This window comes from Woeseia sp. D3-10 (genome assembly GCF_055809415.1).
Map to the genome: position 1 here is coordinate 3,831,828 of NZ_JBVVTW010000007.1, position 227,683 is coordinate 4,059,510.

Below are 227,683 nucleotides of genomic sequence, written 5' to 3' on the forward strand. Positions count from 1 at the left end.
GCAATCGGTTTATCGGTTCCGCGATGCGGAAGTGGGTCAGTTTATTGCCGCGAGAAAACACGGCATCGGCACGTTGACTTTGGGTTCTCTCGTTTTGCGGCGGAATTTTCGCTCCGGCGCGGAACTGGTGGCCTGGTTCAATGCCACGTTTGCAAGAATATTGCCGCGTGAAGATGATGTAGCGACTGGCGCGATTTCTTACTCACCTTCCGTACCTGTCGACGCTCGTGCTGGCGAAGGCCTTGTCGAGGTTCACCCCTTGATTGATGCGGGCACGGAAGAAGAGGCAGCTTGTTCGGCGAACGTTATTGAGTCTTGCCTGAACGTGAATGCCGAACACAATGTGGCCGTACTGGTACGTAGTCGGAGTCAGCTGCCGAAACTGTTGGACATTTTGCGGCGCAAGAATATCGCGTGTCAGGCGATTGAGATTGATCGCCTGACGGATTTGCCCGAAGTCATCGATTTATTGTCGCTGACCCGGGCCTTTTGTCACGAAGGCGACCGTATTGCCTGGCTGGCGCTGTTGCGTGCGCCCTGGGTTGGTCTTGCCTGGCGGGATATTCACACTCTAGTGACCAATGACAGCAGGTCAACGGTACGGGAGCTGTGTGACGATCCCGCACGACTCGAGCAGTTAAGCGTCGATGGCCGGTCGCGATTGCAACGATTCCTGCAGTCGCTGGAACGGTTCTCCGTTGCTCACGGCACGCGCAGTTTGCGCGAGAGAGTCGAGAACGCATGGCTGACGTTTGGTGGTCCTGCCTGCTTGCAGAATGCGGCACAAGTAGAAAATGTTTACCGCTACCTGGATGTCATCGGCAAGCTCGAAGTTGGCGGTACGATTCCGGACATCGCGACATTGGAGCAGCAACTGGACGAAGAGCGGGTTTCTTCGCACGGAGACGAACACACGCGGGTGCAAGTGATGACCATGCACAAGGCGAAAGGCCTGCAGTTCGATCATGTGGTTCTGCATGGGCTCGGGCGAACGACCGGTGGCAGTAACAAGGACGTTCTCGCGTGGTTACCGGTGACGTCTGCTGACGGTTCCAGCGGCATGATCATCAGCCCACTGGGACCGCGCACTGAGGTTGAGAAAGACCCTCTGCATCGCTTCATCGAACAATCGGCGAAAGAAAGCGATCGTCTGGAATTAGACCGGCTGCTGTACGTTGCTTGTACGCGTGCCGTGCATTCTCTGCATCTCGTGGGCAGCGTTGGAACGCGCAAGAAGGGCGCGGAATTGGGAGCACCTTACCGAGACAGTTTGTTGTACCGACTTTGGCCGCTGGTGGAACAACGGTTCGAAGCGGCATTTGCTGCTCGTGCTGGTGAGGAATCGATTGGCCGGTTTGACACTGATGAACCGGTTTTTATGGCAGCTGAAATACGGCGAATGGAACAGCGGTGGCAGTCTCCCGAATTACCAGTGCCGCCTCCCGCCGTGATCGAAGCGCCTGCAGGTGAGGTGCGCGAAGTGGATTACTATTGGGTAGGAAGTGCCGCGCGCCACGCGGGAACCATCGTGCACCGCTGGTTGCAGAAAATGTCAGATGGCAGTCTTGCCAGCGACTGTGTGCCACGCGACCTGGACGCGGTCAGCCGTCGCTGGGCGCAATCTCTGGGGGTACCGGACAGCGATCTGGACACGGTGCTTGTTCGCGTTCGTCGCGCCGTGGAATCCGCTTTGGAAGATGACAAAGGCCGTTGGCTTCTGGCTGGCGAGGGGCACTCCGAACTGCGCCTTGGCGGTATAAGCAACGGTGAGGCGGTCAATATTGTTATTGACCGAATTCGGATCGATGACGACGGCTCGCACTGGTTGGTTGACTACAAGACCAGTACGCACGAAGGCGGCGACTTGAGCAGCTTTCTCGAGCAGGAGGTTGCACGCTATCTGCCACAATTGAAGTTGTACCGCGATATCTACAGCGGCTTAACAGATGCCGTGCTTCGGACGGCGTTGTACTTTCCCTTGCTGCAGAAATTCATAGAGGTCGAAGTGCACAGCGAGTCATAAGGAACCTTCGGTCCGAAACTCGCGTAAACCACGGGCATCGGGCGAACCGAGAAAACGCAGCTGCTCGACGATAGCCGGCGCCGCAGTGGCAGTGGGTCCCACCTGGCCCAGTAAGGTATAACTTCGATCCGGGCTCAGTTGCAATGTTGCCGCTACTTTCAGCATTCCGCTGACGTCCTGAACGCTACCGAGAATACCGGCATCCGTGTTCTGGAATTCGACCTGGAAGTTTCCCAGCGGTGCTGGTGCAAGCGCACGTAGCACGAGGCTGGACAGACCTGCCTGACCGCTCGCATGGGTTGGCCAACCATCCGCAAGGCGAATTTCGTCCATCTGTAAGGTCAGGTCCCCGGCAAGACCGTCCACGCGTACCATGTTTTGCAAGGCGTTCAGTGGTAACGCGGCGTTGAGCCCGGACACTTTAACTGTGCCAGCCAGATTTACTGCCACCGTAGCATCAAGAAATCCGCCGACGGGTTCGGCCTGTAGCTCGTACGCGAGGTTTCCAGTGAACATGGCGAAAGGGCGTATCTTCCAACGCAGATTCTGCAGATAGATTCCGTCCATGAGCGCTTCGTTGGCGGCACCGTTCCAAACGGTGCCATTGATGCCCGCAAGTTGCAGTTCAGCGGGTGAGAGCCAGTGGTGTATCACCCTGGCGGGCAACATGGTTATCAAGCCCAGCAAGAAAACGACGCCGCCGGCGATCAACAGGCGCTTCCGGTTTGTCATCTTAGGGGCGTTCCAGAGTCAGAGAGGCGTTTATTCGCCCGGGGTTGCTGTTGTTATTCTGTGAAAAACTCGCCGCCTGCACGTGCAGTCCGTACTGCGCGCCAAGGTCTCCCAGCCACAGTACAAGGTCGTCAAACGCGACGTTTTCAAACTCGACCCGAATGCCGCTGTTGTTGGTTGGTTGGCTGCGCTGCAGTGCAGAGTACAGATCGCGGCTGCGCAAAGTATCGTCGACAATGACCACCAATGACTTGTTTTGCCCTGCATTGACGTTGGCATTACTGGCGCCCGGTAATAGTCGGCCGCGCAACGGCCGGAGTTCCTGTAAAGAGCTTTGCCAGTTGGCGATGCGGCTCGTAAGGTCCTTTTCGCCGCGGTCGAGCGGTTGCCAAAAGGCAAACCAGTAAATCGCAAACACGATAAACACAGCAGCGGTAGCCACCATGATCCGTTCTCTGGGTTCCAGCGAGTCAAACCAGGCTTTCATGGTGTTACTGCCTGTATTTGGATACGACTGTTGACGCGTTCCCCAACCTGGTCTGTCGATTGGATTCGTGCCTGAAAACGACCTTCCTGGTCAATTCGCTGGCGAATGCTGTCTAGAACGGAAACGCTGGCCGCGTTGATACGAATGTCGGCAACACCGCCGCGAAAACTGACGGCCTCGATATCGGCATCAACGTCACTGCGCACGGCTTTGCTCAATTGTTCCAACGCCTGCAATAGAACCGGAGGAGTGCCGTTGCTGCCGCCGGCCCGGGCACGCAGGCTGGAGACCAGCCGAACCGGGTCATCAACATTCTGGGCCCCAGGCACAATTTGCTGGTACTCAGCGAGAAACTGATTGCTCAACGCGGTCTCTTCACGCTGCAATGCGAGGTAATTAACACCTTTTGCGACACTGCCAAGGACAAGAAGACCAAGCAACAACACGGCCGCGTAACGCCAGGGGGCGAGCATCCCGCCGTACTCGCTTTTAGGCCCGTAGCTGCCTTGCAGCAGGTTTACGCCAACCCCGGTTGCGACCGTTGCGGCAAGGCGTGGCAGGGCGCCGTCGGGGAGCAGCTTCACGTCCAGGCTTTCCAGCTCGTGTCGCAGGGCTATCCAGTCGTGTTTGAAGCGTTCATCGTCAGCTGCTTCGCAATAAATGAGAACATGCGCGCGAGCTGCCGTTGTTTCCTCACCGTCGGCCGGCGCCGGCGTGTCACTTTCGTTCAGCGCACCAATGGCGACCAGCGCATCGCCCGGCGTCATGTCTTGCAGGAGGCTGACGGTCTCGTCGCCGTCATTCAGGAGTATCTGGTCGTCGTCAAGTAACAGGCTGACAGTGCCCGGTATGCGGGCGAGTCCGTACTGTTCCGCGATCATTTTTGCAGGCGCGATACCCGCGACGCGGAGCCGCTCGAGCCAATCGTCGAGACGTTCGCGATTGACGGCCGCTACAGGTACTTGTCCGTTGTCCAGTCGATCGCCAGCCGCAAAGTGCAGAGTGTCGACATCATCCGCGAGTGTTTCTTCCAGCGCGTATGGCAAAGCGGCCTGCAGTCGGTTGCCCTTGACGGGAATGGACGCGGTCGTCGTCAATACGTCAGTGCCGGGGACCAGCACCAGCACCCGGCGGTCGCGCACATCAACCCGTGCTTCCGACAGCGAGCCGGTGACTGGCGGTCCCAGACGGCTGCCGTCAGAGTCGACGGCTATCCAGTCCGCGGGTTGCTCCGGGTCGGCCTTTAGCCGGATTACCAAAAACTCAGCCATGACGGTATGCAGAACTCCTAGGTTGTTCCAAAGCTGCGCGAGATGGGGGCTACATCACCACGAGCCGTGCGCAATAGCAGGCTGTACATAGTGACACGCACGGTACCAACCCGGACTACCACCTTCAATTGAAAATAGCGGCTGGAGTCCCCGATCGCGGGCAGCATTTCCGGCGTGATGATCGACCGAAATGAATCTTCCACGTCAGTAAAGCCCGCCGCCTCCCGTTCCGAGATCAGCCGCTCGACATCCGAAACGGAAATGTTTTCACCGAGCGACTGTAGCACCGCCGGTGTGGCGGTATTTGCATTGATGGTGGTTTTTCCGGGCAATGCCGATACGTGCGGTAACAGGGTGTCGAGTGTTGCCTTGTCCATGCCCTCCAGTGCGGCCAGTTCCGACGTGCTGGTCAGCAACTGGTTGGCCGTTCGGTAGGGTGGCACGATGCTGCTGTATATAGGGTCTTCAGCGCCGTCGGGAAAGGACGCGTCCAGGTCGGCGTCCAGCCAATCCAGCGCAATTCCCGCGAAACGCGGGTCGAGTGACAATGATTGCAGCAGGCGTCGGAATTGCTCCAGCGCCAGTTCGTCGACCGCACCGTTCGACGCAATCAGGTTATTGATATTGAAGCGTCCCTGCAGGTCTTCGATAGCACCGAACACCTCCCCATCGTCAATCGGCAAGCCGGGCAATTCGCTGGCCCAGATCTCGCCGAGATGATCGGTTTCCGTGTCTTCCAGGTCCTGCCGCAGAATGTTGCTGACCCAACTTTCCGCACCGAGCGCAACCTGCACGGCTTGATCCCGTGCCAGCAATGCCATCGTTCGGCGAACGTCCAGGGCGTTATCCCAGGCCAAATTGGCGGCGATGATGCCGGCAAGTGCCACGATCAGCATTGCTGTGATAAGCGCGACGCCGCGTTGGTGTCGAATGCGTGCGCTGCCGCCAGTCACGGTGCCACCTCGATCAAGCGGCTGATTTCACCTTCGTTGATCAGATCAAGCACCACTTCCACCGCACGCGGACGCTGCCGCAGGTCCGGTGCTGACCCCTGAGTTTGCGGCGGCCATTGATCGGACCATTCGCCGTTGGCCATCAGGTATCGCACTGCCATGCTGTCGATACCGTCGAGCAGCGTCACGATGACAGGTTCATTGCTGTAGGTCCGGTCAAGTACGTGCCAGTAATAACGACGCAGTTCTTCCGCTTCAACGACGTAAGCGACACGTTGCAGGGTGCCACGCCGCAATGCATTCGGGTTGCTCCATCCCGCACGCGTCAGTTCCAGGGCCAGACCACTGAGTCCGTCAGCTTCCAGCGCAGGGCTGTACGAATCGGCAAGGTCCTTGCGTATCGGGCGAGGGGCAAGCTGCGTGAAGTCCTGGTCCAGTTGCCGGATTGTTCGTTGAATGGATTGCAGTCGGGTCATCCGGTCGCCCAGTATTTCCGAGCTGGCGATGGTGCGGCTCAATGCCCCGTAAGCAAGTGCAGACATCAACGCAAATATCGCCATTGCCACAAGAACTTCAATCAATGTGAAGCCGCTTGAGCGAGCTGCGCGGCTCATTGCCTGTCGCCGCTTTCGTCGGCATCGCCATCTGGATCAGCCGAAAGCCCCACGCTGTTCCATGCGGCATTCGCCAGGCCTGGTTGGACAGGCTCGCCGACAAAACCGGTTACAGTCCTGATTTGCTCGGCGCTTTCGGCCAATGAGACAGCGACATCAACCCGGAACAGGTTTTCAACACCCGTTTCGGAAACAGTCGCGGTCCACAGCCATTCGCGCCCGGCGTAGACGATGTCACCTTCGGTTTCAGATACCTCGGGAACTACGTTCGCGAGCCGCATCTCGGCAATTTTGTTTTGGGCAATCCAGCTTGCATAGGTTCTTTGCTGGACGGTAATAGCAGCGTCGGCCATCTGACTGATCGCAGCGCTGACGGTGGTTAAGGACAAAGCGACGATTGCGAGTGCGACCATCACTTCGATCAGAGTGAAGCCCCGCTGGCGTGGCCTAACGTTCATCGTCAATGTCGTCCGCTACTTCGACGCTGCCTTCTGGCGTCACCGTGACGCTAAACTCGCGGCGGTCGCTGTCCCGCATTATTCGCAAGTGGAAGGGACTGAGTTCGCCGCTCGACAGCACCAGTGCGTGCGGCGCATAACTGGGTTCGCGATTATTGATACGGTCGGTTTGGTCGTTATTCGTCGCGGCAGGTTGTTCGTTCAACTGTACACGGCGGTCTTCGATGGCCAGTTCGAGGTGCAATGATTCGGGCAATGATCGCGGTATGAGCAGGTCATCACCGACAATCTCATTCCATTGCCCGATGTACGGGTCGTACTCGACGAAGCGATAACCGGTGCTCATGAATTCGAGACCAAGATCCCGCCCCTGAAACAGCGCATCATCCGAAGCCAGCGCAATCAGGGACGACAGGCGATTGGCCTCCTGCTGCAAATCCCGGTCGTCACGTACCAGTGTTGTCGACATCAATACGACAGCACTGATAATGCCGACAATGACAACAACGACCAGTACTTCAATAAGCGTAAAGCCGCGGTAACGGCTGGCGGGACTGGCGAGCAGCGCTTTGGCCGGCACGGCAGTTGGCCTAATTGAGATCCCAGTTGCCAAAGTCGGCATCTTCACCTTCGCCACCCGGTCGACCGTCGCGGCCGAGCGTGTAGATATCGAACTCGCCATTGTTGCCGGGACTCAGGTACTGATAAGGATTGCCCCAAGGGTCTTTCGGCAACCGTTCGAGGTATCCACCTGCTTTCCAGTTCTTGACGTTTGGGTCGTTGGGCCTAGTTACCAGCGCGTCCAGTCCCTGTTCAGTCGATGGGTAACTGAAGTTATCGAGCCGGTAGAATTTCAACGCGTTTTCTATGCCGCGCAGATCTTGTTTGGCAGCGGCAATCTGGGCGTCGCCGACCCTGCCAATGACATTGGGTGCGACAATAGCTGTCAGAATACCGAGAATAATGACCACGACCATGATTTCGATCAGGGTGAAACCTTGCTGGCCGCGACGTTGCTGGCAGCGGGATATGTTCTGTGTCACAGCGCTTACTCCGGGATACCCGCAATTTAGATTGCGAAGTGATGAATTGTCGACTTGTCTGATTAAACGCGAGTATATCAAACATGGGGTTAAATCATGTTCGAAGATAGGAAAGCGGTGAACGCCTATCCCGTTGTCACGTGGCTCCGTCAATGGTGGCTGCCAGCGCTGATTGCCCTGGCAGCCGTGCTGGCGGAGACCGGTGGGGACGTGGCCCGGGTAGTGCTGCGCTACGAGCGTATGCCGATCGTTGAAGGTGAGTATTGGCGACTGGTGAGCGGCCATTTCGTGCACCTGGGCTGGACCCATCTGTTGATGAACATGGTTGCCTTGCTGTTGATCTGGCTCTTGGTGGGCGATCGCCTGAACGGGCGAGAATGGCTTCTGGCCGCTGCGATTATTATCGCGACCATCGATGTGGGGTTCTGGTGGCTCGATACCCAGCTGGTTTGGTACGTCGGCTTTTCCGGCGTGCTCCACGGTATGTTATTGGCCGGACTTATTGCGCAATGGCGACGTGCCAGTGGCGAAATCTGGCTGTTGGGCGGGTTGTTGTTTGCGAAGCTGATCTACGAGCAGGCCGCAGGGCCGTTGCCCGGTTCGGTTGCGTCAGCAGGCGGCGACGTTGTGGTGAATGCCCACCTGTACGGCGCAGCAGGCGGCTTGCTCGCCGTCGCTGCGGCCAAAATTAGGGTCATGCAGTCACCGTCTATATAATGCGCGCGCATTGATTTGCGAAGGAGAGAGAGTTGACGTTTGCAGTGGTATTTCCCGGTCAGGGGTCACAGTCGCCAGGCATGCAGAAGGCGCTGTCTGAATCATTCACAGAGGTCGTCCAGACCTACGCGGAAGCCAGCGAGGTGCTGGGCTACGACCTGTGGGCGCTGGTGCAGGACGGTTCCGCGGAGGACCTTGACCGCACTGTGGTCACGCAACCGGCCATGTTGACCGCGGGTATTGCAGCCTGGCGTTGCTGGCAGAAAGCAGGCGGCGGGATGCCGGCGTGGATGGCTGGTCACAGCCTGGGCGAGTACACCGCCCTGGTTGCGGCCGGTGCATTGACGTTTGCCGATGCGCTCGCCCTCGTGGCCAAGCGCGCAGAATTCATGCAGCAGGCAGTTCCCGAAGGCAGCGGTGCTATGGCGGCAATTCTTGGACTGGATGACTCTGCTGTTGTCGAGGTTTGCAGCGCGGCCGCGAATGACCAGGTCGTTAGTGCGGTCAACTTCAATTCTCCAGGGCAAGTTGTTATCGCTGGTGAAAAATCAGCGGTTGAGCGCGCGGTTGACGGGGCAAAAGCTGCCGGTGCGAAACGTGCGTTGCTGTTGCGGGTCAGTGTGCCGTCGCATTCCGCGTTGATGCAGCCCGCTGCCGATGCTCTTGAGCCAATGCTCAATGCCGTTGCATTGTCGGCGCCGGCCGTGTCGGTACTGAGCAACGTCGATGTCGAGCCTTACACCGACGTGCAACAAATACGGGAAGGCTTGCGCCGGCAATTGTATTCGCCGGTACGCTGGTCTGACACGATACGGCACATGTCTGCGAACGGCGTGTCATTGGCGATTGAATGCGGTCCGGGCAAGGTGCTTGCAGGTCTGGTGAAACGCATCGACAGGGAGGTGACAGGTGTTTTCGTTGACGATGCCGACAGCCTGCAAAAAGCACTGGCCTTGAGTGGTACAGGCAATTGATTTACGAAAGGAGTTACACATGACTAGCGCATTCAATAGCAACTTGCTGGACGGGCAGGTTGCCCTGGTGACTGGCGCGTCACGCGGCATCGGTGCGGCCATTGCGGCCACGCTGCGCGCGTGCGGCGCGACGGTTATTGGCACCGCAACCAGTGAGTCGGGCGCGGCATCCATCAGCGCGGCGCTGGGCGAGGGTGGTCGAGGCGCAGTACTCGATATCGCGAGTGCGGAATCCGTGGATGCGCTGTTGGCTGACATCGGCAAAACGGAAGGTGCACCGACAATCGTCGTCAACAACGCCGGCATCACCCGCGACAATTTGTTGATGCGTATGAAGCCCGAAGAATGGGATGACGTACTCGCAACCAATTTATCCGGCGTCTACCGGGTTTGCCGCGGCGCGGTGCGCGGCATGATGAAAGCGCGCCATGGGCGCATTGTTAATATCGCTTCGGTAATTGGTGTTATGGGCAATGCGGGGCAGGCGAACTACGCCGCCGCGAAAGCCGGAATCATCGGCTTTTCCAAGTCACTTGCTCGCGAATTGGGTTCGCGCAACATTACAGTCAACGTTGTTGCGCCGGGTTTTATCGATACCGATATGACCCGAGTATTGCCGGACGAGCAGCGCACTGCATTGCTGGGCCAGGTGCCACTGGGACGTCTCGGTGACGCTGAGGACATTGCCAATGCGGTGGTGTTCTTGTGCTCGGACGCTGCGGCATACATCACCGGCGAGACGATGCATGTTAACGGCGGAATGTTGATGGATTGAGCGCCAGGTTTGCACTTGTTTGCGGCCTGCGTGCCGTTAAAGTCAATAGGTAAATCAATCGCTTATACATGGGGCGGCGAGCATTGGCAACTGTGCGCGGACAGCAATTATCCGCGGTCCGGTCGCAATTGTAGATTGCCATGGGTCTTTCACATACAATACCGTCCCACGGCATGGCCGGGGCTTGAATTATCAAGAACTTACGTCACCAGAGATGACCTCGCGCCTTAACTGCCGCGGTTATCGCGGGGTGCAAAAATGACATACCAAAGGAACTCTAAGGTCGCCGACGTTGGTTCGCGGTCTATTGAAGTCTCTTCTTAGGAGAAGCGGTCACTATGAGCAGTATTGAAGAACAAGTTAAAAGCATCGTTGCAGAGCAGTTGGGTGTAAAAGAAGACGAAGTTACCAACGATGCATCATTTGTCGATGATCTCGGCGCTGATTCGCTCGACACCGTCGAGCTGGTTATGGCTCTCGAAGAAGAGTTCGAGACCGAGATTCCTGACGAAGAAGCTGAGAAAATTACGACTGTTCAACAGGCTATCGACTTCGTTACTGCACGTCGCAGCGACTCCTGATACCTTGACGGGAGCGGCTCAGTCAGGAGTCGTTCCCGTAGTTCCCTGTTTCCCCGGCATCAGGCCTCTGTCCTTCGGAACGTACATTGAATAAACGTCGTGTTGTTGTAACCGGCATGGGCATTGTTTCCCCGGTCGGCAGTCAGCTCGAAACGGCTTGGCAGAATGTCTGCGAAGGCGAGTCTGGCATTCGCAAAATCGATAATTTCGATGCGAGTGCATTCAGTACTCAGATCGCAGGGCAGGTTGCCGGCTTCGATGTTGATGCGTATCTGAAACCCAAAGACGCCCGCAAGATGGATACGTTCATGCACTACGGTATAGCCGCCAGTGTGGACGCCATCAACGATGCCGGGCTGACTATCGACGAAAGTAACGGGCACCGTATCGGCGTCGCCATGGGCGCTGGTATTGGCGGCCTGGAAACTATCGAAGAAAACCACAGCAAGATGCTGAAAGGCGGGCCGCGTAAGGTGTCGCCGTTCTTCATTCCGGGCAGCATCATCAACATGACCTCTGGCAATGTCAGCATCATGTACGGCATTACCGGGCCGAATCTTTCTATCGTAACGGCCTGCACAACCTCCACTCATTGCATCGGTATTGCGGCGCGGACTATTGCGTACGGCGATGCCGACGTCATGCTTGCAGGCGGTTCCGAGTACGCCACTACACCGCTGTCGATGGCCGGGTTCTGCGCGGCACGGGCAATGACCACCAGAAATGATGACCCGGCCGCGGCCAGTCGGCCGTTTGATCAGGATCGCGACGGCTTCGCCCTTAGTAACGGTGCGGGTTGTCTGGTCCTGGAAGAGTACGAGACCGCGAAAGCCCGCGGCGCAAGAATTTACGCTGAATTGATTGGCTTCGGCATGAGTGGCGATGCATTTCACATTACGTCACCACCGGCCGATGGCGAAGGCGCTCGCAAGTGTATGGCGGCGGCATTGAACGACGCCGGAATCCAGCCTGCCGATGTTGATTATCTGAATGCACACGGCACGTCCACACCGGTCGGCGATGTTGGTGAAACGATTGCCATCAAGCGCGCTTTCGGTGACGCTGCCAAAACGCTGGCGGTAAGCTCGACAAAATCCTGCACAGGGCATTTGCTGGGTGCGGCTGGTGCGGTAGAAGCAATATTTTCGATCCTGGCCATTCGTGATCAGGTGATTCCGCCCACCATTAATCTGGACAACCCGGGCGAAGGCTGCGATCTGGATTACGTGCCGCACACAGCGCGTGACAGCAAGGTTCGCATAGCTGTGAGTAACTCTTTCGGCTTCGGTGGAACCAACGGCAGCCTGGTATTTCGCGCGCCCGCGTGATTGCCGGGCGATAACGCCCTGACACCCGATTTCCAGCCAGACGCCTGAATTTGGGGCAGGAGTTGTTGCGCCAATCTGGCATCATGTTGTCACGTTAAGGAAAGGGTCCGATCGTCGAAATGCAGCGCTTATTCAAAACGCTACTGCTCATTGCCGCCATCGTCTCGGTTTCGCTGGTGCTGGCAACGTGGCAGATCCACCGTTACCTGCACTCGCCGTTGGCCGTTCCTGATGTGGGTCTGGAATTCGAGATTGCCCCGGGCGCTTCGTTGGGCAGTATCAGTCAGTCGCTGGCTGAACGCGATATTTTGACCTATCCCACGGTTTTTCGTTGGTACGGCCGGCTGAGCGGTCAGGCAACCGCTATCCATGCGGGTGAATACCGAATCGAACCGGGTACAACACCGGTGTCGTTGCTGCAAAAATTCGTGAGTGGTGAGGTGCAACTGCACTCATTTACCGTTATTGAGGGCTGGACCTTCCGGGAAATGTTGCAGGCCATGCACCGTCACCCGGACATTCAGGGCACGATGGTCTACGAAGACTGGCCCGCGCTATTGCAGCAATTGGATAGCGACTACGAGCATCCAGAAGGGCTTTTTCTGCCCGAAACGTACCGTTTTGCCAAAGGCTCGACGGACCTTGATCTGTTGCGCCAGGCGAACGGCATGATGAAGGTCGCTTTGCAGGAAGAATGGCAGGCCCGGGCGCCGGATTTGCCGTTATCAAATCCGTACGAAGCCTTGATTCTCGCGTCCATCATTGAAAAAGAGACAGGCCGTGCCGATGAGCGGGCGCGTATTGCGGGGGTATTTGTTCGTCGGCTGCAAACCCGCATGCGGCTGCAAACCGATCCAACGGTGATTTACGGGGTTGGCGAGGAGTACGCCGGCAACCTGACCCGCCGCCATTTGCGCACGGATACTGAGTACAACACCTACACCCGCCACGGCTTGCCGCCTACCCCGATTGCATTGCCCGGGCGAGATGCTATTCATGCCGCGCTGCACCCGGCGGATGGTAACGAATTGTTCTTTGTTGCCACGGGGAACGGCGATGGCAGTCACCGTTTTTCGGAGACAAAAGAACAACACGATGCAGCCGTGCAGGAATACCTGAAGCGATTGCGATCCGGAAAGTCGGGTGAATAGCGTGCAGCGAGGTAAATTCATAACGGTTGAAGGCGGTGAGGGAGTGGGCAAGTCCACCAACATCGATTTCATGGCAGCGCTGATCGAGGAACGGGGTTATACGGTCGTTCGCTCCCGCGAGCCCGGCGGTACTCCGCTGGCAGAACGGATACGCGGACTGTTGCTGGAGCACGGTGAGGAATGCCTGCCGGATACCGCGGAATTGCTGCTGTTTTTTGCGGCGCGTTCGCTCAATATCGAGAACGCAATCAAGCCGGCATTGGCTGCTGGACACTGGGTTTTGTGTGATCGTTTCACCGATGCGAGCCGTGCGTATCAAGGCTGTGGTCGCGGGCTCGATCTCGACAAAATCGAGACTCTGGCCCGTTGGGTGCATGCTGATGTACAGCCTGACCTGACGGTACTGCTTGATGCGCCGGCTGCGGTGGGCATGCAACGCGCGCAGAAGCGCGGCAAAGCGGATCGGCTTGAATCGGAACACGAGGCCTTCTACACGCGCGTGCGCGATGGTTACCTGGCTATTGCGAAGGCCGAGCCGGCTCGCTTCGCCGTTGTCGATGCAAGCCGGAATCTGGATGAGGTCCAGCAGCAGATCCGCTCGGCAATGGCCCGGTTTTTTTGATAAGTAAGTCGTTTAAGTAATCACCAGAAATTATTGAATTATGGTAATAAATTGGCTCACAAGTTTCGCCGAACGCTGGCAGACTCAGGTCCGGCAAGACCGTGCACCTCACGCGGTTCTGATGTTGGGCGCGCCAGGGGTGGGCAAACGGGCGGCGGCCGCATGGCTGGCGCAAACAAAGCTGCAGCCGGCCAAGGCCAGCGAATTGCCAGGCTATCCCGCCGAGGTGCCCGTACACCCGGACCTGCACTGGCTTACGCGCCCGGAAGACAAGCACACCATCGGCATAGACCAGGTTCGTTCGCTGATCGGTGAACTGAACCTGACGAGCCACAACGGTCTGGGCAAAGTCGCCATCGTGGAGCCGGCAAACATCATGACCGCCTCTGCCGCCAACAGCTTGCTCAAGACCCTGGAGGAGCCGCCGGGCGATGCCCTCATCATTCTCATAGCTGATCGGCTGAGCCGCCTGCCGGCGACTATTCTTAGTCGTTGCCAGAAAATCACCATAGGGATTCCAGACGAAGCGGTCAGTATCGAGTGGCTGGACCGGGTCCGACCCGGCATGCAATGGCCACAGGCGTTGCGAGAAGCTGGCGGAGCGCCACTCGCTGCGCTCATAGCAGCCGATCAGGTGGATGATACGGCCGCCCTCGGTCGGGACTTAAAGGCGCTTGCCAATCGCGCGGTGTCGCCCATCGACGTCGCCGAACGCTGGAGCAAGCAGAGTCCGACCCTGGCACTCGATTGGTTGGGCAGGCAGGTTCAGGACTGCATTTACCGTGTCGTCGGGCAAACCCAGTTTGGCGGCACCAACCTCATTAATGATTCTGTGCTGCAGTCCATGGACAGCCGAAATTTGTTCTGCTATCTAGACATAATCAATCGCTTACGTGGTCAGCCAAGTGGGTCTTATAACCTGCAGTTGACGCTCGAGGGGCTGCTTATCGACTGGGCCGAGGGCCTTGCACACTGTCGAGGGCGGGATAGCGATGGCGGCTTATGGCCACTGACTGTTTCAAGGTAACACTGTAATGACAAAGCCTGGCTTACTGACACTGACGATCAAGGACAAGAGCGCGTTGTATCTCGCGTACATGCCCTACGTTATCAACGGTGGGCTGTTCATTCCGACCAACAGCTCTTACCGTCTGGGCGACGAAGTGTTCATGTTGCTGAATCTGATGGGTGAAGAAGAGAAGATTCCGGTCGCCGGCACGGTGATCTGGATGACGCCCAAAGGCGCGCAGGGCAAGCGGACAGCTGGCATCGGCGTGCAATTCAGCGATCAGGATCAGGGCAACACGCAAAAGAAAATCGAGAACTACCTGGCTGGCGCGCTGGGTGGTGACAAGCCGACCCACACCATGTGAGGGACGCGCCGCCAACGTGCGGCGCAACGAGGTTTTCCAATTGCCATCGGTCTCGGTGGCTACTCGGCAAGTGACCCGGAATACGAATGAGCAGCGCAGTACCTGCGATGCTGAAGGTAGTCCATGCCCGCTAAGTCATGGGGTTGTGTCGTTGCGGCGGCGCTCAGGACGTGCAGGTATCAGCGCGAACCGTTGTTGCTAATACCGCCTTTGAGTACGTAGGCCTGAAAGCCTCGTTCGCTGAGTATGTAAGCACCCGCCGAACTGCGCCTGCCGGTGTCACAACACAGGACATATTGCTTGTCCGGGTCCAGCGTGTTGATTTTCAGGCGTATGAAATACAACGGGATGTTGATAGCGCCGGGCTGGTGATGATTTTCAAACTCGCTCGGCAGGCGTACGTCGAGCCACATGCCACCTTCAGCGACGATTTTCTCTGCGGCTGCCGTGTCGACCCAGTCGAGCATTGGCTCATTGAGAAGACGTTTAAAGTCATCTTTACCAAGACGCATTACCGACCCGTCAGTTTGCATCGTGACGGTGGCATTGCGCTTGGCGTCGGAAATCAAGGCCTCCTCGCCAAAGGTGTCGCCGACGTTAAGCTCGGCGAGCTTGATGCCGTCTTTGTTCAGGGGCGTTTCGCGCGTTACCAGGCACTTGCCCCGAGTCAGTACGTAGAAGTAATCGCCTTCGGCACCTTGCTTCAGGACGACGTCGCCGGATTTGTAGTTGATCTGCTGCATGCGCATGAAGATCGCCTGAATGTTGGCCGGCGGAATCTTATGGAATGCTTTGGTCTGCAACAGCATCGTCATCCAGTCGTCGCCGCCAACTTCGTCACTGCCGTGCAGTTCGGAAACTTCGTAGGAACCGGTTTGGTCCCAGGTCAGCATGACGTCGAGCAGGTCGCTGTCAATCGAGATGTACTGCACGCGGTCGCGAGCACGCGCCGCAACACGACGCGGGTAGTTCGGAGATACCGGGTTTCGAGCACTCTCGGTGCCGCCTTCAATAGTTTCCGTTACAGCGTCATGATCGAGCAGTTCCAGAGTGCCGGAAACCACGTAAACCGTGCGCTTTTCGGAATCGCCCTCTTTAAACAGTATCTGCTGCGGCGACAGCTCGCGGATCTGCACTTTGCCAGCCAGTGCCGCAAGATTGTCGCGCTTGAGCCCGTCAAGGGGGGAAAAACTCTTGAGCAGTTGGGTACTTAGCCGCTCAGCCGTCATTTTTTGTCCTGTCCATGCCAGAGCTGTGTCGTGAGTAACTCGCTGCACGTTGCCACTGGCTTGCGGCGTTTTGGCACAGCTACACGAATGTCGTAAGTTGTTATTCTACCTTCAATTTACGAGCTGCTGATACCCTCGTTGGCACGCAGCGTGAAACGGCGCACAGTTTACCAGAGGGAACGCCCGGGTCAGTCGACATTATTCAGTTTGTCGCGCAGATCCTGCCACCCAGGGTGCGGCTGAAAACGGTCGCCGTGTTTGGCCGCCAGCGCCGTGAGCGCCGCGATAACATTGTCTATGCCGCGATCCGCTGCGTACTTTAACGGGCCGCCACGAAACGGCGCAAAGCCGGTACCGAAGATGACCCCGGCATCCAGCAAGTCGGCGTCACTTACCACTGCTTCGCTGAGGCAGGCCACGGCTTCATTGACCATTGGCAACATCAAGCGGTCTTCAATATCGGCTGGCACAGTTGCTCCTGCCGAGGCCGGTTTGTGCGCTTTGCCATCAACCCAGGTGTAAAAGCCCTGGCCGGTCTTGCGACCCAGATTTCCCGATTCAACCATCTCGGCGAGGCGTTCAGGCACCGGCCGGTCGAATGCGGCGCCGAGTACTTTCGATACGTGCAAGGCCACGTCAATCCCGACGCTGTCGACCAGTTCGACCGGGCCCATCGGCATGCCGAAGTCCTCAGCCGCCTGGTCGATGTCCACCAGCGAGACACCGTCATTGGCAAGGTGCAAAGCCTCACCCATGTACGGTGTTAAAAGGCGATTGACCACAAACCCCGGCGCGCTGCGACAGGCGAGAGGGGACTTGCCGATGCGCTTGACGAACGCAAAGCCGGAGTCCATTACGTCATCGTCCGTGTCCTCGCAATGCACAATCTCAACCAGCGGTAACTGCGCAACCGGATTGAAGAAGTGCAGGCCGATGAAGCGGGTCGGCTCACGCAAATCAACGCGCAGCTCTTCCAGTCGGATGCTGGAGGTATTGGTGGCAAGCAATGCGCCACTCTTCATCTTGGCTTCAAGGGCGGCGTACAGTTCTTTTTTCGCGTCCAGATTTTCGTAGATGGCTTCGATGATCAGGTCGGCATCTGCAACGCCATTGCCTTCTACGTCGGCACGCAAGCGCTGCACGGCTGCAGCGCGCTGTTCATCGCTGCGGGTTTTCTTGGCAAACAGCTTGTGCGCGCGCTCCATTGCCGGCTGTATGTACTTTTCAGCCCGGTCTTGCAACGTCACGTCGAGTCCGCGCAATGCACACCAGGCAGCGATGTCGCCGCCCATAACGCCGGCACCCACGACGTGCACCTTGTTGATTGGCTGACCGGATTTGCCGCCTTGTCCCTTCAGTCGGTTTTGCAAAAAGAACACCCGAACGAGATTGCGGGAGGTTGGGCCGCACATCAGATTCGCGATCGAGCGGGCTTCGGCTTCGTAACCGGTACGCACCGCTGCGCCGTGTTCCTGCCACAGCGAGATTATGGCGTACGGCGCGGGGTAGTGATCTGCACGGGCTTTCGCGGCAACCTGTTTGCGCAGGGTGCGTGCCAGTATCGGTCGCGCGAAACCGAGATTCAGAATCCGGTCCAGCCAGCCCGCACGGGACAGGGCCGGGCGATCTTCGATCAGTTTGCGCGCCGCTTGTCGCCACTCCCCGGCCGTCGTCGTTGCATCGATCAGGCCGATGGCCCGACCCTTTTTGATCGTCACGGGTTTGCCGGTCAACATCAATTGCATGGCTGCCCGGACGCCCGCGATCTGTACGGCGCGCACCGTGCCGCCGAAGCCGGGGTGTATTCCCAGCTGCACTTCTGGCAGCCCCAGTATCGGCTTTGGCTGTTCGAGCGCGAGGCGGTAGTCGCACGCCATGGCGAGTTCCAGTCCTCCGCCAAGAGCGAAGCCGTTAATTGCGGCGACCGTGGGGCACGGCAGGGCTTCGACTTTGTCGAGCACCTGCTGGCCGAGCCGAATCAGTGCATAGCCCTGTTCCGGGTTCTCAATGGTGGTGAACTCATTGATGTCCGCACCCATGATAAAGCCGTTGTCCTTGCCTGAATGCAGGACAACGCCAGTCGGAGTCTTTGCCTGTAACGGTTCGAGATGTTCTGCGAGCTGCTGCAGTACCTCGCCAGACAGGACGTTGGCGCTGCCATCGGCTTTATCGAGGCATAGCCAAACGATGCCGTTATCGTCCGTTTCGCTGTGCCAGTGTGTTAAACGACCGTTTTCTGAAGTATTCATATGTCTCCCGCTTGCGCGCTGCGACCGAGTGGGGTTCGCCTCCAGGTTGGCAGCCAGTTTAGCTACTCAATGTCGAAATCACAGATCAGGGGTAAATGATCGGAGAATCGTACCTGAGGAATTTCGAAATTGGTCACGTTGATGCCGTCCTGGTAGAGGATGAAATCAAGCTCTTTGCGCGCTGCGCGGCTCGGGTAGGACGGCAAGCCTTCCACGTTGGCGCTCTTGAGTCCCGCGGCCTTCATGAACAGGTAGATTTCGTTCTGGCCCCAGAAGGTATTGAAGTCGCCCGCGACAATCACAGGCTTGCGGGTGACCGAGATCAGGTCGTAGAGCCGGCGCAGCTGCAAATGCCTGTGCCGGTACTTGAGCGACAAGTGCACGAGAAACACGGCGCATTCTTCCAGCTCCAGTTCGATAATGAGTCGTTTTACCCCGGTGTCGAAGAAGTGAAATGACTCGCCGTGTATGCCGGGTCCTGCCAGCAGGGCATTGCCTTGCTTGCGGATAATCGGCAGCAATTGATTGATCGAGCTTTCGCCGTACTTGACCTGAAATGACGAGCTCATGCCCATCGATGCGGCGATGGTTTCTGCCTGATTGACCTTGCGGCTGCGAATTGAGCCCGTATCGACCTCGATGAGTCCAACGATATCCGGGTTCTGGCCCTTGATGAAACGCGTTATATCAGGGAGCACCGTCTGGTTGCCCAGCAAATAGCCGGCGCCCGGCAGCGGCATGTGCATGTTCGCGCCCACGCCGACCGCGTAGCGAATGTTATACAAAAGGAGTCGCATCAGATTTGGACGACGGAAATCGGCAGGATTGCGATGGCGCTCGTGCTCTAAAGGCCAGTAAGCGCATTACGATACCTGAAAGGGCGAAGCCAAGGAAATTGACCCGCAGGAGTGCCGGCAAATTTGCGATGCCGCTGGCGGCTTGTGGCATTGCTAAGTCTGGATTAGCTACACTTGGACCAGCAGGCAACAGCAGGGAGTTCACAGTGTCAGAAAGCAATCCAGTTCGGATATTCGTATCGCATCTGTTTGAAGAGGATCCCGACTATTTGCGCGTATTTGAGTTTCTGGAAAGTGTTGATCGCTTCTACTACTTAAACTGCAGCAAGCCAGAAAACATGCCGGCTGGAGGCGGGCAAGAGGCCGTCCGAGACGAGATTATTGCGCAGATCAAGGAGGCGGAGGCTGTCGTCATACTGGCCACTCATTATTCCGAGAACGAGGATCTGGTGCGGTTTCAGCTGGACGTTGCTGAGGCTAACGAAAAGCCGATACTCGCGATACGTCCATTCGGTGGCGTGGTGAACAGTGCCGATGCCCTGATCGCCCGGGTTCATGAGCACCTGGAGTGGAACGAGCGTGATATCGCGGATGCCATTAAACGGCAGGCGCGGCTGGAAGATACAACCCGTTGGGATGTGATAGATTTTCCTTAAATAACAAGTGGGTATAGATACTTCCAATAATATAAGTTAACTACGTGCAAGCGGCGAAAAAGCGTGCAGCCGCTTCTGGCAGGATGTCCATGACCGACAGGCAAAGTTCGCCTCTTATCATTGCTCACCGCGGTGCCTGTGGCTATCTGCCGGAACATACTCTGCCCGCCAAGGCGCTGGCTTACGGCATGGGTGCGGATTATCTGGAACAGGATGTCGTGGTCAGTCGCGATGACGAGTTGATTGTTCTGCACGACATTCACGTCGATCGTGTCAGCAATGTTGCTGAGCTTTTTCCCGGCAGGGCGCGCGATGACGGCCGCTACTATGTGCGGGACTTCGATCTGGCTGAGTTACGAACCTTATCGATTTGGGAGCGCTTCTCAGACAATGCAGGGCAAGAGCCCGTTTTTCCTCAGCGCTTCCCTGCGCACAGTGGTCAATTCCAGATAGCGACCCTCGATGACGAATTGCAAATGATTGCCGGTCTCAACCGCGCGACTGGTCGGCAAGTCGGTATTTATCCCGAGGTCAAGAATCCCGCCTGGCACCATGAAGAAGGCGTGGATTGCGCGTCATTGTTACTGAAGCTCCTCGAACGCTACGGCTATACCAAATCTGAGGACCCGGTTTTCGTGCAGTGTTTCGATGCTGCGGAGTTGCGCCGTATCCGGGAAGACCTGGGTTGCCGGATGAAGCTGATTCAACTCGTCGCGGACAATGCATGGGGCGAGTCCACTACGGACTACACGCATTTAATGAGCGTCGCCGGCTTACGCGACGTCGCTGAATACGCCGATGGAATAGGGCCATGGCTGCGGCAGTTGTACACCGTGCCGTTGATAGACGGCGAGCCATTGTCCAGTGGTCTGGTCGAGCGGGCTCACGCGGCCGGTTTGAAAGTTCACCCGTACACGTTCCGCGCCGACGCTGTTGAGCCCTGTTTTGGCGATTTTTTGACCATGGTCAGCTGGTTCACCGGGGAACTGCAGGTTGACGGGCTGTTCACTGACTTCCCGGACCGGGCACGGGCCGCATTGCCGTACTAGACCTGGGTCGTTCGTTTTAATTATTGAATTTATTTGGATTTTTCGGTTTTCAGCGGGCTTTCGCTGACGCCGGGCAAAATCCGGAGTTGCTGGATTGAGAACTCTGTCCTTTTCAGCGGCAAGAAAGTGCATAATCTTTGGCGATGCCAGTGGTTTATTGAGACCAGTGTGATCGATGACCTTGCACATAATTTGATCTATCTGACCGGCGGTTCGTTCGCTGCGGGTTGGCTTGTGGCAAAAATCGGCGCTTTTCTCAGCCGACGCTGGTCATCGTCCAAGCGTGACCCGCGGGATGACCGCATCCGCTCCATAGAAGCAGAGCTTCGTGTTACCGGTGTCAGCAGGGAAAAACTGCTGCAAGAACTGGAATCCAGCAAGAAAGAATTGGGCGCCAGCGAAGCGAAAATGAAAGAACACGCAGCAACTATCAAAGAGCAGTTGACAGAGATCAACAAGCTGCGGGCCGATCTCAAAGCGTCGGTCAGAAAGACGGACGAACTGCGCAACGAGTTGAGCGACCGGGCAGAAGAGAACCTGCGCTCGACCTGCCGCTTACGCGACATTGAGACGGAATTGTCAGTCGTGCGCGCTTCGACAGATCTGATGAGTACCGGGGTACTCGACTACAACATCGACGAAGACGACGAGGAAGAAGCGGCGCAAATCATCAAGTCCGTTTCCTGAACCCAACATTCCTGAGTACATTGGCGTCCGCGCGGTACCCGTGGTGCCTGCTACTATCGGCGGCAGAATGCGCCGACTTTTCACTCCACTGTTGTTTCTTTCAGTATTTCTGCTCGCAGCCTGCGGCGAGCGGCGGCAGCCGGTGGACATTAGCTTTGCGGCAGTTTTTGGTGACAGTGACATCTCGTGTTCAGAGAATGGCCTTGGAATCAGCTTGTCGGACCTGCGCTTTTTCGTACACGACGTTCGTCTGCAAACCGCCAACGGCCAGGATGTGCACCTTTCGCTAACACCGGAAGCTGGCTGGCAAACCGACAGCGTCGCGCTGATCGATCTGGAAAACGGCGAACAGGGTTGCATCAATGGCAGTCCCGAAACCAACGTCTTGTTGAAAGGCACCGTGCCGGCAGGCGTGTACACCGGATTAAGCTTTCAAATAGGCGTACCTGAGGCACTTAATCACGCGGACCCGCTGTATGCCGAGGCGCCGTTAACGCAGTCAGTAATGCATTGGCACTGGCGATCTGGCTACAAATTCATGCGCGCGGGTTTCAGGCAGGGTCCGGATGGCGCCTGGTTGCATCTCGGCAGCGCCCGTTGCCATGGGACGATCGGCAATCTAAGCGGTTGCGACGTGGCAAACCGAGCGAATGTCAGCTTGTCGGACTTCGACCCCCAGCAACATTCTGTCGCGATCGATCTGCAACGGCTATTCGCAGCCTCCTCGCTTAGTGATGGCGCGATCGACAGTTGCCAGATGGGACCTGATGAGCGAATTTGCGACGGCATTGCCGCGGCGCTAGGACTGGATCCTGCCAACGGAACCAATGCCAACCCGGCACCAGCGTTCAGGCGGGTTGATACCAGGCCATGACAAAGTGGCTGGTCGCTGCGGTCATACTGCTCTTGCTAGCGGTTGTTACCGTCGATCGTTGGCCTGGCAATGAGGACTTCGATTGGCGCCTGCCGCCCGGACACCCGCTGCCGATCGTGCCGGACGACAATCCCATGTCAGACGCCAAAGTTGAACTGGGCCGCTGGTTGTTCTACGACACCCGGCTTTCAATCACGGGCGAAATGTCCTGCGCCACCTGCCACAGGCAGGAACTCGCATTTACGGATGGGCGTGCGCGTGCAATCGGTGCTACCGGCGAGATTCATCCGCGCGGCTCGATGAGTCTTGTGAACGCGGCTTTCTCAGGCCGTCTGAATTGGGCCAATCACTTGCTTGACCGTTTGGAAATTCAAGCATTGACGCCGTTGTTCGGTGAGTCGCCGGTAGAGATGGGAATGGTTGGCCGGGAAGACGCCGTCATCGACCTGTTGCGAAATGACAAACGCTATCGTGATTTGTTACCGCGCGCATTTCCGAACGATGCCGATCCGTATTCTGTTTTGAATCTGGTGCGCGCGATCTCGAGCTTTACTCGAAGTATCGTTTCGTTCAACAGTAGCTATGACCGTTATTTGCGAGGGCAACGTGACGCGATGAACGACAGCGCTGTGCGTGGCATGGAACTGTTCTTCTCTGAACGCTTCGAGTGTTTTCATTGTCACGGTGGATTCAATTTTACCGACTCAAGCACACATTCAGCCACCACGGTCAGCAATGTCGGCTTTCACAACAACGGCCTGTACAACATTGGTGGCGATGGCAGCTATCCTGCCGACAACACCGGGCTTTATGATCTGACCGGGCAACGGCGTGACACCGGGCGGTTCAAGGCACCAACACTCCGCAACATAAAAGTGACTGCGCCGTACATGCACGACGGTAGTTTGGCGACCTTGTCAGAAGTACTTGAACACTATTCGCGGGGTGGACGCCTGATTGAAAACGGTCCGCAGGCTGGCGATGGCCGGCACAACCCGTACCGTTCGGAATTTGTGACCGGGTTCGACATGAGCAGTGGCGAGCAGGACGATCTGCTCGCGTTCCTCGAAGCGTTAACAGATGAGACCGTGTTGACTGATCCACGGTATGCGGATCCCTATCGTCGTTGAAGGGTACCGTTGGGCAACCGACGTCTTTGCAGGCAGTCTGCTTGCTTCGCTGGTTGAAGGCTGCTGCGGTTTCGCAAAGTTGTGTCGCGCCTGGGTGGCGTTCGGCGGGGCATGCTCGTATGCACCTTGGCTATGCAATACAAGGCGGCTCGTGGCGCATCGTGCTATTAAGCAGCAGGTGGTCGGCGCAGACTGTGTAGCTCGAACGGCCGCACGGCCATGTTCGTAGGTATACAATCCAAGAATACGTTGAGTGCGTAGGCGCCAGACGCCACGAACAGAGGGGTGTCTGGTGGCCTCAAGTGATCGCAGCAGCATCATTGCTGTCTAGCCAGGTTGGGAACGTCGCTCGGGATGACGACACGGTTTTCGGCCTGAAATCCGATCTGAATTGAAGGGGGACAGGCTATGGGGATTTTGTCGTTGTGGATGCCGATCATTGTGTCGGCGCTGATCGTATGGTTTGCGAGCGCGATCGTCTGGATGGTGATGCCGTGGCACAAGAAAGATTGGTCGGCTGTGCCGAATGAAGCGGGTGCGCGTGCTGCATTGAAAGGCCTGGCGAGTGGCATGTACATGCTGCCGTATTGCACGGACCCGAAACAGCTGGAAGATCCGGAGGTTCGTAAAAAGTACGAGGAAGGTCCGATAGCCTGGATCACTGTTGCGCCCAACGGCGTACCTAAAATGGGCGGCAAGTTGGTGTTGTCCTTTGTCTCCTATTTGCTGGTGGCTGTTGTGTGCGCCTACATACTGACCCGCACTGGCACGGTATTGGACGACTATCTGCAGGTGTTTCGCATCACCGGCACTATCGCATTCATCAGTTATGGTTTTGCGTATGTGCAGGAAAGCATTTGGTTTCAGCGGCCATGGTCGGTCACGGCACGAGGTTTTCTCGACGCGCTGATTTATGCACTGCTAACCGGTGGTGTGTTTGGCTGGCTCGCGTAGAGCGTCGATCGCATTGGTCGACGGCGTACGAAAATGGGGGGCGTAAGCCCCCCGAATGTTTCGATGCCGTAGTGCCGGCTTGGCATGGCCAAAGCGCTTGCTTCGAACTATGCAGCGATGCTGATGCGCCGTGGCAATGCTTTCGCCTGTTTCGGAATCGAGATTTCGATAACCCCGTGCCGGTTACTGGCTTCCACTTTGTCGCCATCTACTGTGTCCGGCAGTATGAATCGCCGGTAAAAGCGACCGGAGGCCCGTTCAGAACGTCGGCGTGTCGCGCTCTCGGCGTTCTTGACTTCGCGTTCGCCCGAGATTGTAAGCACTCCACCGTCGAGAGTGATCTCTACGTCTTTCGGGTCCACACCGGGAAGGTCAACCTGAAGTTGAAAGCTATCTTCAAATTCATTGATATCAACGTTGGGTGCCCAGTCAGCCGTTGCGCTGCTGCTTTCGGCGTGTACGCCGTTGGCGAAGAGGCGATTGATCTCGTCCTGCAACTGACTTACTCCTCTCCAGGGTTCGTATCGGATTAATGACATGGTACTGGTCTCCTCAAAAATAGAATGCCTGGCTGTTTAGCGTGCCGGGCTTGCGGCTATCAATTTGTGCGGGCCGACGGATTTCAAGTGCCGTTGCCGGGACGTTCTTGACAGAAAGTTTGGACGTAGAGGGGAGTGCATGAGGAGGGCTTGATGACCGGCAATTTCGCCACAATATAGTCAGGTCGCGGCCGCTATTTACCGGCACGCAGAGAACGCTGGCTTGACGGTAACTGGCCGGTCCAGTGCGATCGCCAGTTGTGGTCCGAGCGATTGCCGGAACGCTGAACGAAGAGGGAGAACGTCGATGAGCACATCGCAGTTGTATCGCTTTACCGCCTTCAGTGACCGGAATGATGGCGGCAATCCCGCTGGTGTGTGGATTGGGGATGCATTGCCAGCACCGGCAGACATGCAGCGTATTGCGGCTGAAGTCGGTTTTTCAGAAACGGCGTTTATCGCACCGGGGTCGGGCAGTGAGCGTGATGTTCGGTATTTCAGTCCGGAAGCGGAGGTAAGTTTTTGTGGGCACGCGACGATAGCCAGTGGCGTATTGCTCGGTATGCAAGAGGGTACAGGCGAGTACCGTTTACAAACGCAGGTTGGCGAAGTGCCGGTCAATGTTCGTCAGGAAAACAGTCGTTTCATTGCAGCGTTGACATCCGTCGAGCCGCGCCACGAATTACCGTCCGATGCTTTGCTGGACAGGGCGCTGACAACGTTGGGCTGGAAGCGTAACGAACTCGACACCGACTTGCCGCCCACAAAAGCGTATGCGGGCGCCTGGCACCTGATTATCGCGGTGAAGAATCGTGCCCGCCTGCAGTCACTCGACTATGCCTTTGACGAGCTGAAGGTATTAATGCTCGAACATGAGCTCACCACTTTGCAGCTCATCTGGCGGGAATCTCCAGCCGTATTTCATGCACGCAATCCGTTTCCGGTAGGCGGTGTTGTTGAGGATCCAGCTACGGGCGCGTCTGCTGCGGCATTGGGTGGTTACCTTCGCGATGCCGGCCTTGTGGCCGGGCCAGCCACTCTGCTCATACACCAGGGAGTGGATATGGGGCGGCCGAGTGCAATCACCGTCGACATTCCGGAAAGGGGTGGGATCGTCGTTTCAGGTACGGCTGTCAGTCTCGATGTGTAACAAACCGGACCCTCGGTACGTTGCACAATTGGTATTTTGACGATAGCGATTTAGGCGGCAAGGGCGGATACTTCGCAGTACCCGCAATGTTGCAGGAACTATGTGATGCAGGCAGAAGTAATTGCAGTGCTAACGGGCAAAACAGCACCTTTCGGTCCCAAGGGCGAAGTCAGCGCCTACCGAAAAAGTCCCGTAACTGCGGCACTCGATATTGGTTCTTTGGGCCTTGCGGGCGATGAGCAGGCGGACCCGCGCTACCACGGCGGGCCTGACAAGGCGATTCTGCAGTACGCGTCCGAGCACTACGCACTCTGGCGACGTGAACAACCGCACGTCAGCACGGAGCTGAGCCAGGCGGGTGCGTTCGGTGAGAATATTTCAAGTGCTGGCATGGACGAGACCACGGTTTGTATTGGCGACCGTTACCGGCTGGGCACGGCAATTGTCGAGGTGAGTCAGGCGCGTCAACCATGCTGGAAATTAGGCCACCGTTTCGGCGACCCGGGAATGGTGGAGGCTGTGGTCGAGTGCGCTCGCAGCGGTTGGTACTACCGCGTATTGGAATCAGGGGTGGTTGCCGCGGGCGATAAAATTGAGTTGCTGGAGCAACCTCACCCGCAATGGACTGCTTCAAAAGTGTTTGAGTTGCTGATAGGTGGCGGTCGCGACAAGGCGGGACTGAGGGCATTGAGCAAACTCGACGTATTGTCTGTCAACTGGCAGGAACGAGCGCGCCGTAAACTGCGGAACTTGAAAGCACGCGACCTGTAGTAGCGCCAACGGCCAGTCAACGTTCTATTGGTCGCCAGGCTTATTCTTGTAGGCTTGCCGCAATTTTCAGGGCCGTATTCCAGTTGCGTACCGTCCCAATTCCACCCATTCGTTCCGGCGACAATGCGCCGCCAAGTTTTGACTGGCCGATCCCTGCACCAAAATAGACCCAGAGATTGCCGTTGATCACCCGGATTTGTTCGTCATCGGTTTGCCAGCGCTCCAGTTTGCAGAAGGCGGCATTCGTGACAGGCTCGCGCATGACGCGCACAGTCACGTGGCTCGGATCGTCAATTGACTCGTTGGGAAACGGGTTGTCAGCAAGCAATAGTTGCCAGTCTTCAGCGGTTCGCAAAATGATGGAAATGGGCCGCCCGAATTGCCTGGCAAAAGTTTGCTCCAGAGAATCCGAGAGGTCCGGCAGGCGTTGCTCTTCGGCCTCAAAGATCAGATTGCCGGTTGCGAGCACGGTACGAATATTCTGCAGACCCATGGCCGCGGCCATCTCCCGCAGTTCAGCCATGATGACGCGCTTGCCCTTGCCAAGGACTACGCTGTACAGCAATGCAACGTAACGGGTCACTGGCCAGCCCCGGCAGTGGTCTTGCTGTCCAATGTTGCCAAGACTCTTACGGCATTTCTAATGCGCTGTCTTTCCATGTCCCCTATATTGTCACTAATTTCACCCGAACGGGCTACTTGGCATGTTTGCAGAAATGATTGTCTTTCTGGTGGGCGCGGTCATCGCTGTCCCACTCTTTCAACGCTTCGGTCTTGGAGCGGTCCTGGGTTACCTCGCCGCTGGCGTCATCATCGGCCCGGCGGGGATGGCGCTGGTCTCTGACGTTGATCGGGTCATGCATACCGCGGAACTCGGTGTCGTGCTGCTGCTGTTCATCGTCGGGCTGGAATTGCGACCCGCACGATTGTGGACCTTGCGTCGTTCAATATTCGGTTTTGGTGGTGCGCAATTACTACTCACAGCAGCGTTCCTCGGTGCGGCAGGACTGGCCGCTGGCCTCAGTGTTAACGCCGCGATTCTCGTTGGTCTCGTGCTTGCCCTTTCGTCCACTGCATTCGCGCTGCAGCTCATGGCTGAACGTAATGAATTGACATCGAGGCACGGCCGCACGGCGTTTGCGACGTTGCTGTTCCAGGATCTGGCGGTGGTGCCGCTGTTGGCGATAGTGCCATTGCTGGGGCAGGGCGAGGGCGCGAGTGTGGGCATGGAAGGGGCTATTCGCGCCGTTCTGGTGTTGCTGGCCGTAGTGTTCGGTGGTCGCTATCTGTTGCGGTACTTGCTGCGCATCGTGGCCAAGAGCGGAGTACGCGAGGCGCTGACGGCCGCTGCGTTGCTAATTGTTCTTGGCACAGCAGAAATAGTGGAGCTAGCCGGATTGTCTATGGCACTTGGCGCGTTTTTAGCCGGTGTGCTGTTGGCCGATTCAGAGTTTCGGCATCAGCTGGAAGCCGATATCGAGCCGTTCAAAGGCTTGCTGCTTGGCTTGTTCTTTATATCCGTCGGCATGTCATTGAACCTGCAGCTTATCGCAGACAGTCCACTGAGCGTTATTGCCGCTGTTGCTGGCCTGGTGTTTCTGAAATTCGCGGCTCTGTTCCTGCTGGGTCGTTGGCACGGTCTGGACACTTCAGCGGCACGCCGCTTGGCATTGATCCTGTCACAGGGTGGTGAGTTCGCGTTCGTGATTTTCGGTGTGGCCGTGGCTGGCAATGTCATTGAAACAGAACTGGCGGAGTTTCTGATCGTCGTTGTGTCTTTGTCCATGGTGACGACGCCTCTGTTGCTGAAGCTTGAGAGCGCACTTTCGGCGGCCGCTAAAGTGCCCGAGGAATTTGACACGATAGACGACGAGCACAATCCGGTCATCATTGCGGGTTTCGGCCGTTTCGGGCAAATGACAGCACGCGTACTGAGGGCGAAGCGAATTGGCTTCACCGCGCTCGACATCAGCCAGGAGCAAGTCGATTTTGTTTCCCGTTTCGGGAACAAAATTTACTACGGCGACGCTTCGCGTCTGGATCTGCTGGAATCGGCCGATGCCGCGAAAGCGAAACTCTTTGTACTGGCCATTGATGATGTCGAAGCATCATTGCGCACGGCAACCATCGTGCGACAACATTTCCCGCACCTCAAAGTGTATGCACGTGCACGAAACCGGCCGCATGCTTACCAGCTGATGGACCTGGGGATTGAGATCATTCGCCGCGAAACGTTCTTGTCCGCATTGGACCTGACGGTGGAGGTCCTGAAAGGTCTTGGGGAAAGTGACGCGGATGCGCGTGAGGCGGTCAACAAGTTCAAGGAACATGACGAACAGCGCCTGTACGAACATCGTGAATCGCACAACGACCAGCAAAAAATGCAAAGCCTTGCGAAGACGGCTGCCAAAGAACTCGAAGAAATGTTCCAGCGTGATCGCGAGGACGGTGTGCGACTGTAAGAGAATTGTCGCCTTACTCTGATCGGGTAAGGCGACTTCACTCTAGAAGGCCTTCACATAGTCCTGTTACGCCGGCGGGGTTAAGCGGACTTGCGTACAAACTCGACGAAGCCGTTCAGGAACGTGCCCAGACGCTCGCCCATTGCTTCATCAACCAGAAGTCCCTGATCATCGAACAGGCTGCTTGCGCGCGGCACCATCAGTCGCCCGCCGTTCCATAGAGAGACGCCAAGTGTCCGCATCACGGGCAACCAGGCGTTTTGCGCGAGCACCGTGCCGAATCCGCCTGGCGTTGCACCCATCAACGCCAGCGGGCGACTGCCGAACACCGTTTGTATATCGGCGGCCGGTCGTGACATCCAGTCAATGGCGTTCTTGAGTACGCCCGGCATCGAGTTGTTGTACTCCGGACTGCAGATCAATATGCCGTCTGCGCTGGCAAATGCTGCCTTCAATTCCGCCACGCGTGGCGGAATACCGGATACGGATTCGTCGTCAAAATTGTAGAGCGGAACGCCTGCGATGGATTCCAGCATCAGTTCGGCGTTCGCCGGCATACGTTCACCAGCGGCCTGCAATAAGCGGGTGTTCAATGATTCGTGGCGAAGGCTGCCGGATACGCCAATGATTTTAGTTGTCATTTTAATCTTTCCTTGTAGCTCTTGTTCACACTGACGGTACGTCGCCAGCCTCGTGTTTTCTGTTTGGGCTGCCAGGACTCTGATCGCGTCGTGTCAAGAACGCATCGCCCGTTGCGGGTGTAGCGATGCTGCGAACAAACCCGCCAGTGCGCAGGCAGGGCGTTGCAACCCTGCCTGCGTCTTGCTCTTGCTAGACCGTAGCGGTCTCCTTCTTTGCCGTTGTTTTCGCACCGAGCGTTCCGAACTGGCCGCGATTAAAATCACTGATCGCGTCGCGGATTTCCGCTTCGGTGTTCATTACGAACGGGCCGTAACCAGCAATGGGTTCATTGATGGGTTCGCCGCTCAATACCAGCAACGTGCTGTCGGTTTCTGCATCGATCGAAATACCACTGTCGTTCCGGTCCAGCATGACCAACTGTGCCTCGCGTACTGCCTCATCACCGTTGATCATTACGTTGCCGCGCAACACCACCAGCATCAACGTACGCCCTTCGAGAAACTGAACGTCTATTGAGCCGCCTGCATTGAGGCGCATATCCCACACATCCATCGGGGTAAACGTCTCGGCAGGTCCTTTGGCACCAGCAAATTCGCCGGCGATGACGCGCACCTTGCCTGCGCCATTTGCCAGTTCAACCGCGGGTATATTGCGGTCCTGTATCGCCTGGTATTTCGGTGCGGACATCTTGTCCTTAGCCGGCAAATTGACCCACAGCTGAATCATCTCCAGCGTTCCGCCATTTTCGGTGAATGCCGGTGAGTGGAATTCATCGTGCAGGATTCCGGATGCCGCGGTCATCCACTGGACGTCGCCCGGCTGTATGGTGCCGCCGGCGCCTGAGGAGTCCCGGTGGGCCACTTCGCCTTCGTAGACGATGGTGACGGTCTCAAAACCGCGGTGTGGGTGTTCGCCAACGCCGCGCGGTTTGGTGCCCGGTTCGAACTTCATCGGCCCTGCGTAGTCGAGCAACAGGAACGGGCTGACGTGCTCGCCGTGGCTGTTGTACGAGAACATTGAACGAACCGGAAAGCCGTCGCCGACCCAATGCTGGCGGGGTGCGCTGTACACGCCAAGTACTTTTTTCATGATTGCCTCCTGAGTTCTAGGGCATGAATGCTTGTCAGGCGGTAATAGTAGATTCGGGACAATCCCGGCGGTAGACTGCAAAAATTGGTTACAGCGTCCTGAATTTGGAACGATAAGACGGTGCAAGACCTCAACGATCTGTATTACTTCGTCCACGTGGTCGACAACGGCGGCTTCGCGCCTGCGAGCCGCGCGCTGGGTGAGCCCAAGTCCAAACTCAGCCGCCGGCTGGCAAAGCTGGAGGAGCGTCTGGGCGTGCAACTGGTGCACCGGTCGACCCGTCGATTCACGGTGACAGACATCGGCAAGACCTACTACGCACACTGCAAGGCCATGCTGGTGGAAGCGGACGCGGCGCAGGAAGCCATCGAAATGACCCGTGCCGAACCGTGCGGCACGGTACACCTGAGTTGTCCGATCACGCTGCTCGAATCAAATGTCAGCGCGATGCTGGTGGAGTTCATGAAGGCCTACCCGCAGGTACAGGTGCACTTGCAGGCCACCAACCGCCGCGTTGATTTGCTCAACGAAGGTGTGGACGTCGCGATACGGGTACGACGGATGCCATTGGCCGACAGTGACATCGTTGTGCGCAGTCTTGGCGATCGCCGGCAGTGCCTGGTCGGCAGTCCGCTGTTGTTTGCCAGCGGCACGCAACCCGCGACACCGGCCGATCTCAGCCGTTTCGCCAGTCTTGGTCACGGCCAGTCACACCAGCAGTTTCGCTGGGAATTGCTGGGTCCGGAGGGTGCCGTAGCGACGATTCGATTCGACCCACGGCTGGTCACCGACGATCTGGCTGTGTTGCGGCAAGCGGCCGTTGCCGGTGTCGGCATCGTGCAATTGCCGCGCCTGATGATCGGCGACAAATTGGCAGACGGGACATTGCTCGAACTGCTGCCTGGCTGGGCACCGCCGCCGGAAACCATTCACGCGGCGTTTGTTTCCAGACGCGGCCTGTTGCCGGCCGTAAGAACACTGATTGATTTTCTTGCCGATCGTTTTGCCGAGCTCGATGACGAGTAGGGTTTGATGAGCCCGGTGACTCGAAACGACTACCGAACAGGAACAGAGAGGATACTGGGATGAGTTACGTTGAATGCACCGCACCGGACTGCAGCGAGTCCAGTGGTTCGATTGAACTGCGGATCGTGCCCAAGGAAAAAGACCTGGGCGAGATGACGGTTCGACGGGTTCTGCCGTCTCCGAACCGGAAATTAGTCGGGCCGTTTATTTTCTTCGATCATATGGGACCGGCCGAGTTTCCCCCGGGCAAAGGCATTAACGTAAGGCCGCATCCGCACATCGGCATCGCGACGATCACGTACTTGTTTGAAGGGGAGATCATGCATCGCGATGATCTCGGTTTCGAGCAGGCGATCCGCGAGGGTGCTGTCAACCTTATGACCGCCGGTCGCGGCATTGTGCATTCCGAACGTGCGGGCAGCGATCTCGAGCAGCACGCGAAGCTGCACGGCATTCAATCCTGGATGGCCTTGCCCGACGGGAAAGAAGAAATTGAGCCTGCCTTCGAGCACGTTCCGGCGGTCGACTTGCCGGATTTCGAATTGGACGGCGTTCGTATCCGGATCATCATGGGCGAGGCCTACGGCAAGACCTCACCGGTGACGACTTACTCGACAACCCTGTACATGGAATGCCGGTTGCCGAAGGGAGCGTCACTGTTACTTCCTGAGCAGTACGCAGAACTCGGCGCCTACGTGGTGAGTGGCTCGGTTCGTATAGACGGCGAGCAATACGAGGGTGGCGTGCTTGCTGTTGCCCGGCGTGGTCGCGCAGTGCAACTGACTGCCGACGAAGACAGTCGGGTTATGGTCATTGGTGGCGACTCAATCGGCCCACGGCATATCTGGTGGAACTTCGTCTCAGGCTCGAAGGAACGGCTGGAACAAGCCAAGCGCGACTGGAAGGAGGGCAGGTTCGGCAAAGTGCCGGGTGATGACGAGTTTATTCCGCTGCCAGACTAGCTCGTGCCCGAGTACCCGACGTAAACATCGGGCATTTTTTCGCAGCAAGACGACATGGCAGCAAGCCAGCGGATGTCAGGCAATGGATTCATTTGAAGTCCTGCCTATGGTTTACAAATCAGGGTCTGACCGTTGAATTGGCACTGCCTGCAAACGTTGTTTTAGCACACATTCGAAAGCCGGAGCGGCTCGTGCGTACAGCAAGAGCGGCCATCGCAAAACGGTCCTGGTTTAAGTGCGTGCTGTCAGAGCGTCTTGCTCATCTTGATCACCACATTCTCCGAGCCATTCGCCGCAATGTGGGTGACGCGGCTGACTTCCCGGTAGCCGCGTGCGTGGTAGAGCGGTTCACCGGGGATCGTAGAGCCCAGTTCAATGGTTTTGAAGCCGGCATCACGGGCGGCGTTCTCGCCGAGCGTTAACAGCAAAGTGCCGATACCGCGTCGCGTCCATTGCGGGTGTGTGTACATCGCGCGAATTCGTGCGGGGTCAACGGCCGGGTTGCTTAAGGAGTCGTCGCGCCCAACCGTGTGGTCGCCGCCGTACAGGGTTTTCCGCTTTCCCCAGCCGCCACAGCCGACGACGAGCGTTTGGCCGTCGTGTTCGGTTTCAATGACAAAATAGGTTTGGTCTTCGAGGAGCGTGCGATCAACCCCCATAGTTTCCTGGGCCGCTTCGATTTCTGCCGCACTTAGAAAGGCTTTCATGTTCTCGGCGATAGCGACACGCATGAGTTCCATAATGGCCGGGACATCGTCCTTCGTGGCATGACGGTGTGTCAGTTGGCACTTTGGCTCGCTCGGCATTTGGCTGGCTCGGCTGGAAGATTTTGTGAGTCGTAATCATAAAACAAGCTGCTGGCTGCCGTCTCTAATTAGTCCGGATTCAATGGTCGGCTTAGGCGACACCGACCCGGCCGGGGAAAATACAGCGTCAAGTGGAGGTTGGCCCTATAGCGTATTATGCTGCGCTCTGATCAACGGGGCGGTAAACGTTCGAGGGACCAGTGCATGAGATCGGGGCAACAAGAGACGGATTACGCCAAGGAGTTCGGTGCGACTATTGTCATTACGCACCGCGTACAGGCCGGGCAGCACGCGGCTTATGAGACGTGGCTCGAGGAAATCGTGCCGCTGTGCCAGTCCCAACCAGGTCACATAGACACGCAATTCGTTCGACCGATTGCAGGAGTGACCGAAACTTACACGGTCATCATTCGGTTCGATACCGACGTACACGCCAACGATTGGCTGCATTCAGACCTTCGCCAGCAAACGGTTGACAAGGTTAGGCCGATGCTCGAGGAGGGCGATGACTTCGTGGTCCGCAGCGGCATCGAGTTTCTGTTCACCGCGTCCGAACTGGCTCCGGCCCGAGCGCCAACTCGCTGGAAGCAGTTTTTGCTTACGTGGTCTGTTATCTATCCGCTGGTTCTGATCGTGCCACTGGCTATCACGGCCTTGCTGCGACCTACCGGCTTGCAGGATGAGCGGCTTGTCGTCACATTACTCGCGACCGGCGTCATCGTTGCACTAATGGTCTATCTGATCATGCCGCGCTATACCAGACTCGTTCACGATTGGTTATTCCGCTAGCTGAGAGTCCAGGTAGCGATCCCTCGCATTGTTGTTAATCTTTGAAAAATAAAATAAAAATGGGTATTTTAGATACCTGATGCAGCTCGCTGGACTGAGGTCGAAGGTAGCTCGACAATTTTAGCCGCACCCGAATAGCGATGACCTCCCGAGCAATTGAGCTACTATTGGTGCGCAGCGAAGATCAAAAAGAAAAACAGCACGGTATCGGTCAGCTCGATACCGGCAAGAGCTTCGCGAAAACCGGATAATGAGAGTGTGTTCCGCCTCGCTTGCAACGCCTGATCGTTGTGCGAGCCGACTAACTACGTATACCCAACTGGAGTCACGCATGTTTGATCCAAACCGAACACTGGCACTTGTTAAAGGCGCGTTGCTTGATGCGGAAGCCACCTGGCGCAGTTACCTGCCGGAAGCGGGTGACTGGAAGCGAACGGCCTTTCTACTCACTGGACCACTTATCGTTGTGTCGATAGCGCTCGCTTATCTCGGTGGTTTAACGAGCAGCGGTTCGTCGCTGATGGGCATGTTCCGACCGACGATTGCTTCGTCCTTGTTCAATATGGTATTTGCTGCTATCGGCATTGGTATTGCGTCGTTTATCTACAGCGCATTGGCGGGCGTGTTCGATGGCAAGAAAGATTTCGCATTGGGTCTTGCCGCGCTCACGTTGGCCTTCGTGCCGGGCTATGTCGGTCAGGCTTTCAGCTGGTTGCCGTGGATTGGTGGGCTCCTGGCGTTCGGTCTCGGTATCTACAGCCTCGTGCAGTTGTGGCGCATCTTGCCTTTGTACCTTGAAGTACCGGCTGCCAAACACGCCGCTCATTACATAGTGTCGCTTATTGCCACGATCATAGTGATGGCGGTGATTGGTTCTCTGTTCGCCGGTATGCGGCCAGGTGCCGATATCTCACGTTCATTCGGTACGGGAAGTGTTTCGGACTCCGGTAATCCTTTATCGGAGTCAGGTAGCTTGCTCGGCGCCGCCATGCGTCAAGGTGAGCTGATGGCTGCGGCTCAAGAGGATAAGTACACGCCACCAGCGGACGGAGAGCTTGCCGAAAAGCAGGTGAAAGAATTCATTCGAACGATGGGCCGCGTTGCAGAGGTGCAGCAAGCGAAGGCTGCACAGCTAAAGGAACTGCAAGCGAAGGCAGAAAACGACGAAGAGATGTCGATAGGGGACCTGACCAGCATGATGGGCAGTGCAACCGGACTGGCAGGGCTCGGCGGGGTGGAGATTGAGATTGTCAAGACATCCGGCGGCAACTGGGCGGAACACACGTGGGTACGCAATTCCCTGCGTACCGCGTGGCTGCAGAAAGACATCAATGACACCGTGAAGCACAACTACGAGTTGTTCCAGGAGTACGAAACGGAGTTGGCGCCGTACATACAACGATAGAAAGCCAATTGCCGCTGTGTTGTCCGTAAGGTTTTGGAGCAGGGCGACTCTGCGGTGATAGCAGGGTTCGAGTTAAGGTCCAATAATATCCATGTCTGAATACTTGATTATTGATGCGGTCGCGGATGCCTACGCAGACGAAATTGCACGCCTTACCGGTGCGCCGTGTACCGGCACGGTATGTACATCGGCTACGCAGGCGTTGGCGAATTATTCCGGTCAACCCGTGGTGTTCGGCAATCCGGACATGGTTGCCTCGGTGCTGCCAGAACTTGCCGATATCGCATGGGTACAGTCCACCTGGGCCGGCGTAACGCCGTTAACGGCAGTGCCGCGCCGCGATTACGTGCTGACGGGTATCAAGGACGTGTTCGGTCCGCCAATGGCCGAATACGTAACGGCCTACATGCTGGCGCACGAACTGAAGTTGTTTGAGCGCATGCAACAACAGCGCGCACGCAACTGGTATCCAAAACAGTCCGGAACGCTTCGTGGCAAACACCTTTGTGTTCTGGGTACGGGTTCGATTGGCGCGTACATTGCTACGGTCGCAACTGCATTTGGAATGAAGACAACCGGAGTCAATCGCTCAGGTACGTCATCGACTGCGTTCGATCAGGTTAAGCCGGTTGACCGTTTGCACGACGTACTGGTTGATGTTGATTATCTTGTGGCAACGTTGCCGGCGACGAAAGAGACAACCAATCTGCTTGATGCGGCAATGCTTGCCCGGCTGCCGGGACACGCGTGCTTCATCAATGTCGGCCGAAGCAACATCGTGAATGACGACGCCCTGATGCAAGCCTTGCGCAACAACAGACTGGCCGGTGCCGTTCTGGACGTGTTCGATACGGAACCGTTGCCCAAAGACAGCCCGTTGTGGGAGACACCGAACCTCGTGGTTACTGCACACAAGGCAGCACCAAGCCAGCCGTCGCTGATAGCACCTGTCTTCGTGGAGAACTACCGGCGTTATTGCCAAAAGCAACCGCTGAAGTACGTGGTTGAGTTCGATCGGGGGTATTGAACAGGGGGGCGGTCATTGTACCGCGGTGAAATCGTAGGTCCCTTCAGTGCTGACATAGAGCAAACATTCGACGTCGGCGATGCACGTAACTTCCTGCTTGGCCCCGTGCTTGGAGCCGAAGTAGCTGCCGGGTGGCAGCGTTTCGTTCCCGGGTTTGTCGTGCATCCCGCGGTTAACCTGCCCCCGAATTACGACAGTGCGTAGCCAGGAACTGCCACCCTGCAACATTCCACTGACACCGGCTGGCAGCTTTAGCAGGGTACCGTTTCTTTTTCCTTCCAATAATTGACCCCAGAGGAAAGCGATTCTGACACCCGTAGCGGAGGGCGACGTCTCGGACCGGTCTAGCCAGGTAACATCTGACGGGCTCAGCCACACGACATTCCTGGCATCGACGTTTACCGGACGTTCGCCATTGTCGAATTCCTCGTCGGATGGCTGCACGAGATACGGGCCTTCGAATATTTCCAGGAATGCGGTGGCATTGTTTCCAGGAGCTGCGGCTGTAATGTGCGATTCGCCCGCAGGTTGCGACCAGAATGAGCCGGGCCCCATCCACAGTCTTGCAGCGGTCGGATCGTCATTGTGCACAGCACCGCTAATCACAATGCCGCGATAAGTGATGTTGTGAATGTGAGGTGGCGAGGAAAATCCGTCGTTGAATACGATCAAGGCTCCGCTAGGGACATTGCTCTTCATATCGCCCCATAGAACACCCGCTCTCGGGCTGGCATCGCCACGAGCCGGGTTGAGTGGTTGAAACGCTACTTCCGATCTTGCAATAACTTCTGTCGTTGTTTCGGCAAAAACTGCAATGTTCATGATCAGCGCGGCATTTATGGCTACAAGTACCAAGACTCTCTTAAGCATCTTTAATTTCCGTACTCCGTTTGATCTGTAGGGATAGGAGGTTGCCGGACACTAGCGGCGTTCCAGTTCGTCCAGCAATGTCTCAATGACATCTACCAACTGCTGGGATTTTCTTGCATTCAGTGCATCTGGGTGAGGTGGTGCGAAATCGCCGGCATCGTTATCAAAGTAACGCCCCGATGCCCCAGCGAATTCATCGTCAAGTGCGGCCCTGGCCAATATGTCTGCGCCGATACCGACGTCAGATCCACCGACGCCATAGGCTTCCTTAACCATTTTAGTGGCCAGGAGCGAACCTGGATTCACCGCGATGATGGCCGGTCCGTCATCTTTCAACGAAAGTGCCAGGCTGCGTGACCACATCGTCAACGCGAGTTTGCTTTGCGCGTAGGCCGCGTTGTCGCTGATTCGATCGCCATGCCCGGCCAGGGCATCGAGGTTGACAGGCGATTGTGCGGCGGACGACAAGTTTATGACCCGGCCGGCGCTGCTCATTATCGGCAGGAGCCGCAACGTCAGCAAATAGGGTGCGATCGTGTTGACGGCGAAGCGAACATCCAGGTTATCGGCCGTTACTGTCTTCGGGGTACGGAAGACACCGGCATTGTTGATCAAGACGTCGAGCGTGCTGTGTTCTTGCAAGACCGCATTGGCCAGTGCAGCAACTTCCGATAACGTCGACAGATCGGCCAGGTAAGTGTCAACCCGACCGTTCGCCGATAATGAACTCGCAGCTTTGCTTAACTTCTCCTGACTGCGACCGTGCAACAGGACGTGATGCCCTTGCTCATTCAGTATCCTTGCCGTTTCCCGCCCAATGCCGTCAGTAGAACCTGTGATGAGAATGGTCTTAGCCATGGTGTTTCTCCGTCACGCCAAAATCCGGCAATACCTCTTTCGCCAGTCGCTTAAGCGTGGTTTCAATGTTCGATTGATTGAATCGCAGATTCAGTGCGACGTGATTGATGCCAATGTCCTGCAGCGATGACAGGTAGTCCCGCAGATGACGCGAACCGAGCCGAAAACCGAGATGGATTGGTTGTGGTGCTGCTTTCGGATCTTCGGCCAGATCAATATACAGCGGTTGCATAACCGGCTTCTGAGCGTCGCCTGCAGCCGCAGTTCGCGCCCGCCAGTCGCTGACAATCTGAGCTTGCTGCGCGACAGCACGAGGGTAAATCATCCAGCCATCGCCATTCTCCGCAATCCACTCAGGGTTTTGCTGGCTGCCGCCGGTGATGAGCAACGGCAGCTTGTCAGTCGCTGGTTTCGGCAGCATGTCCAGATCACCGCGCAGGCTGCCGTAACTGTTTTCGAATGACGGCGTGTGCTGGCCCATGGCCCGGATATACGCAAAGCTCTCGCGAAAGTGTTTACTGCGGTCGTGGAAGGGCAGGTTGAGGGCCGGGTATTCCTCAGGCCGGTCACCGGACGCCACGCCGAGGAGGAGGCGGCCGCCCGACAATGCATCGACGCTTGCCGCTGCTTTGGCGACATGCGCGGGATGGCGCAACGGAAGTACGATGCTCGCAACACCCAGAGCAATGTCGCTGGTCTGGCCAGCCAGCAAACCCAGATAGACAAACGGGTCATAGAGCTGACCGGCATCGCCAAATGACGGCACGTTGAATGGCACATCCCGCAACCAGACCGCAGCGAAACCGAGTGCCTCTGCCAGTTGAATGCGTTCGAGTTGATGCGTCATTGTCGGCACCGGACTGGTTGTGTAGCTCTCGAGTGGCACAACCAATCCAACGCTCAGTCGCGACGGACGAAAAACGGTATTGAACGCCCGGTTGATAGGCTGAAACCCGGCCTGTTCGGCTTTCATGAGCACGCGAGGTTTTCCTCAGGCTGCCTGATCAACAGTGACAACGACTTTGCCAATGGCGTTCCCACTGCTCAGTCGATCATACGCCTGGCCAATGGCTTCAAAGCCGAACTGCATCTCATCCAGTCGTGGCTTTACGGCGCCGGCGTCGACGATCTCAGCCAGCTCCGCGAGAATTGCGCCGTGCTGTTCGCGTTTGTGATCGTGCAGCATCGGGATCAACATGAAGACGACGTGCAACGTAAGGCCTTTGAAATGCGCAGGCGTTAAGTCCAGCTCCAGCATGGACACTGTTGTCGACACCTGTCCGTTCAACGCGGCCGCTGCAAACGAATTCGTGAGATTGGCGCCACCCACGGCGTCAAAAACCACATCGAACCCTTTGTTAGCAGTATGTTTGGTAACGTAGTCGTCGACTTTCTCCGTCCGGAAATCAATGGCTGTTGCGCCAAAATCGCGGATGACATTCAGTTGCTCGGAGCCAGTGCCGGTCGCGTAAACTGCCGCGCCGAAATGCCTGGCTAGCTGGACGGCAATGTGACCGACGCCACCGGCGCCGCCGTGAACCAGGGTTTTGTCACCGGACTTGACGTTGGCTCTACGCAAGCCTTCGTAAGCGGTAATACCGACCAGTGGCAATGCGGCAGCTTCGCGCATTGAAAGCGATTTTGGTTTGTGGGCAATGAGTCTGGAGTCAGCGAGCATGAGCTCGGCAAGTGTGCCTTGCAGGTCCGCGAGCCCACCGGCACAGCCGTAGACTTCGTCGCCCTGTTTGAAATTGGCTACGCCGTCGCCGACTGATTCGATCGTGCCAGCGAAGTCCATGCCCAGTACCGCTGGCAGAGCAGGGGAAAGAGGAAGGTCATTGCCCATCGCTCGAATCATTGTGTCGATGGTGTTCACGCTGGTAGCCGCCACACGGACGACTACGTGACCTGGCATTGCCGTGGGATGCGGGAGTTCGGTCGCCTGGAATGCGGAATCGGTACCGTACTCGTTAAGAATCATTGCTTTCATTGTGTGTCTCCTCGTTGTTGCGAGGAACCATAGAGTGTTAGCGATTCAAAGAGAATCCACCGTTATTCGAAAAGACAATTCGGAAATTGCAGATAAACCGCGCGTGCCTGGTACTGGCTCAGAACATCTGAAGTGACCGTGTTGCCGGCACATTGGTTGATATGCGAGCTACATTGCGTAGCTTTACACGCCAATTCGCTTGGAGTCTGTTACAGGTAAGCCCGTTGAATACAGGACAACGGCTATGGTTACGTAGGGCGGGATAACCGAGCTTTCTTTGGAGTAGTGATTGCCTGACTTCGGGTGGCATCTACCAGGTCAATATCGAATTTAACATAATATACATTATGCGCATAGGTTAACGTTCAAGCCCTAAGAGGCTTGAACATGACAAAACACCCCAAACGGCTCAATCAGGGCCACCAAGGCGCACGCCGACTGAGTGCGCCAGACCGAACTCCACCGCACAGCGATACTGTGACGAACGCTGAACCCAATGAAATGGTTCAGCTAAACCAACGCTGTCCGTCCTCCCGGACCTCGTACCTCCACGGTCTGGAGTTTCAGCCTCCCGCAGAGCTGGCACGGCGTGGTGTAACCGCGATTAGTGCTACTCGATGCTTCGGCTGTGGCGAGGTTCGGCTGGCCGGCAGTTTCGACCCCGATGTCGATCCTTGCGAGTTGTCTGAGGAACTCGACGAGATCGCACAGTTGCTGTCTGAGGTCGCTGCGGAGATGGCTCATGCGCCGCGGCACTGAGGTAACGGGAGCCGCTGCCGCTGCACGTGCGAAGCACGGCGGCGCGGCGCGACCGGCCTCTGGGCTTGTCACACGTCAATACAGCTTAATAAATCTTGGGCGCCCACGGCTGGGGTAGCTTTCGCCAAAGCGTGAATTGAAGTAGCAAAGAATGCCGTTTCGACGGATTTCGTAACTACTATTCGGTTAATCACGTGGGTCGCAAACGAACACCATCATCACCGCTTAATCCGCTCTACGGCTACCCTACTGAATTGATCGCGGAATGGTGTGGGTGTGCCCATCAGTACTGCAAAACGATACAAGGCAGGTACTCGCGCTGCGCCAGTTCCAGTCCTTCGGCTATTTCGTCTATACCGAGATCAGTAAGTGCTTGCTAAGGAATGGGCTGGATTTAGAGTTAAAGGAGATTCGCTGGTTGCACCAAACGGCGAAATGCTTGGCCCGCGAGATGTTTATCGTTGGCGCCTACTTTGCCAACTACTTTCGGAAAGTGACTCGGCGCGGTATCGGGAACGGCTCAAAACGGCAAGCTAGTTTTTCTTTGCCTTGGTGTAAGGCATAGAAACGACTAGCGCCATTAGTGCTTCCAAACTAAAGCGTCTATAAAATTTCATAAATGCCATATAGGCAATATACGAAAATAACGCGAGGCCAAATACGGCGTAGAAACTAATTTGTGGCGTGCAACTTGCTTGTTCTAACAGTGCTATCCAAAAACCGATGATCAATAGAGCGGAAAGACTTCGAAGGAAGCCGTACAGAGCTACATAGTTTTGCATCTTCGGAAAATGATTTGGACTGTTCTCCACGCAATAGTGATACACAACTCTGAAGAAGTCGCATTTCGACCCGTCATAAAGATCATGTTGAAGTCCACACTCGTTCATTAGCAAGCTTATACGAGATTCAATGGCGTCCCGCAGGTCTACGTCTAGGGGTTTCGCGTATACGACGCGAAGCTGAAGAAGGCATCCAATTACTAGATCGAGCACTGCGACGGGAAGAATTGCGAAGCCGACCAATGGCCTCCAAAATACCTCGGCAAATTCGCGATTGCCAAAGAACTTCGGTCTCTTCTTCTTCAACAGAATGGCCGACGGATAACCCAGCGTCCAGATTGAATATCGTTCTATAGTGATTGAAGAGAGAAAGTTTAATAGGTGCCCTATTGAATAGGCAGCGAGTGTAAAGGCTACGTACTGCGTTGCCGAAATTTGTTCTACTGAAATTCCGTTAGCATAGCCAACACCGAATAGAAGTATGGCGCCCGGCGTGAAGTAGCCGAGAAAGTCATAAATGGAAAACGGATTCTGCTTAGTGAGCACTGAGCTACCCTGCTTTTTTTAACTTCTTATTGTGGGTAAACGAATTTCCAAGCTGCCTACGCGATGATCATACATGGTCCAAAGTGGATGAGGATAAAAACCAGTAAGTAACTGGAAAATCAGTGGGTTACTAATGCTGAGATAATTCTCTTGATATACATTTTGCGCACATAGAATGGTCACAGTTAGCCGATCTTGTGACCGCAAGACAGGCGATCAGCTCCTGGCAGTAAGAACACGATCTGGCCTATTCTCCGAATAAGAGACGAAGACTTGTTTTCCGAAGAGGTCGATATTTCGCTCTCGGGCCGCAGCGACTCGCCAGATACTCCACGAAGCTTGCGCGATTATTTACCGGAGCCCCTTGTTGAGGATAACGTTCGGGCGTTTCGCGCAAAGGTGATCGATTACGCCTGTGGCTGGTAGAGGCATCTCAAAGAGAGGAAAGACAATTTCACCCATTTAATCAAACTAGCTTAATAAACTTTTCGATCGAGTTGCTCATTTGGCACGTGGCAAATCTCCCCTGCCTATGCACGCAAGCGAGGCTCGGACCATCATCACCAACAACACTACTCAAAGATCAAACCTTTCTCGCCATGCTCAATTAGGGACATGACTGTCGTGGTTTTCTTCCTTTTTGCTTGAACTGTCTTGAATACATTCCAGCCCGACGGCGAGACGATGATAAATACACATGGAAGGCCTAGCGTGTCGACAACGCCATGCCACGCTTTCTTGTCGACGGGTGAGGGTTGCGCGGATCCATAGGGATGTGAGTGCCACTCGCCCACGTACGTCTTGGTCTGCTTTGAGCGCCGCCATTCAGTCTCCGCGGTTCGCTGATGGTGACGATCGCAGCGAACAAACGAACTGTACGTTGACCGGTCGTCTGGGCCTGGCTCGGTTCGGCTTATAACCTCAACGTGCGGCCCGCGATAGCAACCAATTAGAATTCCGCCAACCTCGGGCTGGCCCGAACAGCGCGTTGCAGTCGACTCAAAAAACTCGCAGGTCGCGTAGTCTATCAGTGTGTAGCGTAAAATAGTGTCGCCCTATTCTTTGCGATTACACGCCGGACACCGATTCGATCGTGAAACGTTCTTGTCCGATATTCTTTGCGTCGCTTTCTTGTCAATTCGAAGGGTCCGCAACCTCGGCGCACTCGATCCATTGCTCCAAGCCAGAACCGCTTTAAGCGCCAGCGCGGCCGCAATTATCGGCGCTGACACGTCATAGGCAAGATACTGGCCTTCACCGCAAGCTGCAACGCTGACTACCGTCTCTGAGTTGGCCTTCATTGGATCATGTCGCCAATCGGCGCCGAGATCCGGACGCAGACATTTGAAACAGCCGTGCTCAAGATCATCGACTAGGAATGTCTGAGCAGCGGCGCCGTTACCGAACAGACGAACGTACAGGGCGGGAATGTCAGTTCCCTCCTGGCGCTTCTCAAGCAGGTAGTGATTTATCGACACTGACAGCGCTTCTTCCCCAGTCGCGTCGACAATCAAATCGAACTGATGGAGCTTCTCGAAGAACAGCGTCGCATTGCTCCTGGATGCCCGTAGGGTCGCATCGGGAAACAATCGTTCTAGTTCGTCCTTTAACGCGTCGGATTTGTAGTCTCCGATGTTGTTCATCCCCAAGTAATGACGACCCACATTCGCCGGCTCTAGCAATTGGTTGTCCAGCATGAGCAAGACGCCTCCAGCTTGTCCGGCACCACTTTGGACCAAAAGTTTTGCAAGGTGGCTGCCTATGGTTCCGCAACCGATTAAGGCGATACGGCGACCGAATAGTGGTTTTTGCGTGTCCATGTTTCTCTCAAATACATATGTTGGGTCAATCGGTGTGCCGGACCAACGATCGACGAGACGCTTGTTCGGACTGCGTCGCATTATCTGAACTAGTGCCTCAGGGCGCTGAATAGTGCGAAATAACATCCCTTTCTTCTTAATCGATACACCGACACAACCGTTATCTGAGCATACAAATAGAGGCGGAAGTGTCTTCGGAAAGCCGGCGCACAGCTCCTTAATCGCACGACCACGGGCGTTGGGTGCCACTGAATCGAGCCAGTCCAAGAATTCCGCCAACGTCGTTGGTTGGCGGCGCGCTCTACCAAAACTAAGGGTCGATTTTGATCGAAAAACGAACGTCGCTACGCCCGATGCAGCGACAGTCTCAGCTTCGCGTGTGTCAATGACTAATCGAGAGACCGATTTCTCGGTATGGCTCAGCAAATACACTTTAGTGCGATTGCTGCGCGACACCGTATAAAGTCGCGCCGGGCCACCGTAGTCAACGCTCATATCATAGTAGATCGGTGTACCAAGCCAATGTTGTGGGAACTCTCTGGCCACGTCCGCCTCGGTATCGACGCGCGCTATTACCCGTTCCAGACCCTGTCGTGCCAGCTCCAAGCACGACAAAGCGGTGCCACCGACATTATAACGATCGAGGACAATATCCCCCTCTTGAGCAAAACAAAAAGCACCGGAAATGCCGAGGTGAGCAACAACGTCCGGAGCCTCCTTTTCGGGATCCAACAGCTCGAGCGTGGGCAGGCGGGTAAACTCGAGATCGGGAAAGGTAATGGCAACGGCCACATCTCGTCCTGCCGCACGCAAACGCCCGGTATATCGAATGCCCTGACTGGTGAGGCGATCTCGCTTGAAGCTCTGGGCGCGCAGGGTCCGTAGAAGTTCTCGGGCCCGCGGACTGGCGCCGTCCATTAACCCGACGTAGTACGCGGTACGATTGGAGCTCTGGTTTTGGTCGGCGTATGACGCAACACATCCTCTTCCTTTGTGGCGACCTGAATTAGCTGCTCATCATTCGGGATCCGTTCACCAAACTCGCTCTCAAGATGCGATAGTGCGACTTGTTTGTGATAAGTACCATCTACGACCAGCTCTATTGTATTTTTCAAGGCGTTGGCGCGCGCAATAAACTCGGCGCGATCCTCAGCTGACCAGCTTTCGTCAAGATTCAGATGCGGCAACGCCGGGTTGCAGATGTTGCCTGAAAAAATGCGCGGTAATTGATTGGCAACTGCTCGAACCGCGAGATCGTCGCGATCGCTTGGCGGGCCGTCAACCTCATCGAATGCCGAGACGATGCTTGCCATCAGTGCGATTGACGACGGTCCGCCTTCCTTCCACTGAAAGTCGCGCCAACCTTTGAAGTATCGTGCCACCCGACGAAGGACTTCTCCGTACTCCTCGATGGCTGCTCGAAACCAATCCTCCAACCGGCGAGGATCAGACTGACACCAACCGCCGTCTCGCGTGGCCAACATAATTTGGTCATTGCGCAATTCTCGATAGACCGTTTCATCGAGGACGGACTCGTATTCAGCCTCGTCGGTGTCCTTATCAGTTCGCGCTTCAGAGACTGACTTCATCAGTTGGGAGAATTCCTGATCTGGTACTACGTACAGTGCAAGATCGATGTGAGCACCTTGTCCGATATTAATTCGTACGCAGGTATCTTTGGTCGTTATCAACTTCCAGTTGTTCGCGGTACAGAGTGGCTGCAGCAATGATTCGACAGTTTTGAAATACGCCTTTGTCGCAATCATTGGGTGCACGGTACCGTTGCCGCTGATATAGGAGGTTGGAAGGAACATGCCATCGTCAAAATCGACTTCTTGCGGCGGCTTGTGGGCCGGGTCGTTCAAGGTGGCATATTTACCGCTGCCTTGCATACGAAATCGCGGTCGCAAAGCCGGCAGTTGAACCGCTCGCTCCACGTAGCGTTGATCGACGATTTGTTGCGCCTTGGCCAGGCCTTGCCACTCACACAATCCAACGATAATCGCCTGGCGAGCGGCGTCGCGCGCATTGCGTAACCGCTGCTCCACCGTAGAATTGAGGTCGAGTGCCCGCAGGTACCCTGCCCGAAGCGCCGTCCCTTTGAGTACTCGGTGGACATTGAGCTTTGTGTGCATGTTTCTCTTCCATTCCGCAGATGTAACACTTATATAAGGTACTGCTGAGGCATATTTCAAGAGGCTGGAACGAAATTGATTCAAATAATAGGAGTACTCCGGTTCCTACGCTGCGCGCTGACTTTCAATGCGATTCTGGTCATTGTCCTTGTAACCCAGCTCCCAGCAAAATTTCCTGAAATTCCGTTGCCCTCGCTGGTGCCGATGTCGGTCGCGGTTGTATCGCTGCTGCTGCTGATCGTTGGGCAAACCCGGCTTTTTCCAATGATCTGTGGCTTGCCCGGCGTATGGCGGTTATTCCCGAACATCGACGGTACCTACGAGGTTTCGATTTCGTCCAATTGGTCAATCGATGGAGGCGCGGAGCTTGACACCAAACAGCAATCGGCGGATGACGACAGCAAAGCATTCTATACAAAGACGGGAACCATGGTGATCTCAACCCGACTGACGAGTATCCACGCGGAGTTTTCCGCCGACGACGACTACTCCGAATCGGAAACCGTGGTCTGTTCAATCAGCTCCAGAGAGAACGACGGCAAGTCGGTGTTGTATTACGTCTACCGAGGGCGGAGTCCCATGCCCAAACCTACCGATAGCCAGAATCATCTAGGCGCAGCGTGTATCAGCATTCCCAAAGAGCGTCGTCCGGCCACACTGGAAGGCCATTATTGGACCGATCGAAATTGGCATCGCGCGCAAAATACCGCTGGTGCCGTTAGGTTACGTCGTGCCTGATTGTTGGTGGGTGAATCGTTCCTTGCTCCTGCCAAATATTCAGCCGGCTCGACGAGAGCACTACTTCGTTCGAGATTACTAGTGATAATGTCGCTTCCTGTTGGTTTTCTAATTCTTGCCGAATTCTTGGATATCGCCTTTCTGATCGATGCTTGAAGAAAACGCGCTGTACCTATTCATTCTTTACCAGGCTTATCGGACTCGCGACCTTTGTGCACAGATAAAGGGTGATCGACCTGTCGAAGCAATTCTCCAGTGTCGACGACCGTAACTTTCTTCCGGAATCGGTCATTCTCCCGATCGATTGCTTGGTCAACACGAACCAGCTGACCGTCTACCGAACTTCTAGCAGGTATGGTGCGAAGTCACACATTAACGCATGACGCGAAGTTAGGCCTATACGTGTTTTTTTAAGTTGCCGGCCCTGTGGTCTTGCCAGTCTAGCTCCAAGAAACTGCATCGTCATCTTAGGCATGCGCCCTATCGCTACTGAGCGTTTTTTTGGTACGCACGATATTTCCTTTATAGCGGCCAGACTATCAAGAGCAACGGCATGCTAACCGCGACCACCAGAACTTCTACCACCAAACCCAACCTCCAGTAGTCGCCAAACCGGAACCCACCGGGGCCAAGGATCAATGTGTTGTTCTGATGCCCGATGGGTGTGAGGAATGCACACGAGGCGCCAATCGCCACCGCCATAAGAAAACTGTCCGGGTTCACACCAAGCGTTGCAGCAATGCCAAGCGCGATCGGGCACAGGATGGCCGCAGTGGCCGCGTTGTTCATGACGTCTGACAGGAACATCGTGGTAATCAACACCACTGCCAAAGCGACGATGGGATTGCCCTGTGCGACGCTCTCTACAAGAAACCGCGCCAGTTGATCAGCGGCTCCGGTTGTTTGCATTGCGCCGGCAACCGGTATCAGCGTTGCAAGCAACACGATTATCGGCCAGTCGATTGCGGTATAAATCTGTCGCAACGGTAACGTGCGGAAAAGCATAGAGGCGAGAACCCCGAGTGCAAAGCCCGCGGCGGCAGGCAACAGTCCCAGCGCAACAATGCCTATCGCCCCCAGCATGATCGCCCCGGAGATCACTGCCATGCGCTTGTCGGGGATACGCAAGTCGCGTTCGCTCAGCGGCACACAGCCTGTTTCGTTAATAAATTCAGCAATCGTCTCGGCCGGGCCCTGCATCAGCAAGAGATCGCCTGACTTCAACTTCAGTTTACGCAGTCGGGCTTCGGGCGGGTGCCCTTCCCTTGATACGGCCAGCAGATTAAGCCCATAGCGAGTACGCAGCTGAAGGTCGCTGCCGGAACGGCCGACGATGGTCGAGCCCGGCAGCACGACCAGTTCCCGCAGCACGATCTCCTCGCCTCGCTCATCGCTCTCATCGGCTTCCTCAGTCTCGGCTTCTGATTTCTCGACGCTACTCCCGGGTATTTCCGGTGCGTCTGTGGGCGCGTTGTCTGCCGCCTGATCCTGGCTTTCTGATAAGGCTTTCTCTTCCTCCAACTTGATACCGAAGACCGACAGCGCCACCGCCAATGCATCAACATCAGCCTGCAGCACCAGGACGTCTTTCGCGCGGACGTGCCGGCCGCCGTGCGGTGCGGTTATGCGGACCTCGTTGCGAACGAGGCCGACGATCTGTACACCGCCGTCTTCAATCTCGGATTCGAAGGCTCGCAAGGTCATGCCGATAGCCTTGCTATCCTCCGGTACGCGCACCTCCGTCAGATAGGCGCCGGTGTCAAAGTCGTCACCAATGTCGGACTTGCGTGCAGGCACCAGACGCCAGCCGATGGAGACGACGAAGATGACGCCCACGGCCGCCACCGCCACACCCACTGGGGCGAAGTCGAACATGGCGAATTGCCCCAGCCCTGCTTGTTCCCTGAAGCCGGAAACGATCAGATTGGGCGGCGTACCCACGAGCGTCGTCATGCCACCCAGAATGGTGCCGAAGGCAAGCGGCATCAGGATCTGCCCTGGCGTCAGCCCCAACCGGCCCGATAGCTTCACCGCGATCGGCATAAGTAACGCCATTGCGCCGACATTGTTCATGAAGCCCGACAGCGCCGCTCCCAGTCCGATCAGCGTCGCCATGGTCACCAGGCGTCCACCGTCGCGCGGCACGATGGTGCGCGCCAGCCAGTTCACGGCACCCGTATTTCGCAAAGCCTGGCTGAGCACCAACACACAGGCCACCGTGATTACTGCAGGGTGGCTGAAGCCTGAAAAGGCCGCCTCAGCCGGCACCAGCCCCACTACGACGCAGGTCAGCAATGCAGCCAGCGCCACTACGTCATGGCGTAACCGCCCCCACAGGAACAGCCCCATCATTGCAGCAAGAAGGCCGAAGATCAGAAGTTGGGGGTTGGTCATGGAATTAGCCTTCGGGCCGGGGTGGTCGTGAGAGGGTCAGAGAAATAGCTATTGATGGCTAACATCTACCCGGTCGCCTGGATTGGTCGTATTGCCGGCTTCTTTGATTCTCGTCGACAACTGTTACGTGGATTGGCATTGCATACTTCTAATTCCTGGAGCAATAAGTCTCTCATCTCTGGCGCCATCTACAAAGGATGGTGTCAAAGTATACTGACGCGATTGAAGCTTACAGAGACAAGCTATGTTGATAAAAAAAATGGGCCTGCCCGATCGGATAGCTTTGGTATTGCTTGTGTTGTTGGCATCGATTGCTCAGGCCGACGAGCTGAGAACTCTGCCGGTCGGCATCAGCCAGTTCACGTTCAGTGACTGGGCCGGACCGGATTTGGAAGTGCGTGTGTACGCTCCTGACAAAGTTAAGGACTCAACGCCGATAGTGATCGTAATGCACGGTGCCAGTCGTACCGCGGACAACTACTTCACGCACTGGCAGTCGCAAGGTCAAACTCACGGGTTTGTTGTCGTTGTTCCGGAGTTCAATGCTGTCGATTTCCCCGGCTCCTGGCGATACAACCTTGGCCACGTTTTCGACCAAGACACCGGCCGGTTACGGCCGGAGAGTCAATGGACGTTTTCGGCCATAGAGCCGCTGTTTGACCAAATCACCGCCGCACTCGGCACAGCCCAAACAGCTTATACGCTCTACGGTCATTCGGCCGGCGCGCAGTTCGTGCATCGTTTCCTTTACTACAAGCCGGATGCCCGGGTTGCACGGGCAATTGCTGCGAATGCTGGCTGGTACACATTGCCCGACTTTGATGTTGCATACCCATACGGACTGGACGGCGCGCATATTGAGGACAGCGTCATTCGCGAAGCGCTTGGCAAAGACGTGATTCTGTTGCTTGGCGATGCGGATATTGATACCGAGCAAGCGAATCTTCGCAAGACACCAGAAGCGCAGCAGCAAGGCCCACATCGCTACGCCCGTGGTGCAACGATGTACGACGTCGCAAAGTCCACAGCCGAACACTTCGGCGTGAAATTCAACTGGCGGAAGGTTGATGTTCCCGGTGCGGCACACAGCAATGCGCAGATGACACCGGCAGCGGCCGGGCTGGTTGATTAAGGCGGCAGCGGCAGCAGCGGCAGATCGGCAACTCTGCAGGGATTAGTCACTGGTCCTCTGCGTCTGTTTCCGCCAAGAAGTGGTAAGCGAGGGCAACGCACAAGCGACCCACCACAAGCGTTTCCTCTGCTGGCTATGCGTCTTGCATGGCTTGTACAGCTTCCAGATACTGCTGCTTGTCAAATTCAAGAACGCCAAATGCCGAGTAGTCCCAATCCTCGTCTCTGTGCGGTTGTTCAAACTCTGACCAAACTACGGTATCGCCCTGTACGTCGATCTTGCAGAGCAACGGCCAACAACCCGAAACTCCGCAACTGCAACCGAGGAGCTGGGTTTTGTTTTCTTCATCGCCCCAATCGGCCTCTGTTTTGCCAAGGTAGTAATCTTCCAGAGACGCCATTACTTCGATGGCATGGTAGTCGCCGGCAAGTGCCGGATGTCCTTCCTTGGTGGCCATCGGCAACTCATAAGCCCGCAGAATTTCTGCCAATGGTTGGTCATTGATCAGAATATTCACTGTTGACGATTCACAGTTGGGATTGTATCTACGCCTGTCTTCAACGCTGAACGTGATTCTTTTCATGCTTTGCTCTAACGACTTCGGTCATGATATTTCTGTGCGGGGGCTCGCAGGTTTCTCACGCTGACGTTTAAACCCTCTCGCCGCTTAATCCTCGAGTTGAATAATATCTACCCGATTCAATGCAACGTACGGCACGGCAACTCTGTTGCGTCTTGTATCGATACCGTTATCCGCTGGCTTGCCGGGTAATTCCACTGCCAGTCGATCCGCGCCCTCCTCCATAGAGTGAAGGCTGTTATCCATCCGGCTCGCAGTGATGATTCTTTTCCGACAACTTCAATACCGTAAAAATTGCCACCGCCGAGCAGCGTTCCGATTGTCGAAAAGCGCTGCTCGTCAGTATCCCAGGCGACCAAGTCTCTGGAGTCACCCCAGGGCGCGAGCAAGAGACTGCCGGTTGCAGGGTCCACGGTTATGCCATTCGGGCTTACGGGAGTGGATGAGGTCTTGCAGTGTCCAACGCGCATACAGTGGATATCACAACGTCTCGTTGCCTACGAGGCAGGTTCCTCGTTTGTTCGAATCATCCGCATGCGTTCATCACCGGACTCGTCGTACAGACGCATGAAATCGCCGTCCATTGCGTAACGGCGAGCATCCTGCAGTGCCTGCAGAAACCGCGTTTCCTGTTGCATGATCGCCGGGGCACAGGCCATGCGCGTGCTGCCGGCGCCGCTAACCTCAAATGAGGTTTGTCCCACGGTCAGCGTGCCAAAATACCGGTTGCAGCCGGTTGTACCAGATACGCGGCCCTCAGGTGACATTTGCATGGTGATGTGGGAGTTATCGATGATGCCTCCCCTGTCGATATCCTCGACTTGCCAGACAACGTCGTATAGCGCTTGTGGTCCACTGGATTGGTTCACGAGTTCCGGGTCCTGAACTGGGCCACTGGCACAGCCGGTGACGAAGAGTATGAGTGCCGTGAGCATGCCGGCTGTTAGTCGTTGGAACTTTCTGTATTCAATATTCATGGCGGCAACTATATCAAAACTACCCAGAGCCTTTTCTGCTCAAGCCTCGACAGAACGGGTTACCGGTGCTATGTCTTCGCCGGGCACTTGCCGTGCCGGTGATTGCTTTTTTCCTAACCGTCATAGGCGCGCTTGAGCGCTGCAATGTCGAGTTTCACCATCGGCATCATGGCGATCATGGCGCGGTTGGCTTTCTTCCTGTCTTTGTCCAGCATCATGTCCATCAACACAGTCGGCACGACCTGCCAGTGCAAGCCGTACTTGTCTTTCAGCCAGCCACATTGAATTTCCTCCCCGCCATTGGCGGTCAGGGTGTCCCAGTAGCGGTCTACCTCTGCCTGATCCTTGCAGGCAATGGAGAGTGACACGGCTTTGTTAAAGGCAACGTTGGGACCGCCATTCAATGCCTGAAACTGTTGCCCGGCTATCGTAAAGCTCACCAGAATGACATCACCGGCCTTACCGCCTGGCCAGTCGGAGTCGCTCTTCAGAACGTGGTCAATTGTTGAGTTCGGAAATACAGAAACGTAAAAGTTCGCTGCTGCTTCCGCCTGGCCGTCGAACCAGAGGCAGGCCGAAATGGTTTGGGTAATTTTCACTTTAAGACTCCTCGGCAAATGTTTTTAAGAATGTTCGAACGGCAATCCGGTGGTGAAATCGGACTGTCTACTCTTGCAGCTCCGGGGCCAAGTTTTGCACCAACGCATTGTGTTTCCAATACCGCCCACAGTACGCCTGCAGTACCGCCGCCAATCGGGTCGCGCCTGACCGGATCGAGCGCCAACTCCCCTAAATCGGGTGGTTTGTTCCGCTGCTCGCAGCTACAAGAAAATCAATAGCATAGCCGGATATCAACTCGATCCTGCATCGCGTTTACAGCTAGTCGAATGGCGCGCCCAGATTTCGACACTCCCGGTCCCTCCCTGTTATTGGACGCTGTACCAGATATAGCCCAAGCAATTACGGGATCGACCGAAGCGCTACTCGTCGCAATACGGTGACCGGCGCCGATTGGCCTACTGATGCCGGTACTGGCGATCCAAGAATGGTTTGATCTCACTGCAGATAGTCTGCCGGTAGGACCGGTAGCCTGGACGCGCCTTTGTCCGGGTGTGGACGACCTCTCGGGTGCTGGATTCATTTTGGCTACGACGTAGCCTCTTGCCTTGAGGAAGTAAACTGCTAGAACGGTATATGTTACTGTGTAGAAAGGGGTTTTCCGGTTCTCCTTGCCAAGAAAAACACTTACCATTTGCTCTGTTGTGGGCTGCAACTGTCGGCATACCTTGTCCGGGCGGCGACACCTTGGTTTAACTTTGGCTCACCCCTTCGTACAATTTCGCCTTTCACACGCGCTAAACACTGAAAATTGGTTGGACGCACAACTTCCTGTTGCGCTTGATGGCGCCCAGGTCGCCACGTTGTTTCTTAAGGAAAACAATGTAATGCTCAACGCCATCCAGCCGGAAGAACAAGAACAATATTGGTACAACGAACTCTTCAATCGGAGCTGCCGAGACGAGTTGCCTGATTTGTACCTATTCCGACGCTACGAGACGTTCGACAGATGACCGAAAACCGGATGGTACGAACCAACACTGAACGATCACAATCGGATCCGGGGCCTACACCTTTTGAGGCTTTGCGAGACTTCTGCGATCAATTGGAATTCAAAGAATACGAATTCGCTGGTCGACTTGATGCGCGTGGGCAATACGATTTGCCCCTGGATAAAGAATTTCCGTTCCGTATAGCGCTGCACCACATCAAGCTGGACAATTTCACTCCCATAGGGAACTGGCATAACCGACTCGAACTTGCCTTCACGCTGGATAGACCGGCGCGAATGCGAATGGGTAAGGAGTCCGTCGAGATTGATCCGGGCGACTTGCTGGTCGTCGACAACCTGAAGCTACACAACTACGAAGATATCCCCGATCTGGATACCCGCGTAGTAGCGATTACCTTTGCAAGTGAGTTTGTTTACTCGCCGGGCTCACCGAGCTGTGACTACACATTCTTGCTACCATTTTTTACCAAGCGGGATGGTCACCCGCATGTCCTGCGTGCTGGGGACGAACTGGCGTCATCGGTATTTTCTGCGCTCTACGATTTGTTCAAGATCTATTTTGATCATGAATCGAGTCTGCACTGGCAATCGGCTTGCAAGAGTAATTTCTTACGGGTTCTTTATCCGCTTGCATGCCGGTTCCAAAGCGCCGAAGTATTGCGGTCAGAATACGTCCAGCATCGCAAACAGGTCGATAGACTAACGCGTCTGTTTGACTACATCCGGGATAACTTTGCCGAACGAATAACAGTAGACGATGCTGCAAAGCTGGTTGACATGAGTCCCTCGCAGTTCATGAAAGTGTTTCGTAAGGTCGCGGGAATGACTTTCGTCGCGTACATCACGCGGGTTCGCCTGGGGCATGCCTTCTGCCTGTTACGAGAAAGCCAGCTCACAATTGCTGAAATTGCAAACCACTCTGGTTTCACTGACCAAAGCTATTTCGTTCGCCGATTCAAGCAGGCGTACAACAAGAAGCCCAGTCAGTTTCGCAAGGATCTGGCGAACAACGTGGAAACGATCGTACCGATCGAGCTGCCGGGCAAAAAGTTTTAGCAGGTATTGGCCTAATAAATGACCAGCGCTCGTGTTTGCGCCGCTATTCCGAGTTATGCCGAAATTCGGCCTACTCTGCGTCTTGCTCCGGGACGGCTACGCCCCCTTTGGCCAGTATTTCCGCTTTCTTGGCGTAGACGACGTTTGCCTCGGCCGTGAGCTGGACACCGCCACCGTCATGCCACTGCTGCAAGTAAACCTCAAAGTCTTCCATCGGCCGCCGGCCCATGATGATCTCGGTAAACATCGTTACCTGCATCTGCACCAGGTCTGCAATCATTCGATCTGCGGAGGGAAGGATGGTTGCGTGCATAACAGCATCCTCCATGATGTATTTTGAGGCGCGATACTTTGCGTCAAATTCACGGTTTGCTTTCGTGCGGAGTCGATCAGAGAGTTCCTGGCTCGCGCCAAATGGCGCATAGTAGCCCCAGCTCTTCCAGGGTTCGGGCAACCAGAAAAGCAGTTGCCGTGATGCGTGGTAGTAGGTGTCGTAAGGTGGAATCGAGTACAGGCCTTTCTCCGGGTCCCAATCCCAATGGAGACCACGTTTGCCGAGGCGAGCCGCGAGAAACAAATCCTCGTCCGCGGCCATCGCATCCATCATTTTCAATACCCGGATAACTTTCTCCGGCTCGTCCGCAAGATGCGCGCCAAACATCAATGCCGAAAGTCGTTCCGGAGGCACCCTGCTCCCGGCATGGCCATCGGGACCCGTGGGGAACTCGCCCGGCACAATTTCGCTGTCTTCGAACAAAGTCTTCATGATGTTGGAGAGCCCGGGCGCAAAGTCCGGATTGAAATTGTTGTATATGCCAAGGCCGAAGAGATAACCGACCTTGCCGCCGGTAAACAACTTGATCAGGTCCGTAGAACCGCGGGGCAAGTTCATATAGTCCGGGTAGATTAAGCCATCGGCATACCAGCGACGTAGCAATGCCAGCGCTTCTCTGGTTTCGGGCAGAGTGCCGCCCCAGACCACCTTGCCGTCGCGATGCATCCAGCCGGTTACAATAACGCCGTGCGCCGCGAATACTTCTTCAAAACTGCGATCAACAATTTCCGGCATGACCGGGGGCTTCCACGGGCTCATCCCGTAGGTATCCTGCTCGCCGTTGCCGTCCGGATCATTGTGACGGAACCGACGAAGCGCCTCTTCCATTTCTTCAAGGGTTTCGGGAGCGCGGTCCAGCCCTACATTGCGCAGCCAGTCCATGCGCCAGATACTGGCCCACGGCCGTCGTGCCTCAGTGGTAAACAGCGGCAGGCCGTAATTGCGGCCCTCGGCATACGTCAGTAGCCAGTTATTGGGCGCGTGCTCATTCAACAGGCGAACATAGTTCGGCGCATGCTTCTGAATAACCTCATACGGCAACTCCAGTGCAAACCCGTGCCGAGCAAATCGCGGTGTGTCCCTTCCGTAAATCCAGGTAACGTCAGGGACATCGCCCGTCATCAGGCGAATTGGCAAGACTCTCGGGTAGCTGAAATAGACGATAAAGCTGGGATCGAAGGTAACGTTGAACCGCTCCTCCATGAAGCCCTCGATCCACGAACCCGGACGACCGGCTTCAGCACGAATCGTTCCTTGCCACCTGAGTTCGATATGTTGCGACGGGTCGTCCTCAACCTGCAGAAGTCGAGTGGCCAGTTCATCAGCGTGCAGGCAATTGCCCGCACTGAAGAGCAGCAATGCAGTTGTTACCAACGCTCTGCGCCTGAATGGAATTACGCTCATGACGAGGCAGGACCGGTAGCTAAGAAAGATGGAAGTGGCGTACGCATCCGAACAATGGTCGCCCCAAAGCCTTGGTACTCAAAAGAACAGACTGACTTTAAATGCCGCATAGACTCAAAAATAGCCCGAATACCGGTAATGGTGATAGAACGAACCTATACAAAAACAGGACAATATTCCTCATAGCAGCAAATTCCAGTCGACCAATGGGATCGACATCTAAGTAGCATCTGTATTGCGACACAGGCGTTGTGCCCCGCTGCTCTCTTCATGATAGTAGTTCCGGAATTTGCGGTCCTCCGGGTGATCAGAATTGCATAAAGACCGGTACTGAAATCCGTGCACGGTTTCCAGTATAGGACAACAAGCCGGTGTCGGGATTCACTGCGAACACGGTAATGCTGTCTGATTTTTGGTTCGCAACGAGCAGGAATTTCTCGTCCGGTGACAGAATAAAGTTTCTTGGCCATGAACCACGAACCGGTTCTATACCGAGCCGTGTCAGTGCCCCGGATTCCGAGACCGAGAAGATGGCAATACTGTCGTGAATTCGATTGGATGCGTAGAGAAACCTGCCGTTTGCTGTTATGCGGATATCGGCACACGCGTTCTTGCCGAGGTAGTCGTCCGGGACTGTGCTCTGCTTGTCAATGCGAGTCAGGGTGCCAGTATCGTGATTGACCTTCAGGGAGACGACCGAGGCCGATAACTGATTCACGGCAAACGCCAAATCTTGCGTCGGATGGAAAATAAGCTGTCGGGGACCGTCGCCAGGATCCAAATGCAATCGTGACGTTGCATCGTCAAACACGCCGGTATCACGTAACGGGTAGGTAACGATCTGATCAATACCCATATCTACTGCATAGACAAAGTGACCATTGCGGCTGAACTTCATGCAATGGCCACGAGCGGATGATTGATACCGGGGGTCTGGTCCACTGCCATCGTGTTGCAGGGTGACGGGGTCTTCGGCAATCACACCACCGCTGGACAACGTGTAAAGAGCATAGTTGCCGGACCTGAAGTTGGAGACTGCCAGCAAACTCTCTTGTTCATTCAGTTCGATATGGCAGGGAATAGCACCCTGACTGGAAATCTGGCTCACAGAGCGAAGCTGGCTTCTCTCATTATTCCATGCAAACGATGTTATCTGTCCCTCTTCGTCTTCATTCACTGCATAGACATATTTGCGGTCATTGCTGATCGCAAAGAAGGAGGGATTGGATGTGTCCGCAGCAAGCGTTCTGTTGCTCAGAGCACCGTTTTCCGGGTTGAAATCGAAGTGATAGATTCCCCGGCTGGTCTCATTGGTGTAGGTACCTACCAACAGGTGCAGGGTCGGTGCAGCGCTACGTCCGTTCTCAGTATCCATTCGTATCCGGGCACCCGTCGGGCTGTCGACTCATTGTTGAAAGTAGCCGGTCAGCATGTGAATCAAGTATGCCAGCAATTGCAATCTACCAATTGGACTAAGTGACTCAGCCTACTATTCGCAGTGGATCACCAGTCGCCGGTAGCGTGTCAACGGCGGATCGCCATCGTCGGTAAGTACCAACAGAATATGCAGCGTTGCGCCCGCTGCATCTTTCGGAACAACCAGACTCGCAATCTCGCTGCGGTCATTCTCGATATCAACCCAGCCGAGATAGTTGCCGGCTTCGGGATAGAAACGCCATCGGTACGCCAGTTTGTCATTGTCGATGTCATTACTTCCGGTGGCATCCAAACTGATGACATCGCCGGGTTTGGCGTTCACTTCAAGAATGTTTAGCGAATAGTCTCCATTCAAAACAGGTTGTGGTGGATGGTTGGCTTCATCAAAGGGTTTTACGCACCAATCCAGTCGCGCTTGAAAGTCGTTCTGGAAATGGGGAGCCCAGCGGCTTATCGTTCCGCCCATGCGCTTCGGGTCGAGATTGATTTCGACATCAACCCAATGCTTCTCTGAACCGGCACTCTTGCGTAAACGCCCTCCCCAACCACCCCAATCAGGACGTTCCATGTCACTCAGCCCATTGGGAATGAGTCCCATGAAGGTTTCGGAATCTGCAGCACCATACTTCCCCCAGCGGATGGGGCACAAAGCGCCCAACGGGCCGTGATCGAAGCGTACGTGCGTGTTTAGCCATTCCTTGCTTTGCCGTTCCGGTTCAGCGGCGTAGATGATTCCGCCTGTGGAGACGAGATAGTAAAGCTCGGGAAAGTTTTCCAGAATCCATAACCCCGTTGCATCCTGATGGCCCCACGCGTAGACACGTAGTCTTGACACGAATTCTTTCAGCTCTTCGTCAGTACGTTCATTTCGAACGCGCCACAGCGCTTGTGCCAACTCAACGGAACCGCCCCATATCAATACCCACACGGGACGAGGATCATCGTTGTCCACGACCTCGACTATGAGATCCGATGCTTCTGAATTCTTGTCTTCCCCAAGCAGCTCTTCCAATGGGAAATGACCGCTGCCTTCTTCTGCAATTCCTGTGTGAATATTGAATGGAGCATCCCGACCTGTTTTGACGCCCTTGCGAATCACGGCATGTAGCGCTGCCGCTTCCGGCCATCCCTCACTATGCATCAGTAGATTGCTTCTTACTTCGCCATAGGCGTTAACAAAGTCAGTGAGGTACTGCGTTTGCGGTTCGCCGTCGAGTGGTCGGTGTTTTTCGTCCGGGAAGATTCGTATGGACGTGGCAATCAGACCTTCGATGTCCATTTGATTGGCATACAACAGCAGTTGTGTCAGCGACTGTTCATCGTCGCGATCGCCGCCAATGTCCGTCAGCACCACGATCCGGTGTTTCTCAGTATCAGGTAAAGCGTTTATCTGTGGCACTGTGTATTAGATTCCGATTGCAAATACGGTTACATCGATCTGAGTGTGCCTGGCTTCGATTCGGCAATTATCTATCGTGAATGGTCTGGCGAGCAGTTCTGGATGCTCAGATAAGCGTCGAATGCCATGCTTCTCACTAAAGTCGACCACACCTTCTCCATACACTCAGCTAGGTACGGAGAAGGTGCAGCCTGCTCCCACTTGACCGGGGTGTTAGGGGTTCAAGTGGCAACGAGATCCGCGCCGGTGAAACTGCGCGAGTTTGGCAAACAGGTCTTCGTGAATGAAGCGCGTGTTGACGTTGTCGTAGACCCGAATCGGGCGATATTCTCCACTGTGGATGTAGTGCATTTGCTCGTCGAACGTTGGAGCCGGACGCCAGGTCCATTGTCCGCATTCCGGGTCCATAATGATGCCGACACAGGGAGAGTCACCCAGCGAACGGTACTCCATAGCAGGACGGGTCTCTGCGTCGAACTGTTGCAGCTGCTCGAACAGGTACTTGCCGATCTTGCCCTGCGGATACACTTTCTCGATAAGTTCAGCGTACGTGACGCTCATCGTGCGGTAGGCAGTGCGCGGTACCTGCCATACGGTTAGTTTGGATTTCATGACGACATTCGCTGCCGGGATATCATTCGAAAGGTTGAACTCGCGGCCGCCGTTCGGCCAGTTGCCGCCGCCTATCCAAATCACGATGATGTTCCGGTCTTCGATTTTCGGCTCCAGAAGCAACGCGGACGCCATCTCTGTTATCGGACCATAGAATGCGACATGTAACGGACGATCGTCGTCCTTCATGGCTTCCTCGATGATCAGGCGAGCCCCGGGCGAGTCCTGGGGAGTGAATTCGTCAGGCATCGCCTGTGCCGCGCCGTCGGCTACCAATACCTTGTCTTCCAGACCCATGTGCTTCAGTACCAGCATGGTCTCGTCATGGCTTTCCTGCATGCTGGTTGCTGACTTGGTCGTGCCGAAATGGGCGGGAATGATCCCGTGAACTTCGAACGTTGGCGTCAATAAGGCGTGTGCAATTGCGTACTGATCGTCGGCTTCGTTCTTGGCATCGGTATTGACGATGACGCGCTGCAGGGCATCAGCGGGATATGGCACGTCGAAAATCGTGTAGTCACTCATCTATCGGTCCTGTATTGAAGTGGTTAATTTGAAACTGATTGCACGGTGCTAGACGCCGTTATCCTTTAACGCCGCCGAGAGTAATGCCCTTGATGAAGTAACGCTGAAGCAGCGGGTACAACAGGAGGATCGGCAGTATGGTGACAACCACAGTGGCTGATTTAAGGGCATCCGGAGAGAACAAGGCCCGGTCCACAACGTTCATATCTACCGCAAATTGCATGTCCTTTACGCTGCTCTCAATAACGACGCGCTGCACAAAGATCTGCAGTACTTGCTTGTTCTCTGAAGTGATGTAAAGCATTGCGTCGAACCATGAGTTCCAGTGGAAGACGCAGGTCCACAGTGCGATGGTTGCCAGCGCAGGCTTTGACAAGGGAATGAAGATTCGAAACAGAATCGTCATATCCCCGGCGCCATCAATTCGTGCGGCCTCTTCGTAGCTGGCCGGTATTTGCTGAAAGAAGTTCTTAAGGACGATTACATTGAAGGCGGTCAGCATGACGGGCAGCACCAGGGCCCAGATCGTATCGATGAGTCCCAGCCCCTGTACCACCATGAATCGGGGCACGATGCCGCCGCTGAACAGCATGGTAAAAATGATGTAGAACGAGATCTGTCGCCGGAAAGGCATTTGCGGTCGTGACAGTGGATACGCTACCAGCGAGGTCATGAGCAAGGTAGCCAGCGTTCCCAGCCCGGTGCGTAGCACGGCATTGAAGAAACCGCGTCTAATATCCTCGTCGGCGAAAACCATGTCGTAGGCCAGCCATGAAATCTCGCGGGGAATGATCAGCAGACCACCTCGCGCGACATCCGGCATGGTTGCCACGGACAAGGTGAGTATGTAAAGGAACGGGTAAAGGGCAGAAAGCCCAACCAGCGTCAAGAAAATGATATTGCAACGATCAAAAATGCGTTCGCCGCGAGAAGTCGAATGTCTCTTCAAAGCAGTCATGGGCTTCAGAAAATTCCCTGTTCGCCGCGAGTTACCCGGCGGACCAGGTAATTAGCGTTGACAAGAAAGAACAGCCCGACGATGGATTTCAACAGGTCAGCACCGGTTGAAAGGCCAAGTTGCAGATTCAGGGTCAGACGCAAGACGTAGGTGTCAATGATGTCAGCCACGTCATAGACCAGCGGGTTGTAGAGGTTGTAAATCTGGTCGAAGCCGGCATTAAGCACATGACCCAGGTTTAGAATCAGCAGTACCAGGATGGTCGGAGTCAGGCTGGGCAATGTGATGTGCCACATTTGTTGCCAGCGATTGGCGCCATCAACGGATGAAGCCTCGTAGAGGTCGGGAGAGATGCCAGCTAAAGCGGCGAGGTAGATGACCGCCCCGTAACCCACGCTTTGCCATATTCCGGTGGCGATCACGATGAACAGAAACCACACATCGTCCGAGAGAAAAGCCACCGGGCTCACCTTGAACGTCTGGAGGAAGGAATTGACCGGCCCTTCGATGGAAAACATCAGCAGGAAAATGCCGCCGAGAATTACCCACGACATGAGATAAGGCAGGTAGGTGACCGTCTGTACCGTACGCTTCATTATCGAAGAGCGTAGTTCGTTCAGTAGCAGTGCCAACACGATTGGCGCAGCAAAACCAAAGATAAGGCGCAGCAGGGAAATGATAAACGTATTGGCAACGGCATCCCGGAACCCGGCGTGCCCGAACAGATAACGAAAATTGTCGAGCCCTATCCAGGGGCTGCCAAAAAAACCCTCACGGACGGTGAAGTCCTTGAATGCAATCGCAACGCCCAGCATCGGTACATAGTTGAAGATGAACAAGCACAACAACCCAGGCAGGATCATCAGCATCAGGCCCCGCTGACGCCTGAAGCGTCCGCTCCGGTGTGGTGTTGCTGTGACTGTCGTATCCGAACTCATATAACTTCTCTAGGACCTTTCTGGCAGGACAATGACGCCCTCCCCCTCTTGTGCCACAGGTGTCGTTAACGCTCGAAGCTGGTTATCGCCTATTCGTAACATTCTGCGTTCTTGCCCGAGGCCGGTAGGGAAATCTGCTCCAAACCGAGCTCTGGTCATCGATGTCTTAGCTCAGGCCATACCGATTAGAGGGGTAGTGATGTTTTGGACCCTATTCAATTTGCTTAGACTGGGATAGAACTAACCTATTTAAGAGTAGGACGAAACTACCAGCGAGGGTTTCGGCCGGCGGTTGCGGGAATACCTGGCCCGCTGTCGCCCAACCATGGCTGGCTCTTGACATCAGTTCGCTCGGGAGCATGCTCGGTCACGGCTGCATCGCTGTCCAAGTCTCATTTCCTGACTGACGGATCACGGCGGCCAGTAGTGTCGGCCGCGTCGCTCGATAGTGAATTGTTGCTCTTACAGCAGGATAGTCCAAATCTTTAATGCGTTCATTCTAGTTTGGGTAGATGTACCTGATTATAATCCGGAGCACTATTCGCCCATTATCCTGCCATAGTCGTGCCATCGAGTTTGATGTTCGATGGAGGCAAGCAAGCAGATACTAACTCTATGTCCAACGTCCGGATCGAAAACCTTTTAAAAATTTATCCCGAACCAAAAGGCCCCGGCGTCACCGCGGTCAAGGAAATAAATCTCCAGGTACGCGAAGGCGAATTTATGGTGCTTGTTGGTCCATCGGGCTGCGGCAAATCGACCACGCTACGCATGATCGCCGGCTTGGAAGATATATCAGGCGGGACCATTGCTATCGGCGATCAGGTTGTCAATGACAAGCACCCCAAGGACCGCAATATTGCGATGGTCTTTCAGAACTACGCACTCTATCCGCACATGACGGTGTACGACAACATGGCGTTTGGTTTGAAGCTGCGAAAGCACCCGCGTGCAGAAATAGATCGTCGGGTCCGGGAAGCCGCAAGTCTGCTTGAACTGGAAAAGTATCTTGACCGAAAGCCCAAGGCCTTGTCGGGTGGTCAACGTCAACGTGTCGCCGTTGGTCGTGCTGTAGTACGGAAACCCGCGGTCTTTCTGTTTGATGAACCACTTTCGAATCTCGATGCCAAAATGCGAGTATCGATGCGCGCCGAGATAGTGCGACTTCACGCGCGGCTTGGCGCCACCATGATTTACGTTACCCACGACCAGGTTGAAGCCATGACCATGGGTGACCGGATTTGCGTGATGAAAGACGGCGAAATCATGCAGGTTGATGAGCCTATCAATCTGTACCAACAGCCAGACAATCTATTCGTGGCTGGCTTTATCGGCAGTCCGCCGATGAATCTGATTGCCGGCACACTACGCGGTGCGCATGGCGAACTTCACTTTACAGAGACCGCCAACGGCTCCCCTCTGCAGTTTTCTCTGCCATCGAATATTATTGCGGAATCGGCCTTCGAGTCGGAGAAACCGGTTGTTCTTGGCATCCGACCGGAGGACATGGCGATCGCCGAAGACGGCAAAGGTGCAACATTGCGCCTCGAAATGTCGGAGCTAATGGGTGCGGAGACTTTTCTTCACTTGGCCAGCGACAGTCACTCGCTTGTAGCGCGGGTTAGACCCGGTAACTACCCGGGTATCAATGAATCTCTCCAGATAAAGTTCGACGTGACCAAAACCCACTTATTCGATGCCGAGACCGGTCAAAAAATGCACTAGGTGTCTAACGAGGCTGTATTGCAACAGTCTTCATGCTCTTACCCCAATAAGTCGATTTGCAGTACAAGTTCTCGTCGCTGAAGTCTGCGAACGGCGCCACTCTCCGCTCTTACATCGAGAGCGGCTAACGTTTCGACCGGCGGTAAGTTTCAATTCGGTACTGGCGTAGCCCTGCTGTATCGCCCTGCAAGCTACGGAACTTCAGTATCTATGGATTTGCATCCAACCAGCTAACAGACTCCTGAATTGCTTGCAGAGACGTGTAGCGAGGTTGGTAGCCAAGCAATCGTTGTGCTTTTGCAATGGAGCAATTCGGACTATGCAGGATATGATCCAGCGTCACCTGCGCCTCCCGTTCGGTGAAATGGGTTTTCCACTCTTCCCACGGTAAGTATTCGATATTGGGGCTAGTTCCGTACCAATCAGCCATCGCCTCGGCAAACCCACGCAAGGTTAGTGCTTGAGGAGAAACCACATGAAAATTCTCGCCAACGGCGCTCGACCAATTGTCCAGTGCGTTAATAAACGCACTGGCCACATCGTCCGCATGAACATGGTGAACCGTCTCAAGACCCAGGTTTGGCAAATAGATTTTTTCGCCGTTCGCAATTTTGCTAAAGGTTTGTTGCGATGTATGCCCTTCCGGATTAACTGGCTTCCAGCCTGGGCCTACGATGTGCCCGGGATGCAGGACGGTTGCGGGAAAACCATTCTGCCGGGCTTCGTTCAGCAGGTAAGCCTCCACAGCTGCCTTCCTGATCCCGTAATCGCCAAATGGCTTTCGAACTTGCTGCTCTGTTGTAGGGACACTGTGGCTTGGCCCGTGGACCCAGACGGTTCCGCAATGCAGAAAGTGAGCGATATTCCCGGCTAAAGCATCTACAAGCTGACGGGCACTTTCGACATCAAAACAAATCAGGTCAATTACAGCATCTGCGTTCAGATCGTTGATACGTTTTCCGAACTCGCCGGATTCTTCTGACGCTCGGCGATCCAGAGTAACTTGCTCGACTGACTTCCAGGCCGCATTCGTTTGATAAGGGCTGCGTTCTTGTCGGCTTACTGAGACTACGTCATGACCAGCATTTACCAGCCGTGGGACCAAATAGGTTCCTATGTGGCCGGTTCCCCCAATGATTACTATTCGCAAAGCGTTACTCCGGTCAACAAAAGTAAGCAGCAACTCTACAACAATCAGATCATCGTGTTTAGCAAGCTTTGGTCCCAAACATGGCGACATCCCAAGCGGGATGGGTTAAGTCGGTCGCGCTGGTGAGCTCTGTAAACGGGAGAAGCGTTATTCTTGCATTCGGTTTGTCAATTTCTTGATGCCCTGCAGTATAGAAAAAGTTATGGCTTCCTTAACCAAGGGAGTCCTCTGGGTTCCTATGTTGGTGTGATCTCGTTCGAGCGGCGCGTTAGAACATCAAAACCATTAGCGGTTACAGCAACCGTATGCTCCCACTGTGCGGATAGTTTCTTATCAGCAGTCACGACCGTCCAGCCGTCTTTCTTCAGCTTAACTTTGGCCTTGCCCTGATTGATCATAGGTTCAATCGTGAACGTCATGCCTTCCTGCAGAACCGGGCCTTTGCCCGGCTGTCCGAAGTGCAACACGGACGGTTCCTCATGCATCTCCCTGCCTATGCCATGGCCGCAGTATTCACGTACTACCGAGTACCCGTTCTTCTCGACATAGGCCTGAATCGCGTAACCAATATCACCCAGTGTTGCTCCGGGCTTGACCGCTTTGATTCCAGCCCACATGGCCTCGTAGGTCCTGGCGACCAGCCTTTCTGCCAGTGGCGAGACCTTGCCAATCAGGTACATCTTGCTGGAATCAGCGATGAAGCCGCCCTTCTCCAGCGTGACATCAACGTTAACGATATCGCCGGATTTCAATTTCTGCGTATCGGAAGGAATACCGTGGCACACCACGTTGTTAACAGACGTGTTCAACGCGTATTGATAACCGTATTGCCCTTTGCTTGCGGGGCGCGCATGCAGTTCATCGACAATGTAACGTTCCACAAGGTCGTTGATGGCCATCGTGGTGATGCCGATGTCCACCTGCTTATCGAGATAGTCGAAAACGGATGCGAGCAGCCGGCCTGCTTCGCGCATCAGCTCTAACTCCTGTGCGTTTTTCAAAATGACTTCAGCCACTGGCAATTTTCCGGATGACGACGTCGGCGTGCTTCAGCTGTTCGGTCACCAGCTGTGAATACGACGCGTCAGGGTTTGCCTCAGCAAGCATCCCCATTTTTATCCAGTACTCGGCCTGAGCGTTGATCGAGCGCACCATCACCGAGCTGGCCTTGCGCAGTTCTTCGTGCAGCTCGTCACTTATCTTTACTATACCCATGGCGAATCCGTAATATACGATATGTATACAAATCATATATCGCTGCCAATTACGCAGCAAGTTGTGTTCGCCACCCGCGCACCCATATATCGGTGCACTCCCGTCGCCTCGAGCAATACCCTATGCAATACACCCCCTTGTCCGTCATCGCCTGGCTAACGCTGGGTGTTATCTGGGGCAGCAATTTCATCTTCATGAAGCTGGCGGTCGACCATATTTCACCCGAGCAAGTGGTTCTGGCGAGGGTCGCGCTCGGTTTCGTGCCGGTACTCGTCTACGCGTCAATCAAACGCCAGGTAAAACTCGCTCATCTGAGGCACGCCGGGCATTTCGTTGTCATGGCTTGTCTGGCTGCGGCCATCTATTACTACGGCTTTGTCCGTGGCACGGCCTTGTTGCCATCGGGTGTAGCCGGCGCGATCAGCGGCGCAATTCCCCTGTTCTCCGTCATCGCCGCAGCCCTGTTCCTGAGGGACGAACGTCTCACTGTGTTAAAGGTTCTGGGCCTCTTGGTCGGCTTTGCCGGCATTTTGATGATCGCCCGCCCGTTCGAAGCGGGTTTGGCGGGAGCATCCGCAGAAGGCGTTTTCTACATGGTGCTCGGATCGTTCAGCCTCGGTATCTCGTTTGTCTACGCAAAGAAATACGTGATGCCGCTGAAATTGCCGACGGCTGCATTGACGACCTACCAGCTCGGTTTCGCCACCGTCATTCTGGCCGTGGTCACCGACACTAGTGGCATCAGCAACATCACGCAGAACGGCCTGGCATTGGCGGGCCTGGTGCTCGGCCTTGGTCTTGCCGGTACGGGTCTGGCCTACATCATCTATTACTACATTGTTCGCGAGATGGGCGCGGTTGCAGCCTCGTCGGTGAGCTATGTCCCGCCTGTTGTGGCGCTGGCGATTGGTGCATTCATCGTAGGCGAGCAGATTGAGGCCATGGATTATTTTGCCGCTGTGCTGATTCTGGTCGGCGTGGTAATGCTTAACGTCAAACGGAAACCGAAAGTCACGGTTTGAACCATGTTGCCGGACGCATCGACCTGCTCCTGCCTGCTCAATGCCGTCATCTGAACGGCACAATTTGCTCCGTCGTGACGTTGCTTTGCGGATCAGTCAGTATCTGCCCCACCGGCTCAGTCGGGTCAGCGATGCAACTTCTTGACGAGGTCCGGGTATTGGGTAACCCTGACGCTCTCGCATCGGCAAGGCTAACTCCGAACATGACACCCGAGTCTGTATTCTCGCTTGCGAGCACGACCGCGATGATCGGTTGGATCATCCTGGTGATGTTACCTCGCCGCATAAAGCCCCTGTTCTTTATTCCGCAGTACCTGATTCCATTTGGTATGTCGCTGCTTTACGCGGGACTCGCACTGACGAACTATTTCACTGTTGATGGCGGTTACAGTTCAATTGCCAGCGTTCGTTCACTGTTTCTCGACGACAACATGTTGCTGGCAGGCTGGGTGCACTATCTCGCGTTCGATCTGTTTATTGGCACGTGGATTGCTGAAAAAGCCGACGAAATGGGTATGTCCCGGTTGGTACAGGCGCCGATATTAGTCGCTACCTTCATGTTCGGGCCGATCGGCCTTGCGCTTTTTCTGTGCATCCGACTTGGATTATCTCGCCGCGGAGAAACGCCTCGTGCTCAAAACGCTCATTAGGAAGCCGCTACGGCTATACCCGCCGCTTCCTTTTGGCCTGGAAGATGATCCTGTCACTCGTGCGTGGGTGATGACGGGGTTATTTATGCTGGCAGCATTTGCCGTCCTGCTACCGGCATACCTTCTGGATGCACGGCAACTGGACGGCGATGCAATCTGGATGAAGCCGCTCAAATTCAGCCTGTCGTTAGCGATACATTTCTTTACGCTGGCCATCCTTGCTCAACAGCTGGAACGCAGCCGTCGCATTGGATTGACCCTGCTGCTGACGGGCTATGCGGCTGTCGCCTCAGGATTGTTCGAGCAAATTTACATATCAATACAAGCCGGCCGCGGGCAGCGTTCGCACTTCAACGTCGACACTGTCTTGGAATCGTTGATGTACATGCTCATGGGAGTTGGCGCTGTATTTCTGGTGCTCGCGTCCTTCACCCTCGGTGTCATGATCTGGAAGTACGGACGAAGAGACGGCTCCGGTTACCGTCTGGGTTCCATCATCGGTCTTATCATGGGGTCTGTCTTAACGCTATTGTTTGCAGGCTACATGTCGCTTAACCAATCTCATTCGGTCGGAACTGCACTCACCGCGGCAAGCAGTGTTCCGTTGCTGGGTTGGTCGCGAACAATGGGCGACTTGCGCGTACCGCATTTTGTGGTTACTCACACCATGCAGGTTTTGCCTTTACTGGGCTGGACGCTTGATCGATATTGGCGGCCGTCCCGAACTATCGTTGTTATAGTGGCAATTGCGTTGGCGTTGCTTAGTGCCGCACTTCTCACTGTTAGTATGGCAGGTAAACCGGTATTCCCAGTGCTGTAGTGCCGGTCCTGGTATGAATCGCGAGGCTAACGATGCTCATTGCAGTCTGTTTCCGGGACCCACGAAAGTAGCTACGTTTTCGGCTATCACGTATATACGGATACGGCCCTGCTGCAAATAATTGTAGCTTCGCGCAGTTGGTCATACGACTAGAGTGCAATCACCCGGCCAAAAACCCATAGTGACAACAATACCGTCATTCGCCTCCGGTACCATTGGCATCTAACTTTTGCTCGTCATAACAACGCACGGCGTCTTTAGTTGTCGCGATTTACACTGTTAACAAAAGCGGAGCGTAGCCTCTCATATGCAAGCAATAGAAATACCAGTGACCAATTGGCCTGCAGTAGTCATAGCCTTGCGGTCCGTTGAGAACGTAGCTGTACTGCCGAACGAGAACTAGGCGCATGGATTTCTACTGGATTACTACGGCGCTTGGAGACATTGTCTGGCTCGCGCTCGCATTTGCTCTGGGCTTGTTGTCGCGGGTTATCGGGCTCCCGCCTTTGGTGGGTTATCTTGCGGCCGGGTTCTTGCTCAACGGCACAGGCGTCGTCAGTGGCGAGGTCCTGCAGCAGTTCGCCAACCTGGGTATAACGCTCCTGCTGTTTACTGTCGGCCTGAAGCTTAATCTTCGCACGCTCGCGAGACCGCAAGTATGGGCAGTGACCGGTCTCCATACATCGATAGTGGTAGCGGTATTCGGCTTCGCGGTCTATGCGCTGGCGCTGCTTGGTACGCCGTTTCTTGCCGAACTGGATTTTTCTCAATCCGTGCTCATAGCCTTTGCGCTGAGTTTTTCCAGCACGGTGTTCGTGGTCAAGGTGCTCGAAGAAAAAGGCGAGATGGCAACGCCGCACGGCCGCATCGCGATCGGCATTCTGATCATGCAGGATCTTGCGGCCGTCGTGTTCCTTGCCGTTTCGTCGGGCAAGTCGCCCTCCCCTTGGGCATTTCTACTTGTCCTGCTCGTGCTGCTGCGACCACTACTGCATCGGCTGTTGCAACGTGTCGGTCATGGTGAACTCCTCGTATTGTTCGGTTTCGTGCTCGCACTAGGCGGCGCGGAGGTCTTCGAACTGGTTGGATTGAAGGGCGATCTCGGGGCATTGCTTCTTGGCGTACTCATCTCCAATCACGCCAAGGCCGAGGAAATGGCCAAAACAATGCTGGGCTTCAAAGATCTGTTCCTGCTTGGCTTCTTTCTCTCGATAGGTTTGTCTGGTGAGCTGACGCTCGAGACCTTCATTGTTGGTGCATTGATTGCGCCGTTCGTGTTCCTAAAATCCGGGCTGTTTTTGGCACTGTTGGCGTACTTTAGATTGCGGGCACGGACCGCGTTCCTCGCCTCGGCCAATCTCACCAATTTCAGTGAGTTCGGTTTGATCGTCGCCATGATTGGCGTTACCAACGAGTGGCTCGATAGTGAATGGCTGGTCGTTCTCGCGGTCGCATTGTCGTTGTCATTTGCCATTGCCGCCGCTCTGAATGCAATGGCTAACGACCTCTATGCAAGACACCGGCCGCTGTGGCAACGATTGCAGCGATCAGGTCGTTTGCCGGATGACCAGCCACATGACATCGACAACGCAACCATTGCGATCGTTGGTATGGGCGGAGTCGGTACCGGAGCCTACGACACGATGAGTGACAAGTACGGAGACAAAGTGATTGGCGTTGAAATTGACCCCATCACGGTCAAGAACCAGCGAGAAATGAACCGTAAGGTCTTACTCGGCGATCCCAGCGATGCTGATTTCTGGGATCGTGTTCAGGCGACCCATACTCTGGATCTGATCATGTTGGCCTTGCCAAAATTGAGCACCAGCCTCGAAGTGATCGAACAACTTAAACTGACGTCTTTTAGTGGGAGAATTGCCGCTACCGCACGTTTTCCCGACGAAGTCGTCGCGCTGCAAAACGCCGGCGCAGCCACGGTGTTCAATATTTACACGGAAGCGGGTGCCGGTTATGCCGCGCATGTGGCTGCAGCAAATGCACCGCATGCGGCTGATTAGTGCCGGGTCAGTCTGCCGAAGCCTGACGGCCAGTATTCGGTACCTGGCAAACATCCAGCACCGAAGTCGGCGTGTGTTGAAAGAACTCATGAACACGGTGACGCCGTGAATCCAGCATCGCGGCAAAACCTCTGCTGTTCGTATCCATCACTTCCACGGCCGGACGTTCGCTCTCTTCAAGGTCAGAGGCGATATGTACCGATGTGATGATCGTACGAGTGTCTGACACACTTAACATCCCGCCTTCACTCGCCGCCCCACGGCGAATGCGTTGCACGACATCCATGCCAAGCACGACGCGACCGAAGATATTCATATTGCGGTCCAGATAACGTGGCGCCTGGCCTATTACGATGTAAAAGTCGGTGCTGCTGGTGTCTGCCTCGTTGAGTCTTGCCATAGCCAGCGTACCCGGGCAGTGCGTAAGCCAGACCTTGCCCTCCTCTGTATCGCGAGCGGCGGCAAAGCCATCGCTGAAACCGGTTTCGGCGGCGAACAAATCGGGCTTTTGCACGCTGGCAAACGGCAGTGCGTCCGTTAGCTTGCGGTCAAACTCGCCCTTGATGGTCGGTTCTGAATTGGCATTGCCCATGTCGCTGCCGTCGCCACCTTGTGCAACGAAACCATCGATGACCCGGTAGAAACTCTGTCCAGCGTAAAAACCTTTGCGAACCAGCCGTCTGAACTGCGAGACAGTTGCCGGTGCAAAGTTCGCATTCAATTCGATGTAAACCACACCGTCGTCGAGCGCCATAATTACCAGGTTGTCCGGATCAACGGCTCGCCACTCAATCTCATCCTGAGCATGAACGTGAACTGCCCAAAACGAGCAGCTCAATAGCAGCAACAGGGTTTTCATTCGCATGGCAGGCGTCTCTGTCAGTAGGGCCAGGGCAGGCTTGGATCGTAGTCGAGCACTTTCACCGTGGGCAGCGCATCACGGTCAACAATCTCGCCGCCTTTGATGACCATGTTGATCTGGCGGAAATTGCCGATGTCGTCCAGCGGATTTGCATCGAGCACCAGCAGATCGGCAATTTTGCCCTCTTCTACCGTGCCTAGCGTATCGCCGAGACCGTAGGCTTCAGCGCCATTGCGGGTCGCGGCGATCAGTATCTCCATCGGGCTCGCGCCGACGTCCTGCAAGCCGATCATGCGGTTGAAGTGCATGCGCCCCAGGCGTCCCCATACTACCGGTCCGAGGTCGGCCGAGTCGGGACCTTGATCGGTGGCGAGCGTGAACTTCACACCGCCATCAATCCACACTTTCACACCTTCCGCTTTTTCCTCAAAGGACGAACCGTGCATCCCCAGTTGGCGATTCACCATGATCTCGTTCAGCGCGGGCTGATCGGTGTGTTCACGAAAATCCCACTCGGCGTAGATTCGCTCTTTTTCCTTTTCCGGGATAGACATCAGGCCGGCATAGATGCCCTTTTCTTCAATTGTCTCTATGAGCGACAGGATCGCTTCCTTCTGGGCATCCGATGCAGAAGACCATGATGTGCTCATGACGTTCGGGTGTATGAGCAGGTCGGTATCTACCTCGACCGCCATACGCAAACTCTCGACCGTGAACGTGTGAGTCGTAAACGGAATGCCTGCCTTACGCGCTTCGTCACGCATCGCGACCAGTGCTTCTTTGGAAAACATCAGCGGTTCAACCGGACCGATGCCGTGGCCGCTGACACCAACCTTGATGAAGTCAACGCCCTTCGCAATGTAGTTACGGGTCGTGATAGCAATTTCGTCCGGCGTCATGGCCAGCATGGCCGGACCTACGTCGTCTTCCCACAAGGCATCAATACGTCGCCGAATGGCCGGCGTGACCCAACCGCCATAACGTAGCGAAAGCCCGGATACCGGCCAGCCGCCCATGAAGTACTGACTGAACGGCCCGCCGGTGCCGATGATATTGCCGGCGATCAACAGGCGACTGCCGATGAATTCACCGCTATTGATTCTGTCGCGCGCTTCGAGCAGCGGCTTTAGCGGTCCCCAGGTATCGGGCATGGTAGTCAGACCGTACTTGAGGCCAACCTGGGCCGACTGAATAGCGATGTCAGTAAGCCGGTCTTCATACTTTATGAAGAACTCCGGCACGGTCATCAGAATCAGGTGAATGTTGGAGTCGATCAGGCCGGGTGTGATCCATTTGCCAGACGCATCGATCGTTCGGTAGCCCGCCGGCACTTTGCGGTTGCTACTGATCGTCTGGATCTTGCCGTCGGCCAGCAACACGGTGGCATTCTCAATAGGTGCCGCACCCGTTGCGCTGATGACGGTAGCGCCGGTCAAGGCGATCTTTTCTGCCCGTGCCGCGTGGTTAACGCCAACTGTCAGCAACAGCAGGCAAACTATGACTCGCATCTAACTCTCCTGAAATCAAATCTTTATTGTTGCCGATCAACTGCCTGTGCCAGGCAGCGTTGCCTGTGCCAGGCAGCGTGTCTCGGTAACTCTGGATGATGTAGTTAAAGGTTCCGGTACGTGCTCACTGTTCGAGAGTAATAGCCACGATGGTCTGTATCGTGCGGTGCGGTTCGCGGTCCAGGGTGTCAGCCATAGTGGGCTGCCGCCGTGTGTTGTGCGCGTGTCCGCAGGCGCTTGCGAATGATGTTGTGTCGGCGCCTGTTGATCGGGAAGTAAAGCGCGAGCACGGTTGCCAGCAAGTTCAGCAGTATGGGTATCCCCAAAAAGGCAATGAAGAAACCAACCAGCGCCCAGCCATCGTTGTTACCCATGGCATCGAAACCGAACAGCGAGACAAACAGCAGCGCCGCCCCGGCCCCTGCGCCAAGACCGATCTTCTGCAGCAGCGTTACCAGCGAGTAGTAATTGCCGGCATTGTTGGAGCCGGTCTTCAGCGTGTCGTAGTCCACGATGTCGGCCATCATGGCGTAGTAAGCAACAGTAGAACCTGTGGTAAACAATGCGGAAAAGCTGAACACCGTGAGCAAGGCAGGAAACGCAGTTGGACCGGGTCGTATGCTGCCCATCGCGACGAGCGTTAGCACGATACACAAATTGCAAAATGCCAGTACACGGTGAGTGCCGAAGCGTGCGCCTGCCCATCCCCACAACGACGCACTCAGAAAGCCGATACCGGCAACTGCGAGGCCAAGATGCCCGAACTTATCGGGAATGGCGAGGTAGTTGCTGACGTAGAAAAAATAGAGGCCGGCGACCATGCCGCTGGCCAGCCAACTGGCCAGCATGATGACGGCATAGATCCGCAACGGTTTGTTGGCCGCGAATGACGACAGCGCCGCCGCTGCACTCGCCTGTGGGCGCACATTGGTAGTCCCTTCCGGAACCATGCGTACCGCCGCGACTACGGAAAGTACGATCAAGGCAATAACCAGGTAGGACAATGCCGCTGTAACGTCCGGGGTAATTTCGGTCGTCGGGAAAAACGGCAGAAACGGCCCGGACCAGAACAGAAAATAGCCGAGGTAAATGGCGGCGGTGCGAAACCCGGAGACGTGCGAACGTTCATCATAGTCAACTGTCAGCTCACTCAGCCACGCGGCGTGCGGAACTTCGACCATCGTCCAGCCTACATAGACGACGATCGAAGCCAGTAAAAAATACAGCCCGCCGGTATCGGTGCCGGGGCGAAACCAGAACCACACGCCAACAATGCACAAGAGGCCACCGGCAATGATCCAGGGCTTTCTTCGCCCTATCCGCGTTGCCGTGCGGTCCGAGAAAAAGCCGATGACCGGATCCGTGATCCCATCGAAAACGCGGCTGAACACAAGAATGAGGCCAATTGTCGCGAGGTCGATGCCGCTGACCGTTGCGTACAGCCCCGGCAGAATCGACAGCGCCGGCGTGTGCAGCATCCATATCGGCACCATGGGCGCTGCATAGGCCGCAATTGTCCACGCTCCCGGTTTTTGACTCACGATTCAGAACCACGTTCTTCGCTACACCAGCTCCTTTATACCAAGTTCGTTGCGAGCTACCTACCGGGGCTTAACGGCCACCGAAAAGGTAGGTGCCTTCAATACCGATCGTTCTTGGTCGCAGCGTATTCGCGCGCACGGCCTCGTCACCGCCCGGTAACCCGGCACGTCCGCCGGAGAATACGTTCAGCAACGGGGTTTCGTTCGTCAGGTTGTCGACGTACAGCTTCAACTGGAAATTTTCCCAGTTTGCACCGGTGGACATATTGACGATGTTTTGTGCGGGCACTTCAACGTTACCGTCGTTGCCGTCAAAGCCGAAGGTAGAGGTTGAGTCTTTGTGCCAGAAATTGGCACGAACGTAGCCGTCAACCCGGTTGCTGTAGCTGAAGTCATAGCCGACATCGAGGGAATAGGTGTTTCTCGGCGTACGACGAAGGCTGTCACCCTTGTTGATGTTTACCCGGGTTCCCGGGAACAACTGTGCGTCGTCCTGGAATTCATTGTCCGTGTTACCCCAGCTCAACGCCGCGTAAACGCCCGGTGCAAAAAAGTCCTGGGTGACGATTTCGAGTTCGACACCCTGCGCTTCCAGATCCGGCGCATTGGTGGTGAAGAAGCCCTGACCGAAGGCACCAGCCGTGTCGCTCTGTACTACGGCCTGTACTTCTTGCCAGTCGAGGAAATAGACGGACGCGTTCAGCAGAACCCGGCCGTCCGCAAGCCGCGACTTGATGCCTGCTTCGTAACTGACCAGCGTGTCAGGTGCGAACTCGTAGAACTCTTCCGATATGCCGAACAGCGCTTCGCCGACAAAGGTGTTGAAACCGCCGTAGCGGAAGCCTTCCGAGCGCAACGCGTAGGCCATGACATCGTCGCTCAAGCGGTACTCAAGCGATACTTTGTAGAAGACGTCGTCATCTTTGGCGACACCGTTGGTTACAAAGCCGAAATCACCACCGCCGATCAGGAATACTTCGCGGTTATCCACTTCCCAGTTGAACATGCGGCCACCGACCAGCACTGTCAGGTCGTTGGTCAGGTCGTAACTGACTTCGCCAAAAAAAGCCTTGTCGGTCAGGATTTGCAGACCACCGGAACGCGTGCCTTCAACCGGAGCCGGATCACCGAAGCCGGTTAGCTCGTAATCAATCGCCTGATTGAAGTCTTCGTACTCGTCATAGTAAAGACCGACCAGCCACTGCAAGCGGTTGTCGCCCGAGGAGGAGAGCCGTAGTTCGTGCGTCGTGGCGTGCTCATCAATTACGGTATCGAACTGCTGCAAAGTGCCTGACGAATCGAGGAAGTCCGTGTAGCCACCGTCATTTGTGAAGTGTGAACCGGTGTAGTTGAGCGTACCCCAGCTCAGGTCGTAGTCGACGATCAGATTGAAGAGGTCGTATTCCTGACGGCTGGGGCCGGAGTCCGATGGCTGATCCACCTGCAAGCCGTCCAGGCCGATTTCGAAATACGTCGGTGCGTCTGCATTGAGGTCGTTGCCGTGATAAATCGTGGTTACGGTCAAATTGTCAGTTGGTGCGAACAACGCTGATAAGCGCCACGCGGACTCCCGAACATCGTTGATGGCGTTGTTCGAGGTACGGATGTTGTCGATGTAACCCGTTTCGTCGACGAACTGCCCCGCTACGCGCACTGCAAACTTGTCTTCAACCAGCGGCATGTTTACGACGCCGCTGTAACGCTGGCTCAAGCCGCCGTCGTTGTCGGTCGTGTACAGATCGCCCTGTACGTTGCCGCTGTAGTTGTTGAGTTCCGGTCGGTTGGAACGGTAGTAAATGAGTCCGCCGATGGACTGGGAGCCCCACAGCGTTCCCTGCGGGCCACGCAAGACACCGACTTCACCGATATCGAAGAAGCGGTAGGAGTTGCCGAAATGCGGTGCACCGTCGAGATACTGCGCGACCACGCCAACGGTGTTGTCCGCAACGGTTGAGAGCCCGCGAATGGACGCCACTTCGTTGCCGCGTCCTGGGCCGCCGTCGTTAATGAAATTGGTGCCGGGAACCTGAACGATGAAGTCGTCAAAATCCAGCACGTCCAAGCGTTCGAGTTTGTCGGCATCAAAGGCGGTAATGCTGCTTGAGAGGTCCTGGACGCTCTTCGCTGCGCGCTTGTCCGCGGTCACGATGATCTCTTCGATCTGCACGACGGTCGAAGTAGTGTCCTGGGCGGTTGCAGCCAGCGGCACCAATAATGCGGTTATGAGCGCAGCCGAGCCACGCTGCAGGTGACGGTTGTGTTTTATAATCATGTACTTACCCCTAAGAATTGCGATGTACCAGGGGTGTTGAGCCACCCGGACTTCTCATTGCGGGGGCAAACATACCGTCCGAGCGTATTGTTTGTAAAGCGGATTTCAGTGCGGTTGCACAGCGTTCTTCAGATAACACTGGATCATGGCGACACAGGCATCAAACTTCCGCGCGACGTCGGCCTGATTGCGCTGGCTGGCCAGCCCTCGCATCAGGTAGCACGCGATACCTATCATGTCGCGTGGGTTCTCAAGGACGGCGAACTCGGGCAACAACTGTTCGTACTCGCGGCTCATTTGTTCGAGCTGCTTCGCCGACAGGCATTCCTGAATTTTGGCTATCTCCTGGTTGGTGCGCAACGCGACTTCAATCTCTCGTGCTGTGTCGTACCAGGTGGCGAAATCGTCTTTCAGCACGCGCAATCGGTCTTCAAGCGACAGCTGCTCGGTATTCGCACCCAGCAGCTGAGTTTTGAACCGATCAAGTCGCTGGCAATAAAAGTGATGAATGGCGTGAGCGATAAGTTCGTTCTTTGCCGGATAGTGATGCAACAGCGCTCCTCGTGACACGCGTGCTTCCTTAATGACAGAACTGATAGATGTGCCGGCGAACCCGAAGCGACCAAGGCAGCGCACAGTGGCCTCCAGCAGTGCTGTCTGGGTTGTTGTGCGGCGTTCTTCCTGCGATCTGCGGCGAGACGGCGGGGATACGGAATCCATATACGTGAGCCTTGGGTTTCAACTCTTACTTCTGCACAAACAGTACGACCTACTGTTTTGGTTGGCAAGTGAGCGCCAGCGCGAGAAGACGACGCCGCTATTCGTGAGCGCAAATTCAGGGGCCACGACGCCATATTTTCGATACACGGCGTCCAGATCCATCGTGCATTCTTGTGGCGGGATGCATAGCTCGCTTCGTGTATTACCGGCGAGCTGTTCGACAACACGGCTAAGATCCGGAGCCAGTTCATCATCGGCTGGCCAACGGTTCATGCTTACCGCAAAGGCGACGCTTCCGGAGCAGCGGTTGCAATCAGCAATATATGGTTGGAATCAATCAAAAGCGCGCAACGCGCGACGTTAACGGACGGTTGCGGAAGGACTATAATTAGACAGCGCGAATAAGCAAAAACAAATAAGCAACTCGCCGGGGAATCACGAACAATGAAGTTCATGACAGAGCGACATAAGAAACTGATGCGCACATCAGAAGCCGCGTTGCACAACGCAGTGGCCGCGCCCGCGGAAGACATTGCGCGCGTCGCCAAGACGGTTATTTCAGACGGCCGTACATACCGATCCTGGGAAGCGCGTCACGCCGAATTGCTGGTACCCGCTGCACAGTCTGCAAATGACCGGCGGTTGTTGGCTGAAATGCGTTGTACGCAGTTACGCTTGGTACCGCAATTGGCGCTGTTCAACTATCTGAAAGAGCATCGGGTAGTCGGTGAGAAACGGATCAGGATATTTCGACTACTGCATGGCACCCTCGATTTCAATGACAGTGTTTTGCTGGAACATCGCAACTTTCTGCTCGCTGAGTCCAGCCAGATATCGTCGGCACACATACTGAAGATGATGCGCGACAGTTCCGGGTATGCGTTGATCGATCGGTATGAGCAGGCTTACGCGAAGTATTTCTCCTTGAAGTGCGAGCGCCTCGTCACCCGCTCCCGAACGTGTGCGGAATTAATCAAGCCGATGCTAACGTCAGCTCATCGAGATATGGAAAGAGTCCGAGGGCAGGTTGAGCACGATGTCCCGAAAACGAATGGGAGCTCGTTCGACACGGTTGAAGCACTCGAACACAGTGGACGCTTTCGGGCACTGGACTACCTGAACCGGTAGTTGCGTCGACCAGCCAGTAAATCGTCACGCTTCCCGAGTTTGTGAATCTAGCAGAACCGAGCGCCTGTGCCGCGCCGATTGCTTGTGCCAACGGTAGGCAGCCAGCATGTGTCGAACGTGCATTGCCGACCGGCGTCGTGCAAACTGCAGGTCGCGACGACGGTTAATCAGACAGCCTCTAACATTCAATCAGAAACGTCGCAGTTTTCTTTTGGACAACTGCGGAGATAGCGAATGATTGATAAACACAAAGTGGCTGAACTACAGACTCGGCTCAGCAAGTTCCCTCGCGCCTCACTGGCACTGCTACCTACTCCAATGCAACCGCTGAACAATTTTGGCGCATTGCTTGGCGGCCCCGAGCTGTGGATGAAACGGGATGATCTGTCCGGTCTCGAAGGTGGCGGCAACAAAACACGCAAGCTTGAATACCTGGTTGGCGACGCGCTTGACCAGGGTGCCGACATGTTGGTGACGGTGGGCGCTATTCAGTCAAACCATACCCGCCAGACAGCGGCTGCCGCGGCAAAAGCCGGGCTTAAATGCGCCCTCCTGCATTGTGCCTGGACCAAAGATGCCGGCCCGAATTATCGATCGGTCGGCAATATTCTGCTCAGCCACCTGATGGGTGCCGAACTTTATGTCGATGAGACCGAAAGACCGATTGAAGATCAGGGGCCCTTGAATGAGTTCATGATCCGGCTGAAGGCCGACGGCCATGCGCCCTATTTAATACCGGGTGGCGGCTCTGAACACCATCTTGGCTGCATGGGGTACGTCAATTGCGCGGCCGAACTGGCCAGGCAGTCGTCTGAGCACGGGCTGAAATTCGACTATGTCGTGCATTGCACGGGTTCCAGCAGTACGCAGGCAGGTTTGTTGGCAGGCTTCGCCGCTCTAGGTATACGAACGCGAATCATTGGCGTGTCGGACGACGATGAAACCGCGATAAAAAAGCGCCGCATCCTGCAACTCGCCAATGCGGTTCTGCACACGCTGGATCTGGAAGTCCGCGTTTCGGAGCAGGATGTCGAAGTCATTTCTGCCAGTGGCAACGCTTACGGTGTGGCCGATGAGGACATCATCAGCGGCATCCGGTTGTTGGCCAACAAGGAAGGCCTGATCGCTGACCCGGTTTACGAAGGTCGTGCAGTGCGTGGCCTCCTGAGGCTTGCTGGCGAGGGACGTTTTCGAAGCGACGACAAAATTCTGCTCATGCACCTCGGTGGGTCCCCGGCGATCCACGCGTATGCCAGCCAGTTCGGCGTGGTTCCGTTACGATTGTTTAGCGCCTAGCGGGCTACGAGCAGGCCTGCCGTGCTGCCCGTCAATGGTACGGGTGCCATTCAGGGGCAACATATTTCGTATGTTTGCACGGGACAGGCGGGTCTGGTTGCCATCGTTCTCAGTTTCGTCGCTGAGCGGAGCAGACGTGATCTGCCCGGTCAGTAAAGGTCTTCCCCTGAAATCGCGAAACGCTAATGCGAATCATTCTTATTGCCATTTACGCTAATTAGGTTTAGCCTCGCATTTTCTGACGGGCCGAACAGAGCCCGCTATCGAAACTTGGGAGATTTTGGCAATGAAACGACGCGACCTCTTCGCGGGCACAAGTACTCTGGCAGCAGGCAATGCCCGTATTCCACAAACTCTGCGCAACCAACCGAAGGGCTGCAGCACCCTTGCGAAGCCCGCGCTGGCGGTTGCAATGAGCCTAGCTGGCGCCACCTCAGGCTTCGCTCAGGAAGCGAACGAGGAAACCAAGGCCACGGAAGAACGCAGCGCCGAAATCGAGGTGATTGAGGTGTACGGTCAGTCCGGCGTGCCTTACAAAGCGCTATCTTCCGGCGACATGCGGCATACCGCGGAACTGGCATCGACACCGCAGACGATAACCGTGCTGACGCAGAGTCAGTTGCGAGACTCGGGAAAGACCGATCTGAAAGAAATTCTGGCAGCGCAGGCTGGTATTACCCTGGGCACCGGCGAGAACGGCAACGCCTTCGGCGACCGTTACATTATTCGCGGTCATGAAGCACGCAGTGACGTTTTTGTTGACGGAGTCCGCGATCCGGGCATGACCACGCGCGAGAGTTTCGCGACTGAGCAAATAGAAATTACCAAGGGACCCAGTTCTACGTTTGCCGGACGCGGTTCAACCGGCGGCGCAGTGAACGGGATTACCAAACAAGCCAGCGCCGATTACAATTTTTCCATACTTGAAGGCGCCCTCGGCACCGACAGCCACCATCGAGTGACGTTCGACACCAACCGAACCGTGAGTGACCAGCTCGCAATCCGCGCGAATTTTTTGCATGCAGCCGAAGATGTTCCCGACCGTAACCCGGCTGAGAAACGGCGTGCAGGCGCCCTACTCTCCGGTTTGTATGCGCCGACGGAGAAACTCGGTTTTGTAGCCGACCTTTACTACCTGCAAGCGGACGACGTACCCGATCTTGGTAGCTACTTTGATCAGTCCATCCGGGCACCGTTGAAAGACGTACCGGTGTATCTGCAAACGGACAGTGATTTTCTTGATACGGAGGTCAAGACGATCACCCTGAAAACCAACTATTCGTTCAATGATGGCCTGCGACTGCAGAACTCGACGCGTTACGGTCAGACCGACAATGGCTATGTGACCACCGGAATGCGCGGCACTACGCGCCACGACACGGATCCGGTTGCACCGGGCGTCAGTACACTCTCACTCAGCAGCCACCAGGGCTGGCAGCAGGTGGAATACTTCGTCAACCAACTCAATGTGTTGTGGGATACCTCCACCGGTGATCTCAAACACACCTTCGTTATGGGTCTGGAATTGACTGATGAGACTGTCACCAACGGCGTGTTCGCTCTGGACAACACCGGTGCAACCAACTGCGTCCTTGCAGGACGTGGTGCGACAGCCCCACCGCAGGACAGTTACTGTGCGTTGGATGGTAACGGCAATGCAGTGCAGAACCTCGGTACCTTGCTGGGCAGAACGGTCACACGTGGCGATGCCGATTCCGATTTCAAAGTGAATACTTATTCGGCCTACCTGATGGACACGGTTGAATTCAGCGATCGCTGGAGCGGCTTCTTCGGTGTTCGTTACGATCACTTCGACTACAACAATCTCGTCAACAGTCGCGGTACTCTGCAGCAGTACGACTACTCGGATGGATTCTGGAATGGCCATATTGGAGTCGTGCGAACAATCGGCGACAGCGGCAACGTATACGCCACCTACAGCAGTTCGACCAATATCAACGGCGGCGAATCTGACGTCGGTGGTAGCTGCGGCTATGGCGGTTTGTGCGGTACACCCGACCAGGTCGAGGTTGGTGATCCGGAAACCACCATCAACATCGAGGTGGGAACGAAATGGAATCTGTTCAACGAACGCCTGTTGCTGACGGCAGCGGCCTTTCGGATGACCAAAGACGATGTCATGGAAAGTGTTGGCGATGCCTACTCAACAATTGGCACATTGAATACGGGCAAGAACCGGGTCCAGGGCGTGGAGTTCTCGGTCACCGGCAGTATCACGGACAAACTCAGTGCTCAGTTCAGCGCAGCGTTCATGGAATCGGAAGTGTTGGAGTCGTTCATTACAGACGATATTGGTCGGGTTCTGAGTAATTTTGCCGACGACAGCCTGTACCTGCAGGTTCGTTATGATGCGAACGAAAAAGTATCGTTCGGTGGTTCAGTCACCTACAAGAGCGAAATGTACGGTGGGCAGCCTGATACGGCAGCTGGCTTCAACTCGACGATCAACGACTATTCCATCGTTGTACCTTCCTACGAAGTGGTCGATTTATTCGTGAACTACTACCACAGCGATCGGGTGAACCTGCGATTGAACGCGAGCAATGTCACTGACGAAGAATACTGGGTTGCGGCCTATCGATCCGGATCGTTCATGTACCTCGGCGATTCGCGTAACGTTCGTGCCACCGTTACCTGGGGGTTCTAGCCGTTACTTCTGACGTCTACTCTATAGAGGACTTCGAAACCCTCGCAAGCAGGAAACTACCGCCGGCAATCTGGGAACACATTGCCGGCGGTAGTGCGAATGAGCATGCCTTGCGCGCGAACAAGTCGGTCTATCAACGTTACTCGGTGTACCCGCGCGCGCTGGTCGATTGCAGCAAAGGCTCCACGGCGCTGACCTTGTTTGGCGAGCATTTCTCACACCCGGCATTGCTGGCACCTGTGTCATTTCAGCGACTGGTTCACCCCGACGGCGAACTGGCAACGGCACAGGCGGCCTGTGCGCTCGAAACGGGAATGGTGCTTAGTACGCTGTCCTCTGTCAGCCTTGAAGCGGTCGCTGGCGAGCTTTCGACGAATCGCTGGTTTCAGCTCTACTTTCAGTCGGATCGCGCGAGCACACTGAAACTTGTAAGACGCGCTGAACGTGCCGGTTATTCAGCCCTGGTCGTGACGGTGGATGCGCCCGTTACAGGCATGCAATACCGCGCCCAACGTGCGGGTTTCCGTTTGCCGGATACTGTTGCACCGGTCAACCTGGAACCACGCGAGCCCGTGAACATACCGTTGGAACCGGGCGAAAGTCGCGTGTTTCAAGGGGCGATGCGTACGGCACCGGGTTGGCAGGACGTGGACTGGCTCAGAGCGCAGACTCAACTACCGATTGTCCTGAAAGGCCTGCTGCATCGCGACGACGTTGCTACTGCAATCAGCCATGGTATCGACGGTGTCGTCCTTTCGAACCATGGCGGACGTACGCTCGGCAGTGCACCCGCGGCTCTTACGGTGCTGCCCGAGATTCGTGCCAGTGTCGGCGCCGACTATCCATTATTGATCGATGGTGGAATTCGTTCGGGCAATGACGTCTTTGTGTCGCTGGCACTGGGCGCGACAGCCGTCATGCTTGGACGACCGCAAGTCTATGCGCTGGCGACAAACGGTGCACAAGGTGTTGCCCGAATGTTGCGCATACTGCGCGATGAATTGGAGGTGACCATGGCGCTTGCGGGCTGCCCTGACCTTTCCAGTGTTTTAGCCACGTGCCTCATGGACAGACATAGGTTGGAGTCTTGAAACAATGCTCGTAGTCATTGAAGAATTTATCAGTGTTGCAGATGTGGATCGTTATCGCGCTGCACTGGATGAGGTCGACTGGACCGATGGCACGGCGACCGCCGGTTCGCTGGCCGCCAAGGTCAAGCGTAACCAGCAATTGCCGGATAGTTCTCCGCAGGCTATCGCGATGGGCAACGAACTGCTGACCCGCATGGGAACCCATCCGACGTTCGTATCGGCGGTAATGCCGATGAAGATCCATCCGCCGCGTTTCAATCGTTACGCGGCTGGCCAGTCCTACGGCGCGCACGTAGATGGTTCAGTGATGGCATTGCCCGGCACCGATACGGTTTTGCGCAGTGACGTATCAGGGACCTTGTTCTTGTCGGATGCCGATGACTACGAGGGTGGCGAGTTGATCATTGAAACGGAGTTCGGCGCGCAGGCGGTCAAATTGCGCGCGGGAGATCTCGTCCTGTACCCATCCGGCAGTCTGCACAGAGTAGCCGAAGTGACGCGCGGCCATCGATTGGCAGCCATACTCTGGGCTCAGAGTATGGTGAAAGACAGCGCTGCACGGAGCATGTTGTTCGATCTCGACCAGACCATTCAGTCGTTAACAGCAAAGGCTCCGACGGCGGCAAACGATGTACTGCAGTTGACCTCGATTTACCACAACCTGGTGCGTCGCTGGGCTGAAGTCTAAGGTCCAGCGGCTGTTGCGATGATTTTCCCGCGTTGCGGCGGATTTACCGCGCCTTTCAGCACCTATCGCAAGCGGCCGACAGTGTCGATTTCGCGGTGGTGTTTAGATTGAACTATCCGTGCGCAAATTGGTTTGTGTAGAATCACGCACCGAAATTGCCCCTACTGTCCGGAGATCTGCATGCCTTCCTTCAATCAAGTGCGCTCGCTCGTCGCTATCAGTGCACTTTGCTTCTTAGCCCTACTGCCAACGACCTCTCGTGCGACCATCGTTGAATTCGAAACCAGCCTGGGCAATTTCGAAGTTAATCTCTACGACAATGCCACGCCGCAAACTGTCGCCAATTTCCTGGACTACGTGCAGAACGGCCGTTACACGGATTCCATTTTTCATCGCTCGGTTACCAACTTCGTCATCCAGGGCGGTGGCTTCAATACCGACGCGCGAGCGGAGATTGGCGTTATCACTGCCGGTGCGGCAGTCGTTAACGAGCCGGTCTATTCGAATGTCCGCGGCACGATCGCTATGGCCAAGGTTGCTGGTAATCCCAACAGTGCGACCAGCCAGTGGTTCTTTAACGTTGTCGATAACTCTGCCGATCTCGATGGACAGAACGGCGGCTTTACTGTCTTTGGCGAAGTGATAGGCAATGGTATGACCGTCGTTGACGCGCTGGCAGCGTTGCCGAGGTACAACATCGGCTCACCGCTAACCGAGTTACCATTACGCAATTACACGTCGCAGGACGCGGCGAACAATATTCCGATCGATAACACCCATCTCGTCATCATTTCGTCAATCACTGTTACCGACACCACTGTCGATAGCGCTGCCGGTCTCAATCCCACGCCGAATACGGCCAACAGCGGCGGCGGCGGAGGTCTGGGCGGCGGCAATAGCGGCGGCGGTGGTGGCGGTGCCGGATTGTTGTTCATACTCGGTTTGTGTGGCGTCAGAATGGCGCGTTTGTTGCAACGATAACAACCAGCAAGCACCCCGCGCGTTGCGGCTGTTACCGGCCGCGACAGCACTAGCTGATTTTACAGAGCCCCGGAATACCTCGGCGGACGTCGCTGTGTTCCTGCGCTTATTGCGCAAGATGACGGTGAAGACGCGGTCTGCTTTTTCTGAGTCCAGGTAGCCGCTCTGATGCGTGTCGACTGACAATTCCCGATACGACGCGGACTTGCGGCGAAGATCGAACGAAATACAGCTACTTTGGTTGCGAATCGAGAACGCATTTTTCAGTCCGGCTTGTTCGTTGTCGATTGCACGGCGTATGATTATTTCCCGCCGCGTCTACGGCGGATTTGTCATCAAGCCTTGCCAGGAGATTCCGCGCCGATGAGTGCCCCAAAAAAAAGACTCGGTCGTGGTCTGGAAGCATTGCTTGGCAACAAGACCAGTGAAGAAGCGTCACCCGGCAACGACAGCAGTAGCACACTCGTAACGCAAGACATGCTGGTAACAACGCTGCAACCGGGCCAGTACCAGCCGCGCCAGTCGTTGTCGGATGATAGTCTTTCAGAACTGGCGAATTCCATTCGTGAGCAAGGCGTACTTCAACCGCTGATCGTTCGACCTATCAGTGCTGCGAACGGCATCACGCACGAGATTGTAGCTGGCGAACGACGTTGGCGTGCGTCGCAGATAGTCGGACTTGAGTCTGTGCCGGTGGTTGTTCGGGAGCTTGATGATCAATCGGCTCTTGCCGTTGCGTTGATTGAGAACCTGCAGCGTGAAGACCTCAATGCTATCGAACAAGCCCATTCTCTAATGCGTCTGGCAAAGGAATTTCAACTTACACATCAACAGGTTGCGGATGCAGTTGGACGTTCTCGCTCCTCTGTTAGCAACTTGTTGCGTTTGCTCGATCTGGACGATGCCGTAAAAGACATGCTCGCGAACGGCCGACTGGACATGGGGCATGCACGCGCCTTGTTGCCGTTACGCGGCGAACATCAGGTGAAGATTGCACAGAAGGCGTCGTCATCGGGATGGTCGGTTCGCCAGGTTGAAAAGTCCGTTCGCAGTCGCTTGACGGAAGACGCCGCGCGTAAACCTGCTGCACCCATCGATATGCAAACGCGTTGGTTGCAGGAACAGCTCGGCAAAGAACTGGGACAGAAAGTAACGGTCCGGCCGCGCAATGACGGCACCTACAAACTGGATATTGCTTTCGGCAGTCTGGATCAATTGCAGTTCGCACTTGGCCAGGTGCAGGATCTTATCGGTCAGTTGCAGGCCGCGGCAGGTCCGCGAGTACGCACCGCCGCTAAATAGGCAGGTCCGTTTAGAGCCGGTCTAAGGCCGCAAATCTTTCGCTCATCAACATCCAATACGAATCTTCCGTGATCGGACTGCAATGACACTATTGCCGTACCGACACCCAGTCATCTGCTTTTCCGAACGCTGTTGTGCATTGCGAGATTTCGCTCAGCGTGGAAATTCACTGCAGCACGCCAAACCCAAACCTCCGTTCTCCAACTGTGAGAGGACTTCACTGCTGCACGCGATTTCACCCACCTCCTCTGTCATGTCTTAAGGCTTTGAAGACGCTGGTTGAGAAAGCGTTGTTCCGGTTGCGACTGGGTGAGCGACAGGGCCCTCTCAAATGACGCAATTGCGTCGGCGCAGCGATTAAGTTGCCGGCACAGTTCGCCACGAGCCGAATGTGCGAGGTGGTAGTCAGTTAGCTTGCCTGTCTCCAGCAAGGTATCGATCAGAGTCAGTCCGGCTTCCGGCCCATCGCGCATGGCCACCGCCGCGGCCCGGTTAAGCGCGACCACTGGTGACGGCATCGCTCGCAGCAGGACGTCATACAGACCGATGATTTGCGTCCAGTCTGTATCGGCCGCCGTCTTGGCCTCGGCATGCACGGCGGCAATGGCCGCTTGCAAGGTATAGGGGCCGATACGTCTTGATGAGATTGCTCGCTCGACGAGCGCGATCCCGGTTGCCATTTGATCCTGATTCCAGCTCGACCGGTCCTGTTCCATGAGCAGCACAATGTCGCCATTCACAGTGCTACGTGCTTCTCGCCGCGAGTCCTGCAACAGCATCAACGCCAACAATCCGGCCACCTCCGACTCAGGCAACAGCTCAAACAGGGTATGGCCAAGACGGATTGCCTCGGTAGAGAGATTCTGCCGTGTAACCGTTTCACCGGACGACGGCGAATAGCCCTCGTTAAAAACCAGATAGACCACTCTCAAGACATTGTCGAGTCGTTCCGGTAGTTGGTTCGCAACAGGTAACTCGTAAGGGATGCGTGCTGATCGGATTTTATTTTTGGCGCGAACGATTCGTTGCGCGATCGTCGCTGCGGAAGTCAGATAGGCTTTGGCAATTTCTTCGGTCGTGAGGTTGCATACTTCGCGCAAAGTCAATGCAACCTGTGCATCCGCGCCGATTGCCGGGTGACAGCAGGTAAAGATGAGCCTGAGATGATCATCGTTCACGACCTGATCATCTATTTCAGGTTCGTCCTGAGTTTCGAGGTGGATCGCGAGTTCACGGACGTTGCTATCAAAGCGCGCACGCTTTCGAATGCGGTCTATGGTTTTGAATCGGCCCGCAGATACCAGCCACGCACGGGGGTTATCAGGTACCCCAGTGCGCGGCCATTGCTCTACCGCGGCAGCGAAGGCGTCATGCAAGCCTTCTTCTGCCAGCTCGAAATCGCCCAACAAACGAATAAGCGTGGCCAGTACGCGCCGTGACTCGTCGCGATACAGCTTGGCTACCTGTTGCTGGATATTGTCGATCACCCTCATCGGAATTAGGCAGTGATCAGGTTCCGAGCGCCAGGATTGTACGGAATCCACCCCAAATCAGCCGTTTGCCATCGAACGGAAAGTCTTCAGGTTTCATGTGAGCGAGACGTGGGTCGGCCATCGCCTTCTTGTTGACTTCGTCACGGTGCTCTCGCGAACGATAGGTTATCCACGAGAAAATGACGGTTTCGTCTTCCTTCATCAGCACGCTTTGCGGAAACGACGTGACCTTGCCGGGCTGGACGTCATCCGCAACGCACTCGGTGTACTCAAGTGCACCGTGTTCCATCCAGACGCTGCCGCTCAACGCCGCCATTTCCAGGTAGCTATCGAGATTTGCTTTGGGTACCGGTATCAGGAACCCGTCTACGTACTTGTCCATGTCAACTTCACTCCCAAGTGACTACTTGTGTTTGGCTGAGTCATGCATTTCTTTGAAGCCGGCCGCGGCTTGCTGGACGTCTTCTGAGAAATCCTCAAACTCCTGAATCTGGCGAACTTCGATCACCGCATTGTTGCCACCCGGGCACCGACTTGCCCACGCAACAGCATCCTGCAGCGAATTGACCTTAATGATCCAGTAACCGCCAAGGACTTCATTCGTCTCGGCGAACGGTCCGTCGGTAACCGAGGCCTTGCCATCCTGAAAGCTGACGCGCGCGCCCATTGACGGCGGGTGCAAACCATCCAGCGATACGAGGACGCCTGCGTCCTGCAATTCGCTATTGAACTTCATCATGGCGGCTACGGCGTCTGCTTCCGGCAATGTGCCAGGTGCCGCTGTTTCGTAGCCTTTAGGAATCATCAGTAGCATGAATCTCATTGTCGTTTTCCTTATTGCGTTTGCATAGAGCGTTTGAAATGGCGGGCCGAAGCCGGTCATCTACCCGAAGTCGCTCTTCTTAAAGGCCTTCAGCGTTGCGCACCCGCCCTTCGAGATTACGGACCGGTCTGACCTCGATACTGCCAAAGCGTGCCGGCGGAATGCGGCCGGCGAGCTGTATGGCCTCGTTCAGATCCTGTGCCTCAATCAGATAGAAGCCAGTCAGTTGCTCCTTGGTTTCGGCGAACGGCCCGTCGGTGACGGACAGGCTTCCAGCGCGAACCCGGACCGTGGTCGCCGTTTGCACCGATTCCAGTGCTTCTGCCGCCCGGCAATGCCCGCTTTCCCTTACCGACTCAAAATACGCAAGACACTCCTCGTCCGGGCAACTGGCTAACGCCGCTTCGTCAGCGTACACAAGGCATAAATACTTCATACAGGTCTCCGTTTACGTGATCTTCCATGCCTTAGTCGTCGTTCAGACGAGAAAATCGACAACCAGAAGCATTCTTTCGAAAAAAGTTTTCTCCGAGTGAGAGTTTGCAAATCGTTGGTTCGGCCGCCGCCCCGCTTGACGCAATTCAAGGGCGCGCCGGTTCACTGGCGCTACGGCAACTGGCGCTTGCTGGATACCGGGCAGAGTTTGTACAAAGCAATGGTTGCGCCTGGTAGCTCAGACCGCTGCCCACCGTCTACGGCTGTTGCAGGGATTGCAGGTAGTCGCGAACACGAACGAGATCCGGATAACGACTGCGTAACGCCTCGATATTGACGGCATAGCCTACGGTCGAAAACCAGCGATACATATCGGCAGTATCACCAGACACGGTCGCGGAGAACTCACTCCAGTCGGTTTGCACGTGCCGCACCGGGCGCCCGAGAGACTGTGACATTACCTCGACGAGATCATCAATGGACATTTCGTCTCCCGCGATTTCTTCCGTTCTTCCCAGCCATTCATCAGGATTGTCGAACGCTTCCCCGACGAAAAAGCCGATGTCGCTCGCTGCAATCCACTGATGCATGTCTGTTCCGTTGCGAGGGTTCACGTAATTACCGGCGAGCAATTCGTCGCGGCTGTAGTTCTTCCAGTTATCCATGAACTCGACCGGGCGAAGGATTGTGTAGGCAAGATCCGATTCGGTCAGCATTTCCTCGATAGCGAACTTGCTGTCAAAGTGGGCGATGCCGGTCTCGTCGTCAGCTGAGGCTACTGAGGAGAATACAAAATGCGAAATGCCGCTGTCTTCGGCGGCATAAATCAGTGCGCGTCCATGCTCTATCTCGCGTGTTGCACCGTGTTCGGAAAAGTCGGTGACTGCGAATACCCCGTAAGCGCCTTGCATAGCTCTACGCAACGACTCGCCGTCGTCGTAGTTGCCCTGAACTACGTCGGCCCCTGCCGAACGCAAGGCCGCTGCGGCAGGCTGGTTGGGATCCCGGGTTAGTGCACTAACGTTGTAGCCGCGTGCGAGCAGCTCTCGTGCCACGGCGCCGCCCTGGGTTCCGGTGGCCCCTGTTACGACCACTATTGGTGTCGTTGCGGCAATGCCGGCAGGCTCTTCAGGTTGGCTGCACGCCGTTAACGTCATAAAGGCAACAAGGCCGACCAGGTATCCGTTGCGACACATAGTTTTGCTCCTTGGTTTTTATCCCAGAAGTATAACCGGCTGTTGCGGGCTATCGTTACGGTGCGAAGATAATCGCTTCGTCACCGTTCTGCGCATCCAGCGGCTCGAGCTTGCGTAAGCGATCGAGACGAATCTCGCGTTGGCCCGTCGCTACCTTGACCACCAACCACTCGGCCCGTTCGGGGGATGTGCGGGTCGTAAGCGGAACACCCGTCAGGGTCTCGTCGTCAGTGGTGAGACGCACCGCCTGGCCGCGCATGCAGGCCAGCTCGAGTTGATCGTGAATCCCGCAGTCTATTGGCGTGTAATTGTCATCACTCATGGTCTGCATCCTGGTCGGATTGCCGGCAACGCAGCGTCTCTGATTTTTGATCCAGCCTGAATACTAAGGCCGGGCCTTTGATATTTCTTCTCTTTTTCCGTAGTACGGCGTTGTGGAGCAGCGCCGATTGTGACGATTCCTGAAAATGCGTCGGCACCGATTTGTTCAGCTGTCAGTCGGTTGGCCCGCTCCCGGGCAAGGCCGTCGAAATACATTTGTTCTGCATTACCCGATAGTTACGCATTGCCATGTCCACAGCGACCGGAACCTGACGGGTGCAGGCACCGGCCGTTCAGCGGCTCTTGCATAAGCCAGGGCTTGACTTCAGCCCGATCGGACATACATTCACCTGAACCTATTTGAGTGAGTGACTGTAAATGTTCAAGCGAATTGCCCTGTTTTTGGCCACCAATCTCGCGGTTGTCTTGGTACTCAGTATTGTATTGCGCCTGCTCGGCGTCGACAAAATGCTCGCCGAATCCGGGTCGGACCTTAATTACCAGGCGCTGCTTATTCTCTCTCTGGTTATCGGTTTCGGCGGCTCGTTTATCTCGCTCGCAATGTCGAAGTGGCTGGCCAAACGCTCTACCGGCGCGCGTGTCATTGAAAGCCCGGCTAACAGTACGGAGTCGTGGTTGTTCAATACCGTGCAACGGCAGGCACAACAGGCAGGTATTGAGATGCCCGAGGTCGCGATTTATGACTCGCCTCAGCCGAATGCGTTCGCCACCGGTGCGCGCCGCAACAGCGCCCTGGTTGCAGTCAGTTCCGGGCTGCTCACGGCGATGAAGAAAGACGAAGTGGAAGCCGTGCTCGCTCACGAAATCTCGCACGTAGCCAATGGCGATATGATCACGCTGGCCCTGGTTCAGGGTGTCGTGAATACTTTCGTCATCTTTCTGTCCCGCATCGTTGGCCACGTTATTGACCGGGTCGTGTTGAAGAACGAGCGTGGTTACGGAATTGGCTATTTTGTCTCAGTGATGGCGGCGCAGGTCGTACTGGGCATTCTGGCGAGCACCATCGTTATGTGGGTCTCACGCCAACGTGAGTTCCGCGCTGACGCAGGGTCGGCGCGCCTTAATGGCACCGAGCCGATGATCAATGCATTGCGCAGGCTCGATCAGGGGCGTGGCAACGATTTGCCGGAGTCGCTGGCTGCGTTCGGCATTTCCGGGGGGCCACGTAGCGGTATTTTGAGCCGCTTGTTCATGAGCCATCCGCCGATAGCAGAACGGATCGCTGCTCTGCAGAACAGCCGGGGCTAGTTCCTGAGGCCGGGTCTAACTGTGGTTGTAGGGATTGTAGGCGCCGTGTCCGGGTTGTGCGCCCGGGTCATCCAGCGTCAGTGACATCTCTTCGTCGGCCGTAAGCAAGTCGCGGCAGCGCTCGCGGATATCGGCCAGTCGGGTCGGGATGGTGGCTTCGGACAATGGGATGTCTGACCGGCCGTTTTTCTCGTTAGTGTCTTGCATCAGTTTTTCCACCTGATTTTATTAACTGTCGCCATTATGCGACAGCATTGTCTTGGCAGTATAGGTTTCGATCCAAGCCAAAAATGTGAACTGGGTCACACTTTGCGTTTGGTGCCTATTAATTTCAATGATTTAGAAGCGGACTTTTACGCAGGTCATTTTTACAAGCGCTCAAATAGCTTGTCTCTGTATCACGACGTTTCGGCAGAGTTGCCTGCGGGCCATTCGGCAAAGTGGCCCAACTGCAGTACGCGCAACCGGTAACGCCCGCTCAGGCCTGCAGCATGTTCGCTCGAATGTCAGCGGTGCTGGAGAACGGCCGAGCAACTGCAACAACATTTGTCATGGAGCACATGGCGATGGCTCAAGAGTACGGCACAGGCGGTCACCGTGGCCCCCGTCGGGACCCCCAAAAGACTGGCTATCCGGCGGCTGACCGGCGCCAGCCGCATGACGAATGCTTTTTGACGACCGACTTTGGTGCGTGATTCAAAACGAGCGGTATCGGCTACCTGTTCTGCCGTGTTACTGCAGTTTAGCGAACGTCAGGCGCGGGTAAGGACGTTGCCGATGTCCTCAGAAAGTGCCGGACGTTAATACCGGACAAGCGCAGAGCCCCAGGTGAAGCCCGCGCCGAAGCCCTCAAACAACAACAGGTCACCCCGTTGTATCCGTCCGTCACGAACGGCTACGTCAAGTGCCAAGGGTATGGACGCGCTGGATGTGTTCGCGTGTTTATCGACAGTAACGACGACCCTTTCCATCGGCAGATCCAGCTTTTTCGCCGCTGCTTTGATAATGCGCATGTTGGCCTGATGTGGAACGAGCCAGCTCACGTCCTTCTTGTCGATGCCGTGACTCACGAGCGTTTCACGGGCAATCGTATCAAGCGTGCTCACGGCCTTCTTGAAAACCTCATTGCCTTTCATTTGTATAAAAGCCGATTCCGCACGTACCTGATCGTAACCAGACGATATGCCACTGGGTACATGCAATGAGTCTTCAAAACGACCATCCGCATGGCAGTGCGTGCAAATGACGCCCTCTTCCTCGCTGGCACGCAGCAATACAGCACCTGCCCCATCGCCGAACAATACACAGGTCGATCGGTCTTCCCAGTTGAGTATTCTCGAATAGGTATCGGCGCCAACCACCAAAACGCATTTCGCGCCGCCGGTTCTAACAAAGCGGTCTGCGACATCAAGGGCGTAAATAAAGCCTGCGCATGCAGCATGTATATCGAAGGCCGGGCAATCTCTGATGCCAAGGCGTTGCTGCAACATACACGCGGTGCTGGGAAATACTTTGTCCGGCGTGGTCGTTGCCAACACTATCAGATCAACTTCATCGGCGGCTGCTCCGGCACTCTCGAGTGCTGCCTTGGCTGCTTCAAATGCCATGTCTGAGGTTGTTTCACCGTCAGCGGCAATGTGCCTCTGCTTGATACCGGTTCGATCCTGAATCCATTGGTCGGATGTATCTACAAGAGCTTCGAACTCGTGGTTCATCATCACCCTCTTGGGCAAATAGGAACCGGTACCGGCGATGGCTGAATAAGGCATGGTTGTTGGTATTTCCTGAAGGCTCAGCGTTGCAAGAACTCTGCAAGCTCGCGGATAGTGGGGTAGTCAAAAAGATCGTTGATGTCGACTTTCCCCGGGTATTTCTCATCAACAGCGAGCATGATTTCGGTCAGGGTCAAGGAGCTGATCCCGACTTCAAACAGATTGTCGTCCGGCCCGACCACTTTGTCTCTGGAGAACTCGGCGCAGATCGCGAGTATCTCACGGACCAGCGGATCTTCGTCTACGTCGGGTTCGACAGGTGTAGATTGCTTTTGTGCCGCAATTTGCTCAGCAAACTCCCCGTCGAGGAACTCCTGCGCAAGCAGTCGCCGTTGAATCTTGCCGCTGGTGGTCTTGGGGATGCGCGAAACCGGCAGTACGTAATCGACCTCGATACCAATCTGGCGGCCAACGATGCTGCGTACCTGTTCCGCAATGGCCGCGAATGACTCCACATCCTTGCGATGCAGGACGAACACGATCAGCTGCTCAACCTGGCTGTTGGCGGGCAAAGCGCCGCAGGCGACAACTTTGCCGATGTCGAGATCATCGAGTGTCGCGACAACCTCTTCGATATCGTGCGGTAAGTAGTTTTGCCCATTGACGATGATTATTTCTTTGTGACGTCCGGTGATCAGCAACTGGCCATCGGCCATTGCACCGCAGTCACCCGTGCGCAGCCAGCCGTCGTTAGTGTGGATGTCAGCTGTATCATCGGCGTCGCCGAAGATTCCCGCTGTTATGTTGGGACCGCGAAGATGAATATGGCCGACGTAGCCGTCTGGTAATGCGAGGTCTGCATCGTCGGCTATGCGCAGTTCACAGCCCTCGACTATGCCACCGTGTTTTACGAGCTTGACAGCATTTTCTGAGTGCTCTTCCGCGCCTGTCAGTTCAACGTAGGGTTTGCCTATTCGGAGCGTATGTCGATCGACGGTTATCCACGAATAATGCTTGCCAAGTTCCGGTATCGCGACTGCGAGTGTTGCCTCAGCCAAACCGTACACCGGCAACATGGCTGTTCGTTTCAGGCCTTGCGGTTCGAGTGCGGTGAGAAATTCATCGCAGAGTGCAACGGAAATCGGCTCGGCGCCGTTCAGCAACAGGCGAACGTTTGACAGGTCAATGTCGCCGGCTCCCTTGCGGTCAAAAACTTTCAGGTAATGTTTGTAGCCGAAATTCGGCGAGCAGAGCACTGTTGAACCCAGTTCGCTGACCTTTTGCAACCACAGCAGTGGCCGCCTGACGAACACACTGGTATCCATGATGGCGTGATTCATGTTGGCCGTAATCATCGACACGTGATAACCGATCAAACCCATGTCGTGAGTAAGTGGCATCCAGCTCAACGATCGCTCGTTTTCATTCAGTGCCAGGCAATTGATGATATCGCGCGTATTGCTGCACAAATTCCGGTGTGTGAGACAGACACCCTTGGGATCGCTGGTCGAGCCGGATGAGTACTGTATGAACGCTAGATCATCCGCAGCGGGCGTATGCACAGCGCCCTCGCCTGCGAACAGGAGCGTGTCGCTCGACACGCTGCGGCCGGCCAGTAACCCGACGATGTCGTCGAGTCGCTGGTTGCCTGCAAAAGTTTGCAATCGTTCCAGCAATTTGTCGTTGCTGAAAATGGAAGGATTACTTAGCTGACGCAGAATCTTGAACAACTTCATACGGTGTTCATCGCTGATGCCTACCGCGACGGGCACGGGGATGAGGCCGCCGAGAATTGCGGCCCAGAACGCGATCAGAAATTGCTCGTTGCTGTCAGTGAATATGACCAACTCGTCGCCAGCGCTAAAGCCGCGGTCTTGCAATGACTTCAGACAGCCAAGAGCACTATCGACAAGCTCGTTGAACGATACGCTGTGTTCCGGATTGTCGCTGTCGATAAAATTCAGACGTTGAGTACTTGCGCGACGGGCAAGCAGCATCTCGCTAAGCGTGGAAAATTGAGTCATTCGATTCAGTGCCGGAGTTCGGGTTTCAGTTGGATGTCGCTCAAGGAGCGCAAATTGATTCCCAGGTCCAGCCCGGGATGTTGTTCATGCACCGGCAACAGCCGGAATTGTTGTGACAGCATACCGAGATGAATCTTCATTTCCAGAAAAGAGAAATACTCGCCGACACAACGGCGCGGACCAAGTGAGAACGGAAAGAAGGGCCGGTCACCTTTTTGATAGGGACCATCAGCTCCGAAACGTTCCGGATCAAAAGTCTCCGGGTCCGTCCAGAATTCGGCGGTGCGTTGCAAAATAAACGGGGAAAGATAGACGTCGGTATGGGCCGGTATGGCGTAGCCCTCGATCTCATCACCTTCCAATGAGCGCCGTGAAAACAGCCAGACCGGCGGATAGAGGCGCAAGGTTTCGTCCAGCACCTGTTGCGACCAGGTCATGCCAGTCAATGCCGGGTCATCGGCGGCGCCTTCAAAGGCAGCGCCATACGCTGCAGCTTCAGCTTGCAGTTTGTCGGCAGCCTCGGGGTGGTGAGACAGCAAGTACCACGCCCAGTTCAGCGTACCGGCGGACGTTTCGTAGCCGGCGACGATCAGGGTCATCAGCTCATCGAGCAGTTCGCGATCGCTGAACCCATTGCCCTGCTTGTCGACCGCGGCCAGGTACATGGAAAGAAAATCGTAGCTGTCGCTGATATCGCCGGACCGGCGGCTGGCGATGATGTCGAGCAACAATTCGCGAAGGTGCCGCAGTTTCATCACTACAGACAGATCCCGGGTTGCGTCCTGACTGAGGAACGCGAACGGATTCTCGCCGTCACTCAGAATACGCTGCTCGTAATCGTCGCCAAAAATCGCCCGCAAGATGAGCTCTAGCGCGAAGTCGCTCATTTCCTGGGTAACGTTCAGTACGCCGCCCGCGTCGGCCACCGAGCGCCAGGCAACGATCTTGTGTTTGGTGCAGTCGATCATCAGCTCGACCAGCCGATGAATATTCTGGCGACTGAACGCCGGCTGGATCATGGTTCGCGAACGTCGCCAAACATCCCCGTCGCTAACAATCAGGCCGTTGCCGAGCAGCATCTCAACGCGCTCAAACCCGCGACCTTTGCGGTATTTGGGGTGGTGTCTGACCAGCAGTCGGCGGATGCTGGCCGGGTCGTTGATGAACATGCCGCGGCGGTCATTCGGTGCTGCAAACTCAACGACATTGCCGTAACGTGCCTGTAAATCCCGCAGAATCTTCAACGAGGCCGGTTCGACGTTAATCGAAACGACGCCGTCCGGGCCGGGTGCCTGTTGGCTATTGCTGTTAGCTAAGTTCATGATCAATCGGAATTTTAGGCAGACAGTCCGGCAAATTGACGCGCATTATTACATTGACCGGGCTGATCCGCATACTGCAAACTCGCGCGCACCTCCGCTGTGATGCGAACGTCGGCTTGCCGTGGTTCATCCGCGATTCATCGTGCCTGCGCTAGGCTGACATTCGATCATTGTCGCGGACTGACTATCAGCCCTCCCTGTCGAGACCCGGAATCAGCACGTCGCCTATGAGCAATCAACCTCAACCTGACGATATCGAAGCGCGTCGCAGCGCAGCTTCCAGACGCCGCATGACGCCCTTGCGGCGGTTTTACTACTGGGCCGGAATGCCTGTGCTTAAGGGCGTTAGCTGGCTGCTGTGGTCCACCTACAGGAAGAAATACGTCATCGGTGCCGAAACGGTGGAACGTTTGATCAAAAGCGAGTCGATCTGTGCGCCGGTGTACTGGCACCAACACACGTTTATTTGCCTCAATATGATGCGTGAATGGCTACGTCGGGGATTCAAGGCGGGTTTCATTATTACGGCTTCCGTCGACGGCGAAGTGCCATCGCGCGTGGCACATTCCTGGGGTGCCACTGTCGTTCGGGGTTCGGCAAAACACACGAATGCGCTGGCCATGCGCGATATTCAGCAAGCCATGAAACGTGGCGTCTCCATAGTCAGCGCTGCCGACGGCCCATTGGGGCCGATATACAAGTTCAAAACGGGCGTGGTCTTGATGGCCCGCATAGGCAATGCGCCGCTCGTACCAATTTCCTGCGCGGCCGATCGTGCATGGTATCTGCGTCGCTGGGACAATTTCCTGTTGCCGAAGCCGTTCGCAAGAGTCGTGCTCGCGGTCGGTGAACCTTTGAGCGTGCCTCGCTCGACACCCATGGCTGAACTTGAGCAACATCGGCAGGCTATTGAGGATGCAACCAATGCATTGCTGCGATCGTCAGAAGCAGCATTAAAGGGGGGATCCCTATGAACCGATCAAACTGGTTTCGCTCGCGTGCTGTCGCAGGGTTATTCACTGCATTGTTGGCGAGTAGCGCCTTCGGCAATGACGACCTCGTTCCACACGTCGCCGAATACAAGGTCAAAATCAGTGTGCTGGGTGGCACGATGCGTACTCAGGTGTTTGACGTCGGCGAGGGTTACATGGCGCGATCCGTTATTACGCCCACCGGGTTTGCGAGCATGTTCATGGATGGCAGCATCGTTGAACAGTCTGAATTTGTCGATGATGGCAGCGCCTTGCGGCCGCGGCACTACGAGTCCATTGACACCCTGTCCAAAGACAAGTCAACGATGAAATTTGATTTTGACTGGCAGCAACAAACCGTAAGCGGTGTTATCGATGATCAGGACTTCGTATTCCCTATCGACGGCCTGTTGCATGATCGGGTGTCGATTCAATACCAGCTGATGCAGAACCTGCGCGATGGCAAGGACGCTGGTCAATACGCCCTGCTCGACGGTGATGAACTCAAGCGCTTGACGGTGACCAACATCGGTACCCGCCGCATCAAAGTTCCGTTCGGGCGGTTTGATGCCGTTGGCATTCAGCACCAGGCTGACGATTCATCGCGGGTCAGTACCTTGTGGTGTGTTCGCGAGCTCGGCTACTTACCTATCGTGATAGAGCAGCACAAAGACGGAAAATTGCGGGTACAGGCTGTGCTGACTGATTATCGTGAATTGTCCTCAGCGGCAGAACAGACCACAGCAGACAATTAATTGCGTCCGTCGTCCTGACTAACTCAGTTGGAGCGACCGCTGCAGGATACCCAGTAAAACTGCAGTGAAAGTCGCACTCGCGAGAACGGCAAATGCCCAGCGCATCACGATCGAAGCGTGCTGCCAAGCAGCGATGACCGGCGTCACCGGTAGCACGGCCAGACACGCTGCCGGTAAAACCCAACGGGCAAGTACCGGAAATCGATAGGGCCATGCCCGCAATTTTGGGTGGCGAGCGAACTGTTCGCCGATCATTGAAAGGTCGCCCAGCTGACGGCTTGCCTCAGCACCAGCCGCAGTATCGCTCAAGCCGCTGCTGCGTAACTCCGCAACCAGGTCCGTGTAGTGATCTTTGAGTTCAGCCACCGATCGTTCGGTGTGCCGGTTCGCAATTCCGGCGGCCTTAAGTTGGGCTGTCAGTGCCAGAAAATCGGGTTCACGCATGAGCGCCGCCCTCCAGAACTGCGCTGATACCCCCCTGCACGCGCTGCCATTCCTGCTGCAACCGTTCCAGGCGTTTGCTGCCGTCGCGGGTCAGTGAGTAGTAAACACGGGTTCGGCCATCGACTGCTTTGCGGCTGGCCAGCAATGCACCGTCCCGTTCCAGGCCGTGCAGCACCGGGTAAATAACGCCCTCGCCGAGTTTGATGGCTTCGTCAGTAACCTGGCGAATGGAGCGTACTAACTCGTAGCCGTACATCTCCCGTTGCGCCAACAGTCGCAGCAGCAAGAGTTCGGGGACGCCACTCATGAACGGTGGGTTGGTCTTGGCCATGGTTCTGCCCTGCCCGCCAGTAATCCTGCGGAGAATGCCTCGGGATTCAAGGTATGTCAATATATACATTGCCATTCTAGGCATCTACACTATACCTGTAACTGATAGGTATCTCGGCGGGAAGGACTGCTGGACAGTCCATGTTTGAGGGCCCTGACATGATTCAACGATACGTAGCTGCTACACCGCCTGGCATCGTTATCGCAGCCAGCCTGTTACTGCTGATGCAGCAGTTAATCAAAACCGGCAACGATGCGCTGGTCCCCGACACGATCCGAATACCCACCATATTTGGTGCTGCGACTGTGCCGCCCCCGCCCCTGCAAATCACGGATTCCAAGCCGCCGGATCGTATCCCCTTACCCCTGCCCACGCCGGGCGGTATGCCGGTCTTGACCGTCGATGTACCGGAGCAGCACGAGCACTTCACTCCTCTCCAGCATTGGCCGGCGCCACCAACGGAGCTGGGTGAACCTCCCGAATGGTCCGATAGTTCGCTGGTCAGCCTGGTGCGCATCGAACCCGTATACCCACAAAGTGCCGCAGATCGACGAATAGAGGGAACGGTGGTTGTGAGCTTCGATGTCGGCGTCGACGGTCTGGTCAGTCATCCGGTGATCGAGCGTTCAAGCCATCCTGTTTTCAACAAGGCGGCCATCCGCGCTGTGACGAAATTCCGTTACCAACCGCGGGTGATAGACGGCAGTCCGGTCACCACAAAGGGAGTGCAAACATTGTTTCGATTCGAGATGAAAGACTGACCCTGCGACGCCGGTTTGACGGAGGGGATATAGCCCACAGTGCAGTTTGGGAGTGAATCCGGGAAACCTAGTCTCCCGCCGGGTTTACACCGGGTTCACTCCCCTTTTTTTGTTGCGCCGTGTTGTCAGCGGGCCCTTTTGAACGTCTGGAATACGATTGCGGATTCATTGTTCCTGCCACGAAACGTCACTTTCCGTAACAGCGTCTCGCGATCCGTTGACAGGCTGTAACGCTCGCTGATTTTCATGCCGTGCCTGTCCAGCGTATCGACCACGTAATCAGGCCCATCCCAGCCGGAGACTCGTTGCGCTTCCGCTTGGCCAACGCTGATACGACGCATTTCGCCGAAGCGGTACTCTTCCACCACAGCTCTGTTAAAACTGATAAACAGCGCCGAGGGCGTCTGGGTTATTTTCAGGGCATCGGCATTCTTGAAGAACACGTAAGTCAGGCCACCCTGCGCGCGGGTGCTCGTACTGCTGCGTGAGCGACTCTGCTGCGGCCGCGCGATAGGTCGATCGTCGCGAATGCCATCGGTTTCGCGAATGGCCCTGCTCAGCTGCCGGGCAATGGCGTCCGAGTCTCCCTGCAGCTCCCAATTGCCTGCGAGACTGACGGTCGAATGATTGGCTGCGGCGTACGGTTCAAGCACTTCGCGATTGCCACAGGCGGACAGGGCAAGCAGAAGCAATGCGCTGCTTAGTGTTGTTGTTAGACGCATGACGACAATTCCTGCAATTCGGTGTGCCCGACCAGCGGTGCACGGCTTGGCTTCAGCATACGCAATCCGTCGTCGCTAGCAAAACTATTGCGGAGCGGTGAGTCGTCCATACGCGGCTGCCCCTGCTGAGCGCGCTGCAGGCACATTTTGTTTCCGCTGACACGGCCACTGTACTGACCGCGAAAGACAGGCTGCCGTGACCGCCGCGAGTCGCCGACCGCCCCTGGTCAACCCAACTCAGTGAGCAACCGGAATGCCGGCCGCAGTCGGCTGATATTTGCGGCGTGCAGCGGAGCCGACGGGATGCTGCATTCAATAGTGTTTCTGGCTGCCAGAAAATAACGCCAATCCCGACTTTCTGGCAACCAATTGACCGGGGCCGGATTCGGCTATTCAACCGGTGTTCTCCGTTTCAGATCAGGCCCGCAATTTGGTCGCTTTTCGCGGTATCTAGCAACGGCTGGCGCGGTTATAATGCACTGCAGCAAAGCACGCCTCCCGCACCACTCTTTCTGCTAACAGGTTTCGGGCCCCGAATTGCGGGACCCTGTGCCTCTGAAATCGAAGAAGAAACAAATGACGTTGTTTACTCGCCTGATCCTCGTTGCTGCCCTCATTCATCCAGCAGTGGCATTGGCGGCCATACCGGTAACCGTGGGACCACTTGCCGAACAGCTCATGGAACTTGAGGTTCGCGCTCCCGCGATGGTTGTGCCTGCGAATAAAGCCGTTATCACGGCACAGGTCACGGGCCTTATAGAAGCCGTTGAAAAAGATGTTGGCGCAGCCGTCAAAAAAGGTGATGTGCTCATCCGGCTCAATAGTGACGATGCGCAACTGGGGCTGGATCGGGCCCGAGCAGATCTGCAGGCACTGGATGCTCAGATCGAACAGGCCGCTGCCCGACTAAAACGCGGTGAGGACCTTATCAGCAGCAGTTTCATTTCCGACGACGACCTGCTTGACCGACGGACAACTCTGGCTGTGCTGCGAGCCAATCGGGCCTCACAGGAACTGGGCATCCGCAGCGCACAACTTGCGTTGTCCCGTACCCGCATCACGGCACCCTACGACGCGACGGTCGTGGCCCGCGCGGCGCAGGTGGGCAGTCTTGCACAACCCGGTACGCCGCTGGTGACCCTTGTTCAGACCAGTGCGCGGGAAGTCGATGCTGACATCGATCCCCGTTACGCGGCTGGCTTGCCGGCTGCGCAAGAACTGCGCCTGGAAAGTCAGGGGCAGTCGTGGCCATTGGCTTTCACACGACTGGCAACCGTCATCGATGCAGCGGCGCGCACGCAGAAAGGCCGCTTCAGTTTTGCAGGCAGCCCGGCACCAATTGGTACCAGCGGTGAGGTGGTCTGGAGAGAAGCGGCGGGGTTACTGCCGGTTCCGCTCATTGTCCAGCGTGATGGCAAACTTGGTGTGTTTATCGCCGATGGCAGTATTGCGCGCTTTGTCGCCTTGCCCAACGCGCAGGAAGGCCGTCCTGCCAGCGCCAATCTGCCCGGCAATACGTTGCTGGTGATTCGCGGCCAATCGAGGCTGCAAGATGGCGATGAACTGCAGATAGATCGCCTATGAAATTCATGCGTACGCTGCTGACCAATCACCCATTGGTCAATATCCTGTTCGGTGTCGTACTGGTTCTGGGCGCCCTGTCGTATTCCCAGATGCCGCGCGAGCAAGACCCGGAAATCAATTTTAATTTCGTTAGCATCAATACGGTCCTGCCTGGTGCAACTGCGGCGGATGTCGAGCAGCTGGTCACCAGTCCGCTCGAAGATGCGCTGCGAAATGTTCAGGATATACGCTTCGTATCCAGCAGTTCCCGCGACAATGTTTCAAACATCCTGGTGCGTTTTCGCGAGTTGTCCGAACGCGAATTCGACAAACGGGTTACTGATCTTCGCCGCGAAATTCAAAGCAAGACCAACGACGAGCTGCCGGGGGACGTTGAAGACCCCTACGTAATGGAAATCACAACCTCAAACGGTTTCCCTACCGCGAGTGTCGTTCTTCTTGGTCAGGCCGACGATGAACGTTTGCGCCAACAGGCGAAATTGATCAAGGAAGAAATTGAGCGTCTGAAGGGCGTCGACCGCGTTAGCGCGTTTGGATTCAATGAGCCGGAATTACAGATCGAAGTTGATCCAGTGAAACTGGCGGCAAACGGCATTACCGCGGCGGACCTGGCGGATCAGGTGCGGGCTTCTTTCCAGGACGTATCGGCAGGCAAGATTGATGTCGACAGCGAAGCCTGGCTGGTGCGGGTGGAAGGCAAGACTACCGATCCGGAAGAACTTGCGACATTTCTACTTGCGCCATTGAGTGAACCACAAAGCAAAATCCCGCTGGACCGTGTTGCTACGGTACGGCGTGGTCGTCAGGAAGCGCAGCAAGCCGTTAGCTTCAACAACCGCCCTGCTATTTTCATGTCTGTAACGAAGGTCGGCTTCACCAATACGCTGGAGCTGGTTGATCGTATTAACGCGTATGTAGACGACAAGAACGAAGTGCTTGCGGCCACCGGTATGGAATTGATCTTGTCGGATGACCAAACGGTACAAACCCGCTCCGCGCTCGAAGTCATGCAACGCAATGCCGGACTCGGCCTGATACTCGTGTTAGGTGTGTGCTGGCTTTTCCTCGGTATGCGCATTGCCTTTTTCGTGACGATGGGTATTGGTTTTTCGATCGCTGGTACGTTTTGGTTGCTGAACATGATGGGCAACACGTTGAACGTGTCGGTCCTGCTCGGCATCGTGATAGTGCTGGGTATGCTGGTCGATGATGCGGTGGTCGTTGTTGAAGCGCTCTACTACCGATTGCAACGCGGACAGGAAGCGGTCGAAGCCGCCCTGGACTCGCTGGCGGAGGTAGGCAAACCGGTTACCTCGGCCGTGTTGACTTCGATCTCGGCATTCGCCCCGCTGATGTTACTGCCGGGCATACTTGGCGACTTCATGCAGGTCATTCCATTGGTGGTTACGGTTGGGCTGCTGGTCAGCCTGATCGAAGCATTCTGGATTTTGCCGGCTCACGTCATTTCCACTGCGCCGAAAAAAGTGACCTACAAGGAAACGCTGTCGCACTGGCGTGGTCGTTGGACTCACCGTATTCGAACCCGGTATACACGGGCTCTGGCCTACGTATTTCGCAAGCCTGCGCGCTTCTTTATCGGCAGTGCGCTGGCATTCTTTTTGTCCATCGCCGCGGTCGGCACCGGCATGGTCAAGGTGGAGTTCTTCACGTTCGACCCAATTCGCATGTTCTATATCAATGTCGATATGCCACCGGATGCGCCGCTTGAGAAAACGCTGGAACAGACGGTCCGGGTCGAGACACGCGTTCGTACCTTGTTGCGCGACGAGGAAATCCGGGCTGTCACCAGCATGGCTGGTATCAAGTTCACCGATTCCGAAGCGTTGTTTGGCGATCAGTACGGTCAGATTCAGGTGTCCTTGCAGCCACGTCCGAGCGGTGGTCGATCCGTACGTGAAGTGGTCGACTCGGTTAGGGATATCGCGACCACGACGCCCGGCGATTCAGAGATCACGTTTTTCGAACTGACCGGTGGCCCGCCTGCCGCCAAAGACGTGAGTGTCAAGGTTCGCAGCGACAATTTCGATGAACTGCGTGCGGCTACGGAAGCGGTAAAGTCCATCGTGCAATCGATAAACGGAGCGAGCAACGTTGTAGACAACGACGTACCCGGCCGTTACGAACTCACACTCAACCTTGATGAGCCGGCTATTCGCGAGGCCGGCCTGTCGCCCGGCACTGTCGCGCGTCTGGTTCGCTTGCACCTGGACGGAGAGATCGTCTCCTTCACCCGTGGCGCGGGTGAAAAAATTGAGCTGCGCGTACGCGGGCCACGGCGCACGGTCAGCGATGTTCGCGCGATTCTCGATGACCCTATCGCGCTGCCATCCGGCGGCAGTACAACTCTGGGTGCTTTGACCACAACCCGAACCTCCCGCAGCAGCGGTACTGTTCGGCATTATCAATACCGACGATCTATTACGGTGGAAGCCGATCTCGAACCCGGCACTACGAATACCGTGGACGCCACAAATGCGATACGTAACGAATGGGCGAAGATCCGCCTGGATTACCCCACCTCCGATCTGGAGTTCGGTGGTGCCTTCGATGACATTCAGGAAAGTCTCGATGCGATGCTGTTCCTGCTGTTGTTTGGCCTTGGGCTGATCTACCTGATTCTGGCGACCCAGTTCCGCAGCTATTTCCAGCCCATGCTGATTCTGGTCACGGTACCCATGGCATTTATCGGTGTGGTATTCGGATTGTTTGTGACCAACAACCCGCTCAGTCTGTACACGCTTTACGGTGTCGTGGCGTTGACGGGTATCGCGGTCAATGCAGCGATCGTGTTGATCGATGCTGCGAATACCCGGATCAATGACGGCATGCGTCCGTTGCACGCGATCATCTATGCATCGCGCCGCCGTATCGTACCTATTCTGATGACGACGCTAACCACAATTGCTGGCCTGTTTTCACTTGCCACCGGCCTGGGCGGTAAGTCACTGTTGTGGGGGCCGGTAGCCACCAGTATGGTTTTCGGGCTCGCGGTAGCGACTGCAATGACTCTGTTCCTGATGCCAATTCTGTTTCGCGCATTCATGCGTTTGCGTGGCAACCGGATAAGTTCGGGACTGAAGCGCTCGTTGAAACGCATACACAGAAAGGTAGTATCGAGCTAAACAGGCGAACGGTAAGTCCTGTCCTGCGGATCAATCTATAAGGCGACCCATGGAATCAAACAGCGTTTCGTACAAGGTATCGTCAACCTGGGAACGTCCAGCTACTCCACCTCACGCGTTGCCAGCCGACGCGGACATTGTGATTATCGGCGGCGGTATCGTTGGTGTCTCCACCGCATGGTTCCTCGCGCGGCAGGGGGTTAGCGTGGTGCTGTGCGAAAAGGGCAATATCGCCGGCGAGCAATCCGGTCGGAACTGGGGCTGGGTTCGACAGCAGGGACGCGACCCCAGAGAGCTGCCAATGATGATGGAAAGTCGTCGAATCTGGCTGGACCTGGAAGAACAAATTGGCGAGGAAGTCGGACTTCAGCAATCCGGTTGCCTGTTCATGGCGCGCGATGACAAGCAGCTGGAAGAATTGGAATCCTGGGTTCCCATCGCCAAAGAGCACGGACTCGACACCCGGATCATCAGTGGTGCCACCCTCGATGAGCAGGTTAGTTACGCATCCCAACAATGGCGCGGCGCAATTTATACGGCATCGGATTGTCGAGCGGAACCGCACAAGGCGGCACCGGCCATTGCCAGAGGTGCTGCTCGCGAGGGTGCGACGGTGTTAACGCACTGTGCCGTTCGCGGCATTGAGACCGAAGCCGGTTCGGTAGCAGCTGTAGTGACCGAGCACGGCAGAATTCGCACTCGCGTTGTGTTGTGCGCCGCCGGGGCATGGACAAGTATGTTCTGTCGATCATTGGGTATATCCGTTCCGCAGCTTAGAGTGAGAGGCACTGTCGCCCGTACAGCGCCCGCCCCCGAATTACTGAGGGGCTGTATGTTTGACGAGAAGATAGGTATCCGTCGTCGCCAGGATGGTGGCTATACCGTGGCGCACGGGTCAATCCTCGACCACGGCATTACGCCAAGCACGTTACGGTACGCCGCCAAATTTATTCCGGCGCTGCGTCAGGAATTCAAAGTATTGCGATTATCAATCGGCCGTGACTTCTGGCAGGAACTGCGTATGCCGAAGCGCTGGTCACTGGACGAACCGTCGCCATTCGAAAATACCAGGGCATTGAATCCTGCGCCGAACAACGCTGTGTTGCGTGAAATCAAAAGCAATCTGGCCGAGACGTTCCCCGCGCTCGCCGATGTGGACCTTGTCGAAGCGTGGGCGGGTATGGTGGAAACCTCGCCGGACGTCGTACCGGTCATGGGTGAGAGTGAAGTACTGCCCGGTTTTCATATTGCAACGGGTTTTAGTGGCCACGGCTTCGGCATTGGACCGGGTGCCGGCAAAACGCTTGCGGCTATGCTGACCGGCGGCACGACCGACATCGATCTATCGCACTTTCGATTGAGCCGTTTCTTCGATGGCACACCCATCGAGCCGATGAGCACCGTTTAAAATAGGTTTCGCCAACTGAGGTAACCCCGATGCGACTAACACTGGCTGTGCTGTTGCTCTTGTTGCAGGGCTCCGTATTCGCTGCTGAACCCCGCACGTTGCGCGTTGATTACTATCACAGTGGCGACATCCAGACGGAGATTTTCAGTCTGGATCGCGTCGTACGGGAACCCCTTACCTTCCCCGGTAACCCCGCGCAACCAATTGACAGTACGCAACGCGGGAAATACGAGTTTCAGATTCGCAGCGTCGCTGACGAACTGATGTACAGCCGCAGCTTCAGCAGTATTTATGGTGAATGGGAAACTACCGGGGAAGCCCGATCGATGCACCGTACGTTTCACGAGTCCGTGCGTTTTCCGGAACCCGACGCTGAGGTCGATCTCGTCATGCGCAAACGCGATGCGAACAATGCGTTCCGTGAAGTATGGCGTGTTCGGATAGATCCGGACGACTACCTTGTACACAACGAATCCGCCGCCTATCAGTCTCAGGTCGTTGCCATCCAGAACAGCGGCGATCCCGCAATCAAGGTGGACCTGCTGTTGCTTGGCGACGGCTACCGTGCGGACGAACACGAGGCATTCATTGCCAAAGCGCACGAGCTTACCGAGGCACTTTTTTCGAGCAGTCCGTTTCGCGAGCGTAGAAGTGATTTCAATGTCTGGGCTCTGGCACCCGCAGCCGCAGAGTCCGGTGTCTCCAGACCGTCGACCGGGACGTATCGCGACAGTCCGTTCGGTGCGACTTACGACGCATTTCGTAGCGAGCGTTACATACTGACCTATGACAACCGCGAGATTCGGGAAATTATTTCGTCAGCGTCGTACGACTTCATAGAAATTCTCACCAATACCGATACCTATGGTGGCGGCGGGATTTACGGCCTGTACAGCACGGCAGCAGCGAACAACGAGTGGGCGGACTATTTGTTCGTGCACGAGTTTGGACACCATTTTGCCGGGCTGGCTGACGAGTACTACACCAGCTCTGTGGCCTACGAATCCCCGCAGGTGCTGGTTGAACCTTATGAGCCGAACGTGACCGCAACCATTGGCGATGGCCAGCTCAAGTGGCGGCATCTTATGAGCTCAGAGACCCCAATACCGACTCCCTGGCCCAAGGAAGAATACGAGCAACACTCGCTTGCCTATCAGGAGATAAGAGCAGCGTTACGGCGCGACAATGCGCCGGAATCGGCCATGAACAAGTTGTTTGCTGACAACCGGCAGTTTGAAGAGCAGCTGTTCTCGGCAGCAAAGTATCGTAATACGATCGGCGCTTTCGAAGGTGCGAATTATCAGGCGGCTGGTTACTACCGTTCCGAGCTGAATTGCGTGATGTTTACGCGAACTCCGGGCTTTTGCCAGGTATGCAGCAATGCCATCGAACAGGTTATCGATGAGTACAGTCGCAGCCCCTCACCCTGAAGCCACTACGGCCTGCCGCAATGCGGCAGCCAGATTGCCTTTGCGGCTCACCTTGATCGTGTGCAGTTCCAGCCAGTTGACTATGCCGCGCAGTTCCACCGCGAGCCGTTCTGCCGCTTTCTCCGGAATGATGCCGTCCTCTCCGTGCGTCGCACGCACGAGCAAGCATCGCGCTTTGCGGTCTGCCTTGAGATCGACTCTCGCGACGATCCTGTCGTCGCATAAAAATGGCAAAACGTAATAGCCCCAGCGGCGTTTGCTTTCCGGCACGTAAATTTCAATGCGGTAATGAAAGTCGAACATTCGCTCGGTACGCGGGCGATACCAGACCAGTGGATCAAAAGGCGATAACAAAGCATTGGTTGTTATAGATTGTGGCAGTCGCGCGTCCTTGTGCAGCCAGGCAGGCTCCGGCCAACCTTCAACGTTGACTGCTGAGATAACACCCTCATCCCTCAGTTCATCCAGGTGTGGCTTGCAGTCTGCAGGCTTCATTCGAAAATAATCGGCCAGGTCGCGACTCGTTGCGATACCCAAAGAATGTGCGGCTCGGGAGAGCAAATGTCGTTGTGCTTCTGCCGGAGTGTAGTCAGTCTTCCTGTATGCAGAGTCAATCAGTCTTTCCGGCAGGTCGTAGACACGTTGGAAATTTGTGAGCCTGTGACTGACGGCCAAATCGCCACGCCCGAAGTGGTGTTCCAGTGCCCAACGGGGAATTGACCGGTGCCAATCGCCTGCCTTACGTCGGGGAGCCGGGACGGGTGGCAGGTCGTTTGCAGTGACCGCGCCCTGCTCCTGCACCTGCGCCAGGACATCAGCAAGGTATTTCTGGTGATCGCGCATGCGGAACAATGGCGTGTTGTGCGTCTGCCGAAATGCAGCCCGACGATGTGCGAGCAATGGCCAGCTACTCACCGGGACTATGCAAGCTTCATGAGCCCATTGCTCCGTGAAGTTGCCGCTGTCGTACACCGCGCGTTCAAAGGTTGCCGGTGAGTAGGCGCCCAGGCGGGAGTACGGAATAAGCTGGTGCGCTGGAACCAGCACGTTGACGAAGTCGAGCTGTAACAAACCGAGTCGATCGACTACCCGGCGCACATGCCCGGCGTTGACCGTGGCAGGCCTTGCTCGATCGAAGCCTTGCGCGGCAATAGCCAGCCGGCGGGCCTCTGCCGCACTGAACTGCTTACGTGGCATCGACAGCACGCTCCAGTGGTTCGTACTTCGCATAGCCAAGTGACGTCAGTGAAATGACCGTGTACATGCCATACGCAATCAGGCTACTCATCGTATCAACGGGTAGTAGCGCGACTGTGTGGAGGCAGACCAGCAACAGCGGTACGACCAGTAGCATTCGCACCAACTCGAACCGGCGGGCATAAGTTCGTCGTTCGTTCATCAGGCCCAGACCGTAGAGTTGTATCCACAGCATTGCACAGGGAACAACGACACTGCTTGCACCAAATTGAGCAAACGCCGTGCCGATCAAAAGTACCGCGATGACCGAAAAGCCCAGCTGTATTACCAGGTATTGTTGAACGCCAGCGGGCAACGGCGGGTCAAATTTGCGGAAACTCGCAATGTCGGATGACGGACGCGGGTATTTGGTCACGACGTCGTCAGGCCGCCACCCGGTGCGCCGGAACCAAACACCCAATTTGTCGCGCCAGCGTTTGGTCCTCGCTGTGTCAAACCACAAGTATTCGTAGACTTGCCAATTGGCATAGAACGGATTCCAGCTCGCAAGCGGCTTGCGGACACCGAAGACCACCGGTTCGCTCTCCAGCTCTTCTTGGTATGAACCGAACATGCGATCCCACAGAATGAGGATGCCACCGTAGTTGCGATCAATATAGACCTCGTTCTGAGCGTGATGCACGCGATGATTCGATGGCGTAATGAATACCCGATCAAGCCAGCCGAGCTTACCGATATGCTGCGTGTGTACCCAGAACTGGTAGATCAGATCAATGGCGTTGACCGTTAACACGACCTCTAAAGGAATGCCGATTAAGAATAGCGGCAAATAAAACAGCCAGCCAAACAGAAAGCCGGTACTCGTTTGTCGCAACGCTGTCGACAGATTGTAGTCTTCACTCTGGTGATGAACAGCATGGGCTGCCCACAGTATCGACACCTCGTGGCTGCAGCGGTGAAACCAGTAGTAGCAAAAATCAAATGCGAGTAGAGCGAGCAGCCACAGGCCAATGCCACGCAGGGACATATCGAATACGGATGGGCTGATATCGAACAGAGCCAGGTGTTGTAACGCAGTCCCCCACACCCACAGAGGCAACAGGCGGGTGAAATAACCGAACGTGGTGCTCAGGGTGCCGGTACTGAGGCTGTTGATCGTATCGTTCAGCCTGTAGTATTTGCTGCCACGCCAATGGTCCCACGCGAGCTCAATGAGCAGTGCGAGTACGAAGAAAGGGACTGCGAGTGCGAGTAGCTCCATGTTTTGCGTCAGGTGTCCGTCTATGACAGCGAGTCAGGTTAAGCCGCTAGCCGTTAGCGGTCAATTGAGCAAAGCGTACCCATGAACGTCGGGTTTAGCGCTTTGCGGCGGACTCGGTCGTACTGGGTGGTTCTGTGTCTGTTTGCAGCAGGCAACCTGTGGAGCGCAAGTCGTTTTTACGAGGATTTACGTGACAGCTACGGGGCCACGCTATACATGGGTTTGCCATTCCCGTTCTATCGCAGTTCGTTGCCTGACGAGAGCGGTCAGGTTTTGTGGACGGGCTTGTTACTTGATTTGGTTCTGGCCTGGACTGTCGCAGTAATTGTCGGCTGGCTGGCACTGTTGCTGACTCGACGCGGGCCTTAACGTCCGGACAATTCAGGCGCTTAGCATGCGAACCAGGTGTATCCCCGCGTAAAAAAACATAAAGCCGCCACCGAGAGTCAGCAGTAAGTAACCGAAAGCAGCCAATTGTTCATCGCGCTGCAGCATGCCGCCTAGTTCGTACACGAACGCGGACAAGGTCGTAAAACTTCCGCAGAATCCCACGGCCAGCAAGAGTCGGTGTGGTTCGTGTTCCAGCGCCGTGCCAGTCACCCAGTCCGATTCTGCAAACCATTGCAAGACCGCTCCCATGACCAGGCAGCCGAGCAAATTGGACAGCAAGGTGCCGAACGGCAGCCCGCCGTAACGTGACAGCATCATGGTGAGTCCATAGCGTGACATGGCGCCCAGTGCGCCGCCGCCGCCGACAAACAATAGCGCTGTCAGATTCACTTAAGCCTCTCGGGATGCACAGAGTCGCGACGCTGTGGCACGGTATTCGCGTTCCAGTCGATCAACCAGATCAGCAACGCCGGGTATGTCGTGCATGGTACCAACGCCCTGCCCGGCACCCCAAATATCACGCCATGCTTTGGCTTTCGAGGATCCGCCACTACCGAAATTCATCTTCTCTTTACTGCCTTCCGGCAATTGCGAAGGGTCCAGCCCGGCATTGACGATGCTGCCTTTCAGGTAGCTGCCGTGCACACCGGTAAACAGAGAGGAGTAAACGATGTCAGCCGACTTGCTGGCCACTATCATTTTCTTGTAGTCCGCTGGCGCATTCGCTTCTTTGGTCGCGATGAAGCGGGTACCCATGTAAGCAAGATCAGCACCGATGGCTTGTGCAGCTAGAACATCGTTGCCACAACTCATGCTGCCCGACAGGATCACAACGCCATTGAAGAATTCGCGAATTTCCTTCACCAGGGCGAACGGGCTGGACGTGCCCGCATGGCCACCGGCGCCCGCACAAACAGCAATGATGCCATCGACGCCCTGTTCGATGGCCTTCTCGGCGTGTCGAACATTAATCACATCATGAAAAACCAGCCCGCCATAGCTGTGCACTGCCTCCACAACGTCGGCCGGCGGCCGCAGGCTGGTAATGACGATCGGCACTTTGTGTTTGACGCAAACCTCGATGTCCTGCTGCAAGCGATCGTTCGATTGATGGACTATCTGATTAACGGCAAACGGTGCGGTTATCTCATCGGGATTGCGCTCTGCATGCTCCGCAAGTTCGCTGGTTATGCGGCTTAGCCACTCGTCAAGCTGCGACTGCGGACGCGCATTCAGCGCGGGAAAGCTGCCGACAATACCGGCCTTGCACTGCGCAATAACCAACTCGGGACCCGAAACAATGAACATGGGCGCGCCGATAAGTGGCAGACGCAATCTGGCAGAGAGACTCGTGGGCAAAGACATAAGGACTTCCGTGGCAAACGCTGACTGGCAACCTAAAAAACCCGGGCATGCTAGCACAGACGCCCTGCGCAGAGCCCCGTGACACCGGAGCCGCAGCGCCAGGATCCGTGCTTCAAATCAGCATGAAGCTCGCATCGCACTCGGCAATCAAGGTGTTGTCTTTAATCCGCCGAGCTTCGCCCCGTACATTCACGCGGCGGCGTCGCTCATCTTCAATCCAGCCCAGCAATTGAATCTGCTCGCCAACTTCGAGAGGCTGCCGGTAACGTATTTCGCAACGCGCGGTGTGAGCCTTGCGGTTCTGCAAATACATGACATTGGCCATTACGTCATCGAGAGCGGTATAGATAATCCCGCCGTGCACAGTGTTCTGGTAACCGACGTGATTGGCATCGGGTGTGAACAAGCCATTGCAACGCCCCGCCTCGTCCAGCGCAAAAGCGATATGCAGTCCGATGGGGTTATCGACGCCGCAGGCAAAGCATTGGTTGGCCGGTTCTATGCGAGCGTCGTTATTCAGCAGCTCCACCCATCACGGTACCTGGCTGTTTATCGTAACTTCTACAGAGGTACCTGCCGCCGTATCAACGTTTGCCTGACCGAACCAGTCCCCGGATTGCGCAATGGGTTCACCGCTTTGCGAGGCACGTACAATGATTTCCAGTTGCTGGAATTGTGATAGCACGCGGCCGGGAATCATCGCGTCGGCATTGCTGAGTGTCACCGTTGCTGGCAATTCGGATAATTGACGGCGTGCAGCCGCAATAGGTGGCGATGGTTGTTGCGGATCGCGAGCAATGACGAAAACGCTGGTATCGGGCTTTAATCCGGCCATCGCCTCCGGCGCTACAGAAATGTCGATGGCCAGGGTAGTGTCGGTTGGTGCTGTCCCACGCCACTCGGCGATGCGGGTTCGCAATATGTCCTGAACCTCCGGAGGCGGTGCTTGCGCGAGCAAGGTTTCCCAGCGATCCGCGGCCAGAGTTCTATCGCCACGCTCGATTGCCGCGATGCCGCCGTAGAACAGTGCTTTCGGGTTGTTTGGCGACACGCTCAATGCCTGCTCGAACAATTGCGCCGAACGTCCGGCTACCCGGTCGCCCTCACGAAACAGGACCGCCTCAGCCAATTCGGAAATCGTATTGCCGTCGTTAGCGCCTTCTTTTTCCATTGCCTGCTCAAACGCATTGACCGCGCGCGGGTAGTCTTGTGCTTGCATGAACGTGCGCCCGAGCATTTTCCAGCCAGCAACGTCATCCGGGTTTTCCTGCAGGCGTCCTTCAAGTGCGGCAACCATCTCATTCATCGACGGTTCGACTGCCGGACCAGACGGCGCCCCCGGCGTCCCGATGAGCGTGTACAGGCCACCACCGATCAGCATGATCAACACGGCAGCAGAGGCCGAACCGATACTTAAACGGCGCTGTTCACGGTACAGCGGCCAGCAAACAAACAATGCGCCAGCCAATAGCATGGCGGCAAAAATTATCCAGAGGGTCATGCGTCAGAGTTATCCGTTGTCTCGAGCTGTCAGTTCGTCAGCGTCATCTATAGGCAGGTTCATACGACCGCGCACGACGCGCACCGCAACAATGCCACCGCCAAACAGCAACAGTGCCGGTGCGATCCAGAGGATCAGCGTCTTGCCGCTCATGCGGGGTCGGTACAGTGCGAATTCGCCGTAGCGGGCAACGAGAAAGTCGTATATCTCGTTGTCAGAATTGCCTTCGGCGAGCAGTCGGCGAATTTCCCGGCGCAAGTCGGAGGCAAGAAAAGCGTTGGAGTCACGCAGGTTCTGGTTCTGACACTTGAGGCAACGAACTTCCTCTATCAGGTGTTCGTAGCGTGCCTGAAGTTCTGGATCGTCAAAGGCAACGCCCGTATCGATCGCGTACACCGGCCCGATAGCCAGTATGCACAGCATGGCGACAAACCGGCTCACGGTCGATCGGCCTTGGCCGTGTCGATTTTTGGTACGAAATCGCGTTGCCATATCTGCTCGTTTAATGGCCCTAGGTGTTTGTGCAAGACAACGCCACTGGCATCCACAAGAAAAGTCTCCGGTGCGCCGTACACGCCCCAATCGATGCCGACCCGACCGTCGCCATCGAAGCCGGACGCAACGTAGGGATTGCCCAGCTGGGCAATCCACTCCAGCGCATCCTCGCGTCGGTCACGCCAGTTCAAGCCGTAGATCGGAATTTCATTGCGCGCGGACAATTCCAGCAGCCAGGCATGTTCCTGACGGCAACCCACGCACCAGGTAGCCCACACGTTCACCAGGACCGTTTGGCCACGGTAGTCTTCGTTACTGATGGTTTCCCCGGGGTCACTCAGTGTCGTCAGCTCGAACGCGGGTGCGGGCTGATTGATAAACGGTGATGGCAGCTCGCTGGGATCCCGATTGAGTCCGATCAGAAACATGGGGATGAGAGCCGCAAACACGGCAACCGGCGCGAGGTAGCGCCACATCAGGCTGGCTCTCCCAGTGCTTTGCTGTGTTTTACCCGTTCTTTGGCCGTCAGGCGGTATCGCCTGTCGCTCGCCGCGATGAGACCGCCAAAGGCCATGATGAACGTGCCTGCCCAGATAAAGCGTATCAGGGGTTTGTACTGTAGCCGTACGCTCCAGGCACCGTCGCCGAGCGGCTCGCCCAAGGCAGCAAATAAATCCCGATTCCAGGAGGCATCGATGCCAGCGTCTGTCATCGGTTCTTGCTGCACAAGGTAAGTCCGTTTTTGCGGTCGTAGCGTTGTGATGTATTCACCATTGCGACGCACTTCGATCTGACCTTCGAGGGCTCGGTAGTTCGGTCCTTCGACGTCAGACAGTTTCTGCAACTCGAACTGATACCCCGCAACGTCAACGCTTTGACCCGGAACCATCCTCATGTCACTTTCAAAATTGAAGGAGGACACGATAGTTACACCAAGTACAAATATGCCCACACCGAAATGTGCAATTGACATGCCCAACATGGAACGAGAAATCGCAGGCGTCCCCGGGCTGCGACGGATCGAGCGCAGCGGCTGCAGAACGGAGACGGCGAGTAACCAGAAGCCGGCAATACAGCCGACGGCCATCAATGCGCCCAGACGTCCATAGATAAACGTTGGAACGGCAATGCCTGCAACAAGCGCGAATAACGCCGGCCACCGAAGTTGCTTGGCCAACGGTTCCCATGCTTGGTGGCGCCACGCGGTATGCATGCCTACGCCGATAAGCAGGACCAAAGGAATCAATGGAATCGCCACAGCAATTTCGAACCACGGTGGTCCGACCGAAATTTTTCCCGCGCCCATCACTTCAACGACGAGCGGCGCGAGCGTGCCCATCAAAATAAGTGTTGCCGCGATGATCAGCAACACGTTATTCAACAGCAGGAAAGTCTCTCGGGACAGTGCTTTGAAACCGGCATGAGAATCCAGTTGCGGTGCCCGTATGGCGTACAAGGTGAGAGCACCACCGATAACCACGGTGAGAAACGCGAGTATGAAAATACCGCGGGACGGATCCGTTGCAAATGCATGCACTGAAACCAAGATTCCTGAACGTACCAGGAACGTCCCCAACAGGCTCAAGGAGAACGCCGAAATAGCGAGCAACAATGTCCAACTCTTGAACAAGCCGCGCTTCTCGGTTACGGCGAGAGAATGAATCAACGCCGTTCCTGCAAGCCAGGGCATTAAGGAAGCGTTCTCAACTGGGTCCCAGAACCACCAGCCGCCCCAGCCAAGCTCGTAGTATGCCCACCAGCTGCCGAGGGAAATACCGACCGTCAAAAACAACCAGGCCCAAGTGGTCCATGGGCGTGTCCAACGTGCCCACGCCTGGTCCAGATTGCCGGTTAACATCGCTGCAATAGCGAATGCGAATGCCACTGAGAAACCGACGTAACCGATATAGAGTATCGGCGGATGGATAGCGAGACCGGGGTCCTGCAACAAAGGATTGAGATCTGCGCCGTCTAGCGGTGCGGGCAACAGGCGCTCGAACGGGTTGGAGGTTAGCAGCGTGAATAACAGGAATCCGATGCTGAGAAAGCCCAGTACGCCAATTACACGTGCCGAGAACTTCTCAGGCAGCGCATGGCTGTAGCGTGCGACCGCGACAGTCCAGACACTCAGTATAAGTATCCATAACAGTAGCGAGCCTTCATGCGCGGCCCACACTGCGGATATCTTGTAAATAGTGGGTAACGCCAGCTGCGAATTGTTCGCAACGTACAGTACAGAGAAATCGCTTTGCAAAAACGAGATGGTCAGGCAAATGAAGGCAATGGTGACAAACACCAATTGACCGACGGCGGCTGGCCTGGCAACTGCCAGCATCGCGGGATTGCCGCGCCAGGCCCCCAGCATCGGGTAAACGAACTGACAGGCGGCTAGTGCCAATGCCAGTATGAGCGCGAAATGACCTATCTCCGGGATCATTCGTTCACTACCACCTGTTCAGCGGCTGCTTTCTTCGCAGCGGCGTGTTTGGCCAGCGTTTCCGCGACTTCAGGCGGCATGTAATTTTCGTCGTGCTTGGCCAGGACTTCATCGGCCACAAAGATGCCGCTGTCGTCCAAACGGCCGTGCGCTATGATTCCCTGCCCTTCACGAAACAGATCGGGCAGCACGCCGTTGTAACTGACTGTCAATTCGTCTTCCATGTCGGTCAGATCAAATTGCACTTCAAGTTCGCCATTCTTGCGGCGTACGCTGTTTTCAACCACGAGCCCACCGACGCGGAAGTTCTTGTCCGTGGGCGCGTTGCCTGCATTGGCGTCGCTGATTTCCACGTAAAACATCATGTTTTCCTGAAATGCCCGCAGGGTTAAGCCCGTCGCGATAATCACACCGACCAAGGCCAGTCCGACGCCGAGCATCCGTTGTTGTCTGGGTTTCATTCTTCCGACTCCGCTAACTGAACTTGCCGTGCAATATCTCGCAATACCTTACGCTGACGCTGTTTGGCCTGCACGACGCACGTTATCAGGACTGCGACGGATATACCGTAGGACGTCCATACATAAAATCCGTATTTTCCCATGGCCAGCATTTCCATCAGGCGTTTCCTGTTGCGTCAGGCAGTAAACGCCGAACCCATCGGGCTCGTCGTTCACGGTAGAGCACTTCGCTGCGCACCCGCATTAACAACACGGCGGCAAAGAAAAAGGTAAATCCAGCAATCATGGTCAACAACGGGTACAACATTGGCCCGGCGATCGCGGGGCCATCTGCCCGAATCAGCGTTGATCCCTGATGCAATGAACTCCACCACTCTACTGAAAAATGAATAATTGGAACGTTAACAGCGCCGACCAATGCCAGCACCGCGCTTGCCCGGTCCGCCTTTGTGCCATCGTCAATCGATGCGCGCAATGCCATATAACCGAAGTATAAGAACAGCAAAATCAGTTCCGAGGTCAGTCTTGGATCGCCCCACTCCCACCAGGTTCCCCACATCGGTCGTCCCCATACCGCGCCAGTGATAAGTGCCAGGAACGTGAACCACGCACCAATGGGTGCGACCCCAGCCGCCACGGCATGCGCCAGCTTCATGCGCCAGATCAGGCCAACGCCTGCCGATATCGCCATGATTGAGTACGCCATCATCGACAGGTAAGCGGCGGGCACATGCACGTAAATAATCCGGAACGCGTCGCCCTGCTGATAATCCGGCGGTGCGTAGAACAAGCCTTTCACGGCGCCATAGGTCATCAGTGCGATGCCACTGACGGCAAACCAGGGGATAAAGAGACCGGCGATCCGGTAGAAATGAGGTGGCGACGCCAGTTTATGAAAGAAAGTCCACATTTTACTCTTACTCGTTACTAATACGCAGCGCCGCAGCCGCTGCGAATGGTGCGAGGGTTACCGACAACATGCAATAGGCACCCAGGAAATACGCCCCTGCCGCATAGCCATCACCGGCTGCCGCCAAGGCTGAGCTGCGCGCGCCGAAAATAAGCACGGGCATCGCGAGCGGCAAGACCAGCAAACTCAGCAAGGCTGTACCGCGATTCAGACCGACTGTCAGGGCCGCACCTACCGCGCCGATCAAGCTCAAGCTGATTGTGCCCAGCAATAACGTGACCGGCATGGCGATCAGGCTCGCGGCCGGTAGGTCGAAACTCAAACCAATCAGCGGCGACACAATGACCAACGGCAAGCCACTTAGCAACCAATGCGCGGTGGTCTTGGCCAGCACCATCAACGGTAACGGTTGCGCACTTAATAAGAGTTGCTCAAGACTGCCGTCTTCGTGGTCGGCGCTGAATAACGCGTTCAGCGACAACATGGCGGCCAGCAATGCAGCTACCCAGACCACGCCGGGACCTATTGCCCGTAGTTGCGCCAAATCCGGGCCGATGGCGAGAGGAAACAATGTGCTCACAACGGCAAAAAAGAACAATGGATTCAACACATCGCCAGGGCGCTTCCAGCCCAGCATCAGGTCACGACGCAATACCGCCAGGAACCCTGCCACCAGTCCCGGCATTGATCGCGACGGCATCACGATAACACCAGCGAATGTTGCGGAATATCGACGGCAACGCCACGGTGCGAGGCCATTACACAGATGCCGCCACGGCCCAGATGTTCCGCTAGCAACCGCTCGATTAACTCAATGCCGGCTTTGTCCAGATTGGTGAACGGCTCGTCCAGCAACCACAGCGGAGCGCCTCCCGTCAGCAACCGGGCCAGCGCGACCCGGCGTTGCTGCCCGGCGGACAGGACCCGCATGGGAAGTTGTGCGAGTCGATCAATACCGAGTTCCTGCAACGCATCCATCAAGTCGCGTTCACTACCTGGCCGCAGCTCCTGTTCGCACCGCAGATTTTCCAAAGGGGTGAGGTCGAGTTTGCAGCCGGTGCGGTGCCCATACCAAAGTAATTGTTCTCGGTAAGTCTGACGATTGCTCCGCGTGGAGACGCCCTTCCAAAGCACCTCCCCGCGATCAGCCTCCATTAATCCGGCGAGTACCCGCATCAGACTGGTCTTGCCAGAGCCATTGGCACCTTCAATGACGAGGGCTTCACCGGCCGACAGCGAAAAGTTGACGCCTTTGAACAGCAGTCGATCGCCGCGTATCAGGCTCAGGTCATTGCCACAGTAAAGTGTCGTCAAGAGATTACGCCTCGGCGACACCGTCCACGGTCGATGAGCAACCGCAGCACTGAGACAGTTTTATAAATATTATTAAGCATTTATTCGACTTATCTAAAAAAAGAAAAAGATAGTTCCGCTATATTTCTGTTCTACTGTCTCATTCACGGGCCGGTTTACAAACGACACGCCGGGATCGTAGACTCGATAAAGGTTCTGCTACGTATATGAAGCACTTTAAAAAGCGACGATAAGTAGCTGTAAGTAATAAATAAGTTTTGAAAATAATTGAGTTCTTGAAATGGAATTAGCGGCTGCTGGCCTGTCTTTGCAACCTTTTAGTACCCACAGCCGTCCTCTCGTGGTCGTTAGCTACCACGCACAGCTCGCTGCATTGGAGTTTTTGCGCACGACCCTCAAACATCCGCAGGGTCTGGGCGTACTTCAAGGGCCGCCGCTGTCCGGCAAGAGCACCATTATCCACGAATTTGTCTCCAGTCTGAACGCCGATCGGTCACACGCCGTGGTCAACGGCAACAAGCTCACAGCACGGCAGCTGGTTGCGCAGGTGCTCGATGGCTTTGGCTTCGATGTCGAACTGGGTTCCATGAATGAAGCCCTCGGCATGTTACGCGTCTATGCGATGCAACAGGCTGCCGTCAATCGTGCCCCTTTGATTGTTATTGAAAACGTCCATGCGTTGCATGCCGAAACATTGCAGGTGTTGTGCGAAATAGCGGCTCTTAAGGTGCGGCAGGACTCTGCAGTACGACTAATTCTGGTCAACGATCGTCCAACCCGACCGCAGTTGCAGGCGCCGACGCTCGAAGTGCTGAACTCCCGCCTGACCGGTGTATTCAATCTGGCCGGTATGGACGATCAGGAAACCGAGATTTATCTCTACTCCAAATTGGCTGCGGGTGGCTGCGAGGCACCTGAGGCCGTAGTCCCGGAATCCGTATGCGTGGAGGTGCACAAAGCGTCAGGCGGGTGGCCAGGCATTGTTGATCGCATCATGCTGTTTGCACTCGCGCGCGCGACGACCTGCCCGTTGTCCGCTGACCACATAGAACGGCCGGTGGTGCCAGCCATGACGGGTGACGCGGGCACGGTTGCCAAGCCAAGTGCCGTTGATTCAGCGGCGGCGAAGCTGTTCCTGACCTACCAGGGGCGTACCGTTCGTGAAATTTCGCTGGACAGCGAGCGCATCATGATTGGCCGTTCTGAGCACAATGAAATTGCTATAGCCAGCCGGTTTATCAGCCGACACCACGCGCTCTTTATCCGGGACAATGGCACCACGTTGCTGATGGACCTGAACAGTACCAATGGCACGTTCGTCAATTCTCAACGGATTTCCAACTACATCATGGTGCACGACGACATCGTGACCATCGGTCATCACGGTTTGAAGTTTGTAGATCCAGCGGCGCGCAATCACCAACCACTGGAAGGCGCCAGCTTCAGCGATACCATCATAATGAAGAGTATCGACGACATGCGCCGCATGCTGGCAAGGGAAACGACCCGCTCGCTCGATCTTCCCGAAAACGACGGAAAACGGGCCAATAGCGACGACTAGTACTGCTCAGGCGAGCTTTGCCGCTGGCTGAGATTCTTCGTCGGAGTCTTCTGCGTAGAATTGAGAGTTGAAATGCTTGCGGCACATGGAGATGTAGCGGTCATTGCCGCCAATCTCGACTTGCGAGCCCTCGCGAATAGCTTTGCCCGCTTCATCCAGACGTAACACCATGGTCGCTTTGCGGCCACAATGACAAATGGCTTTGATTTCGGTCAGGTTGTCGGACCAGGCCAGCAGATACTGGCTGCCTTCGAACGGTTCGCCGCGAAAATCGGTGCGTAAACCGTAGGCAAGCACCGGAATTCCCAGGTTATCGCAAACGCGGCCAAGTTGGTGGACCTGATCGCGACTGAGGAATTGAGCCTCATCGATGAGCACGCAGTGCAGGTCTTCGTCTGTACAGCATGCGGCGATGACGTCGTAGAGGTTATCGGCCCGATTGAAGGTCGTGGCGGCCGCTTCGAGGCCTATGCGCGATGTGACCCGGCCGACGCCGTAGCGGTCATCGAACTCCGGCGCCAAAACCAGCGTATTCATGCCCCGTTCGCGGTAGTTGTAGCTGGACTGCAGCAACGCCGTCGATTTTCCAGCGTTCATAGATGAGTAGTAAAAATACAGTTTGGCCATAGCGTAGTCGTCGACCGGATCTTAGTTATTGATAGAGGCGTCAGTCCTCGCCAGCCATTTTGCCATAGTTGCCAGCGCAGAGGCGCTGCACCAAATCAAAAATAGCCCGGCAATGCGCGGGCTATTTTGTGTTGCTGTCTCTGCTGCGTCTAGCTGAACAAGCGCTTGTAGGTTTGCACGTAATAACGCATTTCTTCCGGTTTCGCCATGCTGATACGTGACCAGTTCAAGAACGGTGGGAATGGACGACCGGAATAGATGCCCTCCTCCCGCAAGCGTGCATTGAGCTCCTCTACAGGCATACCTGATTGGAAGAATGAAAAATTCGCATTCGATTTCACGTAACGCAGGCCGAGTTCCTCGAACATACCCTCAACGATCGCCAGCGATTCCTTGTTCTTGCGAATGGTGAATTTCTGAAATTCATCATCCTGGTAACTCGCGTAGGCGGCCTTGATGCCCAGTATGTTTATCTGCCCGGTCTTCCGCTCATCGATCTCAGTGATCAGTTCCGGGTGAGCGTACGCGAAACCGATTCGCAGCCCTGCAAGGCCGTGAATTTTCGACGCCGTTCTCGCCACCACCAGGTTGCGATTGCCATTGCGGATCAACTCCATCATCGAACCGTATTCCGGGTTGTCGACGAACTCGTGATAGGCCTCGTCAACGAAAACCAGCCGATCCTTCGAAATCGTAGCAACGAAATTTTTCAGGCGATTCTTTTCGATGATTGATGGTATGGGGTTGTTGGGATTCACGATGTAAACGAGGCGCGTATCGCGGCGAATGGCCTTCGCCATTGCCTCGAGATCGATGTTCAGGCCTTCGTCGACCGGCACCCGAATGATCTGCGAACCGGCCCTGCCGGCGTAACGGACCAGGTCCTGATAGGTCGGATCGGCACAAACAACAGAGCCCGATTGCATGCTTGCGATCATTCCGGCGGTTTTGAGGATCTCCCCGGAGCCCGTGCCTATCGCGATGTGATCGGCCGGTACGTCTTCCAGCGAGGACATCAGAGCGAGCATTTCGTCTCTTATGCCACCGTATTTATTGCTGAGGTCGATGGCGCCGTTTATTGCTTGCAACGCTACCCGCGATGGGCCCCATGGATTCTCATTGGTGCCAGCACGGATCATGTACTCAGGTCGTTGCAACGCGGGTCCAGCTACTGCCGCGTTTTGCATTAATCCCGCTATCGGTGCCGTTGTTGCAGTTGCCAGACCGGGCAACAGGCCAATGCTGACTGCACCGCCCCCTTGCAGAAGTTGGCGACGAGTATATCTGGCCATGCGTGTTCCCCCATGTTTTCGATGCCGGATCTGGTCGGCCGGCTCGCTAAACGGTAGTCCCTGAATCGCTCAGATTCAATGACAAAATTTCGTTCAGGTGAAACAAGTTTCGCAGCTAAGTATGCGAAATTCAGCGAAAAACAGAGTGCGACGTATCAGCTGTGGGCCTTCGTGGGCATGCCGGAAGCGCCGACCCTTTTAACAATAAATTGGCGTAAATGTGACACAGTTGTCGGGTATGGTCGTACTGACTCGTTACGATGCTCACCACCGACTGCTGAGTCGGGAAATGGAGACTTTATGGAACGGCCGTATGTCGAGGAACTGAATAATCCACGCTTTGGATTAACGTTCAGGAATCGTCGCGTGGAAAGAGAGTTTCGGGCCTATTCGGTACTGAGGAACGCCGCCTCGCTACGTTTGCAACTCAGCATCGGCGCAGTCTTTATCTGCCTGTTGACCTTGCTCGACAACTGGTTTCTTCCCGAAGGATTCACTCAACAAGTGAATTGGCTTCGATTTGGCGTGATGTTACCGCCGGTAGTATTTATGCTGGGGCTGACTTTCTCCCGCAGCGGCAGCAAATACTTGCAACCGGCAGGCATCGCGGTAGGAATCACGATCGGTCTGACATCATTGCTTATAGGCTCTATTTCCGCACGCTACGATGTCCCGCGCCTGTTTGCCGGTTACCAGATCATTATCGTATTTGTGTACTTTTTTCTGGGGCTGCGAGTTCCCGTCGCCATATCAACCGGTGTATTTTTGCTAATGGCGTTTGTTACTGCTGCGATGCTGAACAATGCATCGACGTTGACGACCGTATACAACGCGGTGTACCTCGGGTTCCTGAACATCATTGGCGCCATGGGCGGTTACCATCTCTCTAAAGCCCAGCGGATTGCTTTTCTGGAAGATCGTATTCTCAGTTATCGAGCAAATCACGATGCCTTAACAGGGCTACCCAATCGCCGCGCGTTCGACGAAGCGCTTGACGCAGCCTGGGACAATGCCAAAGACGAGCACAAGGCTCTGACGGTGCTGATGCTCGACATCGACCATTTCAAGAAATTTAATGACCGTTACGGACATCAGGCTGGCGATAATGCCATCTCAGTTGTTGCAGAAATAATTGAAGAAAACCTTAAGCGGCCACAGGACTTTGCCGGACGGTACGGCGGCGAAGAGTTTGTCGTACTGCTATACGATGCGACGCCAAAGTTCGGGCACGAGCTGGCCGAGAATATCCGTAAGACAGTGTTAGAACGCCATATTGAACATCTGGATTCGACGACGGCGAAACAGCTTAGCGTGAGTATTGGCATTGCGCATCTGCACCCGTCACGAACCAAACGGAGTTCTGAAGGCTGCCTGCAAATGGCTGACGAGGCACTCTACGCGGCTAAACAAAACGGACGTAATCGTGTTGTGGTTGGGAGTTTAGCGACCGACGTCGCGCAAACCGGTGTATTCAAAGTTGCTGCAGTTAACGACCTGGAGCAAAACCACTCGTCCGATAAGCCGGCGAGCTCCCGCACACGTTAGCTTGGAAGGACGCGCTGTTGCCAGTCCGCTTTCGACCGCCACAAGAAAGGCCGAAACTGGCTAACGCTTTGTATTTATTGGTGCCCGGAGCCGGAATCGAACCGGCACTCCCTTTCGAGAAACGGATTTTAAGTCCGTAGCGTCTACCAATTCCGCCACCCGGGCGGGGTGGGCTGCGTGTAAATGGAGGCTAGGGACGGAATCGAACCGACGTACGCGGCTTTGCAGGCCGCTGCATGACCACTCTGCCACCTAGCCAGGTGCAACCGGAACATTCAAGCGCGCGAGAACATAGCACACTTGTCAGCAGGCGGAGCAGTATAGCGATCCACGCGCTGGAATCAATTTTGAATGTCTGTCGCCCTGCTCAGCCATCGAAGGCATAATCGCCGGATGACGACGACGACCTTCCGCCTGCTTCCCGTTCTCCTGCTTTTACTGCTATCGCGTGCCTCCTGGGCCGAAGAACCGGACGCTCACTTGCTCGCCGTCGACGTACCGGCAGTGGCCGGCAGTCTGGCTCCCAACCTGCAGAGAAGCGCTAATGGCACGGTTACCTTGAGCTGGTTGGAGCCAATTGACGAGGGTCACCGTCTACGGTTCTCCGTCTGGCGCGATTCGCATTGGGCTGCACCGACGACGGTCAGCGAAGGCAGCGGCTGGTTCGTCAATTGGGCGGACAGGCCGGCGGTCGTCGCGACCACTGCGAGCTTGTGGTCGGCACACTGGCTGGTCGGCCGACCGGCTGGCGGCTACGCTTACGACGTCTACCATGCCGTATCGCAGGACAGTGGCAAGACCTGGAGCGAGCCGAAATCGCCGCACACTGACAATACGGACTCAGAGCATGGCTTCGTCAGCCATCATGAGGCGGCCGCAGGTGCAGGCCTTGTCTGGCTGGACGGGCGCGAAACAGGCGGCCACCACGATGCGCATTCGGGCAGTGTTTCCGGCATGACCTTGCGTGGCGCAACTCTGGCTCCCGGCGGGCAAGTTAACGATGAGCAGTTGATCGATGACCTCGTGTGCGACTGTTGCCCGACTGCCGCAATCCAGACCCCGGACGGCCCGATCACCGTATACCGGAACCGGACTGAAGCCGAAGTTCGGGATATCTACTATTCGCGCCAGATTGACGGCGTTTGGCAGCAAGGCAAGCCCGTGGCCGATGATGGCTGGGTCATCAGTGGTTGCCCTGTCAATGGCCCGGTCATCGCGAACCAGGGGCGTACCGTCGCGGTCGCCTGGTTTACGGCTGCAGGCGGCCGGCCGCGGGTCCGATTTGCCCGAACAGACGCCATCGCCGACGGGTTCGGCACACCGGTAGACGTTTTGAGCGGTGACTCGCTGGGCCGTGTCGGCTTGGTACTGCTCGAAAATGGAACCGCGCTGGTCAGTGCCCTGCAGGGCAGCGCATCGGGCGCGGCATCGCTGGTCTTGCGGCATTTGGACACCCAAGGCGCCCTGCTGTCCCGTACCGTCATCAGCGAGGACGTACCGGCATTGTCCATTCCGCAACTGACGGTGTCCGGGAACGAACTCCTGATCGTTTGGGGCGATCGCCGTCAAACCGAACAGAGCGTCGTTGCACGACGAATAGTCCTGAGCCCGGCTTTCCTGGGGACAGCCACCGAAACGGCCCGCTTACGACCTGCAGTCGCGTCCCATCTCAATCAGTAGTGGCACACGCGTAGTCAGCGGAGGTCTTTCGATTAACCTGTCAACCCATAAAAAAAGGCCCTCACATCGTGAGGGCCTTTTTGCTATTGGAGCGGGAAACCAGGTTCGAACTGGCGACCTCAACCTTGGCAAGGTTGCGCTCTACCAACTGAGCTATTCCCGCGATGTTTCTGTGTAGTCGGCAAGCCCTTGTTCTTGCTGGCCGTTGGCGTTTGGTCGCGCCTTACACGTTCTGCTTTTCAGCAGAAGGGCCGCAATTTTAGCGGCGCGGCCCACAGAGTCAAGCAGTGTCTGCAAATAATTAGGCCTGGGACAATATTCAGTCGTCTGCCTGCATTGAGGGCCATGCTGCGCGCAGGTATACGTACATGGACCAAAGGGTCATTCCGGCCGCTGCCAGCAGCAATGCGAAGCCCAGATTGTACATATCCAGACCGAATAAATAGTTCTGGTACACCATGAAAGCGATTCCAAACATTTGCAATGTTGTCTTCACTTTTCCGCCCCAGGAGACTTTGACGTTGGAGCGCATGCCTATCGTGGCCATCCATTCGCGCAAAGCGGACACCGTGATTTCCCGCCCGATAATGATCATGGCTATAACATCAACGTAGGAGCGCGGATCACTCTGCACCAGCAGCACCAGGACTATCGCGACCATCAGTTTGTCAGCCACCGGATCGAGGAATTCACCGAATCGCGATATCTGTCCGTAACGCCGTGCTACGTAGCCGTCGAGCAAATCGGTAATGGCCGCGAGACCAAACACGATACCGGCGATGGGGCGCGCATTGGGCATTGAGCTGTAAAAGCAGATCACCACCACAGGTATGGCGAGAATTCTGACTAACGTAAGAATGATGGCGAGATTGAGTTTCACGAACGCTCCTGGCGTTTCAATATTCTAGTTTTTGCCGTCCAGGTGCAGATCGTTATAAATCCGTTCTGCCATGGCTTTGCTGATGCCGTGTACACGCGCAAGATCGTCAATACTTGCACCCGATACACCGGGCAAACCGCCAAATTGCCGTAACAACTCTCGCCTTCGTTTCGGTCCCAGTCCCGGGATTTCCTCAAGACGGGACGTTGTACGGGCCTTCGCGCGTCGTTGCCTGTGTCCAGTGATTGCAAACCGGTGCGCTTCATCTCGCAATTGTTGAATCAACAACAATGCCGGTGAGTCAGCGGGCAGTATAGAGGGCGCATTTTCACCTGCCAAGAAAAGCTGCTCCATGCCCGGCTTTCTGGATCTGCCTTTCGCAACTCCCACGACCTGCAGCCAGTCAATTTCCAACTCAGCAAGCACGGCGGTCGCTTCGGCCAACTGCCCTTTTCCGCCATCAACAAACAGCACGTCAGGCATCGGGACTTCGCCTTTCTTAATGCGCGCGTAGCGACGACGCAGCGCTTCTCGCATAGCGCCGTAGTCGTCGCCCGGCGCGGCCGGTTCGAGATTGAATCTACGGTAGTCGCTCTTTAGTGCGCCGCTTTGATTGAATACGACACACGAGGCAACGGTGGCCTCACCTGAGGTGTGACTGACATCAAAACACTCGATGCGTTCCGGAGCCGCTTCCAGCTTCAGGAAATCACCCAGTGCCGCAAACTGTCGTTGCAGAGTGGCATTGCTGTTGACCTTCATGGTCAGCCCTTCCCTGGCATTAGTGGCAGCCAGTTCGAGCCAGCGCTGTCGCCGATCGCGCACGCTGTGGCGGATTTGCACAGTGTGTGAGGATCGCGTACTAAGTTCCTTTTCCAGCAGATCACTGTCTTCGACGACCGCATCAACCACGATCTCCGGCGGCGCTTCACGGCCCAAATAGTACTGCGCCAGAAAGCCACTCATGATCTCGCTGCTGTCAGCGTCACCGGCCAGTTTCGGGAAATGGTTCCGGCTGCCGAGAACCGCGCCGTTGCGTATGAAGAGGACCGTTACGCAGTGAATCCCCGGGCTCGAAGCACTGGCGACTACATCAAGGTCACGGGCCGAATGTCGTGAGACCAGTTGCTGAGCTTCCACTTCGCGTAGTCGCGCGATCTGATCGCGGTAACGCGCTGCATGTTCGTAGTCCTGTCGATCAGCAGCGTCCTCCATGCGCGCAACGAACGTATCGATGACGCTACGGTTTTTGCCTTCCAAAAATAGTATCGCCGCGTCAACATCTTCCCGATAACGCTGTTCTTCCACCAGCCCCACACACGGTGCCGTGCACCGACGGATCTGGTATTGCAGACAAGGCCGGCTTCGGTTGCGAAAAAAGCTGTCCTGGCACTGCCGAACCTGAAAAAGCTTCTGCAATTCGTTCAGTGTCTTGCGCACGGCAACAATGCTGGGATAAGGCCCAAAATATCGTCCCTTGCCTTTGCGTGGGCCACGGTGAAACTGCAGGCGGGGAAACGGGTGTTGCGTCGAAACGTAGATATACGGGTAGCTCTTGTCGTCCCGAAGTACGACATTGAAACGCGGCTTGTATTTTTTAATCAGGTTGTATTCGAGCAGCAGCGCTTCTGCCTCGGTGTTGGTGACCGTGACCTGGACGTCCGTCACCTGAGTCATCAACGAGGCCGTCTTGGGCTGCGAATGGCTGCGCTGAAAATAGCTGGAAACGCGCTTCTTGAGATCGCGGGCTTTGCCCACGTAGATAACTTTAGCGCCGGCATTACGCATCAGGTAAACGCCCGGCCTGTGTGTCAGGCTCTTGAGGAAGCTCTTGGCATCGAATGCATTGTCACTTTCGGCCGTCACTGCTTATCCTGCAATAGCTCCTTCACCCTGGCAAAAATGCCACGGAACATCTCCGTTGTTAAACGGCCTGTGTTCGTGTTGTATCGGCTGCAGTGATACGAATCCAGCAGCAAGAACCGGTTCGGCAGTGCGTGCTCTGCAGCGTGGCCAAATTTGTAATCAGCCTGACGTAACCCCAGCGCTTTGACAATGGCGCGGTGCGCGATGCCACCTAACGCTAGTACCACTGCATTGGCAGGCACAGTATCCAACTCATTGGCCAGAAAACTGTTGCAGGTATTGATCTCGGCACCGACCGGCTTGTTGTCAGGTGGCAAACACTTGACGGCATTCGTAATGCGCGTGTTCGCGAGCGTCAAGCCATCGTCGGTGGATACAGACTCGGCGTGACTGCCAAAGCCAAACTCGTGCAGCATCTCGTACAGCAGGATGCCCGCGTGATCTCCGGTAAAGGGTCGACCACTCGCGTTGGCACCGTGCATGCCGGGCGCAAGACCCACGACCAGAAAGCGCGCCCCCGGATCGCCAAACGGCGGTACCGGCCGGCAATAGTAATCGGGGTACCTGCCCTTTACGCTGTCGAGGAATTCCGCCAGGCGCGGGCAAGCGCGGCATTTCGCATCAAACAACTTCGTCACTGTGCTGCCCGACAATCAATCATCCATGTGACTGATGATGGCACGACCAAAGCCGCGAGTCCCAAGTAACTTTGCGCCCGGAATCAGCTGTTCGAGTTCTTCCTGTACTTCACCTTTGTCGTTCGGATCAACCTTACGTTTCGGTGCCCGAATGGCTTCGCGAAGCCGGGCCAGATCAAAAGTCAGTTCCTTGTTGGCAATGGTATTCGCGACACCCTTGATGATCAGATCTGCCGCTTCAGTCCAGCCCATGTAACGCAGCATCATCTCGGCGGAAAGGATAAGAGAGCCCGGGTTAACCCGGTTCTTGCCGGCAAAACCCGGTGCTGTGCCGTGAGTCGCTTCAAATACACCGACACCCTCACCGATATTGGCACCCGGTGCGATGCCGATACCACCGACCTGTGCTGCAAGGGCATCCGAGATATAGTCGCCATTAAGGTTCAGTGTCGCGATAACGTCATACTCCTCCGGGCGGAGCAGTATTTGCTGCAGAAAGTTGTCTGCGATGACATCCTTGATGACAATGTCCCGTCCGGTCACCGGGTTTTTGAACGTCAGCCACGTGCCGCCATCGACGGGTGTAGCGCCAAACTCCTCGCGCGCAACCTCATAGCCCCATTGGCAAAAAGCGCCTTCGGTGAATTTCATGATGTTGCCCTTGTGGACCAGAGAAACTGATCCTAGGTCGCGGTCAACACAATACTGAATGGCCTTGCGCACCAGTCGCTCCGATCCTTCACGGGATACGGGCTTGATGCCCAGACCGGAGCTCGACGGGAACCGGATTTCCGTAACGCCCAGTTCCGTTTGCAGGAATTTGATCAGCTTCTGCACTTCCTGCGAACCGGCCGGAAATTCAATGCCTGCGTAGATGTCTTCGGTGTTCTCGCGGAACACCGTCATGTCAACGAGATCCGAGTCTTTCATCGGTGTGGATACGCCGGGAAAATAGCGTATTGGCCGTACACAGGCGAACAAGTCCAGACTTTGCCGGATCGTAACGTTGAGTGAGCGCATGCCACCGCCGATCGGCGTTGTTAGCGGACCTTTGATCGAAACCGCGTAATTTCGCAAGGCGTGCAGTGTTTCTTCCGGCAAGTATTGATTGTCGCCGTACAGGTCGGCCGCCGCCTGACCGGCGTATACCTGCATCCAGCGTACAGCCCGCTTCTTACCGTACGCCCGCTCGACAGAGGCGTTCACCACATCCAGCATTACCGGCGTGACATCGATCCCAATACCGTCGCCCTCGATAAACGGAATGATCGGATAATCCGGGACATTCAGCGAATGATCGGGGTTGATCGTAATGGGGCAGCCATCAGTGGGGACCTTTATCTGATCGTATTGCATACAAATTCTCGTGGTCTGGCCTCGTCAATAGGGGCGCATTGTACCGGTCCGGGCAGAGACGCACAGCCCCGCGCTGATATTCACAGGGTATTTGACAGGAAAAAGTTGCCTGGCGACCTGCTCAGCACGTAATCCGACAGATGTTTTGCCAGACCGGCACAGGCAATTTCGGAGGCTTCCAGGCTGGCTATTTCTTCGTCGAGCACCGACAGGAAGTAGTCTTCGTCCACAATCCGACCGTCGTCCAGAACGCCGGTCGCGTGGCTGACCCAATGGCGCAACTGCCCTGCAGCCAGTTCAATGCTGGCCGGCGTTTCGCGACACTGATTCAGATTCAACGTCGACCTGCCCTCGTTGATCGCGAGCAGCCCTTGCAATGCGACGATCAAACACGCACGTAAACCGGCTTCCGTAATCTTGCCCTTCGGGACCTGCAACAAATCGGCGCCCACAATATGAATGTCCGCCCGCAAGCGATGCAATTGATGCTGACCCGGCATCATGCGGTCGAATACTTCCCGCGCTGCCGCCACGAATACCTCGTCAGCAACACCGCTGCCGTCGAATCCCGCTCTGACCTGACGTTCGTTTTCAACACGCAATCGACCAAAAACCCGATTGTCTTTGTCGGCGTCCTGAGCCTGCCAGCGCGATGGTGAGCCTATGGCGAGCGCGCCGCGGCGGTGCGCATGCTGTACCAGCAGCAACTCCCAACGTTGCAGCAAGTGCGTGCTACCGGTCAGCTCCGCCGCATCCGGCAACACGAATTGCGGAAATTCCCGGAAAGCTCGCACCAGGCTTGCGAGACAATTGCTATGGTCGAGCGTCAGTGCCGCTACGTAGTCTTTTAGTGCGTACATCAGCGCATCTATGTCGAACACGGCGGGGACCGTTTCGATGGCGAGGGTCGCGTTTATCTGGTCCCGGGCAACGATGCCGGACGATTCCAGATAGGCGAAAACGTCTCGCCAAAACTCGGCTTCGTTCACGGATTCCAATCGACTCAGTTTCAGGCAAACCGCATCCAGCGTCGCTGTGTTGTGACTAAGAAACAGCGCAACGTCTACGAGTGCCGCATGACCGGACTCCTCGCCCCACCGCACGAGTGGTTCGCGGCAGGCAATATCCCGCATACCGAAGATCAGAGCATTGCGTGACTCATTCAGGTTTGTGCTCAGCGCCCGGTTGATCGCCCACAGGGCTGACAAAGCGGCGCCTTCTACCGGCAGAAGTTCGCAAAGGTCGATGACGACTGTGGACGCCGCAGAATCAAGGGCGAGTGGCAACGAGTCTTCGTGCGGTATGCAATGCCATTCAACCCGACGATCGCGTAACGCCTGCGCCGCCCCGCTCGTCAACCAAGTGTCCGTACTGGTCGCCGGGATGCTGGCGGGCCACTCACCGTTGTCATACGCCACCTGGCGCTGCTGGCGTTGCTCTATTAAGTTCTGCAGACGAGGGGCAAACCGGCTGTGCAACTCGCCGACCAACGCGAGTGTTGGCTCGTCAGCGAGCGTCGTGTACGGCGCACCCGCCGGAAATTCTACGGTGATAATTTGCTCGCGCATGAATCAATTGGACCCGTTGCTCTGTTGCAGAAATGACAGGATACCCGAGCTAATGCGCGAGTGACGACGATGACGCCACGATCGCTGTGTGATCGCCTATACTGCGCGAATGCCCCTCGTCCTGCTCAACAAACCTTTTCAGGTGCTCAGCCAGTTCAGTGACAGCGAACAACGGCAGACACTGGCCGATTTTGTGTCTTTGCCCGGCGTTTACCCTGCTGGCCGGCTTGACCGAGACAGCGAAGGATTGCTGTTACTGACGGATGACGGTCGCTTGCAGGCACGGATTGCCGAACCGAAACAGAAGCTGGCAAAACGTTACTGGGTGCAGGTTGAGGGCAGCCCGGAGGCGGCACAGCTGGCCCGCCTCGAGCGCGGTGTCCACCTTAAAGACGGCACGGCCAGAGCGCTTTTTGCGCGGGCGATCCCCACTCCCGCCAAGCTATGGCCACGTGATCCGCCAATACGGGAACGTCGATCCATTCCGGCCGAATGGATCGATATGGCCATTGACGAGGGCCGCAATCGCCAGGTGCGTCGGATGACAGCCGCAGCCGGGTTGCCGACGTTGCGTCTTATCCGACACCGGATTGGCCCGTTCTCCATTGAAGGACTTCTGCCCGGTGAAAGCCGGACGATCAATAACAGCGATGCCTGGGCACTACTAAAGTCCTGAGGGACGGGCGTTGCAACAGCGCTACCTGATCTCCACAACTCGTTTGCCCGCCGGGACCCGCCGGGCAAACGAACTCAGCGAAATTCAGGCTTGTTGATTGCGGTTAAAGCCAGCAATCCGCATGGCAACTTCGAGGGCCTGTTCGTAGTTGAGGCGTGGATCAACGGTGGACTTGTACGCACGAGCAAGGTCCGCATCGTTCAAGCCACGCGCGCCACCGGTGCACTCGGTAACATTTTCGCCGGTGAGCTCCAGATGCACGCCACCGAGGTAACTGCCCATTTCCTCGTGAATCCGAAATGCGGACTCCAGCTCGCCGACGATGTTGTCGAAGCGCCGGGTCTTGGTGCCATCGGCAGTACTCTCGGTATTGCCGTGCATCGGGTCGCAGACCCACAGTACCGGTGAACCGGTTTCTCGGGCGGCACGAATCAATTCCGGTAATCCCTCGTCTATGGCCTTTGCGCCGAAGCGATGAATCAGTGTCAATCGACCGGGTTCATTGTTCGGGTTCAATACCCGGATGAGATCCTGCAGCCATTCCCGAGTCATGCCCGGACCGATTTTTACCCCCATCGGATTGGCGATACCGCGGAAATATTCAATGTGTGCACCGTCGAGTGCTGCGGTTCGCATACCTATCCACGGAAAATGCGTGGTGAGGTTGTACCAACTTTTTCGGCGCGGCAGAAAACGCGTTTGCGACTGCTCGTACAGCAGGTGCAAACCTTCGTGTGCGGCATAAATGTCAGCGCGCTGAGTGAGGTGTAAAGGGCGTCCCGAAACGGTCTTAATAAAGTCGAGCGATTCAGAGATCGAATTTACAATTTCGTGGTATTGCGCAGCTGTCTTTGAGTGACCAACCCAATCGAGGTCCCAATATTCCGGGTGGTGTAAATCGGCAAAGCCACCATCAATAAGTGACCGCACGAAATTCAGGGTAAGCGCAGCGCGCTCGTAGCCACGCAGAATCAGTTGCGGATCGGGAATGCGGTCTTCCGACGTAAACGGGCTTCGGTTTACCAGGTCACCGCGAAAACTTGGCAGCGTCACGCCGTCCCGGGTCTCCATATCGGCTGATCGTGGCTTGGCGTACTGACCGGCCATGCGCCCGACTCTTACCACTGGCTTTTTGAGCCCGTACAGCATGACGAGGCTCATTTGCAGCAGTATTTTCAGTTTGGCAACGACACTTTCCGAGGTGCAATCGGAAAAATTCTCGGCACAATCGCCGCCCTGCAACACAAAAGCTTCGCCGCGCTGCGCCTTGGCAATGTGATCTCGAAGGCTGTCGACTTCCCACGACGTTACGATTGGCGGCAGTCGGCTGAGGTCTGCCACGGCTTGATCCAACTCGGCCTGATCAGGGTAAGTCGGCTGCTGTGCGGCGGGCATGGATTGCCAGCTGGCGGGATGCCAGTCTGATTGGTTACGGGTCACGGGAGCTCCTGCTGGCTGCCTGCGGAGGCAAGTTTCTATCTGAAGTACGAGCGAATATGCCATGTCGCGCATTCGGATCGCAAAATTATCTGTTCTTCCGGGTCTGCAACGACAGCTGTCTGGCGGGCTGCTGGATTGTCTGGAAACCCTGCCGTTAGCTTGGCACAATGCGCCACCTGCGGGCGCAGTCAGTTGTTACGCGGCAAATTCACCTTTATTTTCGCCTGGCCAGGGGGCCATCTTCATGAAAGACATACTGAAAAGACTTGGACTGGAAGACATCAATGCAGGCACCTGGTCCGGCTCACGTCCGACACAATCAGACAATGCACCGCTGATTGATTCGATTAACCCCTCGAATGGTCAACGTATCGCATCTGTTCGCGGTACCACTGCCGACGAATATGAACAGGTTATGGCGAATGCGCGAGCGGCCTACCTGGAATGGCGCAAAGTACCCGCTCCGTTACGCGGTGACGCTATCCGACGAGTGGGCAACGCCCTGCGCGACAACAAAGACGCGCTCGGCAGCCTGGTGACCCTCGAGATGGGCAAGATCAAGGCCGAGGGTGACGGTGAAGTTCAGGAAATGATCGATATCGCCGATTTCGCCGTTGGCCAGTCACGCATGCTCTATGGCTACACGATGCATTCCGAACGGCCACAGCACCGCATGTACGAACAATGGCACCCGCTGGGTATCGTTGGCATTCTCACCGCGTTCAATTTTCCGGTGGCTGTAGCTGCCTGGAATGCCTGCCTGGCCTCCATCTGCGGCAACGTCAATATCTGGAAACCATCGCCGAAAACCCCGTTGTGCGGCGTTGCCACCCAGAAGATCATGGCAGAAGCCATGGCTGACAGCGGCCTTCCTGACATTTTTTACCTGATCAATGACGGCAGCAACGAACTCGCGCAACAGTTTGTCGATGACCGACGTGTCGACCTTGTGTCATTTACTGGCTCGTCGGCCGTCGGTTGCAAAGTTGGTGCCCGCGTTTCACAACGCATGGGCAAGTCGCTGCTGGAACTCGGTGGCAATAACGCAATTATCATCGACGAGTTTGCCAATCTCGATATTGCCGTGCCGAGCATCGTGTTCGGTGCTGTCGGTACCGCCGGCCAGCGTTGCACCAGTACCCGGCGCGTTATCGTGCACACCTCGCGGATGGACGAGTTGAAAGAACGGCTGGTCAAAGCATACCAACAGGTCCGTATCGGCGACCCACTTGATCCGAAAACGCTCATGGGCCCGCTCATTGAAGAATCGACCATCGAGCGTGTGGAAGCGGCCATCGAAGCGGTCAAATCAGCCGGAGGTGAAATTCTCTGCGGCGGCAAACGCATTGACGGTCCCGGCAATTTCATGGAACCGGTTATTGCGGTTGCCAGGAATGAATGGGATATCGTCAAGACCGAAACCTTCGGACCTATTCTCTACTTGATTGAGACGACTGATCTGGACGACGCCATTGCCAAACAGAACAGCGTTGCGCAGGGGCTGTCGTCATCCATCTTTACCGACAAGATGCAGCATGCTGAATACTTCCTGTCGAATCAGGGTTCGGACTGCGGCATCGCCAATGTCAATATCGGCACCTCCGGCGCCGAGATAGGCGGTGCGTTTGGCGGCGAGAAAGAAACCGGTGGCGGTCGCGAATCCGGTTCAGATTCATGGAAGGCTTACATGCGTCGCCAGACCAACACCATAAACTGGGGAAGCGATTTGCCTTTGGCGCAGGGAATCAACTTCGATCTCGGCTAAGGCTTTTCACCGCCAATAGATTGAACACACTGCCGGCCATTGCCGGCAGTGTCGTTTCTGGCGTCGACTTAACTTCCGGGGCTGACTTCGAAGCGGTTCGCTTCCCGGTTCTTGCGAACGCTGCCAGCAGAAAATATCTGCCCGTTCATGGCCAGGTACACACCAGGTGCCGCCACTTGCGCAGCCGCGACTGCCATACCGACATTAAACACGGCATCCGTAGTTCGGAACCGTGCCGGGCTCAATGCGCCTGTGAGCACGATGATCTTCCCTGCGAGATCGGCAAGCTCGGCCGCCGTATCAGTCATGGTGTCGGTCCCGTGCGTGATAACGTAGCGATCCGCATCGTCGTTCTCTATATATTCCCGAAGTACCTTGCGGTCTGCGTCAGTTATTTCCAGACTGTCTTTATGGAACAACGAGACCACATCGAAATCGAATGCCACAAGGCCTTCCTGCAGGATATGGTGTACCTGCGTCTCACCGACTTCGAAACGACTCATCGCGTCGAAGTAGATTTTATCGATGGTGCCGCCGGTAGTAATGAATCGTATGAACATGTGGCCAGCATGCCACGCGCGCTTGCCGCATAGAAGCGCGAAGTAGACGATATCGCAGGCGGTAACCCGCTATTGATATCATGGGAGTGTGAACATGAAGCTCATTCATCGGTATCTCCGTTCTGGCCCGGGCAAAACGCTGGCTGTTATAGCTGCGCTACTGTCAGTTGGCCTCGCGCAGGCGGCCGGCAAAGTCGTGCAGCTCGACCTTGAGGGGCCGCTAGGCGTCGCCACGTCCGAGTACATCATTGCGGGGATTGAAACGGCCAACGAACAACAGGCCCAGCTGGTCATTATCCGCATGGATACGCCGGGCGGGCTGGTTGAGCCCATGCGGGATATTGTCCGGGCGATTCTGGGTTCCGACGTCCCGGTCGCCACCTATGTATCGCCTGGCGGTGCGCGTGCGGACAGTGCCGGCACTTATATCTTGCTCGCCAGTCATATTGCGGCGATGGCGCCGACTACACATCTGGGCGCGGCAACACCGGTTTCGTTGGGTGGCGATGATGCGCCCTCCTCGTTTGAGCCACTTAAACCTGGACCCGGAACGCGTAGCGAAGATGCAGACGAGGACGATGCCGAGAACGATTCCGCATTGCCTGACGAGACTGCGCCCGCTGAGGAATCGACCGACGAAACTGTCCGGGAACCGGACACTGCAATGGGACGCAAAGTGCTCAACGATGCCATCGCCTATATTCGTGGCCTCGCGGAAACTCATGGACGCAACGCCGATTGGGCCGAGCAAGCGGTTCGTGATGCGGCCACACTCACGGCGAGTCAGGCACTGGATCAGAATGTCATCGATTTGATCGCGGACGATCGCGACGCACTGCTTGAGCAAGTCAATGGCATGGAACTGACAGTGAACAATAACGCCGTAGTTCTTGATACAAGCGACGTCGTCGTCGAAAACATCGAGCCCAGCTGGCGGTTGAAGTTTCTGGGTACCATTGCCAACCCGCAGGTTGCACTGCTGCTCATGATAGTCGGTATCTACGGCCTGATGTTTGAAGGCTGGAATCCGGGCGCCATAGTACCTGGTGTCGTTGGTGTCGTTTGTCTGTTGCTGGCGGCTTACGCACTGCAGATTATTCCCGTCAACTATGCCGGTCTCGCATTGATATTTGTCGGTCTGGTCCTGATTGTCGCCGAAGCGTTTGCGCCCAGTTTTGGCGCACTTGGCCTTGGCGGCATAGTTGCGTTCGCATTTGGCGCTATTATGACCTTTGACAGTGGCGTGCCCGGTTTCGGTATATCAATCACCTTTGTGCTCGCAATCACCGTGACGGCCGGGCTGTTGTTGCTCTGGATGGCGACCTACCTCGTGAAACTGCGGCGGCGCGGTGCGGTCAGTGGTGAAGAAGGCATACTCAGCGGCGTTGCTGTTGCCATGGAAACTTTTACGGGGCAAGGCCGGGTATGGCTGGAAGGCGAAGCTTGGCAGGCCTCAAGCAGCGTTCCGATCCAGAAGGATCAACAGCTCAGAGTTCGCGCGATCAATGGCCTTGAGTTGCAGGTCGAACCGCTGGACGCTGCGGCGCACAAAAACTAATTGGTTTTTGCTCATTTTTGTTTTTAAGGAATAACCACGATGTCTATACCGGTAATAGGAATTGTTCTGGCTGTCTTGCTGGTGATCTTGATGAACACGGTCAAGATCATGAAAGAATACGAGCGCGCCGTCGTATTCATGCTCGGCCGTTTTCAAACCGTCAAAGGTCCCGGGCTCATCATCCTGATCCCGTTCATTCAGACCATGACCAAAGTGGACCTGCGCGTCGTGGTTCTGGACGTGCCAACACAGGATGTTATTTCCCGCGACAACGTTTCTGTCAAAGTGAACGCCGTGATCTATTTCCGTGTCGTCGATCCGGAGAAAGCAGTCATCAAAGTCGCCAATGCGTTTGAAGCAACGAGTCAGTTGTCACAAACAACATTGCGGTCCGTGCTCGGACAACACGAGCTGGACGACATGCTCGCGGAACGTGACAAGTTAAATATCGATATTCAGAACTTGCTGGATCAGCGTACGGCCAACTGGGGCATCAAGGTTGCGAACGTCGAAATCAAGCACATCGATCTTGATGAAAGCATGATTCGTGCAATGGCACAGCAGGCCGAGGCCGAGCGCTCACGACGGGCGAAGATCATTAACGCTGAAGGTGAAATGCAAGCCGCAGACCGTCTTGCGCAGGCGGCACGCACGCTTGCTTCCGAAGAGCAGGCTCTGCAGCTGCGCTATTTACAGACACTGAAAGACATTGCGAACGAAAAAACCAACACCATTGTTTTCCCGTTGCCGCTGGACCTGATCAAGCCGTTCATGGAGATAACGGCGAAGAGCAAGACGCTCGAGTCGTAGCGTTTCGGCGCTCAGGGCTGCCCGGCTACTGCCGCGGCGTACAGCTCCACGGAAAACTTGGCACCGCCACTGTCCGACCCGCCGATGCTTACAGTGCCGCCGTAGTTCGCCGCGATATCGCGGACTACGGCGAGCCCTATACCGTGCCCCGGCGCTGACTCATCAAGACGCATGCCGCGCTCAAGCAATTGCTGCGCTAGCTCTTCCGGTATACCCCGACCATCGTCGCTGACCGTGAGCCGTATACCTTCGCGGCCATCGATATGGCTGGCCGCAGCTACGGTCACTTCGATTTCGCGTTCACACCATTTGCAGGCATTGTCCAGAAGGTTACCGGCGAGCTCCAGAAAGTCGCCACGGTCACCGCGAAACTCCGCATCGTCACTGACATCAATATGGATCGTAACCGTCTTGTCGCGGTAGACCTTGGTCAGCCCGTCGGCAAGGCGTTGCAGCTCAGTTCGTACGGCCAGCGTGGGCAGACCGATGCCTTCGCTGACCAGCCGCGCCGGTTTGCGCAGCTGATACCGAACGATGTCGTTCATGCGTTCTATTTGAGCCGCCAGACGTTCTTTCGTGTCGCTGTGTGCGGATTCATCCAGTACTGCACGCATCGCGGCCAGTGGCGTCTTGAGACTGTGCGCCAGATTGTCCAGTGTTTGCCGGTAGCGTTCCGATCGACCTCGTTCACTGCCAATCAGCAAGTTCATATTGCGCGCCACCCCTTTCAGCTCCGTTGGGAAATCATCAGACAACGATGCACGGCCGCCATTCTCGATGTCCCCGATCTCGCCTTCAATCTGTCGCAATGGCCGAAGCACGCTGCGCATGACAATGGATATCGCCAGCAACATGACCAATGCAACCGCAAAGAACCAGCCAAAGAGTTGCCGTCGATAGGCCGCAATTTGTGCGTTCAGTGAGTCGAGACTTTCGGTCACATGAAACGTGTACGGTTTCAAGACACCGTCAGCAAACTCCCAGGTAACCGCGAGCGTCGCCGTCATAACCGGCGTCCCGTCTTCGAGTGTTAATCTCGCCAAACGTTGTTCACCGGGGGAACCCGCTGCCGGTCGTGGCAGCCGCATGCCGATCGCTGAACGAGATTGCCACACGGCCTGTTTGTGTTCGTCGCGCATTTCGGCGTACAGACCGGAGCCCGGTGTGCCGTAACGAGGTTCAGGGAGGTCCGGAGGCATGACCAGCTCATCGCGGTCATTCGGTTCAGCGGCGGCCAGCAGGGCCATGATCTGACTGTCGAGTATGTCTTGTTGAGACTGCTCACCCGCCTGCCGGAAGGCCACTTCCAGCACAACGATGGTCATGCCAAAGAACACCAGCAGCAGGACGCTAACCGACAGCAGCAAACGCGTGCTGAGCGAGGAAATCAATGCGGCTTACTCAGTCTGATTCCGTTCGAGCGCGAAACGGTAGCCCCGACCTCGTAAGGTCTCGATCGGTTTAATGGAATTATCAGGGTCCATCTTCTTGCGCAGGCGGCCGATGAACACTTCAATGACATTGCTGTCACGCTCAAAGTCCTGATCGTACAAGCGGTCCGTCAGCTCACTCTTCGAAATGACTTCGCCCGCGCGCATCATCAGGTGCTCGATAATTCGGTATTCGTAACTGGTCAGGTCAATGGCCTCACCATTAACCCGCAGATCCTGACGCGTACTGTCCAACGTCACCGGTCCTGCGGTCAGCACCGACGAAGCCCAACCACCACTCCGGCGTAACAACGCGTTTATGCGGGCAGAAATTTCCTCAAAATGAAACGGTTTGACGACGTAATCATCGGCACCCGCTTCGAGGCCGTCCACCTTGTCCTGCCAGCGATCGCGCGCAGTCAATATCAGTATGGGATAGGTCTTGCCGCTTTCCCGAACCCGCCGAATCAGCTCCAGCCCGGGAACTTCCGGCAAACCCAGGTCAACGATGGCAAGGTCGATCGGGTATTCTTCGGCGAAATACAGGCCTTCGCGGCCGTCCCCTGCCTTTTCCACACCAAACCCGGCCTCGATTAGTTGCGTGGCCAGCGATTCGCGCAGGGTTTCATCATCTTCTATCAGCAACAGGCGCATTCTTCTTCCTTATCCGCGTCCGCCGCGGGTCCGGCCGTTAATCCGCACGGTCTTCAACTTGCCGTCCTCGGTCAATACTTTGATCACGTGCACCTCACGATTGCCGCGGACCTCTGTCTCTGCACTGACAATACGTCCCCGGTATTGCCTGCGTACCTGATTCACCGCTTCACTCAGCGACGGGCCGTTACTTTGCGCAAGCTGAAACGTCGCCATCTGCTCAATGTTTCCGCCAGCGCCGTTCGCGGCGCCTGCCGGCGAGCCAAGCAGCAATGCCAGGCCAAGCAGAATGTAGAGGTGCATGTGTCTCATGGTGATTTACCTGTCAGCCGCGGGTTTGATTCGTGGCTTCCATTACCGGGAGCGAGCGGGAAGTTTGGTGCGTGGCCCGGCGGATTGCAACGCATCGGTCGCAATCCGCCGGGCCGGATCACCGCTGATAATGCTCAGTTCGCAGGGCGAACGTCGACCCGAATTCGCAGCTTCTTGCCAGGATCGTACGGCATCCGCGTTGCATACTTCTGACCGTGATACCGGTAGGTTACGTTGTAGCCGTCAATCCGTTCTTCCTCTCGCGAGGTGTAATTCGTCTGGCATCGTTCGACCGGGCGTGAATACACTTCACGCTCGTAGCCGCGGCTGCTGTTGCGTCGGGCTGAATCACTGCCTACGGCAGCGCCGATGAGGGCCCCGGCGGCGGTCGCAGCGTCGTTGCCTCGTCCGCTACCGAACTGATGGCCAATCACACCACCGACAATTGCGCCGAACAAGGTACTGCCAGCAGAAGCTGCCGGACGTCGGTCCACGGTGTATTCGCGACTCTCTTCCCAGCACTCGCGAACCGGTGTGGTCACCGTCACGTAGCGAACAATGGGTTCGACGTTAATTACATTCGCGTAGTCGTAAACCGCACCGCGTCGGTTGTAATCATCGGCGTAGGCCGGCGCTGCGCCAAGAGTCAGGGCGCCAAGTGCGACGGCAGCGGCATTCGCAATCCAGTGGTTGGCGTTCATAGCGGTATCTCCATTTTCAGCCTGGGCACGGACCTTTTCCGAGCCTGGGTGAAGCTTACGGAGTGCGCAATGAACCGTTCCTGAACGTAATCAAGAATTTCAGGACCGCTCTTCCAGAGCCTGTTTTGCGTTAAGCCACGCGGCTTCCAGTTCATCCAGGCTGCGTGTCGTAAGCGGCTGCCCCGTGGTCCCCAGGTCTTTCTCAAGCTTTCGGAACCGGGCCTCAAAGCGCCGATTGGCATCGGTCAGCGCCTGTTCCGGGTCAATCCGCAAGTGCCGGGACAGGTTGACCACGGAAAACAACAGGTCGCCCAGTTCGTGGTGGCGGGCTGCAGTATCATCATTTGCGCAGGCCTCGGCGAGTTCCGCGCGCTCTTCGTCAATTTTTTGCTGGACTCCATCGGTGTCCGGCCAGTCGAAGCCGACAGCGGACGCCCGCTTACCCAGCTTCGCGGCCCGCGACAAGGCCGGCAAACTAAGGGCAATGCCGTCCAGCGCACTGGTGCTGGCTGCGGACTCCCTTTCCCCGGCCTTAATGTCTTCCCAACTGCCTGCCACAGCGCCGCGAGCGACTTCGTCGGCGCTGCCAAATACGTGTGGATGTCGCCGCACCATCTTGCTGCAGATGGCGTCGATGACGTCGCTGAAATCAAAATAGCCGGCTTCGTCCGCCATCCGGGCATGGAACGCGACCTGAAAAAGCAAGTCGCCCAATTCGTCTTTCAGGGCTGCCCAGTCCTCCTTGGCGATCGCATCAGCAACCTCGTAGGCTTCTTCCACGGTGTACGGAGCAACACTGGCGAAACTCTGCTCGCGATCCCACGGGCAGTCCTTGCGCAAGGCCACCATGACATCAAGTAATTTCTGGATATCCGACATAACTTTCTATTTTAAAAGTAATTGTTTTTGCAGTAGCGCGATCATGGCCGCCGTCGCACCCCAAATTTTGCGGGCCTGATAATAGTAGGCAATCACCGGAATATCGATGCCTTCGTAGCGTCGCAACGTGTGTTCCTGATTGGCGCTGTCGAGCAGAAATTCGAGCGGGACTTCAAATGCCGCTGCCACCTCTCGCTGGTCAATCTGCAGGACGACATTGGCGTCGACCATGCCCACGATGGGGGTGACGGCATAACCTGACACAGTGGGCAGCGGTGCCAGATAACCCGCCACAGCCACGTGTTCCGGCCCGACGCCAATCTCCTCTTGCGTCTCGCGCAGCGCCGTTTCCCGTAAATCACGGTCGCCAAGCTCCATCCGCCCACCGGGAAAGCTGATCTGGCCCGGGTGGTGTTTGAGGTGCGCGGCCCGTTCGGTCAGCAAGACGGTAAGCCCTTCCCGGCGTTCGACAATCGGAATCAGGACCGCCGACGGCTGCAACACGCCGGCAAACCGGTCCCGAATCGCTCGCGGCCAATCGCGGCCGTCGAGTTCCGAATCGACCTTGGATGGGTCTGCGGGAAGCCGGGTGTGTTGCAGGCGTTCCTTGATTCGTGCCGCGGTCAGTTCACCTTGGGCGGCTCGATTGCTAATTCTGTATACCGCCTTCGGTCAGGGTTGCCGGGTCCAGCAGTCGATCCAACTCAGCGTCGGTCAGGTCGGTCAGGTCCCGCGCGACGTCCTTGACCGGGCGTCCCTCGGCGTAGGCCGTTTTCGCGACTTTCGCGCCCAGTTCGTAACCGATAACCGGATTTAGCGCGGTAACCAGAATCGGGTTTCGATCCAGTGCCCGATCAATGTTGTCCTGGTTGACCGTGAAGCCAGCGATAGCACTATCGCCGAGGCAGCGGGCGCTGTTGGCCAGAATGCCGATGCTTTGCAGCAGGTTGTAAGCGACCACTGGCAGCATAACGTTGAGCTGAAAATTACCCGACTGGCCCGCCACTGTAATCGTTGCGTCATTGCCGATAACCTGCGCCGCAACCATGGCGACCGCCTCAGGAATAACCGGATTCACTTTGCCGGGCATGATGCTGGAGCCGGGTTGCAGAGCAGGCAGCGAAATTTCCCCGATACCGGCCAGCGGACCCGAGTTCATCCAGCGAAGGTCGTTGGCAATTTTCATCAGACTGACCGCGAGGACCTTGAGCTGGCCCGACGCTTCTACGGCGGTGTCCTGGCTGCTCAAACCCTCGAACAGGGAATCGCTCTGGCGAAATTCAACACCGGTGTGCTCGCCCAGCAGAGTCGCAACTTTCGCACCGAACTTCGGGTGTGCATTAATGCCTGTACCAACCGCTGTACCACCCTGGGCCAAAGCCGTCAGACGTTTCTGGGTATCGCTCAATCGGGCCGTTGCTGAATCGATTTGCGCGCGCCAACCGTCCAGTTCCTGCCCAAGCGTCACTGGCATGGCATCCATCAAATGGGTACGCCCGGTCTTGACCACATTACGGGTTTCATCTGCTTTGTTTTCGAGTACTGCGGACAAGTGCGCCAGTGCGGGCAACAGCTGCTCATGCACCATGAGTGCGGCACTGACATGCACACTGGTAGGAATCACATCGTTGCTGCTCTGGCTCATGTTCACATCGTCATTCGGGTGAACCGGCGAGCCAAGCTCCTTGCTGGCAAGATGAGCAATGACTTCGTTGGCGTTCATGTTGGAACTGGTGCCGGAGCCGGTCTGAAAAACGTCGATCGGAAAGTGTCGGTCATAGTCACCGTCGGCTACAGCCAGCGCTGACTTCTGGATCGCAACAGCCTTTTTGCTGGTCAACAGCCCGAGCTCGGCATTGGCACCCGCCGCGGCCCATTTCACCAGACCCAGGGCGCGAATAAAGTCTCGCGGCATTGTGAGCCCGCTGATAGGAAAATTTTCCACGGCGCGCTGGGTTTGTGCCGCCCACAGGGCATCGTCAGGCACCTGTAATTCGCCCATGCTGTCTTGTTCGCTTCGAAATCCCTTGCCACTCATCTGCCGGTCTACTCCGTTGTATTTACCGAAATTTTCTATTTCGGCTCTGTTCCGAGAATTAGTTGTTGGCCGCGATACCCGCAACGGCCACCCTGAAAAGACTATCGTGTATGATTCGCGCTTTGCCAGCACAAGTCTAGCCTCCAATGAAACTCTCAAGTCTCCGCGCTATATCGCCTGTCGACGGGCGCTACTCCGAAAAAGTCAATTCTCTGCGTGATGTATTCAGTGAATACGGTTTGATCCGCTACCGGGTATTGGTTGAGGTTCGCTGGCTCCAGTGGCTCGCGGATCAGCCGCAAATTACCGAATTGCCCGCCTTGACGTCGGTTATGAAGGACGTTCTGAATGGCATCGTTGACAATTTTTGCACGGAAGATGCCGAGCACGTCAAACGAATTGAAGCGACAACCAACCATGATGTCAAAGCGGTGGAGTACTTCATTCGTGACCGTCTGGGTGACGGCAAGGATGCAGCGATACTGCACGATTTCATTCATTTCGGCTGCACGTCTGAAGACATCAACAACCTCGCCTACGCATTGATGCTCAGGCAGGCTCGCGACGAGATTGTCGCGCCAATGATGAAGCGACTGCACGTTACGTTGCGGTCGTTAGCCAACGCCAACGCAGCTGTCGCCATGCTGTCGAGAACGCACGGACAGACGGCGAGCCCGACAACGGTAGGCAAGGAATTTGCAAACGTTCTGGCGCGATTGTCGCGCGCACGTGAACAATGGTGCGCTGTGGAGATCCGTGGCAAGTTCAATGGCGCTGTGGGTAACTACAATGCCCATACTGTTGCGTACCCAGACGTGGACTGGCCCGCCCTTTGCGAGGGCTTCGTCGCGTCTCTCGGACTTGATCCAAATCCGTTGACTACGCAAATCGAGCCGCACGACTGGACGGCCGAGTATGCTCATGCGCTGGTGCGCTACAATACGGTACTGCTCGACTTTTGCCGGGATACGTGGAGCTACATATCGCTCGGCTATTTCAAACAACGTGTGTCGGGCAACGAAGTTGGATCCTCAACGATGCCACACAAAGTAAATCCTATCGATTTCGAAAACGCGGAAGGCAATCTCGGCCTCTCAACGGCGTTGCTGAATCATTTCGCCGTCAAACTGCCGATATCGCGCTGGCAGCGCGATCTGACGGACTCTACGGTTCAACGCAATTTCGGCATTGCCGTTGCCTGGCTGGCGATTGCTCTGCAATCGGTTGAGAAAGGACTGGGTAAGCTGCAGACGGACCCTATGCGGATAGGCGCCGATATCGATGCAAGCTGGGAAGTGCTGGGTGAGGCGGTGCAAACCGTCATGCGTCGCTACGGCATAGAAAACCCGTACGAAAAACTGAAGGAACTGACCCGTGGTCAGGCCGTGACTCAGGAAATTCTGGCGGCGTTTGTGCGTGATCTGGATATTCCGGAAGAGGCCCGGCAACAACTCCTCGAACTAACGCCTGCGACCTACATCGGCCTGGCCGAAAGCCTCACCGGCCAAACGCGATAAGTCCAGATTCCTGCGGGCAAAAATCCCGGTAGATGAGAATCCTTCTCAGCACGTGCGAGGGATTAAAAACGTGACGCAGTTACCACTGCCAGCAACGCCCGGGCCGGTAAGATCACTTTTGTCGGGGACCGTCTCTATCACGTACGCCGCGACCAAAACAAGAAAAATCGGCAAGTGACTGCCAGTGAACACCGGTTGGTACCGAAGGTAACGGCACCGTCAGCACCGGCACCGAACAACAATGCATTGTCAGGCTGTCTTCAATCTGGAATGCACTGGTTGCCGTTGATAAAAGGCGACGCTGAATATACTAATAAACAGGCGCGGGATGGAATGGAACAACCTCGGGTAAAAGGTCAACGGTGGGTCGTATCGACACAGCAGGAAGTGCGTTCAGCCGTTATCGAGGTTGCCCGCGAAGCCCGGCGCCGTGTCTCGATATTTACCCACGATCTCGAAGCAGGGATTTACGACGACCCCGATTTCCTCGAAGTCATTAAACATCTTGTGTTGTCACAGGCCTATGCCCGTGTGCGCGTACTGATTGCAGCCCCTACCCGTGCAATCAAGAATGGCAATGCTTTCGTCAATCTCGGACGACGCCTTAATACCTACATTGAATTTCGCCACGTGCGGGAAGACTTGCGCACGCATCCTGAAGCATTCTGCATCGCCGACGAAACAGCACTTGTATACCGTTTGCAGGCTAGTCGCTGGGAAGGCATTGCTGATACTTACGAGCCCGGTGTCAGTAAGCATTACGGCTCAATGTTCGATGAAATCTGGCAGGCCAGCGAAGTTGAGCTGGAATTTCGCCAGCTCGGTATCTGAGGCCCGCCTTGTTACCCTCCCCCGACCTGACTGTTGCCGCACTCGTTGAGCGCGACGGTCGGTTCTTGACCATCGAAGAGCCCGTGGGCGGACGATTGGTACTGACACAACCTGGTGGCCACATCGAAGCCGGCGAGTCACCCGAACAAGCAGCACGCCGTGAAGTTCTGGAAGAAGCCGGTTGCAGCGTCGCCATTCGAGACCTGATTGGTGCCTATCTGTGGTTTGACGCGACCAAAGGTCGCCAGTACCTGCGGATCGTCTTCCTGGCTGACCTGTTGTCAGAATCCGTAGGTCGGTGCCTCGACCCCTCGACTCACGCAGTGCACTGGTACACCTACAGCGACCTGGCGGCGCGCCGCTCTGCATTGCGGTCGGCATCCGTTATCCGCTGCCTTGACGACTATCTGGCCGGCGAACGGCAACCCCGCAGCCTCTTCTCCGGTTGTGACTACCCGGAACAGCAGTTCGATGCCGCTATGGCCAGCGCCGCGTTGCTCCACACCTGAGGCTGTGCCTCGGGCACGTGCGGAGTGCTAGAATCCGCGCCGATGAACGTTTCCCCCTATGATCTTGACGGACAGTCAGTTGTCGTCGGCCTGTCCGGCGGTGTCGATTCTGCGGTAACTGCCCTGCTACTTAAGCAGGCCGGTGCCAACGTGCAGGCTTTGCACATGACCAACTGGGAAGACGACGACGGCTTCTGTACCGCGGCTGACGACCTGCAGGATGCCCGCGCGGTTTGTGAGCAACTCGACATACCGCTGCATCACGTCAATTTTGCCGCCGAATACAAAGCACGGGTGTTCGCCGCGTTTCTTGACGACTATCGGGCTGGACGTACACCGAACCCTGACGTGCTCTGCAATCGCGAAATTAAATTCGGTGTATTTCGCGAATACGCGTCACGCCTCGGCGCCGATTGGCTGGCCACCGGCCATTACGCCAGAGTCAGCGCTGACAATAACCGCGTGCAGCTCCTTAAAGGCATCGACAGCAATAAGGATCAAAGCTACTTCCTGCACGCCGTCACCCAGGAAGCCATCGCTACTGCCGTATTTCCTCTTGGTGAGCTCGACAAATCGGCGGTTCGCAGAATTGCTCGCGACGCCGGGCTGGTAATTCACGACAAAAAAGACAGCACCGGGATTTGCTTTATTGGTGAGCGTCCGTTTCGCGAATTCTTATCGACTTTTCTCCCGGCGCAACCCGGCACCATCGTCAGCGCCGATGGCGAGACATTGGGCGAACATCAGGGCCTCATGTACCACACGCTGGGCCAGCGACAGGGACTGGGCATTGGTGGGCGCCGGAACTCTGGGGGCGATCCCTGGTATGTCGCCGCGAAGAACCTGTCGGATAACACACTGATCGTCGTTCAGGGCGAGCATCCGCTGCTGTATTGCGACGGTGTCCTCGCGAGCGAGCCAAGCTGGATTGCAGGCGAGGCACCTGCCGCTCTCACGGCTGGCCTGCGTTGCCACTGCAAAGTCCGCTACCGACAGGTCGATCAGGCCTGCACCGTAACGTTGAACTCAGACGGTCAGCTGAAAGTGCAGTTTGACGAGCCACAGCGTGCCGTTGCACCCGGTCAGTACGTCGTGTTTTATGACGCTGATGAATGCCTCGGCGGTGCCGTTATTGACCAGACATTGCTTGCGGACGCGGTGGCCGCCTAGGGTGATTAGGGGCGCACAGCCCCGTTCCATCCGGTATAATGCCGCCCCGCGAGTTGCTGCTGACTCGGCCCTAACGGCGCGTCCTTTCGTCAGGCTGGCTAGCGAGTAACCAGAAATTCACTATCCCGGAGAGACACTATGACGGACAGCTTCGGCGCCCGTACCACGCTTGAGGTTGGCGGCCAGAACCATGAGATCTACAAGCTAGACTCAGTTACAGAAGGTCACGTAAATCGCCTGCCCTATTCTTTGAAAATCCTGCTGGAGAACCTGCTCCGCCATGAAGACGGTCGCGACGTAACGCGTGCCGACATTCTGGCATTGGCGAACTGGGATCCAAAAGCCGAACCCAGCACGGAGATTTCATTCACGCCAAGCCGGGTAATCCTGCAGGACTTCACTGGTGTACCGGCGGTCGTTGATCTCGCGGCCATGCGCGATGCCGTCGTCAAACTGGGTGGCAGTGCCGACAAAATCAATCCGCTGTCGCCTGCGGAGTTGGTTATTGACCACTCCGTACAGGTTGATCGCTATGGCAGCGCCGATTCACTGGACCTGAACAACAAAATCGAATTCAATCGCAACAAGGAACGCTATTCGTTCCTGCGTTGGGGGCAAACCGCGTTCGAAAACTTCCGGGTTGTACCGCCCAACACCGGCATCGTGCACCAGGTCAATCTTGAGTACCTTGGCCGGGTTGTGTTCGATGCTGAGAAAGACGGCGTCAAGCGTGCCTATCCGGATACGGTAGTCGGCACCGACTCCCACACCACCATGATTAACGGCCTGGGTGTACTCGGCTGGGGTGTGGGTGGCATCGAAGCCGAAGCGGCAATGCTCGGCCAGCCTATTACCATGCTGATTCCGCAAGTCGTCGGCTTCAAACTGACCGGCAATCTGAGCGAAGGCACGACCGCAACCGATCTCGTACTGACCGTAACCGAAATGCTGCGTGAGCGCGGTGTAGTCGGCAAGTTCGTCGAATTCTTCGGTGACGGCTTGAGTCAGCTTCCATTGGCGGACCGCGCGACGCTGGGCAACATGTCTCCGGAGTTCGGCAGCACCTGCGCCATCTTCCCTATCGACGGTGAAACGATTCGATACCTGACGCTGTCCGGTCGCGATGCCAAACACATCGAGCTCATCGAAGCGTACGCCCGTGCCCAGGGCATGTGGCGTGAAGACGGCGCACCAGACGCTCTCTACAGCGACATGCTGGAACTCGACATGAGCACTGTTGAGCCAAGTATTGCGGGACCAAAACGGCCGCAGGACCGGATCGCGCTGAGCGCCGCTGACACGACATTCCTCGGTCACCTTGAAAAGTCAGTGGCCAACCGCGAGAAAGGCGGAAAAACGACGGTCACCGCGAATGGCGAAAGCTATGAGTTGAAGGATGGCGCTGTACTGATCGCTGCTATCACCAGCTGTACAAATACCTCCAATCCAGCGGTTATGCTTGCTGCCGGTTTGCTGGCTCGCAATGCAAAAGAACGTGGCCTGAAGACCAAGCCGTGGGTAAAAACCAGCCTCGCGCCCGGCTCTAAAGTTGTTACAGACTATCTGGAAAAAGCCGGCCTCATTGATGACCTCGATGCCATGGGCTTCTACACCGTGGGCTACGGTTGCACGACCTGCATCGGTAATTCTGGCCCTCTCAAAGAGGAAATCGAGCAAGCCGTCAAAGACAGCAACATTGTTGGTTGCAGCGTGTTATCGGGCAACCGGAACTTCGAAGGCCGTATCCATCCGCTGGTGCAGATGAACTTCCTGGCATCACCGCCGCTGGTTGTCGCTTACGCACTGGCTGGCAACCTCGATGTCAATCTGTACACAGACCCACTGGGTCAGGACAGCGATGGCAATGATGTGTTCATGAAAGACATCTGGCCGAGCGCCAGAGAAGTTCAGGACGTCATCGCCAGCAGCATCGACTCAAGCATGTTCAAGAACAGTTATGCCGGCGTATTCGACGGCGACAAAAACTGGAACAGCCTGGCCGTGCCTGAAGGTGAAATTTACACCTGGGACAGCGCCTCAACGTACGTCAAGAACCCGCCGTATTTCGAAGGGATGACGCTCGAAACGCAAGCGGTTAGCAACATCAAGGGTGCTCGAGCTTTGGCCTTGTTGGGCGATTCGGTAACTACCGATCACATTTCACCGGCTGGTTCGATTGCCGCTGACAGCCCGGCTGCCAAATACCTTGCCGAACAAGGTGTGCAGCGTGCGGACTTCAACTCCTACGGTTCACGCCGTGGTAACCATGAAGTCATGATGCGTGGCACCTTTGCGAACATACGGTTGCGGAATCAACTGGCACCTGGAACTGAAGGTGGCTGGACGCGGCATCAGCCAAGCGGCGAAGAAATGTCCATTTACGATGCTTCCCTGAAGTACCGCTTGGACGGCACTCCGTTGATTGTTCTGGCCGGCACAGAGTACGGCACAGGCTCGTCCCGCGACTGGGCCGCGAAAGGCACACTGTTGCTCGGCGTTAAAGCCGTCATTGCTCGCAGTTTCGAACGCATTCACCGTTCAAACCTGATCGGCATGGGCGTATTGCCCTTGCAGTTCAAAGAAGGCGAAAGCGCCGAATCACTTGGACTGACAGGGACAGAAACCTTCGATATCGAAGGACAGAACGACGCCAGTGCCAAGATGGTAACCGTGACTGCGCGGGCTGAGGATGGAAACACCGTGCGCTTTGAAGCGTTGGTGCGTATCGACACGCCGAAAGAACGCGATTACTTCGAGCATGGCGGCATCCTGCACTACGTTTTGCGACAACTGGTGGGCGCTGAAAAGGCGGCCTGAAGTAAGCAAGAGCGACGCTGTTCCGCGGGCTGTTTGCCCGCGGAACATGCGGTGTCGCTGACAGTCAAAAGAGCATGAACCGTCGCGTCTGGCACGTTCCCGGCAGGCGGACACCCGCACCGACACCACATTGCAATCGTCTGTGGTACACCGCAAGGGAAAGGCACTATCGTGTTCAAACGCAAGCAGGCAGCGGCTAACAAACCTCACACTCCTCGCCCTTTCTGGCAAAAGCTGACCGCCGGTATCACGCTCGGCGTGCTGCTGCTCATGGGTCTGCTGGGCTGGTATTGGTCGCGCATGCCTGACGTTTTCTGGGTAAACACCAAAGCGGACGGTCAGGTGGATGTCGTCGGCTTTGCCACTACCGATACGCTCGTACGAGTCGCTGAAGTGCTGCTGGACAAGCCCGGCGGCTATCTCAGTAACGACGTGTCGCCACCCAGCGTGTTCCTCGACAACATGCCCAACTGGGAGTTTGGCGTTTTGCAGCAGGTCCGGGATTTGTCCCGCATCATTCGCAATGACTACAGTCGAAGCCAGTCTCAATCGAAAGAAGACGAGGACGTCGCCAAGGCAGACCCCGAATTCAACGTCGATCACCAGTCCTGGATAATGCCCCGCAGCGAAACAGAATATCGGTCTGCAATCGACGGCTTCAGCCACTACCGTGATCGTCTCGCCGGTGGCCGGGACGCGCAATTTTTTGCCCGCGCCGACAACCTGCGCGAATGGCTGTCACAGGTCGAAAAGCGTTTGGGCAGTCTTAGCCGCCGCCTAGGCGACAGCGTAATGGTCAGCGTGATCAATACCGACCTTGCCGGAGATTCCGCGGCAGAATCCAACAGTTCTTTGCCCGATAACGTGCCAGTACAAACCTCCTGGTTCGAAATCGATGACATCTTCTTTGAAGCTCGTGGCACGTCGTGGGCACTGGTGCACTTTTTCCGCGCGGCCGAACTGGACTTCAAGCAGGTACTGGCGGACAAGAACGCAGCAACCAGCATGCGCCAGATTATTCGCGAACTTGAAGCCAGTCTGCAGCCTCTGCGTTCACCAATTATCCTCAACGGTGGAGGCTTCGGGCTAACAGCCAATCACTCGCTGGTTATGGCGAACTACCTGGCACGCGCCAATGCAGCGGTTATAAATTTGCGGGAATTGCTCGATCAGGGTTAGCCGCAACTCTGAGGTAAGTCAGACCAGACCAACCCAGACAGGGACCTCACGCCAGGAATGGCCCAATTCCCGATCGAGAACGCGGTAGTCATCGCAATATTTGCCGACGAGGTTCCAGAACCGGCGGGAATGGTTCATGTGTCGTCCGTGACACAGTTCATGTACGAGCAGGTAATGCAGCAACTCCGGACGGAGAAACAACAAGCACAGATTAAGGCTGATCGTGCCGCTGCTGCTGCGGCTGCCCCAACAGGTCTTTTGTGCACGGATCTGCATCCGCTCAAATTCAATGCCGGTCAGTCTCGACAAAGCCAGAAGTCGTGGCTGGTACTCGTATTTCGCGAGCACAGCCAGCCATCGACGTAGGGCAGCAACGCACTTAGCTTCGTCAGCCACAGGACCGGTAAGCCAAACGTCTTCGCCCTGCTGGCGCCAGCGAACCGACTTGTAGTCGCGCTGCTCAACATAGTGAATCTGAAACACGCGTTGAATAGCCGGCAAATCGACACTATCGGGCAGTGCAAACTCTTCGTGTCCGTGCTGCCGGGCAAAGTGCTCGCGGGATTGACGTATCCACTCGCGGTTTTCGCTGACAAACTGCTGCACGTCCGCTGCTCGCGTCCGCCGCGGTACGACTACTTCCACTCTCCCTCGCGGGTACACTTTGATCGACAGCCGCTTGGCGCGCGCGCTTTCCCGAATACGGAACTCAGGCTCACGAACAGACGGCGCGGACGCGTCATCGGCGAACAGGGACAATTGAGGGGCTGCGCTATGCACAGCCCCTATTCTACGGGCGTGCGCCGCTAAAGCGAACCGCGTCGTCCAAACTCATCTTGCCGCTGACGGATGCCACCGTGGCGGTCTCACTGATGAAGAGCTCGACTTCGCGCTCCAGCGCGATTTTCCCCAGTACCTGAGTTCCCGGCCCTACAATCACCCTCGGTTTGCGCTGATTCTTTTCCTTCCAGCGCCAACCACCTGGCTTTTCAACGATTAAGTCCCCGCGCACAATGCTGTTCTCGGTCACCGTCACATCACCGTTGACAGTACTGATATCACCACCGACATCGGTACCGAATACGACAATGTCGCCATTTACATTGGAGACGTCATCCGCAACGAAACTACCGGTACCAATCTCGATTTTGCCATTGACGATCTCAATATCGCCATGCACGCGGACATTCTCTTCCAAGTGAATGTTTCCATTTACACTTTCAACATCGTCGGCAATGACGCCCGAGGCCAGCCGGATGCCGCCGTTGACTGTGGCAACGTCCTGAATCTGGCTGTCCCGATCTACCGAGATCGAACCGTTCACGGTACTGACCGAGCCCGTGATTACAACGTTGCTACCAACGGAAATCCCACCATTGACAGTTGATCGGCCACCGGTCTCCGTGCCGTCGTCAATTCGGATGCTCTTGTTGATGTTGGCGGCCAGCGCGGTACCCGCTACGCATATCGCGAGGGCGCCCAGCAGCGAGCGCTGCAGTATTGATCGTGTGCACAACATGGTGTTGCTCCTGTTTTTGTTCGGGTAACTACTGGCCTTATGATGCCGCCGAACACCCTACGGTTGGACTCCGCATCCAGGTATTGCCGGAATCGGGCTATGCCGACCCGCCCTATCCCGGTAATCTAGGCGCCTCCCCGCCCGACGACCACTCAACGAGCCGTGCGTATGACTATCGCATTGCAGGCCTGCCACCTGCGCAAACAATACCCCGGTGTCCTGGCCGTCGACGATGTGAGTTTCGAGGTGGCTGAGGGCGTCTGCTTTGGCCTGCTGGGCCCAAATGGCGCGGGCAAGACAACCACGGTGGAAATTATCGAAGGGGTAACGCCGCCCAGCGCCGGCGAAGTCTACTATTTTGGCGAATTGGCCGGCAGTCGGTTTCGCGAGGAAGCCGGCATTCAATTCCAGAATACCGCGCTGCAGGACCACCTCAGCGTCCGCGAGACGTTGCAAATGTTCCACAGCCTGTACGATCGCCGGGCCGATATCGACCAGCTGATGGCTGAATGCTCGCTGCTCGATCTTGCCGGCCGCGACAACCGCAAACTGTCGGGTGGCCAGCGGCAACGGCTGCTCCTGGCAGTAGCACTGATCAATCGACCGCGACTGGTGTTTCTCGACGAGCCTACGACGGGACTGGACCCACAGGCACGACGAAACTTTTGGGATTTGGTCCGCCGCATTCAGCGAGACGGCACGACCATTATTCTGACCACGCACTACATGGACGAAGCCGAAGTCCTGTGCGATCAGATTGCGATCATGGACGGCGGCCTGATCATTGCCAACGGCTCTCCCGAAGCCCTGCTGCGGGAGAGGTACCGGAATGTCATCATCGAGTTGCCGGCGGAAGATGTTTGCGATCAACTTAGTGGCATTGATCACCGAGAACGCGAAACCGAAAACGTCATCGAAATCCTCACGGACGATGTCTACGCGAGCCTGCTGACGCTTGCGCCGCAGGTGAAGAATCTCAACCGAATGAAGATTCGGCAGCCGAATCTGGACGATCTGTTTCTCGATCTAACCGGCCACTCTTTGCGCTCCTGAGGGCAATTCCGTGCTGAAACGAATCTATGCCATTTTCAGAGCGCGTAACCTCGAATTCGTTCGGGATCGCGGTACGTTGAGCTGGAACCTGATATTGCCACTGGGCCTGATGTTCGGGCTCTCGTTCATATTCGGCGCTGAGCAACAGTCAGAATTCACGGTCGGGGTCGTTCCTGCAGACGGCAGCGCCTCTTCTGGCACTGCGATTTTCCTGCAGACACGCTATGTGGATTTCGTTGCTGTTCAAAATCAGAGCGGCGGTGAACGCAAGGTTGCTCAGCACCAACTGGACCTGTTACTCCGTCCTGGCTCGAATACCGAATACTGGGTGAATCCCGAATCACCTCGCGGCTATTTTGCCGAGCGGATTCTGCTGCAAGCTGAACCGGACGCCCGACGCCGGGAAATAGGCGGCGCACCCGTCCGTTACGTCGACTGGGTGCTGCCCGGAATACTCGGCATGAACATGATGTTCAGCTGCTTGTTTGGGGTTGGTTACGTTGTCGTTCGCTATCGCAAGAACGGTTTCCTGAAACGACTTCGTGCCACACCCTTGAGGGCCATCGAATTCGTAGTCGCACAAATTGCTTCGCGGCTATTGCTCATCATGAGCATCACCGTTTTTATTTATGCCGGCACGGCATTTTTTCTGGACATCCGGATGGACGGCAACCTTATAACCTTGTTCCTGATCGCAACTACCGGCGCGATTTCACTTGTTTCTTTGGGTTTGCTGGTCGCAGCCAGAGTCACCAGTGAGGAGTTGGCCGGCGGATTGCTGAACATGGTGTCCTGGCCGATGATGCTGCTGTCTGGCGTCTGGTTCTCGCTGGAAGCTGCGGAACCGTGGGTTCAAGCAATGGCGCAGATGTTTCCGTTGACCCATGTACTCGAAGCCGCCCGTGCGGTCATGATTGACGGTGCTGGATTGGCGGACGTTGCGCCGACCTTACTGATTCTGCTATTCATGAGCGCAGTTTTCTTGTCCTTGGCTGCTGTGTTGTTTCGCTGGCGGCCAAATTGATCCTTACTCGCAAATGACAAGCGCTTTTTCACGGACGAAATTTTCATGTTGATCGATATCGGTGCGAACCTCACTCACGACAGTTTTAGCAACGACCTTGATGCTGTATTACACCGCGCCGCAGCCGCCGGCGTCTCGCAGTTAGTGGTGACAGGTGCGAGCGAACAAGGCAGTCGTGACGCTGTTGCTCTTGCTGAGCGATATGCTGGCACCTTGTTCGCAACCTGCGGCGTACACCCACATCACGCAAACGAGTACGACGACGCCGTACACGCGACGCTGAACGAGCTGGCGCCACACCCGTCAGTCGTGGCCCTGGGCGAGTGCGGCCTGGATTATTTTCGCGACTATTCCCCACGTGACGCTCAACGAGAGGCATTCAAACGCCAACTGGATCTGGCCGTAGAACATCAACTACCGGTCTTCCTGCATCAACGGGACGCACATGATGATTTCGTCAGCACCCTCCAGCCCTATATAGGGCGCATCCGTAATGCCGTCGCCCACTGCTTTACCGGTGATGAGGGCATGCTAAGGGACTACCTCGACATGGGACTTTCTATCGGCATCACCGGCTGGATCTGCGACGAACGCCGCGGTGCGCATCTATTGGAACTGGTTTCGAGTATTCCACCCGAGCGCCTGATGCTTGAAACGGATGCACCGTATTTGCTGCCGCGGACCCTGCGCCCGAAGCCGGCCACCCGCCGTAACGAACCCGCATACTTACGGGAAGTGCTGAGAGTTGCCGCCGCAGCGGGCAATATGGACCCCGATTGGCTGGCTGCACTAACCAGCGCCAATGCTCGGCGATTCTTCGACCTGCCGGAGCCAACGAAATGAAAGAGATCAAAGTCTGGCTTGCCGTCGGTTGGGCCGCGTTGTTGTTGAGCAGCATGATTTCCATGATGGCGGTCTTCATGGGGTCCGGCAGCGGTGACTTGCACGGCCTGCTGCTGTTTCAATTGGCGATGGTGCCGGTTACCGTTATCGCTGCGATAGTCTATACGTTGCAAGCTCGAGCACAGGCAGGCGGCGGCAGTGGACTGGCGCTGCTATGGGCCAACATACCCGGAATAATGTTGTTTGCGGTCGCATCAGCAATGTCGATGACCTTGATTGCCGAATTGTCGTTCATCCTGATCAGCATGCTGACCGATCAACCCCGCCCCTGGTTGGAGCATGTGCCTTCTGCTACCTCAGCCTGCAGTTCCGTGGCTCTCGCGGCCGCCTATGGCGACCTGCAACTTGTTGATCAGAAGCGCTGATCAGTCACGAATAACCGGTGTTCTGCGACGCCGATTGCTGAAGGTTTCATCGACCCGGGACTGCGCTCGCAATTGCTCCCAGTGGGGCTTGAACGCATCAATCCGCGCGGCAGCGCCGGTCTTGTCGTTGTCGCCAAACTCTTTCTGCAATTCATCGAGATTGCACACCAGGTCCGGGACACCTTTGGTGAAATCCGCGCCATCCAGAAACAAGACCCGGCCGGTGACAGGAACCTGTCTGACAATATTACTGACCGCCGCAATTCGATCGTATAAAGCTGGCTGAGGGTTTGCGAACGTGTACCGGCGTTCTTTGCCGATAACCGTCCAGTCCTGCATCTTGTCGCTGCCAAAAACTATGCCATCGACTTCTTTGACATCGAGTACCAGCAAACCCTGTGCCGTCAATAATAAATGGTCGATGTGAATTTCACCTTCGTCCATTTTGGCGATAACCAGGTCACTAAGCTTGTCGTAAGCAATGGTCTTGATTACTGCTTCAAACGAACGTCTGTCCGTATAGAAATGTCGGTACGCGAGCCACAGGACGAGCAACAGCAGCACGCCCAGCAACGGAATCAGGTAACTCTGCGGCAGAATGTCAGACACGGAATTCTTCAATGGCCAAGGTGGATGCCGGGCTAATAGCCCGGCACATCAGTACTACTTATCGCCGCTTGTGTCGGCGGCGTCAACCTGAAAGCCGGATTTCAGTGCGGCGGCCAGTGCTGCGAGGCTAGCATCCATGGAAACTGCGTGGCTGGGGCGCGCAAGGATTGCACCAAGGGCGTCTGGCAACTCTATAGTGGTTTGGATCAACGGTTCCACTATCGATTCAAACTTGGCTGCATGCGCGGTACTGACCAAAATCCAGTCCTGAGCTTGACGGCGTTCCTTATCCAGACTGCGCCATACACTGGTCGCCGTTGCGGTATGCGGGCACGTTGCAATATTAAATTCGGCATAGTTGCGCTTGATCTCGTCGGTGATCTGCTCGTCACTGACAACGAAGGCAGAAATTCGCTGCCGTAAGTCGCTTGCTTCCCCGTGCAGCGCACGCAATCGTTCCATGTTACTGGGATTACCGACATCCATAGCCGAGGCCAGGGTCTGCAAACTGGTCCGCGGCAACCATTCGGCCCCGTCGAGGTAGTCGGCGATCAGGCGGTTTTCATTGACGGCCAGGACGATCTCCCCGATCGGGAAGCCCATGTCACGCGCGAGTATGCACGCAAGCCCATTGCCAAGATTGCCCGTGGGTATAGCAAAAGACGGGCGTCGGCCGGTCTCGCGATAGTGCTGCAAACTGGCGTTTACGTAGTAAATGCTCTGCGGCAACAATCTGCCGATATTAATGCTGTTGGCTGAACTGAAGCGGAAAGTGCTGGCCAGCGCCGGATCCACAAAGGCTTCCTTGACCAGTCGCTGACAGTCGTCGAAAGCGCCTTTAACGGCCAGTGAGAGTACGTTCTCACTCCAGCAAGTAAGTTGCTTCTCCTGGCGCGGCGACACCCGTCCTTCGGGAAACAGTACGGCGACACGAATGCCCGGTCTACCGTCAAGCGCGGCAGCAACAGCGCCACCCGTATCACCGGAGGTCGCCACAAGAATCGTCAACGGCTGTTCGGCATCACCGGACAAGCGCGACAGGCAAGCCGCTAGAAAACCGGCGCCAACGTCCTTGAACGCCGCCGTCGGGCCATGGAACAACTCCAGCATGGCAAGCCGGCGCTCGCCTTCTGCAAGCGTACTCACGGGTATTGGGAACGAATAGGTCTCCGCAACAATGTCTGCAAGCGACCCTTCCAGTGACGAGCCTTTGAAAAACGGCGCCAATACCTTTGTCGCCGTTTGCTGAATGCCTTCGCAATTGGCGAACTCATCAGGCGAAAACCTGGGCAAAGTCTCGGGCATGAACAAGCCGCCATCACTGGCAATCCCCTGCATCAGCGCTATGTCGAGACTGACTGTCTGTGAACCGCGGGTACTGATGAAATTCATTCTGCTGGTCCCACAGTGGCACCGGCCGCCGTCAACGGGCTGATCCAGACCTGGCATTCGTAACCATCACCTCGACAAGCTTCTTCCATAACAGTAGCTACATCGGCGGCATCTTCAGTGGCGCAAAGCGCAAAAATGCTGGGTCCGCTACCTGACAGAGAACAACCGTAGGCCTTCCGGCCCAGGGCCGCTTCCTTGACGGCAGGAAAGCACGGAACCATAGCGGCACGTTGCGGTTCGATAATGACGTCCTGCAGGCAATGCGAGAGCAGGTCGCGATCGCCCGTTCTGCAGGCTTCGACAAAACCGACTATGTAGCCTTGTTGCGCCAGCCATTGGTCCATCGTTACGTTACGTGACAAACCTCGTCGTGACTCGGCCGTGTTGACCTGCAACTCCGGATGCAACAAGACGCTGCTTATTCCGGCACTCGTGCCCAGACTGACCACCTTCGGCAGCAATACCGGCGGGCAAAATACGAGACCGCCAAGCAAGCTGGGAGCAACGTTGTCGGCGTGGATGCCGCCGCTGGCGACCGCTTCCCCCGCCAACGCGTAAGGCATCAGTTCTGCCATGGAGAGCGGTTGAGCCAGGAGCGCATTTGCGGCAACTGCCCCAGCGGCCGCTGACGCAGCCGAGCTGCCCATCCCTGATTGCAATGGCACACCTTTGCGAACGATCAACTCCAGGCCGCCCTCGCCTCGTTCCGCCCACAATGCAGCTGCCGCAACGCCCGCGGTGTTTTCTTCGATACTGGTAGACAGTCCGGTGTGCAATTCGCCATCCAGGCCGTACACGGCGCTGATAAAAACGTCATTGCCTTCTGTGCGTCGGGCAAGTACCCGATCTCCGGCACCTTCGATGGCCAACCCAAGCATGTCAAAGCCAACGGCCACGTTGCCTATTGATGCCGGTGCATACGCACTGACAAATTCACCGTCCCTGACCATCAGTCATTTCCTTTCAAATAAGCGGCTAGGCGCAGCAAATCACCAAACACGCCGCCTGCTGTAACCTCGGGCCCTGCGCCCGGACCCTGCACAACCAGCGGGTTCTGCGCGTACCTATCCGTTACGAACTGAACAATATTGTCAGTGAGATTAATGTTCGCTAGCGGATTGTCGGTTGGGATCATTTGCAGCCCAACCGATGCTTCACCTTTGTCATTCAAAGTTGCGACGTAACGCAGAACCTTGCCTTGCTCCCTGGCCGCAATGAATTGCGCCTCCATCTCAGCGTCATAATCAGCAAGCCCTGAAAGGAACTCGTCGACTGGCGCGTCGCGTAACTTTTCCGGAATGAGGTTCTGTACTGGAAACCCGCCGATATCAAGTGACAGGCCCAGCTCGCGCGCCAAAATTGTCAGTTTGCGTGCGACGTCCATTCCAGACAGGTCATCGCGGGGATCCGGTTCTGTGTAGCCACTGCTTTTTGCGGCTCGCACAATTTCAGAAAACGGCTTGCTGCCATCGTACACATTGAACAAATAGGCCAGCGTTCCGGAAAAAATCCCGGTAATGCTGCGCACCTTGTCGCCCGTGTTAATCAGATCGCGAATGGTCGAAATTATCGGCAGCGCGGCGCCAACAGTCGTTTCGTACATGTAGTGTGCACTACCGCGACGTGCCGCGAGTCGCAGCGCTTGATAGGCATCCAGAGAACCGCTGAACGCCTTCTTGTTGGGCGTGACAACGTGAATCCCTCTTTCAAGCCAGTCCGCGTACTGCCCTGCTACTTCGTTGTTGGATGTGCAATCAATAATGGCCGCGTGTGGCAAGTGATCCGCATCAACGTGGTCCACGAATGCTTTCAGATTGAACGCCTGTTCAGACTTGTCCATTGCATCACGCCAGTCGGCGAGCTCAATGCGCCGATCGTCAAGAACCATCGCCTTCGAACGACCGATAGCCCGTACCCGCAGGTCGATCTGGAATTCTTCCTGCAACACCGCGCTTTGTTTGTGCAACTGATCCAGTAATGCACCGCCCACCAGACCAGGCCCAATCACACCGATCGAGATCGTCTTGGTCGACAGGTAGAACCCGGAGTGAACCGCACGCAACGCACGCGTGGATTCACTGGCGTCAATTACGGCAGAAATATTGCGCTCAGAGGAACCCTGTGCGATTGCCCTGATGTTGATACCCGCTCTTGCGAGGCTGGAGAAAAACCGAGCCGCGAGGCCGACAGAGCCAGCCATGTTGTCACCAACGACGGCGATAATGCTCTGGGCGCGAGTGACATCAACGCTCTGAATCTGGCCATCACTCAGTTCCTCGGCGAAGGCATCAGAGATTACCTGTTTCGCCTTGTCCGCCAGTTCTTCCGGCACGGCGATACAGATTGAATGCTCAGAGCTTGCCTGAGAAATCAGTGTTACTGAAACCTGAGCCTTTTTAAGTGAAGCAAACAAGCGATCCGCCGTACCCGGCACACCGATCATGCCGGTACCTTCAAGGTTAACCAGTGCCATGCGGTCTATCGCCGTGATGCCCTTGACCGAGTTGCCCACTTCGATAGTGGTTCCGATACGACTGCCAGGCCGGTCCGGAGCGAAGGTATTGCGAATCAGTACCGTGATATCGTTGTCGATGGCAGGGCCGAGCGTTTGCGGATGAATAACCTTGGCGCCGAAATAGGCCAGCTCCAGTGCTTCGTTGTAGCTCAGCGCATCGATAATTTGTGCGTCAGGTACCCGATTGGGATCGCCGCTCATGACACCGTCGACGTCAGTCCAGATCGTGAGTTCATCCGCACCGGCAAGAGCCGCAAATATAGCTGCAGAATAGTCGCTGCCGTTGCGTCCCAGAGTCGTATGGCACTCTTCTTCGTCGACCGCAATAAATCCGGTAATGACAACGACCCCCTGCTCGAAGTCATCGATCTGATGATCGAATTTGCGTTGTGACACCGGCCAATTGACCGCGGGGCCAAGCTCGCCGTGCCGGACGGTAAGAATGCTGCGTGCATCCAACCAGCGCCCGCCGCGGTTGTCGGCGAGTGTCTCGCCCAGATAGGCGGCGAGCAAACGTGTCGACCACAATTCGCCGAAACCGGCTACCTGATCGCGGGAACGCTGCGTCGCGGTCTGAGTGTCGGCAATAGAACGCAGCAAGTCGGTAAGATCACGCGCGTCCTGCAACCATTGGTCGATAACGGCTGGCCGCGATTGGTTGCTCAACAGTTCATCGGCTGCTACTGCGTAGCGGTCACCCAGAGCCTTGAGGTCCTGCTCGTACTGCTTGTCATCTTTCGCGGCGAGTTCGGTTAACTGCAACAGTCGGTCAGTCATGCCGCCCATGGCGGAAACGACAACTCCCACCCGAGCGGATGGCTGCGATTTAATGATATCTGCCACACGGCGGAAGCAAGCCGCGTCAAACAGACTGCTACCGCCAAATTTATGAAACTTCCAAGGTTCTACTGCCACGAATCGATCACCCAGCCGCCAAACAAAGTCGCATATGATAACGGCGTGGCAAACAGGCGTCGCCTGTTTTATTTGAAATCAGTGAAGTTGATCAGGAATTGAGCGAGGAGGAAATGGTGGGGCGTGTAGGATTTGAACCTACGACCAGTCGGTTAAAAGCCGAATGCTCTACCACTGAGCTAACGCCCCCCATAAGGTGCACCGATTGGTGTCGAAACCGACACCCAAATTACCGATGGCTGCGCTGATTCAGCGCCGGGCGGGGATAATACCGGACCGACGCCAAATAACAAGTTCCCGTTCCTCGTGCGAGGGCTAGTGGCCCTCGTCCTGCATTCTAGAGAGACGCTGCTCGGCCAGCCTGGCTGCGGTCGTATCGGCGTATTCCGCCTGTACGCGGCGCAAAGCCGCCCGTGCGTCGTCCCACTTTTTCAGTTCGTAATTGCAGTAACCCATTTTCAGCAAGGCATCGGGCACCTTTCGCGAGCGCGGGTATTTGTCGACCACAATCTTGAACTGGGTTAGCGCCTCGGCAAATTCACCGGACACGTAGTAAGACTCGGCCAGCCAGTACTGCGCATTGTCTGCGCGCTGGCTGTCGGGGAAACTCACCAGAAACTGGCGAAAAGCCATCGCGGCTGGTTCGTAGCGTTGTTCCTTCAACAACTCAAACGCGGCTTGGTAGTTATCCAGATCGGAACCACCAGGCAATGGCAGCTCGCCCGGGGATAATGAACCACCGTCAAGAACGCTGACTACGTTTTCAACCGGCCGCGAGCTGCGTTCCAGACTCTGGATACGCTCGTCGAGATCCCGGTAGAGCTCGCGCTGCCGCAATGCACCCTCGTCTTTCTGGTGCTCAAGGGTTTCGATGCGCCCCTGCAGTTCGGCACCTCGGCGCTGCAGCTCGTCCACCTGAACCGCCAGATCAACGAGGCTGCCGTTGGCCAGAATACGCTCTAATGCCGCCAGGCGCCGTTCAAGCTCAACCAGACGCTGGTGCATCGGGTCTTCGGCAGGCGGCGTCAGCGCACAACCCTGCACACTCATTACTGCGCATAGCAGTAAGGCCAGACCTTTATTTCTGTGCACGATAACGACCGCCTAGTTCGTGTATTTGATTTCGACGCGACGGTTTTGCTGGTACGAATCCTCGTCGCTGCCGAACGCCGCCGGGCGTTCTTCACCGAAGCTGACCGTCGAAATCTGATTGGTTGCCGCACCCTGAATGAGCATCATACGGCGCACAGTCTGTGCACGCCGTTCACCCAGGCCGATATTGTATTCGCGTGAGCCACGCTCATCGGCGTGGCCTTCGAGGCGCACGCTCAATCGAGAGTTATTCGCGAGTCGATTAGCGTGCTTTGACAGCAACTCCGCGTACTCGGGTCGCAACTCCGATTGATCGAAATCAAAATACAGAACCAGGCCAAGTTCGCCGGCCATATCGTCGCCGAACTCCTCGCCCTGATCGAGACCGTCGGTCTCCCAGCCGCGGGTGCCGGCCGACGAATCGTCGTCCATGCCCGAGCCAATTTCGCTATTCGGCTCCGGGTCCGGCAACGTTGGCGTCTTGCTACAGCCGCCAAGGAACAGGACAAGCAGAGAAACAGATAACAGTTTGTAGTGGTTCATGTTGGCATCCTTAAGCAAGGCCGAGCAGATTCGACCTTCAGCATTGGGCGAAAAATAGAATAGTTTCCAATCAAATACAATAAATTACACAAGCTTTCGCTGTGGTATTTCGAGTTTAGTAGCGCGGGAACGGTGACCAGACCGGCTCACGCACGTCGCCCTCGCCTGATGCCAGTCGTTGCCGAATCAGTCCATCAGCCGATACCGTAGCCAATACGCCCCGCCGACCCTGTCGGGTTGCGTAGATTAAGGTATCGCTGTTCGGGGCGAAACTCGGGGATTCGTCCTGGTCGCCGGCGGACAAAATCAACAACTGCCGGCTCGCGAGGTCTTGCACGGCAATTTGGAATTCACCCCGATTCTGGTGCACGAGTGCGAGCTTTTTGCCGTCCGGGGAAAGCCTCGGACGCGCATTGTAACTGCCCTCAAAAGTAACGCGTTCCGGTGTTCCGCCGTTGGCACTGACGCGGTAAACCTGCGGCCCGCCACTGCGATCCGACGTGAAGTAAATCTGTGAACCGTCCGGCGACCAGCTACCTTCGGTGTCAATCGACCGGTTTGTCGTCAAGCGGGTGGTTTCGCGGCTGGCAATATCCATGACGTGGATATCGAGGTTGCCATCCGGGCCACCCAGTGTCAGCACCAGTTTTCGGCCGTCCGGTGAGAACGACGGCGAGCCGTTAATACCCGGTCTGTTGGAGACCCGAACGCGATTACCAGTTCGCAGCGTCTGGATGAATATCGACGACACGCTGCCCTCGAAAGACACGTAGGCAATACGTCGGCTGTCCGGAGACCAGGCCGGAGACATAATCGGATCAGCCGATTCCATAATCGTGTTTTCGTTTTCACCATCGGCATCGGCAACGATGAGTCTGTACAAGCGATTACGGCCTGTACCTGTCGCCGTCACGTAGGTGACCTGGGTGCCAAAGACGCCCGGTATGCCGGTCAGCTTTTCGTAGATCATATCGGCGGCGCGGTGTGCACCGACGCGCATCGTGCCGCGACTCGCTGGCATGCGATAGCCGACCAGCTGATCGCGCCCGAAAACGTCAAACAGCTGAAACTGGATGCTGTACACGTTGTCGCCGGTTTGCGTCACCCGCCCAATCACCAGCGCTTCAACGCCCAAAATGGACCAGTCTGAAAAATTGACGTCCACGCCGCTGCTTGGACGCTGCAGCATCTTGTTTATATCGATAGGCGCGAATCGGCCGCTGCGTTGCAGGTCGGCAGCGATAATCTCAGCAACATCAAAAGGCGCTTCAGCGCCGTTGCCCTCCCAACCAAAGGGAACAACCGCAACCGGCACTTGCTTGCCTGCGCCGCGGGTAATTTCCACGTTCAGTTCGGCCCGCGCCAAACCGCTGGCGATCAGCAAAATGACGAGCGAAAAACGTACTACCGAGAGTAATTTCATATTCTTCCAGTCCAGGATCGGGCAGACCTGCAATGAGGAGCCCTATTGTTCAGGTTTGACGACGATCCGCAAGTTTCGATCGAAAAGAGCTCTGTTCTGAGGCTGCGGCAACGGTGTCGCTTTGTATATAGCGGCCTCAATGGACCGACGTACCGCAGCGTCGCCATTGCACCGGTCAATTACCACATCGACTACGTCACCACCGGGTAACTGAGTTACCAGGGCGACACACTCAATGCCAGGTTGGGCACTGGGTGGTCGTACCCAATTCCTCTGTATTCTTTGCTGAATAGCGTAAATGTACCGCGCCATCTCGCCCGATTGCTGCGCTGCCAGCCGTTTTGCTTCTTCAGCCAGTTCAGCGTCCAGACGCCGTTTACGTTCCGCATCTTCTGCTTCGCGCTTCTTCCGTTCATTTTCCAGTCGTTGTCGTTCGACTTCTTCCTTACGTTTGCGTTCCGCTTCTTCCCGCTGTTTTTCTTTCTCCGCTTCCTCGCGTTTTTTGCGTTCGGCTTCCGCTTTCTGCTGTCTTACGCGCTCGGCTTCCTGTTCTTTGCGGATGCGTTCCTGCTCTTCGCGCAACTGAATTTGCCGAACGCGTTCCTGCTCTTCGCGAACGTCCTGTTGTCGTTTCTCTTCTTCCAGCCGTTGCCGTTCCTGCTCGGCCGGATCCGGTACCGGCGTAGACGGCTCTGGTTCGGGCTCTGGTTCGGGCTCTGGCTCAGGTTCTGGCTCGGGTTCCGGTTCGACAGCTGGCGGTTCTTCGATGACGGGTTCAGGAGCCTTCTGTGTCACCGTCTGCATGTCGTCTTCGGTGATCAGAGTCGCCGTCATGAGCAGCGGTGTCGCCGGTTGACTCGCACGCGAAAAATCGAGGCCCACGATCATCAGCGCCGCAATGACCACGTGCAGCACAATAGCGAGGGTGACCGGGATTATATTGAGATCGTCGCGCATGCGGTTAGAGCGGGCTATTCCGGAATCGGGTACGTGTCGAGGGGGGCAGTTACGAAACCCACCTTCGCAGCACCAGCGCGTTGCAACAACACCATCGCACCCACTACATTGCCGTAAGACACGGCCCGATCACCTTTCACGAGTACGGGAATATTCGGGTGTTCGGTGATCAGAATACTGGCGCGACGTACGATCTCGTCTGCCGATGCAGGACTGTCTTTGTTGTCACCAAAATTGATAAACAGGTTTCCGTCGCGGTCCACGCTGAGCACCAACGGTGGCGTATCCGGCAAATCAGTGATGGGCTCCGCACCAGCTTTCGGCAATTCAACCTGTACACCTTGAGTCAAGAGCGGCGCTGTGACCATAAAGATGATCAGCAGCACCAGCATCACGTCAATATAGGGCACGACATTGATGTCGCCCATTAACTTCCGTTTTTGCAGTGGCGATGCCATATCAGGCTCCGGTCCGTGCCCGCGCGTGGCGCTGGAGGATGCTGGTAAACTCTTCCATGAAGCCGTCGTACCGAATTTCTATTCGAAGTACTTTGTCCGCGTAACGGTTGTAGGCAACGACCGCCGGTATGGCCGCAAACAAACCCATCGCGGTCGCCACCAGCGCTTCCGAGATACCCGGCGCAACCGACGCCAGGGTTGCTGCCTGTGGATTAGCGCCCAGACCATGGAATGACCCCATGATGCCCCAGACAGTCCCGAACAAGCCGATATAGGGGCTGGTGGAGCCAATCGTTGCCAGCGTAGCCAGGCTCTGTTCGAGGCGGTCCACTTCGCGCATCTGCGAGACCCGCATCGCGCGCTGGCATTCCTCGACAATCTTCGCCGGCTCGACGTCACCTTGTTGCTTGATCCGTGAGAATTCCCGAAAACCGGATTCAAAAATGCTGGCCATCCCGATATTGCCGTCTTTCTGCCGTGCCGTGTTCTGGTACAACGACTGGAGGTCACCACCGGACCAGAAACTGGATTCGAAATCATCAGACGCGGATTTCGTCCGGTGTATCAGCCGCCGTTTGGTGAAAATGATGCTCCAGGAAACGACGGATGCACCGAGCAGGATCAGCATAACGATCTGCACGGGCAGGCTGGCTTCCAGAACCAGGCTCATAAGAGACATATCAGGCGTCATATTTACGATTCCTCGAAGAGATCGGTGGGCAGTCTGACCGGCTTCATCGTATCCGCGTTCAAATACGCGGCACGTGTTCGGCCCCTGACCAGCAAATCCCCATTGTTGCGTGAAATAATTTGTTCCAGATCAAAACTGGCACGAGCGCGATTGATCAGTCGTGCGCTGACCACCAGCTGATCGTTGAATCTGGCGGGCTTGAGAAACTCCGCTTGTGTATCAACCACGACAAACACCCGCCGCTGGTCCTGCATCAGTTCATCCTGTTCGACACCGAGGGCGCGTAACCATTCCGTACGCGCACGCTCCATGTAGCGAAAATAATTCGCGTAATAGACCACGCCTTGCGCATCAGTGTCTTCGTAGTAGACGCGTACTGGCCAAAGAAAAGCTGCTTCTTCGCTGGTCAAAGACATGACAAAAAACTCAAGGTTGCTCGGCCAGCGGCATTTCCGGAATGACTTCGCGTGCTGGCGGCGTCAGACCAAAATGCAGGTAGGCGTTGCGGGTCGCTACACGCCCACGGGCGGTGCGCATCATAAACCCCTGTTGTATCAAATAGGGTTCCAAGACGTCTTCGATCGTACCGCGCTCCTCACCTAACGCTGCTGCCAGGCTTTCAACGCCGACCGGGCCACCGTCAAACTTGTCGATGATGGTCTGTAGCAGGCGCCGGTCCATGGCATCGAAACCGTGTGGATCCACTTCGAGCAAGTCCATTGCCCGTCGTGCGATATCACCCGTCACCACGCCATTGCCTTCAACCTCTGCAAAATCTCGCACCCGCCGCAGCAAGCGGTTGACGATACGAGGCGTGCCGCGAGACCGGCTCGCAATTTCTCGAGCTCCGTCAATTTCGATCGGCAAGCCAAGAATTTCCGCGGAGCGTTTTGCAATGGATTCGAGGTCGGATGCGGCATAGAACTCCAGCCGTTGCACGATACCGAAACGATCCCGCAGCGGTGAGGTCAACAAGCCTGCACGTGTGGTCGCACCAATCAGCGTAAAGGGCGGCAGATCCAGTTTTATAGAACGAGCCGCAGGTCCCTCGCCAATCATGATGTCCAGTTGAAAATCTTCCATTGCCGGGTACAGCACTTCTTCAACAACCGGACTCAAGCGATGAATTTCATCCACGAACAGAACGTCATTCGGCTCGAGGTTGGTCAGTATGGCTGCCAGATCACCCGGGCGTTCCAGTACCGGGCCCGAGGTCTGCCGCATGTTGACCTTCATTTCGTTGGCGACGATGTGCGCCAGCGTAGTCTTACCAAGGCCTGGCGGCCCAAAGATCAGCACGTGATCCAGGGCTTCCTCACGCTGCTTGGCCGCCGTGATGAAAATATTCATCTGTTGGCAAACTTTTGGCTGACCAACATAGTCAGCAAGCGTGCGTGGGCGTATCGCGCGGTCAAAATGCCGGTCTTCGTCCCGTTGCACCGCGCTGGTTAATCTGTCGTGTTCTATTGCCGACATTGGCTAGCTTCCCTGCCCGACTGTATGCCGCAGTGCGCGACGAATGATGTCTTCGGACGTCATACCATCAGTATCCATTTTTGCCAGCAGCTGTTTGATCTCGGCAGGCTTATAGCCGAGGGATGCGAGCGCGTCAAAGGCTTCCGTTCGAGCGTCGCTGACGGCATTTGGCTTGTTGATTTGCGGCAAGCCTTCGGCCGCTTTCGCCAGCTTGTCCCGCATCTCAATGATGAGGCGTTCAGCGGTCTTCTTGCCGACGCCCGGGATCTTTACCAGCATCGCGGTGTCTTCGAGCTGCACACAGCGTGCGAAGTCGCCCACGCTCATCGCAGACAAGATCGATAGCGCCATCTTCGCACCGACACCGCTGACCTTTAACAAGGTCCGGAATAACAGCTTCTCGTCTTCCGTCGCGAACCCGTAAAGCACTTGCGCGTCCTCGCGAACCAGCAAGTGAGTAAACAAGCTGACGTTCTTGCCGAGCGGTGGCAAATCAAGAAAGGTTGACATAGGTGTTTCGACTTCGTAACCCACGCCATTGCAGTCCACAATAATTTGCGGCGGCTGCTTGTGCGCCAAACTGCCGCGCAACATTCCAATCATCGTACAACTCGCATTTCGGTTATCCCTGTCATGCGTACGTGCATTCGTTGCCGATGTGCACAACAAAGAGCAGCCGCCAGTGCATCTGCCGCATCGGGCGACGGCGCGCCGTCGAGCGAGAGCAATGAAGTCACCATGTGTTGCACCTGTTCTTTGGTTGCCGCTCCGGTACCAACGATGGCCTGTTTAATTTCACGTGGCGCGTATTCGTGAACTTCTGTTTCGACAGAAAAGGTCGCGCAAAGTGCCGCAGCCCGGGCTTGACCAAGCTTCAGTGCACTGCCGGGATTTCGGTGTACGAAAACGCTCTCAATGGCTACAACCTGCGGCTGGTACTCCGCCACAATTTCGCCGATTGATCGAAAAATCAACTGCAAACGTTCCGGAAAACTACCTCGCGCACTTTGCACAGAACCACTGGCTACGTAAGTTGCGCGCTTGATGTCAACGTCAATAATGCCGAAACCGGTCAGGCGGGAACCCGGGTCTATTCCCAGTATTCGTTGCTTGGGTATCGGCGTATCACTCACAGCTGCGCCAGCACGTCGTCCGAAATATCCGCGTTGCTGTAGACGTTTTGCACGTCGTCCAGATCTTCGAGCATTTCGAGCAACTTGATCATCGTTGTGGCCTCATTGACACCCAACTCAGCGGAGGTTGTCGCGCGCATCGTCAACTCGGCACTTTCAGGCGGCATATCAGCGGCGCGCATAGCATCTCGTACAGCTTCGAACTCGCCGGGCTCGGTGATCACCTCGACTGACTTGTCAGTATCAACGACGACATCTTCGGCGCCAGCCTCGATGGCCGCTTCCATGATGGCATCCTCATCGCTACCTTCCGGGTAAGACAACAGGCCAACGTGATTGAACAAATAAGCCACCGAACCGTCCGCGCCGAGGTTACCGCCAAATTTTGAGAACGCGTGCCGGACCTCCGCCACGGTGCGATTGCGGTTGTCCGTCATACAATCGACCATTACCGCAGTGCCGCCCGGACCGTACCCCTCGTAGCGAATCTCCTGGTACTCATCGCCATCCATGTCGCCAGAACCGCGTTTGATTGCCCGGTCAATATTGTCTTTCGGCATGCTTTGCGCTTTGGCCTTATCGACCGCGAGGCGCAAACGTGGATTGGCGGTCAGGTCGCCCCCGCCGATGCGGGCAGCAATCGTGATCTCGCGTATCAGCTTCGTAAATAGTTTGCCGCGTTTCTTGTCCTGGGCGCCCTTGCGGTGCTGAATATTCGCCCACTTACTATGTCCTGCCATTCGGCTTTTCCAACCCTGTGTGAAAATTGTGACTAGGTATGTTAGGAAAGCACCGCGCAGCCGCCGTTGAAACCGGTGGGCGGATAGCGAGTGCTAGCCAAGCTGCGCGTATGATAACGGTTCTGGATTAGGTACACACCACCGAAAGACACCCGGATGACGACAAGTAACGTAGAAAATCGACGAAACAGCGACGAACACGAAGCGATCGTCGCAAAAGCCCGACGGTTCGTGGAGAGCCAGTCGGGTCAGGCGGTATTTGCCCCGTGTCGTGACGAGGGTGAGGCCATCGTCGCTATTCTGGCGCCTTTCGAGATCAGCGGCTCACTGGAGGCCGCCGTGATTCTGTACCCGCTCTTACGAGACCTCGCTGCCGCACCGAACACTGCGGATCTGGATCCGCAGGCGCTCGACCTGACCGGAGGTCTGGTGCACCTAAGTCGGTTCTCTCTGCCGACGGACTGGAAGCCCGGAGCCGCCCTCGCAACCCAGCAGTCCGAGGCACTGCGAAAAATGCTGCTGGCGATGGTGTCCGATGCCCGGCTCGTACTGGTGCGTATTGCCGAGCAACTCTATCGCCTGCGTAAGGCGAAAGACCTCGATGTTGCCGAACAGCACCGGCTCGCGCTGGAAACGCGCGAAATATACGCGCCTCTGGCAAGCCGGCTTGGCATCTGGCAGCTCAAATGGGAACTGGAGGACCTCGCATTCCGTTACCTTGAACCAGACACTTACCGAGAAATCGCAAAGGGGCTGCGCGAGCGCCGTAGTGAGCGCGAAGCCTTTATTGAGTCCATCATAAACGAGCTTCGCGACGCACTTGCGGCCAGTGACATTACTGCCGAGATCAGCGGTCGTCCAAAGCACATCTACAGTATCTGGCGAAAGATGCAGCGCAAAGATCGAGGCCTGGAACAGATTTTCGATATGCGTGCCGTGCGAATATTCGTCAATGATGTCCGCGAGTGCTATGCCGCGCTGGGCGTCGTCCACAATATGTGGCCATACCTGCGGGGCGAGTTTGACGACTACATTGCCAACCCTAAGGGCAATAATTATCAGTCTTTGCATACCGCGGTTATCGGTCCAGGCGGACGCACACTCGAAGTTCAGATTCGCACTCATGACATGCATCGACATGCTGAGTTCGGTGTCGCCGCGCACTGGCGATACAAGGAAGGCGGCGGTCCGGTTGAAGCCTTCGATTTGAAGATTCGCTTCCTGCGCAACCTCCTCGATGGCGACAGTCCCGACGGTGACCTGTTGGAGCAGATTCGCGACGAGGTATTCGAAGACCGCGTCTACGCTGTAAGCCCCAAAGGCGACGTAGTCGAACTCCCTGCTGGCGCGACGCCGTTGGACTTTGCCTATTACGTGCACACGCAAGTAGGCCATCGCTGCAGGGGCGCCAAAGTTAACGGTCGCATTGTTCCATTGACTTACAAGATACAGAACGGCGACCAGATCGACGTCATTACCAGTGGCGAACCCAATCCGAGCAGGGACTGGATGAGCCCGCAACATGCCTATCTGGCCAGTGGCCGAAGTCGTGCGAAAGTCAGGAACTGGTTCCGGCAGCAGGACAAGGAGCAGAACCGGCGGCAAGGTCGCGAAATTCTTGAGCGGGAATTGACGCGCTTGAACATCAACGACATTCCACTCGAACAGATTTCAAAGTACATGAAGTTCGACAGCGTCGAGAGTCTCTGCATTGCTCTTGGCGCCGGCGATTCAACGTCGTCGTCGGTCGCCAGCGCTATTCAGAACCTGCGCGGCGATCAGCAACCTGACACGTTGCGTACCCGCCGTGCACCTGAAAGCAGACCCAGTGGCGCCGGACAAATTGCGGTCAGCGGCGTTGGCGATCTGCTTTGCAATTTCGCGCGGTGTTGCCGACCGGTTCCGCCTGAAACCATCAGCGGCTACATTACCCAGGCCCGGGGTGTCAGCATTCACAGGGCAGACTGCCGCAATTTTCTTAGCCTGAATACACGCAACCCTGAACGCGTCATTTCTGTCGATTGGGGGGAACCTGCCGGTGCGACTTACCCGGCAGAACTGACAATCCGCGCCTTCGACCGGCAAGGACTACTACGCGACATCAGCAGTGTTTTTACTGATGAGAAGGTGAGCGTTGATACGGCAACAACCAGGACGGACAAGAAAAATCAGCAAGTCGTGATGGACCTGAAGCTGTCTGTCCCGGACTTGGCCGCATTGAGTCAATCGATAGGCCGTATCCTGCAACTACCCAACGTGACGGATGTAACGCGAGGCGGTTGAAACCAGCCTCTAGCGGTTCGGGTAGTTCAATGCCCGATTATCGACAGCGAGTGCCGCCTCGTGCATCGCTTCGGTCAGGCTTGGGTGAGCATGGACGGTACGTTGAATGTCTTCCGTGCTGGCAGAAAATTCCATTGCCAGTACGGCCTCAGAAATCAACTCGCCGGCCATCGGGCCCACTATGTGCACGCCCAGCACTTCGTCGTCGTCAACCGCCGAAATTATTTTGACCATGCCAGCCGTTTGCTCCATTGCCTTAGCACGGCCGGAGGCAGCGAACGGAAACGAACCTGTCTTGTATTCGCGGCCACTTTGCTTGACCTCCTCCTCGGTCTTGCCGACCCAGGCCATTTCCGGCGAAGTGTAAATTACCGAAGGAATCACAGCGTAATTCAACTCCGCGATTTCGCCGGCAATCAGATCGGCCGCCATAACGCCCTCTTCGGAGCCTTTGTGCGCCAGCATCGGACCACGAACGCAGTCACCAACGGCGAAAACGCCCGGCACTGATGTGCGGCATTCATCGTCAACCTTGATGAAGCCTCGCTCATCAATATCGATACCCGCATTATCGGCAAGCAAGCCGCCCGTGAATGGCCGGCGGCCAACCGCAACAACGAGTTTCTCAACGGTGATGGACTGTTTCCCATCCTTGTCGTCGTAGTCGACCTTGACACCCTTGCTGCCCGCTTTCGCAGCAGTCACTTTCGCCCCAAGCTTGATGTCCAGGCCCTGGCTTTTGAACTCTTTAGCCGCCACCTTGGCAATGTCTCTGTCAGCCATCGCCAGGAAGTCATCCATTGCCTCAAGGACAGTCACTTTTGCACCTAAGCGTGCCCACACACTACCAAGCTCAAGTCCGATAACACCTGCACCCACCACGCCCAGGCTCGCTGGCACGGAGTCAAACTCGAGAGCACCCCAGGAATCGACGATGTTGCCATCAGTCCAGGGCGCCACTTTCAATTCGATCGGCGTAGAGCCTGTGGCGAGAATCACGTGCTTCGCATCTATCGTTTCCGGCTCGCCATCCACGGGTGTGAATTCAACTTGCTTGCCGGCCAGCAACTTCCCGTGGCCGACCAGGCCGTCAATCTTGTTCGCCTTGAGCAAGCCCGCAATGCCACCGGTCAATTGTCTGACGATACCGGCTTTGCGCTTTTGCATGGTCGCTATATCCATTGTCGGCTTGGAGATACCGATGCCGTGCTTTTTGAATTCATGCGTTGCACGGTGATAGAGCTCTGACGACTCGAGCAAGGCTTTTGACGGTATGCAGCCGGCGTTAAGGCAAGTCCCGCCGAAAGCATTCTTGCCGTCGTGGTTCTTCCATTCGTCGATACAGGCCACTTTCAGCCCGTGTTGCGCTGCTCTGATCGCAGCTACATAACCTGCGGGACCAGCACCAATAACGACGACATCAAAACTCTTGCTCATAACGTTCTCTTAAGACCTTCCAATAGATTGCGACTAATTCCGGCAGCGTCAGTTGCTTAGACCTGCAGCAACAAGCGACCTGGATCTTCCAACGATTGCTTGATGCTCATCAAGAATTGAACGGCTTCTTTACCGTCGATAATGCGGTGATCGTAGGTCAATGCGAGGTACATCATCGGTCGAATCTGCACTTCACCATTCACTGCCATCGGCCGTTCCAGAATCGAGTGCATGCCAAGAATTGCGCTCTGTGGCGGGTTCAAGATTGGCGTAGACAGCATCGACCCGAAAATACCGCCATTGGTAATCGTGAACGTACCACCGGTGAGATCATCCATGCCGATCGTGCCTTCACGGACTTTGCCACCCAGGCCAGCGATCGTGCTTTCCACTTGCGCGAAACTAAGCTGATCGACGTCTCGTACGATAGGCACCATCAAACCACGTTCCGACGATACCGCTATGCCGATGTCGTAGTAGTCATGATAGATAATGTCATTGCCTTCGACTGACGCATTGACGACCGGAAACTTCTTCAAGCCTTCGACAGCCGCCTTTGCAAAGAACGACATGAAGCCCAACTTGGCGCCATGCTCTTTCTCGAACGGTTCCTTGTAACGCTTACGCAACGCCATCACTTCCGTCAGATCAACTTCGTTGAAGGTCGTCAGCATGGCTGCGGATTGTTGTGCGTTCACCAAACGTTCGGCAATACGTGCGCGCAATCGTGTCATCGGAACGCGCTGTTCCGTTCGTGTAGCGCCCCCCGTTGAAGTGCTTGGCGCTGCGGCATTGGAATCACCTGGCGCAACGTCCTCGTCACTGTGGCTCTTCAGGTACTTCATGACGTCAGACTTGCTGACACGGCCATCCTTACCACTACCCTGAATTACGCTGACGTCGAGATCATGTTCATCCAGCAGACGCCGCACCGACGGGCTCATTTTGTGCGCACTGCTGCCGGTAGACTCGGAACTGGAGGCCCGACTGCTCTCATCGGCCGTCGAATCCTCAGATGGCGCTGCCGCTTCGTCAGCACTGCTGCTTTTTGCAGGCGCGTCACCTTCCTCAAGTATCGCCAGCAAATCCCCTGCGGTGACTGTCGTGCCATCCTTGATCTTGATTTCCTTAAGGATGCCGGACGCAGGCGCCGGAACTTCCAGGACAACTTTGTCAGTTTCCAGGTCAACGAGATTTTCGTCCCGGGAAACGGAATCGCCGACTTTCTTGTGCCAGGCGACCAGCGTTGCATCGCTAACTGACTCGGGTAATTGCGGTACCTTGATCTCTATGCTCATTTACTTTTCCGTGCCTTTTTGGCTGCTTGCTTCGACTTGGCGGCTTTCACTTTGATATCCAGAGCCGCTTCAACGAGAGCTTGCTGTTGCTGCATGTGTAGTTTGAATATACCGGACGCTGGCGCTGCTGCGCTGGCTCGACCGGCGTAGTAGAGAGTTTGCTCGTCGTTCAACGACTCCTGCAGACGATGGCGAATCTGGTACCAGGCTCCCTGATTCTGCGGCTCTTCCTGACACCAGACGATATCGCGCACCTTGGCGTATTGCTCGATGATTGCCGCGTATTCGTCGATCGGGAACGGGTACAGTTGTTCGATCCGCACCAGCGCGACATCTTCAACATCGTGCGCCTGCCTCGCTTCAAGCAGGTCGTAATAAACTTTGCCGCTGCAAAACACGACGCGGCGCGTCTTCTCTGTCGCAAGGTCGCTTTGCTCCGGAATAATCGTATGAAACCGGCCTTCCGATAATTGGCGCAACGACGACACAGACATCTTGTGTCGAAGCAGGCTCTTTGGCGTCAAGACGATAAGCGGTTTGCGGTAACGGCGCAGCATTTGTCGTCGAATCATGTGGAACATCTGTGCCGGCGTCGATGGCACGCAGACCTGCATATTGTGTTCTGCACACAATTGCAGAAACCGCTCCAGACGCGCCGAAGAGTGTTCCGGCCCCTGGCCTTCGTAGCCGTGTGGCAGGAACAATGTCAGACCGCACAACCGGCCCCACTTCGATTCACCGGAACTGATGAACTGGTCGATCACAACCTGAGCGCCGTTGCAGAAATCGCCGAACTGGCCTTCCCAGATAACCAATGTGTTCGGCTCGGTTGTGGCATAACCGTATTCGAAGCCCATGACCGCTTCTTCGGACAACAACGAATCAATAACCCGGAACGCGCCTTTTCGCTCAGAGATATGCTCCAGCGGTACGTATTCTTGCCTATTGGACTGATTGTGGAGCACGGCGTGGCGATGGAAAAACGTGCCGCGACCGCTGTCCTGACCTGTAACCCGGCAGTCGAAACCTTCGTCAAGCAGGCCTGCGTACGCCATCGTCTCGGCGAAGCCCCAATCCATCGGCACTTCGTCGGCGGCCATGCGTTCGCGTTCAGTAATGATTCGTTGTACGCGGCCATGCAATACAAAACCGTCTGGCAGCGTGGTGATTTTCTTCGAAAGTGCGGCGACTTTTTCGGGGCTCAGTGTCGTGTCGACCGGGTCATCCCACTCGACATCCGTGTAAGGCGCCCAATCTACCGTGAACTCGTCGCCGATCATGCCCAGGTGAGAACGCGGAACCGGCTCGCCGCGGTCGAGGCGGCCGCGGTATTCGTCCTGCATTTTGCTGACCCCGGCGGCATCGATCACACCCGCGTTAATCAAACGTTTCGCGTAGCGTTCGCGGGTACTTTCATGATCGCGAATCCGCGAGTACATCACCGGCTGGGTCGCGCTCGGCTCATCGGCCTCGTTATGACCGTGTCGGCGGTAACACACGAGGTCAATTACAACGTCTTTGCGGAATTTCTGCCGGTATTCAAGCGCGAGTCGGGTTACAAACATGACCGACTCCGGGTCATCGCCGTTCACGTGGAAAATCGGCGCTTCGATCATCTTGGCGACATCGCTGCAGTACGTCGTTGAACGAGCATCCTGCGGGCGACTGGTGGTAAAGCCGATCTGGTTGTTAATAACAATGTGTATGGTACCGCCGGTGCGGAAACCATTGGTTTGCGACATCTGGAACGTTTCCGTCACGACGCCCTGACCGGCAAACGCTGCGTCGCCGTGAACCAATATTGGAATAACCTGACTACGGTCTTCATCACCGCGGCGTTGCTGGCGTGCTCTGACCGACCCTTCAACCACCGGGTTTACGATTTCCAGGTGAGACGGATTGAATGCGAGCGCAATGTGAACATTGCCGCCTGCCGTCTTCATGTCTGCAGAAAAGCCCTTGTGGTATTTAACGTCGCCTGAGCCTTTCATTTCGGCCGGGTCCACGTTGCCCTCGAATTCTTCAAACAATTCTTCCGGCGATTTGCCCAGCACGTTGACGAGAACATTGATACGGCCGCGGTGAGCCATGCCGATCACGATTTCCTTCGCGCCGGCTTCGCCGCTTTTCTGGATTAACTGATCCAGCATCGGGATTAGGCTTTCGCCACCTTCCAGAGAAAACCGCTTCTGGCCGACGAATCGGGTATGCAGGTAACGTTCGATACCTTCAGCGGCCGTCAGCTGATCGAGAAGCCACAACCGTTCATCCTGATCGAAATCCAGCGAAACAACGCCGTCTTCAAACCGTTGACGTAGCCAAAGTCGTTCGCGGGCTCGCGATACGTGCGCGAATTCCGCGCCAATCTTGCCGCAGTAGATGCGTTTCAGCAGGGCGAGAATCTCCGCCAGCTTCATGCGGCGGTTTCCGGTTCCGGCCAGTCCTCCGGTATAGAACTCGGTATTCATGTCGGCCTCGTTGAGGCCAAGGTAATCGAGCTTTAGCACGCCGGGCGTGTGCCGCTCCATGATGCCCAGCGGGTCTATGTCGGCGATCTGGTGCCCACGCAAGCTGTAGACCTGGATTAGTCGGGAAACGGCAGCCTGCTTTTGGCTGGCGTCGATGCCGAGCGCACCGCTCTGGACCGCTGTGCCGGCGGCATTGCGCTTGCCGCCGCGGGCATCAAGCGCCAGACGCTCTCGAATCGGGGTATGCGCCGTATCCCGACCGCCGTCGGCGATGCCGCGAAAATAGTCGCGCCAGCCGGCTGCGACCGAGTCCGGATTCTCCAGATACTGTTCGTACAGCGATTCAATGGCGGCAGCATTGCTGCCGAACAGAGGGGTTGTTGCGTATTGCTCTTTCAGGGAATTGCTCATGCGGAGGTCGAGCCTCGAACCAGTGCGTTGCCAGCATTGACGGACAGCATAGCAGCCGTCCAAAAAAAAGGGCGCTAGTGTAGCCCATGCCTGTGAGGCATGAAACGAAAAAAACCGCCAGCAACAAAGACTTCGACACAGAATCGACTGTGTTCCCGTTTCTGGCTGACACCGAGGGCGAACCACCTCGATTATCGCGACCCGCGCGGCCGGGTCAGCGGTTGCAGGTCACAGTTTCGGGATTTACTGGATTTCCCAGAGCATGACCAGTTCATAGCAGATCAGGCAGGCGTACATTAAGAATACCGCGGTAAGGACCGCACCGGCCCGGAAGAGATTCAGCAACTTAGCCCGGGCAAGGAAGACCAGCGCAAGCACGCCAACAGCCGTGAGAGCCATCTTGATTGCCGCGAATGACGCCATACTTTGCTCCATGGCGCGGTGCATCAACGGATTGGCCTCGTTGGCCCCCAATTCCATAAGAGTCAGGGTCATAAATGCATCCGCGGAACTAAGCAGCATGATGCCGATGGCCAGAAAGAACAGCCACGGGTGATGCCAATCGCTGAATAAGGACTCGCCTTCGACACTCCGTCGCGCACTTCGTCGACGGGATCGAGCAAACCCCACGACGACCGTTCGCCAGCCAAAGGTTCGTCGATCGGGGCGGGATCGGTATTCGGGGTAGTGTTCGGCTCGTTCCATTCTTCTGCTCCTGCTTCGTTCATATCTAGCTATCGTATTCAGTGCCGACGATACGGTCGCTTATTTCTCATGGGCTGCGGCCGACGTACGCCGCAGCAAACTGGCAATCAACGCTTTGCGGTCATCGGGATCTTTAATGCCGCCAAACGCCATCGCGTTGCCGGGCAAGAACTGTGACGGGTAGGTCAACCAGGCATCAAGCGCCCGGGGTGTCCACACGAATTCGGCCGTGCTTAAAGCGCGCGTGTAGCCGAAATCGTCAAGACTCCCTGCCCGGCGTCCGAATAACCCGTATAGATTGGGGCCCAGCATGTGGCCGCGATCCCTGTCGAAGCTGTGGCACGTCGCACACAGCAGCAACAGGCGATTGCCCAGTTCAGGGCTCGCGTTGGCGTAGTCAGGGTCCTTCAGATAGTCGGCAACCGTGCGCGGTTGCTGAATTCCAAGATTCATCGCGGTCAACGCAGGCGGCCCGCCATTGCCGCCGGCACCCGAGTCTTGTCCACACCCGGCAAGTAACAATGCGCTGACAACAACACTCAGAACTCGACACAGTTGGCGAAAGCCAACGCGGTAATTCAGCACTTTCTTGGTAACTCCCCGAATCAGACTCGCCATTGCACTCTTAGAGCAGCAATCTCCATGCCAGTAATGTAATACCTTGTTTCACGGCTTGTTTTCAAGATTGGTATTTCCGCACCGCGCGGTGTTTGTATAGTAGACCGACAGTTTGCGTCGGCCCCGACCCACACGGCACCAGGCCTATTTGGCCGCTATCGAGAACAAACGTGCGTCTACCCGCGAGACAACAGCGGCTGACGGCACCTTGGTGGGATACCGGGACGGTAATCGTTGGCTCTTGGCCAAGTCTGTTTTTGCCCGCTGCAACCGTTAATCGGTATCCCCATGCATGCGCTAACCGCTAACGAGTACTGGCTCATGTTTCCACTGGCGATTACGTTCGTGGGGTTGACCACTCTGAAAGTGATCGTAGGCGAAGACGAGAACAACTCGCCCGAATCAATCGTCATAGCACTCGAACGGGACAACTACTATAAGTACCTGACTTACGAGGCCATCGCGAAGCGTTTCGTCGGTCTGTTTGGCACCGCCTGTTGGGCTGTCGCCGCATCTTTATCACGGTTTGGCTATACCGCATTCGCGATAGCGTCTTGGGAGGCTAAGAGCAATATCAATAACTGGGGGTTCAGTGCACATTTGATCCTTGGTTAGACCTAACTTACCGCAACAAAATTGGAAGTTCTGTCTGGTTCTCGAGTGTCGCGATGACGTCCGAAATACAACCCGCTGGAATCCAGACGCGCTATTTGATTGCGCTGGTACTTCTCGCGGAATTTTGCGCCCTCTGTATTCGTTCCTGGCTGCAGCACCGACTGGAAATGCAGGGTATTTCGAATTCAAAGGACCTAAGTTACCTGATTGTCCTACCGATTTTGCTATTACTTCTCGCGCCGGTGATACGAGACCACAGAAATACCATTCTTAATCAGTTGCGACTTCAAGCGCTCAATCTCACGACTATCAGCAGAAGTGTTTTGCTGGGAGCAGTGCTGCGGATTTTCTACTGGAGCGGCATTTTGGCAGTGGCCGCATTCAGCCTGCCCAATGCCACGGGCAACGTCGCGAGCAATACCGCACACATTTGGTTCAGTTGTCCGCGGGCATCCACACTTGCTCTACATGTTCTTGTTCTCAGTCTGGCGACACCATTGATCGAAGAAACGGTCTTTCGAGGCTGGCTATTACATTGGCTCTTACCGAAAGGACGCTTGTTTGCAATCATCGTGACTGCCGCACTCTTTGCGTTATTCCATCACTGGCAAACCATTCCTTTCGCATTCGTTTTCGGCGTGTTCGCTGCCGTCTACGTTCTGAACAGCGGTAGTCTTTGGGGAGCCCTTATTGCCCATGCAACCTTCAATAGTCTGATCGCTCTTGATTGGCTTTGTCTTCATTACTTATGGCAACCCACAGCTAAAAGCTCAACGACAATGTTGGTCGGCTTAGCGGCATTTTGTATTGGAACTACTGCAATGGCGTTAAGCATCAAGCTGGTCCGCTCGAAGATCGCCGGGCATATGCCCGGCGACTAATCGTTTACCGTTTAAAACGCATTAGCTACTCGCTCAATCACATGGGATACCGCAGCAACGGCCCCCTCGTAAATATTGATCAGGTCACGGCCAACGCCACCCGAATTAGTCACACCCATCAAATCGTTACCCGAATTCTCCGGGGTACACGTTCCGGCACCACCTGCAACGCTGCAAATCTCTGCTGTAGTCAATGTACGCATAGCATCAATCTCCTTATCGATGAATAGTCAGAATGACTGTAGGTGCGCGTCCTGCGCCTCCAGAGCATAGTTCGGCTCATTGGCGACAGTCCGCCGCAATTTCTGCACGAAAACCACGGAAACTGCACAAATGCGGCAACTCTTGCTGTTTTCCTGTCTTGCCTGTGACCCCGCTCACAGTTCCATCAGGGAGGCACGTTTAGGCTTTTCGTCTGAAAAACTCGCCGCCAACCAACCACATCGGATACCGCCATGAAACCCAGTCTTGCACCCGTTCTCGCTGCAGTCGCCCTGCTCTTTGCGGGCACCACTGCTTCCGCCAATGACAATCTTTGGTTCGGCGTAAAAGCAGGGACACTCGGTCTCGGCGTGGAAGCACGCTGGCAGCCTATTCCGTGGATGGACCTGCGCGCCGGACTGAATCGATTCGACTTTGATGACGATGGCGCACAGGCCGGTATCGCTTACGACGCCACACTGGAGCTGGACACTGTCTATGCAACGGCAAACCTGCGATTCCCGCTGAGCCCCATGCGCTTGTCGGTAGGTGCATTCAGCAACAACAATCAACTGGTAATGGCCAGTCGCGAGGCCGACAGCTTTGTAATCGGTGGACAGACCTTCAGCGGTACCGAGGTTGGCCAACTGCGTAGTACCACCTCGTTTGACAGCGTATCGCCGTACCTCGGGCTCGGTTTTGATTTCGAACTGGCCAATCGCATCGGTCTGAATCTGGACCTGGGCGTGCTTTGGCAAGGAGAGCCGACTGTTACACTGACTTCATCAGGCACGCTCGCCGAAGATGCAACGTTTCAGGACCGACTGGAAAGCGAGCGCCAGGAACTGCAGAGCGAAGGAGAAGACTTCAAGGCCTGGCCGGTTATCTCGCTCGGGCTGCATTTCAACTTCTTCTGAGCCGGTGCAGAGCGCACGCCAGCGGCACGTCCAGAACTCTCAGCACAACTAGCAGGTAGTGATCGGCGAGCGATTGCCGCCGATAGTGATGCCTTTTGTTGTCGTGCTATGCCGCTTGCCGAGCGACTTTCCGTAACAAGGTATTGCCGCGAACTATATACAAGCTGAACAACGTAACGATCAGCAATGGCAGCGGCAGCATCACCAGTGTGTGCCAGCCATAAAGGTGAATCACCGTACCTGCCAGTAACGACGCGGTGGCAGACGTACCGAACACACTGAACTCGTTCACTGCCTGTGCGCGGAAACGTTCTTCCAGTGTGTACGTCAGGGTCAGCATGGTTGTGCCGCCGACGTACAGAAAATTCCAGCCGACGCCCAGCAACACCAAAGCCCACCAGTAATGCATCATGCTGTGCCCTTGCAAGCCGACCATGCTGGCCGCAAGCAGCGCAATCGCACCTGCAGCCATAAACCGCACCGTACCTACGCGTTCCAACAGAAAACCCGACACCAGAGACGGCAAATACATCGCTATGACATGACTCCGAATAACGCGTGCGGTTTCATCCAGCGCGTAGCCGTCGTTGATGTGCATACTGAGTGGTGTCGCCGTCATGATTAGTGTCATGACCCCGTACGCGGCCGTGCCACAAAGAACGGAAACGATGAACAAAGGTTGCCTGATAATTTCTGAGAGCGGCCGACCCACACCGGTAACTACACTTCCCTGCTCACCTCTGAGCGGTATCAGAAAGGAGAACAGCAGCGCCTGAATCACGTACAGGACAGCAAGGCACAGCAAGGTACCAACGTAGGGGGTATCACTCCACGCAGCGCCTCGTGACACCAATTCCGGGCCCAGAAACGCGCCGCCGATTGCGCCCAGAAGTACCAGCGAGATTGCTCGTCCCGCGTATCGGGTGGCAACGCTTTCTGCAGCGGCGTAACGGTACTGCTGCGAGAAGGCCGTATTGATACCGAACACCGCAGCCGAAAGGACAAACCAGCCGAAACTGGCTTCCTGCAACGCATGTGCCGCCAGCAAGACGGAAATAGCCGCCGATATCGACGACATGGCGAAACCGGCGCGACGCCCTACCCGCCGCATCAACATACTCGCCGGTATGGTCGTGGCAGCCACGCTGACAACCATCATCGAGACCGGCAAGGTGGCAAGTGCAGGATTGCTGCTCAGAGACGAACCAATAATGCCGCCGAGCGTGACCAGCACAATAGTCCCGGTAGCCGAGATTAACTGGCAAAGGAAGAGAACTATGAGGTTTCGGGTCGACATGGCGTTGTAAATGACGGTGCCTACGGAGTATCGTCTGTGCGCCGCGACATTCTCACATTTCCCCCGCAAGGTCACGGCAGTTAATGAGAAATGTTGCGGTATCCGATGCTGCTGTGCTGAACTGACGCCCAGCCTGGCAATTACGACAGAAACAAAATGCGCATCGACTTGCATACCCACACTACGGCGTCTGACGGTGAACTTACGCCATCGGAACTGTTGTTACGCGCGACGGACCAGGGACTAACCCACATCGCCATTACAGATCACGATACGGTCGCCGGCTATTCCGACCTTGATATACCGGAAGGTCTGTCGGTGATACCTGGGATCGAGTTCTCCAGCCGCTGGCGCAAAATTGGGGTCCACATTGTTGGCTTGAATATCGATCTTGACCGGCCGGCGCTGTCCCAGGCGATCGCTCAACAACAACAGGTCCGCAGCGACCGCGCCAAAACGATAGCGGAACGGCTGGTAAAACTGGGCTTCGAAGACCCTTTGCCCGCAGTCAGTGCCCTTGCTGGCGGCAGCAACATCGGCCGGCCACATTTTGCCCGCCACCTGGTTGCCACTGGCAAAGTAAAAACCATTCGTGAAGCGTTCAAAAAATACCTTGGCGCAGGCAAACCGGGCGACGTGAAACAAACCTGGGCACCTATTGATGACGTTGTCCGCTGGATTAATGACGCTGGCGGTGTTGCCGTTCTTGCCCACCCTGCCCACTACCGCTTGACGCAAAGTAAGTTGAAGGAGCTGATGACGGACTTTGCGGATGCCGATGGCGCCGCGATCGAAGTTGTTTCGGGCAGCCAGGAACCCACGGTGACCCGCAAGCTCGCCAGCCTCTGCAACGACTTTGAATTGCACGCTTCAGTCGGCTCTGATTTTCATCGCCCGGATGCCCGTTGGGCAGAACTCGGTCGGTTCGCGGCTTTGCCAGACACGTGCCAGCCGGTCTGGAACCTTTGGCAATGATAGGCCCGCTAGAGATAACACCGGAGATTGTTATTCCTCCGGCCGAACTGGAAATGACAGCGATCCGTGCGCAAGGCGCTGGCGGCCAAAACGTTAATAAGGTGTCCAGCGCCATCCACTTGCGGTTCGATTCCCAGCAGTCAGCGGCTTTGCCAGAAGCGCTGAAAGAACGACTGCTGCAGATATCGGACCAACGCGTCGGCAAAGACGGTGTGATTGTCATCAAGGCGCAGCGTCACCGAACGCAGGATCAGAATCGCCGCGAAGCTCTGGAACGATTGCGCGACCTCATTCTGCCGCTGTTACACAAACCAAAGCCGCGCAAGCCCACCCGACCCAGTCGGCGCGCCGTGCAACAGCGAATCAATGAGAAAGTACACCGCGGCAAGGTCAAACAAGCTCGGGGCCCGGTGCGCGACGACTGAGCAGGCCTCCGCCGGTGGACGGTTTACGGGCCATCCACTACCTTGTGCAGTGTGCCCGAGGCATAGTCGACTGCATACAGTTCGCCGTTATTTGCTTCGCCGAAGCTTGCGATGCTCAACGCAGAATCGAAACGCTCCGTCGCAACCGCACCTTGCTGGCTGGTGGCCAGTACACTGAAGATGCGGCCACTAACGAAATCGCCAAATACATAATGGCCGCCAAGTGCCGGCAATTCCGCGCCACGGTACACGTAACCACCTGTCACCGAGCGGCCCTCGCTCCGACCATACTCGGAGATTGGATCTACGTTGTTGAGTAAACAACCGGATGCGGGCTCATAACAATGGGCACCTTCCCGTTGCCGCCAACCGTAATTCATTCCTGCCTCCACACGATTGATTTCTTCCCAACTACTCTGCCCAACGTCGCCCACCCACAACGCGCCGGTTTGTCGGTCAAAGCTGAACCGCCAGGGGTTGCGCAAGCCAAAAGCAAAGATTTCCGGGCAGCTATTGGCACCGAATCCCGTTCGGCATTCGGTACTACCGGCGTACGGGTTGTCCGCCGGGATCTCGTAAGGCGCGGCTCCGTCCACATTGATGCGGACGATGCTGCCCAGAATATTGCTTGTCGTCTGGGCCCGGTTATTGGGATCCCCGCTGCCACCGCCATCGCCGAACCCTATGTAGAGTAGACCGTCGTTACCGAACGCCAAATGACCACCGTTGTGGTTGCTACTGTCCTGCGCCACGGTCAGCAGAATGTCCTCAGAGCCCGTATCCAATGCGTCCGCACTGCTCGCTACAAACCGGGAGACCACTGACTCGAATGGGGACCCGCTACGCGTGTAGGACAAATACACTTGCCGGTTATTGGCGAAGTCCGGATGAAATGCCATGCCCAATAATCCCGACTCGCTCGCGGAGGCGTCGACGGTCCCTGTCAAGTCGGCAAATACCGTGCTGTTACTGACTGACGACTGGTTCGCAAAAACGTGGATAACACCGGTTTGAGAAACGACGTACCAACGACTGGAATCCCCGGGCGCCTGCTGCAATGCGAGCGGAGCAGCAAACGACAATTGTGGAAACACCCGTTCCAACGCAATGGTTTCACCGGCGGTAGCGGGGATCGGTGGAGGTGCCGGGGGCGGCACGGTTCCCGGGTCGCCACTACTGCCGCCACAAGCAGCGAGAAATACTATAGTCGCGAACATGCCGGATACCGGGCCGAGTTGGGATGTACTCATGATTTCGCAACCTGTCAAGAGTGCCAGATCAGCATAGGCTTCGCTGCTGATGCTGTCACGATGTCTCTGATCACCGACGCCCCAGACGACTGCTATAGTGGCGTCCACATCTGGCTCTTGCGGAGGCATGCCATGCTACGACTGACGACCGTTACTTTGCTTTGTGGACTTGCGTTTGGTGCTCTGGCTCAGGATGCCAAGCTACAGCTCGAATCATCGCTTGCTGAGATCGAACCGCAAGTCATCGCATGGCGCCGGGATTTTCACGAGCACCCGGAGCTCTCCAACCGGGAATTTCGTACAGCGGATATCGTTGCCAAGCATTTGCGGGCACTGAAGTTTGATGAGGTTACAACCGGTGTCGCGCACACGGGTGTGGTCGGTGTTTTGCGTGGCGGTAAACCGGGCCCGGTCATTGCGCTGCGAGCCGATATGGACGGACTACCGGTACAGGAACAAACCGGCCTCCCGTTCGCGTCCAAAGCCCGCGGTGAGTTTAATGGTCAGGACGTCTCGGTTATGCATGCCTGCGGTCACGATACGCACGTGGCCATGTTAATGGGCGCGGCTTCCGTACTGGCCAAACACCGCGAGCAACTTGCGGGCACTGTTAAATTTATTTTCCAGCCCGCAGAAGAAGGCCCACCGGCCGGTGAAGAAGGTGGCGCGGCCTTGATGATTGAAGAAGGCGTGCTTGACGGCCCGGATGCACCGGAGGCCATTTTGGGATTGCACGCATGGCCAATTCCGGCAGGAACGCTCAATTACCGCTCGGGCGGTTTTATGGCCGCGGCGGACAACCTGGAAATTACTATCAAGGGTCAACAGACCCACGGCTCTGCCCCCTGGGCAGGCGTTGACCCGATTTACATTGCGGCGCAGGTCATGACTGCGTTGCAAGCGATACCCGGGCGGCAACTGGATATTACGCGGGGCCCGGCGGTCATCACGATCGGCTCCATCCACGGCGGTGTGCGCGGCAACATCATTCCAGACGACGTGACCATGGCAGGCACAATTCGCACCTTTGATGTAGGTGTACGCGAAGAACTGCATGCCAAACTGAAACGAACCGTCACGAGCATCGCGGAGGCCGCCGGCGGCAGCGCAGAGATTGTCATCGACGGCTACGCTCCGGTCACAACCAATGATCCCGGCTTGTTGCGGACGATGATGCCGACCCTGGAATGGGCTGCCGGGGCATCAAAGGTGCTGGAGCACCCACCCATTACGGGCGCTGAGGACTACTCGCTCTTTCAGGAACGAATACCGGGCTTGTACCTGATGCTGGGCGTTAACAAACCCGGGGTCGCTGCCGGACAGGCATCGCCGAATCATTCGCCAAAATTCGATGCCTACGAAGGGGCCCTGATCACCGGCGTACGGGCGTTGGTTGGCTTTAGCATGGACTACGCTGGCGCCCACCCCGCCAATTAAACATAACGCGTTACCGGCATCGGTCGCCGCAAGTGGACGGCCGATGCCGTGGATTCGGTCACGGATGTGTCGATCCGACGTACCTATACTGCGGTAATGTCGAATTCTTGTCATTTTTTCGACATGTTTCCAGCGTAGGTCGATCGGATCGACACGAAGGACAAAGCTGTCGACGATCCGCCCGTTTCTCGACACGATGCGGTCAGAGCCTGGCACTGACTTGCGGAGGCACTCATGTTCCAGTTCGACCCGGCCAAACCGTACAACGATTTGCCACCCTTGCCGCCCATGGTTGGACAGATCGAATCGACGCCGATCCTCAAGCGCTGTATTGATGCCCGCGTCGCGCTGGCTGAGCTCAAGCAAGCGGCTGAGTTGATTCCCAATTCGGCGGTGCTGGTCAATGCACTGCCCTTGCTGGAAGCACGGGCCAGTTCAGAAATTGAGAATATTGTCACCACCACGGACAAACTCTTTGAGTTTGCCGACATCGCGGAAGACAAGGCAGACGCCGCCACGAAAGAGGCGCTGCGTTACCGCTCGGCACTGTACGAAGGCTCGAAGATGGTCCAGCGGCGCATGTTGTCCACAGACATGGCCATACAAATCTGCAGTACTATCAAAGATATCGAGCTTGATCTTCGTGCGGATTCTGGGCTGACTTTGAAAAATCGGATCAGTGGCGAAGTGATCTATACGCCACCGGACGGACAAAAACGGCTGCAGGCGCTGCTCGATAACTGGCAAGACTTCATGCATCGCGCTGAGGACATCGACCCACTCGTCAGGATGGCCGTGCAGCACTACCAGTTTGAGGCCATACACCCTTTTGCCGATGGCAATGGCCGCACTGGTCGGATCATGAACATTCTGTTCCTTGTAGAACAGGGCCTGCTCGACTCCCCAATCCTGTACCTCAGTCGCTACATCATTCGCCGCAAGAGTGACTATTACCGTCTCTTGCTCGAAGTCACCCGGGATCAGGCCTGGGAGGCATGGATTCTGTTCATGCTGGAGGGAGTTGAAGAAACCTGCATCTGGACCACCGACAAGATCAAGGCAATCCGCGAATTGATGCAGCACACGGCCGAGTACGTGCAACTGAAACTGCCCAAGATCTATTCCTGGGAACTGGTCATGGAACTCTTCAAGCAACCGTATTGCCGCATTGGCACGCTCGTTTCAGCCAACGTGGCCAAGCGCCAAACGGCGTCTGTGTACCTGAAACAGCTCTGTGACATCGGCGTGCTCCGCGAGTTGAAGTCCGGGCGAGAGAACCTGTTTGTCCACCCCAAATATATTGAATTGCTGAGTGGTGAGGAAAACGTGTGGATTTACTACGCCGGTGCCGAACGCGACGATGCCGATAGCTAGGCCCGCAGTTTTTCGGTGGTGAGAAATCAACTGAACTGGCACAATCATTGGCACTCCTGCCCACTATCGGAATGACTCACGTTTGATAGCCAGCCAGTCAAAACCGTTCCGAGCGTTCAAGTACACGGTCTACGGACTCTTGATGCTCAACGTCTGGCTATTCTTCGACGAGGAATGGGCGGCGTCCGCACTGCGCTTCAGCGATGGAATCGCGTTCGCGAATATCATCGAAGGCTTCGCCGCAACCATTGATACCGGGGCCTGGGTCATCCTGCTGCTCATGTTCGAGCTCGAAACCTATGTACTGGAAGACCGGCATATCACCCGCTTCGTGGCCTGGACGCTGCAACTGTTTCGCGTGCTGTGTTACGTATTTATTTGCTACGCCTTCTTCGGCTACGTGTCCAAATTGATATTCCTGATGCAAGCAACGCCGTTCACCTCCGTTAGTGATTTGTGCTCACTGGCGGGGCAAAACTGGGCGTACGCCACTGATCTGGACCAGTACGACATGATCACGGCCGGCACCTGTGACGCCTTCACCAGTAGCAATCAGTTTGTGCGCTTTTCCGGCATGGACGCTTTGGTCGATGCCGACGGCTACCGGGAAATCGTCCGCTTGGGCTGGGTGGACGTCATTAACGCAGGTGTTTGGCTCGGGGTCGTTGCAGTTCTCGAAATGGACGTGCAATTACAAACACGAGAACGCCTCCACGGCCGGATTCAACGCATCAGCAATTGCGCCAAATACATCATGTACAGTCTGCTGTTTCTGGCCGCCGTTTACTGGGGATTCAAAGGCGACTTCGTGGATTTCTGGGACGCCTTTCTCTGGCTCGTGGCGTTCGTCTTTATTGAGCTGAACGTAGTGCAGTGGCAACAGGAAGACGAGCTGGCGGCAAGAGAGGCCGACGCCGCCTTGCAAGGCGGCGTCTGAACCTGCGACGAAATCAGACGGCGCGTGTCGCCACGGCCGGGGGCACGAGGCTGGCCCGGCGTGCTGGTCCCGCCGCCGCAATTTGTCCCACCAGCCAGAGCATCAGCATGGCAGCCGGTATGAGGTACCACGAGATACGCGTGAGCTCGAAGGCCTTCACCATCCAGACGTTCAGCGCGACACTTAGAACAGCGCCGGCCGCTATCCCTACCGAACTGACCAGAAAATTCTCCAGCATGAAATAGGCGAGAATTGAGCCGCGGGTGGCACCCAATGCGCGGCGCGTCCCGATCTGCCGGGTCCGCCGACTTACATTGAAACTCGCAAGACCCACTATGCCGAGTCCAGTGATTCCGGTCAGCAATAACGCGATGAACGATAGCAGTTTCACCAATGCGGAATCACCGAGGTAGCTCCGACGCCGGGTCTCTTCCATCGTGCGCATGCTTTCCACAATTCGACTGCGGTTGCTGGTGGCAAGCATCTCTTCAACCTTGGGCATCATCGAATCAATCATGCCGGGCTCAACACGAATGACATACCGCGTGTAATCGTCCTGCCGAATCATTGGAACCAGAATGGACCGTTCGACGCCATCCCAACCGTTCCACGGGGCTTGCAATCGCTCAACGATCCCGATGACCTGCACCGGGTCGTTCTCATTGATGTACACAGTCTTGCCTACGACACTGCCGGCCTCATCCGGAAACAAGGTGTCGGCCATTGCACGAGTGATAATCCCCTGCGGCGGAAACTTGTTGCTCTGCAGGTCATTCCACACAACTTCATCCTCTCGGAAGTTGCGGCCTTCAATGAGGTTCACCCCCAGAGTTTCTATGCCGTTCTGATCGGTAAAGTATAGGGCGACGCTGCTTCCGTCACTGGATAGGCCTGGCTCGACCGACAAAGACATGGACCATCCGCCGTTCCGCAGCGGTACCGAATTGGTACTTATCGCATTCACCACGCCAGGCATTGCGCGCAGGTTCCGCAGGTCGGTTTCGATCAGAGCGCGATGATTCACGTCCTTGCCAAAGGCGTTACTCGAAATGTAAAAGATGTTTTCCTCATCAATTCCGGTCGGGCGCGACATCAGCCGCGATCGCTCCTGAATAATCGCAATCGCGTTGACGATAATCGCCATCGTTACCGCGATCTGTAAGGCGATCAATACATAGCTCGACTTGCTGCGCAGCAGGGCGCGCCAGATCGGTCCTATATTCATAACTCATTCTCCAACACTGATCCGGGCTGCTTGTTCACAGCGTTTTCAATTGACTGGCCGGTTGAATCGCGCAAGCCTTCCACGTTGGGTAAAATGCCGCGGCCAAAGATGACAAGATGGCAAGCACGACAGCGGCCAATACCATCACCCAATCCATTACCACCAGCTTGCCGATGAACTCCAGGCCTGAGTAAAGGTTGCGTATCCCCTGCAAACCCAGCCAGGTGAGGCCTACCCCAAGGACGCCACCGCTCACGCCAATAAGACTTGCTTCGACGATGTACTGGGTAAATACCGTTCGTCGGGAAGCGCCGAGTGCACGACGCAGTCCGATATCGCCCGAACGTCGCAACACTTTCGCGAGCAGCAGTCCTATCGTATTAAGCAAGCAGACAAGCAGGAACAAGACCGCCAGGACCAGTAGAATGCGGACGCTTTCGTCCACCACCTCTTGATACTGCAAGTGCTCAGTTACATTGCGCAGACGATTGTTAAGTGGGCGCGGGAACCGGCCTATCGCTTTCTGCGATTCCACGTAGGCATTCATAAAATCCGCATACTCAGCACGCTCCTGCTCTCCGTGGAGTTCAACCCACAATTGTATCCAGGCGCATTCTGAATTAGTAAAGGCGGGCCAGCCGCCGTCCGGAATCGGTTTCCAGCAATTGGTATTGCCGTCGTTGTACATCTCGTTCTCAACGCTGGTACTGAATGGCAGAAAAAGCGACTCTGCATCGTTGAATGCACCAACAGTTACGTCGTAAAACTTAGGCACTGGCGACCAGTCGTCGATAACGCCGGACACCCTGTACAGTTCACCGTTCAGTTCGACCTGGCGGCCTGTCGAATTCTCGCCGCCGAATATTTTCTCGTTCAGTTCGCGCGACAATACAACAACGTATTCGCGACTATCGTCGGCACCTTTATCCCAACCGCTGCCGTACAGGAACGGCACATCAAACATGGCAAAGAACTCGCGGCTGGTACTTCGTGAGCGAACACTGAATGGCAACGCGTCATCACCGCTTGGTTGCAGAATACGGCTGGACGAGTAACTAACAACTTGTCGTCGGGCTTTGCCCGCCGATAGTAGAGCCGTGGCATCCATATGAGTGATCTGGTCGGGTGGTTCGTTCGGTTCGTTGGCTGGTTCGTCCGGACCCCAACTATCTAACTGCACATAAAACAGCTGCGATGACTTCTGCGGTATCGGATTTCCGCTCATAACGTAATAAATCGTGACCATGCTCATGCAGGCGCCGATGCCAATAGCAATGGCCGCCACCATCAACCCGCTAAGGATCGGGTTCTTGCGTATGCTCAACACACCGAGCTTCAGGTAGTAGGCAAACATAGCGATACCTCAGGCGTTTGCGGCAGCGACGAATTCAAGGGGAGGTTCGCCAGCACAAATTCGACCATCGCGGACGAAGATGTTGCGTTCCGCACGCGTTGCCAACGCCGGCTCATGGGTAACCATGATGATGGTTGTCCCCTTGCTATGAATGTCGCAAAGAAGATCCATAACGCTGTCAGCCATGCTGGAATCCAGGTTACCGGTGGGCTCGTCGGCAAGGAGGAAGCGCGGTTCGCCAGCCAATGCCCGAGCGATAGCTACGCGTTGCTGTTGGCCACCGGACAACTGTGACGGCAGGTGTTTCTTGCGCGAAGCCAGTCCGACTACGTCCAGCACTTTTTCAATACGACGCGCACGTTCGGCCGCATCGAATCCTCGGTAGCGCAGCGGGACGTCCACGTTGTCAAAGACATCGAGTTCCGGAATCAGATTGAAACTCTGAAAAATGAAACCAATCTTTTCATTTCTTAGTCGGGACCGTTCCCGATCATTCAGAGTTGCTGCATTGCGGCCGTCGAGTTCATAGGTACCGTCTGTATAGTCCTCAAGCAATCCCGCGATGTTTAGAAATGTCGACTTTCCGGAACCTGAAGGGCCGGTAACCGATACGAACTCCCCTTCACCGACTTCGAGAGAGAAGTCTCTTAACGCATGCGTTTCAACGGTGTCTGTACGGTAGATTCTGGATAACTTTTTCATGCTCAGCATTTCGCTACTCCTGTACGTGCTGGCTCAGTCGGATATCTGGACGGTGTCGGCGCCCCTGAACTGGTCGATGCTGGAAATAATGACGCGATCACCTTCAGACAGACCGCTTATCACCTGTACAGCGCCGAGGCTGCGCGCACCCAGTACAATCGGTCGCCGCTCGGCAAGGCCATTGCCATCGAGCACGTAAGCAACGCGCCCGCCACCGCTGTCGAGAAACTGACCGCGTGCCAGCATCAGCACGTCGTCCAGTTCCTGTAACAAAATGCGGCTCGTTAGTTGCTGGTTCTGGCGAATATTCGGCGGCATCTCTTCGCTGAATCGCAGTCGACTACTCACCTGGTTGCCCACGATCTCGGGCGACACCGCAACAACCGTCGCAGCGTAACGGGTATTGCCTGCCAAAATTTCGGCACTAACCCCGGGAGCGAGGTCATCCGCGTAGCTTTCCGGTATCAATGCCTCGACTTCAAACTGTGAGAGATCCACAACGGCCATTACGGGTGTATCCCGAGCAACCGCCGCTTTCTGCTCAACCAGCAAGTCGCCGACAACGCCGGCAACGGGCGACTGAATCACCAGTCCATCGACCTGTCGCTGTAATTCATCGACGCGCAGTTTTTGTCGTGCCAGCGCGAGTTCCGAGGCACGCAATTCGAACTCGATACGTTCAGCAAACAATTGGGCGTCAGCCACGGCATGCTGATTGGCAAGTTCCGCGTTGCGCAGGTCATCCTGTGCTTTTTCGAAGTCAAGCACGGCGATAACCCCGACGGAATTGGCCGCGTCTGCACGGCGCTTCTCGCGATTAGCCGCCACCAAACGCACATCAGAAAGATCCGCTTCTTTTTGTTTTTCGAGTCGCTGTTGGCGAGCTTCAATGCGCTGTCGTTCCAGTTCAACGGTCTGCTGTTCAAGGGCGGACCGTGCCTGATCGAGTTCACTGGTCAGCTCAGGACTATCGATACGCGCAAGAACCTGTCCTTTGTCCACCGCAACACCGGCATTAACCACCAGCGTGATCGTGCCGGCAGCGGGCGCGTAGAGGGTCGGGCGAACAGCAGCGATTACCCTGCCCTGCACCGATACATCACGAACCAGAGTGCCGCGCTCCACTTGCGCAATGCGTAATCGGTCGGCAGGCACGGTTACCGTTGCATTCGCCCAGCGCTCCACTGCCGGTACGGCAACCCAGCCAATAGCGAGCAGCAGGAACAATAAAGCACCGCCAAGAAGTGGTGCTTTCAGGTTTCGACCACGATCTATGGCGACGTCCTGCCCAGAGGTGTCGGCGATTTTCAGAGTAATCCCCCCTAAGTAGCGGCCGATACGCTGTGGCCGCATTCATTCGGTTTGTGAATGAGATGCGCGTAGAGGAGAAAACGTTGTAACGGTGTCGCAGATTTTTCCCAGCCAGGGGCTGAGCGGGACTATTTCGTAGTGAACGCCGGATCGCTGGCTGCTATCGAAAGCAAATCGGGGGACTGGTCCTGCACATCCAGCGCGACCAATTGCCGCTGCGCATTCAATGTCATTAACCAGGGGTGCCAGCGCATTTCACTGGCTCGACGATAGTGCCCTGATACCTGCCAACCGTCGCCAGCGGGATAGATATACACTTTGCCGATCTTGCGATCCGGCGCAACCGGGTCAATGATATCCACCGAGCTTTCCCTGCCGACGTAGGACCGCAGTATTTCCCGGGCCGCCATGACAATCACCTCTTCCTGCCGCCGTTGTTCTTTGGGCAAGGGGTCTGTAATTCGCTCATAGGAATAAAAGGCCAGCAGTAGACCGAAGCCAATCGCAATGACCCGACTCAAGATACGGTGATTCAACATACCGGCAAAGGCCTCAGGGAATTCCGGTTATTTTGTGCGTCTGCAGACTCAGTTTCCAGCGCGGGTGCCGAAGACAATAGTCAATCACGAGCTGGGTGTTTGCCGCGCGCTCGGGACAGTCCATCGGCTGCAGATAAAAATGTTCAAAGGACATACTCTCGAACTCGGTTGGTTGAGCCGACGCCTCGACTTGCGGGTACACGAGCTTCAGCTCGTCTCCGTTGGTCTGCACCAACGTAGCCCCCGCTTTAGGGCTGACGCAAACCCAGTCTATTTGTTCCGGTGCTGGCAGTGTGCCATTGGTTTCAACGCCAACTTCGAAGCCACGCGCATGTAATGCGTCTATCGCCGCAACGTCCAGCTGCAGCAGTGGCTCACCGCCAGTGCATACGACGTACGGCTGACCACCGGCACCCGACGGCCAACGACGCAGGACCGCATCGGCCAGCGCCGCCGCATCAGTAAATTTGCCGCCGCCTTCGCCGTCAGTGCCCACGAAATCGGTATCACAAAAGCGGCACACTGCCCGCTCGCGATCCTTCTCACGCCCGGACCATAAATTACACCCCGCAAACCGAAGAAATACCGCCGCCCTTCCCGCACGCGCGCCCTCTCCCTGCAGCGTGAAAAACAATTCCTTGACGGAGTAGGTCACGGTTCGAGCAACGGATCAGCAATGCCCGCCTCGGCAAAACCGCGCGCGCGCAATACGCAGGCAGGGCATTCCGCGCAGGGAGGCCGAACACCGTTGTAGCAGGTGTGCGTGTCGGCCATCGCCTCCAGAGCGCCCTCGTCCCTTGCCAGCCAGACGGTTTCTTTCTTCGACAAGTGCATCAACGGAGTGTGTATCGTGAAGTCTGTTTCCATACCCAGGCGCAGCGCTGTCTGTAGAGCTGTAATCGTTTCTTCGCGGCAATCCGGATAGCCACTGTAATCGGTCTGCGCGACGCCCGTGACCAGATGGCGAATTCCACGCTGCCAGGCGAACGCCGCCGCTGCCGTCAGAAACAGCAGATTTCGGCCGGGTACGAACGAGTTTGGCAAGCCCGTTGCCGATTCCACTTCCTGACCTACCGCCATACTCGAATCCGTTAGTGAATTCCCACCCAACGCCGACAAGGTGTCCATGGGAACAAGAACCTGTGATACACCCGCTCTGGCAGCAATGCGCTTCGCGCACTGCAACTCAATGCGATGTCTCTGACCGTAGTCGAATGTAATGCACTGAACCTTCGCGAAACGGGTTAGTGCCCAGTACAGGCAAGTCGTGGAGTCCTGTCCTCCCGACAATACAACCAGAGCGTCCTCGCGCATGTTGTCAGATTTCGGATTCACTGCCGCTACTTCCGAAACAGATCTTCGGCCGACTGGCGGCCCGAATCAGGCTCTTCACTTGCCGACGCGTTGTCACCGAACAGCGAGGCCAAAGCGGCATTCGCGCTCGCTGCAGGATCAGTATCGGCCGCGACGTAACGATCAGTGGCTGGTTTGAACCAGTCGCAGAAGTTGGCGTTCACTTTGTTCATGACTTCTTCGGCATCGTCCTCGCGACATTGACGCGCCACGCCACGATCAAAATGCTGACACATTCGGCAGACATGTACATAGTGCGAGCACGATGGGCATTGATCCTGACGCGACAATGGCAGACTCAGACCCTCGAGAGAGGTGCCGCAGCGGTAGCACTGGATGATATCGGTCATTCTGTCGCTCATGGATTTAAATGCCAGGCAAGTATACCCGCAACGGTCCATTGAACACCTCTGACGAGCGGCAAGACAGTTGAAAGCAAGGTAGAGTTGCGCCCATGAAAGTCTACTCACCCGCCACAACCCAGCGCCGGAATACCGTACGCGGCATAGGCATGCTTGCCGTGCTGACCACCAGTCTGCTGCTCGCCAGTTGCTCCACCGCTTTGCCGCTCTTGAACAGTGAACGTATCGAATCTCAGTTTGGCAGCTACCTCGTCCGGGTCTTGTACCAGGACGAGCAGTGGCGTATGAGCAGCCTGGAAAGTACGGATGATGGCGGGCCAGTAACCCGAACAATGGCGGTCGTTCGTTTTGCGGACGACCTGCCTGACGAGCTTCTCGCGCCGCATCGAGAGATCACTGCTGGCGGCTCCATCGGAGCGACGTTTCGCAATGCTGGCTGGGCCATTGGTAAGTCCGGCACTTACATAGATCAGTTCGACCTTTCGGCGCACGAAGCAACCATCGGCGCCCTGATGAAACTGCCAACGGTCGGCAACATAGCCGTACATATTTATGACTTTGACGTGTCGCGCGACGCTCAGACCTACACTTACGCCAGTATCGTTGAGCTTCACCATCCGGATTACCTGACCGTCTCCGACCTGCAGTCAATCTATGGGCCGTCAACGTCGTCGGCCGAAGTGTCGGCGTTGTTGCCGGCCTTACGCGCAATCCTCCTGGACAAGGCGCCGTATTTGGTCCGCTGAGTAAATGCGATTACACTCAGGCCAAGCTTCCGAGTTCCGTCAAGAGGATCGAGCGATGCATACCACGTACAAACTCAGTGCCCTGCTCTACGCCGTTCTGCTGTTCGTTGCAGTACCAACACATGCCCAAAGCAGCGATGATGAAGTTGCCGTGTGGGCCACGGTTGAACAACAGTGGCGCGCGGCCAAGCGCGGAGACAACGACTGGGTGGACGAATTATTGTCCGCCGATTTCGTCGGTTGGCCAACGGATTCCCCGGCTCCAAGAAACAAAGCATCGACCCGCTTGTGGAACGACTTCAATTCCAGGCAAACCGAACTGCTCGAATTCGAACTGTACCCTCAAGCTATTGTCATTCACGGTGATATGGCCGTCGTGCACTACCTGTACACAGCTGCCAACAAGGCCAAAGGTAGTGATGTCGAGTTCAGTAGCGGGCGTTACAGCGACATCCTCGTTCGGTCCGAAGATGGCTGGCGTTTCGTCGCCTGGCACGGTGGTAACGATAACTGAGTTCAGACCAGCGGGGGTTTCGGCGCGCGTGGTTGTGGCGATGCGATTGGCGCCACCGATCCCCCCGGCGCTACCGGCTTTTTTCCAGCGCGCAGTACGAAGACATTGCCAGCCAGTACCAGCAGCGTGCCCAGCAACAGGCTGGAGCTGATCGTCAGGTCCTCAAATAGAACGGACAGTACGAGAGCCACCACCGGGAACAGCACGGTGGCATAACCCGCTTTGTGCGCCCCTATTCTGCCCAGCAATGTCAGGTAGGCACCAAACGCGACGATCGAACCGATTACCGCCAGGTAGACCAGGGACACCAGGTAGGCGGGGCTCTGGTCGAAAACAAAATCGCTGCCGGAACCTAGCGCAATCAACCCGGTAAACAGCGCACCGTAGGCCATGCCCCAGGCGTTCGATTGCAGGATCGGTAAGCCACGACCCTGGGAATCCTGAGAGACCATATTCCCGAACGATGCTAGCAGCGCACCGAGCAGCGCAATCAAGGTGCCGTAGAACGTTGCGTCGTTGAGACTCAGCACTTCGATCTGCGGATAAAAAATCAGGACGATGCCTGTAATGCCCAGCAACGATCCGCCAACCGCCCGCCAATCACTTCGGGCGCCAAAAAACAGGCGGGCGTTAATCATGTTCATCCAGAGCATGGTCGAAAACACGATGGCGGCAAACGCGGACGTCACGTACAACTGCGCACGGTACGCGAGAATGTAGTTCAGGCTGAATAACAACAAGCCCAGCAACATGAAGCGCAGGTGTGCCGCGGCGCCGAAGCGCAAGCGCTTGCGAGCACGGTAGCACCACGCGAACAGCAATCCCGCGGCCAGCACGTAACGGTAGAACACAGAGACTTCCGTCGGCACCACCCCAAGCTGAAACTCAATGGCAAGCCACGTCGAGCCCCAGATCAGAACCGTCAATGTGTACAGTAATGTGTTGTTCACCGGTCGATTCCGCTATGGCTTGTTGTTGCAGTCCAGTTTGCAATACGCGTCGCGCAGCAGGCGAGCGTTAAATTCCCGGTAACGGTGCAAACGTGTCGCGGGCGACAGCAACCCGCTGAGGGCTTGTCGCCAGGACAGCCGCTGGAAGGTGCCCATCTTCTCCGCCATTGCGTTTTGCTCGCAATTGCACCCTGTTGTGTTCATTGCTTCTCTCCTCGCCCTCCACGGGCCAGACCGTGCTTGACTATAAGGCCGGGGTGACGCTATAACAGATGCAGTTTTTCAAAAATGTCAGGTGAACAGTAATGCTCGCAGTCGACAAGCAGAACGGGGACTTTCTATACCGTCAGGTAATCGACCTGATCGCCGACAAAATTGAAACGGGGACCTTGCGTCCCGGCGACCGATTGCCCTCACTGCGGCGCATGAGTGAACAAATCGGAGTGAGCGTACCGACCGTCCGGCAGGCCTATATCGAACTGGAACGCCAGCGCCGCGTTCAATCTCGCCCGCAGTCCGGCTTCTACGTCCGCGCTCGGGCGGCGAATGAACTGGTGAGGCCCAGTCCCGCCTTTCGCCCCGCGGCAAAACCCACTCCGGTTGCATGCCGCTCATTGATCGAACGGGTGTTTGATGGCCTGTACAGCACACGCCTCGTGCCACTGGGTATCGCCAATCCGACCATGGCCCGACCTGCTGCAAAAAGCCTCAATCGCACAATGAAACGCGTGATGGCGCGCACCGATGGTCGCGTTCTAAGTTACGCCCACACTCTTGGCGATCCGGGTCTGCGCCGACAAATTGCGTATCGCTATCTCGACACGATTGGCAGTGACGTCAATACCGACGAAATATGCATTACCAACGGGGGGCAGGAAGCACTGCTTCTTGCCTTGAAAGCCGTCGCGCAACCGGGTGATGTCATAGCCGTCGAATCGCCTTGTTATCACGGCTTGCTGGAGCTGATTGACAGCCTCGGCATGCTGGCTATTGAAGTGGAGACTTGCCCGAAAGAAGGTGTCCAGCTCGAAGCACTTGAGAAAACGCTCAGTGCACACTCGGTCAAAGCCTGCATTTTTGCCACGACCCTGAGTAACCCCCTGGGGGTCACTATGCCCGACGACAATCGCCGGGAACTCGTACACATGATTGAACGTCACCGCATAACCCTGATCGAGGATGACGTGTACGGCGACCTTCGTTTCGACGGCTTTCGCCCTAAACCCGCTGAGTTCCATTCCCGCCAGGGCCGGGTCCTGACTTGCGGTTCGTTTTCGAAGACGGCCGCACCCGGGTATCGCATCGGCTGGTTGCTCGCTGGTCGCTACACCGCCGAAATTGAACGCCTGAAACGGTCGTTCTCATGCTCATCCGGACTGTTGCAACAACTGACCTTGAGCGAGTTTCTTGCCAGTGGTGACTACGATCGCTACCTGAAGGCCTTGCGACCGGTGCTGCAATGCAATGCCGAACGAATGGCGGCACTCATCGCCGAATACTTTCCGGCGGAAACCCGCACGTCGCAACCGGTAGGCGGTTCAGTGTTGTGGCTGGAATTACCCCGCAATGTCGATTCTGAGGAACTATTTGATCGTGCGGTCGCCCAAGGAATAAGTATCGCGCCTGGTTTGATTTTTTCACCACGGACACGTTACCGAAATTTCGTACGGCTGAGTTTCGGTCACCCCTGGTCAGAGGCTATCGAGAAATCACTGCGCTGGCTGGGTGGTGAGGTGCGCGCAAGTCTCCGCGCCGCCTGACGCCTGCATCGACGCAGCACCCTTTAAAACCAAGCACTTGCAATCCTGATCCCGGTTAAGGCCGCGTTCAGGTTCGTCACAGTACACTTTGCGCTACATTCGGAGCTGCGCCTGTGCTCCACAGGGAGAACGCGATGAATAGCCAAACGCTTACCCAGAACCTGCCACTGCGACTCATAGCCGTGTCCTGCCTGCTGTTCACAGCCGGCTTGAGCTACGCGCAAACGCCAGTGGACGACAACGGCAACCCAATCGGGACTGTTTACAGTGACGACGCGGGCGACGAGTCCGTAGCGCCAATGCTTTCGCCAGAAGAACTGGAGACCCTGGTTGGCCCAATCGCTTTGTACCCGGACGATTTGCTCGCGGTTGTCCTGCCAGCTTCCACGTACCCGCTGGAAATTGTTCAGGCCGCACGCTTTCTTGACGACCTTGAAAATGACAGCCGACTGAAACCTGACGAGAGTTGGGACGACTCCGTTGTCGCTCTGCTTAATTATCCCGAAGTTGTCAAAATGATGAGCGACGATCTGGACTGGACCTGGCGTCTTGGCGAAGCGGTCGTCGCACAACAGAATGATGTTGTTGCTGCCGTCGAAGCATTTCGCGATCGTGCCTACGCGGCCGGCAACCTCAAGACTGACGATCGCCAGCGCGTGACCCGGACCGGTACAACCATTGAGATCGAACCGGTCGATGACGATGTCATTTACGTTCCGTATTACGAGCCCGAGGTCGTCGTACTGCGACAGCCGTCGCGCGCCTATCACTATTACCCGCGTGCCTACCCGGTCTATTACTACCCCTACCCCGCTGACTACCACTTTGGCTCGGGGCTGTTTTGGGGCGTAACCACGGCGTATCAGATTGGCTGGTCCAACCACTTCCTGCACGTCCAGCACCATAGCTACCTCGGTCACCCGTACTACGGCAGGAGCTATTACGACCGTTACTACTGGCGTCGACCGAGCATCCAGGTGTTCCATACCTATTACGGGCGCAACAGCCACAGCAACAGTGGCTACCGTAACCGGCACGGTGACTACTGGCGTCCTCGCCACCGTGGTGGCGCGCGGCCGGGTCACTATGAATCCCGGACCCGTTACTATACGGACCGACGTCGCAGCTCAAGTAACGACGGTTATGCGCGGCGTGAGCAGGCGGCTCAACAGGGCCAGGCTCAACGACGGAACAATACCCAGGCAGCCCGTCGCAACCTCGGGACGCGTTCTTCGGAGCGACGCGCTGACCTCGCCGAGCGTCGCACGAGCAATACTGCGGCTCGCCGTAACAGCGACGACAACGCAATCCGGTTTCGCTCTCGGAGTACGTCAGACAATGCCCGTAATCCCAGCGGCGATCCGTCTGTGCGCCGGCAGTCGCCATCGGTCCAGGCCGGTGACACCCGGCGATCGTCGGCTGCGCCGCGCGAAAATCGTGGTTCGGCAGCGACTGAAAGACGCAGTGCCAATACGACGATTGCGCAACGCCGAAACGAACAGGCTCGTGAAAGCCAGCGTTCGGTAGTACGGCAAAGGGACACGGTGACGTCTGCGCCCTCGTTCCGGTCGCGTACAGAAAGTGAACGTAACGCGGTCAGTCGCTCAAGGTCACGCCCGGAAGTCACCCGCCGCGACCGACCGAGTGCCCCGGCACGAGCAGAATCATCCCGCCGTGCGGGCAGCGTCCAGGCTCCTCGACAACGTGCCCAACCCGTTCAGCGGCAGAGCCCGCGGCCGCGGGCGCAACCAACGCAGCGACAGAGCCAGCCGCAGCGCAACGACAGAGCGAAGCCATCGCGCAGCAATCGATCACAGAGTGAACGTGGCAACCGGCGCCGTAATCAGTAATGTGAGATGCAACGAACCGCGTTGCGCTTAGTCGTTCTTCTTGTCAGACGGGGTGCCATTGGCACCCCGTTTTCTATCCGTCTTCTTTCCGCCGTCGCCGGTCAGCTCCCAGGCAATGAACGCGATGGCGCCACACACCACCAGGGCGAGGAAGATGATGATCAATGACAGCAGGTTCATGTCGACATCCTAACATCAGTTATCAGTCCGCTTTCGTCTTGCTATCCGGCTTGGGCAGACGGCCCTGCTTGCGCAGCGATTCCCGGAGCATAAATTCGATCTGCGCGTTAAGGCTGCGCAGATCGTCATTTGCCCATCGCTGCATGGCCTCGAGAATCTTCTCATCGATGCGCAGCGCGAACGCTTTTCGCGAACTCATGAACGCAATACCAATGGCTTCAGGTCAATGGTGTGCATGTCACGAATAGAGCGATCCGGTATTGAGCACCGGCTGCGCGTTCTCCTCGCTACACAGCACCACCAGCAGGTTACTGACCATCGCCGCTTTGCGCTCGTCGTCCAGGTCTACAATCTGTTTTGCATTCAGTTGTTCCAGCGCCATATCGACCATACCGACCGCACCAGCAACGATCTGTGTTCGTGCGGCAATAATGGCCGAAGCCTGTTGCCGGCGTAGCATCGCGTGAGCGATTTCCGGTGCATAGGCCAGATGGCTGATACGGGCCTCGATCACTGAAACTCCAGCTTGTTCGAGACGACTCTGGATTTCACCGCGTAGAAGCGTTGGCGACTTCCTGCGGGTCGCTGCGCAGCGCAATGCCCTCGCCTTCATGCGGTTCGTACGGATAAGACGTCGATAGATCGCGTAGCGCTGACTCGCTCTGGATGTGGACAAATTCCTCGTAGTCGTCTACCTCGAACATCGCCTCCGCGGTGTCGACCACTTTCCACACAACAACGGCCGCAATCTCAATGGGACTGCCCTGAGAATCGTTCACCTTCAGCTTGCCACTTTCGAAATTACGTACTCGCGTGGAAACCCTGCTCTTTGCGTAGAAAGGATTGGCCCAGCGAAGTCCCGAATCGCGGACTGTCCCGGAATACTTGCCGAACAGCTGCAGAACCTTGGCTTCGTTCGGGTGCACCATAAAAAAGCCCGCCCAACACACCAGCACCACCAGAATCACTAAGGCCGAGAACAGACAGCCGACCAGGGATTGCGCCTTAACCGCCTGCATCAACGTGAATAACGTGGCGATTTGCGCCATGGCGAGCACTACCAACATCACGTAACCGGACCAAGCCTGACGTACTACCTCGCGATTCATGCGCATCTCCTTGTGCATTATTTAGCTATCATTGTGATATCACTCCTGCCTACATGTCAATCGTTGTCTGTCCATACAGCAGGACGGAAGCGCTAGAACGTCGGCGAACAGCGCTGTTGGCAGAATGTGCAGCCAACCCATCTGTTCAAGAGTAGTGACACGCGCATTGTGTATTGCGTGCATAAGCAGCTTGTTGATACTTCAGACTGGTTCGCAATCGAGCGTCGCCCATGGATCCCAGGTCAGCCGACATACCGCCTACCACCTCCGAAACCTCTCTTGACCCCGACGACTGGGAGGCATTCCGAGCGCTGGCGCACAACGCCGTGGACGACCTGACGGATTACCTGCAGAGCATCGCCACCCGGCCTGTGTGGCAGGCACTACCGGACGACAGCAAGGCACTGTTCAAAGAACCGGTACCACGCAAGGGGCAAGGCGCAGCCGAGGTGTACCAGCAGATCCGCGAGCACATCCTGCCCTATCCCACCGGCAATATTCACCCGAGATTCTGGAGCTGGGTGGGAGGTACCGGCACGGCCAATCAGCTGATTGCCGACATGGTCATTTCCACCATGAACTCCTGCTCGCTCGGCTTCGACGAAGCAGCGTCGTCACATGTTGAAGTGCAGGTCATAAACTGGCTGAAAGACTTGCTTGCCTACCCAGCAAACGCGAGCGGCTTGCTCGTGAGTGGCGGCTCCATGGCAAATCTTGTTGGGCTGGCCGTCGCACGCAATGCCAAAGCAGGCTACGACGTGCGCGCTACAGGTATAGACCTTGAACAACAGCCACGCCTAGTCTACTACGCATCAAGCGAAGCTCACTCCAGCATTTCCAAGGCGATCGAGGTACTGGGACTCGGCAAAGAATCACTGCACACGATCTCGGTACTTGATGACTGCACAATCGACGTGAACGCACTCAAGCGCGCAATCGAGAGCGACAAGATCGCTGGCAAACAACCCGCCTGTCTTATCGGCAATGCCGGCACCGTCAATACCGGCGCTACCGACCCATTGCAGGAACTTGCTGATATCGCACGCGAAGAAAACCTCTGGTTCCACGTTGACGGCGCATTCGGAGCGTTCGTTCGACTTAGCCCTGAATTCGCGCCGATGGCGAACGGTCTCGAGCGAGCGGATTCCGTCGCATTCGACCTGCACAAATGGTTGTACGTGCAATACAACTGCGGCGGTGTTCTGGTCCGAGATGAAAACTGCATCGAAGCACGTTCTCATCGTTACCGACTTACCTCCGGAAACTCGAACGCGGCCTTGCTGCCGGCCCGCTCAACTTTTCCGAACTTGGCGTGCAACTGTCGCGCTCTTTCGTAGCGCTTCGTGCATGGATGGCTTTGAAGAGCGAAGGTGCCGACCGCTACGCCCGGCAGATCTCACAGAATGTTCTGCAGGCGCGTTACCTTGATTCTCTGATTGCTCAACATTCTAAATTACAGCTGCTTGCGCCAACTGCAATGAACATTGTCAATTTCAGATACTGTGATGCTGGTTTGGACGACGAAAGGCTAAATCACCTCAACGAAGAAATTCTGGTGCGCTTGCACGAAGACGGTGTTGCCGCGCCGTCGTCAACCGTCCTTCAGGATCGCTTTTCCATTCGCGTTGCAATCTGCAATCACCGCAGTACCCGCTCTGATTTCGATGCGCTGGTGAATGGTGTCCTGCGACTTGGAGCGGAATTGAGCCGTGGCGCCTGATCTTTGTCAGCCTGAAAGCAGCACCACAAATGCCGCTCCCGCGTCATACTCCCTGTCCAGTGTCAGTCGGCCGCCGTGCGCGCGCGCGACCAACGTTGCAAGGTACAAACCAAGGCCGCTGCCGCCGGTATGTCGGGTGCGCGATGGATCTCCGCGAAAAAACGGCTCGCCAATGAAGTCCCGCTGATCCTCCGGTATGCCAGGACCGCGATCCTGCACCCGGATCAGTACCGAATCAGTGCGGACGTCGACTGAGAGTTCGATTGCCCCGGCACTTTCATCGGAGTAACGCAATGCGTTGCTGAGCAGGTTTTTAAGCATCAAAACGATGCGCGCTTCATCCACACGCACAGGACGATTCATCCCCGTGTAGCCAACATGAATACGGTCTGTTTCGCGGGAAAAGTAATCATTGAGCAGCCTCCCCACCAACTCGTCGATAGCGCAGTCTTCGAGATGCAACGCTGCATGCCGGCTGTTCAGGTGTTCCGCTTCGAGTAGCGTGGAAATGATTTTTTCCATCTCCACAATGTCGGCCCGCATGCCGTCCGCGTCCGTCATCGCTCCTTCCCGGTCGGCGAGCAGTTCGATAGCGAGGCGCATGCGTGACAATGGCGTTCGCAGTTCGTGACTGATGCCCAGCAACAATTGCCGTTTGGCATCGAGCATTCCACGCACGTCAGCTGCCATGTTGTTGATGTCTTCCGCCAGATCTCCGAGCTGGTCGCCACGCACGTTCTCTATGCGTTCATCAAAACGGCCCTGACCGATACGCGCGGCACCGCGCCGAATGGTACTTATCGGTCGAAACAGCCAACGAACCGCGAAATAGGCAAGCACGACCAGAGATACGCCGACACCGACAATAATCGGCATGAGGCTGCGGGTTTGGACTTCATCGGCGATGCGCGGTGAGGACACGATCAAGGAGTTTGCCCCCCGCCGAATGCGCAGGAAGCGATGACCACGAAGCTCGGCAAATTCTGCGTCCCTGAGCTGCCCCAGCAGCCGATTGGCCGGATCGCTCAGGACTTCTCCCCGGTCGAAGGTGAGTTCTGATTCTTTCGGAAAGGCAGGGTCCGAGGCCCAATCAATCTCCGGACCCGTAATCCGTATGTCGACCGGGACTTTGCGGGTAATACTAATCGCACGTTCGATGCGTGGCGGGTCACCGATGTCATCCAGCACGTACTCAATATGCAACGATAAGTGGCCACCAACGAGTTCCCGAACTTCATCGGTATCGTAGACCCAGCCGACGGCGAGAATGGCAAAAAACACGAAGGTCGCGCCGAGAACCAGAAAGATTCCCAGCAAGCGAAACGATAATGAACGCGCGAGGCGTCTAAGCATTCTGCGGCACCCGGCCAACGAACAAATAGCCCCGACCCCAGATGGTCTGAATAAAGCGTGCCGGTTTGCCGGGATCACCTAATTTGCTACGCAAGCGACTGATCATGATATCGACTGATCGGGTCAAAATTGCCGCATCGATACCCCGCAAACTTGACAATATTTCGTCGCGCGAGAGCTTCTTGCCGGCATTGCTTGCCAGCAAGACAAGCAGCTCGTATTCCATGGAGGTCAACTCGATGTCATTACCGTCAACACTTACCGTTCGCGCATCACGGTCTATCACAATCCCGTCAAAAACCATTCGTTGTTGTGGCCCACTCTGCGGTGTGGTGCGCCGTAAAATGCTCTGGATTCTCGCCACCAGCTCGCGCGGCTCGAATGGTTTTGCGATGTAGTCGTCGGCGCCTAGCTCAAGTCCGGATACGCGATCAATGACATCACCGCGAGCGGTCAACATGATGATGGGAATAGCGTCGCTCTTCCGGACTTCGCGACAAATGTCGAAGCCGTCACGGCCTGGCAACATGACGTCAAGCAGCAGCAAATCGTAATCACGGGTTTGCAAACGCTGCAAGCCTTCCACGGCTTCCCCTACGCAATCCAGCTCCATGTCGAAACGACGCAGGTACTCGCTCAACAGTTTGGAGTGCCGCTCGTCATCGTCTATCAGTAACAGGCTTTTCATTGGTTCATAATACCCGCATCAGGCTCTGGCAACTGCAGGAATCGGCCCGCTGTTACCAATTGAAACACTTGCTTACCAATTTGTTGCCATTTCTCTTGTCTCCGCAGCGATAGTCAAGCTGCACGCATGGCCGATTACCTCCGACCGTAGTGGACAACGACCTTTCCCCAAAGGACGCTCTACGAAATCGGCGACGCGAGTAGCGCTTGCCCCACAGCGCTTTACTGCCCCGCCACCGGCGGGGTTTTTTTTGCATCTTAGAATGAACGGAAGCTATCGCCGATACGTTTACTGGCCGGTCGGTCTACACCTGCATTTGCAGCGTACGTATGCCAGTTGGTACAGGCGGAAATTACCTGTTCGATGATTTGGTCAGCATCCCGTATCGAATACTTGACCGCAACAGCATCCATGTCCGAGCGCGAGATCCGATCGCGCTGTCCATTGACACTCATCTGATGCGAACGCGTCCACGTGCCCTGCGGATTCCATGCATAGATCATGTCGAACGCAGGCGATAACTGCCAACGCCCTTTCTTGTCCATCAGGTAGGCAATATTCTTTGTGTGATCGTCCTGATTACGCGCTACGACATTGAATACCATTCGGCGAAATTGCTCACGAATATCCTGCGCCGACATGCTGAGCGTTTGCATCACTTGAAACGCCTGTTCATAGCTGTGCGCCCCGGGCAGCTGATTATCCAGGTGAGCAAGCGCATAGAGCGACTGCATGTGCATTTTCACTCCGCTGGCGTCACGATCAAAACGTCGGGTCATAAAATGACTGCGTCCATTCTCTTCGAGCAAGCGGCACTCACTCATGCTGATGCCAGCGGCGACAGCCATCAGGTAGTAAGCGTATTCGATACGACCGTAACCTTGCGGATCCTGAACGCCACGCTCGCGATTCTCAACACCATCAAACTTGAGAATCCAGTATTCGAACCCTTCCGGTGCATTCGGTTTGGCCAGAGCGAATTTCTCCGCTCGTCGGATTCCACGCGATAACGGCCTTTGCGCGGGCTCCGCCGGCTGAAGTGCCAACACGCAATATGTCGTCCAGCGCTTCCGTGTAGTCGGCGGCACTGCCTTTCAAGCGAATCCGCAAGCCGTCACGGAGGTCAAGAATGTGCTGAGCCAGTTCCACCAGATGCTCCACTTCCAGCGGGACGGAGCCTTTCGGCGTACTGCGGGTTGCCGGGCGAAATTCGAGTGCCCCATGCCACGCCTGCCTATATAGCAAAGCCGCTCGACCGGATTGAAACTTGCCTTGTCGCGCCCTTCGCGGACCAGCCATTGATCCGATAATGGCATTGCCAAAATCATCGGGTAGTGAATCGGCGAGCAGTCCTGGCAAGCCCTTGAAGGACGTCTTGGCGAGTTCGGGAAAACGATAGACACGTGCTCCCAGCGGCATCATCAACGGCGACAACTCAATCCCGCTCTTTTGAAACGCAGGCGTGTACTCGAATGCGGCGAGCCCGGCCCTGTCGTCCCAGTAGACCGCACCGATCGCCCGGTCCCACAGACGTACTTCTGCAACGTCGACCGTTACCATTGCCACTCACCGTCATCCGTCGGTGTTTTGGCGGTGCTTGAAGCCCGTTGCCGGGCCCGCCCGTCGCGTTGCGCAAGCTCAACCGGGCTCGGGCCTTCGTCGAGCAATAATTGCTGCAAATCGCCCAGCGCATTCAGGGATCGCAACAGGCTGACCAAGGTATCCAGCGAACTGTTGCTTCCCGCTTCAGCATTGCGCACCGTGTTCAATGAAACGCCCGCGTGAGTCGCAAGGGCATCCTGGGTAAGGTTTGCGTTCAACCGCCGTTGTCTCAGCCGACGCCCAGTTCGCCCAAAATATCGGGATTACTCATGGATTGGAAGTTCATAATCAACACTATACTGGTATTTATAGCCCTATAACGAGTATTATCACTATTTTACTGTCGATTACAATGCTTTACTGTCGTTACCACCATCCGGCCGTTCCATACTTACCACCAGTACGCTCCAGAGCCCGCTAACGGCCTGATAGTCGCCATTCAGAAGGCACTTTTGCCTATACTCTGCGCTGCCCGGATTCGGCAACCCCAAACGAGAATGGAGGAAACACATGACCTTTCGCATGATGATCTTGAGCGCGACCGCTATGTCACTGACAGCTTGCGGGCCGGAAAGCGCCACTCCACCCGCCGCCAAATCTGCAGCCGACACCCACGTAGTCAGCGAAAGTCCGGACGCCGCTGCCCGGCGCATAGCGCAGGACAACCTCATCATCGATACGCACATTGACGTGCCCTATCGACTTGAAAAGACGCCTGCTGATGTCAGTCAGGCAACGGACTCGGGTGACTTCGACTACCCACGCGCCGTGACAGGCGGCCTGAACGTTCCCTTCATGTCGATTTATACACCGGCCAGCCTTGAAGCCGAAGGGCGTTCTAAAGAGGTTGCAGAGAGCCTCATCGACCTCGTCGAAGGACTGGTTTCGCAATCGCCAGACAAGTTCGCTATTGCCCGTTCGCCCGCGGAAGTCGATGCCCAGTTTGCGCAAGGACTCATTTCCTTGCCGCTCGGCATGGAAAACGGGTCACCGATCGAAGGCGACCTCGGCAACGTGCAACATTTCTTCGACCGCGGTATTCGCTACATAACGCTCGCTCACGGCTTGTCGAATCACATCTCGGACTCTTCCTACGACGATAACAAGCAATGGGGTGGTTTAAGCCCGTTCGGTGAGGAGGTTGTTCGCGAAATGAACCGACTGGGCATCATGGTCGATATCAGCCACGTGTCAGACGACGCATTCTGGGACGTCATGGACATCACCAGCGTACCGGTTATAGCGTCGCATTCATCGGCCCGGCATTTCACTCCAGGCTGGGAGCGCAACATGTCCGACGACATGATCGTGCGGCTGGGAGAAAACAACGGCGTGATCATGATCAATTTCGGCTCAGCCTTCATCAGCCAGGAATCCCGTGACTATGGCGACAAACGTGGCGCAGCCATGCGCGCGTGGCTCGAAGAGCGAGGCGGCGAAGCAACGGATGAAGAACGAGATGCATTCCGCGCTGAATTTGTAGCCGAGCACGGCCCTTACCCGTTCGCCACGCTCGATCAGACGCTCGACCATTTCGACCACGTGGTGAAGCTGACAGGCGGAACGGATAATGTCGGGATCGGTTCGGACTACGACGGCGTTGGGGATAGTCTGCCCATCGGTCTTAAAGATGTATCCAGTTACCCGAACCTTGTCGCCGGTCTGTTGAGTCGCGGCTATAGCGAGGACGACGTGGTAAAAATACTGGGCGGGAATTTGATGCGTGTGTGGCGTGAGATTGAAGCAGGCGCCGAATAATTAGTTTGCCTCCTCTAATCAGGCGGAGTTACCAATGAAGACAGTATCCTGGCGAAATGTGTTTGCGGCGCTTGCAGCGTTGTTTGTTGTCAGCGCCTGCTCCGAAGAGCAAGCACCAGCTGCCGACACAGTGGCTTACGATCTCGTGATCCGCAATGGAACGATCTACGACGGCAGCGGCGCTGCGCCCTACCGCGGCGACGTTGCCATTAACGGCGATCGTATCGCGGCCCTGGGCGACCTCGGCCTCGCTACAGGAGCGGAGGAAGTTGACGCTACTGGTATGGCGGTCGCGCCTGGCTTCATCAACATGCTCTCCTGGGCGACACAATCATTGATCGAAGACGGTCGCGCACTCAGCGACATACGTCAGGGCGTAACCCTCGAGATCATGGGTGAAGGCAGCTCAATGGGTCCGCTGAATTCGAGCATGAAAGCCGAACTGCAGGAGCGCCAGGGCGACATCCGTTATGACGTGAACTGGACCACGCTCGGCGAATACCTGGAAGAGCTGGAAAACCGCGGAGTGTCAGTGAACGTGGCTTCGTACATCGGCGCGGGAACCGTGCGCGTTCACGAGGTGGGTTACGATGATCGGCGTGCCACCGCCGAGGAATTGCTGCGCATGCAGGAACTGGTCCGGGCTGCAATGCGTGAAGGTGCTATCGGCGTTGGCTCATCCTTGATCTATGCCCCCGACAGTTTCGCTGATACCAACGAGTTAGTCGCGCTGGCCTCGGCGGCAGCTGAATTCGGTGGCGGCTACATCTCGCATATTCGCAGTGAAGGCAATCGCCTCGAAGAAGCGGTACAGGAGTTGATCAAGATATCGAGTCTGAGCGGCGCACCCGCTGAAATTTATCACCTCAAAGCGTCGGGCAAGAACAACTGGTTCAAGCTTGAGAACGTGTTCAACATGATCGAGGACGCCCGCGCCGCCGGTCTGAGAATATCGGCGGACATGTATTCCTACAACGCCGGCGCAACCGGACTTGATGCCACAATGCCATTGTGGGTTCAGGCGGGAGGTCACGATGCATGGGTCGAGCGTCTGAAGGACCCGGAAGTGCGCGAACTCGTCATAGCGGAGATGCATGAAGACCGCAACGACTGGGAGAACTTTTACGTGCAGGCCGGGCCGAAAACATTGGGTTGCTCGGTTTCCGGAATGAAAATCTACGACCCTTGATTGGCAAAACCTTGCAGGAAGTGGCCGACGAACGCGAACAGGACCCGGCCGCCACTGCTATTGATCTGGTCATCGAGGATGACAGCCGGGTTGACGCTGCCTTCACCTTGATGTCTGAATTCAATGTGAGCCGAAAGGCAGCAAAACCGTGGATCAGTTTTGGCTCCGACGCCGGTGCCCTGGCGGCAGAAGGTGTCTTTCTCAACTCGAGCCCACACCCGCGCGCCTATGGAAACTTTGCCAGGGTCATCAGTCGGTTTGTCCGCGAAGAAAGCCTGATGCCAATAGAAGAGGCTGTTCGACGCATGACCTCGTTGCCGGCGTTCAATACCAACATCCGCAGTCGCGGTCGTCTGAAAACGGACTACTACGCTGACGTTGTCGTTTTTGATCCCGCAACTTTCAGTGACCATGCCACTTTCGAAGAACCGCATCAGTACGCCACCGGCGTCGAGCACGTATTTGTCAACGGCGTGCAGGTCTTGAAAGATGGCGAACACACCGGAGCGACTCCAGGGCGAGTGGTCCGCGGACCCGGCTGGACTGGCTGGCCTAACAATCAACCGTTGAACTAGTAAAACACCGCATTGATGCAACGGACCGTGGCGATCGCAGGTCGCGGTGTTGTATACAGCGGCTTGAACGACCGAATCCACCGGGACAGTGGAAACGAGTTAGCTACATCAACTACTGAAATAGAGTTTGTAGACCAGAAAAACCGCGAACAATGTAAACGCCATACTAATTCAGTCGGCAGTTCATTGGGTTGTAGTCCTTCATGAAGGTCTGACGCGGTGGCTTCGGATTCAGACGAACGGATGCCCGATCAACCAGTACTTTTGCATTTGCGAGGCCAATGCCGGTCGACTCCATGAGCAAATTGATTGCGACGACCTTGCGGCCCTGCTTGATTGCTACGACGACATCGGCGGGCAATTCGTCTTCAGTTAATACGACTTCTGGGTTCATTCTTGTGCGTTTACGGCCAGTCCTTCGGTTATGAAAACTTAACAAAATACTGCCCGCAATTTATCCGAACAGTTCTCATTTCGCCAGTTAAAAAACGACCGTTTCGGCCCAAATACCTTATGTCTGGCAAGGCTGCTAGCCACTACCTGGACGGGGCGAAACGTACATCGGCACCGTCGCCCGAGAGACCTCTTTGCCATGCTCGTCGCGTACCGAAACGTTCACAATTATGTCCTGCGCCGGGCCGTAGTCGACAGCAGGTAGTAAGGCGGTCGCAGTGACATCGCTTTCAGCGCGCGCGAGATACTCAATCGTCATCCCACGCGGAATCCAGCGCTGTTCTGCGGGGATACTCGCCTCCATCATCGTACCCGCTGCCAGCTCCGCCAGATTGGCCATTGCGATAGCGTGGACGGTACCAAGGTGATTCTGAACCTTGCGGCGCTTCTTGAGCCGCACTACCGCGCGACCCGGCCCAGCTCAAGAATGGTCGGAGATATGGAGGCGAAAAACGGCGCCCTGAAACACACGACACGGGTAAACAGCCAGCGTCCAAAGCTCGTGCCGGCGAGTTTCTTCCATGTGCGGAAGGCACGCGACAAGGTGCTAGAACGCGTTCATCAGGGTTGCCACGCCCAGTCAAAATTATCCCTGTTCGGCATTTTCACCAGCGGCAAACTCTGCGCATCGATAACCGCATCGGCCTCAATGACCCCATTCAGGTGCAACAGGTAGGCAGTCACTGCGTAGATTTCGTCGTCTTTCAGGCTGCCCGGCGCGGTGTACGGCATGGCCCGCCGAACATAATCGAACAATGTTGTCGCATAAGGCCAATAGCTACCGATGGTCTTGACCGGTTGATTCGATTGCAGACTGCCATGCCCTCCTGCCAGTCGGTCATTCGGACCGTCTTCGCCGTTGACACCGTGACAGGCTACACACTGCTGCAAGTAAACCCGTTCGCCCGTTGCAGCGGTTCCCGAACCGGCCGGTAAACCAGCACCATCAGGCATGATCGTGAAATTGACTGCATCGGCTTCAGCCGCCGACAATTCCTCGCCCAGTTGCGGCGACTCGGTGTCAGCGAAGGCGAATGCGGGCAAAAGGCAGGCGAGTCGCAACCAGTTACGCGTAGACATTGCGCACCTCCCCCTGGCGATGGATCGCCCAGGCCTGAATCCCGTTGTAATGGTAAAAAGAATTGCTCGCCCTGCCTGCCAGTACCTGCGTCCGGGTGGGCTGGATATCGCCGCGCTCGTCAGTCGCGCGACTGAGAATCACGGCAGGCTCACCGTCCCAGTGCCATGCGCTGCGAAAGCGGGTAACGCTCATTGGCAATACGCTGTCATCGAGAGCCGCATCTGCCCAGCTCTTGCCCCCGTCCGCGGACACTTCAACCCGTCTGATTCGCCCTCCGCCCGACCAGGCAACGCCTTTTACCTGATAGATGCCCGGTGGCCCCAAAGCCAGCCCGGGAGACGGACTCGTAATCAGCGATTTGACGCCCATTGGGTAAGTGAACAGCTGCGCCCGCCCGTTGTCTGCGAGGTCCGAGTATCGGGACGTTTCGTCCTTGGTCATCGCTGGCGCCGACGTGACCCGCACATTACGCAACCACTTCACGCACATGTTGCCCTCCCACCCAGGAAGGAACAGCCGCATTGGATAACCATTACCTGGCCGCAGCGGTTCGCCATTCTGGTACAGGGCAACGATGGCATCGTCCATGACTTTCTGCATTGGCACGCTACGACTCATCATGGCGGCATCGGCGCCGTCCGCCACTATCCATGAGGCGTCTTTCTCAACCCCCGCTTCATCCAGCAACACTGACAGCGGTACGCCGCCCCACTCACTCGTAGACAGCAAGCCGTGCAATTCGCCGCAAGTGGCATCCCGCGGTTCCGGGGCGAGCATGCCGCCGCTGTTGCCCGAACATTCGAGAAACTGAATCCTCGAGACTGTCGGGTAACGCAATAGAGATTCCAGGCTGAACGACAACGGGCGTTTTACGAGCCCGGTGATGTAAAGACGATGCTGCGCGGGATCAATATCGGGGATCCCGCTGTGATGACGTTCGAAATGCAGACGACTCGGGGTAATGATCCCATCCAGGTGTTCGAGCGGCGTACGGGAGACCCCGGTGCCTGTCGTGCCCGGTTGCGAACCGATGCCAACGCGTTTGATATGTGCGGTATGCGACGAAGGCGCCCCGCTGTCAGTCATCGGTGCACCGGGCTGACTGCTCCACGGTTCCCGCGTTTTGCCGACCGCCTGGGCGCTTAGCAAACCTGCACTAACACCAACGCCAGCCCGCAGAAAAACCCGTCGATCCAGCAGCCCATTACCTGCTGCGTAATCGTCACACGATTTAGTGTCTTGCATTAATCTCCCCCCGATAATTCACCTGACCTGACACTGCAAGCCGGCCTCTGTTCGCTTCGCAGGCATTTTGATAGCCTTAGCCGTGTAGCCATTCTGCTCCACATAACTTCACTCTGCCACATACCCGGCAATAACGCTCTTGCCAGACACCGGCGATCGTTGCAGCCGGTCCGAATGAGTTTGCCAACGGAGTTACTGATGAGAACACGCGTACCGTTACTAATGCTGTGTGCTGCAGCATCGCTAATCGCCTGCAGTGACCGGGCCAACGACGAACCCGCCGCCAGCTCGGGCGATGCCTATGACAGTCGTTACCGCGCGCTACCGGCAACAGACACACTGCTCAGCGGCGCGACAGTGCTGACAGGAACCGGGGAGCGCCTGGATAACGCCGATGTACTCCTGCAAGACGGGCGTATCCTGGCTGTTGGCCAGGGTATCAAGGCCCCCGATGCCGAACGCGTTGATGCCAGCGGTCTGTGGGTGACGCCCGGCATCATCGACGTCCATTCACACCTGGGCGTCTATCCCAGCCCTGGCGTGGATGCCCATTCCGACGGCAACGAAGCGACAGCCGCCAACACCGCCGAAGTCTGGGCCGAACACAGTGTCTGGCCGCAAGACCCGGGCTTTGTCGCGGCCTTGGCCGGCGGCATTACCTCGCTACAAATATTGCCGGGCTCGGCGAATCTGTTTGGCGGTCGCGGCGTTACGCTTAAGAATGTACCCGGCACTTCAGTCATGGACATGAAGTTTCCAGGCGCGCCCTATGGCCTGAAGATGGCCTGTGGTGAGAATCCTAAACGGGTGTATGGCAGTCGCGGTACGCCGCCTTCAACCCGGATGGGAAATGTCGCGGGCTACCGCAGTGCCTGGATCGCGGCTGCGCAATACCGGGACAAGATCCACAAGGCCGCGAACGGCGAAGGCGAAGCACCCGAACGCGATCTCCAACTCGAAACGTTGGCGGGTGTACTGGATGGCGAAATTCTGATTCACAATCATTGTCTGCCGTGCCGATGAAATGGCCGTCATGCTCGAAATCGCGAAGGAATTCGATTATCAAATCACTGCCTTTCACCACGCGGTCGAGGCCTACAAGATTCCGCAACTGCTGGCAGAGAACAACGTTTGCGCCGCCGTCTGGGCGGACTGGTGGGGTTTCAAGATGGAAGCCTACGACGGTATCCGCGAAAATGCGGCGATCATCGACGCTGCGGAGGCCTGCGCCGTTATACATTCGGATGACGATCTGGGCATTCAACGGCTGAACCAGGAAAGCGCCGAAGTTTATGGGCGCAGCGGCCGAAGCGGGAATCGAGATACCCCCAGAGCGCGCTATTCGCTGGATAACGTCGAACGCTGCTCAAGCACTCGGCATCCTGGATCAAACCGGTACGCTGGAAGCAGACAAAATGGCAGACATAACAGTCTGGAGCGGGAATCCGTTCAGCGTCTACACAACAGTGGAACGCGTTTACATTGACGGTGCGCTGGTCTACGACCGCCAGCAACCGGCAATAAACCCGTTGACTGATTTCAGCCTTGGTACGACGGCTTCCGCAGGAGGTGCCAAATGAACTGTCGCTTTGCACTTCTGTTGATTTCTCTGCTGCCATTAGCCTTGCAGGCGGAAACGATTGCCATTACCGGCGCGCGCGTGCATACCGTGAGCGATCGCGGCACTCTGGAAAACGCCACTGTGATCATTGAAGATGGCGTAATTAAAGAACTAGGCAACAACCTAGTCGCCCCACCCGGCGCAACGGTGGTGGACGCCAAGGGCAAGATTGTGACCCCCGGACTGTTTTCTGCCATGGGCCAACTGGGCCTGACCGAAGTGAGCGCCGTTGGGGGCACCGTGGACTTCATCCAACGCGGCGAACAGTTCAGCGCGGCTTTCGATGTTGCCGATGCTTACAACCGCCGCTCGACATTGATCGCCGTCAATCGTATTGAAGGCATCACGCGTGCCGCCGTCGTCGCCGTCGGGCGCCGGCGGACCGGGTAGAGGCTGGTCAGTTCAGTCACATTTTTTCCGGCCTCGGCGCAATTGTGCAGCTCGGGGACAGCGCAGACTCAGTGGTTCGACGAACAGGCCGCAATGGTCGTGCACCTCGGCGAAGGCGGTAGCAGTCTGGCTGGCGCGTTCCAGAGCAGCCGCCTTGCTCCAGCTTCGACAGTCCTTGAATGATGCTCTGGATTACGCCGGCCACAAGGACGAATTCGAACGCGGCAGTCGGCGCGCCTACTTCCCTCAGCCAGTCAGACCTCGAAGCACTGCAAGCCGTGATTGAAGGCACCTTGCCTTTGATCGTCCACGTGGACCGGGCGAGTGATATTGAAGTCCTGCTCGCCATGGCCGAGGAATACAATTTGCGTCTGTTGATCGCTGGTGGAACGGAAGAACGATCGGATGGTTGCCGAACGACTTGCTGATGCGGGTATTGGCGTTATTCTCGACTCCATCAACAATTTGCCCGGCAGTTTTGACAAACTGAACGCGCGTCTCGATGCAGCCGCATTGTTGGCGGATGCAGGTGTTGCCATTGCCTTTGGCGGCAGCAGCGTCCAAACGCACAACGCGCGTAACATCACACAGGCAGCAGGCATCGCGGTTGCCAACGGATTGACGTGGGAAACAGCGTTACGCGCACTCACGCTTACACCCGCCGGTTGCTTACGGCGTTGCTGATCGAAGTGGAAGTATTGTCGCGGGCAAAGACGCCGATATTGTCATCTGGGCCGACGATCCTCTGGAGTTGAGCAGCTTTTACCCCGAGCAGGTGTACATCAAGGGTGAACGTATACCGATGCAAAGCCGGCAAACCCTGTTGCGGGACCGCTACCTGAAAACGAGCAGCGAATTACCGCCCGCTTTCCGGCATTGATCCGGCGCCGCCTGCGGCAGATTCAATCTGTCGCAGGCGTTTCTGGATGTCAGAGTCGGTGCAGTATCATTCTGACTAAGAGCCAAGGCACGCAATGCGTAGTCGCGGGCGCAGCCCCAGGTCGCCCGCTTTTCGACACAACTCCGCGCGGGTTACATACAACGGTTGATAGCGAAACAGCGCGGGTTCCTGCTTCCAACTCATCGAGCGTCGCAACGGCGGCTTCAGTGCCACCGGCAAAGTGACGCGCGACCGTCGCGTTCAGTTTGATCACCAGCGACGGCTGCGCCGTATACAGGAGACCGTACAAGTCGCGTATTTGCAGCCAATCCGTTTCCTCGAAGCTATCGGCGCTGGCATGCACGGCGCTGATCATCGCCTGCAGCAGATACGGCCCGGGCCGACCCAGCGCGGCTGCTTCGACGATCATGTCCTGGCCGTCCGCAATCATCGTACGGTCCCACGAGCGCCGATCCTGCTCTTCGAGCGTGACCAGCTCGTTGCTGTTATCGAGTCGCGCTGTGCTGCGTGAGCCATGCAAAAGCATTAACGCGTGGAATCCCAGCACCTCGCTATCCGGTGGCAACAGTCGGCGCAGCATGCCGATAGAGATTTATGGCTTCATCGTAGAGCGAATGACGTATGAGCTGATCGCCTTCGGGTTGCCGACCAGCTCTCGTTAAAGATCAGATAGATAACGGCGAGCACACTGTGAAGCCTTTCGGGCAACTGTTCCGGATCGGGTACACGGAAGGGAATCGCCGCCTCGCGAATCTTGCGCTTGGCACGCACGATGCGCTGACCCATTGTGGTTTCGGCGCTCAGGAACGCACGCGCCAGTTCGGACGTGCGGAATCCACACAATGCTTTCAGGGTCAGTGCAACCTGAGCGGACGGTCGCGACGCCGGATGACAACAGGTGAATATCAGACGCAAGCGTTCATCGGGAATCAACTCGTCGTCCTCCACCGCCGGGAATACCTCTCGCTGGTCGGCGAGGACTCCAAGCTCGGTTTCCTTGGTGACCTTCTGGCGATCATGGCGCAGGTGATCAATAACCCTGCGCCGGGCAACCGTCAGTAACCAGGCCACCGGGGTGCGCGGATACCCCAGCGGCAGGCCAGCGCTGCAATGCCTCAATGAATGCGTCCTGCAGGGCATCTTCGGCCAGCGAAAAATCGCCGAAATCTTTGACCAACGTTGCAAGCACCCGCCCCCACTGGTCGCGCACAAGTGCAGCGACCGTGCGGGCAAGCTCTTGCACGTTCGGCGGTTCAGTCAAATTGCATGATGGGTCGAAGTCTGGACCCGAACCGAACTCAGCGCCCGGTATCTTGGCCGCATACGCGATGGCTTCGTCGAGGTCTTTGCCGATTCGCAACCAGGTAGTAGCCACCCAGCACTTCCCGGGTCTGAGCGAACGGCCCGTCAGTGGTTTCAACTTTGCCGCCACGCACCCTCACGGTGGTTGCAGTGTCGATGTCCTGTAAGCCGTTGCCGCCGAGCATCGCCCCCTTTTCGGCAGCTTCGTTGCTTAACGACTCATAGCCGGCAATGTAGGCATCCGGTTTCCTTGCTGCCCGGTTTCGGCTCCCCGCTGTCCGCGGCTGCATAGATCAATAACAGGTATTGCACTTTGGTATCTCCTGGTTGGCGCTCGCCGATTTGGCCCGCCTTCAACACCCTGACGGATGGGCCATTCGGTTTTGGACGCAAACGTGCCCGGTTCTTTTTTCCGGCTCAGCCCTACGCCAGCGCCTGCTCCAGATCGCGAATCAGATCGTCAGTGTCTTCGATCCCGATTGACAAGCGCAGCAGGTCGGCAGGAATCGGGCTGTCCGGTCCCTGCGAATGAGAATCGCGATGTTCTATCAAACTCTCCACACCACCCAGTGACGTCGCGCCGGATGAATACCTGACACCGGCGTGCGACTTCCAGCGCCGCCACAGCACCGCCGGTCACCCGCAGCGACAACATGTCCACCAAACCCTCCCGACATTTGTTCGCTTGCCACGGCGTGCCGCGGGTGTGTCGGTAGCCCCCGGGTAAAGAACACCCAGCAATTTTGGGTGGCCCGAAAAATGCTGAGCGATCGCCATAGCAGAGTGACTTGCCGCTCGAACCCGCAAGAACAAGGTACGCATGCCGCGCTGCAACAGCCATGCCTCGAAACCACCGAGGATTGCGCCACCGTCGGCGCGCACATGCCGGATCGCGTCCCATTGTTCATTCTGGCGAGCCGTAATCAGCGCGCCCGCCGCCAGCGTCACCGTGTCCGTTGAGATACTTGGTTGCCGAGTGCATGACAATGTCCGCGCCGAGCCGCAAAGGCTGGCACAACGCGGGTGTGGCCGCCGTTTGAATCAACCGCAAGTTGCGCGCCCGCCGCATGCGCTATGCGCGCCGATGCCGCGATATCGATGACGTCCACAGGTCGGATTGCGCGGAGACTCAATCCACGCCAGCTTCGTCTTGCCGGCTTTGAGCAGCGTTTCATCCAGGCCGCGCGGCTCATTGGCATCGAACAGCTCCAACTCAATACCCCATTGCGAGCGGAATGTACCGGGCCAGAGTGCGCAGTCCCCAATACATTACTTTTGGTGCAACGATGTGGTCTCCGGGACGCAATGTTTGCGCGATAGCCATTGCCGCCGCCATGCCAGAACTGAACAGCAAAGCATCGCTGCCACCTTCCAGTTCGCAAAGCATTGCCTCGGCGGTTGGGAGCGTCGGATTCTGAGTCCCGGGCGTAACTGTACTCGTCGGCGATGAGTTGGTAGTCGGGATCGCGAGCGAACGTCGTCGATGGCTGTATCGGCGGAATCACACTCCCCGTTTGCTTATCAACATAGTGCAGTCCCTGTGCAACCCGCGTGGCCGGCTTTTGCCTCTCCGTCATTTCGGCGTCCTGAGCTGCTGTTGAATGAACTGCCGTGTGTCGTGCAGAAGCCGGGTCCGTGACGGTTCATTGAGCGTCATTAATGTGACCGCCTTCGTAATAACGATAGTCAATGCGTGACGCTTCAATGTCGTGGCGATTAAGTGTGAATTCCGCGTCAAAGAACGGGGTCACCAGGTCAAAGTAGCCCCAGACGCGCTTCGTCTCCCGCAGCTGTGGATTTGCGCGCAGGGCGCGCGACAGGTTTTGTGCTGTGTCCGACCGCCACGGTTCCCAGCCCTCTCCTTCGGGTGCCGTTCTCCAGCTCCAGTTCCTTCTTTAAATTAGGATCCGCAGGAGCAAGGTACAAGCGGTCCCAATCCGCCTTCAGATCAGTCTGCAGGTATTGCATCAGAGCTGCCTTGAAAGCCGCTGAAATCGCGCCGTCGGCTGCGTCACCGGATGGATCGGCTGCGAGATCATCAATTTGATCCTGCGTGTACCGGGAATCGAGCAAGCCCACCGCGAGCCCCTCATTTCGCAGCAGTTCTTCGCGAAGCGAAATCCCTGGATGCGCCAGTTTGAACGTTTGATGTAGTCGCTCGACAAGCCCGTGTAGCGCTGGAGGCCGCGTACGATGACTGCACGGTCACTCGCAGCCAGTGCGTTGCCTTTGAACAGCGCAGGCAGCAACTCGTCGCTGGCAAACTTCCTTCCTCGGCGACGAAGGCTTCCATCGACGCTGGCTTCGGTTGAATCCTGTCGTGATACCGCGCCGTGGCCGCCATCGTCGGCAGATAGGTAATGTGGGAAATAAGATTGTCGCGAACGTACGGCGTAGAACCCGCGTAATCGAGCGCCTGCGAAACGAATATCCATGACTGAGCCGCAGCATGAAATCCGTTTCTAGGATTTCCGCAACCGCTGCGGCGCGCGTCGTTCCGAAACTTTCACCGAGCAGGAAGCGCGGCGCATTCCAGCGCTGGTGCTCGGTGACCCAGGTGCGAATGAACTCGGCCATCGACAACGCGTCTTCGTTCGAACCCCAGAACTCTTTGCCCTCATGCTCGCCGAGCGCGCGCGAATAGCCGGTACCCACCGGGTCAACGAAGGCCAGGTCAGTGACGTCCAGCAAGGTTTCTGTCGCGTCCTGCACCGGGTACGGCGGCAGCCCGGCGTTGCCTGCATCGCTGGGGACAACGACGCGCTTGGGACCGAACGTGCCCATGTGCAGCCATAACGATGCTGAGCCAGGCCCACCGTTCCAGACAAACGTAACCGGCCGTGGTCCCGTTGCGCGTCGGTGCGCACATAAGCGAAGGTAAGAAGTGGACGCTTTGGGTTCGCCGTTTTCATCCCGTAGTTGCATTTTAGCCCGCTGTCGCCGTATAGCGTATGGATACGCCATTAAACTCGCCGCGATGTTCGGTCACGAAGCTCAGTGGCTGGGGATCGCTTGCTGCCGCCTTTGTATCGGCGGTTTCGGCAGCCAATGCTGCCAGCACAGAAAATACGATTACCGCCATCAGTTCCAGCAGCTGACCAATTCCACTTTCTATAATTCATCGACGTTCCCCCGACGCAAAAATGGCGCTCGCCTTATGGCAATGCGATGCTGGAAATAATACAGAGAAGCGCACGGCATCGCGCCATTTCAATGACAACGAATCGCGCTAGCCGCCGCTTGCTTTGAGACGTGCAAAATAGTCTTCGGCCGCTACCCTTACTTTCAGGGCGCCAGCAGGAGGCTGGACACCATCGTAGGAATGGCCATAGTTGCGTACATGCCAGTCAATCAGACCAATAACCGCTCGCAGCGACGCGGCAGCTCCCACAATGATGAGTACCATAACCAGATATACCAACGCTCGTAGCAGCTGCAACAGAAAGCCAGCGCATTTGCCACCGTAGTAACTGAAGGTGAGCACCGTGCTGATACTCAGGAAGAACACCATAACGACCAGCAGCAAACCGCCAAAGCCGGGAAACGCCGACTCGAAGGCGTTGCTGGTCATCGTGATTCCTACGGCGTCGGTTTGCCACGCACCGGTAACCAGAATCGCCAACGCGGTGCACGTGCAAACGATTAACGTGTCGACGAACGGGCCAATCATGACCGATGCGAGCGCTCACGAATGGGCTCGTTCGTTCGGGCAGCTGCCGTCGCAGAGACTCTGTGCCTATGCCTGCCTCGTTCGAAAACGCACCGCGCTGCACGCCGATCAAAATAACCGTACCAACCGCGCCACCGGCCACCGACTGACCGCTGAACGCGTCACTCACGATAAGAGACAGCGCCGGAATTTCCGGGGCATTCTGCGCGGGCGGAGTTTGCCGTCAGCACAAAATAGAAAATCACCATGAACGGTACTACCCGGCTGGTCACGTTCGCTATCCGCTGGAATACGTGCACGATAACCGCGAACGCCGGGGCGTCGATGCGGACACCCAGCACCAGGTCGAATACCAGGTGATCATCGGCAAGGGTAAGACCGGCACAGGTACGGCGACCACATCGCGGATGATTTGCACCAGCTGATTAATCTGGAATATTGGCAAGGTACGGAACAACGCCACGATGCAGAACAACCAGGCCAGCGGCAGCCAGCGACGTCCCAGACCCTCACGAATAACGTACATGGGGCCACCCTGCAAGTCAGCCCAACGTCGCCCGCGATACATGACGGCGAGAGCGACGCAGTATAGATTGGTGGCGATACCGATAATAGCCATAACCCACATCCAGAAAACAGCGCC

At 56.3% G+C, this 227,683-nt stretch carries 230 protein-coding genes, 4 tRNA genes and 5 pseudogenes (2 of these 239 only partly in view); 91 read left to right on the top strand and 148 right to left on the bottom strand.

Annotation, left to right across the window (positions count from 1 at the left end; all coding sequences use genetic code 11):
* Nucleotides 1-2,023 carry the 3' portion of a UvrD-helicase domain-containing protein gene (locus tag AC0L8N_RS17530; RefSeq protein WP_473669505.1) on the top strand. The gene continues 1,373 nt to the left of window position 1, outside the view, so the window shows 2,023 of its 3,396 coding nt (coding positions 1,374-3,396); the start codon falls outside the window, past its left edge; its stop codon occupies nt 2,021-2,023.
* Here AC0L8N_RS17530 and AC0L8N_RS17535 read toward each other — a convergent pair.
* The 8 genes from AC0L8N_RS17535 to gspG are packed head-to-tail and all read right to left on the bottom strand — an operon-like array spanning nt 2,018 to nt 7,581.
* Nucleotides 2,018-2,755 carry a type II secretion system protein N gene (locus tag AC0L8N_RS17535; RefSeq protein WP_473669507.1) on the bottom strand — a complete coding sequence of 246 codons (738 nt, stop codon included), beginning with the start codon at nt 2,753-2,755 and terminating at the stop codon, nt 2,018-2,020. The two genes, AC0L8N_RS17530 and AC0L8N_RS17535, sit on opposite strands and share 6 nt — an antisense overlap.
* A gap of 1 nt (nt 2,756) precedes the next feature.
* Complete coding sequence (gspM, locus tag AC0L8N_RS17540) at nt 2,757-3,242, bottom strand: type II secretion system protein GspM (RefSeq protein WP_473669509.1); 486 nt, start codon at nt 3,240-3,242, stop codon at nt 2,757-2,759.
* On the bottom strand, nt 3,239-4,513 hold the full coding sequence (gene gspL, locus AC0L8N_RS17545) for a type II secretion system protein GspL (protein WP_473669511.1): 1,275 nt from the start codon (nt 4,511-4,513) through the stop codon (nt 3,239-3,241). The genes gspM and gspL overlap by 4 nt, the downstream gene beginning before the upstream one ends.
* Nucleotides 4,514-4,530: 17 nt before the next feature.
* Nucleotides 4,531-5,466 (bottom strand): type II secretion system minor pseudopilin GspK, encoded by a 936-nt coding sequence (gene gspK / locus AC0L8N_RS17550; RefSeq protein WP_473669513.1) that lies wholly within the window; start codon nt 5,464-5,466, stop codon nt 4,531-4,533.
* Nucleotides 5,463-6,080 (bottom strand): type II secretion system minor pseudopilin GspJ, encoded by a 618-nt coding sequence (gspJ, locus tag AC0L8N_RS17555; protein WP_473669515.1) that lies wholly within the window; start codon nt 6,078-6,080, stop codon nt 5,463-5,465. The genes gspK and gspJ overlap by 4 nt, the downstream gene beginning before the upstream one ends.
* On the bottom strand, nt 6,077-6,538 hold the full coding sequence (gspI, locus tag AC0L8N_RS17560) for a type II secretion system minor pseudopilin GspI (RefSeq protein ID WP_473669517.1): 462 nt from the start codon (nt 6,536-6,538) through the stop codon (nt 6,077-6,079). The genes gspJ and gspI overlap by 4 nt, the downstream gene beginning before the upstream one ends.
* Nucleotides 6,528-7,118 (bottom strand): type II secretion system minor pseudopilin GspH, encoded by a 591-nt coding sequence (gspH, locus tag AC0L8N_RS17565; RefSeq protein WP_473669519.1) that lies wholly within the window; start codon nt 7,116-7,118, stop codon nt 6,528-6,530. The genes gspI and gspH overlap by 11 nt, the downstream gene beginning before the upstream one ends.
* A 10-nt stretch (nt 7,119-7,128) precedes the next feature.
* Nucleotides 7,129-7,581, bottom strand: a complete 453-nt coding sequence (gspG, locus tag AC0L8N_RS17570; RefSeq protein WP_473669521.1) for a type II secretion system major pseudopilin GspG — start codon at nt 7,579-7,581, stop codon at nt 7,129-7,131.
* 96 nt (nt 7,582-7,677) lie between these two features.
* Here gspG and rrtA point away from each other — a divergent pair, with 96 nt between their 5' ends.
* The 9 genes from rrtA to AC0L8N_RS17615 all read left to right on the top strand — a co-directional run bounded on the left by rrtA (nt 7,678) and on the right by AC0L8N_RS17615 (nt 15,102).
* Nucleotides 7,678-8,298, top strand: a complete 621-nt coding sequence (gene rrtA / locus AC0L8N_RS17575; RefSeq protein ID WP_473669523.1) for a rhombosortase — start codon at nt 7,678-7,680, stop codon at nt 8,296-8,298.
* A gap of 32 nt (nt 8,299-8,330) precedes the next feature.
* Nucleotides 8,331-9,272, top strand: a complete 942-nt coding sequence (gene fabD / locus AC0L8N_RS17580) for an ACP S-malonyltransferase (RefSeq protein WP_473669525.1) — start codon at nt 8,331-8,333, stop codon at nt 9,270-9,272.
* 19 nt (nt 9,273-9,291) lie between these two features.
* Complete coding sequence (gene fabG / locus AC0L8N_RS17585) at nt 9,292-10,047, top strand: 3-oxoacyl-ACP reductase FabG (RefSeq protein WP_473669527.1); 756 nt, start codon at nt 9,292-9,294, stop codon at nt 10,045-10,047.
* A gap of 338 nt (nt 10,048-10,385) precedes the next feature.
* On the top strand, nt 10,386-10,628 hold the full coding sequence (gene acpP, locus AC0L8N_RS17590; protein ID WP_068615708.1) for an acyl carrier protein: 243 nt from the start codon (nt 10,386-10,388) through the stop codon (nt 10,626-10,628).
* 86 nt (nt 10,629-10,714) lie between these two features.
* Nucleotides 10,715-11,956: a beta-ketoacyl-ACP synthase II gene (gene fabF, locus AC0L8N_RS17595; RefSeq protein ID WP_473669529.1), complete on the top strand. Its 1,242-nt coding sequence runs from the start codon at nt 10,715-10,717 to the stop codon at nt 11,954-11,956.
* A 119-nt stretch (nt 11,957-12,075) separates the two neighbouring features.
* Nucleotides 12,076-13,107, top strand: coding sequence for an endolytic transglycosylase MltG (gene mltG / locus AC0L8N_RS17600; protein WP_473669531.1), 1,032 nt, complete (start codon nt 12,076-12,078; stop codon nt 13,105-13,107).
* A 1-nt stretch (nt 13,108) separates the two neighbouring features.
* Nucleotides 13,109-13,729: a dTMP kinase gene (gene tmk / locus AC0L8N_RS17605; protein WP_473669533.1), complete on the top strand. Its 621-nt coding sequence runs from the start codon at nt 13,109-13,111 to the stop codon at nt 13,727-13,729.
* 40 nt (nt 13,730-13,769) lie between these two features.
* On the top strand, nt 13,770-14,756 hold the full coding sequence (locus tag AC0L8N_RS17610) for a hypothetical protein (protein ID WP_473669535.1): 987 nt from the start codon (nt 13,770-13,772) through the stop codon (nt 14,754-14,756).
* A gap of 7 nt (nt 14,757-14,763) precedes the next feature.
* A complete protein-coding gene (locus tag AC0L8N_RS17615; RefSeq protein ID WP_068615701.1) occupies nt 14,764-15,102 on the top strand; it encodes a PilZ domain-containing protein in 339 nt (112 codons plus the stop codon).
* A gap of 179 nt (nt 15,103-15,281) precedes the next feature.
* Here AC0L8N_RS17615 and AC0L8N_RS17620 read toward each other — a convergent pair whose 3' ends face one another.
* The 3 genes from AC0L8N_RS17620 to AC0L8N_RS17630 all read right to left on the bottom strand — a co-directional run bounded on the left by AC0L8N_RS17620 (nt 15,282) and on the right by AC0L8N_RS17630 (nt 19,377).
* The gene (locus AC0L8N_RS17620) at nt 15,282-16,331 is read right to left on the bottom strand and encodes a cyclic nucleotide-binding domain-containing protein (RefSeq protein ID WP_473669537.1); all 1,050 of its coding nucleotides are present in this window, start codon (nt 16,329-16,331) and stop codon (nt 15,282-15,284) included.
* A 188-nt stretch (nt 16,332-16,519) separates the two neighbouring features.
* Nucleotides 16,520-18,580 (bottom strand): 3-hydroxyacyl-CoA dehydrogenase NAD-binding domain-containing protein, encoded by a 2,061-nt coding sequence (locus tag AC0L8N_RS17625; protein ID WP_473669539.1) that lies wholly within the window; start codon nt 18,578-18,580, stop codon nt 16,520-16,522.
* A 62-nt stretch (nt 18,581-18,642) separates the two neighbouring features.
* The gene (locus AC0L8N_RS17630) at nt 18,643-19,377 is read right to left on the bottom strand and encodes an endonuclease/exonuclease/phosphatase family protein (protein ID WP_473669541.1); all 735 of its coding nucleotides are present in this window, start codon (nt 19,375-19,377) and stop codon (nt 18,643-18,645) included.
* 206 nt (nt 19,378-19,583) lie between these two features.
* Here AC0L8N_RS17630 and AC0L8N_RS17635 point away from each other — a divergent pair, with 206 nt between their 5' ends.
* The 6 genes from AC0L8N_RS17635 (at nt 19,584) to AC0L8N_RS17660 (ending at nt 24,727) form a co-directional block, all read left to right on the top strand.
* The gene (locus AC0L8N_RS17635) at nt 19,584-20,033 is read left to right on the top strand and encodes a TIR domain-containing protein (RefSeq protein ID WP_473669543.1); all 450 of its coding nucleotides are present in this window, start codon (nt 19,584-19,586) and stop codon (nt 20,031-20,033) included.
* Nucleotides 20,034-20,077: 44 nt separating this feature from the next.
* Nucleotides 20,078-21,082, top strand: coding sequence for a glycerophosphodiester phosphodiesterase (gene glpQ, locus AC0L8N_RS17640; RefSeq protein WP_473669545.1), 1,005 nt, complete (start codon nt 20,078-20,080; stop codon nt 21,080-21,082).
* A gap of 126 nt (nt 21,083-21,208) precedes the next feature.
* Nucleotides 21,209-21,769 carry a hypothetical protein gene (locus AC0L8N_RS17645; RefSeq protein ID WP_473669547.1) on the top strand — a complete coding sequence of 187 codons (561 nt, stop codon included), beginning with the start codon at nt 21,209-21,211 and terminating at the stop codon, nt 21,767-21,769.
* 67 nt (nt 21,770-21,836) lie between these two features.
* Nucleotides 21,837-22,643, top strand: a complete 807-nt coding sequence (locus tag AC0L8N_RS17650) for an MbnP family copper-binding protein (protein ID WP_473669549.1) — start codon at nt 21,837-21,839, stop codon at nt 22,641-22,643.
* A complete protein-coding gene (locus tag AC0L8N_RS17655; protein ID WP_473669551.1) occupies nt 22,640-23,773 on the top strand; it encodes an MbnH family di-heme enzyme in 1,134 nt (377 codons plus the stop codon). Before AC0L8N_RS17650 ends, AC0L8N_RS17655 begins: the two co-directional genes overlap by 4 nt.
* Before the next feature lie 408 nt (nt 23,774-24,181).
* Complete coding sequence (locus tag AC0L8N_RS17660; protein WP_473669553.1) at nt 24,182-24,727, top strand: hypothetical protein; 546 nt, start codon at nt 24,182-24,184, stop codon at nt 24,725-24,727.
* Between the two features lie 107 nt (nt 24,728-24,834).
* Here the strand turns inward: AC0L8N_RS17660 and AC0L8N_RS17665 are convergent, their stop codons facing one another.
* The gene (locus tag AC0L8N_RS17665; RefSeq protein WP_473669555.1) at nt 24,835-25,266 is read right to left on the bottom strand and encodes an Hsp20/alpha crystallin family protein; all 432 of its coding nucleotides are present in this window, start codon (nt 25,264-25,266) and stop codon (nt 24,835-24,837) included.
* 307 nt (nt 25,267-25,573) lie between these two features.
* Here AC0L8N_RS17665 and AC0L8N_RS17670 point away from each other — a divergent pair, with 307 nt between their 5' ends.
* Together AC0L8N_RS17670 and AC0L8N_RS17675 are read left to right on the top strand one after the other, a co-directional pair.
* Nucleotides 25,574-26,416, top strand: coding sequence for a PhzF family phenazine biosynthesis protein (locus AC0L8N_RS17670; protein WP_473669557.1), 843 nt, complete (start codon nt 25,574-25,576; stop codon nt 26,414-26,416).
* A gap of 105 nt (nt 26,417-26,521) precedes the next feature.
* Nucleotides 26,522-27,187, top strand: coding sequence for an MOSC domain-containing protein (locus tag AC0L8N_RS17675; RefSeq protein WP_473669559.1), 666 nt, complete (start codon nt 26,522-26,524; stop codon nt 27,185-27,187).
* A gap of 40 nt (nt 27,188-27,227) precedes the next feature.
* Here the strand turns inward: AC0L8N_RS17675 and AC0L8N_RS17680 are convergent, their stop codons facing one another.
* Nucleotides 27,228-27,770, bottom strand: coding sequence for a DUF1697 domain-containing protein (locus AC0L8N_RS17680; RefSeq protein WP_473669561.1), 543 nt, complete (start codon nt 27,768-27,770; stop codon nt 27,228-27,230).
* Between the two features lie 121 nt (nt 27,771-27,891).
* Between AC0L8N_RS17680 and AC0L8N_RS17685 the strand changes: the two genes are divergently transcribed.
* Nucleotides 27,892-29,649: a monovalent cation:proton antiporter-2 (CPA2) family protein gene (locus AC0L8N_RS17685; protein ID WP_473669563.1), complete on the top strand. Its 1,758-nt coding sequence runs from the start codon at nt 27,892-27,894 to the stop codon at nt 29,647-29,649.
* Nucleotides 29,650-29,729: 80 nt separating this feature from the next.
* Here the strand turns inward: AC0L8N_RS17685 and AC0L8N_RS17690 are convergent, their stop codons facing one another.
* A complete protein-coding gene (locus AC0L8N_RS17690) occupies nt 29,730-30,290 on the bottom strand; it encodes an NADPH-dependent FMN reductase (RefSeq protein ID WP_473669565.1) in 561 nt (186 codons plus the stop codon).
* 190 nt (nt 30,291-30,480) lie between these two features.
* A complete protein-coding gene (locus tag AC0L8N_RS17695) occupies nt 30,481-31,380 on the bottom strand; it encodes a pirin family protein (protein WP_473669567.1) in 900 nt (299 codons plus the stop codon).
* Nucleotides 31,381-31,500: 120 nt separating this feature from the next.
* On the opposite strand from AC0L8N_RS17695, the gene AC0L8N_RS17700 reads away from it, so the two are divergent.
* Complete coding sequence (locus AC0L8N_RS17700) at nt 31,501-32,406, top strand: LysR family transcriptional regulator (RefSeq protein ID WP_473669569.1); 906 nt, start codon at nt 31,501-31,503, stop codon at nt 32,404-32,406.
* A 59-nt stretch (nt 32,407-32,465) separates the two neighbouring features.
* Entirely contained in the window at nt 32,466-33,368 is a 903-nt protein-coding gene (locus tag AC0L8N_RS17705; RefSeq protein ID WP_473669571.1) for a pirin family protein, read from the top strand.
* A 245-nt stretch (nt 33,369-33,613) separates the two neighbouring features.
* On the opposite strand, the gene AC0L8N_RS17710 is transcribed toward AC0L8N_RS17705, so the two are convergent.
* Complete coding sequence (locus AC0L8N_RS17710; protein WP_473669573.1) at nt 33,614-34,174, bottom strand: GNAT family N-acetyltransferase; 561 nt, start codon at nt 34,172-34,174, stop codon at nt 33,614-33,616.
* Between the two features lie 204 nt (nt 34,175-34,378).
* On the opposite strand from AC0L8N_RS17710, the gene AC0L8N_RS17715 reads away from it, so the two are divergent.
* The 3 genes from AC0L8N_RS17715 to AC0L8N_RS17725 all read left to right on the top strand — a co-directional run bounded on the left by AC0L8N_RS17715 (nt 34,379) and on the right by AC0L8N_RS17725 (nt 37,395).
* Nucleotides 34,379-34,963, top strand: coding sequence for an antibiotic biosynthesis monooxygenase (locus AC0L8N_RS17715; RefSeq protein WP_473669575.1), 585 nt, complete (start codon nt 34,379-34,381; stop codon nt 34,961-34,963).
* A 331-nt stretch (nt 34,964-35,294) separates the two neighbouring features.
* Nucleotides 35,295-36,368 (top strand): Yip1 family protein, encoded by a 1,074-nt coding sequence (locus AC0L8N_RS17720; RefSeq protein WP_473669577.1) that lies wholly within the window; start codon nt 35,295-35,297, stop codon nt 36,366-36,368.
* A 91-nt stretch (nt 36,369-36,459) separates the two neighbouring features.
* The gene (locus AC0L8N_RS17725) at nt 36,460-37,395 is read left to right on the top strand and encodes a D-2-hydroxyacid dehydrogenase (RefSeq protein ID WP_473669579.1); all 936 of its coding nucleotides are present in this window, start codon (nt 36,460-36,462) and stop codon (nt 37,393-37,395) included.
* A 12-nt stretch (nt 37,396-37,407) separates the two neighbouring features.
* Here the strand turns inward: AC0L8N_RS17725 and AC0L8N_RS17730 are convergent, their stop codons facing one another.
* The 4 genes from AC0L8N_RS17730 to AC0L8N_RS17745 are packed head-to-tail and all read right to left on the bottom strand — an operon-like array spanning nt 37,408 to nt 41,113.
* Nucleotides 37,408-38,265 (bottom strand): DUF4437 domain-containing protein, encoded by an 858-nt coding sequence (locus AC0L8N_RS17730; RefSeq protein ID WP_473669581.1) that lies wholly within the window; start codon nt 38,263-38,265, stop codon nt 37,408-37,410.
* 51 nt (nt 38,266-38,316) lie between these two features.
* Entirely contained in the window at nt 38,317-39,123 is an 807-nt protein-coding gene (locus AC0L8N_RS17735) for an SDR family NAD(P)-dependent oxidoreductase (protein ID WP_473669583.1), read from the bottom strand.
* A complete protein-coding gene (locus AC0L8N_RS17740; RefSeq protein ID WP_473670229.1) occupies nt 39,116-40,096 on the bottom strand; it encodes an LLM class oxidoreductase in 981 nt (326 codons plus the stop codon). Before AC0L8N_RS17740 ends, AC0L8N_RS17735 begins: the two co-directional genes overlap by 8 nt.
* 18 nt (nt 40,097-40,114) lie before the next feature.
* The gene (locus AC0L8N_RS17745; protein WP_473669585.1) at nt 40,115-41,113 is read right to left on the bottom strand and encodes a zinc-dependent alcohol dehydrogenase family protein; all 999 of its coding nucleotides are present in this window, start codon (nt 41,111-41,113) and stop codon (nt 40,115-40,117) included.
* 387 nt (nt 41,114-41,500) lie between these two features.
* Between AC0L8N_RS17745 and AC0L8N_RS17750 the strand changes: the two genes are divergently transcribed.
* Together AC0L8N_RS17750 and AC0L8N_RS17755 are read left to right on the top strand one after the other, a co-directional pair.
* Nucleotides 41,501-41,872 (top strand): hypothetical protein, encoded by a 372-nt coding sequence (locus AC0L8N_RS17750; RefSeq protein ID WP_473669587.1) that lies wholly within the window; start codon nt 41,501-41,503, stop codon nt 41,870-41,872.
* Nucleotides 41,873-42,241: 369 nt separating this feature from the next.
* Nucleotides 42,242-42,409: a DUF3653 domain-containing protein gene (locus tag AC0L8N_RS17755; protein WP_473669589.1), complete on the top strand. Its 168-nt coding sequence runs from the start codon at nt 42,242-42,244 to the stop codon at nt 42,407-42,409.
* Here AC0L8N_RS17755 and AC0L8N_RS17760 read toward each other — a convergent pair.
* From AC0L8N_RS17760 to AC0L8N_RS17775, 4 genes are all read right to left on the bottom strand, one after another.
* Nucleotides 42,406-43,200, bottom strand: a complete 795-nt coding sequence (locus AC0L8N_RS17760; protein ID WP_473669591.1) for a hypothetical protein — start codon at nt 43,198-43,200, stop codon at nt 42,406-42,408. The genes AC0L8N_RS17755 and AC0L8N_RS17760 overlap by 4 nt on opposite strands.
* Nucleotides 43,201-43,772: 572 nt before the next feature.
* Nucleotides 43,773-44,246: a Mov34/MPN/PAD-1 family protein gene (locus tag AC0L8N_RS17765; protein ID WP_473670231.1), complete on the bottom strand. Its 474-nt coding sequence runs from the start codon at nt 44,244-44,246 to the stop codon at nt 43,773-43,775.
* Nucleotides 44,247-44,255: 9 nt separating this feature from the next.
* The gene (locus AC0L8N_RS17770; RefSeq protein WP_473669593.1) at nt 44,256-45,938 is read right to left on the bottom strand and encodes a ThiF family adenylyltransferase; all 1,683 of its coding nucleotides are present in this window, start codon (nt 45,936-45,938) and stop codon (nt 44,256-44,258) included.
* Complete coding sequence (locus tag AC0L8N_RS17775) at nt 45,938-47,155, bottom strand: CBASS cGAMP synthase (RefSeq protein WP_473669595.1); 1,218 nt, start codon at nt 47,153-47,155, stop codon at nt 45,938-45,940. The genes AC0L8N_RS17770 and AC0L8N_RS17775 overlap by 1 nt, the downstream gene beginning before the upstream one ends.
* Before the next feature lie 75 nt (nt 47,156-47,230).
* On the opposite strand from AC0L8N_RS17775, the gene AC0L8N_RS17780 reads away from it, so the two are divergent.
* A complete protein-coding gene (locus tag AC0L8N_RS17780) occupies nt 47,231-47,893 on the top strand; it encodes a Cap15 family cyclic dinucleotide receptor domain-containing protein (RefSeq protein ID WP_473669597.1) in 663 nt (220 codons plus the stop codon).
* A 522-nt stretch (nt 47,894-48,415) separates the two neighbouring features.
* Here AC0L8N_RS17780 and AC0L8N_RS17785 read toward each other — a convergent pair.
* The gene (locus tag AC0L8N_RS17785; RefSeq protein WP_473669599.1) at nt 48,416-50,287 is read right to left on the bottom strand and encodes an SLC13 family permease; all 1,872 of its coding nucleotides are present in this window, start codon (nt 50,285-50,287) and stop codon (nt 48,416-48,418) included.
* A gap of 244 nt (nt 50,288-50,531) precedes the next feature.
* Between AC0L8N_RS17785 and AC0L8N_RS17790 the strand changes: the two genes are divergently transcribed.
* Complete coding sequence (locus tag AC0L8N_RS17790) at nt 50,532-51,419, top strand: alpha/beta hydrolase family protein (protein ID WP_473669601.1); 888 nt, start codon at nt 50,532-50,534, stop codon at nt 51,417-51,419.
* A gap of 133 nt (nt 51,420-51,552) precedes the next feature.
* Here the strand turns inward: AC0L8N_RS17790 and AC0L8N_RS17795 are convergent, their stop codons facing one another.
* The 4 genes from AC0L8N_RS17795 to AC0L8N_RS17810 form a co-directional block, all read right to left on the bottom strand.
* On the bottom strand, nt 51,553-52,002 hold the full coding sequence (locus tag AC0L8N_RS17795) for a hypothetical protein (protein ID WP_473669603.1): 450 nt from the start codon (nt 52,000-52,002) through the stop codon (nt 51,553-51,555).
* An 84-nt stretch (nt 52,003-52,086) separates the two neighbouring features.
* Nucleotides 52,087-52,245, bottom strand: a complete 159-nt coding sequence (locus AC0L8N_RS17800; protein WP_473669605.1) for a hypothetical protein — start codon at nt 52,243-52,245, stop codon at nt 52,087-52,089.
* Between the two features lie 251 nt (nt 52,246-52,496).
* The gene (locus AC0L8N_RS17805; protein ID WP_473669607.1) at nt 52,497-52,934 is read right to left on the bottom strand and encodes an META domain-containing protein; all 438 of its coding nucleotides are present in this window, start codon (nt 52,932-52,934) and stop codon (nt 52,497-52,499) included.
* A 155-nt stretch (nt 52,935-53,089) separates the two neighbouring features.
* Entirely contained in the window at nt 53,090-53,575 is a 486-nt protein-coding gene (locus AC0L8N_RS17810; RefSeq protein WP_473669609.1) for a VOC family protein, read from the bottom strand.
* A gap of 774 nt (nt 53,576-54,349) precedes the next feature.
* On the opposite strand from AC0L8N_RS17810, the gene AC0L8N_RS17815 reads away from it, so the two are divergent.
* Together AC0L8N_RS17815 and AC0L8N_RS17820 are read left to right on the top strand one after the other, a co-directional pair.
* Nucleotides 54,350-54,547 (top strand): hypothetical protein, encoded by a 198-nt coding sequence (locus tag AC0L8N_RS17815; protein WP_473669611.1) that lies wholly within the window; start codon nt 54,350-54,352, stop codon nt 54,545-54,547.
* Complete coding sequence (locus AC0L8N_RS17820; protein WP_473669613.1) at nt 54,544-55,602, top strand: helix-turn-helix transcriptional regulator; 1,059 nt, start codon at nt 54,544-54,546, stop codon at nt 55,600-55,602. Before AC0L8N_RS17815 ends, AC0L8N_RS17820 begins: the two co-directional genes overlap by 4 nt.
* Nucleotides 55,603-55,672: 70 nt before the next feature.
* Here the strand turns inward: AC0L8N_RS17820 and AC0L8N_RS17825 are convergent, their stop codons facing one another.
* The 6 genes from AC0L8N_RS17825 to AC0L8N_RS17850 form a co-directional block, all read right to left on the bottom strand.
* The gene (locus AC0L8N_RS17825) at nt 55,673-57,310 is read right to left on the bottom strand and encodes a type 2 periplasmic-binding domain-containing protein (protein WP_473669615.1); all 1,638 of its coding nucleotides are present in this window, start codon (nt 57,308-57,310) and stop codon (nt 55,673-55,675) included.
* Nucleotides 57,311-57,647: 337 nt separating this feature from the next.
* On the bottom strand, nt 57,648-58,715 hold the full coding sequence (locus AC0L8N_RS17830) for a lactonase family protein (protein ID WP_473669617.1): 1,068 nt from the start codon (nt 58,713-58,715) through the stop codon (nt 57,648-57,650).
* Between the two features lie 114 nt (nt 58,716-58,829).
* Complete coding sequence (locus tag AC0L8N_RS17835) at nt 58,830-60,176, bottom strand: DUF1593 domain-containing protein (RefSeq protein WP_473669619.1); 1,347 nt, start codon at nt 60,174-60,176, stop codon at nt 58,830-58,832.
* 213 nt (nt 60,177-60,389) lie between these two features.
* A complete protein-coding gene (locus AC0L8N_RS17840; RefSeq protein ID WP_473669621.1) occupies nt 60,390-61,313 on the bottom strand; it encodes a nucleoside hydrolase in 924 nt (307 codons plus the stop codon).
* A 58-nt stretch (nt 61,314-61,371) separates the two neighbouring features.
* Nucleotides 61,372-62,271 (bottom strand): carbohydrate ABC transporter permease, encoded by a 900-nt coding sequence (locus AC0L8N_RS17845; RefSeq protein ID WP_473669623.1) that lies wholly within the window; start codon nt 62,269-62,271, stop codon nt 61,372-61,374.
* Nucleotides 62,272-62,276: 5 nt separating this feature from the next.
* Nucleotides 62,277-63,140, bottom strand: coding sequence for an ABC transporter permease (locus AC0L8N_RS17850; protein WP_473669625.1), 864 nt, complete (start codon nt 63,138-63,140; stop codon nt 62,277-62,279).
* 684 nt (nt 63,141-63,824) lie between these two features.
* Between AC0L8N_RS17850 and AC0L8N_RS17855 the strand changes: the two genes are divergently transcribed.
* A complete protein-coding gene (locus tag AC0L8N_RS17855) occupies nt 63,825-64,934 on the top strand; it encodes an ABC transporter ATP-binding protein (protein ID WP_473669627.1) in 1,110 nt (369 codons plus the stop codon).
* Between the two features lie 208 nt (nt 64,935-65,142).
* Here AC0L8N_RS17855 and AC0L8N_RS17860 read toward each other — a convergent pair whose 3' ends face one another.
* The 3 genes from AC0L8N_RS17860 to AC0L8N_RS17870 all read right to left on the bottom strand — a co-directional run bounded on the left by AC0L8N_RS17860 (nt 65,143) and on the right by AC0L8N_RS17870 (nt 67,299).
* Complete coding sequence (locus AC0L8N_RS17860; RefSeq protein WP_473669629.1) at nt 65,143-66,084, bottom strand: NAD-dependent epimerase/dehydratase family protein; 942 nt, start codon at nt 66,082-66,084, stop codon at nt 65,143-65,145.
* Between the two features lie 236 nt (nt 66,085-66,320).
* Nucleotides 66,321-67,100, bottom strand: coding sequence for a type I methionyl aminopeptidase (gene map, locus AC0L8N_RS17865; RefSeq protein WP_473669631.1), 780 nt, complete (start codon nt 67,098-67,100; stop codon nt 66,321-66,323).
* Nucleotides 67,093-67,299, bottom strand: coding sequence for a ParD-like family protein (locus AC0L8N_RS17870; RefSeq protein ID WP_473669633.1), 207 nt, complete (start codon nt 67,297-67,299; stop codon nt 67,093-67,095). Before AC0L8N_RS17870 ends, map begins: the two co-directional genes overlap by 8 nt.
* Nucleotides 67,300-67,421: 122 nt before the next feature.
* Here AC0L8N_RS17870 and AC0L8N_RS17875 point away from each other — a divergent pair, with 122 nt between their 5' ends.
* The 4 genes from AC0L8N_RS17875 to AC0L8N_RS17890 all read left to right on the top strand — a co-directional run bounded on the left by AC0L8N_RS17875 (nt 67,422) and on the right by AC0L8N_RS17890 (nt 71,809).
* A complete protein-coding gene (locus AC0L8N_RS17875) occupies nt 67,422-68,321 on the top strand; it encodes a DMT family transporter (RefSeq protein ID WP_473669635.1) in 900 nt (299 codons plus the stop codon).
* Nucleotides 68,322-68,452: 131 nt separating this feature from the next.
* A complete protein-coding gene (locus AC0L8N_RS17880) occupies nt 68,453-68,971 on the top strand; it encodes an ABA4-like family protein (protein ID WP_473669637.1) in 519 nt (172 codons plus the stop codon).
* Nucleotides 68,972-69,056: 85 nt separating this feature from the next.
* Entirely contained in the window at nt 69,057-69,791 is a 735-nt protein-coding gene (locus AC0L8N_RS17885; RefSeq protein WP_473669639.1) for a hypothetical protein, read from the top strand.
* 407 nt (nt 69,792-70,198) lie between these two features.
* Nucleotides 70,199-71,809 carry a cation:proton antiporter domain-containing protein gene (locus AC0L8N_RS17890; protein ID WP_473669641.1) on the top strand — a complete coding sequence of 537 codons (1,611 nt, stop codon included), beginning with the start codon at nt 70,199-70,201 and terminating at the stop codon, nt 71,807-71,809.
* A gap of 7 nt (nt 71,810-71,816) precedes the next feature.
* Here the strand turns inward: AC0L8N_RS17890 and AC0L8N_RS17895 are convergent, their stop codons facing one another.
* The 5 genes from AC0L8N_RS17895 to AC0L8N_RS17915 all read right to left on the bottom strand — a co-directional run bounded on the left by AC0L8N_RS17895 (nt 71,817) and on the right by AC0L8N_RS17915 (nt 78,712).
* A complete protein-coding gene (locus AC0L8N_RS17895; RefSeq protein WP_473669643.1) occupies nt 71,817-72,674 on the bottom strand; it encodes a peptidylprolyl isomerase in 858 nt (285 codons plus the stop codon).
* Nucleotides 72,675-72,688: 14 nt separating this feature from the next.
* Nucleotides 72,689-74,179 carry an amidohydrolase family protein gene (locus AC0L8N_RS17900; RefSeq protein WP_473669645.1) on the bottom strand — a complete coding sequence of 497 codons (1,491 nt, stop codon included), beginning with the start codon at nt 74,177-74,179 and terminating at the stop codon, nt 72,689-72,691.
* A gap of 188 nt (nt 74,180-74,367) precedes the next feature.
* Nucleotides 74,368-75,720 (bottom strand): MFS transporter, encoded by a 1,353-nt coding sequence (locus AC0L8N_RS17905; protein ID WP_473669647.1) that lies wholly within the window; start codon nt 75,718-75,720, stop codon nt 74,368-74,370.
* A 70-nt stretch (nt 75,721-75,790) separates the two neighbouring features.
* On the bottom strand, nt 75,791-77,992 hold the full coding sequence (locus tag AC0L8N_RS17910) for a TonB-dependent receptor (protein WP_473669649.1): 2,202 nt from the start codon (nt 77,990-77,992) through the stop codon (nt 75,791-75,793).
* 105 nt (nt 77,993-78,097) lie between these two features.
* Nucleotides 78,098-78,712 (bottom strand): TetR/AcrR family transcriptional regulator, encoded by a 615-nt coding sequence (locus AC0L8N_RS17915; RefSeq protein ID WP_473669651.1) that lies wholly within the window; start codon nt 78,710-78,712, stop codon nt 78,098-78,100.
* A gap of 453 nt (nt 78,713-79,165) precedes the next feature.
* Between AC0L8N_RS17915 and AC0L8N_RS17920 the strand changes: the two genes are divergently transcribed.
* From AC0L8N_RS17920 to AC0L8N_RS17950, 7 genes are all read left to right on the top strand, one after another.
* On the top strand, nt 79,166-79,840 hold the full coding sequence (locus tag AC0L8N_RS17920; RefSeq protein WP_473669653.1) for a hypothetical protein: 675 nt from the start codon (nt 79,166-79,168) through the stop codon (nt 79,838-79,840).
* A 234-nt stretch (nt 79,841-80,074) separates the two neighbouring features.
* A complete protein-coding gene (locus AC0L8N_RS17925) occupies nt 80,075-81,136 on the top strand; it encodes a 1-aminocyclopropane-1-carboxylate deaminase/D-cysteine desulfhydrase (protein ID WP_473669655.1) in 1,062 nt (353 codons plus the stop codon).
* Nucleotides 81,137-81,422: 286 nt separating this feature from the next.
* Nucleotides 81,423-83,804 carry a TonB-dependent receptor gene (locus tag AC0L8N_RS17930; RefSeq protein ID WP_473669657.1) on the top strand — a complete coding sequence of 794 codons (2,382 nt, stop codon included), beginning with the start codon at nt 81,423-81,425 and terminating at the stop codon, nt 83,802-83,804.
* Nucleotides 83,805-83,827: 23 nt separating this feature from the next.
* Complete coding sequence (locus AC0L8N_RS17935; RefSeq protein WP_473670233.1) at nt 83,828-84,895, top strand: alpha-hydroxy acid oxidase; 1,068 nt, start codon at nt 83,828-83,830, stop codon at nt 84,893-84,895.
* A gap of 4 nt (nt 84,896-84,899) precedes the next feature.
* Nucleotides 84,900-85,583 (top strand): Fe2+-dependent dioxygenase, encoded by a 684-nt coding sequence (locus tag AC0L8N_RS17940; RefSeq protein WP_473669659.1) that lies wholly within the window; start codon nt 84,900-84,902, stop codon nt 85,581-85,583.
* A gap of 180 nt (nt 85,584-85,763) precedes the next feature.
* On the top strand, nt 85,764-86,564 hold the full coding sequence (locus AC0L8N_RS17945) for a peptidylprolyl isomerase (RefSeq protein WP_473669661.1): 801 nt from the start codon (nt 85,764-85,766) through the stop codon (nt 86,562-86,564).
* 363 nt (nt 86,565-86,927) lie between these two features.
* The gene (locus tag AC0L8N_RS17950; RefSeq protein WP_473669663.1) at nt 86,928-87,866 is read left to right on the top strand and encodes a ParB/RepB/Spo0J family partition protein; all 939 of its coding nucleotides are present in this window, start codon (nt 86,928-86,930) and stop codon (nt 87,864-87,866) included.
* A 251-nt stretch (nt 87,867-88,117) separates the two neighbouring features.
* Here AC0L8N_RS17950 and AC0L8N_RS17955 read toward each other — a convergent pair whose 3' ends face one another.
* The 6 genes from AC0L8N_RS17955 to AC0L8N_RS17980 all read right to left on the bottom strand — a co-directional run bounded on the left by AC0L8N_RS17955 (nt 88,118) and on the right by AC0L8N_RS17980 (nt 92,135).
* Entirely contained in the window at nt 88,118-89,353 is a 1,236-nt protein-coding gene (locus AC0L8N_RS17955; RefSeq protein WP_473669665.1) for an RNA polymerase sigma factor, read from the bottom strand.
* 22 nt (nt 89,354-89,375) lie between these two features.
* Nucleotides 89,376-89,741 (bottom strand): DUF1428 domain-containing protein, encoded by a 366-nt coding sequence (locus tag AC0L8N_RS17960; RefSeq protein WP_473669667.1) that lies wholly within the window; start codon nt 89,739-89,741, stop codon nt 89,376-89,378.
* A 21-nt stretch (nt 89,742-89,762) separates the two neighbouring features.
* The gene (locus AC0L8N_RS17965) at nt 89,763-90,182 is read right to left on the bottom strand and encodes a YciI family protein (protein WP_473669669.1); all 420 of its coding nucleotides are present in this window, start codon (nt 90,180-90,182) and stop codon (nt 89,763-89,765) included.
* Nucleotides 90,183-90,261: 79 nt separating this feature from the next.
* Nucleotides 90,262-90,618, bottom strand: a complete 357-nt coding sequence (locus AC0L8N_RS17970) for a YciI family protein (protein ID WP_473669671.1) — start codon at nt 90,616-90,618, stop codon at nt 90,262-90,264.
* Nucleotides 90,619-90,874: 256 nt separating this feature from the next.
* A complete protein-coding gene (locus AC0L8N_RS17975; RefSeq protein ID WP_473669673.1) occupies nt 90,875-91,813 on the bottom strand; it encodes an NmrA/HSCARG family protein in 939 nt (312 codons plus the stop codon).
* Between the two features lie 55 nt (nt 91,814-91,868).
* On the bottom strand, nt 91,869-92,135 hold the full coding sequence (locus tag AC0L8N_RS17980) for a Rho-binding antiterminator (protein ID WP_473669675.1): 267 nt from the start codon (nt 92,133-92,135) through the stop codon (nt 91,869-91,871).
* 377 nt (nt 92,136-92,512) lie between these two features.
* On the opposite strand from AC0L8N_RS17980, the gene htpX reads away from it, so the two are divergent.
* A complete protein-coding gene (gene htpX / locus AC0L8N_RS17985; protein ID WP_473669677.1) occupies nt 92,513-93,403 on the top strand; it encodes a protease HtpX in 891 nt (296 codons plus the stop codon).
* 15 nt (nt 93,404-93,418) lie between these two features.
* Here the strand turns inward: htpX and AC0L8N_RS17990 are convergent, their stop codons facing one another.
* The 4 genes from AC0L8N_RS17990 to AC0L8N_RS18005 all read right to left on the bottom strand — a co-directional run bounded on the left by AC0L8N_RS17990 (nt 93,419) and on the right by AC0L8N_RS18005 (nt 98,461).
* The gene (locus tag AC0L8N_RS17990; RefSeq protein WP_473669679.1) at nt 93,419-93,610 is read right to left on the bottom strand and encodes a hypothetical protein; all 192 of its coding nucleotides are present in this window, start codon (nt 93,608-93,610) and stop codon (nt 93,419-93,421) included.
* 593 nt (nt 93,611-94,203) lie between these two features.
* Nucleotides 94,204-95,172 (bottom strand): beta-ketoacyl-ACP synthase III, encoded by a 969-nt coding sequence (locus AC0L8N_RS17995; protein ID WP_473669681.1) that lies wholly within the window; start codon nt 95,170-95,172, stop codon nt 94,204-94,206.
* A 23-nt stretch (nt 95,173-95,195) separates the two neighbouring features.
* A complete protein-coding gene (locus tag AC0L8N_RS18000; RefSeq protein WP_473669683.1) occupies nt 95,196-97,139 on the bottom strand; it encodes a non-ribosomal peptide synthetase in 1,944 nt (647 codons plus the stop codon).
* A gap of 5 nt (nt 97,140-97,144) precedes the next feature.
* Nucleotides 97,145-98,461, bottom strand: coding sequence for a cytochrome P450 (locus AC0L8N_RS18005; RefSeq protein WP_473669685.1), 1,317 nt, complete (start codon nt 98,459-98,461; stop codon nt 97,145-97,147).
* A gap of 227 nt (nt 98,462-98,688) precedes the next feature.
* Between AC0L8N_RS18005 and AC0L8N_RS18010 the strand changes: the two genes are divergently transcribed.
* Together AC0L8N_RS18010 and AC0L8N_RS18015 are read left to right on the top strand one after the other, a co-directional pair.
* Entirely contained in the window at nt 98,689-99,435 is a 747-nt protein-coding gene (locus tag AC0L8N_RS18010; protein ID WP_473669687.1) for a lysophospholipid acyltransferase family protein, read from the top strand.
* Nucleotides 99,432-100,187 (top strand): DUF3108 domain-containing protein, encoded by a 756-nt coding sequence (locus AC0L8N_RS18015; RefSeq protein ID WP_473669689.1) that lies wholly within the window; start codon nt 99,432-99,434, stop codon nt 100,185-100,187. Before AC0L8N_RS18010 ends, AC0L8N_RS18015 begins: the two co-directional genes overlap by 4 nt.
* Nucleotides 100,188-100,205: 18 nt before the next feature.
* Here the strand turns inward: AC0L8N_RS18015 and AC0L8N_RS18020 are convergent, their stop codons facing one another.
* Nucleotides 100,206-100,631 carry a hypothetical protein gene (locus tag AC0L8N_RS18020; protein ID WP_473669691.1) on the bottom strand — a complete coding sequence of 142 codons (426 nt, stop codon included), beginning with the start codon at nt 100,629-100,631 and terminating at the stop codon, nt 100,206-100,208.
* Nucleotides 100,624-100,962: a PadR family transcriptional regulator gene (locus tag AC0L8N_RS18025; protein WP_473669693.1), complete on the bottom strand. Its 339-nt coding sequence runs from the start codon at nt 100,960-100,962 to the stop codon at nt 100,624-100,626. The genes AC0L8N_RS18020 and AC0L8N_RS18025 overlap by 8 nt, the downstream gene beginning before the upstream one ends.
* Nucleotides 100,963-101,120: 158 nt before the next feature.
* Here AC0L8N_RS18025 and AC0L8N_RS18030 point away from each other — a divergent pair, with 158 nt between their 5' ends.
* Nucleotides 101,121-101,723, top strand: coding sequence for an energy transducer TonB (locus AC0L8N_RS18030; RefSeq protein WP_473669695.1), 603 nt, complete (start codon nt 101,121-101,123; stop codon nt 101,721-101,723).
* A 125-nt stretch (nt 101,724-101,848) separates the two neighbouring features.
* On the opposite strand, the gene AC0L8N_RS18035 is transcribed toward AC0L8N_RS18030, so the two are convergent.
* Entirely contained in the window at nt 101,849-102,445 is a 597-nt protein-coding gene (locus AC0L8N_RS18035; RefSeq protein WP_473669697.1) for a hypothetical protein, read from the bottom strand.
* Nucleotides 102,446-103,021: 576 nt separating this feature from the next.
* Between AC0L8N_RS18035 and AC0L8N_RS18040 the strand changes: the two genes are divergently transcribed.
* The 4 genes from AC0L8N_RS18040 to AC0L8N_RS18055 are packed head-to-tail and all read left to right on the top strand — an operon-like array spanning nt 103,022 to nt 110,010.
* Complete coding sequence (locus AC0L8N_RS18040) at nt 103,022-104,029, top strand: efflux RND transporter periplasmic adaptor subunit (RefSeq protein WP_473669699.1); 1,008 nt, start codon at nt 103,022-103,024, stop codon at nt 104,027-104,029.
* Entirely contained in the window at nt 104,026-107,172 is a 3,147-nt protein-coding gene (locus tag AC0L8N_RS18045) for an efflux RND transporter permease subunit (RefSeq protein WP_473669701.1), read from the top strand. Before AC0L8N_RS18040 ends, AC0L8N_RS18045 begins: the two co-directional genes overlap by 4 nt.
* A gap of 49 nt (nt 107,173-107,221) precedes the next feature.
* Complete coding sequence (locus AC0L8N_RS18050) at nt 107,222-108,580, top strand: NAD(P)/FAD-dependent oxidoreductase (RefSeq protein WP_473669702.1); 1,359 nt, start codon at nt 107,222-107,224, stop codon at nt 108,578-108,580.
* 29 nt (nt 108,581-108,609) lie between these two features.
* Entirely contained in the window at nt 108,610-110,010 is a 1,401-nt protein-coding gene (locus tag AC0L8N_RS18055) for a M64 family metallopeptidase (RefSeq protein ID WP_473669704.1), read from the top strand.
* On the opposite strand, the gene AC0L8N_RS18060 is transcribed toward AC0L8N_RS18055, so the two are convergent.
* Together AC0L8N_RS18060 and AC0L8N_RS18065 are read right to left on the bottom strand one after the other, a co-directional pair.
* A complete protein-coding gene (locus AC0L8N_RS18060; RefSeq protein ID WP_473669706.1) occupies nt 110,002-111,207 on the bottom strand; it encodes a winged helix-turn-helix domain-containing protein in 1,206 nt (401 codons plus the stop codon). The two genes, AC0L8N_RS18055 and AC0L8N_RS18060, sit on opposite strands and share 9 nt — an antisense overlap.
* A complete protein-coding gene (locus AC0L8N_RS18065) occupies nt 111,197-112,468 on the bottom strand; it encodes a sterol desaturase family protein (RefSeq protein ID WP_473669708.1) in 1,272 nt (423 codons plus the stop codon). Before AC0L8N_RS18065 ends, AC0L8N_RS18060 begins: the two co-directional genes overlap by 11 nt.
* Nucleotides 112,469-112,570: 102 nt before the next feature.
* Here AC0L8N_RS18065 and AC0L8N_RS18070 point away from each other — a divergent pair, with 102 nt between their 5' ends.
* On the top strand, nt 112,571-112,837 hold the full coding sequence (locus AC0L8N_RS18070) for a hypothetical protein (RefSeq protein ID WP_473669710.1): 267 nt from the start codon (nt 112,571-112,573) through the stop codon (nt 112,835-112,837).
* 12 nt (nt 112,838-112,849) lie between these two features.
* Here the strand turns inward: AC0L8N_RS18070 and AC0L8N_RS18075 are convergent, their stop codons facing one another.
* The 12 genes from AC0L8N_RS18075 to ccmA form a co-directional block, all read right to left on the bottom strand.
* Nucleotides 112,850-113,248 (bottom strand): fluoride efflux transporter FluC, encoded by a 399-nt coding sequence (locus AC0L8N_RS18075; RefSeq protein WP_473669712.1) that lies wholly within the window; start codon nt 113,246-113,248, stop codon nt 112,850-112,852.
* On the bottom strand, nt 113,249-114,223 hold the full coding sequence (locus AC0L8N_RS18080) for an NAD(P)H-dependent flavin oxidoreductase (RefSeq protein ID WP_473669714.1): 975 nt from the start codon (nt 114,221-114,223) through the stop codon (nt 113,249-113,251).
* A gap of 112 nt (nt 114,224-114,335) precedes the next feature.
* Nucleotides 114,336-114,752, bottom strand: a complete 417-nt coding sequence (locus AC0L8N_RS18085; protein WP_473669716.1) for a PaaI family thioesterase — start codon at nt 114,750-114,752, stop codon at nt 114,336-114,338.
* Nucleotides 114,753-114,755: 3 nt separating this feature from the next.
* Nucleotides 114,756-115,724 (bottom strand): tetratricopeptide repeat protein, encoded by a 969-nt coding sequence (locus AC0L8N_RS18090; RefSeq protein WP_473669718.1) that lies wholly within the window; start codon nt 115,722-115,724, stop codon nt 114,756-114,758.
* A gap of 9 nt (nt 115,725-115,733) precedes the next feature.
* A complete protein-coding gene (locus AC0L8N_RS18095) occupies nt 115,734-116,165 on the bottom strand; it encodes a cytochrome c-type biogenesis protein (protein ID WP_473669720.1) in 432 nt (143 codons plus the stop codon).
* Nucleotides 116,162-116,695: a DsbE family thiol:disulfide interchange protein gene (locus AC0L8N_RS18100; protein WP_473669722.1), complete on the bottom strand. Its 534-nt coding sequence runs from the start codon at nt 116,693-116,695 to the stop codon at nt 116,162-116,164. The genes AC0L8N_RS18095 and AC0L8N_RS18100 overlap by 4 nt, the downstream gene beginning before the upstream one ends.
* Nucleotides 116,695-118,656, bottom strand: coding sequence for a heme lyase CcmF/NrfE family subunit (locus AC0L8N_RS18105; protein WP_473669724.1), 1,962 nt, complete (start codon nt 118,654-118,656; stop codon nt 116,695-116,697). Before AC0L8N_RS18105 ends, AC0L8N_RS18100 begins: the two co-directional genes overlap by 1 nt.
* A complete protein-coding gene (ccmE, locus tag AC0L8N_RS18110) occupies nt 118,653-119,117 on the bottom strand; it encodes a cytochrome c maturation protein CcmE (RefSeq protein ID WP_473669726.1) in 465 nt (154 codons plus the stop codon). The genes AC0L8N_RS18105 and ccmE overlap by 4 nt, the downstream gene beginning before the upstream one ends.
* Entirely contained in the window at nt 119,114-119,275 is a 162-nt protein-coding gene (gene ccmD, locus AC0L8N_RS18115) for a heme exporter protein CcmD (protein ID WP_473669728.1), read from the bottom strand. Before ccmD ends, ccmE begins: the two co-directional genes overlap by 4 nt.
* Complete coding sequence (locus tag AC0L8N_RS18120; protein ID WP_473669730.1) at nt 119,275-120,027, bottom strand: heme ABC transporter permease; 753 nt, start codon at nt 120,025-120,027, stop codon at nt 119,275-119,277. The genes ccmD and AC0L8N_RS18120 overlap by 1 nt, the downstream gene beginning before the upstream one ends.
* 7 nt (nt 120,028-120,034) lie before the next feature.
* Nucleotides 120,035-120,727 (bottom strand): heme exporter protein CcmB, encoded by a 693-nt coding sequence (gene ccmB, locus AC0L8N_RS18125; RefSeq protein ID WP_473669732.1) that lies wholly within the window; start codon nt 120,725-120,727, stop codon nt 120,035-120,037.
* Nucleotides 120,727-121,341, bottom strand: a complete 615-nt coding sequence (ccmA, locus tag AC0L8N_RS18130) for a cytochrome c biogenesis heme-transporting ATPase CcmA (RefSeq protein WP_473669734.1) — start codon at nt 121,339-121,341, stop codon at nt 120,727-120,729. The genes ccmB and ccmA overlap by 1 nt, the downstream gene beginning before the upstream one ends.
* A gap of 280 nt (nt 121,342-121,621) precedes the next feature.
* On the opposite strand from ccmA, the gene AC0L8N_RS18135 reads away from it, so the two are divergent.
* The gene (locus AC0L8N_RS18135) at nt 121,622-122,902 is read left to right on the top strand and encodes an FHA domain-containing protein (RefSeq protein ID WP_473669736.1); all 1,281 of its coding nucleotides are present in this window, start codon (nt 121,622-121,624) and stop codon (nt 122,900-122,902) included.
* Between the two features lie 6 nt (nt 122,903-122,908).
* On the opposite strand, the gene AC0L8N_RS18140 is transcribed toward AC0L8N_RS18135, so the two are convergent.
* On the bottom strand, nt 122,909-123,529 hold the full coding sequence (locus AC0L8N_RS18140) for a thymidine kinase (RefSeq protein WP_473669738.1): 621 nt from the start codon (nt 123,527-123,529) through the stop codon (nt 122,909-122,911).
* A gap of 149 nt (nt 123,530-123,678) precedes the next feature.
* On the bottom strand, nt 123,679-124,821 hold the full coding sequence (locus AC0L8N_RS18145) for a pyridoxal phosphate-dependent aminotransferase (protein WP_473669740.1): 1,143 nt from the start codon (nt 124,819-124,821) through the stop codon (nt 123,679-123,681).
* 78 nt (nt 124,822-124,899) lie between these two features.
* On the opposite strand from AC0L8N_RS18145, the gene AC0L8N_RS18150 reads away from it, so the two are divergent.
* The gene (locus AC0L8N_RS18150) at nt 124,900-126,366 is read left to right on the top strand and encodes a GGDEF domain-containing protein (RefSeq protein WP_473669742.1); all 1,467 of its coding nucleotides are present in this window, start codon (nt 124,900-124,902) and stop codon (nt 126,364-126,366) included.
* 78 nt (nt 126,367-126,444) lie between these two features.
* On the opposite strand, the gene AC0L8N_RS18155 is transcribed toward AC0L8N_RS18150, so the two are convergent.
* Nucleotides 126,445-126,531: transfer RNA gene (locus AC0L8N_RS18155), tRNA-Leu, on the bottom strand.
* 19 nt (nt 126,532-126,550) lie between these two features.
* A tRNA-Cys gene (locus AC0L8N_RS18160) sits at nt 126,551-126,624 on the bottom strand.
* 135 nt (nt 126,625-126,759) lie between these two features.
* Here AC0L8N_RS18160 and AC0L8N_RS18165 point away from each other — a divergent pair.
* On the top strand, nt 126,760-128,046 hold the full coding sequence (locus AC0L8N_RS18165; RefSeq protein ID WP_473669744.1) for a sialidase family protein: 1,287 nt from the start codon (nt 126,760-126,762) through the stop codon (nt 128,044-128,046).
* 87 nt (nt 128,047-128,133) lie between these two features.
* Here AC0L8N_RS18165 and AC0L8N_RS18170 read toward each other — a convergent pair.
* The 6 genes from AC0L8N_RS18170 to AC0L8N_RS18195 all read right to left on the bottom strand — a co-directional run bounded on the left by AC0L8N_RS18170 (nt 128,134) and on the right by AC0L8N_RS18195 (nt 134,354).
* Nucleotides 128,134-128,209, bottom strand: a tRNA-Gly gene (locus AC0L8N_RS18170).
* A gap of 156 nt (nt 128,210-128,365) precedes the next feature.
* On the bottom strand, nt 128,366-128,926 hold the full coding sequence (gene pgsA / locus AC0L8N_RS18175) for a CDP-diacylglycerol--glycerol-3-phosphate 3-phosphatidyltransferase (RefSeq protein ID WP_473669746.1): 561 nt from the start codon (nt 128,924-128,926) through the stop codon (nt 128,366-128,368).
* Nucleotides 128,927-128,950: 24 nt separating this feature from the next.
* Entirely contained in the window at nt 128,951-130,792 is a 1,842-nt protein-coding gene (gene uvrC, locus AC0L8N_RS18180) for an excinuclease ABC subunit UvrC (protein WP_473669748.1), read from the bottom strand.
* A complete protein-coding gene (locus AC0L8N_RS18185; protein ID WP_473670235.1) occupies nt 130,789-131,421 on the bottom strand; it encodes a uracil-DNA glycosylase in 633 nt (210 codons plus the stop codon). The genes uvrC and AC0L8N_RS18185 overlap by 4 nt, the downstream gene beginning before the upstream one ends.
* Before the next feature lie 24 nt (nt 131,422-131,445).
* Nucleotides 131,446-132,786, bottom strand: a complete 1,341-nt coding sequence (gene icd / locus AC0L8N_RS18190; protein WP_473669750.1) for an NADP-dependent isocitrate dehydrogenase — start codon at nt 132,784-132,786, stop codon at nt 131,446-131,448.
* Between the two features lie 80 nt (nt 132,787-132,866).
* Nucleotides 132,867-134,354 (bottom strand): aldolase/citrate lyase/malate synthase family protein, encoded by a 1,488-nt coding sequence (locus AC0L8N_RS18195; protein WP_473669752.1) that lies wholly within the window; start codon nt 134,352-134,354, stop codon nt 132,867-132,869.
* Between the two features lie 109 nt (nt 134,355-134,463).
* Between AC0L8N_RS18195 and AC0L8N_RS18200 the strand changes: the two genes are divergently transcribed.
* The gene (locus AC0L8N_RS18200) at nt 134,464-135,030 is read left to right on the top strand and encodes a pseudouridine synthase (RefSeq protein WP_473669754.1); all 567 of its coding nucleotides are present in this window, start codon (nt 134,464-134,466) and stop codon (nt 135,028-135,030) included.
* An 84-nt stretch (nt 135,031-135,114) separates the two neighbouring features.
* Here the strand turns inward: AC0L8N_RS18200 and AC0L8N_RS18205 are convergent, their stop codons facing one another.
* A complete protein-coding gene (locus tag AC0L8N_RS18205; protein ID WP_473669756.1) occupies nt 135,115-136,470 on the bottom strand; it encodes a class II 3-deoxy-7-phosphoheptulonate synthase in 1,356 nt (451 codons plus the stop codon).
* A gap of 244 nt (nt 136,471-136,714) precedes the next feature.
* Here AC0L8N_RS18205 and amaB point away from each other — a divergent pair, with 244 nt between their 5' ends.
* On the top strand, nt 136,715-138,235 hold the full coding sequence (gene amaB, locus AC0L8N_RS18210; protein WP_473669758.1) for an L-piperidine-6-carboxylate dehydrogenase: 1,521 nt from the start codon (nt 136,715-136,717) through the stop codon (nt 138,233-138,235).
* A 68-nt stretch (nt 138,236-138,303) separates the two neighbouring features.
* Here amaB and AC0L8N_RS18215 read toward each other — a convergent pair whose 3' ends face one another.
* On the bottom strand, nt 138,304-138,795 hold the full coding sequence (locus AC0L8N_RS18215; RefSeq protein WP_473669760.1) for an asparaginase domain-containing protein: 492 nt from the start codon (nt 138,793-138,795) through the stop codon (nt 138,304-138,306).
* A 94-nt stretch (nt 138,796-138,889) separates the two neighbouring features.
* Here AC0L8N_RS18215 and AC0L8N_RS18220 point away from each other — a divergent pair, with 94 nt between their 5' ends.
* Together AC0L8N_RS18220 and AC0L8N_RS18225 are read left to right on the top strand one after the other, a co-directional pair.
* Nucleotides 138,890-140,353 carry an NfeD family protein gene (locus AC0L8N_RS18220; RefSeq protein ID WP_473669762.1) on the top strand — a complete coding sequence of 488 codons (1,464 nt, stop codon included), beginning with the start codon at nt 138,890-138,892 and terminating at the stop codon, nt 140,351-140,353.
* Nucleotides 140,354-140,392: 39 nt separating this feature from the next.
* Entirely contained in the window at nt 140,393-141,163 is a 771-nt protein-coding gene (locus AC0L8N_RS18225) for a slipin family protein (RefSeq protein ID WP_473669764.1), read from the top strand.
* Between the two features lie 11 nt (nt 141,164-141,174).
* On the opposite strand, the gene AC0L8N_RS18230 is transcribed toward AC0L8N_RS18225, so the two are convergent.
* From AC0L8N_RS18230 to AC0L8N_RS18260, 7 genes are all read right to left on the bottom strand, one after another.
* Entirely contained in the window at nt 141,175-142,554 is a 1,380-nt protein-coding gene (locus AC0L8N_RS18230) for an ATP-binding protein (protein WP_473669766.1), read from the bottom strand.
* Between the two features lie 6 nt (nt 142,555-142,560).
* The gene (locus tag AC0L8N_RS18235) at nt 142,561-143,247 is read right to left on the bottom strand and encodes a response regulator (RefSeq protein ID WP_473669768.1); all 687 of its coding nucleotides are present in this window, start codon (nt 143,245-143,247) and stop codon (nt 142,561-142,563) included.
* A gap of 9 nt (nt 143,248-143,256) precedes the next feature.
* Complete coding sequence (locus AC0L8N_RS18240) at nt 143,257-143,559, bottom strand: PepSY domain-containing protein (protein ID WP_473669770.1); 303 nt, start codon at nt 143,557-143,559, stop codon at nt 143,257-143,259.
* A 134-nt stretch (nt 143,560-143,693) separates the two neighbouring features.
* Nucleotides 143,694-144,260 carry a glycine zipper 2TM domain-containing protein gene (locus tag AC0L8N_RS18245; RefSeq protein WP_473669772.1) on the bottom strand — a complete coding sequence of 189 codons (567 nt, stop codon included), beginning with the start codon at nt 144,258-144,260 and terminating at the stop codon, nt 143,694-143,696.
* A gap of 99 nt (nt 144,261-144,359) precedes the next feature.
* Nucleotides 144,360-145,139, bottom strand: coding sequence for a nucleoside triphosphate pyrophosphohydrolase (mazG, locus tag AC0L8N_RS18250; protein ID WP_473669775.1), 780 nt, complete (start codon nt 145,137-145,139; stop codon nt 144,360-144,362).
* Between the two features lie 6 nt (nt 145,140-145,145).
* Nucleotides 145,146-145,643, bottom strand: a complete 498-nt coding sequence (locus AC0L8N_RS18255) for a CoA pyrophosphatase (RefSeq protein ID WP_473669777.1) — start codon at nt 145,641-145,643, stop codon at nt 145,146-145,148.
* Between the two features lie 145 nt (nt 145,644-145,788).
* The gene (locus tag AC0L8N_RS18260) at nt 145,789-147,177 is read right to left on the bottom strand and encodes a class II fumarate hydratase (RefSeq protein ID WP_473669779.1); all 1,389 of its coding nucleotides are present in this window, start codon (nt 147,175-147,177) and stop codon (nt 145,789-145,791) included.
* Nucleotides 147,178-147,323: 146 nt separating this feature from the next.
* On the opposite strand from AC0L8N_RS18260, the gene purB reads away from it, so the two are divergent.
* The 6 genes from purB (at nt 147,324) to AC0L8N_RS18290 (ending at nt 155,200) form a co-directional block, all read left to right on the top strand.
* Nucleotides 147,324-148,694, top strand: a complete 1,371-nt coding sequence (purB, locus tag AC0L8N_RS18265; RefSeq protein WP_473669781.1) for an adenylosuccinate lyase — start codon at nt 147,324-147,326, stop codon at nt 148,692-148,694.
* A gap of 333 nt (nt 148,695-149,027) precedes the next feature.
* Nucleotides 149,028-149,525 (top strand): DUF7931 domain-containing protein, encoded by a 498-nt coding sequence (locus AC0L8N_RS18270; RefSeq protein ID WP_473669783.1) that lies wholly within the window; start codon nt 149,028-149,030, stop codon nt 149,523-149,525.
* Nucleotides 149,526-149,533: 8 nt separating this feature from the next.
* Nucleotides 149,534-150,034 (top strand): NUDIX domain-containing protein, encoded by a 501-nt coding sequence (locus AC0L8N_RS18275; protein ID WP_473669785.1) that lies wholly within the window; start codon nt 149,534-149,536, stop codon nt 150,032-150,034.
* 42 nt (nt 150,035-150,076) lie between these two features.
* Nucleotides 150,077-151,204, top strand: coding sequence for a tRNA 2-thiouridine(34) synthase MnmA (mnmA, locus tag AC0L8N_RS18280; protein ID WP_473669787.1), 1,128 nt, complete (start codon nt 150,077-150,079; stop codon nt 151,202-151,204).
* Nucleotides 151,205-151,342: 138 nt separating this feature from the next.
* The gene (gene acnA / locus AC0L8N_RS18285) at nt 151,343-154,021 is read left to right on the top strand and encodes an aconitate hydratase AcnA (protein WP_473669789.1); all 2,679 of its coding nucleotides are present in this window, start codon (nt 151,343-151,345) and stop codon (nt 154,019-154,021) included.
* A gap of 171 nt (nt 154,022-154,192) precedes the next feature.
* The gene (locus tag AC0L8N_RS18290) at nt 154,193-155,200 is read left to right on the top strand and encodes a DUF2333 family protein (RefSeq protein WP_473669791.1); all 1,008 of its coding nucleotides are present in this window, start codon (nt 154,193-154,195) and stop codon (nt 155,198-155,200) included.
* An 18-nt stretch (nt 155,201-155,218) separates the two neighbouring features.
* On the opposite strand, the gene AC0L8N_RS18295 is transcribed toward AC0L8N_RS18290, so the two are convergent.
* Entirely contained in the window at nt 155,219-155,980 is a 762-nt protein-coding gene (locus AC0L8N_RS18295; RefSeq protein ID WP_473669793.1) for a M48 family metallopeptidase, read from the bottom strand.
* 10 nt (nt 155,981-155,990) lie between these two features.
* Nucleotides 155,991-156,719, bottom strand: coding sequence for a DUF4097 family beta strand repeat-containing protein (locus tag AC0L8N_RS18300; RefSeq protein ID WP_473669795.1), 729 nt, complete (start codon nt 156,717-156,719; stop codon nt 155,991-155,993).
* Nucleotides 156,720-156,887: 168 nt separating this feature from the next.
* Here AC0L8N_RS18300 and AC0L8N_RS18305 point away from each other — a divergent pair, with 168 nt between their 5' ends.
* Genes AC0L8N_RS18305 through AC0L8N_RS18320 form a run of 4 tightly spaced genes read left to right on the top strand, consistent with a single transcriptional unit; the run spans nt 156,888 to nt 160,064 of the window.
* Nucleotides 156,888-157,772 (top strand): ABC transporter ATP-binding protein, encoded by an 885-nt coding sequence (locus AC0L8N_RS18305; RefSeq protein ID WP_473669797.1) that lies wholly within the window; start codon nt 156,888-156,890, stop codon nt 157,770-157,772.
* Nucleotides 157,773-157,782: 10 nt separating this feature from the next.
* Nucleotides 157,783-158,796, top strand: a complete 1,014-nt coding sequence (locus AC0L8N_RS18310) for an ABC transporter permease (RefSeq protein ID WP_473669799.1) — start codon at nt 157,783-157,785, stop codon at nt 158,794-158,796.
* A 45-nt stretch (nt 158,797-158,841) separates the two neighbouring features.
* On the top strand, nt 158,842-159,639 hold the full coding sequence (locus AC0L8N_RS18315; RefSeq protein WP_473669801.1) for a TatD family hydrolase: 798 nt from the start codon (nt 158,842-158,844) through the stop codon (nt 159,637-159,639).
* Nucleotides 159,636-160,064 (top strand): hypothetical protein, encoded by a 429-nt coding sequence (locus tag AC0L8N_RS18320; protein WP_473669803.1) that lies wholly within the window; start codon nt 159,636-159,638, stop codon nt 160,062-160,064. The genes AC0L8N_RS18315 and AC0L8N_RS18320 overlap by 4 nt, the downstream gene beginning before the upstream one ends.
* Here AC0L8N_RS18320 and AC0L8N_RS18325 read toward each other — a convergent pair whose 3' ends face one another.
* The 16 genes from AC0L8N_RS18325 to AC0L8N_RS18400 form a co-directional block, all read right to left on the bottom strand.
* A complete protein-coding gene (locus tag AC0L8N_RS18325) occupies nt 160,065-160,673 on the bottom strand; it encodes a nuclease-related domain-containing protein (protein ID WP_473669805.1) in 609 nt (202 codons plus the stop codon).
* 54 nt (nt 160,674-160,727) lie between these two features.
* The gene (thrC, locus tag AC0L8N_RS18330) at nt 160,728-162,065 is read right to left on the bottom strand and encodes a threonine synthase (RefSeq protein WP_473669807.1); all 1,338 of its coding nucleotides are present in this window, start codon (nt 162,063-162,065) and stop codon (nt 160,728-160,730) included.
* Nucleotides 162,062-163,015: a homoserine kinase gene (locus AC0L8N_RS18335; protein ID WP_473669809.1), complete on the bottom strand. Its 954-nt coding sequence runs from the start codon at nt 163,013-163,015 to the stop codon at nt 162,062-162,064. Before AC0L8N_RS18335 ends, thrC begins: the two co-directional genes overlap by 4 nt.
* Complete coding sequence (gene thrA, locus AC0L8N_RS18340) at nt 163,015-165,495, bottom strand: bifunctional aspartate kinase/homoserine dehydrogenase I (protein ID WP_473669811.1); 2,481 nt, start codon at nt 165,493-165,495, stop codon at nt 163,015-163,017. The genes AC0L8N_RS18335 and thrA overlap by 1 nt, the downstream gene beginning before the upstream one ends.
* A gap of 114 nt (nt 165,496-165,609) precedes the next feature.
* Nucleotides 165,610-165,684: transfer RNA gene (locus AC0L8N_RS18345), tRNA-Lys, on the bottom strand.
* Between the two features lie 126 nt (nt 165,685-165,810).
* Nucleotides 165,811-166,587 (bottom strand): tol-pal system protein YbgF, encoded by a 777-nt coding sequence (ybgF, locus tag AC0L8N_RS18350; protein WP_473669813.1) that lies wholly within the window; start codon nt 166,585-166,587, stop codon nt 165,811-165,813.
* A 12-nt stretch (nt 166,588-166,599) separates the two neighbouring features.
* Nucleotides 166,600-167,130 carry a peptidoglycan-associated lipoprotein Pal gene (pal, locus tag AC0L8N_RS18355; RefSeq protein ID WP_473669815.1) on the bottom strand — a complete coding sequence of 177 codons (531 nt, stop codon included), beginning with the start codon at nt 167,128-167,130 and terminating at the stop codon, nt 166,600-166,602.
* A gap of 115 nt (nt 167,131-167,245) precedes the next feature.
* The gene (gene tolB, locus AC0L8N_RS18360) at nt 167,246-168,553 is read right to left on the bottom strand and encodes a Tol-Pal system beta propeller repeat protein TolB (protein ID WP_473669817.1); all 1,308 of its coding nucleotides are present in this window, start codon (nt 168,551-168,553) and stop codon (nt 167,246-167,248) included.
* 42 nt (nt 168,554-168,595) lie between these two features.
* The gene (tolA, locus tag AC0L8N_RS18365; protein ID WP_473669819.1) at nt 168,596-169,510 is read right to left on the bottom strand and encodes a cell envelope integrity protein TolA; all 915 of its coding nucleotides are present in this window, start codon (nt 169,508-169,510) and stop codon (nt 168,596-168,598) included.
* Nucleotides 169,511-169,524: 14 nt separating this feature from the next.
* The gene (tolR, locus tag AC0L8N_RS18370; RefSeq protein ID WP_473669821.1) at nt 169,525-169,968 is read right to left on the bottom strand and encodes a protein TolR; all 444 of its coding nucleotides are present in this window, start codon (nt 169,966-169,968) and stop codon (nt 169,525-169,527) included.
* A gap of 1 nt (nt 169,969) precedes the next feature.
* Nucleotides 169,970-170,659 (bottom strand): protein TolQ, encoded by a 690-nt coding sequence (gene tolQ, locus AC0L8N_RS18375; protein WP_473669823.1) that lies wholly within the window; start codon nt 170,657-170,659, stop codon nt 169,970-169,972.
* Between the two features lie 2 nt (nt 170,660-170,661).
* Entirely contained in the window at nt 170,662-171,075 is a 414-nt protein-coding gene (ybgC, locus tag AC0L8N_RS18380; protein ID WP_473669825.1) for a tol-pal system-associated acyl-CoA thioesterase, read from the bottom strand.
* Nucleotides 171,076-171,085: 10 nt separating this feature from the next.
* Nucleotides 171,086-172,135 carry a Holliday junction branch migration DNA helicase RuvB gene (gene ruvB / locus AC0L8N_RS18385; protein WP_473669827.1) on the bottom strand — a complete coding sequence of 350 codons (1,050 nt, stop codon included), beginning with the start codon at nt 172,133-172,135 and terminating at the stop codon, nt 171,086-171,088.
* Between the two features lie 3 nt (nt 172,136-172,138).
* Entirely contained in the window at nt 172,139-172,738 is a 600-nt protein-coding gene (gene ruvA, locus AC0L8N_RS18390; protein ID WP_473669829.1) for a Holliday junction branch migration protein RuvA, read from the bottom strand.
* A complete protein-coding gene (gene ruvC, locus AC0L8N_RS18395; RefSeq protein WP_473669831.1) occupies nt 172,735-173,268 on the bottom strand; it encodes a crossover junction endodeoxyribonuclease RuvC in 534 nt (177 codons plus the stop codon). The genes ruvA and ruvC overlap by 4 nt, the downstream gene beginning before the upstream one ends.
* Complete coding sequence (locus AC0L8N_RS18400; protein ID WP_473669833.1) at nt 173,265-174,008, bottom strand: YebC/PmpR family DNA-binding transcriptional regulator; 744 nt, start codon at nt 174,006-174,008, stop codon at nt 173,265-173,267. Before AC0L8N_RS18400 ends, ruvC begins: the two co-directional genes overlap by 4 nt.
* Before the next feature lie 156 nt (nt 174,009-174,164).
* On the opposite strand from AC0L8N_RS18400, the gene AC0L8N_RS18405 reads away from it, so the two are divergent.
* Nucleotides 174,165-176,291 carry a RelA/SpoT family protein gene (locus tag AC0L8N_RS18405; protein ID WP_473669835.1) on the top strand — a complete coding sequence of 709 codons (2,127 nt, stop codon included), beginning with the start codon at nt 174,165-174,167 and terminating at the stop codon, nt 176,289-176,291.
* 9 nt (nt 176,292-176,300) lie between these two features.
* Here AC0L8N_RS18405 and lpdA read toward each other — a convergent pair whose 3' ends face one another.
* The 5 genes from lpdA to AC0L8N_RS18430 form a co-directional block, all read right to left on the bottom strand.
* Nucleotides 176,301-177,728 (bottom strand): dihydrolipoyl dehydrogenase, encoded by a 1,428-nt coding sequence (lpdA, locus tag AC0L8N_RS18410; RefSeq protein WP_473669837.1) that lies wholly within the window; start codon nt 177,726-177,728, stop codon nt 176,301-176,303.
* A gap of 56 nt (nt 177,729-177,784) precedes the next feature.
* Nucleotides 177,785-179,026 carry a 2-oxoglutarate dehydrogenase complex dihydrolipoyllysine-residue succinyltransferase gene (gene odhB / locus AC0L8N_RS18415; protein ID WP_473669839.1) on the bottom strand — a complete coding sequence of 414 codons (1,242 nt, stop codon included), beginning with the start codon at nt 179,024-179,026 and terminating at the stop codon, nt 177,785-177,787.
* Entirely contained in the window at nt 179,023-181,905 is a 2,883-nt protein-coding gene (locus AC0L8N_RS18420) for a 2-oxoglutarate dehydrogenase E1 component (RefSeq protein WP_473669841.1), read from the bottom strand. Before AC0L8N_RS18420 ends, odhB begins: the two co-directional genes overlap by 4 nt.
* Nucleotides 181,906-182,148: 243 nt before the next feature.
* The gene (locus AC0L8N_RS18425; protein ID WP_473669843.1) at nt 182,149-182,610 is read right to left on the bottom strand and encodes a DUF5658 family protein; all 462 of its coding nucleotides are present in this window, start codon (nt 182,608-182,610) and stop codon (nt 182,149-182,151) included.
* A gap of 60 nt (nt 182,611-182,670) precedes the next feature.
* Nucleotides 182,671-183,228 (bottom strand): c-type cytochrome, encoded by a 558-nt coding sequence (locus AC0L8N_RS18430; protein ID WP_473669845.1) that lies wholly within the window; start codon nt 183,226-183,228, stop codon nt 182,671-182,673.
* A gap of 288 nt (nt 183,229-183,516) precedes the next feature.
* Here AC0L8N_RS18430 and AC0L8N_RS18435 point away from each other — a divergent pair, with 288 nt between their 5' ends.
* Nucleotides 183,517-183,843, top strand: coding sequence for a hypothetical protein (locus AC0L8N_RS18435; RefSeq protein WP_473669847.1), 327 nt, complete (start codon nt 183,517-183,519; stop codon nt 183,841-183,843).
* A 53-nt stretch (nt 183,844-183,896) separates the two neighbouring features.
* Nucleotides 183,897-184,724, top strand: a complete 828-nt coding sequence (locus AC0L8N_RS18440; protein WP_473669849.1) for a lysostaphin resistance A-like protein — start codon at nt 183,897-183,899, stop codon at nt 184,722-184,724.
* 11 nt (nt 184,725-184,735) lie between these two features.
* On the opposite strand, the gene AC0L8N_RS18445 is transcribed toward AC0L8N_RS18440, so the two are convergent.
* Complete coding sequence (locus AC0L8N_RS18445; RefSeq protein WP_473669851.1) at nt 184,736-184,927, bottom strand: hypothetical protein; 192 nt, start codon at nt 184,925-184,927, stop codon at nt 184,736-184,738.
* A 252-nt stretch (nt 184,928-185,179) separates the two neighbouring features.
* Here AC0L8N_RS18445 and AC0L8N_RS18450 point away from each other — a divergent pair, with 252 nt between their 5' ends.
* Nucleotides 185,180-185,842, top strand: coding sequence for a hypothetical protein (locus tag AC0L8N_RS18450; protein ID WP_473669853.1), 663 nt, complete (start codon nt 185,180-185,182; stop codon nt 185,840-185,842).
* Between the two features lie 106 nt (nt 185,843-185,948).
* Here the strand turns inward: AC0L8N_RS18450 and AC0L8N_RS18455 are convergent, their stop codons facing one another.
* Nucleotides 185,949-187,139 carry an MFS transporter gene (locus AC0L8N_RS18455; protein WP_473669855.1) on the bottom strand — a complete coding sequence of 397 codons (1,191 nt, stop codon included), beginning with the start codon at nt 187,137-187,139 and terminating at the stop codon, nt 185,949-185,951.
* A gap of 156 nt (nt 187,140-187,295) precedes the next feature.
* On the opposite strand from AC0L8N_RS18455, the gene AC0L8N_RS18460 reads away from it, so the two are divergent.
* Entirely contained in the window at nt 187,296-188,114 is an 819-nt protein-coding gene (locus AC0L8N_RS18460; protein WP_473669857.1) for a PHP domain-containing protein, read from the top strand.
* On the top strand, nt 188,111-188,539 hold the full coding sequence (gene arfB / locus AC0L8N_RS18465) for an alternative ribosome rescue aminoacyl-tRNA hydrolase ArfB (RefSeq protein ID WP_473669859.1): 429 nt from the start codon (nt 188,111-188,113) through the stop codon (nt 188,537-188,539). Before AC0L8N_RS18460 ends, arfB begins: the two co-directional genes overlap by 4 nt.
* A 23-nt stretch (nt 188,540-188,562) precedes the next feature.
* On the opposite strand, the gene AC0L8N_RS18470 is transcribed toward arfB, so the two are convergent.
* Nucleotides 188,563-189,897 (bottom strand): PQQ-dependent sugar dehydrogenase, encoded by a 1,335-nt coding sequence (locus AC0L8N_RS18470; RefSeq protein WP_473669861.1) that lies wholly within the window; start codon nt 189,895-189,897, stop codon nt 188,563-188,565.
* Nucleotides 189,898-189,921: 24 nt separating this feature from the next.
* Between AC0L8N_RS18470 and AC0L8N_RS18475 the strand changes: the two genes are divergently transcribed.
* The 3 genes from AC0L8N_RS18475 to AC0L8N_RS18485 all read left to right on the top strand — a co-directional run bounded on the left by AC0L8N_RS18475 (nt 189,922) and on the right by AC0L8N_RS18485 (nt 193,537).
* Nucleotides 189,922-191,226 carry an amidohydrolase gene (locus tag AC0L8N_RS18475; RefSeq protein ID WP_473669863.1) on the top strand — a complete coding sequence of 435 codons (1,305 nt, stop codon included), beginning with the start codon at nt 189,922-189,924 and terminating at the stop codon, nt 191,224-191,226.
* 234 nt (nt 191,227-191,460) lie between these two features.
* On the top strand, nt 191,461-192,600 hold the full coding sequence (fic, locus tag AC0L8N_RS18480; RefSeq protein ID WP_473669865.1) for a protein adenylyltransferase Fic: 1,140 nt from the start codon (nt 191,461-191,463) through the stop codon (nt 192,598-192,600).
* A gap of 142 nt (nt 192,601-192,742) precedes the next feature.
* Entirely contained in the window at nt 192,743-193,537 is a 795-nt protein-coding gene (locus AC0L8N_RS18485) for a hypothetical protein (protein WP_473669867.1), read from the top strand.
* A 13-nt stretch (nt 193,538-193,550) separates the two neighbouring features.
* Here AC0L8N_RS18485 and AC0L8N_RS18490 read toward each other — a convergent pair whose 3' ends face one another.
* From AC0L8N_RS18490 to AC0L8N_RS18525, 8 genes are all read right to left on the bottom strand, one after another.
* Nucleotides 193,551-194,762, bottom strand: coding sequence for an ABC transporter permease (locus AC0L8N_RS18490; RefSeq protein ID WP_473669869.1), 1,212 nt, complete (start codon nt 194,760-194,762; stop codon nt 193,551-193,553).
* Nucleotides 194,763-194,796: 34 nt separating this feature from the next.
* Entirely contained in the window at nt 194,797-196,116 is a 1,320-nt protein-coding gene (locus AC0L8N_RS18495; protein WP_473669871.1) for an ABC transporter permease, read from the bottom strand.
* Between the two features lie 9 nt (nt 196,117-196,125).
* Nucleotides 196,126-196,827, bottom strand: coding sequence for an ABC transporter ATP-binding protein (locus AC0L8N_RS18500; RefSeq protein ID WP_473669873.1), 702 nt, complete (start codon nt 196,825-196,827; stop codon nt 196,126-196,128).
* 24 nt (nt 196,828-196,851) lie between these two features.
* The gene (locus AC0L8N_RS18505; protein ID WP_473669875.1) at nt 196,852-198,171 is read right to left on the bottom strand and encodes an efflux RND transporter periplasmic adaptor subunit; all 1,320 of its coding nucleotides are present in this window, start codon (nt 198,169-198,171) and stop codon (nt 196,852-196,854) included.
* Between the two features lie 86 nt (nt 198,172-198,257).
* Complete coding sequence (locus tag AC0L8N_RS18510; protein WP_473669877.1) at nt 198,258-198,668, bottom strand: hypothetical protein; 411 nt, start codon at nt 198,666-198,668, stop codon at nt 198,258-198,260.
* 13 nt (nt 198,669-198,681) lie between these two features.
* Nucleotides 198,682-199,323: a 7-carboxy-7-deazaguanine synthase gene (gene queE, locus AC0L8N_RS18515; RefSeq protein ID WP_473669879.1), complete on the bottom strand. Its 642-nt coding sequence runs from the start codon at nt 199,321-199,323 to the stop codon at nt 198,682-198,684.
* A complete protein-coding gene (gene queC, locus AC0L8N_RS18520; protein ID WP_473670237.1) occupies nt 199,320-199,982 on the bottom strand; it encodes a 7-cyano-7-deazaguanine synthase QueC in 663 nt (220 codons plus the stop codon). The genes queE and queC overlap by 4 nt, the downstream gene beginning before the upstream one ends.
* A 26-nt stretch (nt 199,983-200,008) precedes the next feature.
* Nucleotides 200,009-200,371, bottom strand: a complete 363-nt coding sequence (locus tag AC0L8N_RS18525) for a hypothetical protein (protein WP_473669881.1) — start codon at nt 200,369-200,371, stop codon at nt 200,009-200,011.
* A gap of 104 nt (nt 200,372-200,475) precedes the next feature.
* On the opposite strand from AC0L8N_RS18525, the gene AC0L8N_RS18530 reads away from it, so the two are divergent.
* The gene (locus AC0L8N_RS18530; RefSeq protein WP_473669883.1) at nt 200,476-201,129 is read left to right on the top strand and encodes a hypothetical protein; all 654 of its coding nucleotides are present in this window, start codon (nt 200,476-200,478) and stop codon (nt 201,127-201,129) included.
* Nucleotides 201,130-201,184: 55 nt separating this feature from the next.
* On the top strand, nt 201,185-201,643 hold the full coding sequence (locus tag AC0L8N_RS18535; protein ID WP_473669885.1) for a nuclear transport factor 2 family protein: 459 nt from the start codon (nt 201,185-201,187) through the stop codon (nt 201,641-201,643).
* 2 nt (nt 201,644-201,645) lie between these two features.
* Here AC0L8N_RS18535 and AC0L8N_RS18540 read toward each other — a convergent pair whose 3' ends face one another.
* Nucleotides 201,646-202,593, bottom strand: a complete 948-nt coding sequence (locus tag AC0L8N_RS18540; RefSeq protein ID WP_473669887.1) for a DMT family transporter — start codon at nt 202,591-202,593, stop codon at nt 201,646-201,648.
* Nucleotides 202,594-202,605: 12 nt separating this feature from the next.
* Nucleotides 202,606-202,797, bottom strand: a complete 192-nt coding sequence (locus tag AC0L8N_RS18545; RefSeq protein ID WP_473669889.1) for a hypothetical protein — start codon at nt 202,795-202,797, stop codon at nt 202,606-202,608.
* Nucleotides 202,798-202,898: 101 nt separating this feature from the next.
* Between AC0L8N_RS18545 and AC0L8N_RS18550 the strand changes: the two genes are divergently transcribed.
* Both AC0L8N_RS18550 and AC0L8N_RS18555 read left to right on the top strand, forming a co-directional pair.
* Nucleotides 202,899-204,353: an aminotransferase-like domain-containing protein gene (locus tag AC0L8N_RS18550; RefSeq protein ID WP_473669891.1), complete on the top strand. Its 1,455-nt coding sequence runs from the start codon at nt 202,899-202,901 to the stop codon at nt 204,351-204,353.
* A gap of 134 nt (nt 204,354-204,487) precedes the next feature.
* Entirely contained in the window at nt 204,488-206,203 is a 1,716-nt protein-coding gene (locus AC0L8N_RS18555; protein ID WP_473669893.1) for a DUF3300 domain-containing protein, read from the top strand.
* A gap of 27 nt (nt 206,204-206,230) precedes the next feature.
* Here AC0L8N_RS18555 and AC0L8N_RS18560 read toward each other — a convergent pair whose 3' ends face one another.
* From AC0L8N_RS18560 to AC0L8N_RS18570, 3 genes and pseudogenes are all read right to left on the bottom strand, one after another.
* Nucleotides 206,231-206,383, bottom strand: a complete 153-nt coding sequence (locus AC0L8N_RS18560; protein ID WP_473669895.1) for a hypothetical protein — start codon at nt 206,381-206,383, stop codon at nt 206,231-206,233.
* Between the two features lie 22 nt (nt 206,384-206,405).
* A complete protein-coding gene (locus tag AC0L8N_RS18565) occupies nt 206,406-206,582 on the bottom strand; it encodes a type II toxin-antitoxin system antitoxin (protein ID WP_473669897.1) in 177 nt (58 codons plus the stop codon).
* A 39-nt stretch (nt 206,583-206,621) separates the two neighbouring features.
* Nucleotides 206,622-207,492: pseudogene (locus tag AC0L8N_RS18570) on the bottom strand (SPFH domain-containing protein).
* Between the two features lie 230 nt (nt 207,493-207,722).
* Between AC0L8N_RS18570 and AC0L8N_RS18575 the strand changes: the two are divergent.
* Nucleotides 207,723-208,829 carry a pyridoxal phosphate-dependent decarboxylase family protein gene (locus AC0L8N_RS18575; protein ID WP_473669899.1) on the top strand — a complete coding sequence of 369 codons (1,107 nt, stop codon included), beginning with the start codon at nt 207,723-207,725 and terminating at the stop codon, nt 208,827-208,829.
* Nucleotides 208,712-209,212 (top strand): pyridoxal-dependent decarboxylase, encoded by a 501-nt coding sequence (locus AC0L8N_RS18580; protein WP_473670239.1) that lies wholly within the window; start codon nt 208,712-208,714, stop codon nt 209,210-209,212. The genes AC0L8N_RS18575 and AC0L8N_RS18580 overlap by 118 nt, the downstream gene beginning before the upstream one ends.
* 6 nt (nt 209,213-209,218) lie before the next feature.
* Here AC0L8N_RS18580 and AC0L8N_RS18585 read toward each other — a convergent pair whose 3' ends face one another.
* From AC0L8N_RS18585 to AC0L8N_RS18600, 4 genes and pseudogenes are all read right to left on the bottom strand, one after another.
* Nucleotides 209,219-210,565 (bottom strand): HAMP domain-containing sensor histidine kinase, encoded by a 1,347-nt coding sequence (locus AC0L8N_RS18585; RefSeq protein WP_473669901.1) that lies wholly within the window; start codon nt 210,563-210,565, stop codon nt 209,219-209,221.
* The gene (locus tag AC0L8N_RS18590; protein WP_473669903.1) at nt 210,558-211,253 is read right to left on the bottom strand and encodes a response regulator transcription factor; all 696 of its coding nucleotides are present in this window, start codon (nt 211,251-211,253) and stop codon (nt 210,558-210,560) included. Before AC0L8N_RS18590 ends, AC0L8N_RS18585 begins: the two co-directional genes overlap by 8 nt.
* Nucleotides 211,254-211,510: 257 nt before the next feature.
* A pseudogene (locus tag AC0L8N_RS18595) lies at nt 211,511-212,813 on the bottom strand (type II toxin-antitoxin system HipA family toxin).
* On the bottom strand, nt 212,807-213,088 hold the full coding sequence (locus AC0L8N_RS18600) for a helix-turn-helix transcriptional regulator (RefSeq protein ID WP_473670241.1): 282 nt from the start codon (nt 213,086-213,088) through the stop codon (nt 212,807-212,809). Before AC0L8N_RS18600 ends, AC0L8N_RS18595 begins: the two are co-directional and overlap by 7 nt.
* Nucleotides 213,089-213,365: 277 nt before the next feature.
* Here AC0L8N_RS18600 and AC0L8N_RS18605 point away from each other — a divergent pair, with 277 nt between their 5' ends.
* The 3 genes from AC0L8N_RS18605 to AC0L8N_RS18615 are packed head-to-tail and all read left to right on the top strand — an operon-like array spanning nt 213,366 to nt 216,377.
* The gene (locus AC0L8N_RS18605; RefSeq protein WP_473669905.1) at nt 213,366-214,613 is read left to right on the top strand and encodes a dipeptidase; all 1,248 of its coding nucleotides are present in this window, start codon (nt 213,366-213,368) and stop codon (nt 214,611-214,613) included.
* A 34-nt stretch (nt 214,614-214,647) separates the two neighbouring features.
* On the top strand, nt 214,648-215,802 hold the full coding sequence (locus AC0L8N_RS18610; protein ID WP_473669907.1) for an N-acyl-D-amino-acid deacylase family protein: 1,155 nt from the start codon (nt 214,648-214,650) through the stop codon (nt 215,800-215,802).
* Nucleotides 215,799-216,377, top strand: coding sequence for an amidohydrolase family protein (locus tag AC0L8N_RS18615; protein WP_473669909.1), 579 nt, complete (start codon nt 215,799-215,801; stop codon nt 216,375-216,377). Before AC0L8N_RS18610 ends, AC0L8N_RS18615 begins: the two co-directional genes overlap by 4 nt.
* A 166-nt stretch (nt 216,378-216,543) precedes the next feature.
* Here AC0L8N_RS18615 and AC0L8N_RS18620 read toward each other — a convergent pair whose 3' ends face one another.
* The 4 genes from AC0L8N_RS18620 to soxC form a co-directional block, all read right to left on the bottom strand.
* Nucleotides 216,544-216,771: a hypothetical protein gene (locus AC0L8N_RS18620; RefSeq protein WP_473669911.1), complete on the bottom strand. Its 228-nt coding sequence runs from the start codon at nt 216,769-216,771 to the stop codon at nt 216,544-216,546.
* A gap of 135 nt (nt 216,772-216,906) precedes the next feature.
* A complete protein-coding gene (locus AC0L8N_RS18625) occupies nt 216,907-217,230 on the bottom strand; it encodes a hotdog fold domain-containing protein (protein WP_473669913.1) in 324 nt (107 codons plus the stop codon).
* Nucleotides 217,231-217,391: 161 nt separating this feature from the next.
* Nucleotides 217,392-217,910 carry a c-type cytochrome gene (locus tag AC0L8N_RS18630; RefSeq protein WP_473669915.1) on the bottom strand — a complete coding sequence of 173 codons (519 nt, stop codon included), beginning with the start codon at nt 217,908-217,910 and terminating at the stop codon, nt 217,392-217,394.
* Nucleotides 217,897-219,156 (bottom strand): sulfite dehydrogenase, encoded by a 1,260-nt coding sequence (gene soxC, locus AC0L8N_RS18635; RefSeq protein WP_473669917.1) that lies wholly within the window; start codon nt 219,154-219,156, stop codon nt 217,897-217,899. The genes AC0L8N_RS18630 and soxC overlap by 14 nt, the downstream gene beginning before the upstream one ends.
* A 198-nt stretch (nt 219,157-219,354) precedes the next feature.
* Between soxC and AC0L8N_RS18640 the strand changes: the two are divergent.
* From AC0L8N_RS18640 to AC0L8N_RS18660, 5 genes and pseudogenes are all read left to right on the top strand, one after another.
* Nucleotides 219,355-220,736, top strand: a pseudogene (locus AC0L8N_RS18640) (amidohydrolase).
* Nucleotides 220,733-221,167: a hypothetical protein gene (locus tag AC0L8N_RS18645; protein WP_473669919.1), complete on the top strand. Its 435-nt coding sequence runs from the start codon at nt 220,733-220,735 to the stop codon at nt 221,165-221,167. Before AC0L8N_RS18640 ends, AC0L8N_RS18645 begins: the two are co-directional and overlap by 4 nt.
* Nucleotides 221,168-221,346: 179 nt before the next feature.
* Nucleotides 221,347-221,595: a hypothetical protein gene (locus tag AC0L8N_RS18650; RefSeq protein WP_473669921.1), complete on the top strand. Its 249-nt coding sequence runs from the start codon at nt 221,347-221,349 to the stop codon at nt 221,593-221,595.
* A complete protein-coding gene (locus tag AC0L8N_RS18655; RefSeq protein ID WP_473669923.1) occupies nt 221,552-221,851 on the top strand; it encodes a hypothetical protein in 300 nt (99 codons plus the stop codon). Before AC0L8N_RS18650 ends, AC0L8N_RS18655 begins: the two co-directional genes overlap by 44 nt.
* A gap of 13 nt (nt 221,852-221,864) precedes the next feature.
* Nucleotides 221,865-222,047 carry a hypothetical protein gene (locus tag AC0L8N_RS18660; RefSeq protein WP_473670243.1) on the top strand — a complete coding sequence of 61 codons (183 nt, stop codon included), beginning with the start codon at nt 221,865-221,867 and terminating at the stop codon, nt 222,045-222,047.
* A gap of 49 nt (nt 222,048-222,096) precedes the next feature.
* Here AC0L8N_RS18660 and AC0L8N_RS18665 read toward each other — a convergent pair whose 3' ends face one another.
* From AC0L8N_RS18665 to AC0L8N_RS18720, 12 genes and pseudogenes are all read right to left on the bottom strand, one after another.
* The gene (locus AC0L8N_RS18665) at nt 222,097-222,648 is read right to left on the bottom strand and encodes a DUF6596 domain-containing protein (RefSeq protein ID WP_473669925.1); all 552 of its coding nucleotides are present in this window, start codon (nt 222,646-222,648) and stop codon (nt 222,097-222,099) included.
* Between the two features lie 20 nt (nt 222,649-222,668).
* The gene (locus tag AC0L8N_RS18670; protein ID WP_473669927.1) at nt 222,669-223,139 is read right to left on the bottom strand and encodes a hypothetical protein; all 471 of its coding nucleotides are present in this window, start codon (nt 223,137-223,139) and stop codon (nt 222,669-222,671) included.
* Nucleotides 223,099-223,443: a hypothetical protein gene (locus tag AC0L8N_RS18675; RefSeq protein WP_473669929.1), complete on the bottom strand. Its 345-nt coding sequence runs from the start codon at nt 223,441-223,443 to the stop codon at nt 223,099-223,101. The genes AC0L8N_RS18670 and AC0L8N_RS18675 overlap by 41 nt, the downstream gene beginning before the upstream one ends.
* Nucleotides 223,367-223,660, bottom strand: coding sequence for a YciI family protein (locus AC0L8N_RS18680; RefSeq protein ID WP_473669931.1), 294 nt, complete (start codon nt 223,658-223,660; stop codon nt 223,367-223,369). Before AC0L8N_RS18680 ends, AC0L8N_RS18675 begins: the two co-directional genes overlap by 77 nt.
* A gap of 133 nt (nt 223,661-223,793) precedes the next feature.
* Nucleotides 223,794-224,318: pseudogene (locus tag AC0L8N_RS18685) on the bottom strand (PLP-dependent transferase).
* The gene (locus AC0L8N_RS18690) at nt 224,275-224,439 is read right to left on the bottom strand and encodes a PLP-dependent transferase (RefSeq protein WP_473669933.1); all 165 of its coding nucleotides are present in this window, start codon (nt 224,437-224,439) and stop codon (nt 224,275-224,277) included. The pseudogene AC0L8N_RS18685 and the gene AC0L8N_RS18690 overlap by 44 nt, the downstream one beginning before the upstream one ends.
* Nucleotides 224,412-224,582 carry a hypothetical protein gene (locus tag AC0L8N_RS18695; protein WP_473670260.1) on the bottom strand — a complete coding sequence of 57 codons (171 nt, stop codon included), beginning with the start codon at nt 224,580-224,582 and terminating at the stop codon, nt 224,412-224,414. The genes AC0L8N_RS18690 and AC0L8N_RS18695 overlap by 28 nt, the downstream gene beginning before the upstream one ends.
* Nucleotide 224,583: 1 nt before the next feature.
* Nucleotides 224,584-224,757, bottom strand: coding sequence for a PLP-dependent transferase (locus tag AC0L8N_RS18700; RefSeq protein WP_473669935.1), 174 nt, complete (start codon nt 224,755-224,757; stop codon nt 224,584-224,586).
* Between the two features lie 368 nt (nt 224,758-225,125).
* Nucleotides 225,126-225,449, bottom strand: coding sequence for a hypothetical protein (locus AC0L8N_RS18705; protein ID WP_473669937.1), 324 nt, complete (start codon nt 225,447-225,449; stop codon nt 225,126-225,128).
* 126 nt (nt 225,450-225,575) lie between these two features.
* Entirely contained in the window at nt 225,576-226,295 is a 720-nt protein-coding gene (locus AC0L8N_RS18710; protein WP_473669939.1) for a S10 family serine carboxypeptidase-like protein, read from the bottom strand.
* 1 nt (nt 226,296) lies between these two features.
* On the bottom strand, nt 226,297-226,452 hold the full coding sequence (locus AC0L8N_RS18715) for a hypothetical protein (RefSeq protein ID WP_473669941.1): 156 nt from the start codon (nt 226,450-226,452) through the stop codon (nt 226,297-226,299).
* A 147-nt stretch (nt 226,453-226,599) separates the two neighbouring features.
* Nucleotides 226,600-227,683 (bottom strand): annotated as a pseudogene (locus tag AC0L8N_RS18720) (alanine/glycine:cation symporter family protein); it runs 284 nt beyond the window's last position.

Excerpts from the sequence above, each read along its gene's own strand:
- AC0L8N_RS17535 (WP_473669507.1), bottom strand. The coding sequence starts at position 2,755 with ATGACAAACCGGAAGCGCCTGTTGATCGCCGGCGGCGTCGTTTTCTTG.
- gspM (WP_473669509.1), bottom strand. The coding sequence starts at position 3,242 with ATGAAAGCCTGGTTTGACTCGCTGGAACCCAGAGAACGGATCATGGTG.
- gspL (WP_473669511.1), bottom strand. The coding sequence starts at position 4,513 with ATGGCTGAGTTTTTGGTAATCCGGCTAAAGGCCGACCCGGAGCAACCC.
- gspJ (WP_473669515.1), bottom strand. The coding sequence starts at position 6,080 with ATGAGCCGCGCAGCTCGCTCAAGCGGCTTCACATTGATTGAAGTTCTT.
- gspI (WP_473669517.1), bottom strand. The coding sequence starts at position 6,538 with ATGAACGTTAGGCCACGCCAGCGGGGCTTCACTCTGATCGAAGTGATG.
- rrtA (WP_473669523.1), top strand. The coding sequence starts at position 7,678 with ATGTTCGAAGATAGGAAAGCGGTGAACGCCTATCCCGTTGTCACGTGG.
- fabG (WP_473669527.1), top strand. The coding sequence starts at position 9,292 with ATGACTAGCGCATTCAATAGCAACTTGCTGGACGGGCAGGTTGCCCTG.
- acpP (WP_068615708.1), top strand. The coding sequence starts at position 10,386 with ATGAGCAGTATTGAAGAACAAGTTAAAAGCATCGTTGCAGAGCAGTTG.
- mltG (WP_473669531.1), top strand. The coding sequence starts at position 12,076 with ATGCAGCGCTTATTCAAAACGCTACTGCTCATTGCCGCCATCGTCTCG.
- AC0L8N_RS17610 (WP_473669535.1), top strand. The coding sequence starts at position 13,770 with ATGGTAATAAATTGGCTCACAAGTTTCGCCGAACGCTGGCAGACTCAG.
- AC0L8N_RS17615 (WP_068615701.1), top strand. The coding sequence starts at position 14,764 with ATGACAAAGCCTGGCTTACTGACACTGACGATCAAGGACAAGAGCGCG.
- AC0L8N_RS17620 (WP_473669537.1), bottom strand. The coding sequence starts at position 16,331 with ATGACGGCTGAGCGGCTAAGTACCCAACTGCTCAAGAGTTTTTCCCCC.
- AC0L8N_RS17625 (WP_473669539.1), bottom strand. The coding sequence starts at position 18,580 with ATGAATACTTCAGAAAACGGTCGTTTAACACACTGGCACAGCGAAACG.
- AC0L8N_RS17630 (WP_473669541.1), bottom strand. The coding sequence starts at position 19,377 with ATGCGACTCCTTTTGTATAACATTCGCTACGCGGTCGGCGTGGGCGCG.
- AC0L8N_RS17650 (WP_473669549.1), top strand. The coding sequence starts at position 21,837 with ATGCGCCGACTTTTCACTCCACTGTTGTTTCTTTCAGTATTTCTGCTC.
- AC0L8N_RS17655 (WP_473669551.1), top strand. The coding sequence starts at position 22,640 with ATGACAAAGTGGCTGGTCGCTGCGGTCATACTGCTCTTGCTAGCGGTT.
- AC0L8N_RS17660 (WP_473669553.1), top strand. The coding sequence starts at position 24,182 with ATGGGGATTTTGTCGTTGTGGATGCCGATCATTGTGTCGGCGCTGATC.
- AC0L8N_RS17665 (WP_473669555.1), bottom strand. The coding sequence starts at position 25,266 with ATGTCATTAATCCGATACGAACCCTGGAGAGGAGTAAGTCAGTTGCAG.
- AC0L8N_RS17670 (WP_473669557.1), top strand. The coding sequence starts at position 25,574 with ATGAGCACATCGCAGTTGTATCGCTTTACCGCCTTCAGTGACCGGAAT.
- AC0L8N_RS17675 (WP_473669559.1), top strand. The coding sequence starts at position 26,522 with ATGCAGGCAGAAGTAATTGCAGTGCTAACGGGCAAAACAGCACCTTTC.
- AC0L8N_RS17685 (WP_473669563.1), top strand. The coding sequence starts at position 27,892 with ATGTTTGCAGAAATGATTGTCTTTCTGGTGGGCGCGGTCATCGCTGTC.
- AC0L8N_RS17690 (WP_473669565.1), bottom strand. The coding sequence starts at position 30,290 with ATGACAACTAAAATCATTGGCGTATCCGGCAGCCTTCGCCACGAATCA.
- AC0L8N_RS17695 (WP_473669567.1), bottom strand. The coding sequence starts at position 31,380 with ATGAAAAAAGTACTTGGCGTGTACAGCGCACCCCGCCAGCATTGGGTC.
- AC0L8N_RS17705 (WP_473669571.1), top strand. The coding sequence starts at position 32,466 with ATGAGTTACGTTGAATGCACCGCACCGGACTGCAGCGAGTCCAGTGGT.
- AC0L8N_RS17710 (WP_473669573.1), bottom strand. The coding sequence starts at position 34,174 with ATGCCGAGCGAGCCAAAGTGCCAACTGACACACCGTCATGCCACGAAG.
- AC0L8N_RS17715 (WP_473669575.1), top strand. The coding sequence starts at position 34,379 with ATGAGATCGGGGCAACAAGAGACGGATTACGCCAAGGAGTTCGGTGCG.
- AC0L8N_RS17720 (WP_473669577.1), top strand. The coding sequence starts at position 35,295 with ATGTTTGATCCAAACCGAACACTGGCACTTGTTAAAGGCGCGTTGCTT.
- AC0L8N_RS17725 (WP_473669579.1), top strand. The coding sequence starts at position 36,460 with ATGTCTGAATACTTGATTATTGATGCGGTCGCGGATGCCTACGCAGAC.
- AC0L8N_RS17730 (WP_473669581.1), bottom strand. The coding sequence starts at position 38,265 with ATGCTTAAGAGAGTCTTGGTACTTGTAGCCATAAATGCCGCGCTGATC.
- AC0L8N_RS17735 (WP_473669583.1), bottom strand. The coding sequence starts at position 39,123 with ATGGCTAAGACCATTCTCATCACAGGTTCTACTGACGGCATTGGGCGG.
- AC0L8N_RS17740 (WP_473670229.1), bottom strand. The coding sequence starts at position 40,096 with ATGAAAGCCGAACAGGCCGGGTTTCAGCCTATCAACCGGGCGTTCAAT.
- AC0L8N_RS17745 (WP_473669585.1), bottom strand. The coding sequence starts at position 41,113 with ATGAAAGCAATGATTCTTAACGAGTACGGTACCGATTCCGCATTCCAG.
- AC0L8N_RS17750 (WP_473669587.1), top strand. The coding sequence starts at position 41,501 with ATGACAAAACACCCCAAACGGCTCAATCAGGGCCACCAAGGCGCACGC.
- AC0L8N_RS17770 (WP_473669593.1), bottom strand. The coding sequence starts at position 45,938 with ATGGACGGCGCCAGTCCGCGGGCCCGAGAACTTCTACGGACCCTGCGC.
- AC0L8N_RS17775 (WP_473669595.1), bottom strand. The coding sequence starts at position 47,155 with ATGCACACAAAGCTCAATGTCCACCGAGTACTCAAAGGGACGGCGCTT.
- AC0L8N_RS17785 (WP_473669599.1), bottom strand. The coding sequence starts at position 50,287 with ATGACCAACCCCCAACTTCTGATCTTCGGCCTTCTTGCTGCAATGATG.
- AC0L8N_RS17790 (WP_473669601.1), top strand. The coding sequence starts at position 50,532 with ATGTTGATAAAAAAAATGGGCCTGCCCGATCGGATAGCTTTGGTATTG.
- AC0L8N_RS17795 (WP_473669603.1), bottom strand. The coding sequence starts at position 52,002 with ATGAAAAGAATCACGTTCAGCGTTGAAGACAGGCGTAGATACAATCCC.
- AC0L8N_RS17800 (WP_473669605.1), bottom strand. The coding sequence starts at position 52,245 with ATGGATAACAGCCTTCACTCTATGGAGGAGGGCGCGGATCGACTGGCA.
- AC0L8N_RS17805 (WP_473669607.1), bottom strand. The coding sequence starts at position 52,934 with ATGCTCACGGCACTCATACTCTTCGTCACCGGCTGTGCCAGTGGCCCA.
- AC0L8N_RS17820 (WP_473669613.1), top strand. The coding sequence starts at position 54,544 with ATGACCGAAAACCGGATGGTACGAACCAACACTGAACGATCACAATCG.
- AC0L8N_RS17830 (WP_473669617.1), bottom strand. The coding sequence starts at position 58,715 with ATGGATACTGAGAACGGACGTAGCGCTGCACCGACCCTGCACCTGTTG.
- AC0L8N_RS17840 (WP_473669621.1), bottom strand. The coding sequence starts at position 61,313 with ATGAGTGACTACACGATTTTCGACGTGCCATATCCCGCTGATGCCCTG.
- AC0L8N_RS17845 (WP_473669623.1), bottom strand. The coding sequence starts at position 62,271 with ATGACTGCTTTGAAGAGACATTCGACTTCTCGCGGCGAACGCATTTTT.
- AC0L8N_RS17850 (WP_473669625.1), bottom strand. The coding sequence starts at position 63,140 with ATGCTGATGATCCTGCCTGGGTTGTTGTGCTTGTTCATCTTCAACTAT.
- AC0L8N_RS17855 (WP_473669627.1), top strand. The coding sequence starts at position 63,825 with ATGTCCAACGTCCGGATCGAAAACCTTTTAAAAATTTATCCCGAACCA.
- AC0L8N_RS17870 (WP_473669633.1), bottom strand. The coding sequence starts at position 67,299 with ATGGGTATAGTAAAGATAAGTGACGAGCTGCACGAAGAACTGCGCAAG.
- AC0L8N_RS17875 (WP_473669635.1), top strand. The coding sequence starts at position 67,422 with ATGCAATACACCCCCTTGTCCGTCATCGCCTGGCTAACGCTGGGTGTT.
- AC0L8N_RS17880 (WP_473669637.1), top strand. The coding sequence starts at position 68,453 with ATGCAACTTCTTGACGAGGTCCGGGTATTGGGTAACCCTGACGCTCTC.
- AC0L8N_RS17885 (WP_473669639.1), top strand. The coding sequence starts at position 69,057 with ATGCTGGCAGCATTTGCCGTCCTGCTACCGGCATACCTTCTGGATGCA.
- AC0L8N_RS17890 (WP_473669641.1), top strand. The coding sequence starts at position 70,199 with ATGGATTTCTACTGGATTACTACGGCGCTTGGAGACATTGTCTGGCTC.
- AC0L8N_RS17895 (WP_473669643.1), bottom strand. The coding sequence starts at position 72,674 with ATGCGAATGAAAACCCTGTTGCTGCTATTGAGCTGCTCGTTTTGGGCA.
- AC0L8N_RS17900 (WP_473669645.1), bottom strand. The coding sequence starts at position 74,179 with ATGCGAGTCATAGTTTGCCTGCTGTTGCTGACAGTTGGCGTTAACCAC.
- AC0L8N_RS17910 (WP_473669649.1), bottom strand. The coding sequence starts at position 77,992 with ATGATTATAAAACACAACCGTCACCTGCAGCGTGGCTCGGCTGCGCTC.
- AC0L8N_RS17915 (WP_473669651.1), bottom strand. The coding sequence starts at position 78,712 with ATGGATTCCGTATCCCCGCCGTCTCGCCGCAGATCGCAGGAAGAACGC.
- AC0L8N_RS17920 (WP_473669653.1), top strand. The coding sequence starts at position 79,166 with ATGACAGAGCGACATAAGAAACTGATGCGCACATCAGAAGCCGCGTTG.
- AC0L8N_RS17925 (WP_473669655.1), top strand. The coding sequence starts at position 80,075 with ATGATTGATAAACACAAAGTGGCTGAACTACAGACTCGGCTCAGCAAG.
- AC0L8N_RS17930 (WP_473669657.1), top strand. The coding sequence starts at position 81,423 with ATGAAACGACGCGACCTCTTCGCGGGCACAAGTACTCTGGCAGCAGGC.
- AC0L8N_RS17940 (WP_473669659.1), top strand. The coding sequence starts at position 84,900 with ATGCTCGTAGTCATTGAAGAATTTATCAGTGTTGCAGATGTGGATCGT.
- AC0L8N_RS17945 (WP_473669661.1), top strand. The coding sequence starts at position 85,764 with ATGCCTTCCTTCAATCAAGTGCGCTCGCTCGTCGCTATCAGTGCACTT.
- AC0L8N_RS17950 (WP_473669663.1), top strand. The coding sequence starts at position 86,928 with ATGAGTGCCCCAAAAAAAAGACTCGGTCGTGGTCTGGAAGCATTGCTT.
- AC0L8N_RS17960 (WP_473669667.1), bottom strand. The coding sequence starts at position 89,741 with ATGGACAAGTACGTAGACGGGTTCCTGATACCGGTACCCAAAGCAAAT.
- AC0L8N_RS17965 (WP_473669669.1), bottom strand. The coding sequence starts at position 90,182 with ATGAGATTCATGCTACTGATGATTCCTAAAGGCTACGAAACAGCGGCA.
- AC0L8N_RS17970 (WP_473669671.1), bottom strand. The coding sequence starts at position 90,618 with ATGAAGTATTTATGCCTTGTGTACGCTGACGAAGCGGCGTTAGCCAGT.
- AC0L8N_RS17975 (WP_473669673.1), bottom strand. The coding sequence starts at position 91,813 with ATGTGTCGCAACGGATACCTGGTCGGCCTTGTTGCCTTTATGACGTTA.
- AC0L8N_RS17980 (WP_473669675.1), bottom strand. The coding sequence starts at position 92,135 with ATGAGTGATGACAATTACACGCCAATAGACTGCGGGATTCACGATCAA.
- htpX (WP_473669677.1), top strand. The coding sequence starts at position 92,513 with ATGTTCAAGCGAATTGCCCTGTTTTTGGCCACCAATCTCGCGGTTGTC.
- AC0L8N_RS17990 (WP_473669679.1), bottom strand. The coding sequence starts at position 93,610 with ATGCAAGACACTAACGAGAAAAACGGCCGGTCAGACATCCCATTGTCC.
- AC0L8N_RS17995 (WP_473669681.1), bottom strand. The coding sequence starts at position 95,172 with ATGCCTTATTCAGCCATCGCCGGTACCGGTTCCTATTTGCCCAAGAGG.
- AC0L8N_RS18000 (WP_473669683.1), bottom strand. The coding sequence starts at position 97,139 with ATGACTCAATTTTCCACGCTTAGCGAGATGCTGCTTGCCCGTCGCGCA.
- AC0L8N_RS18005 (WP_473669685.1), bottom strand. The coding sequence starts at position 98,461 with ATGAACTTAGCTAACAGCAATAGCCAACAGGCACCCGGCCCGGACGGC.
- AC0L8N_RS18010 (WP_473669687.1), top strand. The coding sequence starts at position 98,689 with ATGAGCAATCAACCTCAACCTGACGATATCGAAGCGCGTCGCAGCGCA.
- AC0L8N_RS18015 (WP_473669689.1), top strand. The coding sequence starts at position 99,432 with ATGAACCGATCAAACTGGTTTCGCTCGCGTGCTGTCGCAGGGTTATTC.
- AC0L8N_RS18020 (WP_473669691.1), bottom strand. The coding sequence starts at position 100,631 with ATGCGTGAACCCGATTTTCTGGCACTGACAGCCCAACTTAAGGCCGCC.
- AC0L8N_RS18025 (WP_473669693.1), bottom strand. The coding sequence starts at position 100,962 with ATGGCCAAGACCAACCCACCGTTCATGAGTGGCGTCCCCGAACTCTTG.
- AC0L8N_RS18030 (WP_473669695.1), top strand. The coding sequence starts at position 101,121 with ATGATTCAACGATACGTAGCTGCTACACCGCCTGGCATCGTTATCGCA.
- AC0L8N_RS18035 (WP_473669697.1), bottom strand. The coding sequence starts at position 102,445 with ATGCGTCTAACAACAACACTAAGCAGCGCATTGCTTCTGCTTGCCCTG.
- AC0L8N_RS18040 (WP_473669699.1), top strand. The coding sequence starts at position 103,022 with ATGACGTTGTTTACTCGCCTGATCCTCGTTGCTGCCCTCATTCATCCA.
- AC0L8N_RS18045 (WP_473669701.1), top strand. The coding sequence starts at position 104,026 with ATGAAATTCATGCGTACGCTGCTGACCAATCACCCATTGGTCAATATC.
- AC0L8N_RS18050 (WP_473669702.1), top strand. The coding sequence starts at position 107,222 with ATGGAATCAAACAGCGTTTCGTACAAGGTATCGTCAACCTGGGAACGT.
- AC0L8N_RS18055 (WP_473669704.1), top strand. The coding sequence starts at position 108,610 with ATGCGACTAACACTGGCTGTGCTGTTGCTCTTGTTGCAGGGCTCCGTA.
- AC0L8N_RS18060 (WP_473669706.1), bottom strand. The coding sequence starts at position 111,207 with ATGCCACGTAAGCAGTTCAGTGCGGCAGAGGCCCGCCGGCTGGCTATT.
- AC0L8N_RS18065 (WP_473669708.1), bottom strand. The coding sequence starts at position 112,468 with ATGGAGCTACTCGCACTCGCAGTCCCTTTCTTCGTACTCGCACTGCTC.
- AC0L8N_RS18080 (WP_473669714.1), bottom strand. The coding sequence starts at position 114,223 with ATGTCTTTGCCCACGAGTCTCTCTGCCAGATTGCGTCTGCCACTTATC.
- AC0L8N_RS18090 (WP_473669718.1), bottom strand. The coding sequence starts at position 115,724 with ATGACCCTCTGGATAATTTTTGCCGCCATGCTATTGGCTGGCGCATTG.
- AC0L8N_RS18100 (WP_473669722.1), bottom strand. The coding sequence starts at position 116,695 with ATGTGGCGCTACCTCGCGCCGGTTGCCGTGTTTGCGGCTCTCATCCCC.
- AC0L8N_RS18105 (WP_473669724.1), bottom strand. The coding sequence starts at position 118,656 with ATGATCCCGGAGATAGGTCATTTCGCGCTCATACTGGCATTGGCACTA.
- ccmE (WP_473669726.1), bottom strand. The coding sequence starts at position 119,117 with ATGAAACCCAGACAACAACGGATGCTCGGCGTCGGACTGGCCTTGGTC.
- ccmD (WP_473669728.1), bottom strand. The coding sequence starts at position 119,275 with ATGGAAATGCTGGCCATGGGAAAATACGGATTTTATGTATGGACGTCC.
- AC0L8N_RS18120 (WP_473669730.1), bottom strand. The coding sequence starts at position 120,027 with ATGTGGACTTTCTTTCATAAACTGGCGTCGCCACCTCATTTCTACCGG.
- ccmB (WP_473669732.1), bottom strand. The coding sequence starts at position 120,727 with ATGCCGTCGCGATCAATGCCGGGACTGGTGGCAGGGTTCCTGGCGGTA.
- AC0L8N_RS18135 (WP_473669736.1), top strand. The coding sequence starts at position 121,622 with ATGGAATTAGCGGCTGCTGGCCTGTCTTTGCAACCTTTTAGTACCCAC.
- AC0L8N_RS18140 (WP_473669738.1), bottom strand. The coding sequence starts at position 123,529 with ATGGCCAAACTGTATTTTTACTACTCATCTATGAACGCTGGAAAATCG.
- AC0L8N_RS18145 (WP_473669740.1), bottom strand. The coding sequence starts at position 124,821 with ATGGCCAGATATACTCGTCGCCAACTTCTGCAAGGGGGCGGTGCAGTC.
- AC0L8N_RS18150 (WP_473669742.1), top strand. The coding sequence starts at position 124,900 with ATGACAAAATTTCGTTCAGGTGAAACAAGTTTCGCAGCTAAGTATGCG.
- AC0L8N_RS18165 (WP_473669744.1), top strand. The coding sequence starts at position 126,760 with ATGACGACGACGACCTTCCGCCTGCTTCCCGTTCTCCTGCTTTTACTG.
- icd (WP_473669750.1), bottom strand. The coding sequence starts at position 132,786 with ATGCAATACGATCAGATAAAGGTCCCCACTGATGGCTGCCCCATTACG.
- AC0L8N_RS18195 (WP_473669752.1), bottom strand. The coding sequence starts at position 134,354 with ATGCGCGAGCAAATTATCACCGTAGAATTTCCGGCGGGTGCGCCGTAC.
- AC0L8N_RS18200 (WP_473669754.1), top strand. The coding sequence starts at position 134,464 with ATGCCCCTCGTCCTGCTCAACAAACCTTTTCAGGTGCTCAGCCAGTTC.
- amaB (WP_473669758.1), top strand. The coding sequence starts at position 136,715 with ATGAAAGACATACTGAAAAGACTTGGACTGGAAGACATCAATGCAGGC.
- AC0L8N_RS18215 (WP_473669760.1), bottom strand. The coding sequence starts at position 138,795 with ATGTTCATACGATTCATTACTACCGGCGGCACCATCGATAAAATCTAC.
- AC0L8N_RS18220 (WP_473669762.1), top strand. The coding sequence starts at position 138,890 with ATGAAGCTCATTCATCGGTATCTCCGTTCTGGCCCGGGCAAAACGCTG.
- AC0L8N_RS18225 (WP_473669764.1), top strand. The coding sequence starts at position 140,393 with ATGTCTATACCGGTAATAGGAATTGTTCTGGCTGTCTTGCTGGTGATC.
- AC0L8N_RS18235 (WP_473669768.1), bottom strand. The coding sequence starts at position 143,247 with ATGCGCCTGTTGCTGATAGAAGATGATGAAACCCTGCGCGAATCGCTG.
- AC0L8N_RS18240 (WP_473669770.1), bottom strand. The coding sequence starts at position 143,559 with ATGAGACACATGCACCTCTACATTCTGCTTGGCCTGGCATTGCTGCTT.
- AC0L8N_RS18245 (WP_473669772.1), bottom strand. The coding sequence starts at position 144,260 with ATGAACGCCAACCACTGGATTGCGAATGCCGCTGCCGTCGCACTTGGC.
- mazG (WP_473669775.1), bottom strand. The coding sequence starts at position 145,139 with ATGTCGGATATCCAGAAATTACTTGATGTCATGGTGGCCTTGCGCAAG.
- AC0L8N_RS18260 (WP_473669779.1), bottom strand. The coding sequence starts at position 147,177 with ATGAGTGGCAAGGGATTTCGAAGCGAACAAGACAGCATGGGCGAATTA.
- purB (WP_473669781.1), top strand. The coding sequence starts at position 147,324 with ATGAAACTCTCAAGTCTCCGCGCTATATCGCCTGTCGACGGGCGCTAC.
- AC0L8N_RS18270 (WP_473669783.1), top strand. The coding sequence starts at position 149,028 with ATGGAACAACCTCGGGTAAAAGGTCAACGGTGGGTCGTATCGACACAG.
- mnmA (WP_473669787.1), top strand. The coding sequence starts at position 150,077 with ATGAACGTTTCCCCCTATGATCTTGACGGACAGTCAGTTGTCGTCGGC.
- acnA (WP_473669789.1), top strand. The coding sequence starts at position 151,343 with ATGACGGACAGCTTCGGCGCCCGTACCACGCTTGAGGTTGGCGGCCAG.
- AC0L8N_RS18300 (WP_473669795.1), bottom strand. The coding sequence starts at position 156,719 with ATGTTGTGCACACGATCAATACTGCAGCGCTCGCTGCTGGGCGCCCTC.
- AC0L8N_RS18305 (WP_473669797.1), top strand. The coding sequence starts at position 156,888 with ATGACTATCGCATTGCAGGCCTGCCACCTGCGCAAACAATACCCCGGT.
- AC0L8N_RS18315 (WP_473669801.1), top strand. The coding sequence starts at position 158,842 with ATGTTGATCGATATCGGTGCGAACCTCACTCACGACAGTTTTAGCAAC.
- AC0L8N_RS18320 (WP_473669803.1), top strand. The coding sequence starts at position 159,636 with ATGAAAGAGATCAAAGTCTGGCTTGCCGTCGGTTGGGCCGCGTTGTTG.
- thrC (WP_473669807.1), bottom strand. The coding sequence starts at position 162,065 with ATGAATTTCATCAGTACCCGCGGTTCACAGACAGTCAGTCTCGACATA.
- AC0L8N_RS18335 (WP_473669809.1), bottom strand. The coding sequence starts at position 163,015 with ATGGTCAGGGACGGTGAATTTGTCAGTGCGTATGCACCGGCATCAATA.
- pal (WP_473669815.1), bottom strand. The coding sequence starts at position 167,130 with ATGAACCACTACAAACTGTTATCTGTTTCTCTGCTTGTCCTGTTCCTT.
- tolB (WP_473669817.1), bottom strand. The coding sequence starts at position 168,553 with ATGAAATTACTCTCGGTAGTACGTTTTTCGCTCGTCATTTTGCTGATC.
- tolA (WP_473669819.1), bottom strand. The coding sequence starts at position 169,510 with ATGCGCGACGATCTCAATATAATCCCGGTCACCCTCGCTATTGTGCTG.
- tolR (WP_473669821.1), bottom strand. The coding sequence starts at position 169,968 with ATGGCATCGCCACTGCAAAAACGGAAGTTAATGGGCGACATCAATGTC.
- tolQ (WP_473669823.1), bottom strand. The coding sequence starts at position 170,659 with ATGACGCCTGATATGTCTCTTATGAGCCTGGTTCTGGAAGCCAGCCTG.
- ybgC (WP_473669825.1), bottom strand. The coding sequence starts at position 171,075 with ATGTCTTTGACCAGCGAAGAAGCAGCTTTTCTTTGGCCAGTACGCGTC.
- ruvB (WP_473669827.1), bottom strand. The coding sequence starts at position 172,135 with ATGTCGGCAATAGAACACGACAGATTAACCAGCGCGGTGCAACGGGAC.
- ruvA (WP_473669829.1), bottom strand. The coding sequence starts at position 172,738 with ATGATTGGAATGTTGCGCGGCAGTTTGGCGCACAAGCAGCCGCCGCAA.
- AC0L8N_RS18400 (WP_473669833.1), bottom strand. The coding sequence starts at position 174,008 with ATGGCAGGACATAGTAAGTGGGCGAATATTCAGCACCGCAAGGGCGCC.
- AC0L8N_RS18405 (WP_473669835.1), top strand. The coding sequence starts at position 174,165 with ATGACGACAAGTAACGTAGAAAATCGACGAAACAGCGACGAACACGAA.
- lpdA (WP_473669837.1), bottom strand. The coding sequence starts at position 177,728 with ATGAGCAAGAGTTTTGATGTCGTCGTTATTGGTGCTGGTCCCGCAGGT.
- odhB (WP_473669839.1), bottom strand. The coding sequence starts at position 179,026 with ATGAGCATAGAGATCAAGGTACCGCAATTACCCGAGTCAGTTAGCGAT.
- AC0L8N_RS18420 (WP_473669841.1), bottom strand. The coding sequence starts at position 181,905 with ATGAGCAATTCCCTGAAAGAGCAATACGCAACAACCCCTCTGTTCGGC.
- AC0L8N_RS18425 (WP_473669843.1), bottom strand. The coding sequence starts at position 182,610 with ATGGAACGAGCCGAACACTACCCCGAATACCGATCCCGCCCCGATCGA.
- AC0L8N_RS18430 (WP_473669845.1), bottom strand. The coding sequence starts at position 183,228 with ATGGCGAGTCTGATTCGGGGAGTTACCAAGAAAGTGCTGAATTACCGC.
- AC0L8N_RS18435 (WP_473669847.1), top strand. The coding sequence starts at position 183,517 with ATGCATGCGCTAACCGCTAACGAGTACTGGCTCATGTTTCCACTGGCG.
- AC0L8N_RS18440 (WP_473669849.1), top strand. The coding sequence starts at position 183,897 with ATGACGTCCGAAATACAACCCGCTGGAATCCAGACGCGCTATTTGATT.
- AC0L8N_RS18445 (WP_473669851.1), bottom strand. The coding sequence starts at position 184,927 with ATGCGTACATTGACTACAGCAGAGATTTGCAGCGTTGCAGGTGGTGCC.
- AC0L8N_RS18450 (WP_473669853.1), top strand. The coding sequence starts at position 185,180 with ATGAAACCCAGTCTTGCACCCGTTCTCGCTGCAGTCGCCCTGCTCTTT.
- AC0L8N_RS18455 (WP_473669855.1), bottom strand. The coding sequence starts at position 187,139 with ATGTCGACCCGAAACCTCATAGTTCTCTTCCTTTGCCAGTTAATCTCG.
- AC0L8N_RS18460 (WP_473669857.1), top strand. The coding sequence starts at position 187,296 with ATGCGCATCGACTTGCATACCCACACTACGGCGTCTGACGGTGAACTT.
- arfB (WP_473669859.1), top strand. The coding sequence starts at position 188,111 with ATGATAGGCCCGCTAGAGATAACACCGGAGATTGTTATTCCTCCGGCC.
- AC0L8N_RS18475 (WP_473669863.1), top strand. The coding sequence starts at position 189,922 with ATGCTACGACTGACGACCGTTACTTTGCTTTGTGGACTTGCGTTTGGT.
- fic (WP_473669865.1), top strand. The coding sequence starts at position 191,461 with ATGTTCCAGTTCGACCCGGCCAAACCGTACAACGATTTGCCACCCTTG.
- AC0L8N_RS18485 (WP_473669867.1), top strand. The coding sequence starts at position 192,743 with ATGCTCAACGTCTGGCTATTCTTCGACGAGGAATGGGCGGCGTCCGCA.
- AC0L8N_RS18490 (WP_473669869.1), bottom strand. The coding sequence starts at position 194,762 with ATGAATATAGGACCGATCTGGCGCGCCCTGCTGCGCAGCAAGTCGAGC.
- AC0L8N_RS18495 (WP_473669871.1), bottom strand. The coding sequence starts at position 196,116 with ATGTTTGCCTACTACCTGAAGCTCGGTGTGTTGAGCATACGCAAGAAC.
- AC0L8N_RS18500 (WP_473669873.1), bottom strand. The coding sequence starts at position 196,827 with ATGCTGAGCATGAAAAAGTTATCCAGAATCTACCGTACAGACACCGTT.
- AC0L8N_RS18505 (WP_473669875.1), bottom strand. The coding sequence starts at position 198,171 with ATGCGGCCACAGCGTATCGGCCGCTACTTAGGGGGGATTACTCTGAAA.
- AC0L8N_RS18510 (WP_473669877.1), bottom strand. The coding sequence starts at position 198,668 with ATGTTGAATCACCGTATCTTGAGTCGGGTCATTGCGATTGGCTTCGGT.
- queC (WP_473670237.1), bottom strand. The coding sequence starts at position 199,982 with ATGCGCGAGGACGCTCTGGTTGTATTGTCGGGAGGACAGGACTCCACG.
- AC0L8N_RS18525 (WP_473669881.1), bottom strand. The coding sequence starts at position 200,371 with ATGACCGATATCATCCAGTGCTACCGCTGCGGCACCTCTCTCGAGGGT.
- AC0L8N_RS18530 (WP_473669883.1), top strand. The coding sequence starts at position 200,476 with ATGAAAGTCTACTCACCCGCCACAACCCAGCGCCGGAATACCGTACGC.
- AC0L8N_RS18535 (WP_473669885.1), top strand. The coding sequence starts at position 201,185 with ATGCATACCACGTACAAACTCAGTGCCCTGCTCTACGCCGTTCTGCTG.
- AC0L8N_RS18545 (WP_473669889.1), bottom strand. The coding sequence starts at position 202,797 with ATGAACACAACAGGGTGCAATTGCGAGCAAAACGCAATGGCGGAGAAG.
- AC0L8N_RS18550 (WP_473669891.1), top strand. The coding sequence starts at position 202,899 with ATGCTCGCAGTCGACAAGCAGAACGGGGACTTTCTATACCGTCAGGTA.
- AC0L8N_RS18555 (WP_473669893.1), top strand. The coding sequence starts at position 204,488 with ATGAATAGCCAAACGCTTACCCAGAACCTGCCACTGCGACTCATAGCC.
- AC0L8N_RS18560 (WP_473669895.1), bottom strand. The coding sequence starts at position 206,383 with ATGAACCTGCTGTCATTGATCATCATCTTCCTCGCCCTGGTGGTGTGT.
- AC0L8N_RS18565 (WP_473669897.1), bottom strand. The coding sequence starts at position 206,582 with ATGAGTTCGCGAAAAGCGTTCGCGCTGCGCATCGATGAGAAGATTCTC.
- AC0L8N_RS18575 (WP_473669899.1), top strand. The coding sequence starts at position 207,723 with ATGGATCCCAGGTCAGCCGACATACCGCCTACCACCTCCGAAACCTCT.
- AC0L8N_RS18585 (WP_473669901.1), bottom strand. The coding sequence starts at position 210,565 with ATGCTTAGACGCCTCGCGCGTTCATTATCGTTTCGCTTGCTGGGAATC.
- AC0L8N_RS18590 (WP_473669903.1), bottom strand. The coding sequence starts at position 211,253 with ATGAAAAGCCTGTTACTGATAGACGATGACGAGCGGCACTCCAAACTG.
- AC0L8N_RS18605 (WP_473669905.1), top strand. The coding sequence starts at position 213,366 with ATGACCTTTCGCATGATGATCTTGAGCGCGACCGCTATGTCACTGACA.
- AC0L8N_RS18610 (WP_473669907.1), top strand. The coding sequence starts at position 214,648 with ATGAAGACAGTATCCTGGCGAAATGTGTTTGCGGCGCTTGCAGCGTTG.
- AC0L8N_RS18620 (WP_473669911.1), bottom strand. The coding sequence starts at position 216,771 with ATGAACCCAGAAGTCGTATTAACTGAAGACGAATTGCCCGCCGATGTC.
- AC0L8N_RS18630 (WP_473669915.1), bottom strand. The coding sequence starts at position 217,910 with ATGTCTACGCGTAACTGGTTGCGACTCGCCTGCCTTTTGCCCGCATTC.
- soxC (WP_473669917.1), bottom strand. The coding sequence starts at position 219,156 with ATGCAAGACACTAAATCGTGTGACGATTACGCAGCAGGTAATGGGCTG.
- AC0L8N_RS18645 (WP_473669919.1), top strand. The coding sequence starts at position 220,733 with ATGAACTGTCGCTTTGCACTTCTGTTGATTTCTCTGCTGCCATTAGCC.
- AC0L8N_RS18650 (WP_473669921.1), top strand. The coding sequence starts at position 221,347 with ATGATGCTCTGGATTACGCCGGCCACAAGGACGAATTCGAACGCGGCA.
- AC0L8N_RS18665 (WP_473669925.1), bottom strand. The coding sequence starts at position 222,648 with ATGCTGCGCCGACTGTTGCCACCGGATAGCGAGGTGCTGGGATTCCAC.
- AC0L8N_RS18680 (WP_473669931.1), bottom strand. The coding sequence starts at position 223,660 with ATGCAGCCGCGGACAGCGGGGAGCCGAAACCGGGCAGCAAGGAAACCG.
- AC0L8N_RS18690 (WP_473669933.1), bottom strand. The coding sequence starts at position 224,439 with ATGCGGCGGGCGCGCAACTTGCGGTTGATTCAAACGGCGGCCACACCC.
- AC0L8N_RS18700 (WP_473669935.1), bottom strand. The coding sequence starts at position 224,757 with ATGCTTTGCGAACTGGAAGGTGGCAGCGATGCTTTGCTGTTCAGTTCT.
- AC0L8N_RS18710 (WP_473669939.1), bottom strand. The coding sequence starts at position 226,295 with ATGCAACTACGGGATGAAAACGGCGAACCCAAAGCGTCCACTTCTTAC.
- AC0L8N_RS18715 (WP_473669941.1), bottom strand. The coding sequence starts at position 226,452 with ATGGCGGTAATCGTATTTTCTGTGCTGGCAGCATTGGCTGCCGAAACC.